Source organism: Micromonospora sp. NPDC005806, assembly GCF_042871425.1.
Taxonomy (GTDB): Bacteria; Actinomycetota; Actinomycetes; order Mycobacteriales; family Micromonosporaceae; genus Micromonospora.
Genome location: NZ_JBIAIL010000004.1, coordinates 109974 through 305402, shown reverse-complemented (window position 1 = coordinate 305402; position 195429 = coordinate 109974). Strand labels below are relative to the sequence as shown.

Annotated in this window: 182 protein-coding genes and 3 pseudogenes (1 of these 185 cut by a window edge); 101 read left to right on the top strand and 84 right to left on the bottom strand. The window is 71.5% G+C overall.

Annotation, left to right across the window (positions count from 1 at the left end):
• Positions 1 to 147: 147 nt before the first annotated feature.
• Genes ACFYOS_RS07810 through ACFYOS_RS07790 form a run of 5 tightly spaced genes read right to left on the bottom strand, consistent with a single transcriptional unit; the run spans position 148 to position 4600 of the window.
• Positions 148 to 774: a carboxymuconolactone decarboxylase family protein gene (locus ACFYOS_RS07810; protein WP_387136764.1), complete on the bottom strand. Its 627-nt coding sequence runs from the start codon at positions 772 to 774 to the stop codon at positions 148 to 150.
• Between the two features lie 31 nt (positions 775 to 805).
• Entirely contained in the window at positions 806 to 2932 is a 2127-nt protein-coding gene (locus ACFYOS_RS07805; protein WP_387136762.1) for a molybdopterin cofactor-binding domain-containing protein, read from the bottom strand.
• Positions 2929 to 3396 (bottom strand): (2Fe-2S)-binding protein, encoded by a 468-nt coding sequence (locus tag ACFYOS_RS07800; protein WP_387136761.1) that lies wholly within the window; start codon positions 3394 to 3396, stop codon positions 2929 to 2931. The genes ACFYOS_RS07805 and ACFYOS_RS07800 overlap by 4 nt, the downstream gene beginning before the upstream one ends.
• Positions 3393 to 4091: a GntR family transcriptional regulator gene (locus tag ACFYOS_RS07795; protein ID WP_387136759.1), complete on the bottom strand. Its 699-nt coding sequence runs from the start codon at positions 4089 to 4091 to the stop codon at positions 3393 to 3395. Before ACFYOS_RS07795 ends, ACFYOS_RS07800 begins: the two co-directional genes overlap by 4 nt.
• The gene (locus ACFYOS_RS07790) at positions 4088 to 4600 is read right to left on the bottom strand and encodes a VOC family protein (protein ID WP_387136757.1); all 513 of its coding nucleotides are present in this window, start codon (positions 4598 to 4600) and stop codon (positions 4088 to 4090) included. Before ACFYOS_RS07790 ends, ACFYOS_RS07795 begins: the two co-directional genes overlap by 4 nt.
• Positions 4601 to 4735: 135 nt before the next feature.
• On the opposite strand from ACFYOS_RS07790, the gene ACFYOS_RS07785 reads away from it, so the two are divergent.
• Positions 4736 to 6913 carry a thiamine pyrophosphate-dependent enzyme gene (locus tag ACFYOS_RS07785; RefSeq protein WP_387136755.1) on the top strand — a complete coding sequence of 726 codons (2178 nt, stop codon included), beginning with the start codon at positions 4736 to 4738 and terminating at the stop codon, positions 6911 to 6913.
• Between the two features lie 20 nt (positions 6914 to 6933).
• Positions 6934 to 8229 carry a 2-oxo acid dehydrogenase subunit E2 gene (locus ACFYOS_RS07780; protein WP_387136753.1) on the top strand — a complete coding sequence of 432 codons (1296 nt, stop codon included), beginning with the start codon at positions 6934 to 6936 and terminating at the stop codon, positions 8227 to 8229.
• Positions 8230 to 8234: 5 nt separating this feature from the next.
• On the opposite strand, the gene ACFYOS_RS07775 is transcribed toward ACFYOS_RS07780, so the two are convergent.
• A complete protein-coding gene (locus ACFYOS_RS07775) occupies positions 8235 to 9812 on the bottom strand; it encodes a phytoene desaturase family protein (RefSeq protein WP_387136752.1) in 1578 nt (525 codons plus the stop codon).
• Between the two features lie 161 nt (positions 9813 to 9973).
• Between ACFYOS_RS07775 and ACFYOS_RS07770 the strand changes: the two genes are divergently transcribed.
• The 7 genes from ACFYOS_RS07770 (at position 9974) to ACFYOS_RS07740 (ending at position 18090) form a co-directional block, all read left to right on the top strand.
• Complete coding sequence (locus ACFYOS_RS07770) at positions 9974 to 11212, top strand: amino acid ABC transporter substrate-binding protein (protein ID WP_387136750.1); 1239 nt, start codon at positions 9974 to 9976, stop codon at positions 11210 to 11212.
• On the top strand, positions 11209 to 12093 hold the full coding sequence (locus ACFYOS_RS07765; RefSeq protein WP_387136748.1) for a branched-chain amino acid ABC transporter permease: 885 nt from the start codon (positions 11209 to 11211) through the stop codon (positions 12091 to 12093). Before ACFYOS_RS07770 ends, ACFYOS_RS07765 begins: the two co-directional genes overlap by 4 nt.
• Entirely contained in the window at positions 12090 to 13925 is a 1836-nt protein-coding gene (locus tag ACFYOS_RS07760; RefSeq protein WP_387136746.1) for a branched-chain amino acid ABC transporter ATP-binding protein/permease, read from the top strand. The genes ACFYOS_RS07765 and ACFYOS_RS07760 overlap by 4 nt, the downstream gene beginning before the upstream one ends.
• A complete protein-coding gene (locus tag ACFYOS_RS07755; RefSeq protein ID WP_387136744.1) occupies positions 13925 to 14659 on the top strand; it encodes an ABC transporter ATP-binding protein in 735 nt (244 codons plus the stop codon). Before ACFYOS_RS07760 ends, ACFYOS_RS07755 begins: the two co-directional genes overlap by 1 nt.
• A gap of 1219 nt (positions 14660 to 15878) precedes the next feature.
• A complete protein-coding gene (locus ACFYOS_RS07750; RefSeq protein WP_387136788.1) occupies positions 15879 to 16016 on the top strand; it encodes a zinc ribbon domain-containing protein in 138 nt (45 codons plus the stop codon).
• Between the two features lie 193 nt (positions 16017 to 16209).
• Complete coding sequence (locus ACFYOS_RS07745; protein ID WP_387136742.1) at positions 16210 to 17346, top strand: XdhC family protein; 1137 nt, start codon at positions 16210 to 16212, stop codon at positions 17344 to 17346.
• Positions 17347 to 17433: 87 nt separating this feature from the next.
• Positions 17434 to 18090: an NTP transferase domain-containing protein gene (locus tag ACFYOS_RS07740; protein WP_387136740.1), complete on the top strand. Its 657-nt coding sequence runs from the start codon at positions 17434 to 17436 to the stop codon at positions 18088 to 18090.
• Between the two features lie 291 nt (positions 18091 to 18381).
• Here ACFYOS_RS07740 and ACFYOS_RS07735 read toward each other — a convergent pair.
• From ACFYOS_RS07735 to ACFYOS_RS07725, 3 genes and pseudogenes are all read right to left on the bottom strand, one after another.
• A pseudogene (locus tag ACFYOS_RS07735) lies at positions 18382 to 18492 on the bottom strand (DUF6596 domain-containing protein); the annotation flags it as partial.
• A gap of 115 nt (positions 18493 to 18607) precedes the next feature.
• A complete protein-coding gene (locus ACFYOS_RS07730) occupies positions 18608 to 18880 on the bottom strand; it encodes a DUF664 domain-containing protein (RefSeq protein WP_387136738.1) in 273 nt (90 codons plus the stop codon).
• A 167-nt stretch (positions 18881 to 19047) separates the two neighbouring features.
• Positions 19048 to 19989, bottom strand: a complete 942-nt coding sequence (locus ACFYOS_RS07725) for a helix-turn-helix domain-containing protein (RefSeq protein ID WP_387136736.1) — start codon at positions 19987 to 19989, stop codon at positions 19048 to 19050.
• A gap of 152 nt (positions 19990 to 20141) precedes the next feature.
• On the opposite strand from ACFYOS_RS07725, the gene ACFYOS_RS07720 reads away from it, so the two are divergent.
• The 3 genes from ACFYOS_RS07720 to ACFYOS_RS07710 all read left to right on the top strand — a co-directional run bounded on the left by ACFYOS_RS07720 (position 20142) and on the right by ACFYOS_RS07710 (position 23461).
• Positions 20142 to 21707: a class I adenylate-forming enzyme family protein gene (locus ACFYOS_RS07720; protein WP_387136734.1), complete on the top strand. Its 1566-nt coding sequence runs from the start codon at positions 20142 to 20144 to the stop codon at positions 21705 to 21707.
• Positions 21704 to 23083: a class I adenylate-forming enzyme family protein gene (locus ACFYOS_RS07715; protein WP_387136733.1), complete on the top strand. Its 1380-nt coding sequence runs from the start codon at positions 21704 to 21706 to the stop codon at positions 23081 to 23083. The genes ACFYOS_RS07720 and ACFYOS_RS07715 overlap by 4 nt, the downstream gene beginning before the upstream one ends.
• A 201-nt stretch (positions 23084 to 23284) precedes the next feature.
• Positions 23285 to 23461: a transposase gene (locus tag ACFYOS_RS07710; protein WP_387136731.1), complete on the top strand. Its 177-nt coding sequence runs from the start codon at positions 23285 to 23287 to the stop codon at positions 23459 to 23461.
• 81 nt (positions 23462 to 23542) lie between these two features.
• Here the strand turns inward: ACFYOS_RS07710 and ACFYOS_RS07705 are convergent, their stop codons facing one another.
• The 5 genes from ACFYOS_RS07705 to ACFYOS_RS07685 form a co-directional block, all read right to left on the bottom strand.
• Positions 23543 to 24967, bottom strand: coding sequence for a M1 family metallopeptidase (locus ACFYOS_RS07705; protein ID WP_387136729.1), 1425 nt, complete (start codon positions 24965 to 24967; stop codon positions 23543 to 23545).
• A gap of 272 nt (positions 24968 to 25239) precedes the next feature.
• Positions 25240 to 25680 carry a GNAT family N-acetyltransferase gene (locus ACFYOS_RS07700; RefSeq protein WP_387136727.1) on the bottom strand — a complete coding sequence of 147 codons (441 nt, stop codon included), beginning with the start codon at positions 25678 to 25680 and terminating at the stop codon, positions 25240 to 25242.
• A 280-nt stretch (positions 25681 to 25960) separates the two neighbouring features.
• Positions 25961 to 27367: an ABC transporter substrate-binding protein gene (locus tag ACFYOS_RS07695; protein ID WP_387136725.1), complete on the bottom strand. Its 1407-nt coding sequence runs from the start codon at positions 27365 to 27367 to the stop codon at positions 25961 to 25963.
• Positions 27368 to 27400: 33 nt separating this feature from the next.
• Positions 27401 to 28246, bottom strand: a complete 846-nt coding sequence (locus ACFYOS_RS07690; RefSeq protein ID WP_387136723.1) for a carbohydrate ABC transporter permease — start codon at positions 28244 to 28246, stop codon at positions 27401 to 27403.
• The gene (locus ACFYOS_RS07685; protein WP_387136721.1) at positions 28243 to 29208 is read right to left on the bottom strand and encodes a carbohydrate ABC transporter permease; all 966 of its coding nucleotides are present in this window, start codon (positions 29206 to 29208) and stop codon (positions 28243 to 28245) included. Before ACFYOS_RS07685 ends, ACFYOS_RS07690 begins: the two co-directional genes overlap by 4 nt.
• A 320-nt stretch (positions 29209 to 29528) precedes the next feature.
• Between ACFYOS_RS07685 and ACFYOS_RS07680 the strand changes: the two genes are divergently transcribed.
• The 9 genes from ACFYOS_RS07680 to ACFYOS_RS07640 all read left to right on the top strand — a co-directional run bounded on the left by ACFYOS_RS07680 (position 29529) and on the right by ACFYOS_RS07640 (position 40177).
• Positions 29529 to 30245: a DedA family protein gene (locus tag ACFYOS_RS07680; RefSeq protein ID WP_387136719.1), complete on the top strand. Its 717-nt coding sequence runs from the start codon at positions 29529 to 29531 to the stop codon at positions 30243 to 30245.
• A gap of 292 nt (positions 30246 to 30537) precedes the next feature.
• Positions 30538 to 32667 (top strand): carbohydrate-binding protein, encoded by a 2130-nt coding sequence (locus tag ACFYOS_RS07675; RefSeq protein WP_387136717.1) that lies wholly within the window; start codon positions 30538 to 30540, stop codon positions 32665 to 32667.
• 195 nt (positions 32668 to 32862) lie between these two features.
• Complete coding sequence (locus ACFYOS_RS07670; protein ID WP_387136715.1) at positions 32863 to 33270, top strand: MmcQ/YjbR family DNA-binding protein; 408 nt, start codon at positions 32863 to 32865, stop codon at positions 33268 to 33270.
• Between the two features lie 296 nt (positions 33271 to 33566).
• Entirely contained in the window at positions 33567 to 34508 is a 942-nt protein-coding gene (locus tag ACFYOS_RS07665; protein ID WP_387136713.1) for an ABC transporter ATP-binding protein, read from the top strand.
• Positions 34505 to 35860: an ABC transporter permease gene (locus ACFYOS_RS07660; protein ID WP_387136711.1), complete on the top strand. Its 1356-nt coding sequence runs from the start codon at positions 34505 to 34507 to the stop codon at positions 35858 to 35860. The genes ACFYOS_RS07665 and ACFYOS_RS07660 overlap by 4 nt, the downstream gene beginning before the upstream one ends.
• A gap of 88 nt (positions 35861 to 35948) precedes the next feature.
• Positions 35949 to 36677: a hypothetical protein gene (locus ACFYOS_RS07655; protein ID WP_387136709.1), complete on the top strand. Its 729-nt coding sequence runs from the start codon at positions 35949 to 35951 to the stop codon at positions 36675 to 36677.
• Positions 36620 to 38620 (top strand): bifunctional YncE family protein/alkaline phosphatase family protein, encoded by a 2001-nt coding sequence (locus ACFYOS_RS07650; protein WP_387136707.1) that lies wholly within the window; start codon positions 36620 to 36622, stop codon positions 38618 to 38620. The genes ACFYOS_RS07655 and ACFYOS_RS07650 overlap by 58 nt, the downstream gene beginning before the upstream one ends.
• Positions 38621 to 38810: 190 nt before the next feature.
• Positions 38811 to 39599 carry an MBL fold metallo-hydrolase gene (locus ACFYOS_RS07645; protein ID WP_387136705.1) on the top strand — a complete coding sequence of 263 codons (789 nt, stop codon included), beginning with the start codon at positions 38811 to 38813 and terminating at the stop codon, positions 39597 to 39599.
• On the top strand, positions 39596 to 40177 hold the full coding sequence (locus ACFYOS_RS07640) for a DedA family protein (RefSeq protein WP_387136703.1): 582 nt from the start codon (positions 39596 to 39598) through the stop codon (positions 40175 to 40177). The genes ACFYOS_RS07645 and ACFYOS_RS07640 overlap by 4 nt, the downstream gene beginning before the upstream one ends.
• Positions 40178 to 40190: 13 nt before the next feature.
• Here the strand turns inward: ACFYOS_RS07640 and ACFYOS_RS07635 are convergent, their stop codons facing one another.
• The gene (locus ACFYOS_RS07635) at positions 40191 to 42491 is read right to left on the bottom strand and encodes an alkaline phosphatase family protein (RefSeq protein WP_387136701.1); all 2301 of its coding nucleotides are present in this window, start codon (positions 42489 to 42491) and stop codon (positions 40191 to 40193) included.
• 174 nt (positions 42492 to 42665) lie between these two features.
• On the opposite strand from ACFYOS_RS07635, the gene ACFYOS_RS07630 reads away from it, so the two are divergent.
• From ACFYOS_RS07630 to ACFYOS_RS07620, 3 genes are read left to right on the top strand one after another with little or no spacing between them, the layout of a single operon-like run.
• Positions 42666 to 43868: a sulfite exporter TauE/SafE family protein gene (locus ACFYOS_RS07630; RefSeq protein WP_387136699.1), complete on the top strand. Its 1203-nt coding sequence runs from the start codon at positions 42666 to 42668 to the stop codon at positions 43866 to 43868.
• Between the two features lie 14 nt (positions 43869 to 43882).
• Complete coding sequence (locus ACFYOS_RS07625; RefSeq protein ID WP_387136697.1) at positions 43883 to 44113, top strand: cation transporter; 231 nt, start codon at positions 43883 to 43885, stop codon at positions 44111 to 44113.
• Positions 44110 to 45063, top strand: a complete 954-nt coding sequence (locus ACFYOS_RS07620; RefSeq protein WP_387136695.1) for a LysR family transcriptional regulator — start codon at positions 44110 to 44112, stop codon at positions 45061 to 45063. Before ACFYOS_RS07625 ends, ACFYOS_RS07620 begins: the two co-directional genes overlap by 4 nt.
• Here ACFYOS_RS07620 and ACFYOS_RS07615 read toward each other — a convergent pair.
• Genes ACFYOS_RS07615 through ACFYOS_RS07580 form a run of 8 tightly spaced genes read right to left on the bottom strand, consistent with a single transcriptional unit; the run spans position 44988 to position 53125 of the window.
• A complete protein-coding gene (locus ACFYOS_RS07615) occupies positions 44988 to 46223 on the bottom strand; it encodes a VWA domain-containing protein (protein ID WP_387136693.1) in 1236 nt (411 codons plus the stop codon). The two genes, ACFYOS_RS07620 and ACFYOS_RS07615, sit on opposite strands and share 76 nt — an antisense overlap.
• On the bottom strand, positions 46220 to 46960 hold the full coding sequence (locus tag ACFYOS_RS07610; protein ID WP_387136691.1) for an SRPBCC family protein: 741 nt from the start codon (positions 46958 to 46960) through the stop codon (positions 46220 to 46222). The genes ACFYOS_RS07615 and ACFYOS_RS07610 overlap by 4 nt, the downstream gene beginning before the upstream one ends.
• Complete coding sequence (locus ACFYOS_RS07605; RefSeq protein WP_387136689.1) at positions 46957 to 47826, bottom strand: AAA family ATPase; 870 nt, start codon at positions 47824 to 47826, stop codon at positions 46957 to 46959. Before ACFYOS_RS07605 ends, ACFYOS_RS07610 begins: the two co-directional genes overlap by 4 nt.
• A complete protein-coding gene (locus ACFYOS_RS07600; RefSeq protein WP_387136687.1) occupies positions 47823 to 48401 on the bottom strand; it encodes an NTP transferase domain-containing protein in 579 nt (192 codons plus the stop codon). The genes ACFYOS_RS07605 and ACFYOS_RS07600 overlap by 4 nt, the downstream gene beginning before the upstream one ends.
• Positions 48402 to 48403: 2 nt before the next feature.
• A complete protein-coding gene (locus ACFYOS_RS07595; RefSeq protein WP_387136685.1) occupies positions 48404 to 49303 on the bottom strand; it encodes an XdhC family protein in 900 nt (299 codons plus the stop codon).
• A gap of 11 nt (positions 49304 to 49314) precedes the next feature.
• Positions 49315 to 51705, bottom strand: coding sequence for an aerobic carbon-monoxide dehydrogenase large subunit (locus ACFYOS_RS07590; RefSeq protein WP_387136683.1), 2391 nt, complete (start codon positions 51703 to 51705; stop codon positions 49315 to 49317).
• On the bottom strand, positions 51702 to 52250 hold the full coding sequence (locus ACFYOS_RS07585) for a (2Fe-2S)-binding protein (RefSeq protein WP_387136681.1): 549 nt from the start codon (positions 52248 to 52250) through the stop codon (positions 51702 to 51704). The genes ACFYOS_RS07590 and ACFYOS_RS07585 overlap by 4 nt, the downstream gene beginning before the upstream one ends.
• A gap of 2 nt (positions 52251 to 52252) precedes the next feature.
• Positions 52253 to 53125, bottom strand: a complete 873-nt coding sequence (locus ACFYOS_RS07580; protein WP_387136679.1) for an FAD binding domain-containing protein — start codon at positions 53123 to 53125, stop codon at positions 52253 to 52255.
• 118 nt (positions 53126 to 53243) lie between these two features.
• Here ACFYOS_RS07580 and ACFYOS_RS07575 point away from each other — a divergent pair, with 118 nt between their 5' ends.
• Complete coding sequence (locus ACFYOS_RS07575; RefSeq protein WP_387136677.1) at positions 53244 to 54317, top strand: XdhC family protein; 1074 nt, start codon at positions 53244 to 53246, stop codon at positions 54315 to 54317.
• Positions 54318 to 54387: 70 nt separating this feature from the next.
• Here the strand turns inward: ACFYOS_RS07575 and ACFYOS_RS07570 are convergent, their stop codons facing one another.
• Positions 54388 to 54654 (bottom strand): hypothetical protein, encoded by a 267-nt coding sequence (locus tag ACFYOS_RS07570; RefSeq protein WP_387136675.1) that lies wholly within the window; start codon positions 54652 to 54654, stop codon positions 54388 to 54390.
• A gap of 2 nt (positions 54655 to 54656) precedes the next feature.
• Positions 54657 to 55592, bottom strand: coding sequence for a cyclase family protein (locus tag ACFYOS_RS07565; RefSeq protein WP_387136673.1), 936 nt, complete (start codon positions 55590 to 55592; stop codon positions 54657 to 54659).
• Positions 55593 to 55665: 73 nt separating this feature from the next.
• Between ACFYOS_RS07565 and ACFYOS_RS07560 the strand changes: the two genes are divergently transcribed.
• Positions 55666 to 56595: a LysR family transcriptional regulator gene (locus ACFYOS_RS07560; protein WP_387136671.1), complete on the top strand. Its 930-nt coding sequence runs from the start codon at positions 55666 to 55668 to the stop codon at positions 56593 to 56595.
• Between the two features lie 140 nt (positions 56596 to 56735).
• On the top strand, positions 56736 to 57248 hold the full coding sequence (locus ACFYOS_RS07555; RefSeq protein ID WP_387136669.1) for a cupin domain-containing protein: 513 nt from the start codon (positions 56736 to 56738) through the stop codon (positions 57246 to 57248).
• Between the two features lie 104 nt (positions 57249 to 57352).
• Here ACFYOS_RS07555 and ACFYOS_RS07550 read toward each other — a convergent pair whose 3' ends face one another.
• On the bottom strand, positions 57353 to 57883 hold the full coding sequence (locus ACFYOS_RS07550) for a hypothetical protein (RefSeq protein WP_387136667.1): 531 nt from the start codon (positions 57881 to 57883) through the stop codon (positions 57353 to 57355).
• A 104-nt stretch (positions 57884 to 57987) separates the two neighbouring features.
• Between ACFYOS_RS07550 and ACFYOS_RS07545 the strand changes: the two genes are divergently transcribed.
• The gene (locus ACFYOS_RS07545; RefSeq protein ID WP_387136665.1) at positions 57988 to 59040 is read left to right on the top strand and encodes a sensor histidine kinase; all 1053 of its coding nucleotides are present in this window, start codon (positions 57988 to 57990) and stop codon (positions 59038 to 59040) included.
• On the top strand, positions 59037 to 59678 hold the full coding sequence (locus ACFYOS_RS07540; RefSeq protein ID WP_387136663.1) for a response regulator: 642 nt from the start codon (positions 59037 to 59039) through the stop codon (positions 59676 to 59678). The genes ACFYOS_RS07545 and ACFYOS_RS07540 overlap by 4 nt, the downstream gene beginning before the upstream one ends.
• An 18-nt stretch (positions 59679 to 59696) precedes the next feature.
• On the opposite strand, the gene ACFYOS_RS07535 is transcribed toward ACFYOS_RS07540, so the two are convergent.
• From ACFYOS_RS07535 to ACFYOS_RS07515, 5 genes are read right to left on the bottom strand one after another with little or no spacing between them, the layout of a single operon-like run.
• Entirely contained in the window at positions 59697 to 60500 is an 804-nt protein-coding gene (locus ACFYOS_RS07535; RefSeq protein WP_387136662.1) for a YwiC-like family protein, read from the bottom strand.
• A gap of 26 nt (positions 60501 to 60526) precedes the next feature.
• Positions 60527 to 61939, bottom strand: coding sequence for a multicopper oxidase domain-containing protein (locus tag ACFYOS_RS07530; protein ID WP_387136660.1), 1413 nt, complete (start codon positions 61937 to 61939; stop codon positions 60527 to 60529).
• Between the two features lie 3 nt (positions 61940 to 61942).
• Positions 61943 to 63175: a hypothetical protein gene (locus tag ACFYOS_RS07525; RefSeq protein WP_387136658.1), complete on the bottom strand. Its 1233-nt coding sequence runs from the start codon at positions 63173 to 63175 to the stop codon at positions 61943 to 61945.
• Positions 63172 to 63444, bottom strand: a complete 273-nt coding sequence (locus tag ACFYOS_RS07520; protein ID WP_387136656.1) for a hypothetical protein — start codon at positions 63442 to 63444, stop codon at positions 63172 to 63174. Before ACFYOS_RS07520 ends, ACFYOS_RS07525 begins: the two co-directional genes overlap by 4 nt.
• Positions 63441 to 64169: a helix-turn-helix transcriptional regulator gene (locus tag ACFYOS_RS07515; protein WP_387136786.1), complete on the bottom strand. Its 729-nt coding sequence runs from the start codon at positions 64167 to 64169 to the stop codon at positions 63441 to 63443. Before ACFYOS_RS07515 ends, ACFYOS_RS07520 begins: the two co-directional genes overlap by 4 nt.
• A 59-nt stretch (positions 64170 to 64228) precedes the next feature.
• On the opposite strand from ACFYOS_RS07515, the gene ACFYOS_RS07510 reads away from it, so the two are divergent.
• The 8 genes from ACFYOS_RS07510 (at position 64229) to ACFYOS_RS07475 (ending at position 74243) form a co-directional block, all read left to right on the top strand.
• Positions 64229 to 64906 carry a hemerythrin domain-containing protein gene (locus ACFYOS_RS07510; protein WP_387136654.1) on the top strand — a complete coding sequence of 226 codons (678 nt, stop codon included), beginning with the start codon at positions 64229 to 64231 and terminating at the stop codon, positions 64904 to 64906.
• A 239-nt stretch (positions 64907 to 65145) separates the two neighbouring features.
• Positions 65146 to 66339 (top strand): MFS transporter, encoded by a 1194-nt coding sequence (locus ACFYOS_RS07505; protein ID WP_387136784.1) that lies wholly within the window; start codon positions 65146 to 65148, stop codon positions 66337 to 66339.
• A gap of 19 nt (positions 66340 to 66358) precedes the next feature.
• Complete coding sequence (locus ACFYOS_RS07500) at positions 66359 to 66799, top strand: hemerythrin domain-containing protein (protein WP_387136652.1); 441 nt, start codon at positions 66359 to 66361, stop codon at positions 66797 to 66799.
• Positions 66800 to 67068: 269 nt separating this feature from the next.
• Entirely contained in the window at positions 67069 to 70707 is a 3639-nt protein-coding gene (locus tag ACFYOS_RS07495) for a nitrate reductase subunit alpha (protein WP_387136782.1), read from the top strand.
• Positions 70707 to 72341 (top strand): nitrate reductase subunit beta, encoded by a 1635-nt coding sequence (gene narH / locus ACFYOS_RS07490; protein WP_387136650.1) that lies wholly within the window; start codon positions 70707 to 70709, stop codon positions 72339 to 72341. Before ACFYOS_RS07495 ends, narH begins: the two co-directional genes overlap by 1 nt.
• 23 nt (positions 72342 to 72364) lie before the next feature.
• The gene (gene narJ, locus ACFYOS_RS07485; protein WP_387136780.1) at positions 72365 to 73036 is read left to right on the top strand and encodes a nitrate reductase molybdenum cofactor assembly chaperone; all 672 of its coding nucleotides are present in this window, start codon (positions 72365 to 72367) and stop codon (positions 73034 to 73036) included.
• Positions 73033 to 73782, top strand: coding sequence for a respiratory nitrate reductase subunit gamma (gene narI, locus ACFYOS_RS07480; RefSeq protein ID WP_387136648.1), 750 nt, complete (start codon positions 73033 to 73035; stop codon positions 73780 to 73782). Before narJ ends, narI begins: the two co-directional genes overlap by 4 nt.
• 113 nt (positions 73783 to 73895) lie before the next feature.
• Positions 73896 to 74243, top strand: a complete 348-nt coding sequence (locus ACFYOS_RS07475; RefSeq protein WP_387136646.1) for a carboxymuconolactone decarboxylase family protein — start codon at positions 73896 to 73898, stop codon at positions 74241 to 74243.
• Between the two features lie 81 nt (positions 74244 to 74324).
• Here the strand turns inward: ACFYOS_RS07475 and ACFYOS_RS07470 are convergent, their stop codons facing one another.
• Complete coding sequence (locus tag ACFYOS_RS07470; protein ID WP_387136644.1) at positions 74325 to 74759, bottom strand: hypothetical protein; 435 nt, start codon at positions 74757 to 74759, stop codon at positions 74325 to 74327.
• 109 nt (positions 74760 to 74868) lie between these two features.
• On the opposite strand from ACFYOS_RS07470, the gene ACFYOS_RS07465 reads away from it, so the two are divergent.
• Positions 74869 to 75468: a YciI family protein gene (locus ACFYOS_RS07465; RefSeq protein WP_387136642.1), complete on the top strand. Its 600-nt coding sequence runs from the start codon at positions 74869 to 74871 to the stop codon at positions 75466 to 75468.
• Here ACFYOS_RS07465 and ACFYOS_RS07460 read toward each other — a convergent pair.
• Positions 75449 to 75781 (bottom strand): hypothetical protein, encoded by a 333-nt coding sequence (locus ACFYOS_RS07460; protein WP_387136640.1) that lies wholly within the window; start codon positions 75779 to 75781, stop codon positions 75449 to 75451. The two genes, ACFYOS_RS07465 and ACFYOS_RS07460, sit on opposite strands and share 20 nt — an antisense overlap.
• A gap of 198 nt (positions 75782 to 75979) precedes the next feature.
• Between ACFYOS_RS07460 and ACFYOS_RS07455 the strand changes: the two genes are divergently transcribed.
• On the top strand, positions 75980 to 77032 hold the full coding sequence (locus ACFYOS_RS07455; RefSeq protein ID WP_387136638.1) for an FAD-dependent oxidoreductase: 1053 nt from the start codon (positions 75980 to 75982) through the stop codon (positions 77030 to 77032).
• Positions 77033 to 77077: 45 nt separating this feature from the next.
• Here the strand turns inward: ACFYOS_RS07455 and ACFYOS_RS07450 are convergent, their stop codons facing one another.
• The gene (locus ACFYOS_RS07450) at positions 77078 to 78223 is read right to left on the bottom strand and encodes a hypothetical protein (protein WP_387136636.1); all 1146 of its coding nucleotides are present in this window, start codon (positions 78221 to 78223) and stop codon (positions 77078 to 77080) included.
• A 176-nt stretch (positions 78224 to 78399) separates the two neighbouring features.
• Complete coding sequence (locus tag ACFYOS_RS07445; protein WP_387136634.1) at positions 78400 to 79272, bottom strand: class I SAM-dependent methyltransferase; 873 nt, start codon at positions 79270 to 79272, stop codon at positions 78400 to 78402.
• A 148-nt stretch (positions 79273 to 79420) separates the two neighbouring features.
• Between ACFYOS_RS07445 and ACFYOS_RS07440 the strand changes: the two genes are divergently transcribed.
• The 3 genes from ACFYOS_RS07440 (at position 79421) to ACFYOS_RS07430 (ending at position 83424) form a co-directional block, all read left to right on the top strand.
• Positions 79421 to 81430: a beta-propeller domain-containing protein gene (locus ACFYOS_RS07440; RefSeq protein WP_387136778.1), complete on the top strand. Its 2010-nt coding sequence runs from the start codon at positions 79421 to 79423 to the stop codon at positions 81428 to 81430.
• A 128-nt stretch (positions 81431 to 81558) separates the two neighbouring features.
• Entirely contained in the window at positions 81559 to 82152 is a 594-nt protein-coding gene (gene folE, locus ACFYOS_RS07435) for a GTP cyclohydrolase I FolE (RefSeq protein ID WP_387136632.1), read from the top strand.
• Positions 82153 to 82170: 18 nt separating this feature from the next.
• Positions 82171 to 83424 carry an NAD(P)/FAD-dependent oxidoreductase gene (locus ACFYOS_RS07430; RefSeq protein ID WP_387136630.1) on the top strand — a complete coding sequence of 418 codons (1254 nt, stop codon included), beginning with the start codon at positions 82171 to 82173 and terminating at the stop codon, positions 83422 to 83424.
• Between the two features lie 29 nt (positions 83425 to 83453).
• Here ACFYOS_RS07430 and ACFYOS_RS07425 read toward each other — a convergent pair whose 3' ends face one another.
• From ACFYOS_RS07425 to ACFYOS_RS07410, 4 genes are all read right to left on the bottom strand, one after another.
• Positions 83454 to 84098, bottom strand: a complete 645-nt coding sequence (locus tag ACFYOS_RS07425; RefSeq protein WP_387136628.1) for a helix-turn-helix transcriptional regulator — start codon at positions 84096 to 84098, stop codon at positions 83454 to 83456.
• A gap of 127 nt (positions 84099 to 84225) precedes the next feature.
• Positions 84226 to 85968, bottom strand: coding sequence for a hypothetical protein (locus ACFYOS_RS07420; RefSeq protein ID WP_387136626.1), 1743 nt, complete (start codon positions 85966 to 85968; stop codon positions 84226 to 84228).
• A gap of 204 nt (positions 85969 to 86172) precedes the next feature.
• Positions 86173 to 88791: an alpha-amylase family glycosyl hydrolase gene (locus ACFYOS_RS07415; protein WP_387136625.1), complete on the bottom strand. Its 2619-nt coding sequence runs from the start codon at positions 88789 to 88791 to the stop codon at positions 86173 to 86175.
• Between the two features lie 33 nt (positions 88792 to 88824).
• Entirely contained in the window at positions 88825 to 89247 is a 423-nt protein-coding gene (locus ACFYOS_RS07410) for a hypothetical protein (protein ID WP_387136623.1), read from the bottom strand.
• 174 nt (positions 89248 to 89421) lie between these two features.
• On the opposite strand from ACFYOS_RS07410, the gene ACFYOS_RS07405 reads away from it, so the two are divergent.
• From ACFYOS_RS07405 to ACFYOS_RS07395, 3 genes are all read left to right on the top strand, one after another.
• Entirely contained in the window at positions 89422 to 89604 is a 183-nt protein-coding gene (locus ACFYOS_RS07405) for a hypothetical protein (protein WP_387136622.1), read from the top strand.
• Between the two features lie 142 nt (positions 89605 to 89746).
• Positions 89747 to 94069 carry a fibronectin type III domain-containing protein gene (locus tag ACFYOS_RS07400; protein WP_387136620.1) on the top strand — a complete coding sequence of 1441 codons (4323 nt, stop codon included), beginning with the start codon at positions 89747 to 89749 and terminating at the stop codon, positions 94067 to 94069.
• Positions 94062 to 94457: a hypothetical protein gene (locus tag ACFYOS_RS07395; protein ID WP_387136618.1), complete on the top strand. Its 396-nt coding sequence runs from the start codon at positions 94062 to 94064 to the stop codon at positions 94455 to 94457. Before ACFYOS_RS07400 ends, ACFYOS_RS07395 begins: the two co-directional genes overlap by 8 nt.
• A 116-nt stretch (positions 94458 to 94573) precedes the next feature.
• Here the strand turns inward: ACFYOS_RS07395 and ACFYOS_RS07390 are convergent, their stop codons facing one another.
• Positions 94574 to 95821, bottom strand: coding sequence for a MalY/PatB family protein (locus ACFYOS_RS07390; RefSeq protein WP_387136616.1), 1248 nt, complete (start codon positions 95819 to 95821; stop codon positions 94574 to 94576).
• A gap of 27 nt (positions 95822 to 95848) precedes the next feature.
• The gene (locus ACFYOS_RS07385) at positions 95849 to 96898 is read right to left on the bottom strand and encodes an SEC-C metal-binding domain-containing protein (RefSeq protein WP_387136614.1); all 1050 of its coding nucleotides are present in this window, start codon (positions 96896 to 96898) and stop codon (positions 95849 to 95851) included.
• Between the two features lie 294 nt (positions 96899 to 97192).
• Here ACFYOS_RS07385 and ACFYOS_RS07380 point away from each other — a divergent pair, with 294 nt between their 5' ends.
• Together ACFYOS_RS07380 and ACFYOS_RS07375 are read left to right on the top strand one after the other, a co-directional pair.
• Positions 97193 to 98458: an FAD-dependent oxidoreductase gene (locus ACFYOS_RS07380; RefSeq protein WP_387136612.1), complete on the top strand. Its 1266-nt coding sequence runs from the start codon at positions 97193 to 97195 to the stop codon at positions 98456 to 98458.
• A gap of 521 nt (positions 98459 to 98979) precedes the next feature.
• On the top strand, positions 98980 to 99792 hold the full coding sequence (locus ACFYOS_RS07375) for a GNAT family N-acetyltransferase (RefSeq protein ID WP_387136610.1): 813 nt from the start codon (positions 98980 to 98982) through the stop codon (positions 99790 to 99792).
• A 475-nt stretch (positions 99793 to 100267) separates the two neighbouring features.
• Here ACFYOS_RS07375 and ACFYOS_RS07370 read toward each other — a convergent pair whose 3' ends face one another.
• Positions 100268 to 100795, bottom strand: coding sequence for a winged helix-turn-helix transcriptional regulator (locus tag ACFYOS_RS07370; RefSeq protein ID WP_387136608.1), 528 nt, complete (start codon positions 100793 to 100795; stop codon positions 100268 to 100270).
• 85 nt (positions 100796 to 100880) lie between these two features.
• Between ACFYOS_RS07370 and ACFYOS_RS07365 the strand changes: the two genes are divergently transcribed.
• Entirely contained in the window at positions 100881 to 102314 is a 1434-nt protein-coding gene (locus ACFYOS_RS07365) for an MFS transporter (RefSeq protein ID WP_387136606.1), read from the top strand.
• Positions 102315 to 102700: 386 nt separating this feature from the next.
• Positions 102701 to 103093, top strand: a complete 393-nt coding sequence (locus ACFYOS_RS07360; RefSeq protein WP_387136604.1) for a DUF2267 domain-containing protein — start codon at positions 102701 to 102703, stop codon at positions 103091 to 103093.
• A gap of 106 nt (positions 103094 to 103199) precedes the next feature.
• Here the strand turns inward: ACFYOS_RS07360 and ACFYOS_RS07355 are convergent, their stop codons facing one another.
• Positions 103200 to 104144 carry a DUF6454 family protein gene (locus ACFYOS_RS07355; protein WP_387136602.1) on the bottom strand — a complete coding sequence of 315 codons (945 nt, stop codon included), beginning with the start codon at positions 104142 to 104144 and terminating at the stop codon, positions 103200 to 103202.
• 19 nt (positions 104145 to 104163) lie between these two features.
• Here ACFYOS_RS07355 and ACFYOS_RS07350 point away from each other — a divergent pair, with 19 nt between their 5' ends.
• The gene (locus tag ACFYOS_RS07350) at positions 104164 to 104310 is read left to right on the top strand and encodes a hypothetical protein (RefSeq protein ID WP_387136600.1); all 147 of its coding nucleotides are present in this window, start codon (positions 104164 to 104166) and stop codon (positions 104308 to 104310) included.
• A 26-nt stretch (positions 104311 to 104336) separates the two neighbouring features.
• Here the strand turns inward: ACFYOS_RS07350 and ACFYOS_RS07345 are convergent, their stop codons facing one another.
• Together ACFYOS_RS07345 and ACFYOS_RS07340 are read right to left on the bottom strand one after the other, a co-directional pair.
• On the bottom strand, positions 104337 to 104774 hold the full coding sequence (locus ACFYOS_RS07345; protein ID WP_387136598.1) for a VOC family protein: 438 nt from the start codon (positions 104772 to 104774) through the stop codon (positions 104337 to 104339).
• Position 104775: 1 nt separating this feature from the next.
• Positions 104776 to 105360 (bottom strand): DinB family protein, encoded by a 585-nt coding sequence (locus ACFYOS_RS07340; protein WP_387136596.1) that lies wholly within the window; start codon positions 105358 to 105360, stop codon positions 104776 to 104778.
• Positions 105361 to 105421: 61 nt separating this feature from the next.
• Here ACFYOS_RS07340 and ACFYOS_RS07335 point away from each other — a divergent pair, with 61 nt between their 5' ends.
• Entirely contained in the window at positions 105422 to 106381 is a 960-nt protein-coding gene (locus ACFYOS_RS07335) for a helix-turn-helix transcriptional regulator (RefSeq protein WP_387136595.1), read from the top strand.
• Between the two features lie 10 nt (positions 106382 to 106391).
• Here the strand turns inward: ACFYOS_RS07335 and ACFYOS_RS07330 are convergent, their stop codons facing one another.
• The gene (locus tag ACFYOS_RS07330) at positions 106392 to 106811 is read right to left on the bottom strand and encodes an MmcQ/YjbR family DNA-binding protein (protein WP_387136593.1); all 420 of its coding nucleotides are present in this window, start codon (positions 106809 to 106811) and stop codon (positions 106392 to 106394) included.
• Between the two features lie 196 nt (positions 106812 to 107007).
• On the opposite strand from ACFYOS_RS07330, the gene ACFYOS_RS07325 reads away from it, so the two are divergent.
• The 3 genes from ACFYOS_RS07325 (at position 107008) to ACFYOS_RS07315 (ending at position 110346) form a co-directional block, all read left to right on the top strand.
• On the top strand, positions 107008 to 108123 hold the full coding sequence (locus tag ACFYOS_RS07325) for a WD40/YVTN/BNR-like repeat-containing protein (RefSeq protein ID WP_387136591.1): 1116 nt from the start codon (positions 107008 to 107010) through the stop codon (positions 108121 to 108123).
• Entirely contained in the window at positions 108120 to 108416 is a 297-nt protein-coding gene (locus ACFYOS_RS07320; protein WP_387136589.1) for a MoaD/ThiS family protein, read from the top strand. The genes ACFYOS_RS07325 and ACFYOS_RS07320 overlap by 4 nt, the downstream gene beginning before the upstream one ends.
• 142 nt (positions 108417 to 108558) lie before the next feature.
• Positions 108559 to 110346, top strand: coding sequence for a gamma-glutamyltransferase family protein (locus ACFYOS_RS07315; RefSeq protein WP_387136587.1), 1788 nt, complete (start codon positions 108559 to 108561; stop codon positions 110344 to 110346).
• A 359-nt stretch (positions 110347 to 110705) separates the two neighbouring features.
• On the opposite strand, the gene ACFYOS_RS07310 is transcribed toward ACFYOS_RS07315, so the two are convergent.
• Complete coding sequence (locus ACFYOS_RS07310) at positions 110706 to 111032, bottom strand: DUF4326 domain-containing protein (RefSeq protein WP_387136585.1); 327 nt, start codon at positions 111030 to 111032, stop codon at positions 110706 to 110708.
• Between the two features lie 320 nt (positions 111033 to 111352).
• Between ACFYOS_RS07310 and ACFYOS_RS07305 the strand changes: the two genes are divergently transcribed.
• The 10 genes from ACFYOS_RS07305 to ACFYOS_RS07260 all read left to right on the top strand — a co-directional run bounded on the left by ACFYOS_RS07305 (position 111353) and on the right by ACFYOS_RS07260 (position 120098).
• Positions 111353 to 112705 carry an MFS transporter gene (locus ACFYOS_RS07305; RefSeq protein ID WP_387136583.1) on the top strand — a complete coding sequence of 451 codons (1353 nt, stop codon included), beginning with the start codon at positions 111353 to 111355 and terminating at the stop codon, positions 112703 to 112705.
• Between the two features lie 7 nt (positions 112706 to 112712).
• On the top strand, positions 112713 to 113531 hold the full coding sequence (locus tag ACFYOS_RS07300) for an N-acyl homoserine lactonase family protein (protein WP_387136581.1): 819 nt from the start codon (positions 112713 to 112715) through the stop codon (positions 113529 to 113531).
• A 52-nt stretch (positions 113532 to 113583) separates the two neighbouring features.
• The gene (locus ACFYOS_RS07295; protein WP_387136580.1) at positions 113584 to 114453 is read left to right on the top strand and encodes an SDR family NAD(P)-dependent oxidoreductase; all 870 of its coding nucleotides are present in this window, start codon (positions 113584 to 113586) and stop codon (positions 114451 to 114453) included.
• A complete protein-coding gene (locus ACFYOS_RS07290) occupies positions 114450 to 115355 on the top strand; it encodes an NAD(P)-dependent oxidoreductase (RefSeq protein WP_387136578.1) in 906 nt (301 codons plus the stop codon). Before ACFYOS_RS07295 ends, ACFYOS_RS07290 begins: the two co-directional genes overlap by 4 nt.
• A complete protein-coding gene (locus tag ACFYOS_RS07285) occupies positions 115352 to 115756 on the top strand; it encodes a cupin domain-containing protein (protein WP_387136576.1) in 405 nt (134 codons plus the stop codon). Before ACFYOS_RS07290 ends, ACFYOS_RS07285 begins: the two co-directional genes overlap by 4 nt.
• 14 nt (positions 115757 to 115770) lie before the next feature.
• Positions 115771 to 116169, top strand: coding sequence for a 4-carboxymuconolactone decarboxylase (gene pcaC / locus ACFYOS_RS07280; protein ID WP_387136574.1), 399 nt, complete (start codon positions 115771 to 115773; stop codon positions 116167 to 116169).
• Entirely contained in the window at positions 116162 to 117055 is an 894-nt protein-coding gene (locus tag ACFYOS_RS07275; protein ID WP_387136572.1) for an NAD(P)-dependent oxidoreductase, read from the top strand. Before pcaC ends, ACFYOS_RS07275 begins: the two co-directional genes overlap by 8 nt.
• Positions 117033 to 117776: a GntR family transcriptional regulator gene (locus tag ACFYOS_RS07270; protein WP_387136570.1), complete on the top strand. Its 744-nt coding sequence runs from the start codon at positions 117033 to 117035 to the stop codon at positions 117774 to 117776. The genes ACFYOS_RS07275 and ACFYOS_RS07270 overlap by 23 nt, the downstream gene beginning before the upstream one ends.
• Positions 117777 to 117846: 70 nt before the next feature.
• Positions 117847 to 118608 carry a carboxymuconolactone decarboxylase family protein gene (locus ACFYOS_RS07265; protein WP_387136568.1) on the top strand — a complete coding sequence of 254 codons (762 nt, stop codon included), beginning with the start codon at positions 117847 to 117849 and terminating at the stop codon, positions 118606 to 118608.
• Positions 118605 to 120098: an NAD-dependent succinate-semialdehyde dehydrogenase gene (locus tag ACFYOS_RS07260; protein WP_387136567.1), complete on the top strand. Its 1494-nt coding sequence runs from the start codon at positions 118605 to 118607 to the stop codon at positions 120096 to 120098. Before ACFYOS_RS07265 ends, ACFYOS_RS07260 begins: the two co-directional genes overlap by 4 nt.
• Before the next feature lie 134 nt (positions 120099 to 120232).
• Here ACFYOS_RS07260 and ACFYOS_RS07255 read toward each other — a convergent pair whose 3' ends face one another.
• From ACFYOS_RS07255 to ACFYOS_RS07245, 3 genes are all read right to left on the bottom strand, one after another.
• On the bottom strand, positions 120233 to 120988 hold the full coding sequence (locus ACFYOS_RS07255) for an ABC transporter permease (RefSeq protein WP_387136776.1): 756 nt from the start codon (positions 120986 to 120988) through the stop codon (positions 120233 to 120235).
• Positions 120989 to 121092: 104 nt separating this feature from the next.
• Positions 121093 to 122067: an ATP-binding cassette domain-containing protein gene (locus tag ACFYOS_RS07250; protein WP_387136565.1), complete on the bottom strand. Its 975-nt coding sequence runs from the start codon at positions 122065 to 122067 to the stop codon at positions 121093 to 121095.
• 66 nt (positions 122068 to 122133) lie between these two features.
• Positions 122134 to 125313: a BTAD domain-containing putative transcriptional regulator gene (locus ACFYOS_RS07245; protein WP_387136563.1), complete on the bottom strand. Its 3180-nt coding sequence runs from the start codon at positions 125311 to 125313 to the stop codon at positions 122134 to 122136.
• A 55-nt stretch (positions 125314 to 125368) separates the two neighbouring features.
• Here ACFYOS_RS07245 and ACFYOS_RS07240 point away from each other — a divergent pair, with 55 nt between their 5' ends.
• A complete protein-coding gene (locus ACFYOS_RS07240) occupies positions 125369 to 126670 on the top strand; it encodes an MFS transporter (RefSeq protein ID WP_387136774.1) in 1302 nt (433 codons plus the stop codon).
• Between the two features lie 98 nt (positions 126671 to 126768).
• Here ACFYOS_RS07240 and ACFYOS_RS07235 read toward each other — a convergent pair whose 3' ends face one another.
• Both ACFYOS_RS07235 and ACFYOS_RS07230 read right to left on the bottom strand, forming a co-directional pair.
• Positions 126769 to 127515 carry an ABC transporter ATP-binding protein gene (locus ACFYOS_RS07235; protein ID WP_387136561.1) on the bottom strand — a complete coding sequence of 249 codons (747 nt, stop codon included), beginning with the start codon at positions 127513 to 127515 and terminating at the stop codon, positions 126769 to 126771.
• 2 nt (positions 127516 to 127517) lie between these two features.
• A complete protein-coding gene (locus ACFYOS_RS07230) occupies positions 127518 to 130343 on the bottom strand; it encodes an FtsX-like permease family protein (RefSeq protein WP_387136559.1) in 2826 nt (941 codons plus the stop codon).
• Positions 130344 to 130442: 99 nt separating this feature from the next.
• Between ACFYOS_RS07230 and ACFYOS_RS07225 the strand changes: the two genes are divergently transcribed.
• The gene (locus tag ACFYOS_RS07225; RefSeq protein WP_387136557.1) at positions 130443 to 131048 is read left to right on the top strand and encodes a helix-turn-helix transcriptional regulator; all 606 of its coding nucleotides are present in this window, start codon (positions 130443 to 130445) and stop codon (positions 131046 to 131048) included.
• 106 nt (positions 131049 to 131154) lie between these two features.
• Here ACFYOS_RS07225 and ACFYOS_RS07220 read toward each other — a convergent pair whose 3' ends face one another.
• Positions 131155 to 131757, bottom strand: coding sequence for a TetR/AcrR family transcriptional regulator (locus tag ACFYOS_RS07220; RefSeq protein ID WP_387136555.1), 603 nt, complete (start codon positions 131755 to 131757; stop codon positions 131155 to 131157).
• 71 nt (positions 131758 to 131828) lie between these two features.
• Between ACFYOS_RS07220 and ACFYOS_RS07215 the strand changes: the two genes are divergently transcribed.
• The 6 genes from ACFYOS_RS07215 to ACFYOS_RS07190 all read left to right on the top strand — a co-directional run bounded on the left by ACFYOS_RS07215 (position 131829) and on the right by ACFYOS_RS07190 (position 136894).
• A complete protein-coding gene (locus tag ACFYOS_RS07215; protein ID WP_387136553.1) occupies positions 131829 to 132401 on the top strand; it encodes a hypothetical protein in 573 nt (190 codons plus the stop codon).
• A 60-nt stretch (positions 132402 to 132461) separates the two neighbouring features.
• On the top strand, positions 132462 to 133286 hold the full coding sequence (locus tag ACFYOS_RS07210; RefSeq protein WP_387136551.1) for a hypothetical protein: 825 nt from the start codon (positions 132462 to 132464) through the stop codon (positions 133284 to 133286).
• Positions 133287 to 133387: 101 nt separating this feature from the next.
• Positions 133388 to 134065, top strand: coding sequence for a response regulator transcription factor (locus ACFYOS_RS07205; RefSeq protein ID WP_387136549.1), 678 nt, complete (start codon positions 133388 to 133390; stop codon positions 134063 to 134065).
• A 76-nt stretch (positions 134066 to 134141) separates the two neighbouring features.
• A complete protein-coding gene (locus tag ACFYOS_RS07200; RefSeq protein WP_387136547.1) occupies positions 134142 to 135515 on the top strand; it encodes a sensor histidine kinase in 1374 nt (457 codons plus the stop codon).
• 104 nt (positions 135516 to 135619) lie between these two features.
• Positions 135620 to 136168, top strand: a complete 549-nt coding sequence (locus ACFYOS_RS07195) for a phosphatase PAP2 family protein (RefSeq protein WP_387136545.1) — start codon at positions 135620 to 135622, stop codon at positions 136166 to 136168.
• A 33-nt stretch (positions 136169 to 136201) separates the two neighbouring features.
• Complete coding sequence (locus ACFYOS_RS07190; RefSeq protein ID WP_387136543.1) at positions 136202 to 136894, top strand: DedA family protein; 693 nt, start codon at positions 136202 to 136204, stop codon at positions 136892 to 136894.
• 50 nt (positions 136895 to 136944) lie between these two features.
• On the opposite strand, the gene ACFYOS_RS07185 is transcribed toward ACFYOS_RS07190, so the two are convergent.
• Positions 136945 to 137652, bottom strand: a complete 708-nt coding sequence (locus tag ACFYOS_RS07185; RefSeq protein WP_387136541.1) for a winged helix-turn-helix domain-containing protein — start codon at positions 137650 to 137652, stop codon at positions 136945 to 136947.
• Between the two features lie 298 nt (positions 137653 to 137950).
• On the opposite strand from ACFYOS_RS07185, the gene ACFYOS_RS07180 reads away from it, so the two are divergent.
• Positions 137951 to 142354: a S8 family serine peptidase gene (locus ACFYOS_RS07180; protein ID WP_387136539.1), complete on the top strand. Its 4404-nt coding sequence runs from the start codon at positions 137951 to 137953 to the stop codon at positions 142352 to 142354.
• Between the two features lie 103 nt (positions 142355 to 142457).
• Here the strand turns inward: ACFYOS_RS07180 and ACFYOS_RS07175 are convergent, their stop codons facing one another.
• Positions 142458 to 142967, bottom strand: coding sequence for a winged helix-turn-helix domain-containing protein (locus tag ACFYOS_RS07175; RefSeq protein ID WP_387136537.1), 510 nt, complete (start codon positions 142965 to 142967; stop codon positions 142458 to 142460).
• Between the two features lie 523 nt (positions 142968 to 143490).
• On the opposite strand from ACFYOS_RS07175, the pseudogene ACFYOS_RS07170 reads away from it, so the two are divergent.
• Both ACFYOS_RS07170 and ACFYOS_RS07165 read left to right on the top strand, forming a co-directional pair.
• Positions 143491 to 144135, top strand: a pseudogene (locus ACFYOS_RS07170) (glutamate-cysteine ligase family protein); the annotation flags it as partial.
• Between the two features lie 64 nt (positions 144136 to 144199).
• A complete protein-coding gene (locus tag ACFYOS_RS07165; protein ID WP_387136772.1) occupies positions 144200 to 144373 on the top strand; it encodes a dihydrofolate reductase family protein in 174 nt (57 codons plus the stop codon).
• A 100-nt stretch (positions 144374 to 144473) separates the two neighbouring features.
• Here the strand turns inward: ACFYOS_RS07165 and ACFYOS_RS07160 are convergent, their stop codons facing one another.
• Genes ACFYOS_RS07160 through ACFYOS_RS07150 form a run of 3 tightly spaced genes read right to left on the bottom strand, consistent with a single transcriptional unit; the run spans position 144474 to position 146805 of the window.
• Positions 144474 to 145466: an undecaprenyl-diphosphate phosphatase gene (locus ACFYOS_RS07160; protein WP_387136535.1), complete on the bottom strand. Its 993-nt coding sequence runs from the start codon at positions 145464 to 145466 to the stop codon at positions 144474 to 144476.
• On the bottom strand, positions 145463 to 146428 hold the full coding sequence (locus ACFYOS_RS07155; protein ID WP_387136534.1) for a M48 family metalloprotease: 966 nt from the start codon (positions 146426 to 146428) through the stop codon (positions 145463 to 145465). The genes ACFYOS_RS07160 and ACFYOS_RS07155 overlap by 4 nt, the downstream gene beginning before the upstream one ends.
• Entirely contained in the window at positions 146425 to 146805 is a 381-nt protein-coding gene (locus ACFYOS_RS07150) for a BlaI/MecI/CopY family transcriptional regulator (protein ID WP_387136532.1), read from the bottom strand. The genes ACFYOS_RS07155 and ACFYOS_RS07150 overlap by 4 nt, the downstream gene beginning before the upstream one ends.
• 178 nt (positions 146806 to 146983) lie before the next feature.
• On the opposite strand from ACFYOS_RS07150, the gene ACFYOS_RS07145 reads away from it, so the two are divergent.
• Positions 146984 to 147913 carry a diacylglycerol/lipid kinase family protein gene (locus tag ACFYOS_RS07145; protein ID WP_387136530.1) on the top strand — a complete coding sequence of 310 codons (930 nt, stop codon included), beginning with the start codon at positions 146984 to 146986 and terminating at the stop codon, positions 147911 to 147913.
• Positions 147914 to 147983: 70 nt separating this feature from the next.
• Here the strand turns inward: ACFYOS_RS07145 and ACFYOS_RS07140 are convergent, their stop codons facing one another.
• The 4 genes from ACFYOS_RS07140 to ACFYOS_RS07125 all read right to left on the bottom strand — a co-directional run bounded on the left by ACFYOS_RS07140 (position 147984) and on the right by ACFYOS_RS07125 (position 150578).
• Positions 147984 to 148262, bottom strand: a complete 279-nt coding sequence (locus tag ACFYOS_RS07140; protein ID WP_387136528.1) for a hypothetical protein — start codon at positions 148260 to 148262, stop codon at positions 147984 to 147986.
• A 155-nt stretch (positions 148263 to 148417) separates the two neighbouring features.
• Complete coding sequence (locus ACFYOS_RS07135) at positions 148418 to 149254, bottom strand: DUF2809 domain-containing protein (RefSeq protein ID WP_387136526.1); 837 nt, start codon at positions 149252 to 149254, stop codon at positions 148418 to 148420.
• A gap of 64 nt (positions 149255 to 149318) precedes the next feature.
• Positions 149319 to 150047, bottom strand: coding sequence for a L,D-transpeptidase family protein (locus ACFYOS_RS07130; RefSeq protein ID WP_387136524.1), 729 nt, complete (start codon positions 150045 to 150047; stop codon positions 149319 to 149321).
• Positions 150048 to 150236: 189 nt separating this feature from the next.
• Positions 150237 to 150578: a hypothetical protein gene (locus ACFYOS_RS07125; RefSeq protein WP_387136522.1), complete on the bottom strand. Its 342-nt coding sequence runs from the start codon at positions 150576 to 150578 to the stop codon at positions 150237 to 150239.
• Between the two features lie 124 nt (positions 150579 to 150702).
• Here ACFYOS_RS07125 and ACFYOS_RS07120 point away from each other — a divergent pair, with 124 nt between their 5' ends.
• The 5 genes from ACFYOS_RS07120 (at position 150703) to ACFYOS_RS07100 (ending at position 155744) form a co-directional block, all read left to right on the top strand.
• Complete coding sequence (locus tag ACFYOS_RS07120; protein WP_387136520.1) at positions 150703 to 151455, top strand: dienelactone hydrolase family protein; 753 nt, start codon at positions 150703 to 150705, stop codon at positions 151453 to 151455.
• A 123-nt stretch (positions 151456 to 151578) separates the two neighbouring features.
• Entirely contained in the window at positions 151579 to 152916 is a 1338-nt protein-coding gene (locus ACFYOS_RS07115) for an FUSC family protein (protein WP_387136518.1), read from the top strand.
• Positions 152917 to 152930: 14 nt separating this feature from the next.
• Positions 152931 to 153605, top strand: a complete 675-nt coding sequence (locus ACFYOS_RS07110) for a DUF1275 family protein (protein ID WP_387136516.1) — start codon at positions 152931 to 152933, stop codon at positions 153603 to 153605.
• A 239-nt stretch (positions 153606 to 153844) separates the two neighbouring features.
• Positions 153845 to 155017: a low temperature requirement protein A gene (locus ACFYOS_RS07105; protein ID WP_387136514.1), complete on the top strand. Its 1173-nt coding sequence runs from the start codon at positions 153845 to 153847 to the stop codon at positions 155015 to 155017.
• Positions 155018 to 155030: 13 nt separating this feature from the next.
• Positions 155031 to 155744 (top strand): RraA family protein, encoded by a 714-nt coding sequence (locus ACFYOS_RS07100; RefSeq protein WP_387136512.1) that lies wholly within the window; start codon positions 155031 to 155033, stop codon positions 155742 to 155744.
• Between the two features lie 143 nt (positions 155745 to 155887).
• Here ACFYOS_RS07100 and ACFYOS_RS07095 read toward each other — a convergent pair whose 3' ends face one another.
• The 14 genes from ACFYOS_RS07095 to ACFYOS_RS07030 form a co-directional block, all read right to left on the bottom strand.
• The gene (locus tag ACFYOS_RS07095; protein ID WP_387136510.1) at positions 155888 to 156514 is read right to left on the bottom strand and encodes a response regulator; all 627 of its coding nucleotides are present in this window, start codon (positions 156512 to 156514) and stop codon (positions 155888 to 155890) included.
• Positions 156511 to 157737, bottom strand: coding sequence for a sensor histidine kinase (locus tag ACFYOS_RS07090; RefSeq protein WP_387136508.1), 1227 nt, complete (start codon positions 157735 to 157737; stop codon positions 156511 to 156513). Before ACFYOS_RS07090 ends, ACFYOS_RS07095 begins: the two co-directional genes overlap by 4 nt.
• 4 nt (positions 157738 to 157741) lie before the next feature.
• The gene (locus ACFYOS_RS07085) at positions 157742 to 158197 is read right to left on the bottom strand and encodes an ABA4-like family protein (protein ID WP_387136506.1); all 456 of its coding nucleotides are present in this window, start codon (positions 158195 to 158197) and stop codon (positions 157742 to 157744) included.
• On the bottom strand, positions 158194 to 159117 hold the full coding sequence (locus tag ACFYOS_RS07080) for a hypothetical protein (protein ID WP_387136505.1): 924 nt from the start codon (positions 159115 to 159117) through the stop codon (positions 158194 to 158196). The genes ACFYOS_RS07085 and ACFYOS_RS07080 overlap by 4 nt, the downstream gene beginning before the upstream one ends.
• Before the next feature lie 364 nt (positions 159118 to 159481).
• Positions 159482 to 160285: a TIGR02452 family protein gene (locus ACFYOS_RS07075; protein ID WP_387136503.1), complete on the bottom strand. Its 804-nt coding sequence runs from the start codon at positions 160283 to 160285 to the stop codon at positions 159482 to 159484.
• 44 nt (positions 160286 to 160329) lie between these two features.
• Positions 160330 to 160719 carry a VOC family protein gene (locus ACFYOS_RS07070; protein ID WP_387136771.1) on the bottom strand — a complete coding sequence of 130 codons (390 nt, stop codon included), beginning with the start codon at positions 160717 to 160719 and terminating at the stop codon, positions 160330 to 160332.
• 23 nt (positions 160720 to 160742) lie between these two features.
• On the bottom strand, positions 160743 to 161930 hold the full coding sequence (gene dinB, locus ACFYOS_RS07065) for a DNA polymerase IV (protein ID WP_387136501.1): 1188 nt from the start codon (positions 161928 to 161930) through the stop codon (positions 160743 to 160745).
• Positions 161931 to 161999: 69 nt separating this feature from the next.
• Complete coding sequence (locus ACFYOS_RS07060) at positions 162000 to 162920, bottom strand: NADP-dependent oxidoreductase (RefSeq protein WP_387136500.1); 921 nt, start codon at positions 162918 to 162920, stop codon at positions 162000 to 162002.
• Positions 162921 to 162956: 36 nt separating this feature from the next.
• Positions 162957 to 163448, bottom strand: coding sequence for a DUF2231 domain-containing protein (locus ACFYOS_RS07055; RefSeq protein ID WP_387136499.1), 492 nt, complete (start codon positions 163446 to 163448; stop codon positions 162957 to 162959).
• Positions 163449 to 163519: 71 nt separating this feature from the next.
• Positions 163520 to 165661, bottom strand: a complete 2142-nt coding sequence (locus tag ACFYOS_RS07050) for a glycogen debranching N-terminal domain-containing protein (RefSeq protein ID WP_387136498.1) — start codon at positions 165659 to 165661, stop codon at positions 163520 to 163522.
• A gap of 39 nt (positions 165662 to 165700) precedes the next feature.
• Positions 165701 to 166447: an ABC transporter permease gene (locus ACFYOS_RS07045; protein ID WP_387136497.1), complete on the bottom strand. Its 747-nt coding sequence runs from the start codon at positions 166445 to 166447 to the stop codon at positions 165701 to 165703.
• 64 nt (positions 166448 to 166511) lie between these two features.
• On the bottom strand, positions 166512 to 167597 hold the full coding sequence (locus ACFYOS_RS07040) for an endonuclease/exonuclease/phosphatase family protein (protein ID WP_387136496.1): 1086 nt from the start codon (positions 167595 to 167597) through the stop codon (positions 166512 to 166514).
• Between the two features lie 95 nt (positions 167598 to 167692).
• Positions 167693 to 168106, bottom strand: a complete 414-nt coding sequence (locus tag ACFYOS_RS07035; protein ID WP_387136495.1) for a VOC family protein — start codon at positions 168104 to 168106, stop codon at positions 167693 to 167695.
• A 152-nt stretch (positions 168107 to 168258) separates the two neighbouring features.
• Positions 168259 to 169392 carry an N-acetylmuramoyl-L-alanine amidase gene (locus tag ACFYOS_RS07030; RefSeq protein ID WP_387136494.1) on the bottom strand — a complete coding sequence of 378 codons (1134 nt, stop codon included), beginning with the start codon at positions 169390 to 169392 and terminating at the stop codon, positions 168259 to 168261.
• Positions 169393 to 169645: 253 nt separating this feature from the next.
• On the opposite strand from ACFYOS_RS07030, the gene ACFYOS_RS07025 reads away from it, so the two are divergent.
• Both ACFYOS_RS07025 and ACFYOS_RS07020 read left to right on the top strand, forming a co-directional pair.
• A complete protein-coding gene (locus tag ACFYOS_RS07025; protein WP_387136493.1) occupies positions 169646 to 170092 on the top strand; it encodes a TlpA family protein disulfide reductase in 447 nt (148 codons plus the stop codon).
• 117 nt (positions 170093 to 170209) lie between these two features.
• Positions 170210 to 170650: a DUF4395 domain-containing protein gene (locus tag ACFYOS_RS07020; protein ID WP_387136492.1), complete on the top strand. Its 441-nt coding sequence runs from the start codon at positions 170210 to 170212 to the stop codon at positions 170648 to 170650.
• 4 nt (positions 170651 to 170654) lie between these two features.
• On the opposite strand, the gene ACFYOS_RS07015 is transcribed toward ACFYOS_RS07020, so the two are convergent.
• Positions 170655 to 171119: a DUF6069 family protein gene (locus ACFYOS_RS07015; protein WP_387136491.1), complete on the bottom strand. Its 465-nt coding sequence runs from the start codon at positions 171117 to 171119 to the stop codon at positions 170655 to 170657.
• A 177-nt stretch (positions 171120 to 171296) separates the two neighbouring features.
• On the opposite strand from ACFYOS_RS07015, the gene ACFYOS_RS07010 reads away from it, so the two are divergent.
• From ACFYOS_RS07010 to ACFYOS_RS06955, 12 genes are all read left to right on the top strand, one after another.
• Entirely contained in the window at positions 171297 to 171659 is a 363-nt protein-coding gene (locus ACFYOS_RS07010) for a YciI family protein (RefSeq protein WP_387136490.1), read from the top strand.
• Positions 171623 to 172900 (top strand): RNA polymerase sigma factor, encoded by a 1278-nt coding sequence (locus ACFYOS_RS07005; protein WP_387136489.1) that lies wholly within the window; start codon positions 171623 to 171625, stop codon positions 172898 to 172900. The genes ACFYOS_RS07010 and ACFYOS_RS07005 overlap by 37 nt, the downstream gene beginning before the upstream one ends.
• Before the next feature lie 114 nt (positions 172901 to 173014).
• Positions 173015 to 174118: a LacI family DNA-binding transcriptional regulator gene (locus tag ACFYOS_RS07000; RefSeq protein ID WP_387136488.1), complete on the top strand. Its 1104-nt coding sequence runs from the start codon at positions 173015 to 173017 to the stop codon at positions 174116 to 174118.
• Entirely contained in the window at positions 174115 to 175047 is a 933-nt protein-coding gene (locus ACFYOS_RS06995; protein WP_387136487.1) for a carbohydrate ABC transporter permease, read from the top strand. The genes ACFYOS_RS07000 and ACFYOS_RS06995 overlap by 4 nt, the downstream gene beginning before the upstream one ends.
• Before the next feature lie 2 nt (positions 175048 to 175049).
• The gene (locus ACFYOS_RS06990) at positions 175050 to 175889 is read left to right on the top strand and encodes a carbohydrate ABC transporter permease (protein WP_387136486.1); all 840 of its coding nucleotides are present in this window, start codon (positions 175050 to 175052) and stop codon (positions 175887 to 175889) included.
• Between the two features lie 40 nt (positions 175890 to 175929).
• A complete protein-coding gene (locus ACFYOS_RS06985) occupies positions 175930 to 177225 on the top strand; it encodes an ABC transporter substrate-binding protein (RefSeq protein ID WP_387136485.1) in 1296 nt (431 codons plus the stop codon).
• Positions 177226 to 177227: 2 nt separating this feature from the next.
• The gene (locus ACFYOS_RS06980; RefSeq protein WP_387136484.1) at positions 177228 to 178361 is read left to right on the top strand and encodes an ADP-ribosylglycohydrolase family protein; all 1134 of its coding nucleotides are present in this window, start codon (positions 177228 to 177230) and stop codon (positions 178359 to 178361) included.
• Positions 178358 to 179752: an ADP-ribosylglycohydrolase family protein gene (locus ACFYOS_RS06975; RefSeq protein WP_387136483.1), complete on the top strand. Its 1395-nt coding sequence runs from the start codon at positions 178358 to 178360 to the stop codon at positions 179750 to 179752. Before ACFYOS_RS06980 ends, ACFYOS_RS06975 begins: the two co-directional genes overlap by 4 nt.
• Positions 179749 to 180681, top strand: a complete 933-nt coding sequence (locus ACFYOS_RS06970) for a ribokinase (RefSeq protein ID WP_387136482.1) — start codon at positions 179749 to 179751, stop codon at positions 180679 to 180681. The genes ACFYOS_RS06975 and ACFYOS_RS06970 overlap by 4 nt, the downstream gene beginning before the upstream one ends.
• Entirely contained in the window at positions 180678 to 182624 is a 1947-nt protein-coding gene (locus ACFYOS_RS06965) for an SUMF1/EgtB/PvdO family nonheme iron enzyme (RefSeq protein WP_387136481.1), read from the top strand. Before ACFYOS_RS06970 ends, ACFYOS_RS06965 begins: the two co-directional genes overlap by 4 nt.
• Complete coding sequence (locus tag ACFYOS_RS06960) at positions 182621 to 183808, top strand: CaiB/BaiF CoA transferase family protein (RefSeq protein ID WP_387136480.1); 1188 nt, start codon at positions 182621 to 182623, stop codon at positions 183806 to 183808. The genes ACFYOS_RS06965 and ACFYOS_RS06960 overlap by 4 nt, the downstream gene beginning before the upstream one ends.
• Positions 183808 to 184629 carry an HpcH/HpaI aldolase/citrate lyase family protein gene (locus ACFYOS_RS06955; RefSeq protein ID WP_387136479.1) on the top strand — a complete coding sequence of 274 codons (822 nt, stop codon included), beginning with the start codon at positions 183808 to 183810 and terminating at the stop codon, positions 184627 to 184629. Before ACFYOS_RS06960 ends, ACFYOS_RS06955 begins: the two co-directional genes overlap by 1 nt.
• A gap of 96 nt (positions 184630 to 184725) precedes the next feature.
• Here the strand turns inward: ACFYOS_RS06955 and ACFYOS_RS06950 are convergent, their stop codons facing one another.
• A complete protein-coding gene (locus ACFYOS_RS06950; RefSeq protein ID WP_387136478.1) occupies positions 184726 to 185124 on the bottom strand; it encodes a nuclear transport factor 2 family protein in 399 nt (132 codons plus the stop codon).
• Positions 185125 to 185193: 69 nt separating this feature from the next.
• Between ACFYOS_RS06950 and ACFYOS_RS06945 the strand changes: the two genes are divergently transcribed.
• Complete coding sequence (locus tag ACFYOS_RS06945; protein ID WP_387136477.1) at positions 185194 to 185784, top strand: TetR/AcrR family transcriptional regulator; 591 nt, start codon at positions 185194 to 185196, stop codon at positions 185782 to 185784.
• A gap of 56 nt (positions 185785 to 185840) precedes the next feature.
• Here the strand turns inward: ACFYOS_RS06945 and ACFYOS_RS06940 are convergent, their stop codons facing one another.
• The gene (locus tag ACFYOS_RS06940; protein WP_387136476.1) at positions 185841 to 186416 is read right to left on the bottom strand and encodes a flavoprotein; all 576 of its coding nucleotides are present in this window, start codon (positions 186414 to 186416) and stop codon (positions 185841 to 185843) included.
• Complete coding sequence (locus tag ACFYOS_RS06935; RefSeq protein WP_387136475.1) at positions 186413 to 187756, bottom strand: hypothetical protein; 1344 nt, start codon at positions 187754 to 187756, stop codon at positions 186413 to 186415. Before ACFYOS_RS06935 ends, ACFYOS_RS06940 begins: the two co-directional genes overlap by 4 nt.
• A 404-nt stretch (positions 187757 to 188160) precedes the next feature.
• On the opposite strand from ACFYOS_RS06935, the pseudogene amcA reads away from it, so the two are divergent.
• Together amcA and ACFYOS_RS06925 are read left to right on the top strand one after the other, a co-directional pair.
• Positions 188161 to 188314, top strand: a pseudogene (gene amcA, locus ACFYOS_RS06930) (multiple cyclophane-containing RiPP AmcA).
• Positions 188311 to 188658: a hypothetical protein gene (locus ACFYOS_RS06925; protein ID WP_387136474.1), complete on the top strand. Its 348-nt coding sequence runs from the start codon at positions 188311 to 188313 to the stop codon at positions 188656 to 188658. Before amcA ends, ACFYOS_RS06925 begins: the two are co-directional and overlap by 4 nt.
• Positions 188659 to 188847: 189 nt before the next feature.
• Here the strand turns inward: ACFYOS_RS06925 and ACFYOS_RS06920 are convergent, their stop codons facing one another.
• A complete protein-coding gene (locus ACFYOS_RS06920; RefSeq protein ID WP_387136473.1) occupies positions 188848 to 189075 on the bottom strand; it encodes a hypothetical protein in 228 nt (75 codons plus the stop codon).
• A 56-nt stretch (positions 189076 to 189131) separates the two neighbouring features.
• Here ACFYOS_RS06920 and ACFYOS_RS06915 point away from each other — a divergent pair, with 56 nt between their 5' ends.
• On the top strand, positions 189132 to 190961 hold the full coding sequence (locus ACFYOS_RS06915) for a glycoside hydrolase family 15 protein (protein WP_387136472.1): 1830 nt from the start codon (positions 189132 to 189134) through the stop codon (positions 190959 to 190961).
• A 104-nt stretch (positions 190962 to 191065) separates the two neighbouring features.
• A complete protein-coding gene (locus ACFYOS_RS06910; protein ID WP_387136471.1) occupies positions 191066 to 192397 on the top strand; it encodes an MFS transporter in 1332 nt (443 codons plus the stop codon).
• 3 nt (positions 192398 to 192400) lie between these two features.
• Here the strand turns inward: ACFYOS_RS06910 and ACFYOS_RS06905 are convergent, their stop codons facing one another.
• A complete protein-coding gene (locus tag ACFYOS_RS06905) occupies positions 192401 to 193321 on the bottom strand; it encodes a LysR family transcriptional regulator (protein WP_387136470.1) in 921 nt (306 codons plus the stop codon).
• A gap of 126 nt (positions 193322 to 193447) precedes the next feature.
• Here ACFYOS_RS06905 and ACFYOS_RS06900 point away from each other — a divergent pair, with 126 nt between their 5' ends.
• A complete protein-coding gene (locus tag ACFYOS_RS06900; protein WP_387136469.1) occupies positions 193448 to 194737 on the top strand; it encodes an MFS transporter in 1290 nt (429 codons plus the stop codon).
• Here ACFYOS_RS06900 and ACFYOS_RS06895 read toward each other — a convergent pair.
• Positions 194700 to 194876 (bottom strand): hypothetical protein, encoded by a 177-nt coding sequence (locus tag ACFYOS_RS06895; protein WP_387136468.1) that lies wholly within the window; start codon positions 194874 to 194876, stop codon positions 194700 to 194702. The genes ACFYOS_RS06900 and ACFYOS_RS06895 overlap by 38 nt on opposite strands.
• A gap of 111 nt (positions 194877 to 194987) precedes the next feature.
• Positions 194988 to 195429, bottom strand: partial view of a MarR family winged helix-turn-helix transcriptional regulator gene (locus tag ACFYOS_RS06890; protein WP_387136467.1) — the 3' portion only. Its footprint extends 62 nt past the window's final position; 442 of the gene's 504 nt are visible here — the last part of the coding sequence; the start codon falls outside the window, past its right edge — the gene reads right to left on this strand; its stop codon occupies positions 194988 to 194990.

Here is a 195429-nt window from a genome sequence, read left to right as displayed (position 1 = left end):
TGGGGGTTTTAAATCCGGGGTGGGGGGGGCCCCCCCCCACCAAACACCCCCCCCCCCCCCCCCCCCCCCCAAACCCCCCCCCCCCCCCCCCGGGGGGGGGCCCCCCCGGGGGGGGGCCCCCCGCCGTGCGTTTCCTGGCTGCAGCTCCTACCGCTTCGCCCAGTAGTCGTCGCGCGCCTTGCTCGCCGCCAGCTCCTCCGCGGTGCGGAAGCCCGGCGCCATCGACGCGTCGGTGCCGGCCATGTACTGGTGGTGGTCGATGCCCAGCAGCCGGATCCAGCTCTGCTGGCCGAACGTCAAGGCGATGCAGCAGCCGAGCTCCACGAGCTCCGGCTCGGTGAAGTGCTCACGGAGACGCTGCCACAGCTTGTCGAGGTCCTGCTCCCCCCAGGCGATCGCCTGCGCGTAGGCGAGGGCGGCCTTCTGCCGCTCGTCGTACTTGTCGGAGGACTCGAAGTTGAGCAGGTCGTCGTACTTCGCCTCCTCCAGACCGGCGGCGGCAGCCTTGGCGGAGCGCTGGTTGCCGCAGAACTCGCACTTCACGGTCCGCGAGATGTAGACCCGGCACAGGTCCTTGATCGCGTGGTCACACACGCCGCTGTGGAACAGCGCCTTCCACGAGTCGGCGAAGGCCCAGAACGCGTTCGGCGCGTGGGCGCGGACCGCTGAGCTCTCCGGACGGGGGGTGCCCTCGCGGGCACAGCGGTGCATCTCCTCCTGCATCCGCTCGTCCATCTGCGCCAAGGGCACGTAGCTGATGTACGGGTCGGCCATGGTGGTACTCCCTCTCTGGGTGGGCGGAGCTTCAGTCGGTCTGTGACTCGATGGCTGCGATCACGGCATCGGTGGTGATGGGTAGGTCACGGACGCGAACGCCGAGGGCGCCGGCGACCGCGTTGCCGATGGCCGCTGCGGTAGGGCCCTGGGCCGCCTCTCCGGCTCCCACGGACGGCAGATCGGGCCGGTCGAGCAGGTGTACGTCGACCGCCGGCGCCTCGCTGAACCGCAGGATCGGATAGGTCTCCCAGTCCACGCTGGTCACCCGTCGCCGGTCGAACCGCACCCGCTCCTTTAGCGTCCAGCTCGTGGCCTGGGTGGCGCCGCCCTGGATCTGGTTGCGGACGCCGTCCGGGTTGATGACCCGGCCGACGTCGACCGCGACAGTCAGCTTGCGGACGACGACACGCTCCTCGGCCTCGACGTCCGCCACCACCGCGCAGTAGGCGCCCCGGTCCTTGTACCGGGCGAGGCCGATGCCGCGCCCACGTCCCTCCGGAACCGGCGTGCCCCACCGGGCGGCCCTCGCAGCGGTCTCCAGGACCGCCCGCGCCCGGTCGTCCTGGAGATGGCGGAGCCGGAATCTGAGCGGGTCCTCCTCGCACGTCGCGGCGAGCTCGTCCATGAAGGACTCGATGCTGAACACGTTCATGAAGGCGCCGAGCGCACGCAGCGCGGAGGACCGGATCGGGGTCTCGACGAGACGGTGTCCGGTGATCCGGCGCGCGCCTACACCGTAGATCGGAACAGCGTTGCGGGTGGTGCCACCACCGGCGGCCAGGGGCGGGTCGTCGGCGACCGGGCTGGGCAGCGGTCGCTCCAGGTAGGCGCCGGCCAGCAGGCCGGCAGTTCCCCGGTAGCCGGGCCGGGCCGTGTGCCCCTGGCCATACACGTCGTAGGTCCACCCGGCGAGCTGCCCCGCCTCGGAGAGTTCCGCCGCCACCTCGGCCACCATGGCCGATCCAAAGGGCGACCAGCCGAGCTCGTCTTGGCGGGTCCACTGGACCAGGACGGGCACGCCCGGCACCGCGCGCGCGAGCAGGACGGCGTCGAAGGCCGCGTCGTCGGCGCCGTTGTGGCCGTAGCAGCCGGCGTTCTCGGCGTGCTCCACGGTGACCTTCTCGACGTCGAGCCCGAGCGCCTGCGCGATGGCGTCGCGGAGCTTGTGGATGCCCTGGCTGTGGCTCCACACGAAGAGCCTTCCGCCGCGGTCCCACCGCGCCACGCCACAGCTCGTGCCGATGGACGCGTGCGCCAGGAAGGGCCGGCTGTACCGTGCCGCCACCCGTCGGGTGGGTGCGGTGACGCCGATGTCCTCCGCCAGAACCGGGATGTCCTCATGCGGGCCGCGCAGCAGGAAGCCGCTCACGTCGGACTCGTCCGGCAGCGTGTCCTGCTCGTCCCACTCGGTCACGTCGCGGAGTTGCTCCGCGGCGCGCGCGACCTGGAACTCGTCTGGGCCCACCACACCGAGGAAGGACCCGTCCCGGACCACCTGCAGCTCAGCGCGCCCGGAAAGCACGTCACCCACGGCGGTGAGCCGCGCCCGCGGGGACGATGGCCGCACCACGCGGCCGAACAGCATGCCGGGCAGCCGGAGGTCACTGATGTAGCGGGGCCGGCCGGCCACCTTGTCGGGCAGGTCAATCCGCGCCGCGCTGGTGCCGACCAGCCGCATGTCGACGGTGCTCGGCACCGCGACACCGGCATCCACGTCGCGGCCGAGGTCCACCGAGCCGGCCAGCTCGGCGTACGACGTTCGCCGCTCGTCCTTCAGGCAGCCGAACGTTCCGTCCTCGACGACCACGTCCGCCGGATCGACCCCCCAGCGCCGGGCCGCCTCGGCGACGAAGCGCGCCCGCACGTGCGCCGCAACGAGCCGGACAGCCGGGGCGGCATCGAAGATCGAGGTGCTCCCCGCCGTGAGTCCCTCGTCCGGGCCGAGGCCGGTGTGCGCGGGAAGCGGGTCGATGCAGGTGAGCGGTACCCCGAGCTCCTCGGCGGCCACCTGCGCGAGGGCGGTCAGGATCCCCTGGCCGAGCTCGACCTTCCCGACCCTCAGCCCGATGCGGCCGTCCGCGGTGACGCCGATCCACCGCGACAGTCGCGGGTTGGCGGCGAGGTCCCGGGGCAGCCCGTGGTCGGTCAGCGTCATGACCCGGCTTCACCCGCCTTCACCACCGCGTCGACGATCCGGCGCTGGACCCCGCAGCGGCACAGGTTCCGATCCAGGGCCTTCGCCACCTGCTCAGCCGATGGGTGCGGGTTGTCCTCCAGCAGCGCCACGGCGCGCACTGCGATACCCGAGATGCAGAAGCCACACTGTGCGGCCTGCTCGTCCAGCAGCGCCTGCTGCACGGGGTGCAGCTGCCCGTCCGACCCGAGCCCCTCGACGGTGACGACCGATCGGCCGTCCATCGACCACAGGGGCGTGTCGCAGGACGGTACGACGTTGCCGTCGACCCGGACGAAGCAGGCGCCGCACAGGCCCAAGCCGCAGCCGAACCGGCTGCCCTTGAGGTCCAGGTGGTTGCGCAGCAGCGACAGCAACGTCGTGTCCGGATCGGCCTCGACCGTGACCGGCTCGCCGTTGACGGTGAAGCGGAACGTGCTGGTCATCGCCGCTCTCCGTCGAACACCTCGGGATGCCGCTGCAGCTCGATCCGGGTACGTCGGATGTGCCCACCCAGGTAGCGCTCCGCGTCCACGGTGTCGCGGCGCTCGATCGCGTCCAGCAGGAGCCGGTGCTCGGCGTTGACCACCCACATCCGGCCCGGTCCGCTGAGCGCCATGAACGCACGGCGGTAGTGCTGGGTGGCGTTCCACAGCCTGGTCACCATGCCGGTCAGCTGCTCGATGCCGCAACCGGTGTAGCTGAGCAGGTGGAACTCGCGGTCCAGCGCGAGGAACGACTGCACGTCGGTGTCGGCCTCGATCCGGCTCTGGATCTCCTCGAGCCGCTCCAGCTCCGCGGCCCCCAGGTGGGGGATGCTCTCGCTCAGCGCCAGAGGCTCCAGCCGCTCCCGCATCTGGTAGATCACGGCCACCTCGTGCATGGAGAGCTTGGGCACGCGCGAACCCTTGTGCGGCTCGTGCTCGGTGAGCCCCTCGGCCTCCAGCATCCGAAGGGCCTCGCGGACCGGCAGCCGGCTCGCACCGAGGCGCTCGGCCACCTCCTCCTGGCGAATCCGCTGTCCTGGGGCGATGTCTCCGTTCAGGATCGCCGTGCGCAGGAAGTCGGCAACACGGGCGCTCGCCGCCCCGGTGGCGTTCGGCTCAGCGGGAGGGGTCGGCGCGATGATGCCCTCGGTCATGCCGTCGCCTCCTGCTCGGCACGTGTCCGGTCGAAAGCCTTGCCGTTCGGATAGCAGACCAGCTCGAACTGCATCCCCCAGGGCGACAGGAAGTAGACCCAGCGGTTGCCCTCCGCCGGGCCCTTGCTCGCCGTCGGTCCGCCCAGCACCCTGACCCCATGCCGCTCCAGGTGCGCGATGGCTTCGTCGAGGTCGTCGACGTACAAGGCGACGTGGTGGCCGCCGATGTCGCTGTTGCGGGGAATCGCGTGCCGCTGGTCCGGCGAGGTGTAGGAGAAGACCTCGAACACCGCCTGCTCCCCGCAGCGGAAGAACCGGTTCTCCACCACCTCTGCGCGCGGGTGCACGTTCAGGTGCTCGGTCATCCAGTCGTCGTCAGCGCTCCGGAAGGGGCCGAGGGAGTAGAGGTACTCACAGCCGAGTACGTCGACGAGGAAGTGCGTCGCCTCCTCGAGGTCCGGCACGGTGAAGCCGACGTGGTCCAGTCGACGCAGCCCGGGCAACCCCACTTTGGATCCCTTCCTTCCACACCGCCTGAGTCTCCGATACTGAATCACGCGCTGGCCGTATGTCCAGCGTCCAGCAGGATCTGGATTTGGATCCAATGCTGTGCCAGTCTGTCGCCAGACACCGAGGAGGCGTAGATGACCGACCGCAGGAAGCTGGAGCCCGCTGCGCCGTGGGTCGAGCTCGTGGTGACCACGGAGGACTGGGACGCCGCGGAGCCCGCGTTGCTCACCACGATGCTCAGCCAGCTGGTGCTGATCCGCACGTTCGAGGAGACGGTGCTCGAGTCGGCGGGGTCAGGTCTGATCCATGGGCCCGCGCACTCGAGCATCGGTCAGGAGGCCGGAGCGGTCGGCTCCGCGCTGCCCCTCACCAGCCAGGACGCAGTGAACGGCTCCCATCGTGGTCACCACCAGTTCCTCGCGAAGGCGCTGCACCACGTCGCGCCAAAGGGGCTCGACCCCGCCAAGGAGCTGACCGAGGAGATCCGTGAGGTGCTGCTGCGCACGCTGGCCGAGATCTGCGGGCTGGACCGTGGCTTCAGCCACGGCCGCGGCGGCTCCATGCACCTGCAGTGGAAGGAAGCCGGCGCGATGGGCACGAACGCCATCGTGGGCGGCGGCGTGCCGCAGGCGGCCGGGTTCGCCTGGGCTCACCGGCAGGCCGGCACGGACGCGGTCTCGGTCACCTACTTCGGTGACGGAGCCGTCAACATCGGCTCGACGCTGGAGACCTTCAACCTGGCGGCTGCCTGGAAGCTGCCGGTTTGCTTCTTCATCGAGAACAACCAGTACGCGGTCTCCACCAGCGTGTTCGAGGCCACCGGTGAGCCCCGGCTCTCTGGTCGTGGGCCGGGGTTCAACATTGCCAGCTGGAAAGTCGACGGGATGGACCCGCTGGCCGTCTACCTGGCGATGCAGGAGGCGGTCGCGCACATGCGGGCCGGTAAGGGGCCCACGATCATCGAGGCCGACACCTACCGGTACTTCCACCAGAACGGCGGGTTTCCGGGCAGCGCCTTCGGCTACCGCAGTAAAGCGGAGGAGAAGCGCTGGCGCGACCGCGACCCGATCAAGCAGCTGTCCGCCCAGCTGCTCCGGCGCGGCATCATGACGCAACCCGAGATCGACGACATCGTGGCCCGCGCCAGGAAGGCCATGGCCGACACCACCGATGTCCTGCTCGAGCCCGTGCCCGGTGGGAAGCCGGGCCAGCGCCGGATCAAGGACAGCGAGTGGCCCGACCCGGCGTTCGTCGACGTCGGTGTGCGAGGCGACCTGAGCGAGTTCGACGAGGCTCCGCTGGCCGACGTGGATTCGTTCACCGGGGCGCTCGGCGAACAGAAGTTCATCGACGCCGTGGCCGGTGTCATGGCCCGCCGGATGGAGACCGACGCGTCCGTCGTGGTGATGGGCGAGGACGTGCACCGGCTCAACGGCGGCACCAACGGCGCCACCCGGGGGCTCAAGGAGCGGTTCCCAGACCGGGTGCTCGGTACCCCGATCAGCGAGAACGCGTTCGCGGGACTTGGCGGCGGCATCGCCCTCGACGGCCGCTACAAGCCGGTGGTGGAGTTCATGTACGCCGACTTCATGTGGGTGGCGGCCGACCAGCTGTTCAACCAGATCGGCAAGGCCCGGCACATGTTCGGAGGCACCGGCGACATGCCGTTCGTGCTGCGCAGCAAGGTCGCCATGGGCACCGGCTACGGCTCCCAGCACTCGATGGACCCGGCCGGCATCTTCGTCACCGCCCCCGGCTGGCGGATCGTGGCGCCCACGACGCCGTTCGACTACGTGGGCCTGATGAACAGTGCCCTGCGGTGCAAGGACCCGGTGGTCGTCCTCGAGCACGTCGACCTCTACGCCTCCACCGGCCTCGGCCCCGTCGACGACCTGGATTACTGCCTGCCGGTCGGCAAGGCAGCCGTCCGGCGCACTGGCTCCGACGTCACGGTCATCTCCTACCTCGCGATGGTGCGCTACGTACTCGAAGCGGTCGAGCAGGTCGACATCGACGCCGAGGTGGTGGACCTGCGCTGGCTCGACCGCGCGAGCCTCGACTGGGACACCCTGGGCCAGAGCATCAAGAAGACCAACAACGTGCTGATCGCCGAACAGGGAGCAGTCGGTACGTCGTACGGCGGCTGGCTCGCCGACGAGATCCACCGGCGGTTCTTCGACTGGCTCGACCAGCCGGTGCAACGGGTCACGGGCGGGCAGGCCTCACCGAGTATCAGCAAGGTGCTGGAACGGGCCGCGATCGCCCAGACCGATGAGGTCGTGGCGAAGCTGACCGAGATGGCGAGGTACTGAACATGGCCAGACTGTTGCGCATGCCCGGAATCGCGGCGAACGCCACCGAGGCGATCCTGCAGGACTGGACGGTGGAGGAGAGCACCGCGTTCTCGGCACGGGATTCGATCGCCACCGTGGAGACTGAGAAGGCGCTGGTCGACATCGAGGCCGATGCCGACGGGATGGTCCTCAAGCGGCTGGTCCCGCCGGGGTCGAAGGTCGACGTCGGGGCTCCCATCGCCGTGCTGGGCGACCCGGGCGAGCTGGTCGGCGACCTCGAGGCACTCCTGACGGAGCTCGGGGTCGACTCCGCGGACCCAGCCGCGCCGGTTGCTGAGACGGCGGCTCGCCTCGACCCCGAGGGCGGCACGGCGAACACCGGTGCCGGCGCCCTGCCCGAACCCGCGCTCGCGGAGCAAGTGACGACGCCCAACGGCGAGCACCGAGCCCGGATCTTCGCCAGCCCGCTCGCCCGGCGGCTCGCCCGGGAGGCGGGCCTGGCCACCGAGACGATCCACGGGACCGGCCCCGGAGGCCGCATCCTCCGACGGGACGTGGAAGCGGCCCTTGCCCAACGGATGGGTGCCCGCTTCGACGAACCGCTGCGAGCGCCGGCGGAGCAGCCTTCGACATGGCCTGCGGCGGCGGCTGCTGGCAGCTTCACGAAGATCCCGCACTCGAGGATGCGGCGCGCCATCGCGACTCGGCTCACCGAGAGCAAGCAGAGCACGCCGCACTTCTACGTCCGCGCGACCATTGACGTACGTCGGCTGGTGAAGCTCCGCGCCGAGCTCAACGACGGTGCCGACGTGAAGGTGTCGCTCAACGACCTCGTGGTCACGGCGGTCGGCCGGGCCCACGCCCTCGTGCCGGAGATGAACGTGACCTGGTCGCCGGACGCGGTCCGTCAGTATGTCGCCGTGGACGTCTCGGTCGCGGTCGCCACCGAGCGCGGCCTGCTGACCCCGGTCGTGCGAGGCGTGGAATCCATGACGGTGACGGAGGTGTCCCGCGCGACCCGCGAGCTCGCCGAGCGGGCCCGCAACGGCCGGCTCCGCCAGGAGGAGCTGGAGGGCGGAACGATCAGCGTGACGAACCTCGGGATGTTCGGTACGGAGGAGTTCGCGGCGATCATCAACCCGCCGCAGGCGGCGATTCTCGCGGTCGGCGCGGTCCGCGAGGAGCCGGTCGCCCGCCAGGGGAAGCTGCGGGTGCGGCCAGTCATGCGGGTGACGCTGTCCGTCGACCACCGACCGGTGGACGGCGTCGTGGCGGCGAGGTGGATGGAGGCGTTGGTGGGACTGCTCGAAAGGCCCCTGCGGATCCTGGCCTGAGCCGGCTAAGTCGGACCCATCACCGTGACCGGGTTGATGCCGAGCGCGGACAGGACGGCCCGAGCCGCGTTGCGCCCGGGCCGTCCGGAGACCGAGCCGCCGGGATGAGTCGTGGCGCCGGTGAGGAAGAGGCCGGGCACCGAGGTGGTGTACGTCGGCCAGCCCGGGAGGACGTCTCCGTCGGGGGTGACGAACTCGCCGCCGTGACAGGACCCGCCGACGTTGTGGCGATTGTGCCGCGCCACGTCGACGGGCGACTCCGCGCGCAGCGCCAGGATGTCGTCCGGCGCGAGCCCGTCGACTCGACGGCGCACCCGCTCCACGAGCGCGTCGGCGTACTCCTCCTTGGCCCGGGTCCAGTCCCGTCCGTCCGCGAGCGCGTACGGCGCGATGGTGAGGATCTTGAAGGTCGCCTGGCCCTCGGGCGCCCGGCTCGGGTCGACGGCGCTCTGCCCGACGAGGAGAAGCCAAGGGTCCCGGGCGTCGGCTTCACCGCGGTGGTGCGCATCGATCTGGGCCACCATTCCGTCGGTGCTGCCCAGCCCTGCCGCCGCCGAGCGAAGCGGCCCGCCCGCCGAGGCGTACTCCAGGTCCCGCCGCAGCGCTGCGTGCACCGCGAACACGCTGAGTCCGGGCCGCCACCGGTCCCGCGCGTCCGCGAGGTCCCCCGGTGTTCCGGCGCCCTCGAGCAAGTCCGCGAGGTTGGCCAGGTGGGCGCTGGAGACGATGGCCCGGCGCGCCTCGACACGCCGACCGTCGGTGGTTCGTACGGCTCGGGCCCGCCCCCGCGTCACCTCGATGCGGTCGACCCCGGCCGAGGTCACGACCGTTCCACTGTGGTCTCGAATGAGCGCCGTCAAGGCGTCGGGAAGGGCCTGGGAGCCCCCGCCCGGTGTCGCCCAACCGAAGCTCAGCCGGCCTGCCGTCAGGGACGAGGGGAGTACGCCTGTGCCGGGCCGCCGCGGGTCCTGGATCGTCGCCATCGAGAGCCAGAGCACGAACGAACGGACCGCGGGATGCGCGAACCGTCGGTGTACCACGTCCCACGCGCTCTGCCGCCGAAGGTCCCGATAGCGGGATGCCGCCTCGCCGGTTCCCAGCGGCAGCCCGGAGCTCCAGCGGCCGTGCACCGCGGCAAGCCCGGCGCCCCACTCGGTCACCATCGCGGTGAACTCGCGGGCGTCCTGCCGCGAGAACCGCGCGATCTCCGCCGCGGTTCCGTCCAGGTCGCGGTGCATCACCAGACTCGTGCCGTCGGGCTGGGGCAGCACCACCGCCGGGTCGGTGTGGAGGTACTTCAGCCCGTACGTCGCGAGCAGCCCGAGCTCGTCGTCCCGGATCATCGGATTGGACTGGATCAGCACGTGTGCGCTCGAGCAGGAGTCGTGCGCGAACCCGGGCAGGGTCAGCTCCTCGGTGCGCGTGTTCCCGCCGAGCTGGTCGGCTGCTTCGAGGACGGCGACGTCGAGGCCGGCGCGCGCGAGGTAGGCCGCGCACGCGAGCCCGTTGTGCCCTGCGCCGATGACGACGACGTCGGCGACCTCCGGTGCCACGTCCTCCGCTCCGCGGTGGCCCACCACCATGCCGACCTCCTACCTCAGCGCCGTGCAGTTGTCTTGTCACGATGCCGGACTGTGCAAGCGTTTGCAACGAAGAGGGTCCGTGAAGATGCTTGACAGCGTGTGGTCGGCTTCACAAGACTGCATCGAGACCGCAATCGATTGCGGGCACCTAGGAGGGAAGAATGGCGATTCCGTCGACCCGCCGTGTGACGGCGGTAGCGCTGAGCAGTCTCCTGGCGCTCGGGCTGGCCGCCTGTGGTGGCGGTGAAGGTGGGGCCAGCGACAAAACGGACGCACCGATCAAGATCGGTGCGTCGCTCCCGCTGACCGGTGAGTTCTCCCAGCCGGGCAAGGCCGCCAAGGAGGGCTACGAGGTCTGGCAGAAGATGATCAACGAGAGCGGCGGCCTGCACGGCCGTAAGGTGGAGTTGGTCATCAAGGACGACGCGTCCAACCAGAACACCATCGTCACGGACTACAACGCGCTGATCAGCCAGGACAAGGTCGACCTCCTGCTGGGGACGTTCTCCTCGCTGCTGAACCTCCCCGCGTCGGCCGTCGCCGAGCGTAACCAGATGCTCTACGTCGAGCCGGCCGGTGCCTCTCCGAAGATCTTCAGCCGCGGTTTCAAGTACACCTTCTTCAGCCAGCAGGCGACCGCCGACAAGCAGGGCGTGGTGTTCGCCAACTGGATCGCCGGCCTGCCCGCGGACCAGCGCCCGAAGACGGCGGCCTACCCGACCATCGACGACCCGTTCGCCGTGCCTACGGTCGAGGGCATCAAGGCGATCCTCGAAAAGGCCGGGATCCAGACCGTGTACGAGCAGACGTACGCGATCGACACCAAAAACTTCGACACCATCGTGAACGCGATGAAGGCGAAGGCACCGGACCTGGTGGTGCACGGCGCGGTCTTCGAGGACGGGGTCGGCATGACCCGCGCGATGCTCAAGGCCGACTTCAAGCCCCACTGGCTGTACCAGACGAGCACCCCCTCGAACGGTGACCAGTACGCCAACGCCGTGGGTGTCCAGAACACCGAGGGCGTCATGTACGCCGTGAGCCACGCTCCCCAGGCGAACACCCCCGGAAACAAGGAGTTCGTGGCGAAGTACAAGGAGATGTACGGCGGTCTCCCGCCGGAGGACGCCGCCGACGCCTTCGCCGCGGGCCAGGTACTCAAGGCAGCCGTCGATGCGGTCGGCAACGTCAAGGACCAGGCCGCCATGGCGGACTGGCTGCGTAAGAACAGCGTCGAGACGATCCTCGGTACGCTCAAGTGGAACGCCGACGGCAGCCCGATCGGTCAGTTCCTGATCGGCCAGTGGCAGAAGGGCAAGGTCGAGTTCGTCCTTCCCAAGGAGAGCGCGACCACCGACAACATCATCATGGGCTGGAAGCCGGGAGGCGCTGGCCAATGATCCAGCTCATCCAGAACCTGATCCTGGGCCTGCTCCTGGGCGGGGTCTACGCCCTCGTGGCAGGAGGCCTGACCCTGATCTTCGGGGTCATGCGAGTGATCAACATCGCCCACGGCGCGTTCCTGATCCTCGCAGCCTTCCTGACCTACACGTTGTGGAACGGGCTCGGTATCGACCCGCTACTTGCCAGCCTCGTCACCACGCCGGTTGTCGGTGCCATCGGGTGGGTCACCTACAAGCTGGTGGTGGCGCCCATCCGGACGGCCCCGATGGCGTCGACGGTGCTCCTCACCTTCGGCCTGGCCCTGATCATCGAAGCGGCGCTGGGCACCATCTGGGGGAACAACTCCACCGCGATTCGTCCCGGCTACGCGGACGAGTCGTTCACGGTGGCAGGGCTGTTCCTGCCCAAGGCCCAGGTGTACGGCGGACTCGTGGCGGTGCTGGTTCTGGTGACGTTGGGTCTCGTGCTGACGAAGACCTGGCTCGGACGGGCGATCCGCGCCGCGGCCATCAACCCGGCCGGCGCCGAGCTGGTCGGGATCAAGGTGGCTGCGGTGGCGGCCCTCGTCTTCGCCCTCGGGATCGCCGCGGCGGGAGCGGGTGGAGCAATCGTCGGAGTGCTCTACCCGTTCGTCGCCGGTGCCCACTACCAGTGGATCGCGCGGCTGCTGGCGATCGTCGTGCTCGGAGGCATGGGAAGTCTGAACGGAGCGATCTTGGCTGCGGTGATGTTCGGTGTGGCGGAGACACTGACCGCGGCATACGTCTCGCCCTCGTGGGCGACGGCCGTGCCCTACGCGATCGTCTTCGCCGTCCTGCTGATCCGCCCGCAAGGACTGCTCGGAACCCGGATGCGTGAGGATGCGGTGCCGGCGTGAACAAGTCTCTCAGCCTGCTGAGCCAGCCCCTCTGGGTCGGGCGCCTGCTGGTGGCGGTCGCCGCCGTCCTGCTGCTGGCGTTCCCGCTGCTCACCGATGACGCCTTCCACCAGAACATGGTGATCCTGTCCCTGGTGTTCGCGATCGGTGCGAGCGGACTGAACATCATCACAGGCTTCGCCGGCTACGTCTCTCTCGGACAAGGGGCCTTCATCGGCCTGGGCGGCTACACCATCGGCGTGCTCGCAGCCCGGTTCGAGTCGGTCTCCCCCTGGCTGTGGGTGCCGGCGGCGGGCCTCGTCGCCGCCGCCGTCGCCGTCGTGCTCGGTCTGGTCTCCCTGCGCTCGCGCGGACCGTCGTTCGTCATCATCACGGTCGCGTTCCTGTTCCTGGTCCAGGTCATCGCGATCAACTGGGTGAGCCTGACCAACGGGACGGCCGGTCTGACCCTGCCGCTCCCGTCCTGGGACCGGGCCATCATCAACTGGCCGTTCTACTACGCCCTCATCGCCATCCTGGCGCTGCAACTGCTGATGACGTGGTGGATCCGCCGGACCAAGCTCGGCATGGGGCTCATCGCGATCCGGGAGGATGAGACCAAGGCGGCGACGATCGGGATCAACCTGCCGGTCGAGAAGATGATCGCCTTCGTGGCGAGCACCGTCTTCGTCGGCATGGCCGGTGCCGTCTACGGCTACTACCTGACCTTCATCGACCCGCGTGGCATGTTCAGCATCCTGATCAGCGTGCAGCTCGTCCTGTCCCTGCTGGTCGGCGGGAAGGCGACGCTGTGGGGACCGGTGCTCGGCGCGTTCCTGATCGAGCCCCTGAACGAGATCGCCAACAACAACTTCGGTGGGGGCAACGCGAGGCTGTACCTCTTCGGCGGTCTGCTCGTGCTCGTCGTGATCTTCCTGCCCAAGGGCATCCTGCCGGCCATCGAATCGCTGCTCCAGCGTCGTCGTACCGCTGGCAAGGCCGGACTGGTGGGAGCGCGGATCGGCACCGGCGGAAGTTTCGCCTCGCTCACCGACCGGGTGCAGGTCGTGGACCGGACCGAGGCGGAGCCTCGGCCCCTCCTCGAGGTACGGGGGCTGCGGAAGCACTTCGGCGGTCTCAAAGCCGTCGACGGCTGCTCGTTCGTGGTGCCGGAGGGCACGATCACGGGCCTGATCGGGCCCAACGGGTCCGGCAAGACCACCGTCTTCAACCTCATCGACAACACGATCACGGCTGACGCCGGCGAGATCATCTTCGCCGGCGAGCACATCGAGAAGCTGCCGTCCTGGGAACGCGCGCACCGAGGACTGGGGCGCACGTTCCAGCTCACCCGGCTGTTCGGCGAGATGACGGTGCTCGAAAATGTGGTGGCCGCGCAGCGATCCTTCTCGTTCTCACAGCTGGGCCGCATCGCGGTGAGCGGCAAGGAGGCCAAGGCGGCCGAGGAGCTGCTGGAGTTCGTCGGGATGCGCGCGTTCCGTGACCAGAAGGCGCACGCCCTCTCCTACGGGCAGCAGAAGCTCGTCGAGCTCGCTCAGGTGCTCATGCTCGACCCGAAGCTCATCCTGCTCGACGAGCCGGCCGGGGGCATCAACCCGGTGCTGATCGAGCGGATGGGCGAGATGATCCGCGAGCTGAACTCCTACGGGAAGACCTTCCTGATCGTGGAGCACAACATGCCGTTCGTCCTCGACCTGTGCGACCCGATCCATGTGCTGAGCCGTGGCACGACGATGGCCAGTGGAACGCCCGCCCAGATCCAGACCGACCCAGCCGTGATCGACGCCTACCTCGGCGACGACTTCAAGCTGGCACAGGAGGTGGCGAACTGATGCTGCAGCTGAAGGGTGTGATCGCCGGCTACGGCGGCGGCGACGTCCTGCAAGGTGTCGACATCGAGGTGCAGAAGGGCGCCATCGCCTGCATCGTCGGGCCGAACGGTGCTGGGAAGTCCACCGTGCTTCGGACCGTCAGCGGACTGCTGACACCCCGCCTCGGGGAGATCACCCTCGAGGGAGAGCGGATCCATCACTGCTCTCCGTCGGCGATCCTCCAGCGGGGGATCTCCCAGGTGCCGCAGTCGAATGCCCTCTTCCCCAACCTGACCGTGAAGGAGAACGTCCTTCTCGGCGCGTACATCATCCGGCGGGACCGCTCCCTGGTCCGCAAGCGGTACGACCAGGTGTCGGAGCTTTTCCCGGTCGTGGCGGAGCGCTACAACGACAAGGCGGGCAACCTGTCGGGGGGCCAGCGGCGCATGGTGGAGTTCGCCCGATCCTTGATGCTCGATCCGGTGCTGCTGCTGCTCGACGAGCCGTCACTCGGCCTCGACCCGAAGGCGCTGCACACGTTGTATGAGTCCGTCATGGTGCTGCGGGACAGCGGCAAGACGATCCTCATCGTGGAGCAGAACGTCCGCTTCGGGATGCGTATGGCCACGCACGGAATCGTGATGGAGAGCGGTCGGGTCGTGACACAGCGACCGGCTGCCGCGATCCTTTCCGACCCCGACATCGCGCAGATGTACTTCGGAGGCACCGCGAGCCAGCACCACACGGCGCACTGAGTCGAGTAGGGGGAGAGCTACCGCAGCCACCGTACCGACTGACCGATGTCACCGCCCGGCCGGCTGGGATGCGAGTCAAGAGCGACGGTAGTAGCGCCTGGAAGACTGAGACCAGGCGCGTTCCAGTCTGTCGTGCCGCCGTAGGGGCTCGTGCGAGACGTGGTGATCGTGGCCCATGCATTCCTGGACACGCACGACGTCCCACGGCTGCTATTGCTCCCGCGCCGTGGCGCACAGGACTTGGCGTAAGCCGGACCCGCAAGGCCAACGCCCGGCAGTGGCGTATACCGCCGTCCGTTGGCCGACCACTCAACCCCCGACTCGTCCGTGCACATCCGGCCCGTTGGCCGGCGTTGAGCTCGGCCGGGCGGACCCACTAACGCAGCGTGTCCGTGGTGCCGACCCGGAGCTCGTGGGCCACCGCGCCGATCTCCACGGGCTCCGAGTCGTCGTTCGACCACACCTCGGCGACCATCCGCACCCGCTCGCTCACGCAACTCACGAGGATAAGGGGAAGGGTGTGACATTGCTCGATCGTCCACAAGAGATCGGGCCGATACCAGATCCGGGGCGGTTCAGAGTGACGCCCGATCACTATTTACCAAGCCAGACGCGAGGGGTAGCCTCCGGGGAAAACTCGGCCCGTGGGTCGACGGACGAAACGCCACTAGACAGGCGCTCAGTAAAACCAATTCAATTAAATGGAGTCGGTCCACGCTTAGAAGCCTCGGTCGAGGCCGTGCGGATTCGGAGGTGTGTGATGGGATCAGACAAGGAGGTCCCGACCCGATGGATCACTTGGCCAGCTGGCGTAGTCGCCGCACTCGCCTGGGGTGCTGGTCAGCTCACGTCCGTCGCCATTTTTGACCTCATCTTCGTCGCCGCGGCCGCTTGGTTAGGCGGTTGGTTGTTGAGCGACCTCGCGTGCCGCTATCTCACGCGGCGAGGGGAGCTTCCACGGCGGGCGGGCGAAGACGAGTGGTTAGTCGACGAGCCACAACCTCGTCCACGGTGAGGGGATCCATCCCACGGTTCGTGTCGATCCGCTTACCTGCCCTCGCCCTTGCCGGCTGAGGCGGTCGCGGCGGCGGATGCGACGTAGGGTGAGTTCGTCTTGGTTACCGATCGGCGCGGGCAGTGGCGCCAGCGGCCGGGTGTTGGCGATCCGCCGATGGGGCGGTGGGCGTTGTAGAAGTCCTCGTATTCGCGCAAGGCGCGGATCAAGTGGGAACGGGGCGACGCCCGCCCTGATCGCCACCCAGGTCCGCCGGAGCGCGAATACCAGTGCGAAGCTTGCGGCCTGGCCCTGGACCGCGACCTCAACGCCGCACGTAATCTCGCCGCACTCGCGGCGTAGATCGACACCGCCGGGAGTGGCCCGGCGGCAGAACGTGGAGCCGGCCATGAGACCCGCGCGGGCAGGTGGCTGTGGAGCGTCAACCTGGCACAGCCACCGCTGGTCAGGCCGGGACCGTCCCACCGCAAGGCGGGAGTACCGATCACACGCCCGCCAGAGAGAACTGACAGGTAACGGTTGGAGGTGATCCGACGTGCGTGAGGTACTGCCGGAGCTGCTCAAGTGGTGGCGGCGTGGCGACCCAATCGGCATGGGGACGGTCGTCGCGACCTGGCGATCGGCGCCTCGCCCTGTCGGCGCCGCGATGTTGGTCGGGCCAGGCGGCGAGGCGATCGGCAGCGTCTCCGGCGGCTGCGTCGAAAGCGCGGTGTACGAGTTGGCCAGGAAGGTCGTCGCGGACGGCCGGCCGACGCTGCAGCGCTACGGCATCAGCGACGACGATGCGTTCGGAGTGGGGCTCCCCTGCGGCGGAATGCTCGACGTCTTCGTCGAGCGTGTCGACCGCACGACCCTCCCGCAGTTGGAGGAGGTTACCGCCGATATCGCAGACGGGCGAGCGGTGGCGGTGTGCACGCTCGTAAAGCACCCGGACGCGGGCCGGGTCGGCGCGCACTTGGTGGTGCGGCCGCAGAGCGCGTCCTGGACGACCGTGGCGGGCTCGCTCGGCTCGCCGCGCTTTGACGCGGCCGTTGCCGACGACGCCCCCGGACTTCTGGCCAACGGCCGTTCCGGCATCCTCACCTACGGCCCGGACGGCGAGCGCCGAGGCGAAGGCGCCCAGGTGTTCGTCGCGTCCCATGCCCCGCGGCCTCGGATGATCGTATTCGGCGCCATCGACTTCGCGGCCGCGCTCGCGCGTTCCGGTACCTTCCTCGGATACCGCGTGACCGTCTGCGACGCCCGTCCCCTCTTCGCCACCCGGTCCCGTTTCCCCGACGCAGATGAGGTGGTCGTCGACTGGCCACACCGCTACTTACGAGCCGAGATCGATGCGGGACGGATCGACGCCCGTACGGTGCTCGCCGTGCTCACGCATGATCCCAAGTTCGATGTACCCGTGCTCGAGATCGCCCTGCGGCTGCCCGACGTCGGCTACATCGGGGCGATGGGCTCCCGCCGCACCCACCAGGACCGGCTGGAGCGCCTGCGTGCCGCGGGAGTTTCCGACGCCGAACTGGCGCGGCTGTCCTCACCCATCGGCCTGGACTTGGGGGCGCGCACGGCCGAAGAGACCGCCATCAGCATCGCCGCCGAGATCATCGCGCTACGTTGGGGCGGGCAGGGCGACCGGCTCAGCCAGACGCGGGGCGCGATCCACCACCGCGGATGAGCGTCCAGCGCTCTGCCGTATCGAACCCCGGCCACGCTCGGCCGCGCACTGACCTGGCCAACCTCGCCTGCTTCAGGTCCGGCTGCCATGTCCGGCAAGAGCCTGGTGCACTGCGCGGACCTAGCGAAGAATCATGAAGGAGTGTGTTCCCTGAGCACGGTAGCTGGGCTGGTTCTTGCCGCAGGCGCCGGCACACGGTATGGCGGGCCAAAGGCCCTGGTCCGCGCTGACGACGGCCACCTGCTGGTAGAGCACGCGGCGGCGACGCTGCGCACGGGCGGCTGCGCACCGATCGTCGTGGTGCTCGGCGCCAAGTCCGATTGGGTGCGCGGCGAGGCACGACTGGCTGACGTGTCGCTGGTCGACAACGCCGACTGGCAGAGCGGAATGGGTTCATCGCTGCGGGTCGGACTGTCGGCACTGGCCGACGCTGACGTCGACGGCGTAGCGGTCCTCCTGGTCGACACGCCCGACATCGGTCCGGAAGCGGTGCGCCGTCTTGTCGTTGCAGTCGACGGCCCCGGAGCGTTGATCACGGCGACGTACGGCGGCAGACGCGGCCATCCGGTGATCATCGGACGCGACCACTGGGCCGGGGTGGCAGCGCTCGCGACGGGCGACGTCGGCGCGCGGGCCTACCTCGCGGCGCACTCGACCAGGGTACGCGGCGTGCCGTGCGAGGACGTCGCCGACGACACCGACCTCGACGTGCCGCGCGGGAGGGTGCGCGGGTCAGGGCGGTAAGGACCGGGTGTGGTGCTGCCGAAGTCCGCGCACACGGAGGCCAAGGCCGCCCTGGCCGAGATCTGAGGTGCCGAGGACAAAACCCACGCCCAACTCGCGGCGAAGCGGTTCGCTGACCTGTACGGCACCAACTTCGCCAAGGCCACCACGAAGGTCACCGACGACCTCGACGAACTGCTGGCCTTCTACGACTTCCCGGCCGAGCACCGGGTGCACCTGCCCACTTCGACAACGCTCTATGTCGCCTGGCGGGGGCGTACCCGCAGGTCAGGACGGTAAGGAGCTGCTGGATGGCCTGGCCTTGCATGTTGGTGCGGTCCGGGTATCACGCCGGGCGTGATGGAGCAGCATGAGGGCGAGCAGCCCCGCCACCTCGGGGTGCTCGATCGCGGCCGCGAGCTGCGGGGGCCGCACGCACGGTCAGGCCGTTGATCGGGCGTTGACGAGCCACGTGGAAGACGTCCGACTGTGCCGAATTGAGGATGTAGCTCGCGCAGTGCCGGTGGAGGGGAGACAGCTATCGAGGCCCGAGCCCCGTCTTTCCATCGATCAGCTCGCGCACGACGTCGAGGTGACCCGCATGACGTGCGGTCTCCTCGATCATGTGGAGAGCGATGCGACGCAGGTCGGTGACTTCCTCCCCGAGCGGACCTGGGTGACGCCCCCGGGCAGGCGCAGACAGCGGCGTAGAGGCAAGGACGGCGTTGGATCGCTCGCACTGGGCGCGGTAGAACGCGAAGACCATGGACGGTACCGCCCCGGGCCATCCGCACAGGGTTTGTGGTGGCACCTGAGGCGAGTCGAGTCGTTTTCGGTTACTCGGTTAGCTAGCCGACTGCTGCAGAGCCGGGCACGATCTGGACGTGGTCGATCATGCCCGACGACCCGGTCGGGCGCCGGATCCGGTCAGGTCAGCAAAACGCAGGTCCTGTGCGAGGGTTCTGGCACGGTACGGGATCAGCCGCCGCGATGAGCCGACGGCGGGTGGCCGAAGCGCTCGCGGAACGCCCGGCTGAAATGGGCCGCGTTCTGGAAGCCCCACCGGCGGCCGATCTGGCCGACCGACCGTCCGGCGAACAGGGGGTTCTCAAGGTCGAGCCGACAGCGCTCGAGCCGCCGGTCCCAGATGAGCCGGGCGACGGATGCCGGCTCGCTGGTGAACAGCTTGTGCAGGTAGCGCGGCGAGATGTGATGTGCCGACGCGATCATCGACGGCGACAACGCCCGATCTGCCAGGTGCGCCTCGATGAACGCGTAGACGCGCCGGCGGTACAGCGTCGACATTGCCTCCCCGCTGGCCTGGGACGGTCCCGGCCGGCTGCCGAGCGCCGTCGCAATGAGATCGACGGCCTGCTGGGCCAGCGCCACGTGCAGCCGCGGCTCGAGATCGTTTGCGGTGCGGGCGAGTCCGGTCAGGAAGGAGGACACCAGCCCGCCGATCGGCTCGCTGTGCCGGACCGGAATCGCAGTCACCGTCTCGATCGCGCTGACCTGTGACCGCAGCATGGCCCGCGGCATCTGAATGACGAGGTGGTGAAACATACGGTCACCGGCGAATTCGACTGTATACGGACGACCCGCGTCGAATAGCGCCATGTCGCCCGGGGCGAGCACCGCCTGCCGGTCGTCCTGGATGCCGAGCGCCTCGCCGGTGAGGTGCAGCGCCATTAGCAGCTCGTCCTCCTGCGCCTCCGCGATGTGCCGAGCTCGGCGCCGTACTCCCATCGGGTTGGCGTCGATACGGGAGAACCGAACCGGACCGACGGCCACGCTCGACACCTGCCCTGCGAACGCACTGGCGGCCGTGTCCACGTCGAGCTGCACGAAGGTCCGGCAGATTACGTCGCGCCAGTACGACATCCGTTCGTTCGGGCGCACCTGATCGGTAGACAAGATCATGGCCAGCTTACCTCCGGGACGGCTGCAACGCCTCAGCACGGCCTGATTGCCTGGCAGCGTACTTCGTTGCTCCGGCAGTGCACGAGCGCTCGTCGGTCGTGGGCCGTCGCGGCTACGTTCGGCCAACCGTTCCGGCGATCGAGGAGTGTTCCATGCGGGTACTGGCGGGTGGCATGACGGCGTACGCGGCCCAGCGCTTCGCGGCGCGAACGGCGGTGACGACCGAGGCGGGCAGCCTGAGTTTCGCCGAACTCGCGGCGGCGGCCTACCGGTTCGGCTCCGGCCTGCGGTCGCTCGGCCTCCGTCCGGGCGACCGGGTTGGTGTGCTGTCGTACAACCGGGCCGAGGTCGTGCAGGCCTGGCTCGGCCTGGAGGCGGCCGGGCTGGTCAGGGTGGTGTTGCACAGCCACTTCGACATGGCCGTGCACGCCGATCTCCTCACCCACGTCGAGGCCGCCGTGGTCGTGTTCGACACCCGGTTCGCGGCGGCGATCGAGCCGTACCGCGATCGGCTCTCGCGGGTGCGGTTCGTGGCGATCGGCGACGGCCCGCCGGTATGGGCCACGCCCTTCGCTACCGTGCTGGCGGCCGGCTCGCCCGACGATCCGCAGCTGGACGTGGACGAGGAGACACCGGTCTGCATCCAACCAACCACCGGGACCACCGGTGCCCCCAAGCCGTGGACGTTTACCCACCGGTCGTGGCGCGGCTGGGTGGGCCAAAACCTGCAGCACCTGGACACCTTCGCCGACGGGATATCGGCAGTTGGACCGGACGACGTGAACCTGCACATCCACGCACTGCAATGGGCCACCGGCGCCCAGACACTGTATCCCTATCTGCTGCGGGGCGCCCGAACCGTCCTACTCGACGATCGGACGTTCGATCCTGCCCACGCCGTCGACACGCTGGTCGCCGAGCGGGTCACCGGGGTGCTCGTGCCGGCGCCGATGCTAACCCCGATGCTGGACGTCATCGAGGCCCGGGGCGGCATCGAGCACCGGCTGCGCCGCCTGGTCATCTTCTTCGCCACGCCGGAGCTGCTGGAGCGTACGACCGCTGCACTCGGACCGGTGTGGTGCCATGGGTTCGGGTCGACTGAGCAGGGCGCGGTCACCACCAGACTCCTGGCGGACGACGTCGTCGGACGACCGGACCGGCTGGCTAGCGTTGGCCGCGCGGCCAGCCCGCTCCTGGAAGTATCGATTATGGACGTTGCTGGGCAGCCCGTACCGGCAGGCGAGGTCGGCGAGATCGTCGTGCGCAGTGCGATGTCGTCCAGCCGCTACTGGAATCTTCCGGAGCGTACAGCCGAGTCGTTCCACGCCGGTGGCTGGTTCCGACCGATGGATCTGGGCTACCTGGACGCAGACGGGTTTCTTTTCTATGTAGACAGAGCCAAGGACTGCATCCAAACGGCCGCCGGCGTTGTTTATCCTCACCTCATCGAGGCGGCCGTGCTGCGCCATCCGGCCGTCGCCAACTGTGGCGTGGTCGGCCTGGGCAATGATGGCGAGCAGCGGGTCGTGGCCGCCGTGATGCTCAAGGCCGACCTCGCGCCGTCGACCCAGCTCCTCAACGAGATCGCCGCCGGGGCCCGAGCCGGGCTCCGCGAGCACGAGTGGCCGCAAGTAGTGGCAGTCGCTGAGCTGCCAACCGTGCTGGGCGGCGCGAAGGTCCGCCGCGAGGTGCTGCGCGACCAGCTGGAGCGCGCGTGATCACGGCCGGTGAGGCGGTGCGGTCTGCGCTGCTCGCGGCCGGTGATCGCCCGCTGCTACTCGACCCGAAGGGGCGCGTACGCACCGGGGCCCAGCTGGTCGAGCGGGTGGACGCCCTGGCCGGTGCCCTGCTCGATCGGGGTGCGGCCGGCGCGCGGGTCGGGCTGTGGTACCGCAACAGCCTGCCGGCCATCGAGGCGTTCCTGGCCGTCGAATGGGTCGGCGGCACCCGGGTGCCGGTGGACCCGGGTGCTCCCCCGGCCGAGGCCCGCGCGGTGTTCGCCGCAGCCGGGGTAGCACTGGTACTGGCCGACGCCGAGCACGCGGACGGCGATGACGCTGTGCACGACCACGGTCGTGCCCTGCGGGGCACGCCGGCCTGGCCTGCCCAGCCCGTGCCACCCGAACGGACACTGCTGCTCTACCCGCGGCAGGTGGTGGACGGGGCGCTGGCCGCAGTGCCAATCTCCTACGGCAGTTGGGCTGAGACCATGCGGGTGAACGTTGCCTGCTATCTGGACGGTCGGTACGGCATGCCGATGGCCGACGACGACGTGTACCTCACCGTGCAGCAGCTGATGCACGGCACCGGGCTGCTCGGCACATTTCCGTTCCTGCACCTGGGCCTGCCGCAGGTCGTGCTGGACCGGTTCGATCCGGACGCGGTGTGCGAAGCAGTGGCGCGCTTCGGCGTTACCAGCACGATGCTGGTCTCGGCCATGCTGCCACCGCTGGCCACTCGGTGGCGGGACACCCCACTGCGGCGGGTGCTCTATGGCGGGGCACCGTTGACCGGGCCCGACCTGCGGACGGCTCTGGCGGCTTTCGGACCCGTGCTGGTCCAGGTGTACGGACGGCTGGAAGGTGGCTGGCCGATTAGCGTGCTCGACACCCAGGCGCACACCCGGATTCTGGCTGGCGACGACGAGCTGCTGAGCAGCTGCGGCTTTCCACTGTCGGATGTGGAAGTTCAGCTCCGGCCGACCGGGGACGATCCCGATGTCGGCGAGCTGGCGGTGCGGACGCCGATGGCGGCAGCCGAATATCTTGACGCCGACGGCTGGTGCCCCCTGGGCGATGTGGTCCGTCGCGACCGGAACGGCTACCTGCACCATCTCGGCCGGCTCGATCAGATGATCAACAACGGTTACCACGTCTACCCGGCCGAAGTCGAGTACGCGCTGCGGCAGCTCCCCGGAGTGCTCGCGGCCCGGGTCGTCGGCGAGCGCGACCCCCGCCGGGGCCAGCGCGTCGTCGCCTACGTCGTGCCGTCCACTGCGGGCACGATGAACCCAGACGACATCCGGCAACGGCTGCGCGAGCGGCTGGCGGGGTACAAGGTGCCGGAGCGGATCGAGGTCGTGACCGACCTGTGAAATTCGTTAAGTAGCCCTCTGCTGTGGTGATAGCGCATACGGGTCGTCCTAGAGCTCGGTTGACCATCCGGAGGATCAGCGAGCGCAGTTGCCCGCGACACAGCTGCACCGCATCGGCGATGCTCTCGCTGCCAAGATCCTCGCTCGAACCGGGGCCGTGACCGGTTCCGGTCGAGCTCGGCGTTCGCCTCGTTCTGCGGTGTGGCACCGATAGATGTGTCATCCGGTGACGTCCAGCGGCACCGGCTCTCGCGAGCCGGCGATCGCCAGCGGAACTATGCCCTGCACGTCATGGCCATTACCCAGACCCAGCGGCTGAGCCCCGGCAAGGACTACTACCAGCGCAAGCGCGCAGCTGGGAGGACCCGCGTGTACTGATCTTCCAAGGACGCTCCCCGCTGTCCGCTCTCCAGCGTGGGTGGGGCCTCGCGACCGGGACGATCGCGGACCCCATCCACGTCACCAGGTCGTGGGCTTGCCCTTCTGGAACAGCCACACGTCGAAGAAGGCACTGAGATTCTGCCCGGACTCCCGCTCGGACAGGGCGATGAAATCGGCCGTTCCCGCGTGGCGGTACCGGTGGCTCGCCGCCCACTCGCGCAGGATGCGGAAGAAGGTGTCGTCGCCGACCTTGCCCCGCAACGCGTGCAGGGTCATCGCCCCCCGGTTGTACGGGATGTTGCTGAACATGTCCTCGGGGCCCGGGTCGGCGACGACGATCTGCCAGAACGACGACGATGCGGCCCGACCGTAGTTGCTGCTGCTGCTGAACGTCTGGCTGACCGACGCGCCGCCGTTGTATTCGGTGTACATCCACTGGGCGTAGGTGGCGAAGCCCTCGTTGAGCCAGATGTCCGACCAACGCTCCGGGGAGACGCTGTCGCCGTACCACTGGTGTGCCAGCTCGTGCGCCATTGTGCCAACGCCCGCCGCGCTGGAGAAGACCGGCTTGGTCTGGGTCTCCAGGGCGTAGCCCACGTTCGGGGCCCGGTCGATGATCGCACCGGTCGAGGCGAACGGGTACGGACCGAACGTCGAGGAGAAGAAGTCGATCATCTTCGGGATCTGCGCGACCGCGGCGGCGGACCCGGCGACCTGCCGTGGGTCGATCGCGACGTACACGGGGATCCCGCTCGGTGTGGTCGACTCGGTGACCACGAAGTTGCCGATGGTGATCGTCGCCAGGTAGGTGGCCATCGGCTCGGTCGAGTCCCAGGTGAAGGTGGTCCAGCCGTCCCGGGTCTCCTCGGACAGGAGTTGGCCATTGCCGACGGCGGTGAGCCCCTCCGGCACCTTCGCGGTGAACCGGAAGGTGGCCTTGTCGGTCGGGTGGTCATTGGTGGGCAGCCAGGCCGGCGTGCCCTGCGGCTCCCCGACGACGAAGGCACCGTCGTCGGTGGGTACCCAGCCCTCGATCGACCCGTCCGGGTCGGTGATCGGGCCCGGTACGCCGGCGTACCTCACCACCACGGTGAACGCCTGCCCGGTCTTGAGCTTCGGGCGCGGCGTGACGACCAGTTCCTGGCCGTCCCGGGTGAAATCGTGGGCATGCCCGTTGACCGTCAGCGACGAAATGTCCGGACCGCGGAAGTCCAGGTTGAACCGGTCGAGATCTTGCGTGGCAGTCGCGGTGATCGTGGCGGTGGCGGCCAGGAACCGGCTCGCCGGGTCGTAGGAGAAGTTGACGTCGTAGTGCTGGACGTCGTATCCGCCGTTGCCCTCGTCCGGGAAGTACGGATCGCCGAGGCTCGCCGCGCCAGCCGAGTAGCGGGGGGCTCCGGGGTTGCCAGGTGCTGCGTCGGCCGCGTCCGGTGCCACCACCGACCCGACTGCCACCAGGGCGACCGTGGCGAGCGCGGCACTGCGCAGGCGTGGGACTGTCATGTGAATCCTCCCCATTGGACTGCCACGGCAGCGCTGGCCACCAGATGTGTACGCCCTATCCACCCGCACCGGACGCGAGTGCGTCAAGGTCTGCAGGCCACCCGTCGCCTTCACCGGTCGCCCCAATGCGATCGAACTGGACAATCCGTCGGACCATCCCTCCCGAGGAGCACACCGTGACGCCGCGCTGCGTGGGCGGCCCCGACGCGGTCAGGGCGCGATGGCCACCACCGACCCGCGTGATCCACGAAGCCCAGCCCTGATGTCCTCGGTCAGGCAGGCGGCAAGGGCTTGCGCATGTGGACGGCGTGACGGCCGTTGATGTTCTCGCGTTCTGTGGCCACGTAACCCAGGCGCTCGTAGAAGGCGATATTCGAGGTCATCTTCTCATTGGTGTAAAGACGCAGCGTGGACAAGCCGAGGGCACGGGCCTGATCCTCAGCGAAGGCCAACAGGCAACGGCCCAGGCCGCGGCCCTGGGCTGCCGGGCTGACCGCCACGTTTTCGATGAGCAGGACGCCGTCCTCGGGGACGAGCACGATGAGGCCCTCGACCGGGTCGAAAACCCACACCTGGCCCGCCCCGATGAGCTCGGCATAGTCAGCCACCATCGGGAGCGGCTGCACGCCGGTCACTTCGATCCAGGGCGCGTAGGCAGCGTGAACCAGATCCTCGACGGCGGTGCGGTCGGCCACAACGGCAGGACGAATCATCAGGCCATGATCCACTGTTTCGGAGGCCGATGCACCCGCGCGTCGACCTGCGGTGAAATTCGGGAACGCGGTGGCCCAGCTGCCGGAGGGGCTCTGGCAGGTGATCGAACCGGTGGGTGCCGGTGGTAGGCGGCGCCCCGGCTCGTAGCACGCACAGTCGAGGCAGGAGCACGGGCGCCGGCCGACCGGTTGCCTGGTGAGGCAGCCGGCCGACCGGCGCGTCGGCCCGTCGCGCCGCGAGCGGTGGGAACGGGCCGACGAGGGGTCCGGGCTGCGGCGGTCAGCCGGCCACGGACTGGTTGTAGTCCTTGATCGGGCCGGCCAGCGCCTGCTGCTGCTGCTCCAGCGCCGCCCGCGGGTCGGTGCCGCTGAGCACCGCCGCCTGCATGGCCTGCTCGGCGGCCTTGCGGGCCTGCGGCATGGCACCGAGCAGGCAGCCCTGGGTGGCCTTGGTCAGCGGGGTGTTCCGCAGCTGGGTGATGGCCGTCTGGAACTGCGGCCGCTGGGCCACCCACTTCTTGTCCACGTCGGTGTCCAGCGCGCCCTTGCTGATCGGGAAGTACCCGGTCGAGGTGTGCCAGGTGGCCTGCGAGTCCTTGTCGGACAGGAACTTCACGAACTCCCACGCGGCGCGCTTGTGGGCGTCGTCCTTGCCCTTGCCGACCACCCACAGGGAGGCGCCGCCGATGATCGGGCCGCCGGTGTCGGTGGCGTTGATCTTCGGGTAGTTGCCGGTGCCGATCTCGAACTTGCCCTCGGTGCCCTTGAGGAAGCCGCCCAGCGAGCCGGTGGACTCCAGGGTCATCGCCACGGTGCCGGCGGTGAAGGCGTTGTCGGCGGTGGTGGTGTTGCTGTCCAACTTGGGTGCCAGCCCCTCGTCGACCATCTTCTTCCACCAGGTGAGCAGCTTGACGTGGTCGTCGGTGGCGAGCTGCACGGTGGTGCCCCGGCCGTTGCGGCCGTTGGCCTGGTCGCAGTACTCCTGGTTGCCGGCGGCGGTCCACTGCTCGAGGAACCAGCCGTAGAGTGCGGCGCCGAAACCGTACTGGGTGACCCGGCCGCTGGCGTCCTTGACGGTCAGCTTGCGGGCCGCCGCGGTGATCTCGTCGAGGTTCTTCGGCGGGTTCGCCGGGTCGAGGCCGGCCTTGGTGAACGCCGTCTTGTTGATGTACAGCAGCGGCATCGAGGTGTTGAACGGCATCGAGTAGAGCTTGTTGTCGACCGAGTAGTAGCCGGCGATGTTCGGCTGGATGTCCGAGGTGTCGGTCTTGTCGACGTCCACGAACGACTGCACCGGCACGATCGACTTCGAGTCGATCATGAAGCGGGTGCCGATGTCGTAGACCTGGACCACGTCGGGAGCCTGCCCGCTGTTCAGCGCGGCCTTGTATGCCGACAGCGTGTCGTCGTACGTGTTCTTGAACTGGAGGTTGACCTTGACCCGGCCCTTGTTCTTCGCGTTGAACTGGTCGGTGAGCTGCTGGAGCGCCTCGCCGTTCTTGCCGCTCATCGCGTGCCAGAAGTCGATCGACACCTCGCCCTTGCCGTCCAGTGCGCTGGCTGCCGGCGCGCCTGCGCCGCCGCCCGCGTCGCTGGTGTTCGCCGTGGCCGAACCGCAGGCCGCGGCGGTGGCCGTGAGGGCGGCGAGCGAGAGCCCGACCGCCACCCGGCGCAGAGTGGTACGCACTGCTTCCTCCTACTACTTACTTGGGTGAGGTGATTACTTGACCGCGCCGGCCGTGAAGCCCCGGACGAGCCAGCGCTGGCCGAAGACGACCAGCAGCAGCGTGGGCACCAGCGTGATGCTGATGCCGGCCAGGAGCACGGCGGGACTGCCGCCCTCGTTGTCCTTGAGGGCGAACACCGCGGTCTGCAGGGTGTTCAGGGAGTTGTTGCTGGACGAGATGATCAAGGGCCAGAAGTACATGTTCCAGCCCTGCAGGAACGACCAGACGGCGATGCCGATCAGCGCCGGCCGGCTGGCCGGCAGCAGGATGGTGAGGAGGAACCGCAGGTGGCCGCAGCCGTCGATGACGGCGGCCTCCCGCAGTTCCCGGGGGAACTGCCGGAACGCCTGGCGCAGCATGAACACGCCGAAGCCGCTGGCCAGGAAGGGCAGGATCAGGCTGAACCGGTTGTCGTTGATACCGAGCGACCGGATGAACAGCGCGTTCGGCACCACGATCGACTCGTACGGCACCATGATCGTGGCCAGGAACAGCCAGAAGATCGGCCGGCGCAGCGGGCCGCGCAGGAACACCAGGGCGTACGCGGCCAGGCACGAGGTGACCAGGTGCGCGAGCATGATGCTCAGCCCCACGAAGAGTGAGTTCACGAAGGCGGGGGCGAGCGGCACCACGGGCTGCCGCCAGGCGGCCCGGTAGTTCTCCAGCGTCCAGTGCCCGCTGAAGAGCTGCGGTGGCTGGTGCAGCAGCGCGCTCGACGGCAGGAACCCGCCGACCACGGTGAGCAGCACGGGGAAGAGCAGCACCACCGCTGCGATGCCGAGCCACAGGTAGGTCAGCACGGTCGGTACCGGACCCGGACGGTTCACGCTTCTGCTCACCGGTAGTGCACCCGCCTCTCCAGGACGCCGAACTGCACCACGGCGATCAGCACACCGATCACCAGCAGCACCAGCCCCTGGGCGCTGGCCAGTCCGAAGTTGCTGTTGTTGTTGTGGAAGGCGTTGTCGAAGATCGAATAGACCAGCGTGCGGGTGTGCCCGTTCGGGCCGCCGTCGGTCATGATCTGCACCTGGCCGAGCGCCTGGAGCGCGGCCAGCGTGGTGGTGACCACGGCGAAGAACAGGCTCGGCGAGACCATCGGCAGCACGATGCTGACGAACTGACGGGGGCCGGTCGCTCCGTCCATCCGGGCCGCCTCCAGCACCTCCTCGTCGACGGCGGCCAGGCCGGCGGCCAGCACCAGCAGGTTGAACCCGGAGACCATCCAGACGGTCACCGCGACGACGGTGGCCATTGCCCAGCCCGGCTCGGTGGTCCAGTTCGGTGCGGGAACGCCGATCAGTCCGAGCACCCAGTTCACCGGGGACACGCCGGGGTTCAGCATGATCAGCCAGACCACGCTGGCCGCCGAGACCGAGTAGGCGAACGGCAGGGCGAAGGCGGTCCGGAAGATCCGCATGCCGGGCAGCCGCTGGGTCATCGGCGCGGCGAGCCCGAGCGGCAGCAGCACCCCGGGCACGACGACCAGGACGGTGAAGACGAGGGTCTGCCACAGCAGGGTGCCGAAGGCCGGTGTGAGCAGCTCGTGGAAGTGCTGCAGTCCGACCGACCTGGTCGGATTGCCGAGGATGTCGTTACCCCGGGTGGACAGGTACACCGCCTGGAACAGCGGGAAGATCACGAAGACGCCGAGGCCGGCCAGGCCAGGAAGGGCGAAGAGCAAGCCGAGTGCCGTCTCCCTGGCCCGCGCCGACATGGCGCCGCGGCGGGGCCGGCCGGGCGGCCGGCGGGTGGGCCCGACGGCCGATGGCCCCGCCGCGAGCAGAGTCGGAGCTGTCACGTCGGCGAGCCTGCACAGCCCATGCGTCCGAGCGGGGTGATCTTGTGGGCGATCAGGTGGCCGATGGCTGTCGCGGCAGTGACATTGCACTACGCACCGTCAGCTTGACGCATGGTTCGAGCTCGAGCGGCCGGTTGACCAGGGAGGTCAGCTTCTTCGACGCTAGGGCTCAGTAGCTGTCCGTGAGCAGCGTGGCGACATGCGCGATGCGATCGGGCACCTGCCGCTGGCCAGGCCACCGACGAACTGGCCGCCCAGTTGCCACCGCGACGTCAGGCCGACGTCCGACGGGGGATGCTTTTCCGGCCGAATCTGGCCAGATGTTCGACACGGTCGACGCGACGTTGGCCACGGTCGCGGGAAGTCCCTGGGTGCTGCTCGTCGTGGCGGTTGTGGCAGCGGCAGATGCACTCGTCCCGCTGGCACCGAGCGAGAGCACCCTGATCGCGGTCGCCGTGGCGTCAGCCGCCAGCGGACGGCCGCCGTTGGTCTTCGTCGTGATCGCTGCAGCGCTCGGTGCGTACGGTGGAGATCGGCTGGCGTACGGCGTGGGCCGCCGGTTTGGGCCGGCCATGACCGCCCGGCTGCAGCGGCGTCGGCGAACCCGCGCCATGGCGGAGCTGGCACATCGCGTGATGCATCGGCGCGGTCGCACGCTGATCGTTCTCGGACGCTACCTGCCGGGCGGGCGCTCGGCGACGGCGATCACCGCCGGCCTGGTCGGCTACCCGTTGAGCCAGTTCCAGCGGTTCACCGCGTTGGCGGTCACCATCTGGGCCGTCTGGGCGGCGCTACTCGGCTACGGCAGCCGCGCACTCTTCGACAACCACCCCACCGTGGGGCTCGCCCTCGCCTACACCGTCGCGGCTGCGGTGGCCGTGGTCGCCGGGCTGGCCCGCCGCCTGGGTGCCGGCAGACCTACGAGCACCACCCCGGCGGTGGCGAAGCGGAGTCGCACACCCACCCGACCCGAAGTGTCCAGGACGCCAGGCGTGACGCGCGTCGGTGACCAGGGCGGCAAACCGGTCGAGCAGTAAGCCGAGGCCGCCGGCGACCGACAGGGTAAGTCCGTCGGCATTGCTCGCCATCAATTCAGAGCTTGAACTAACCACCATCGAAAGTTAGGCTCCGCGAGCGGAGCCGGTACCACCCCTCCACTCGCAATCGCGGACGGCACCGATGTCGGCGCCTGTCGTGAGGACCCTTCCGTTTGAATCTGGAGGCGCCGTGAGGCGATCAGTTACTGCGGCACTCGCCGTCGCATCGGCAACGGTCACCGTGCTAGCAGCCACACCGGCGTCGCCGGCGACGGCCGCCCGTGGCAATGTCGTGACCGGGACCTACTCGACCGGCGCCGAGCACCGGTGGCAGTCCTTGCCCACCGTCCACATGGGCAACGACAAGGGAGCATCCGCCGACGCAACCGTCGTCATCGACCCCGGCCAGACGCGTCAACGCTACAGCGGCGTCGGGTTCTCCCTGGACGAGACGAGCGTCTCCAACCTCTGGAAGCTCGACCCGGCGAAGCGGGAGGAGGCCATCCGGCTGCTCGTCGACCCGAAGACCGGGGCGGGCCTCGACCGGTTCCGCGTGACGATCGGCAGCCCCGACGTCATCGAGCACCTGCCGTTCTGGTCGGAGGACGACCTGCCCAGCGGCGTCAGCGATGACTTCGACCTGACGCGTTTTTCGATCCAGCGCGACATCGACCTGCACATCATCGACACGATCAAGCTGATCCAGCACTACAACCCGCACGCCACGTTCTTCGCCTCCGCTTGGAGCGCGCCGGCCTGGATGAAGACGAACAACCGGTTCATCGGCGAGGTCGCGCTCCGGCCGGGCAGCACGACCAGCTACTACCAGGTCGGCAAGCTGCGCGATGACTGCATCGATGTTTTCGCCCGCTACTACGTCAAGTTCGTCCAGGCGTACGCGGAGCACGGCATCACGATCGGTGGCCTGACGCTGCTGAACGAGCCCGGCATGGACGTCGTCTACCCGGCCATGGACATCAGCGTGGAGCAGCAGCAGAAGCTGGCCATTGCGATCAAGCGCGAGTTCGCCGCGGCCAACCTCGACACCCAGCTCTACGTGCACGACTTCAACTTCTGGGACTGGCGCGACCCGAGCAGCACCGAGACGAAGAACTACTACCGCATCTTCGAGGACGCACCGGACGGCTCCGTAACCGGGGCGCAAGTCCGCGCGGCAGCCGACGCCATCGCCTTTCACCCGTACTGGGGCGACCCGACCGTCATGCGCGACGCATACGAGCAGTACGGCAAGCCCATCGAGATGACCGAGACGGGCAGCGTCTCCCCGGACACCCTCCTGAGCTACTTCCGGCTGGACGCCAGCTCGTACGTCATGTGGGCCCAGACCACCGACCAGGACGGCGGGACGCTGCACTGGACACCCGCGCGCGACAACAACATCGACTGGGCGGAAGTCGGCCGGACCACGAAATGGCCCAACCGTCTGGTCACCGTCAACACCACCACCGGTGACTTCACGGTCCGGGACGAGCTCTACCAGCTGGGACAGTTCGCGCGATACCTCGGCCCCGACGACGTGCGTGTGCAGTCGAGCGGCGAGGCGAACGGCATCAGTAACGTCGTCTACCGGGACAAGGCCCACAACTTCGTCGCGGTACTCCGGAACAGCAACGACGCTGACAGCAAGGTACGCATCGTGCTCGCCGGTCAGTCTTTCCTCGAGACGGTGCCGGCACACTCGTTCGCCACGTTCCGGTGGAAGGGCAAGCTGCCGCCGACGAAGGGCAATCACGCGCCGGTGCTGGACAGCGTCGCCGATGTGGTCGCCGACCAGTACAGCACGGTGCAGGTGCAGCTGACGGCGACCGACGTCGACGGCGACCCGCTCGCCTTCTACGCGACCGACCTGCCGGACGGCGTCAGCATCGACGGCACCACCGGGCTCGTGAGGATCCACCCCACCGTGGCCGGCGAGCAGGACCTGACCTTCGTGGTCACCGACGGCCGGGCAGGCGACAAGGTGAGGATCCACCTGACCGTGCGGCCGCACGGCGCGCCCATCGGCGCAAAGGTCGAGGCCGAGTCGTACGTGGAGCAACACGGCTGGGACGAGGGAGGCTGCTGCTTCGTCGAGAGCAACCCGGCCGCCAGCGGCGGCAAGAACATCGGCTGGACGGCCGCCGGAAACTGGCTCACGTACCGCATCGAGGTCGCCCAGGCCGGAACGTACGGCCTTGAGCTGCGGGTCGCCAACGGCACGGGTGCCGCCGCGGCGAACGCGCTGACATTCCGCGACGCGAGCGGGCAGGTGCTCGCGACCGTGTCCGTGCCGGACACCGGCGGCTGGGGTAGCTACCAGTCGGTGCAGGTGCCGGTCGCCCTGGCAGCGGGCGATCAGCTGGTCACGGTGTACTGCGAGACGGGCGGGTTCAATCTCGACTACTTCCGGCTCACACCGTAGGTCAACCGCCGTGCGTTCACGCGGCCAGGTCGAGTCCTCTGCACTCTCGACCTGGCCGCTGCTATTCATTCTCCGTGGCGGCGGGTGCGCTGCAGCGACCCGCGGGTCGTTTCGCTGTCGAGTCCTGCGGTACGGCGGAGCTGCGCGGTGGTTAGGCTGCAAGGATGCATGGGGCGGTGTCCTGGAGCGACCTCGATGGCTGACGCCGAGAATGTTCGTCAACTCGCGCTGGCGCTGCTCCACGTGGTCGAGATCGACAGTGACGGCTTCGACTTCCGGGTCGCCGGCAAGGGATTCGTCTGGTCCTACCCAGAGCGTAGACCTGGTAAGCCCCGCGTCATCCGGACCGACATCGCGGTGCTGTACGTCGGCGACGAAGCGGAGAAGCAGGCGTTACTCCTCGGCGAGCCCGGAGTCTTCTTCACCACGCCCGCATATGACGGGTTGCCCCTGGTCATGCTGCGGCTGGCGCAGGTAAGCGTCGATCGCCTGGCGGAGCTCGTCACCGACGCGTGGCGCATGCGTGCCCCGGACTCGCTCGGCGGTGACCTCGATGAGGGCGCCGACTCGTCCAGCCCAGATCTGAGCAGCGCCGACCAGTAGGTCGACATAGCGCTCCTCCGTTGCCGCAGGCGGAGCCTTCGGTATCCGGCCCGATCGCGGTCTGCCCCAGCCGCAACAGGCCCACGTGTCCCGCACCCTCCTCGGCATGGGTGTCCGCGGCGTTGTTCCCGCTCACTGACGCCGCCGGAGGTCAGCACAGCTGGCTCGGATCCGGCCAGAGTGGACAGGTTCCCTTGGATGCCGGTCGTCTCCCGTTCCATGAACGTTCAGCCAGCTGTCCCTGCCCGCGTTGGGTGCCGTCCCTAGGTTGCTTAAAGCTACGAAAGAAGGGGCTCATGGACGCACTCCTCGCAATCCGGGCTCGCGGAATCACCAAGTGCTTCGGAGATGTCGTCGCACTCGACGGCATCGATCTGGATGTGGCGCAGGGGCAGATCCACGGCTTGGTCGGGCCGAACGGCGCCGGCAAGACGACATTGCTCGGCCTCCTGCTGGGCCTGGCCGTCGCCGACAGCGGCCGCCTCGAGATCCTGGGTACGCCGGTCGGACGGGCGCTCGCCGCCCCCGACGGTGTCGCCGGCTTCGTGGACGGGCCCGGCCTCTATCCCTCGCTCACCGCCAGGCAGAACCTCGCCGCGCTGGCCGCTCTCCGCGGCCGCGACGTGCGGACGACGGGGATCGATGACGTGCTCGACCAGGTCGGGCTGACCGATGTCGCCAACGACCGGGCAAGCGGCTTCTCCCTCGGCATGCGTCAGCGGCTCGGGCTCGCCGCCGCCCTGCTCACCAAGCCCCGGCTGCTCGTGCTCGACGAACCCTCCAACGGCCTCGACCCGGCTGGCAAGAAGCACGTGCACGGCGTCCTCACCCGGCTCGCGGCGGACGGCACCAGCGTCGTGCTCTCGAGCCACCGCATGGACGACCTGGAGGCACTGTGCTCCGAGGTCACCATCATCGCCACCGGACGGGTCGTCTTCTCCGGCCCGCTGAGCAAGCTCGCCGCCGAGAACCGTGAACTCGACTACCGGCTGCTCACCTCCGACCCGCAGGCCGCCCGCCGGCTGGCTGTCGACACGGCCGGGATCCACGTCGTCGACGACGCCGGGACCCGGCACGACGGCGAGGTGCTCGTCGTGCGCGCGCTGGTGCCCGCCCTCGACGAACTGGTGGTGCGGCTCGTGCACGCGGGCATCGCGGTGCGCGAGCTCGCTCCCGTGGTGTCGCCGCTCGAGGCCGCGTTCCTCGCCCTCACCGAGCAGCAGGAGGCCCGCCGATGACCGCGACCATCGCCGACGTCCACGCTGTGAGTGCCCGCCGGGTCCCGGTGGCGCGCGGCTACCGCTTCGAGCTGGTCAAGCTGATCTCGCAATGGCGGATCCGCTTGCTGGTCCTCGCCTGCTGGATCGCGCCGGCGCTCTTCGTCGCCGCGGTGAGCCAGCAGAGCTCGCTGCCCGTCGACACCCTCTTCGGTCGCTGGATGCACGCGACGGGGTGGGCCGGTCCGCTGGTGGTGCTCGGCTTCGCGGGCACCTGGGGGCTCCCGCTGCTGACCTCGGTGGTCGCCGGCGACGTGTTCGCCTCCGAGGACCGGCTCGGCACCTGGCGCCACCTGCTCGTGGCGGTTCGGTCGCCTCGACGGATCTTCGCGGCGAAGGCACTGGCCAGCCTCACCGTCATCCTGCTGCTCGTGGCCGGGCTGGCTGGTTCCAGCGCGGCCGGCGGGGTCGTGGCGGTCGGCAACCAGCCGCTGGTCGGCCTCGACGGCCACCTGCTGACCCCGGGGGACGCCGCCGGGAAGGTGCTGCTCGCCTGGGTCTGCGTACTCGCCCCGACCCTGGCCCTCGCCGCGATCGGACTACTCGGGTCCGTCGCGCTGGGGCGGTCCCCGATGGGACTGCTGCTGCCCGCGCTGGTCGCGCTCGCGATGCAGCTCGCCCAGATGCTGCCGCTCCCCGTCGCCGTACGCCTCGCCCTGCCCGGCTACGCCTTCATCGCCTGGAACGGTCTGTTCACCAGCCCGGCACAGCTCGGCCCGCTCCTGATCGGCATCGTAGTCAGCCTGGTGTGGGCCGGGACCGCGACAGCGCTGGCTTACCTGCTCTTCCTGCGCCGCGACTTCACCAACCTGACCCACGACGGCTCGGGGCACCGCGCGGTCACCGCCGGAGTCCTGCCGCTCGTCGGGCTGGTCGCCGTGACGGTCGCGGTCGTCGCCGCGGCAACCCCGGCCACGGGCTCCGGGATCGAGCAGGACAAGGTGCAGGGTTCGGTCGCCACGGCATTCGCCCACCTCTACCGCATGCAGACCAGGCAGCTCAACCGCCCCGACGTCACCGAGGTGCAGCTGAAGGCCACGGCGACGTGCAACAAGGGCGGCGGCAAGCTCGCCGCACAGGGGCCGGGCAACGACTGGCGTTGCGTCGTCTCCTGGCATCTCCCCGACGTCGAGGCCGCCGGGACGGCCATCTACCAGCTCGACGTCACCGCAGACGGGCGGTTCGTGGCCGATGGCGACGGACCGAAGGAAGTCAACGGCTACTTCCTGGTGCGGACCCCGACCGGGGACGCACCGAACCCGCTCTGGCAGTTCGACGGCAACGTCGAACTGCTCCCCACCACGAAGGGATAACTCAATGCAGGTAACACGCCGCCGTCGGCGTGTCGAGAAGGACCATTTCGGCCTTCTCGGTCGACGCATCGGCCGCCGGATCCCCCTCGTGACGGCAGGCACCACCGCTGTCGTCGTCGCCGCCGGCACCGGCATCGGTTTCGCCCAGACGCACCAGTTCGGCACCGACCAGGTCGGCCAGACCACCGACAAGGGCCTGGTCGTGTCCGGCGACCAGTACATCAACCCGATCGGCGGCCGCCTCGTCATCAACAACGGCAAGATCATGTCGTCCTCGGTCAGCCCGGACGGCACCCACCTCGCGGCCTCGGTCACCGACGGTGGGATGGCGCTCGCCATCGTGGACCTGAAGAACTACAAGGTGCAGCAGCTCGTCGGCAACAACGCGGCGGCGAATCCGCGCATCAGCGGCAACGACGTGGGACAGGAAGGCCCCACGTACTCGCCCGACGGTTCGCAGCTGTGGTTGGGCCAGGCCGACGGCTACCGCAAGTTCACCGTGAACCCGGACGGCAGCCTCGCCAACCCGACGTTCATCCGGATCGCGCAGGACGGGCCCAAGCGCGCGCTGGTGGGTGAGGCGGTGTTCTCGCCCGACGGCTCCACCGTGTACTCCGCCGTCAACGGCCAGAACCGGGTGGTCGCCATCAACGCGGCGACCGGGGCCATCGAGCAGAGCTGGGCCGTGGGCAACGCCCCGCGTGACATGGTCAAGGTCGGGACAAGCTCTACGTCAGCAACGAGGGCGGGCGGAAGGCGTTGCCCGGCGAGCCCACGATCAACTCGTACAACACCCAGGTGCTGGCCGACCAGGTGACCGCTGCCACCCTCAGCGGCACGGTCAGCGTCATCGACCTGGCCGACCCGGCCGCCGCCCCCGCGAGCATCGACGTCGGTCTGCACCCGACCGCCCTGTACGCCAAGAACGGGGCGCTGTTCGTCACCAACACCGCCACCAACGACGTGTCGGTCATCGACACCGCGAGCGACAAGGTCGTCCAGACCATCGCCACCCAGCCGTGGCCGGAGGCGACAGTGGGCTACGAGCCCAATGCCGTGACGCTCACGGACGACGGCCACCTGCTGGTGACGCTCGGCCGCGCCAACGCGGTCGCCGTCTACCGGTACACGACCCCGCTGGAGCCGGTCAGCTACGTCGGCCTGCTCCCGACGGACTACTTCCCGGCGGAGATCACCACCGTCGGTAACGACGTGCTGGTCTCCAACACCCGCGGTATCGACGCCCGCCGTCCCAACAACCCCGCCGGGCACGGCACCCACGACACGACGTCGAGCCTGACGCGGTTCACGCTGCCGAGCGACGACGTCATCAGGTCCGAGACCGGCAAGGTGTTCAGCCAGAACGGCTGGCACGGCGGCTCGGTCACGCTGACCGAGGGCAAGGGCGACGCGAAGCCGATGCCGGTCCCGCTGAAGCTCGGCGACCCCTCGACGATCAAGCACGTCTTCCTGATCGTCAAGGAGAACCGGACCTACGATCAGGTCTTCGGTGACGACCCGCGTGGCAACGGCGATCCGTCGCTGGCGCAGTTCGGCGAGAACGTGACGCCGAACCAGCACGCGATGGCTCGGCAGTTCGGGCTGTACGACAACACGTACGACATCGGCACGAACTCGGCCGAGGGCCACAACTGGCTGATGCAGGCCGACAACCCGGAGTACACCGAGTCCACGGCGGGTGAGTACGTCCGCAGCTACGACACGGAGGACGACGCTCTCGGCCACCAGACCACCGGCTTCATCTGGACCGGTGCGCAGGCGGCCGGGAAGACCGTGCGGAACTTCGGCGAGTTCCACCAGTTCCTGACCAAGCCGGCCGGCGCGAGCTGGCAGAACCTGTACTGCGACACCAAGAACATGGCGACCGGGCAGGACACCGCCTACAACCTGGTCTCGTCCTCGCCGATTCCGTCGCTCAACAGCGTGTCGGTGAAGGGCTTCCCGAAGTACGACCTTGGCGTCCCGGACATCTACCGGTACGAGATCTGGAAGCGTGACTTCGAGAAGAACGGGCCCGCGAACCTGAACATGTTCTGGCTCTCCAGCGACCACACCGGTGGTCCGCCGAACGCGGCCGCTCAGGTCGCGGACAACGACCTCGCGGTGGGCAAGATCGTCGACAAGATCTCGCACAGCCCGTACTGGAAGGAGTCGGCGATCTTCGTGGTCGAGGACGACTCCCAGGCTGGTCTCGACCACGTCGACGGCCACCGTGCCCCGATCCAGATCATCAGCCCCTGGGCCCGGCACGGCGTCGTCGACAGCCGCTACTACTCGCAGATCACGATGATCCGGACCATCGAGCAGATCCTCGGGATCAAGCCGATGAACCAGAAGGACAGCGCGGCCAGCCCGATGCGTGGGGCGTTCACCCAGAACGCGGACTTCACTCCGTTCACCGCGCTGCCCAACCGGACCTCGCTGACCGCGGGTCTGGCGACCCCGCCTGCCTGCGGCGTGGACACGCCGGCGCCGCAGAACCCCCTCGCCGCGGCCGCGCCGTCGGCGACGGTGCCGGCGGACAAGCAGCAGGTGGCGGCGAAGTGGGACGAGTGGAAGTCGCACCAGCGGCTGACCGGGCCCGACGCCAAGCCGGACTTCGCGAACCCCGCGCAGATGAACCACTTCACCTGGTACCAGGCGCACGACTGGAAGAAGCCGTACCCCGGCGAGGACAAGATCTTCGCGCCGGCGGACGTGCCGGGCGCCTACATCCCGTCGTCGGAGTCCGACGGCTGACGTAGGCTGATCGCGTCAAGGGGCCCCTGGCCGGCGTCACCGCTGGCCAGTGGCCTCTTCTGTCCCGCAGGAGTTTTTCGCGGCTCATCTCGCCGCTTCCGGCCGGAATCCGAGCTGCCGTCCGTGAGGCGCGAGGGCGGCCATGGTCGGTCAGTTCGCGCAATGTGACGGCTAGCGCGGCTACGGTGGCATGCGTGACAGGGGCGGTGTGGGTGTGGTCCAGATGACCTGGTGCGGGCACAGCACCGTATGGATCGAGGACTCGGGGACCCGCCTGCTGACCGATCCGCTGCTGCGGGACCGGCTCGCCCATCTGCGCCGTCGTCGTGGGCCTATCCCGCACCTGCCGTCCGCGCCGGACGCCGTACTTGTGTCGCACCTGCACGCCGACCACCTGGACTTCGCATCGCTGCGCCGGCTGCCCGAGCACACCGCGCTGGTGGTTCCGGCGGGCGCCGCACGGCTGGTCCGGCGGGCGCTCGGGGCGGCGGCCGCCGGGCGCTGCACGGAACTTGCGATCGGCGACCGGATCACGGTCGGTGGCCTCGCCGTTGCCGCCGTCCCCGCCGCTCACCACGCCGGTCGGGGTCTGTGGTCCCGGCACCGCGCTCCCGCCCTCGGTTACCTGATCGAAGGCCGCGCGCGAACCTGGTTCGCCGGGGACACCGGTCTGTTCGACGAGATGGCCGATCTGAGGCCGCTCGATCTCGCGCTGATCCCGGTAGGTGGGTGGGGACCGACCCTCGGCCCCGGCCACCTCGACCCCACGGGGGCAGCCGAAGCGGTACGGCGCGCGGCGGCGACGTGGGCCGTACCCATCCACTTCGGCACCTTCTGGCCGGTCGGTTGCGACCGGATCCGGCCGGACCGGTTCTTCCGACCGGGCGACGACTTCGCTCGGCAGGTGGAGACGGTCTCGCCGGGCACCCGGGTGCGCGTGCTGCAGCCGGGGGAGTCGTTCACGGTGCGCCGGCCGTGACGGCGACGCTCGGCGCGCTGGGCTCGCTGATCCTGGTGGTGCTGTTCGGCTCGGTGGTCCCGGTGGTACCGACCGGCGCGGCGGTCAGCGGCGCCGCGGCGCTCGCCGCCCACCAGCATCCGGTCACCGTGGTCCTGGTCGTGATCGCCGGCGCCATCGGCGCGTACGTCGGCGACCTCGCGACGTACGGCATGCTCGGCTGGGGTGGTGAGCGGGTCGTCCGGCGACTACCCGGCCTGCGCGGACGGCAGCGGGTCGGCCTGGTCTCGGGCCGCGTTCGCGAGGGGCATGTCTCGACGCTTCTGGTGTCCCGGCTCATCCCGGGCGGCCGGGTCCCGGTGCTGCTGGCCGCAGCCGTGGCAGGGCTGGCCTGGCGGCGCTTCGCGGTCGCCAACGCGCCGGCCAGCCTGCTGTGGTCGGTGCTCTACGCCTCGATCGGGGTCCTCGGGCGGGCGGTCTTTCCGGAGCCGTGGCAGAGCGTTGTCGCCGCGGTCCTGCTCGTCGTGCTGGTCACCCAGGGACTGAGTTGGCTGAGCCGGCGCCGGCGGCTGCCGGATGATCCGCCGGCGAGCCCGTAGTCCGGCCGGATGCCTACGCGACCGGCCTGTGGTGTCGGTCGTGGTCCGGCTCGTTGTCCGCCCGACCGTCCGGCGTGCCGGCGTGGTCGTCGGCCCGCCGTAGCCCCAGCCGCCGCATCCAGCTGAGCAACTGACGGTGTACGTCGTCCGGGCCGACCAGTTCGCCCTCCTGCGGCCAGCCGGAAGGATGGATGAGCAGGGCCTCCGTCTGCCAGCCGCCGAGCCCGCCGTGGCAGCCCACCAACTCCTCGAAGGCCGCGACCTCCTCGAGGCCCGGGTCCACCGCGCTGATCACCACGAGGTCGCCGACGTGGTCCATCGCCTGGTGGCGCAGCAGGTCCTGGCGCGCCCGGGAGCCGTACGGCGCCAGCGGATCGTCGCCGTCGACGTGGCCGTCCCGCAGCCGGTGGCAGCCAAGGGCCCCGATCGCCAGCGGCCCCGCGGCGGAGTCGACCACGACCAGCCCGATGCCGGGGTGCGCGACCAAGCCGTCGATCAGTCCAGGGACGACGGCGTCGACCCGCTCGCGGGTCAGCCGTCCCGGTTGACGGGGCAGGTAGATCATCGCCAGGTTGCCCGACGCCACCACCACGGTCTCCGGATCGTCATGGGTGGCCGCTTCCTCCCGGTCGGCCGGCCCCAGGCTGACCTCGCCCCCGTCCACGTGCGAGCGCAGGGCCAACCGAGCGGCCGCGCCGGTCGCCCCCCGGCGGCCACCGACCTCGGTGAGCAACGTGTTCACCCGGCCCCACTCCTCGACGGGATCGGCGGCCTCGGCCGTCGTCGCGGCTGCGGCGATGGGCGCCGGCCGGCCGTCGGGCGCGATCTCCCGAACCGGGTGCGCGGTCAGCCGGGCGATCACCTGCGCCAGCGACTCGCCGTACCGCTGGCGGAACGTGGCGCCCTGACTCTGCCCGTGGTCGCTCAACACCACGATGTGATACCGCCGCGTCGCCTCGGCCGCCAGGCGTTGCAGGATGCCGAGCGTCTGGTCAAGCGCCTCGAGGACCGCCATCGCCTGCGGGCGGGCCGGTCCGGCATGGTGAGCCACCTCGTCGTAGTCCAGGAAGTCGCAGAAGACGACCGGCGCCCCGCCGGCCAGCTGCTCGGCGATGAGCGACACGTTCAGGTCGCTGAGCAGGCTTGCCATCGGCCGCAGCGCCAGGTACGAGCCCCGGCGCCGACCCCGGGGCTGGATGTCGCGCAGCCGCTGCCGCCGCGCCTCGTACAGCTCGCGAAGCACCTGCCCGGCACCGCGTACCACGGCGCGTGCGAAACCGTACGGGCTGGCCATGAACACCGCGTAACCCCGGGTGGACCGTCCGGGCAGCCCCGCACGGCTCACCGTGAGCAGGCTGGTGGGGGCGTCGCCGGAGAAGGCGGTGCTGATGCTGACGCCGCCGTCCCGCAGCAGACCCTGCCCGGTGGACAGGCGCTGCTCGATCTCGGCGGCGTCGCGGGGCCGGCTGGTCACCACCAGGCGGCCGGTGGAGCGAGCCCCGTTGTCGCTCACTGTCGACTTCTCGTACCAGCGATAGGCCGGCACTCGCAGAATGTCGCCGTACAGCAGGCCCGCCTGCGCCGCGGGCGTGGTCGCCGGAAGGCCGGTGTGCCAGCGGGTCATCCGGTGGCTGCCCGAGCGCAGCCACCGGCCGATCGTGGGCAGGTTGCCGGCGCGGATGGCCCACCAGACCAGCGGCGCGGCCACCCCGTCGAGCTGGACGACGAGCAGGCCGTCGGCTGCCTGCCCGGCGGGGGCCTCCACCGTGGCGCCGCCGCGCCGCCATTGTGGTCGCCACCCGGGGCGCCGCTCCCGCCGGCGCCGCACCCGGGTCATCACCCACAGCATCTCGCTCACGAACGCGTCGTCCGTTCCGGCGTCCGCGAGCCAGTTCACGACCGCCGCGAGCGCCACGGCGAGCCAGGCGGCGGCGAAGGCATCGGCGAACCCCGCCACGTCCGCTTCCGGATCCAGACGTAACGCGACGTACATGACGACGGCCTGCACGGATACGCCGATGATGAGAGCGCCGAGCCCGCCGAGCGTGGTGGCCAGGGCGAACAGCAGCGGCCGCAGCACCGCGCCGATCGCGGCGATCAGCCCGACCAGCCACAGGGTCGCGACCAAGCCGCTCGCGGTGACCCCCGGCAGCAGCCACAGCGTCGTGCTGAGCACCACGAACGAGGTGACCATACTGCGCAGCAGGGCACGCACCCGAGCGACCGTCGGCCGGTAGTCGCGCAGCACCCCCAGGCCGACGCGCACCGGCTGGGGCAGCGTCCGGTACTCCCCGGCATCCGCGTCCGGCTCCACTCGACTCACAATGCCACACCGACTTGCCAAGATCGCCATGCCGGAGAGCCGGCGTGTCCGCAGGCCGGAGCGGACAGACAACGGCCGGCATCGGGCCGACCGCGGATGGTTGGTCAACGGACCATGCGCCAACGTTGGCCCCGGCCACCTCGGCTCTAGACTCAAGCCGGAGGGATGCGTGTGAATCTGGGCGCTGTCTTGGTCACCGGCCTGTTCGCCGGGGGCATCTCCTGCGCCGCCGTGCAGGGAGGTCTGCTCGCCGGCCTGATCACCCGCCAACGCGCGTCGAGCACAGCGGACGCCGGGTCAACGGCGACGACCCGCGCTGCGCGACTCCCGGCTGGCGGAGGGACAGCGGGCATCGGGAGCCAGCCGGCTGGCGAGACTGGTCGCCAGCAGGGGCGGGCCCGCACCGTCGCAGAACCCCTGCCGAAGCGCGTGCTCGGCGGGTTGCGGGCGGCGCGGGCGCAGGCCGGCGACCACCTCGCTCCGGTCGCCGGGTTCCTGGGCGGCAAGCTGTTCTCCCACAGCCTGCTGGGCGCCCTGCTCGGCGCCCTCGGCACCGCGGTGCAGCTCACGCCCACCGTGCGGGTGTGGACACAGCTGGCCGCCGGCGCGTTGATCATCGCGTTCGGGCTGGCGCAGCTCGGCGTCGGACCGTTCAAACGCCTCACCGTCGAACCCCCGGCGGCGTGGTCGCGGTTCGTGCGTGGCCGGGCCCGCTCCCAATCCGCCTTCGCCCCCGCCCTGTTGGGCTTCTTCACCGTCGTGATCCCGTGCGGGATCACCCTCTCCGTCGAAGCCCTCGCCCTCACTGCGGGTTCGGCGTTGGCCGGCGCCGCAACCATGTCGGTGTTCGTCATCGGCACCGCTCCGCTGTTCATGATGCTCGGGTACGCCGCCCGCCAAGCGGCGACCGCCTGGCAGGGTCGCCTTGCCATCGGCGCCGGCCTGATGGTGCTCGGCGTCGGCCTGTACACGTTCAATGCCGCGCTCAATCTGGCCGACTCACCGCTCGCCGCGAAGAACCTCTCGGGCACGCTGGGGTTCAGGGGCGGTCCCGCCGTAGGCGACCGGTCTGCGGTCCACCGGAACACAACTGGCCGGCAGGAGGTCATCGTCACTGCCCGCAGCGACTCCTACGAGCCGGGCAACATCGCCGTCAAGGCCGGTATCCCGACCAGCTTGGTGGTGCGCTCACAGGAGAACGAGGGCTGCACCCGCGTCTTCGTCATTCCCACCTTGAACAAGCAGTGGACCCTGCCCGAAGACGGAGACGTCCGCATCGACCTGGGCGTACTGCAGCCCGGCGAGCTGGCCTACACCTGCGCCATGGGCATGTACGGCGGAAAGCTGACCATCACCAACCAGCAGTGAGGAGGGCCTCCCGGATGGCTCGCAGCACCGTCACCTACACCTTGACCGTGCAGGGCATGCACTGCGCCTCCTGCGGCATGTTGATCGACGAGACCGTCGAGAAGGTCGACGGCGTCGTGTCATCGACGACCAGCGTGCGCACCGGCATGGCGAAGGTAGCTGTGGACCCGGGCCGCTGCAGCCCTGCCGACGTGGTCGCCGCGATCGGCGACGCCGGCTACACCGCCCGCCTGGAGCGACCATGACCCCGGCGCAGCTGCGGGCATATGTCGCCGTGGTCCGACTGGGATCCGTCAAGCAGGCCGCCGCGCACCTCTCGGTCTCCGAGTCGGCCGTTTCGCTGCACATCGGACAACTACGCAAGGAGTTCGGGGACAAATTGTTCTCCCGGACGGTGGCCGGGCTCGCGTTCACTCCCGGTGGGCTGCGGCTGGCCAGTCGCGCCGCCGAGTTGCTCGGCCTGCAGGACCGCACGGTACTCGAGGTGAGCGCCGCGGGACGCGGTCGCCGACTGCTGCGGGTCGCCGCCTCCAGCCTGTTCGCTGAGCTCGCCGCGCCGGGCCTGATCGAGCTGTTCGCGAAGCGCGCCTCCGACCTCGACGTGGAGCTGAGCGTGCGCGATCCAGGCTCCTTCGAGACGTTGCTGCTGACCCGGGCCGCGGACATCGCCATTGGGCCGCAGCCGTCGGTTGTCAACCCGGCGATCACCTGCCGGCCGGCGATGAACTACCGGCTCGTGATCGTGGTCGGCCCGGACCATCCGCTGGCCGGCGTGCCGGCGTCGGCGGCGCAGTTGCGCTCCCAGACATGGCTGCTGGGCCCTTCGGCGAGCACGGACCTCGGTGCGGTCCAGGCGATGCTGCGCCGGCTGGCCGTGCCCGACGACCGGCAGCAGATCTTCCAGAGCCACGCGGCCGCGCTAGGGGAGGCGAAACGGGGCAAGGGCGTCGCGCCGGCGCTGTCGTTCACCGTCGCGCCGGACGTCCGGACGGGCCAGCTCCTGCTGGTGGCCGGGCCGCATACCACGCTCGAGACCGTCTGGCATTCGCTGGTGCTCGCCGCGGGCACTCCGTCGGCGGCGGCCGAGCTGTCCCGGTTCGCGTCGACGCCGCGGGCGATTCAGGCGATGATGCGCGGCGCGGGCGTCCGGGTCGGCCACTTCAGGCCGTCGGTGCACGTGACGCTCTGGAGCTGACCGGCAACGTCCATCAGGTCCCGGAACGTTCCGGCCGGCAACAGCCGGTCGCAGTAGGGCAACGCGGCGGCCATGCCCGCCACTCGAGGGACGAAGCCGGGGGCGCCGGCCCGCGGATTCAACCAGACGATCCGGTACGCGCGGCGGCGCAGCCGGGCCATCGTGTCGGCGAGCTCGCCGGGCGGGTCGCTGTCCCAGCCGTCCGACCCGATGACCACGACCGCCCCGCGGACGGCGTCACCGTGGTGGGAGGCGAGGAGGGCGCGGAGGTTCGTGGCGATCCGGGTGCCGCCGAACCGGTCGGTCACGGCCGCGCTGGCCTGCGCGACCGCCGCGGCCGCGGAGGTGTGTCGCAGCGCGACCGTGAGCCGGGTCAGCGTCGTGGCGAACGCGAACACCTCCGCGTCGGCGACCACCGCGAACGCTCGCATCAGGTGCAGGTACGCGGTCGCCTGCGCCCGCATCGACTCACTGACGTCGCAGAGCAGCACGACCCGGCGTGGTCGCCGCACCGGCCGCTCGCGGACGACCTCGACGGGTTCCCAGGCGGTGCGGCGGGCCCGGGCGATCGTCGGCCGCAGCGCCACCCGCCGTCCGGTCGGGCTGGCGGCGTGCCGCCTGGTGCGCCGGGTCGGCCAGGCGGCGACGGCCTCGCGCAGGGCTTCGCCGAGCAGTGCGACCTGCCCGCCGTCGAGCTCGTCGAACGGCCGGTCGGCGAGCCCGGCGAGGGCGGCGGGGCGCCGCTCGGGCAGCCGCGTCACCGCTTCGGAGTCCTCCGTCTCGGCGACGGCCGGTGGCAGCGTCGCCCACGGCAGCCCACCGCCCGAGGTCGCGTTGTCGGTGTCCGCGGGCACGGGGACGTGCACGTCGTCCCGGCGGCCCGATGGGGCCGCGGATCGGGTCGGTGGTAGCGGCGGCGCGTCGGTGAAGACAGCCGCGAAAACGCGGTCGAACGCGGCAAGGTGGGCGTGCTGCCGGATCAGGCTGACTCGGGCGGTCCAGTAGAGCGTGGACAGCGAGACGGGTGGGCTGGCAGCGAGCGCCCGGACGAAGTCGCCGACGTCGGTGAGCCCGGCTGGGACGCCAGCGTGCCGCAGGCGGTCGGCGAAAGCCACGGCGACCGCGGCCCGGTCGATCCCGCGAAGTACGCCCGAACTCACCCGCGCCCGACCAGCCAGGCGATCACCGCGCCGACCACGACGAGGCCGACGAGTACCGGCACCAGCCGCTTGGTGATCGAGCTACCGGCGATGCTGAGCAGGTCGAGCGCCTCAGCCTCGGCGGGGGCGGCGGTGGTCGGTGTTTCCACGGGCGTCGGCTCGACGGCGGTGATGCTGGGCGTGGTGGCGACGGGCGCGGCGGCTACGACCGTGGCGGGCTCAGGCTCGGGGCGGGCGGCGGGCGCGGCCGGGGTGTCCGCAGGCTCGCCGCCCGGCACCGCCCGGCTCGTCTCCTCGCTCGCCAGCTTGGCCTCGAGGTTGGCGACGAACTGAGCGAGCAGCTTGCTCGACACCTCCTTGATCATGCCGCTACCGAACTGGGCGAGCCTGCCCGAGATTCTCAGGTCGGTGTCGACGCTGACCAGGGTCCGGTCGCCGTCCGGGCGCAGCTGGGCGGAGACCAGTGCGGCGGCGTTGCCCGCCGACCGGGCGTCGCGGCCCTTCGCGTCGATCACACCGCGGTACTGCGCGTCGTCCTTCTCGACGAATCGCGCGGTGCCCGCGAACTCGGAGATGACCGGCCCGACCTTCACCTTCACCTTGCCCTGGTAGACGTCGCCGTCGACGCCGGTGAGCTGGGCGCCCGGCAGGCATGGCGCGATCCCTTCGAGGTCGGTGAGGACCGCCCAGGCCTGCTCGACCGGGGTGTTGACCGCGAACTCGTTGGTGATCTTCATGGTTGATTCTCCTGATACGTGACGAGCGCGGCGGCGACGGCGGCACGGTCGTCGGGGGTCTTGGCGATGGTGCCGATGGTGCGACCCACGTCGTGGGCGGCGAGGTCGGTGGCGCCCAGCACGGACAGCGCGGCAACCCAGTCGATGGTCTCGGCCATGCCGGGTGCCTTGTCCAGCTCCAGGCCGCGCACGCCGCCGATGAAATCCGTCGCCGTGCGGATCAGCGGCTCGGCCGCACCCGGCACGGCCCGGCGGACGATCTCGGCCGCCCGGCCCGGGTCTGGGAAGTCGATCCAGTGGTACAGGCAGCGCCGGCGCAGCGCGTCGTGCAGCTCTCGGCTGCGGTTGGAGGTGAGCACGACGACCGGCGGCGTGGTCGCGGTGAACGTGCCCAGTTCGGGGATCGTGATGCCGGCCTCGCCGAGGAACTCGAACAGCAGCGCCTCGAACTCGTCGTCGGCGCGGTCGATCTCGTCGATCAACAGCACCGGCGGCACCGGCCCCTGGTGGCGTACGGCCCGCAGGATCGGCCGTTCCTGAAGGAACTCGGCAGTGAACAGGTCGGCGTCGGTGAGTTTCGCGTGCTGCGCCTCGGCGAGGCGGATCGCGAGCAGCTGGCGCTGGTAGTTCCACTCGTAGAGCGCCTCGCCGGGGGTCAGGCCCTCGTAGCACTGCAGCCTGATCAGCGTGGTGTCCAGCGCCCGGGCCAGAGCCTTGGCCGCCGCGGTCTTGCCGACCCCGGGCTCGCCCTCCAGCAGCAGCGGTTTGCCCAGCTTGAGGGCCAGGAACAGGGCCATCGCCATGCCGTCGTCGGCCAGATAGTCGACGGCGTCGAGGCGGCGCTGAACGGCCAGGTGATCCTTCACCGCGCATCGCCCGCCAGCAGCCGTTCGTAGTCCGCGCGGGTGTCCACGTCGATCGGCACCGGCCCGTCGGCGGGCACCTCGGCCACCGGGTAGCGGCCGGAGTGCAGCAGCTTCCAGACGGCCTTGTCGCCGTGCAGGCCGCGCAGCTCGGGAAAGACCGCACGGCCGAATCGGAACGGATGCCCCAGCCCGTCGGAGTACCGGCATACGCCGAGCGCGGGGGCCACCGCGGCGACCCGCCGCACGTCGGCGGCGCGCACACCGGGCTGATCGCCGAGGAGCAGGACGAGCGCGTCGGCGCGCGGATCCACCACGTCCACCGCCGAGCTGATCGACGACCCGCAACCGGTGCTGAAGGCCGAATTCTCGACGACCTCGACCCCGGTCAGGTCCACCCGCTCGCGCACCAGGTTTGCCGCACCGCCCAGCGTCACGAGCAGCTGATCGAAGCCGCAGGAGCGGGCCAGCTCCAGAGTCGCGTCGAGCAGTGTCCGCCCACGGTACGGCAGCAACTGTTTGGCCCCGCCGAGGCGCACGGACGCCCCTGCGGCGAGCACCAGGCCGGTCACGAACACGGCTACACCGCGGTGAAGCGGGCGCGGCAGGCGGGGCAGCAGAACCAGAAGTCCTGCCCGTCGACCCGCGCGTGCGGCGTCTCCGGCCCGACGAGCACGGTCATCCCACACACCGGGTCGACGGCCTGCTGCGGCTGGGACACCGGCGCGTCGGAGGACGCAGCCACGCCGTCCTCCCGCGCACCGGCGGCCGGGGTCAACCCGTCCACCCGGATCGCCCGGACCACCTCACACATGATCGACAGGGCGATCTCCTGCGGCGAACGCGCCCCGATGTCCACCCCGGCCGGCGAGTGGATTCGCGCCCGTTCGGCGTCGGTCAGCTCCAACTGGTCGAGCAGGACCGCGCCGCGCTTGCGGCTGGCGACCAGCGCGATGAAGCCCACGCCGGCGTCCAGCGCCGCCCGGATCGCGTCCTGCTCGCCCTTGCCGAGCCCGGCCACCACGACCGCGGTCGCGCCCGCATAGTCGCCGGCGGCGGCGACCTCGAAATCGAGGAACTCCGCCAGCGTCGCCACCGCAGCGCTGATCGGCGTGCTGCCCGCCAGCCCCAGCACGGGCGCGGGCAGCACCGGCCGCAGGAAGATCTCGATTGCGCCACCGGAGTGGCACGGGTTGACCACCACCCGCGCCCCCGGGGTCTCCGGGAACGTGGCCGTGCCGTCCGGCAGCACCCGCAGCAGCAGTGTGGCGCCGTCCTGCAGGGCACCGAGCGCCGCCGCCCGCACCGAACTCTCGGCGCACGCCCCACCGACAAAGCCTTCGATCGAGCCATCCGAGAGGACCACCGCGGCATCGCCCGGTAGCGCCGACGTCGGCTCCTGCGCGCGGACCACAGTGGCGTGCACGAACGGCTCACCCGAGACGGTCAGCTCGCGGACGCGGTGTGCGATCGTCGACATCGGCGTAGCCCTCACACCGGCGGCCGCGCTTGACCGCGCATCGCGTCCCAGACCCGCGACGGCGTCAACGGCATGTCGGCATGCCGTACGCCGAAGGGTTTGAGGGCGTCCACGACCGCGTTGACGATCGCCGGCGGCGACCCGACCGTGGCCGATTCACCCACGCCCTTCGCGCCGATCGGGTGGTGCGGCGACGGGGTGACGGTGAAGCCGGTCTCCCAGTCCGGTACCTCGAGCGCCGTCGGGATCAGGTAGTCCATCAGCGACGCGCCGAGGCAGTTGCCGTCCTCGTCGAACGCGATCATCTCCATCAGCGCCATGCCGACCCCGTCGGTCAACCCGCCGTGCACCTGCCCCTCGATGATCATCGGGTTGATCCGGGTGCCGCAGTCGTCAACCGCGATGAACCGCCGCACCTTCACCTGTGCGGTGCCGGGATCGACATCCACCACACAGATGTACGCGCCGTGCGGGTAGGTCAGGTTCGACGGGTTGTAGCAGATCTGTGCCTCGAGGCCGCCCTCGACGCCCTCGGGCAGCTCACCGGCACCGTGCGCGCGCATGGCGATGTCCTGGATCGTGACGGACTTGCCCGGGTCGCCCGTGACGTGGAATGCGCCCTTCTCCCACTCCAGGTCGGCAACCGACACCTCGAGCATGCCCGAGGCGATGATCCGCGCCTTGTCGCGGACCTTGCGGGCGACCAGGGCGGCCGCCGCGCCCGACACGGGCGTCGAGCGGCTGCCGTACGTGCCGAGGCCGAACGGGGTGTTGTCGGTGTCGCCGTGCACCACGTCGATGTCCGCCGGCGGGATCCCGATCTCTTCGGCGACGATCTGCGCGAACGTCGTCTCGTGCCCCTGGCCCTGGGACTGCACGCTGAGCCGGACCACGGCCTTGCCGGTCGGGTGCACCCGCAGCTCGCAGCCGTCGTTCATGCCCAGTCCGAGGATGTCCATGTCCTTGCGGGGCCCGGCGCCGACGGCCTCGGTGAAGAACGAGATGCCGATGCCCATCAGTTCGCCTCGGGCCCGCTTCTCCTCCTGCTCGCGACGCAACTCGGCATAGCCCGCGATGTCCATCGCCTGCCGCATGGTGGGCTCGTAGTTCCCCGAGTCGTACACCCAGCCGGTCTTTGTCGTGTAGGGGAACTGCTCCGGCCTGATGAAGTTCTTCAACCGCAGCTCGGCCGGGTCCATGCCCAACTCGTCGGCGAGGCAGTCGACGATCCGCTCCACCAGGTAGACCGCCTCGGTGATCCGGAACGAGCAGGCGTACGCGACGCCGCCGGGTGCCTTGTTGGTGTAGACCGCGGTCATCTTGCAGTAGGCGGCCTCGATGTCGTAGCTGCCGGTGAACACTCCGAAGAAGCCAGCCGGATACTTCACGGGCGCGGCGGTGCCGTTGAATGCGCCGTGGTCGGCGAGCACGTTGGTACGGATGGCCAGGATCCGGCCGTCCCGGGTCGCCGCGATCTCGCCGCGCATGATGTAGTCGCGGGCGAAGCCGGTGCTGACGAGGTTCTCCGAGCGGTCCTCCATCCACTTCACCGGCTTACCCGTGACGATCGACGCGACGATCGCGCAGACGTACCCCGGGTAGATCGGCACCTTGTTGCCGAACCCGCCGCCGATGTCCGGGGAGATCACCTGGATCTTGTGCTCGGGGATGCCCGCCACGATGGCGTAGAGGGTGCGGTGCGCGTGCGGCGCCTGGGTGGTGGACCACAGCCGCAGCCTGCCTTCGACCGCGTCGAAGTCGGCGACCGCCCCGCACGTCTCCATCGGTGCCGGGTGCACCCGGGGATAGACGATGTCCTGACTGACCACCACGTCGGCGCGCCCGAACACGGCTGCGGTGGCCGCCTCGTCGCCGGTCTCCCAGTCGAAGCAGTGGTTGTTCGCCTTGCCCTCGAGGTCGTCGCGGATGAGCGGGGCGTCCGGCTCCAGTGCGCGGCGGGCGTCGATGACCGGCTCGAGGATGTCGTACTCCACGTCGATCAGCTCGAGCGCATCCCGCGCCGCGTACCGGTTCTCGGCTACGACGAACGCCACCTCCTGGCCCTGGAAGCGCACCTTGTCGGTGGCCAGCACGGCCTGCACGTCATTGGAGAGGGTCGGCATCCAGGCCAGGTTCTGCTGGGCCAACATCGCCCCGGTCACCACCGCCTTGACCCCTGGTGACGCCTCCGCGGCGCTCGTGTCGATGCTGACGATCCGGGCATGGGCGACCGGTGCCCGGAGAATGGCGAGGTGCAGCATGCCGGGCAGTTGGACGTCGTCGACGTACCGGCCGCGGCCGCGGACGAACCGCGGGTCCTCCTTACGCAGCATCCGGCCGTGCCCGATCGGCTTCTGGTCGTTGTCGTGGAAGGTGTCCACGCGCTCGTGCACGGTCGTCATGCGACGCTCCCGACGCTCTGGCCGGCGTCCGCGATCTCGCCGGCTTCGCTGGACTGGGCCTGCTCGGGGACCCGGGCTGCGGCGGCGGCCTCGTGCACGGCGGCCCAGCGGACCGAGCGCACGATGGTGGCGTAGCCCGTGCAGCGGCAGATCTGGCCGGAGATCGCCTCGCGGATCTCCGCCTCGGTCGGATCCGGGTTCCGGTCGAGCAGCGCCCGGGTGGTCATCATCATCCCAGGGGTGCAGAAGCCGCACTGCAGGCCGTGGCACTGGATGAAGCCCTGCTGGATCGGGTCGAGCTCGGCGCCGTTGGCCAGGCCCTCGACCGTGCGCACCTCGTGGCCGCCGGCCATGGCGGCAAGTACCGTGCACGACTTCACCGGCTCGCCGTCCAGCCAGACCACGCAGGTGCCGCAGTTGCTGGTGTCGCAGCCCCAGTGCGTGCCGGTCAGGCCGAGCACGTCCCGCAGGAAGTGCACCAGCAGCAGCCGGCCCTCGATCTCCCGGGTGACCTCGACGTCGTTGACGGTCATGGTGACCTGCATGCTCAACTCCTCGCCCGCTCTACGGCCCGGCGCAGGGCCCGTTTGGTCAGCTCGGCGGCCAGATGCCGCTTGTACTCCGCGCTGCCGCGCTGGTCGGTGACCGGCTCGCAGCTGCGCGCCGCGATCGCCCCGGCCTGCTCGAAGAGGCTCTCCGTGGGCTCCTGGCCGCGCAGCGCCGCGGAGATCTCCGGGATACCCGCGGTGTTCGGCCCGACCGCGGCGAGCCCGACCCGGGCGTCCGCGATCGCGCCGCCGTCGAGCCAGACCGCCGCGCCCGCCGAGACCACGGCCCAGTCGCCGGCCCGGCGCTCGACCTTCTCGTACGCGCTGCCGCCCCCCGGCCGCACCGGCAGCCGGATCTCGACCAGCATCTCCGCGTCGCCGACCGCCGTCTCGTACGGCCCGACGTGGAACTCCTCCATCGACACGACCCGCTCGGCACCGCCCGGCCCACGGATCACACAGCTCGCATCCAGGGTCGTGCAGACCGCGGACAGATCCTCGGACGGATCCGCCTGACAGAGCGAGCCGCCCAACGTGCCCCGGTTGCGTACGACCGGATCGGCGATCACCCGCTCGGCGTCGGCGAAGATCGGAAACGCCGCGGCCAACTGAGCGGACTCAAGCAGCTCACGGTGCCGGGTGAGCGCGCCGATGCGCATCTCGTCGCGGCCCGGCCGGATGTAGCCCAGTTCCGCGTGCAGATCGTTGATGTCGATCAAGTAGTCGAAGTTGGCCAGGCGCAGCTTCATCATCGGCAGCAGGCTGTGCCCGCCAGCGACCAGGCGCGCCGTGCTGCCCAGCCGTTCCAGCAGACCGATGGCCTGGTCCACAGTGGTGGCTCGCTCGTACTCGAACGGTGCCGGAACCTGCATGTCGCACCTCCGTAGTCCGGCAAAATCTCACCCCGGCGCCTACCGAAGTCAACGCCGACCTAAGCAATCACTTAGGTCGGCGTTGACCGGGCGGCCGCGGCTCACGGATCGTGCTGACATGCGGGACATCGTCGACGGGCTGACGGCCTGGCGTGCCGCCGGCGTCGCGTTCGCCGTGGCGACCGTCGTACGGACCTGGCGGTCGGCCCCCCGGCAGCCGGGCGCGGCCATGGCGGTCTCCGCCGACGGCGAGGTCCTGGGCAGCATCTCGGGCGGCTGCGTCGAGGGTGCCGTCTACGAGCTCTGCCTGTTGTCGGCCGAGACCGGCAAGGCGGTGACCCAGACCTACGGTGTCACCGACGACGACGCGTTCGAGGTGGGCCTGACCTGCGGTGGCACGATCGAGGTCCTGGTCCAGCCGGACGTCGCGTTGACCGAGCTCGACGAGGTGCTCGCCGCGATCAGAGGAGGCCAGCCGGTCGCCACCGCATCGGTCGAGGACGCGCAGCTGGTGGTCTGGCCCGGCCGGGTCGCGGGCAGCCTCGGCAACCCCGACCTGGACCGCGCGGCAGCGCAGCAGGCGGCCGGCATGCTCGCGACCGGCAGCACCGGCACCATCCACCTGGGTGCGCACGGGGAGCAGCGACGCGACGAGGTGTCCGTCTTCGTCCAGTCGTACGTGCCCCCGCCCCGGATGATCGTTTTCGGAGCGATCGACCACGCCGCCGCGGTGGCCCGGATCGGCCGGTTCCTCGGCTACCACGTCACGGTCTGCGACGCCCGCCCGGTGTTCACCACCCGCAAGCGCTTCCCGGACGCCGACGACCTCGTCGTCCAGTGGCCGCACAAGTACCTCGAGTCGACGGCCGTCGACGAACGCACAGTGCTGTGCGTGCTGACCCACGATCCGAAGTTCGACGTGCCGTTGCTCGAGGTCGCCTTGCGCACCCCGGCCCGCTACATCGGCGCGATGGGCAGCCGCCGCACCCACGAGGACCGGCTGCGCCGGCTGCGCGAGGCGGGTGTGGACGAGGCCGCCCTGGCCCGGCTCTCCTCCCCGATCGGGCTGGACCTCGGCGCGCGAACGCCGGAGGAGACCGCCGTGGCGATCGCCGCCGAGATCATCGCCCAGGCCTGGGGTGGCTCGGGTCGCCGCCTCACCGGCCTTGAGACCCCGATCCACCACCCTTGACCTGATCCGGCTCGGGTTCGACTCGGGCGCGCACCAGCCCACCACCTCCGACGGACGTCGAGCTCCGGGATCACCGCGAACGGGCGGTAGCGGTCGACGCGGTGGTGGCCAACGCCCCGAACCCGATCGCTATCCACACGACGTTGAGCGCGGCGGACGGCCACGCGCCGTGCACGGTCGACGAGACCGCCAGGCCGCCGCCTCCGGCGATGTTGAGCCACTGGAAGGTCCGGCCGTCACCGGCGAGCCGCCCCGTTGACGTCAGGGCGTACGCGGCGAGCAGGACCGCGGCGCCCAGCCAGCCGACCGCCTCCACCACGGTCACGATCAGCGACATGATCAGGCGCCGAGGACGGCGTACGCGCGGACCGGGAACGTGCCCATGCCGGCGACCGGAGCGGGCGCGGCGTGGAACCGGAAACCGGTCACCGGCAACGCCTCGAGGTTGGTGAGGTGTTCGACGAGCGTGACACCCGCGGCGAGCAGCCCGGTGTGGGCCGGCCGGGCACCGTCGGTGGTGTCGTCGACGTTGATCGAGTCGATCCCGACCAGTACTGCGCCGGCCGCGACGAGGTGGTCCACTGCGGCCCTGGTGAGGTACGGGTGACCACCCGACCCGTAGGTGGCGGTGCCGAAGTGCCGGTCCCAGCCCGTGTGTACGAGCACCGCCCGCCCCGCCACGTCGTACGGCGCGAGCAGCTCCGGCCCGATGGCCGGTCCAGGGTGATCGGTGAGCCGCACCACGACACCGGGCAGGTCGGCGAAGCGTTCGGCCGGGATGCCGGCGAGGTCGTAGCCGTCGGCGAACCGATGGTATGGCGTGTCGAGGTACGTGCCGGTGTTGGCCACCATCGTGATCCGGTCGATCTGGAAGGTGGTACCGGGCGCGTAGCTCTGCCGGGACGCGTCGCGGGACACCTGGGCGGTGATCTGCGGTCCGGGAAGGCCAGGATAGGTGATCATGCCGGCGTGGATGCGGTGGGAAAGCTCGACGAGGCCGGGGGCGGCCGGGGGTGGGGCCACGGCCCGCCGCCCCTTGTGCGGCTCGGCGAGCAGCCGCAGCCCGGAGATCGCCACGTCGGCGACCATCAGCAGCCCGAGCTCGCGGACGAACGCGGCTCCCACCTCGGCCGGCCCGACGTGCTCGTCGTCGACGTCGAGCCGGAACCCGTGGGCGGTCAATCCGCCACCGTTGGTGAAGGTGATTTCCGCGTCGAACTCCGCCCGCCACTGCTGTGCCACGTCCCGCCCCCGTCGTATGTTCTCGCTGCTCACAACCGCCAAGGATGGGATTCCGCCGGCGCGGTGACAAGCGAGAGTTGCTGGGCCGGGCATTAAGGAGAACTGCATGGAGATCGACCCGCGCAGGTTGCGCGTGCTGTGGGCGGTGGCCCGGCGTGGCGGCGTCGCCGCCGCGGCGCCGTTGCTGCATCTGACGCCGTCGGCGGTCTCCCAGCAGATCGCCCAACTGGAACGGGAGGTGGGTGTCGCCGTCCTCGACCGGGGCCCGCGCGGGGTGACGCTCACCGAGGCTGGACGCCACCTCGCCGCGACCGGTGAGCGGATCGAGGCGGAACTGACCGAGGCGCGGCGGGCGATCTCCGCGTTGACCGGCCGGGTCGCCGGGCCGGTCACCATCGCCGCGTTTCCGACGGCAATCGCCCACCTCGTCGTTCCGGCGGTGCGCGCCCTCGCCGCCGAGCACCCGGCCATCGACCCACGCGTCCTGGAACTCGAGGGCGAATCGGCGCTGCGGGAGCTCACCACCGGCACGGTCGACGTGTTGATCGACGACTCGGAGCCGGGCACCCTGCCGCAACCGGCCGGCACGGAATCCGTGGCGTTGCTCTCCGACCCGTACCGGGTGGTAGTGCCAACGGCGTGGCAACGGACCCCGCGTGGGCTCGCGGACCTCGCGCAGGACCCGTGGATCGTCGGTCCGCCCGGCTCGGCGGTCCGGCGCGCCCTCGACCGCCTCGCCGACGAGCACGGCTTCCGGCCGTTGGCCGCCCACGAGTGCCTCGAGTTTCCGGCGGTGCTGGCGCTGGTCGCGGCGGGCCTCGGGGCGGCGCTCGTACCGGCGCTCGCGCTCGCCGGCGGCCTGCCTCCCGGTGCCGCGGCCACCGGCCTGTCCGCGCTTGGCGGCCGATACCTCTCGGCGATGCACCGCGCCTACCGGACCGGAGCCTCGCCGGCCGTCGCGGTCACCGTGACCGCGCTCATGGCCGCCGGGCGGGCGGTGACCCCGGTCGTGAATGGGGGAGTGGCGACGCCATAGCGGCACAACGCGGCAACGGTCAGCTCGTCGGGCGGGGATTGGCTCAACGGGGTGACCCGGGATTGGATCTCGCCGGTGGGCCAAGCGATCCGTAGCGTCGGTTTCGAACAGGATCAACAAGCTGTCGAGGTGAGCCGACCATGTCCTATGCACCGCCCCGGTATTTCGGCGAGACGGGTGCGCTGAGCGCCACCTTCCGGCGCGCCGAAGCGCCGCCTGACCTGGCGATCGGGGCCAGGACGAGGGTTAGTCACCTGGCGACCGGAGCGACCACCGACGGTGGGTTCGGTCTCTACCGGTGGGACATGGCCGCGGTCGCGCCCACCGCTGCCACCCCCTCCGGGCACTACCACCGCACCTTCTCCGAGTCGTTCTACATCCTCGAAGGCACCGTCGCGCTCTACAACGGACACACGTGGACCGACGCCACGTCCGGCGACTTCCTGCACGTGCCATCCGGCGGTATCCACGCCTTCGCCAACAACTCCGGCGGGGCCGCCTCGATGCTGGTCCTGTTCACGCCCGGCGCGCCACGCGAGGCGTACTTCGAGGAGCTCGCTGACATCGTCGCGACCGGCCGCGAGCTCACCGAGCAGGAGTGGATCGAGCTGTACGCCCGCCACGACCAATACCCGGCCGGCACCCTTGGCTGACCTCCTGGTCGCCTGCTCCTGCTCCGAGTTGCAGGGCGTGATCGTCGTGTCGTTGTCCAGCACCAGGCCGAGAGTCGGCTGACCGGCTGTGGCTTGGCGGCGCTTCATCGGCTGCCGACGGGGGCGGCCGCACGCGGCGGGGGACTCGCGGTCGGGAGGCGGCTTCGGATCAGGATTGCGAGGCGGTTGGCGACCACGGTGGTCAGGGTGAGCAGCATGATGGAGTCGGCGAACGCGTTGACGCTGATGCGGTTGCCGACCAGGAACGCGCCGAGGTCGCGGGTGAACCAGTGCTGGCAGCCGTAGATGAACGCCTGCCGGGATGCAGCGATCGCGATCCACACGGCCACGTACGCCAGTCCGGCATCGGTCCATGCCCGGCCGGTCGCGTCCACCGTGACGCGCATGAACGAGGATGCCAGGACGCCGAGCAGAGCGCCGGCCGCGACGGTCGCCAATTCGAGGAGCAACCCGTTTCCGGTCAGGTCCCATCCCGGCATGACGAACGGAACGACGACCGCGGAGAGCAACAGCGGTCGCAGCAGGGCCAGCAGGCTCACCCGACGGTGACCCCAGTCCCGGGCCAGCAGGACGGCAACGATGGCGAGGTTGGCGAGGGTGAGTGCGGTTGACATGGGCCTGAAGGTAGGCGGTGCACCGGGTGGAGATCCTCCACCCACTGGACGGATCCTTGGTTGTAGGCCACGATGAGCCGGCTAGTCGATCATGGTGGGCCGCAATGATCACGATGCCCCTGAAGCAAGGCCAGCTGAGGGCCGCTATGGCCGCCGGGCTCGCCTTCATCCTGTGGGGCGAGATCGCCCATTCGGGGATCCTCGGCCTGCACGGCATCCAGTTGGCGACCGCGATCGCGCTGGCCGCCGCCGCAACGGGCTGGATCGGCTGGGCCGTCACCGGCCCGCGTGGCACCTCCGTGCCACTGACCGTGTTTGTCTGCTGGACCGGCGTGGCAGGCAGCGCGCTACTGTTCGTGCATCCAGCACCGGCCGTCTGCTGGTTCACGTTGTGGGCCTGCGTGGACGCGGGTGCCGCGCAACCCGCCCGGATCGGCCTGCCGTTGGCGGGGGTGTGCTGCGGCATCCTGCTTGCCGGATACCTCCTGCACCGGGGCGACCTGCTGGCCACGCTCGCCGCCGTCGCCTTTGTCGCCTACATCGTGGGCCGTAATCGGAGAGACCACGCGCGCGCCGCGATGCTCGCGGAACGCGGCCGCATCGCAGCCGAACTGCATGACATCCTCGGCCATTCACTGACCGCCCTGTCGCTGCACGTGCAAGCCGCATCGGCCGCGCTCGAGACCATCGGTGACCGGGACCACGCGCTCCTTCAGCTGGCCAAGGCGGCGCGGCTGGCCCGCAGCGGGCAGGAGGAAACCGTCGCCGCGGTGCGTACTCTTCGCGACGGCGCTGTCGGCGTCCACGAGCTGTTCAAGAACCTCATCGACTCCTCCGGCCTGACCGCGGACCTCGCCGTGCACGGCAAGCCACGGCCGCTGTCGCCCACCACGGGAATGGCGGTCTACCGCCTGCTCCAAGAAGCACTCACCAACGCCGGAAAGCACGCCCCCGGAACCGATGCCGCAGTGACCCTCTCCTACGAGGCGGACACCCTCACCGTCACCGTCCACAACAAGACCGTCACGGGCACTGACCCGGTCAGCGGCGGGCACGGTCTGCGCGCCATGCGAGAACGGATCACACAGGTCGGCGGCACCCTGACCACCGGCGCCGTCGGTGGCCACTGGCACGTTGAGGCCCGGGTACCGGCGTGAACGTCGTACGGGTGGTGGTGGCCGAGGACCAGGCCGCCGTACGGGAAGGACTCGTCGCGCTCCTCGACCTGCTCCCGGACATCGACGTGGTGGCTGAGGCCATCGACGGGCCCACCGCGCTTGCGGCCGTGGCCTGCCATCAGCCCGACGTCGTCCTCCTCGACCTGCGCATGCCAGGCATGGACGGCATCGCCACCACCGCTCGGCTCACCGCCGACCACCCCGCCACCGCAGTCGTGATCCTCACCAGCTACGCCGACGACGCTTCCGTCCTTGGCGCTCTCGCCGCGGGCGCCCGCGGCTACCTCACCAAGAACGCCGGACGAGCAGAGATCAGCCAAGCCATCGCCGCCGCCGCGACCGGCCTAGCGCCGCTCGACCCCGCCGTGCAGGCTCGGCTCGTCTCCGCCGCCCGGGTCGGGTACGTCCCCACCGACCTGCCCGACGGCCTCACCACCCGCGAGGCTGAAGTCCTCGCACTGATCGCCGCAGGCCTCACCAACCCGGCGATCGCTACCCGTCTGCACATCGAACCCAGCACCGTGAAGTCCCACATCAACCGGATCTTCACCAAGACCGGCATCGCTGACCGCGCAGCCGCCACCACGTACGCCCGCCACCACGGCATAGCCCCGTAAGCGGTAGGCGGGTGTCCGTCACGCCAGTGCCGTACCCGCGACCAGCAACATCAGCGCGCAATTGACGATCTCCACGACGCCCGTCCGTTTGGGCGTCCATCCGCGTCCGGGCAACAGCGCTGCCCGGGCCAGCAGCCAGGCGAACAGGGCGGCAGGCATGAGCCCGAACCAGGCGGCGACCGCGAGCGCCAGGACGTGGTAGCCGACGGACAAGCGGAGATACGTGGGGTTGCCGCGCTCGCGGATGATCGTCTTGACGTAGCAGACCGTACCCACGAAGTACGCCACGCACAGCACGAACATCCCGAACACCGCAGCCGGTGGGACGTCGGCGACGGCCGCGACGACGAACACCATCAGACAGCTCTGCAGCACCGACGCCAGGTCGTTGACGAACGCTCGTTCCTGGCGTCGGGCGGCGTACCAGGTGTTGACGGCGAACAGCGCGGCGTAGCCGGGCGCGTAGACGAGTACGCCGGGCCGCGCGACCACGACGAGCAGCGCCAGCGGCGCGGCCACGGCGGCGTACAGCACCAACTGCGTGCGGTACCGCTGCACGCGGCGGGACTTGACCGCCTGGAAGGCGTAGTAGGACAGCAGGTACCCGGCGATCCAGGCGCCCAGCAGCGGGGCGTCGGGCCACCGGTAGCCGGCCGCGACCAGCCCGGCGAGGTAGGGCACCACGAGCATCGCCCACGCGCCGTGCTGCGGCGGGATGAAGCGTCGCCGGCGCGCCGCGTTACCAGGCTTGCGGCGGCCAGCCTTACCGGGCCGGCGGCGCTGGGCGTCGCCGGGGCGTACCGGAACGTCGACGTGACCCATGGCGGGTCCCTCCTTGACGAGGTCGGCTACGGGGTGACCTGTACCGCGCCGCGGGCGCCGCGGTCGGCGTCGGCCAGCGCGTGGGTGAGGAACGGGTAGGTGCCCGGCTGGGTGAAGACGGTCTCGACGAACCCGCCGCCGGCGGGGGCAAGGTCGAGCACCTGGGCGCCGCCCGGGTCGGTCGGGCGCAGCCGGTAGGCACCTTCGGCGTAGACGGTGTCGAACTGCGCGCCGACGACGTGGAAGGCGGTAGCGCGATTCGGGCCGGCGTCCAGTAGCCAGATCCGGACCCGCTGCCCGGTCCGTGCGGTCAGCGGGCGGAAGGCGTACTGCGAGACGTAGCCGTTGAAGACCACCGCGTCGGCCCGGTCGGCCTGCATCCGCGCCAGGTCAGCCGGCTGGCCGTTGGCGCCGAGATAGAGCTCGGACTGCACGAGGACGTACTCGCGGTCGACCGGGGCGAGGTCGGGTGGGTCGATGATGATCGCGCCGTACATGCCGTTGCCGACGTGATACAGCATCGGCATCGCCGAGCAGTGGTACATCCAGATGCCCGCCTTCGTCGCGGTGAACCGGTACACGGTCTGTCCGCCCGGCTCGATGATGCGCATCGCGATCTCCGGGGCGAGCGCCTCGGCGTGGAAGTCGATCCCGTGCTCCGCGGTGGTGTCGTTCACGAGCGTGACTTCGAAGGCGTCGCCGATCCGTCCGCGCAGCACCGGCCCGGGGGTGGTGCCGTCGAACGTCCACAGCTTCTGCGTCACCCCGGCAGCGACCGCCCGCTCGACCTCCCGGGCGTGCAGGGTGATGCGGTGCACGCGGTCGGTCGGGGCCGGTGCGAGGCGGGCGTCGTGCGCGGTGAAGCCGGCGCCAGGGTCGGCCATCGCGTCGACGCGGGGCGGGTCGCCCGACGGCTGCGCGGTCCCGGGCATCGGTCCCATCGGGTCGCTTCCGCTGGTCGTGCCGGACACGGTGATGGTCAGGCTCATGCCGGACTGCCGGTGGCCGGGCTGAGTGCACCAGCCCTGGACGGTGCCGCCGATGATGCCGGCGTCGAGGCGAGCGGTGGCGTTCGGAGCCAGCATGGCGGTCCGGGCCCCGGTGGCGAGTACGAGGTCGTGCCGGCGGGTGTCGGTGTTCGTGAAGGCGATGACCAGCCGGTCACCGGGCGGCACGGTGATGTGGTCGGGGTGGTAGCGCATCCCGCCGGCGGTGACGGCGACCGTGGTGGTGTGCCCGGTGGCCGGCACGTTCGCCCCGGCGGCGACCGTTCCACGGCTCCCGTCCGTGGCGCGCTGGCCGATGACGCCGACCAGGACGGCGAGCAGCACCAGCGCCACGCCCGCGGCGATCCCGCCGAGCGGCCGACCGGTCGGCGTACCTGCAGGGGGCGGTGGCGCCGGCGACCGCTCGGTGACGGGAGTGGACGGTGTGGACACGGGTCACCTCGTTCGGGACAGCAGGACGCGCAGTGCCGGCACCAGGAACTGGACCAGCGCGACAAGGATCAGCAGGGAGGTGGTGATGTGCACGTACGGCCCCACCGGCAACAGGTAGACGGCCAGGGCCAGATTGGCCATGGTCACCCGCTGCGGCCAGTGCGTGTCGAGCCGGGCGGCGCGTTCGCGTACCGCCGTCGGCCCACCGCCGAGCGCCATCGGCAGCAGGTAGGACAGCGCGCCGACGAGCACCTGCGCGGTGAACCCGACGCCCAGTGGCGCCAGGATTCCGCCGAACCCGTCGGCGGCGGCCGCGGCGTCGGGCGCGCGCAGCAGCGTGATCGCGTCCCACGCCAGAGCGACCAGCAGCCAGCCCACACCGGCGGCGATGGACCAGGTGGCGAAGGAGGCCGGCGGGCGCTGCCCGGCGGTCGCGACGGCGGGCGCCGCCACCCGCAGAACGGCGGCGGCGAACAGTGCCAGGCCGGCCACCGCGAGCACCGGCCACCACGCCAGCGCGCCGACCGCGAGGCAGACCAGTCCGGCAGCGGATACGGGCAGGGCGTTGGCGGCAGCCCGGCCGGCGGCCGGATCCATCCGGGTACGCAGCACCGTCGGCCACAGCGTCAGCAGGGTACCCAGGACGGTGAGGGTGACCCAGCCGAGCAGGTTGACGTGCGCGTGGAACAGCAGCAGCCGGGGCCGCTGCTGCTCGTCGAGCAGCAGCATCCACGCCCCGGCCGGGATTCCGGCGAGCAGGGCGACCGCTGCGGCGAGGTAGTAGTGCACGGTGACTGCGAAGCGGGCAGGCAGCGCCCGACGTAGCCGCGACGTCAGCACGTACAGATGAGCGCCGATGGCAGCGAACGCCGCGGCGGCGCCGACGACGCCCCACCACGGACGGTCCGCCGTGCCGCCGGCGAGCACAGCCAGGATCCCGACGTTGAGCACCGCCAGTCGAAGCGCCTCGCCCCGTCGGGTCGGCGGTGGTGGGTTGCGGAGAACCGCTGCGGCGAAGTGCGCGCTCCACACCACGATGGCGTTGGTGACCGCGCCGAGCAGGAGCATGTGGAGCAGCAGCCAGCGCCCCTGCGCGAGGAACGGGTGCACGGTGCTGACCGCCACGATGCCGGCCAGGTAGGCGACGGGTACGAGCCCGGCCCGGCGGTGCCAGCCGGCCCGCCCCACCGGTGCGCGTCCGTTCGTGGTGTTCGTCGGCGCCTGCACCCTGCTCATCGGACGACCGCTGCGGCGCGGGGGAGCGGGGTCGCGGTGCGGCGGGCCCGTGCGGTAGTGGGGGCCACCGCCCGCACCAGCGCGACGAGGGTGCCGACGAACCCGAGCACCATCACCGGTCCGTGCGCATCGCCGGTCCGGCCGGTGGGGTCCGGTGGCGGCAGCTCCAACCGGACCGGCGCGGCGTAGAGCCCGCCGAGCAGGGCCAGCCCATCGGCGGCGAGCCGCGGCAGCCGCAGTCGGATCGGGATCCTACGTCGATCGGTCACGGCTCCGGCCGTTCCTCGGGCGGGGTGGGATTGCCGGCCCGGACCCGGACCACGCAGGCACCCGGTGCGCCGAACGGCTGCAGGTCGGTGTCGGCGACCGAGGCACCGAGCGCGCCGAGCGCGCCGCCGATGACGCCGAGGTGGACGCCGCACACGACATCCGGGCTGGTTTCCGCGAGCGCCAGGAACGGGCATGAGCGCAGATGCAGCACGGCCGAGTCGGAGTTGTCCCGATGCGCCACCGCAGGGGTGAAGCCGAGGCCGTCCAGCACCTGGATCAGGCCGTCGAGGGGCGCGGTGCGGGCCAGCGGCGCGGCGAGGGCGCGTCCCCAGTCGCGGCCGGCGCGTACGCCGGCCGCGTGCGGGTCGGCCTCCGCGCGCGCCAGGTGCCCGATCAGCGCGCCGGCCAGGCCCTGGTACGCCCGGACTGCCCCGCTCTCGCTCTCCGGCTCGCCCTCGGCATCGGGCGTCGCGTGGTAGCGCCAGGCGGGTCGGCCGGGTGATCCGTCGGACTGGCGGCGGCGCACCAGCAGTCCGGACTCAACGAGCTGGTCCAGGTGTGCGCGCACGGTGCTCGGATGCAGCCCGGTCTGCTCCGCCACCTCGGCGGCGGTCAGCCCGGACTCCGACCGGCGGACCAGGTGCAGCATCCGCACTCGGCTGGCCGCCGCCAGGGCCCGATGGCGGGAAGTGTCGGGTGGGCCACTGGCGGGACCCCGCCGCAGAGTACTCACGGTAGACAAGGTTATAACGCTATTCGCCATCAAAACTAGGAGGCTCTCCCATGTCACACCCGACCGTTGACCTTGCGGAGCGCGACCGGGCCGCCGCAGCGGCCGTACGGCGGCACCACGCCCAGCTCGCCGAGGAGCTCGATCAGCGCACCGAGTCCCTGCTGGGCCTGGTCGAGGGCCAGTATCTGCTCAAGGCGGAGCAGGCCCGCCAGGACCTTCTGGCCTATCTGCGGCGGGACCTTGTGCCTCACGCGCTCGCCGAGGAGCACACGCTCTACCCGACCGCCGCCGCGCAGCCGGGCGGTGCGCCGCTGGTCGAGGGGATGCTCGGCGAGCACCAGGTGATCACCGCGCTCGTCGGCGAGGTGGCCGAAGCCGGCTCGCTGACCCGGGCAGCCGGCGCCGCACGGGCCATCGCGGCGCTGTTCGCCACGCACCTGGCCAAGGAGAACGACCTGGTCCTGCCAATGCTGGTCGGCGCCGCGGACGTGTCGCTGGCGGACCTGCTGTCCGGCATGCACGACCTGCTCGGCGACGGCACGCGCGAACCGCACGGAGCCGCCGAAGGGGACGCCAACGTCGCGCGACCGGAGAGTGCGGCCGGGGGCTGCGGCTGCGGTGGCTGCGGCTGCGGCGGCGACCGCGCCGCCGGACCCGCGCCTGCCCCGATGCTCACCGTCGACAGCCGCCTCGACGTACGAGCGGTCCCGCACAGCGAGCGGTCGTAGCGAATCGCCGTGCCCGACTGAGTGGCCGCGGCCACCGGTGACGCGGGTCCCGGACAGACAGGTCGAAGGTCCCTGTCCAGTTGATCCATCTGCCGAGAAACCTGGATACGCCCCTGCGGTGGCGATGGTGATCACCGCACCGAGCGATACCAGTGGAGGCAGTGATGAGGATCGGGGACTCGCCGGCCGCATCGCCGCACGCCCGACCGGTCAACCCGACCGGCGGGCGTCCGGCACTGATGCTGACCTTGGCCACCGTCGGCTTCGCCGTCAACTTCTGGGCCTGGGCGCTGCTGAGCCCGCTGGCCCCGAAGTTCAAGGAAGCCCTCCACCTGACCTCCTTCCAGCAGGCGCTGCTGGTGGCGGTGCCGGTGGTGGTCGGGTCGCTGGGGCGCATCCCGGTTGGCGCGCTGACCGACCGGTACGGCGGGCGGGTCATGTTCCCACTGGTGTCGCTGGCCACCATCGTGCCGGTGCTCTACCTGGGGCTGGCCGGGCACGCTTCGCTGGCCGGCCTGCTCGTCGGGGGGTTCTTCCTCGGCATCGGCGGTACGGCTTTCGCGATCGGCGTACCGTTCGTCAACGCCTGGTTCCCGCCCGCGCGCCGTGGGCTGGCGATCGGCGTATTCGGTGCGGGCATGGGTGGTACGGCGATCAGCGCGCTGACCACGGTCAACCTGGTCAAGGCGGGTGGGACCGCCACCCCGTTCGTGGCAACCGCCGTCGTGCTCGCCGGATACGCGGCAGTGGCGGCGCTGCTGCTGCGGGACGCGCCGGCGCGGGCGGTCCCGGTCGAGCCGCTGTCGCAGCGGCTGGCGGCCACGATGCGGCTGCGGGTGACCTGGCAGGCCTCGGCACTGTACGCGGTCGCGTTCGGCGGTTACGTGGCGTTCTCGGTCTACCTGCCGGCATATCTGAAGACCGCGTACGGGCTGGCGCAGGCCGACGCCGCCAACCGGATGGCCGGGTTCGTGCTCCTCGCGGTGCTGATGCGCCCGGTCGGCGGCTGGTTGTCCGACCGGTTCGCGCCGACCCGGGTGCTCGCCGGTTCGCTGCTGGTCGTGGCCGTCGGTGCCGCGGTGCAGGCGTTCACGCCCACCCTGGCGCCCCTCGGGACGGCCGCGTTCCTGTCCATGGCCGCCGCCCTCGGCGCCGGCAGCGGCGCGACGTTCGCCCTGGTGGCTGTCCTCGCCCCGGCGAACAAGGTGGGCTCGGTCACCGGGATCGTGGGTGCCGCGGGCGGGCTGGGCGGGTTCGTGCCACCGCTGCTGATGGGCCTCCTCTATGGCCGCTACGGCACCTACGCCCTGGGCCTGGCGTTGCTGGCCCTCGTCGCGTTGGCCGCGCTGCTGCTCGACACCACCGCCGTTGCCCGGACGGCGCGCCGCGCCGCCGCATCGCACCTGATGGAGGGATCGAAAGCGCATGTGTGAGTACTGCGGCTGCCAGGCCGTGACCGCGATCGATGAGCTGACCCGCGAGCACGACCTGGTGGTGAACCTGATCGGGGACGTGCGAGCAGCGCACGGGGCCGACGTGGCCCGCATGGCTGAGCTTGCCCGGCGGATGGCCGCCGTGCTCGGGCCGCACACCGAGGTCGAGGAGCACGGCCTGTTCCCCGTCCTCGCGGGGGAGTTCCCCGAGCACGTCGTCGCACTGGAAGGCGAGCACCGGCGGATCGAGGCGGTCCTGGGTGAGGCCGCGGACGGCGTACCCGCCGACCCGACCTGGCCGCAGCGGCTGCTCGACACGCTCGGCCTGCTGCGCGACCACATCCTCAAAGAGCAGGACGGGGTGTTCCCGGCGGCCCTGGCCACGCTGGGCGCCGACGACTGGAACGCCGTCGACGCGGTCCGGTCCCGGGTGGGCACCCTCCTGCCCGCCTCCCACTGACGAAGCGACCACGAGGTCTCCGGTGGGTTCGTCCTGGTCGATGAACCCCATACCGGAGACCTCGCCGGCTTTTCGGGACTTAGGTCCCGGCCGGCTCGGGACCGGCGGCACCTGGCAAGCCGCCCGCTCTCGCGGAGCCTGGAATACGCCACGCGGTGCGCCCCGTCGGCGTTCCGCACAGGCTGCCGACCTCACCACCAAAGGAGTCCGCCGTGTCACCACGCCCGCCCCAGGATGCCGCGACCGACTCGGTCCCCGGCGTGGCGCCGCTGCTGGCCGCTCGTCGCTTCCTGACCAGGGAAACGGTCGGCGACGGTGGGCGGACCCTGCACCAGGTCGACCGGAACACCTGGGACTCGTTCTACCGGGACCGGTGGCGCTACGACCGGGTGGTCCGGTCGACGCACGGCGTCAACTGCACCGGCTCGTGCTCGTGGAACGTGTTCGTCAAGGACGACCTCATCACGTGGGAGCACCAGGCCACGGACTACCCGACGACCGGTCCGGACGCGCCGGACTACGAGCCCCGCGGCTGCCCGCGCGGCGCGTCGTTCTCCTGGTACGAGTACTCGCCGTCCCGGGTGCGGCACCCGTACCTGCGCGGGGTGCTGGCCGAGATGTTCCGGGAGGCGCTGCAGCGCCTCGGCGACCCGGTCTTCGCCTGGGCCGACATCGTCGAGAACCCGCTGAAGGCGCGCGCCTACAAGAGCCAGCGGGGCCGTGGTGGCTTCGTGCGCGCCTCGTGGGACGAGGCGATCACCATGATGGCCGCCGCCCACGTCTACACGACGAAGTCGTACGGCCCCGACCGCGTCGTGGGGTTCTCGCCCATCCCGGCGATGTCGATGGCGTCCTTCGCCGCCGGCACCCGCTACCACGCGTTGCTGGGCGGCACGCTGCTGAGCTTCTACGACTGGTACGCCGACCTGCCGGTCGCCTCCCCCCAGATCTGGGGCGACCAGACCGACGTTCCCGAGGCGGGCGACTGGTGGAACTCCACCTACCTGATGATGTGGGGCTCCAACATTCCGGTGACCCGGACCCCGGACGCGCACTTCCTGGCGGAGGCCCGCTACCGCGGCACCAAGGTCGTCGCGGTCAGCCCTGACTACGCCGACAACGTCAAGTTCGCCGACGACTGGCTGGCACCGCACCCCGGCACCGACGGCGCTCTCGCGATGGCCATGGGCCACGTCATCCTCACCGAGTTCTTCCGCGACCGCCAGGTGCCGTACTTCACGGACTACGTCCGCCGGTACACGGACCTGCCGTTCCTGGTCACGCTCCGGCAGCGCGACAACGGCGCCTGGACGCCGGACCGGTTCCTCGCCGCAGCCGACCTGGGCGACGAGGACCCGGCCGCGGCGCACCGGACCGTGCTCGTCGACGAGCGTACGGGCGAGCTGGTCGTGCCGAACGGCTCGCTGGGGTTCCGCTACGGCGAGCAGGACGCCGGCCGGTGGAACCTGGACCTCGGCGAGGTCGTACCCGCGGTGGGTCTGCTCGAGCTCACCGACGACGCCGTGGAGGTCGACCTGGCCCGGTTCGACGTCGGTGACACCGAGGGCGGCGCCACGATGCTTCGCGGCGTCCCGGTCAAGCGCGTGGGCGACCACCTCGTCACGTCCGTGTTCGACCTGCTGATGGCGCAGTACGGCGTGCGCCGCGGCGACCTGCCGGGCAGCTGGCCGACCGGATACGACGACGCGGACGAGCCGAACACGCCCGCCTGGCAGGAGCGCATCACCGGTGTTCCCGCCGCGCTCGCCGCACGGATCGGCCGTGAGTTCGCCCGCAACGCCGAACGCAGCCGGGGCCGCTCCCTGATCGTCCTCGGCGCCGGCGCCAACCAGTGGTTCCACTCCGACATGACGTACCGGGCCTTCATCGCGCTCGTCACCCTGACCGGCTGCCAGGGCGTCAACGGCGGCGGTTGGGCGCACTACGTCGGCCAGGAGAAGGCCCGGCCGCTGACCGGCCAGCAGCACATGTCGTTCGCCTTCGACTGGCACCGGCCGATGCGCCACCAGGCCGCCACCCCGTTCTGGTACCTGCACACCGACCAGTGGCGCTACGAGCGGGTGCCCGCCGACGAACTGTCCTCCCCGCTGGGCGCCGGCCGGTTCGCCGGGATGGCGTTCGCGGACACGGTCGCGGCCGCCCAGCGGATGGGCTGGAGCCCCGGCCACCCGGCGTTCAACCGCAACCCCCTCGATCTCACCGACGAGGCGGCCGCAGCGGGCCGCTCGGCCCAGGAGCACATCGTGGCCGAGCTGACGGCCGGCCGACTCAAGAGTGCGGCGGAGGACCCCGACGACCCCGCGAACTTCCCCCGTTGCCTCACCCTGTGGCGGGCCAACCTGCTCGGCTCCTCCGGCAAGGGCAACGAGTACTTCATGCGGCACCTGCTCGGCGTGGACTCCCTCGCCAGCGCCGAGGAGTGCGACCCCGACCACCGGCCGCGCGACGTGGTCTGGCGCGACGAAGCGCCGACCGGGAAGCTGGACCTGCTCACGGCGATCGACTTCCGGATGACCAACACCGGGCTGCACGCCGATCTGGTCCTGCCGGCCGCCACCTGGTACGAGAAGCACGACATCTCGACCACCGACATGCACCGGTTCGTGCACGCGTTCAGTCCGGCCGTCGAGCCGCCGGCGGACGCGCACACCGACTACGACACCTTCCTCGCCCTCGCCGACCGGTTCAGCGAACTCGCCGCCACCCACCTCGGCGTTCGCCGGGACGTCCTGGCGGCGCCGCTGCAGCACGACACGCCCGACGAACTCGCGATGCCCGGTGGCCGGGTGCGGGACTGGAAGGCGGGGGAGTGTGAGCCGGTACCCGGCGCCACGATGCCGAAGCTCATCGAGATCGAACGCGACTACACGCTGATCGGCGCCAAGATGCGCGCGGTGGGCCCGCTGCTCGACACCCTCGGCACGACCACCAAGGCGCTGACCGTCGACGTCACCCCGGAGATCGAGTACCTCGGCCACGAGAACGGAGTGGTGCCCGACGGCCCGTTCGCCGGACGCCCGTCGCTGGCGACCGCCGACCGGATGTGCGAGGCGATCCTGGCGCTGTCCGGCACCACCAACGGGCGGGTGGCCGCCGCCGGCTTCGCGGCCTTGGAGAAGCGCACCGGGCAGCGGTTCTCCGACCTGATCGAGGGCCACGAGACCGACCACATCTCCTACCCAGACACCCAGGCTGCCCCCCAGCCTGTGTTCACCAGCCCCGAGTGGTCCGGGTCGGAGAAGGGCGGCCGGCGCTACTCGCCGTTCACCCTCAACGTCGAACGGTCCAAGCCGTGGCACACCCTCACCGGGCGGCAGCACTTCTTCGTCGAGCACGACTGGATCGCCGAACTCGGTGAGCAGTTGCCGGCCTTCCGGCCGCCGCTGAACATGGCGCGCCACTTCGGCAAGCCCGGCGAGCTCGTCGACGGCGGCGTGACGGTCCGGTTCCTGACCCCGCACGCCAAGTGGTCGATCCACTCGATGTACCACGACAACGAGCTGATGCTCGCGCTGTCCCGGGGTGGACCGGTGATCTGGATGAGCGTCGAGGACGCCGCGAAGATCGGGGTGAAGGACAACGAGTGGGTCGAGGCGCACAACCGCAACGGCCTCGTCGTCGCCCGTGCGGTGGTGAGTCACCGGATGCCCGAGGGCACGGTGTTCCAGTACCACTCGCCCGAGCGCACGGTGAACGTGCCGAAGGCCGAGAAGAACGGCCGCCGCGGCGGCTACCACAACTCGATGGTCCGGCTGCTGGTCAAGCCCACCCACCTCGCCGGTGGCCACGCCCAGCTGACCTACGCCTTCAACTACTACGGCCCGATCGGCAGCCAGCGCGACGAGATCACGGTGATCCGCCGCCGCGCCCAGGAAGTGGAGTACTGATGAGGATCCGCGCGCAGGTCGCCATGGTGATGAACCTCGACAAGTGCATCGGCTGCCACACCTGCTCGGTGACGTGCAAGCAGACCTGGACCAACCGCGAAGGCACCGAGTACGTCTGGTTCAACAACGTCGAGACCAAGCCGGGCATCGGCTACCCCAAGCACTACGAGGACCAGGAGCGCTGGAAGGGTGGCTGGGTCCTCGACGGCAAGGGCCGGCTGACGCTGCGTTCCGGCGGACGGGTCAAGCGGCTGACGCGGCTGTTCGCCAACCCGGATCTGCCGTCGATCGACGACTACTACGAACCGGCGACGTTCGACAAGGACATCCTGGTCAGCGCGCCCGGTGGCCTCAAGGACACCCCGGTCAAGCGGCCGTACTCGGCACTGACCGGGCAGCCGATGGCCGTGGAGTGGGGCGCGAACTGGGAGGACAGTCTCGGCGGCGCCCACGAGCGCGCGGACCAGGATCCGAACATCACCCGAATGTCCGCCGACGCCGCGGCGAAGGTCAAGTTCGAGTTCGAGAAGACCTTCATGTTCCACCTGCCGCGCATCTGCGAACACTGCCTCAACCCGGCCTGCGTCTCGGCCTGCCCCTCCGGAGCGATGTACAAGCGCGAGGAGGACGGCATCGTCCTGGTCGACCAGGACAAGTGCCGGGGCTGGCGGATGTGCGTCTCGGCGTGCCCGTACAAGAAGGTGTACGTCAACCACGCCACCGGCAAGGCCGAGAAGTGCACCCTGTGCTTCCCGCGTATCGAAGCCGGGCAGCCGACCATCTGCTCCGAGACGTGCGTGGGGCGGCTGCGCTACCTCGGCATCGTCTTCTACGACGAGGAGGCCGTCCTCGCTGCCGCGTCCGTACCGGACGAGCGCGACCTGCTCGACGCCCAGCGCGACGTCTTCCTGAACCCGCACGACCCCGCGGTGCAGCAGGCGGCTCGCGGCGCCGGGATGCCGCAGGAGTGGATCGAGGCCGCGCGGCGCTCACCGGTGTGGCGGTTGATCAGCGAGTACCGCATCGCGCTGCCCCTGCACCCGGAGTACCGCACGCTGCCGATGGTCTGGTACGTCCCCCCGCTGTCGCCGGTGCTCGACGCGACCGGCGCGGCCGGCCGCGACGACACCGACGCCGACGACGTCTTCCACACCATCCAGGACCTGCGCATCCCGGTGGAATACCTCGCCGAGTTGTTCACCGCGGGCGACGCCGACGCCGCCGCCGGCGTCCTGATGAAGCTGGCCACCATGCGCTCCTACATGCGGGCCCGCACCCTGGACGGCACGGTCGCCGAGGAGCTTCTGGACAGCATCGGGATGACCGCCGACCAGGTCGAGTCCATGTACCGGCTGCTGGCGATCGCCAAGTACGACGAGCGGTACGTCATCCCGACCGCGTACCGCAAGGACGCCGCCGCCCTCGAGGCGCAGGCCGCCACACCGGCCGGGTGCTCGCTCGACTGCGAGGGCGGCCCAGGCATGGGCGGCGAGGTGCCGGCCGCGGCGACCGTGGAGCGCTTCCACCTCGTCGGCGGCGAAGACGACGTGCACGCCGGTCGGCGAGGCCTCGTGTCCCGCCGCCGCGACGGACGGTCGGGCCTGTCCATCAACCCGCTCGGAGGTCGGTCGTGACCGCGCCAACAATCGACGTCCCGGTGACCGCCGCCGACCGGACCCGGCTGTTCGAGCTGGCGTCGGTGTTGCTCACGTATCCCGACGCAGAACTGCTCGGCGGCGGCGACGAGCTGGCCGCCGCCGCCGCCCGGATCGAGCACCAGCAGCTCCGCGGTCAGGTCGCGGAGTTCCTCACCTGGCTGCGGATCACCGCGCCGATCGACGTGCAGCGGCACTACGTGCAGACGTTCGACCTGCGCCGCCGGTCCGGCCTGTACCTGACGTACTACCTGCACGGCGACACCCGCAAGCGGGGAATGGCGCTGCTGATCCTCAAGCAGCGCTACCGCGCCCACGGCCTGCGGCTGGCCGGCGGTGAGCTGCCCGACCTGCTGCCGATCGTGCTCGAGTTCGCCGCGACGGTCGGCCCCGGCGAGGGGGAAGCCCCGTTGCGCCAGCACCGCAGCGGTATCGAACTGCTCCGCGCCGCGCTGGCCGACCTCGGCACGCCCTACCACCTGCTCCTCGACGCGATCACCTTCGTCCTTCCCGAGCTGACCGACGCCGACCGGGAGGCCATCGCCGAACTCACCTTCGACGGCCCGCCCGTCGAGTCCGTCGGCCTGGAATCCCTCGGCGTCGGCCCGGACGAGCTCGACGGCGTCGGCCTCGCCCCGTACCCCACCTGCGCTTCATCGGAGGCCTCGCGATGAACACCGCCATCTGGATCGTGCTGCCGTACCTGTGCCTGGCGGTGTTCGTCGCCGGCCACGCGTGGCGGTGGCGGCACGACCAGTTCGGGTGGACCACCCACACCAGCCAGCTGCTGGAAAACCGGCTCCTGCGTCTGGGCTCGCCGCTGTTCCACCTCGGCGCGTTCGGGGTCATCGGCGGGCACGCCATGGGCCTCCTGGTGCCGGCCTCGGTGACCGAGGCCGTCGGGATCTCCGAGCACCTCTACCACCAGACCGCCGTCTGGGGCGGAACGGTCACCGGGGGCATGCTGGTCGCCGGGCTGGGCCTGCTCATCGCCCGCCGCTTCGTCAACGGCCGGATCCGGCGCGTGACCACCCCGATGGACAAGCTGCTCTATGCCGCCATGGCGGTCATGGTCGCGCTCGGCATGACCGCGACGGTCGCCACCAACCTGCTCGGCGACGAGTACGACTACCGGGAGACCATCGCCGTCTGGTTCCGCAGCGTGTTCTGGTTCGCCCCGAAGAGCGAACTGATGGTCGGGGCGCCACTGGTCTACCAGCTACACGCCGTCGGCGGCTTCCTGTTCCTGGCACTGTGGCCGTTCACCCGGCTCGTCCACGTCTGGTCGGCGCCGCTGGCCTACCTGTGGCGCCCGTACGTCGTCTACCGCGCGCGCCGTGGGCCCGTGCCGCCCGCGGCTCCCTCGCCGGCCGCCGTTCGTGACGCGACCGCGCGTCGGCGCATTCCGTCGGCGCGGTGATTGCCGGAGGAGCACCCGTGGGTACCGATCCTGCCGGCCGTTGCCAGGTTGCCGGGGGTCGCCGTGGCTAGGGTGTGGGGGTCGACGAAGCCGTGGACACCGCCGGAGGAGACATGACCGATTACCTGCCCAGCATCTACGTGAAGTTCCTGGAACGCTTTCCGGAGGTTGCCGAGGCGCAGGGAACTCTTGCCCGCTCCGTGCGGGAGCGCAGTCCGTTCGACCCCCGGACGGATCGGTTGATCAAACTCGCCATGGCGATCGGAGCCGAGGCGGAGGGAGCGGTGCGCTCCAACATGCGCAAGGCCATCGAGCACGGAGCGACCATCGACGAGGTGCGCTCCGTCGCCCTCGCTGCCATCACCACGTGCGGTTTCCCCACGGCCATCGCCGCCCTCGGCTGGATCGAGGAGGTTGCCGAGGCCGAAGCCGCTCTCAACGGCGGCCGAGCCGAGCGGTAGCTCCAGAGACCGACGACGACGTGCGTCGAGTCGCCGGTGCTCTCCGGCGCCGGCGCGTCCGTGGGCAGGCCCGGGTCGCTTTCACGCCCAAGGTGGAAGGTATCGGCCCACGTATTCGCGAGCACGGGGGAGCGGGTCATGCCAATACTTGTTCGGCATGCGGTGGTAGTGCTTCTCGCAGAACTCAGCGAGACTGCCTATGATCTTGACGCGCTCTAACGGGTGGCCTTCGAAGTCTGTGTTGACCGCCAGCAAGTGCGGCTCGGGATTCCACCCCGAGTGGTCGAACGCCCAGCCATCCCAGATCGCGTAGGTGTGGAAGACCTGCCGGGCGCCCGCGAAGCGCACCGCCGCTATCTCGATCGGCCGCTCTGGGTAGGAATCTCGGCAAACCCAGGCGAGGACGTGACACGCTCCCGCAGCGAAGAAGGCCTGGTCCGTCCGTTCCCATGCGACGCGCTGGTCTGATCGCTCGATCGCCGTCCGACGAAACGCCCCCGCTGCCTTGGCTGCCACAACCAGGACGCTAATGGATGGCCCGACGCATCCGCGCGCCCGGGACCGTGACACGGCCGGGTGGTACCCGTCCGCGTCGGTGTCTGGCCTGGAGGCCAGACTCTGGGACATGGAGTTCTTCTGCTACCACCGTGACCGGTCCAGCTCCCTGGCGCTGCGCGCCGAGCTGCTGGAACAGCATTGGTCCTACATGGACCGATATGCAGGAGAAATGATTGCTCGCGGCCCGACCCTTGCCGGCGACGGCGACACGCCCACCGGCAGCATCCACCTCGTCGACCTGCCCGATCCCGCCGCCGCGCGTGCGTTCGCCTTCGACGAGCCCAACTATCAGGCCGGCGTGTACCGGGACGTGCTGGTGCGCCGGTGGCGCAACGCGCTGGGCCGCACCATGTGGGACTTCCCCGGAGGCCGCACCGGTGGTAACCGATACCTGGTGCTCGGCCTCGGCGCGGGGCAGGCCGCCGATCTCGCGGTGCCGCCCGACCGAAACGAACTGATCGCGTACGGGCCGCTGCTGTCCGACGACGGCACCACCTGGCACGGCAGTGCTTGTCCGGGCGCCGGATCCGGACAAGGCACGCGCCGTGCTGACCCCGGGCCGGTACGCCGACATCGAGGTGCACAACTGGCAGTTTGGCGGGCGGCCGTCATGACCCGACGCTGGCTGAAGGCAGCCGAAGAGACGCCTACGAGCCGGACCGCGTGATGGGTGGAGGCGAGTCGTCCGCAAGCCGGACACGCTGTCGCCAGCGATAGTGGCGCCACGCAGCGACTGCGACGGCCACGGCCACAAGCAGCGCGGCGGCGCCCTTCCAGGCACGCTCGAACCACGATCGGTTGTCGCCGAACACCGCGTCACCGGCCGTCATCAGCCATAGCGCCACCCACGTCCACTGCCAGCCGCGTGGACGCAAGAATTCGTCCGGCGGGCTGGACAGCCCGACACGTACCGCGGCTGCGGCTCCGCCGACGGCGACCAGCGGCAATCCGATGCGCGACATGGCCTCCCACAGCGACACGAACCGATCATGGCATCCCAATTGCCTGAACGACCAGAGCCGTTTCCCGCCTAACCCTGGTTGAGCTTCGGGTGGATGCACAGCACTCGCCGCCGAGAACCGAGCGGGCCAGGGCCGGGTTCCGGCGGGTACGTCGGGGCGTTGTGAGATCCATCGCCTGTGGGAAGGCCCGGGTGAGCCTGAGGCGTTGTGCGGCACATGCCGGAGACGGATGTGGTGGTTATCGGGGCCGGACAGGCGGGCCTGTCCAGCGCGTACCACCTGCGCTCATCCGGTCTCGATTTCGCCGTCCTGGACGCCAACCCGGCACCCGGCGGGGCCTGGCAGCACCGGTGGCCGACGCTGCGCATGGCGACCGTGCACGGGATCTTCGACCTGCCCGGCATGCGCTTCACGCCTCCGCCGCCGGACGAACCGGCCGCCGACGCGGTACCGGCCTATTTCGCCGCCTTTGAGAGGGAATTCGGCATCGACGTGCAGCGGCCAGTCGCCGTCACGGCAGTCCGGAACGCCCGCGACGGACGACTCCTCGTCGAATCGGACAACAGCACCTGGACCACCCGGGCACTGATCAACGCCACCGGAACGTGGACCAGGCCGTTCGTGCCGTACTACCCGGGACAGAAGAGCTTCCGCGGGCGGCAGCTACACACCGCCCATTACCGGGGGCCGGCGGAATTCGCCGGGAAGCGGGTGGTTGTCGTCGGGGGCGGAGCGTCGGCCGTGCAACTCCTGGTCGAGATCGCCGACGTCGCGGCGACGACGACCTGGGTCACCCGCCGGCCGCCGGTGTTCCGGGACGGGCCGTTCACGCCGGACGACGGACGCGAGGTGGTCGCCAAGGTGGAGGCACGGGTACGGGCCGGCCTGCCCCCGGGAAGCATCGCCAGCGCGACCGAGCTGGCGTGGACACCGCAGCTGCTCGAAGCCCGGGACCGCGGTCTCCTGCTACGCCGGCCGATGTTCGACCGGATCGTCCCTGACGGCGTCCAGTGGCGCGACGGTGCGGCAGAGGACGTGGACGTCATCTTCTGGTGCACCGGCTTCCGGTCGGCGCTCGACCACCTCGCCCCGCTGCGGCTGCGCGGGCCCCGTGGCGGCATCGTCGTGGACGGCACGCGGGTGGTCGGCGACCCCCGGATCCACCTGGTCGGCTACGGGCCGTCCGCGAGCACGGTCGGCGCGAACCGCGCCGGGCGGGCAGCGGTCCGCGAGCTGCGCGCTCTTCTGGCGGCGCCCGTCCCGGCCTGACCGCACGGCGACGTGCAGACCGGTTCGGCGGTCGATCTGAGGGCGTCACGGTGAGATGCGGACCTCGACCGAGCTGATGAACCACCGGAAGTCGGACGTGCTGTGGATGGACACGTCGTTCGTGCCGCTCGCGTCGAACGAACGCGTCCCGGCGCACACGATCACGGACTGACCTGCGGGCACCGGGCCTGCGCTGAACAACTGCGCGAAGTAGTGGGCGCCGCGGGTCAGCTTCACCTGCAGGAAGTTCTCGTCGTCGTCGGTCTTCTCCTCGAACGCCGACATCTCGGCGTACGAGGGCTCGGACACGTTGGGGTGCAGGACGTCGAGCATCAGGAAGTTTCGCTGGCCGGTGGTGGAGTTCGACCATCCCCATTCGTCGGTCGTGTCGAGGCGGTGTGTCGCCTGGACGCATTGCGCGTCGATGAGGACCTCGACGAGGCCGGTCGTCGGCGGCACGAAGGCGAACGCCACCGCGCTGAAGCCGTCTCCGGAGGCGTAGTCCCAGTCGCCGGCGTCACCGTCGTCCATGGTGATGGAGATGCCCACGTCTCCGACGGACGGGTTCAGCGTATGCAGGCGATCAACGACGAAGTTGTCGTTGTGCACCGGGACGAAACCGAAGTTGAACCCGAAGAACGGCGGCCGGAAGACCGCCCACCGGTGCGGGTCCGGGCTGTCGTCCGGCTCGAAGACTCCCCAGGGCAGGGCGCGATCATGGAAGGGAGACAGGCTCAGCCACTTGTCGAGGTTGTTCGAGAGGTGGAATCCGGGGCTGATGTTGTCGTCGGTCGTGAAGACGTCGGCGATGGCTTGGTGGTAGTCCGTCGCTATCGCGACGATCGCCTCACGCCGGACGTCTCGACTTCGCAGGAAGGCGTCGGCCTTCCGCTTCCGGGCTTTGTTCAGCTTGTCGTAGCGTGCGGTCAACCCGTGGGGCGGCTGAAGCAGGTCACGGACGGTCATCCGCTCCTGCTGCATCAGTTCCCTCAGGTCCGCCCAGTTGTCGTCTCCTAGCAGGCGCCGCAGTCGGCGGCTCGCGTCGGCCGACAGCTTCGCGGCTTTGCTGCTGCGCTTCTTGGTGATCGTCCGGAGTCGTTGCTCTCGCTCCTCCGCTGCCGCCTCCGCCGATCGCTGGGCGGTCACGGGGAACTGGCGAAAATTCCGAGTCGCCTTGTAGGTGCTGACCACGGGAACCACCCCATTAGAGCCTCCCTCCATGCTGCTGCACGTCGCTCTGGTTGGCCATACGGGTTGTGCCATGCTGGCAACGCCACATCAACCAGCAAATGGTGCCAACCAGCCTCTCCCGGTCGTCGCGCCCGGCGAGCCGGTCCGCCCCCCGACCGGCAGGCGCCGACGGGACCTCAGGTTCGATCTGCGACGATCACCCGGCTGTGGCCCAGCGACCTGGAGTGGCGGATCGGTGTGGCCAGCGCCCGCGCCGTGTCGAGCAGGTCTTCGTCCCGGGTAACGGCGTATCCGTGTCGGGCGAGCAGGGCGGCCATGGCGGCGGGTGTCCAGGTCGAGCGCCACGGCTCGTTCGCCCAGACGCTCGACCGGCCGGTGGACGCCATCATCAGCCGGGCCAGAACGCGGCCCAGCTTCGCGGATGTCGCGGGCATCTGGAAGTTGACGATGAGGCGGCTGTTCGGCGCGGAGCAGGCGGCGAGCGCGGTGACGGTGGCGGCCACCTCCGCTCTGGTCAGGTACGGCACGACGCCCTCCCAGATCCAGGTCGTGGCAACGTCGGCGCGGTGTCCGGAGGCCGCCAGCGCCTCGGCCAGCCGGTCGCGGCCGAAGTCCACCGGAACGAACCTGGGTGGGGCGCCGGACAGGCCCGCGGCCCGCTCGCGCTTGTCCTGCTGGGTGGCCGGCTGGTCGACCTCGAAGACCGTCACACCGGCGAGTTCTGGCATCCGCCAGGCGCGGCCGTCCAGCCCGGCGCCGAGAATCACCAGCTGGGGGTTGGGGTGGGCGCGTACCGCGTCGTCGATGGTGACGGTACGGGGAACGATCAGCTCGGCGCTGGCGCGTACCGTCTCGTAGTCGATTCGCTGCTGCCACTGTCGGGGTGCAGTCCCGTCGCGTACCCACTGGACGGCCTCCCGCTCGTCGGGACGTAGCAGGGGGATGGCTGTCGGGTCCGCGAATCGGCGGGGAGCGATCAACCCGTCCGCGGCGGCGCGACCCTGGCAAACCAGTACCGCGGTGCGACTCGCCTGCGGAGTTCTCGACATCGCTTCTCTCTTTCCGCTGTGACGTCGCTGGGCCGGGAACCGGGTCGGGGGCCGGCACGTCGTAGGACGCATGACAGGTAGCAGCGCCCACGTACCCGATCGTACGGCCGCCGCCGGCAGCCCCCGGGCCATCAAGCCGGCCCGGGCCATGGGACTGGCCTTGGTCGCCAGCCTGGCCCTGGTCACCGGTTGCACGGCGGACCCGGTTCCCGCGCCACCACGCGATCGGGGAGTGCCGGCCGGCGGGTTCCGGCTCGTCGCATTCGACTCCTGCGCGGCGGCGCTGCAGCAGCTCAAGACGGCGGCCAAGGCGTACGTCGGGCCCTGGGGCTTCGGCCCGATGGGGGACATGCGTGCCTTCGGCGGCGCGGAACAGGCCGGGGCGCCCGCCGCAGCGAAGCGGGCGGACGCGGCGCCCGGGGCCAGCGCGGCTACCGCCCCCGGCTACTCGGGCACCAACACGCACGAGGTCGGGGTCGACGAACCGGACCTGGTCAAGACCGACGGCAAGCGGATCGTCACCGTCAACCATGGCAAGCTGTACGTGATCGACCCGGCCAGCCGCCGGCTGACCGGGGAACTGGCACTGGTACCCGGTGGGTTCGGTGGGGCTGAGGAAAGCCTGCTGCTGCACGGTGACCGGGCGCTGGTGCTGCTCCGGGAGGGGTGGCCCGCGATCGCGAAACCCGCCGTCCCCAAGGGAGGCGAGCGACCGGCGCCGGCAGCCGGTCCGGTGCCCGACGACATCGTCGGCCCTCGGCTGATCATGGTCGACCTCTCCGGCGCGCCGAAGGTCGTCGGCGAATACCGGGTCGACGGCAGTCTGGTGGACGCCCGCCAGGTGGGCACGAGCGTCCGCGTGGTGGTCCGCTCCGCGCCCCGGCTGAACTTCCCGTATCGGGAACGGGCCACCGACGAGCAGCGCACCGCCGCCAACCGCGAGATCATCGACGATGCGACCGCCGACGACTGGCTGCCCCGGTACGAGATCACGCTCGGCGGGCGAACCAGCACCGGACGAGTGGGCTGCGACCGGGTGAGCCGGCCGGCCAGCTACTCCGGCACGTCGCTGGTGACCGTGCTCAGCTTCGACCTGGGTGCGGCCACCCTCGGCGCCGGCGATCCGGTCACCGTGATCGCCGACGGCGACACCGTCTACAGCAACGGACCCCGGTTGTACGTCGCCAACGACCAGCGTTGGCGGGTGCTGCCGGCGCTGACCGCACGGAACCTCGCACCCGATCCGAAGGACGAGACCACCGAGATCTACCAGTTCGACACCTCGGGCGCGGGTGCCCCGCGCTACGTCGCCGCCGCGTCCGTGTCGGGCTGGCTGATCAACCAGTACGCCCTGTCGGAGTGGGACGGGCACCTGCGTGTGGCCACCACCAGCGGCCGTACCTGGGGCAACAAGCCCGACTCGACCTCCAGCGTGTACGTCCTGCGCGCCGACGGCGCAGCGCTGACCCAGGTCGGCAGGGTCACCGGACTGGGCAAGGGGGAACGGATCCACGCCGTACGGTTCGTCGGCGGCACCGGGTACGTGGTCACCTTCCGGCAGACCGACCCGCTCTACACCGTTGACCTGCGTGATCCGACGGCGCCGAAGGTGAGTGGCGAACTGAAGATCAACGGGTATTCGGCGTACCTGCACCCGGCCGGCGAGGGCAGGCTGCTCGGCGTCGGCCAGGAGGCGTCCGACCGGGGCCGTGTCCAGGGCACCCAGCTCTCGCTCTTCGACGTCTCCGATCCGGCCGAGCCGACCCGGATCGCCCGGTACCACATCAGGCAGGGGCAATCCGAGGCGGAGTTCGACCCGCATGCGTTCCTCTACTGGCCAGCCGAACGCCTGGTCGTGGTCCCGCTGACCGTCCCGGGCCCGGCCGCCGAGCGCGGCCCCGGTGCGGTGACCGGGCCCAGTGTCAAAGGCGGGCCGGGCCTGCTGAGCAACGTGGCGCTGGCACTGCGGGTCGACGACGGCGGGTTCACCGAGGTCGGTACGGTCGACCACACGTTGGGCACGAGGCGCTCCGGGGAACTGGCGCCGATCCGCCGGTCACTGGTGGTCGACGGAGTGCTGTGGACCGTCTCCGACGCTGGCCTCAAGGCGACCAGCCTCTCCACCATGCAGACCCTCGGCTGGTTGCGTACGGCGTGATCCACCACGCGGCCCTGCGCCCGACTCCAGTGCGCCTGGTAATTTCACCAGCGATCGCTATTGAAATTCTGGGGACGAGGACCCAAGATGGCGATTGAAGGCGACGACCACTGGGGAGGAAAGCTGACGTGACCATCGCACTCGACCCACGTCACGTCGACCGACAGCCGGCCCGCGATCTGGTCGCCGCCGAAGAGGCCGCCGCCCGGTTTCTGACCGCGCTCGGCATCGACCTGGACTCCGAGAGCCTGCGCGACACGCCGGGCCGGATGGCCAGGGCGTACGTCGAACTGCTCACGGCCCGTCCGTTCGACCTGACCACCTTCCCCAACGACGAGGGCTACGACGAACTGGTGCTGGCCCGGTCCATCCCGATCCGGTCGGTGTGCGAACACCACCTGTTGCCGTTCGTCGGTGTCGCGCATGTCGGCTACCTGCCCGGTGACCGGATCCTCGGACTGTCCAAGCTCGCCCGCGTCGTGGAGCACTTCGCCCACCGTCCCCAGGTGCAGGAGCGGTTGACCAAACAGGTGGCGGACTGGCTCGCCCTCGAACTCGCCCCCAAGGGCGTCGGTGTCGTCATCGAGGCGGAGCATCTCTGCATGTCGTTGCGAGGCGTGCGGGCCGCCGGTGCCACCACCGTAACGTCCACACTGCTCGGGACCCTGCGAGACGACGCCCGCTCCAGGGCCGAGTTCTTCTCTCTCGCCGGAGCCCACTGACCCGAATAGGAGAGCGCGATGGGAAGCCGCCCCACGTTCCTCATCGTCGGAGCCGGTCTCGCCGGCGCCAAGGCCGCCCAGACCCTGCGCGAGGAGGGCTTCGACGGCCGGGTGGTACTGCTCGGCGAGGAACCCGAACGGCCCTACGAGCGGCCACCGCTGTCCAAGGGCCTGCTGCTGGGGACCACGCCACGGCGCGACGTGTACGTGCACGACGCCGACTGGTACGAGGCGAAAGACGTCGAGCTGCGTACCGCGACCCGGGTCACCGGCATCGACCGCGACGCCCGCCAGGTCGTACTGGCCGACGGCGAACGGCTCGGATACGACGAACTCCTCCTGACCACCGGCTCGACGCCCCGCCGCCTGGACGTTCCCGGCTCCGGCCTCGATGGCGTGTGGTATCTGCGCACCGCGGCGGACTCCGATCGGATCGCCGAAGCCCTCACCGACCGGGCCCACCTCGTCGTGATCGGCGCCGGGTGGATCGGTCTGGAGATCGCCGCCGCCGCCCGCCAGCACGGCGCCGCCGTGACCGTGGTGGAGACCGCCGATCTGCCGTTGCAGCGGGTCCTCGGCGACGAGGTCGCCCGGGTCTTCGCCGACCTGCACCGCCAGCATGGCGTCACCTTCCACTTCGGCGTCGGGGTCCGGCAACTGCAGGGCACCGGGCGGGTGTCCTCGGTGCTGCTGACCGACGGCACCCAACTGGCCGCCGACACCGTCGTCGTCGGCGTGGGCGTGCAGCCCAACGTGCAGTTGGCCGAGGCGGCGGGCCTGAAGGTGGAGAACGGCATCGTCACCGACGCCCGGCTGCTCAGCTCCGACCCGCACATCTACGCCGCCGGTGACGTGGCCAACGCCTACCACCCGCTGCTGGACCGGCACATCCGGGTGGAGCACTGGGCGAACGCGCTCAACGGCGGCCCCGCCGCGGCGCGGTCCATGCTGGGTCAGCAGGTCGAGTACGCCCGGCTGCCGTACTTCTTCTCCGACCAGTACGACCTGGGGATGGAGTATTCGGGATGGGTCGCCCCGGGTGGCTACGACCAGGTGGTGTTCCGCGGCGATCCGGCCGTCGTCGACGATGGCGCGCCGGAGTTCATGGCGTTCTGGATCAAGGACGGCCGGGTGCTGGCCGGGATGAACGCCAACGTGTGGGACGTGACCGACCAGATCCAGGCGCTGGTGCGGGCCGGCCACGGCGGCCGGGCCGTCGACCTGGCCAGGCTTTCCGACCCGCGGGTGCCGCTGGGCGATCTGCTGAGCTGAGCACAGCGTGGGCGCGGCGGCGAGTTGAGTCAGGCCGGACGGATCTGTACGCAGCAGGCGCCGGGACTGGGGACCAGCCGTGCGCGGAGGTCCGTCCGGCCGAGCCCGTCGAGCAGGCCGGCGAGGAAGGCCTGGTTCAGGCCGCACACCAGCTCGGTCTGCTGGGCGGCGAGTTCGTGGAAGGGACAGTTCCGCAGCCGGATCAGCTCTGCGTCGTCGGCCGGCTCGAAGCCGAGCTCGGCCAGGACGGCCGCGACCGGCCCGCCACCGCCGACCTGACGACCGATGGCCACACCGCGCTGCTCCGCCAGCCGAAGGGCCGCCGACCGGGCATCGGTAGGTTCCTCGGCGACGGCCTGGGCGAGGATCTCGCCGATCAGGTCGTAGCGCCGCTCCGGGATGGTCAGTGTGATGCAGCCGTGCGCCGCCTCGTACACCTTTGGCGTCCTGCCCCGGCCACGCGGCTGGTCGGTCGGCGCCTGGTACCGGGCTTGCAGCAGACCAGCGCCAACCAGCTTGTCGAGGTGGAACGCCGCCAGGTTGCGCGAGATGTGCTGCGCCTCGGCGGCCTCGTCCCGCGTCACCGGGTGGTCCTGGCTGCGGACGTAGTCGTACAACGCCCGTCGTACCTGGTCGACCAGGGCGGTCACCGCCTGCCAGGGGGCCGTCGCCATGCCGAAAAGTTTATCACCAGCAGATTTTGTAGAAATTGTCTGCGCGGGCGCCGGCAGGGTTGCGACGCAGCTGCACCGGTCTGCTCCGCGCCGACCACGACGGTCCGTGCGCTCGCCGCCTCCGTCGCTAGGCGGCTTCCCCCGGGGAGTCGCCTCTCCAGCCGAGGTAGTCGTTCCAGACGGCGAGGGAATGGTCTGGCGGGAGGCGCTTCATCCAACACAGCAGAGGGTTGAGGTCGTCGTCGGTGTTGGACCAACTCGGGCGCAGTTCGCTGTAGGGGTCGCGGAGCACCCGGCCGAGTTCGCGCAGCGCTGCCTTGGCGCAGTCTTCGCGCCACTCGTCCTCGGCGCATTCCCACGGCCGGTACGGTTCCGCCAGATCGCTCGCGATGGACAGAAAGCACACCGCGTTGTAGTGCGCCAGCCAACCGATTCGGGAGCCGGGTTGGCCGGCGCCGAGTCGGCGGCGCGGGAAGGTCGGGGCGGGTATCCCATTCGCTGGCCCGTGCCCGGGGTGTTGGCGCTGCCACGGCTGGTACCACTTGACCTGCTCGGGATGCAGCAACCAGGCCGCCCCGTGCCATCGCCGTCCGATGATCAACAGGGTGAGCTGGTTGAACAGGGCCTTGGTCCGGCGCCGCGGGTTCCGACTCATGATTGACCACCGGCGGGCGCGTGTTGGATCGCCATGTTCCGGCGGATCGTCGACGAGTTGCCTCATTGTGATCACCAACTGGGCGACCTTCGCGGCGACGAGGAACTCGGTCCGCTTGGGCCGCAGGCTGGTCAGCGGTGCCCGGGGGTGCGAGGGCAGGAACCAACCAAGCCAGTACCGACGCTCGCCGGCGTTGAGCCGAGCCGGCTGCCAGCCGCGCAACCACAGGCCGACGATTCGGCGCCACCGTAGGCGTCGCTCCATGTCGCGCAACACAGCCTCAGGGTCGGCGACGGAGCTGCCGTGGCCCATGCGAACGCCGGCGTGGGATGCGGCCATCAACCGGTATATGGTCTCGATGTTCTCCGGCCAGACGTCCAGACACCCGGCATACAGCCGCACTGCGGCTGGGTAGTCGTCGAAGAGCTCCATGATGGGTGCCAGGGCGAGGCGGGGCAGCACGTTGCTCGGCTCGGCAACTGACGCCTTCCGGAATGACTCGGCAGCCTGCACCAGTTTGGCTTTGCCGGCTCGGTGTGCGTGGTGCGCACCATCGGCGTCTTTGTCGGCCATCAACACTCGCGCCTCGCCGAACAGGGCGAGTCCCTCGTCGCGGAGGGCCATTCCCCGCCGGTAGTCGCGGTAACCGCCTTCCGAGTTCCACCGCTCCCACCGTGGGATCCACTTCGCGACGCGCTTCTGGCTGCGGATCTGCTGGATGATGAAGCAGCCAATTTCGGCGACGAGATCGTCCGCAGTGGACGGGACCGATGTTGCTCCGATGACCTCGCGACGCGGGTCGGCGACGATTCGTACGCCCACGTCCCCGTCCGTCTCGTCCCGAATCAGGTAAACCTGGTAGCAGGGGCGCTTGGCGAAGGCAAGTGACATCAGCGCGGACACCCAGTGCGCCTGGGCATCCGGCGCCACAGTGGGCAGCACAGGGGCGGCGCTTTCCATGGTGCCGGGTGCCAGCGGCCACTGCGAATCGGAGGCAAGGAAAGCGGTCAACGCGGTCAACAGCTTGCGATCCCCCGGACGGGACGGCGGTGGCGCGGTCGCGTGGTTTCTGTCGGCCGCCATCGCGACACCGTTGATGATCGGATTGAGCACGACGGGCGTGCTTTTGCGGTATCGGGCCCAGAAATAGAGCTTGGAAATCGCCTGACTGGCAACGATCGCCAGCATTATGAGCAAGACCGTCTGTGCCGGCACGGCGCCTCCGTTTGATCGGACGACAACACGCTAGGACGCTGACCGGAGCGCGTACGATCCACGAATCGGGCCGCCGTTGTCCTTGGGCGGCTGTCTCGGTGAGACTCGCGGTCACGAGATGGTGCGCCACATGGCGAACATCGGCTACGACGTTTGGTCATGCCCTGGACAAGGGCGATGTTGGCGCGGTGGAGTAGCTCCGGCTCAGGCGGACGAGGGCCGAGCCTCCGGGGGCGCGAGCGAGAGCCAGAAGAAGCCGTGACCGGCCACGCCGAGGTCGTATTCGCCGGACTCCTGCACCTTGGGGAACTCGGCGCCGCCCATGAGCTCCCGGGGCCGGCGGCCGGCGTGCGAGGAGAGGGTCAGCGTCGTCGTCTGCGGGTACCGAGAGAAGTTGAACAGGCACAGCACCTCGTCGTCGCGCTCGCCGCGGAGGAACGCGAGAACCGCCGGGTTGGTCGACCGGACGATGCGGCAGCCCGGGCGGGAGAACGCCGTCCAGGCGTGGCGCGTCTCGAGCAGCTTCTCGACCACGTGCACCAGGGAGGACCGGGCACGGAGCTGATTCTCCACGTTGACCGCCATGTAGCCGTAGATCGACTCGTGGATCAGCGGCGCCGGCAGGTTCTCCGGCTGTGCCACGGAGAAGCCACCGTTGCGGTCCGGCGCCCACTGCATCGGCGTGTTGACCGCCCGGTTGCCCGGCAGCGACAGGTTCTCGCCCATTCCGATCTCGTCGCCGTAGTACATGACCGGAACGCCGGGCATGGACAGCAACAACGCGAAGGCGAGTTCGAGCTGCCCCCGATCGTCGTTGAGCAGGCTGGCCGTACGCCGGCGGATGCCGGTCGCGCCCCGCATGCGGGCCAGCGGCGCGTACGTGTGCAGCAGTTCCTGGCGTTCCCGCTCGTGCAGCAGACCCAGCGACATCTCGTCACCGTTGCGCAGGAACACCGCCCAGTGGCGGTCACCAGGCTGGTCACGCATTTGCGACAGCACCTGCGACACCGGCCGGTGCGTCTCACGGCGCATGGCGAGCAGCAGACTTGGCATCAGCGAGGCGTACATCACCAGATGGCACTCGGGATGCTCCGCGGTGCCGAAGTAGGAGCTGGCACCTTCCGGCCAGTCCTCACTCCACGCGATGAAGATCCGGTTCGGATACGTCAAGTCCAGCCAGGACCGCAGCTCCCGCAGGTAGCTGTGCGTCTCGTCGAGTCCCTTGCTCGACGTGCCGGTGCGCTCGAACAGGTAGGGAACCGTGAGCAGGCGCAGGCCGTCGACCCCCTGCCGGAGCCAGAAGTCCATCACCTCACGCATCGCCGCCCGCACCTCGGGCGCGTCGTAGTTCAGGTCCGGCTCGTGCCGGCGGTAGCGGTGCAGGTAGTACTGTCGCCGCTTACCGTCGTACGCCCAACCCGCACCGCGGCTGCTCAGCGGATCGTCGGCCTCGGCGTACCCGTCGCCCGTGTCACTCCACACGTAGAAGTTCCCGTACGGCCCGTCCGGGTCGCTCCGGGAGGCCTGGAACCACGGATGCTCGTCGCTGGTGTGGTTGAGCACCAGATCCAGCACCACCCGCAGGCCCTGCCGGTGGGCGAGAGTGAGCAGCTCCAGCAGGTGGGACGGCTGCCCGACGCCCGCGTCGATGGCCTCGAAGTCGGACGCCGCCTGACCGTCAGCCAGCGACGGCGACGCCATTATCGGGTTCAGCAGCAGGCAGTCCACCCCCAGCCGACGCAGGTAGTCCAGCTTCTCGGTGATGCCGCGCAGGTCGCCGTGGCCGTCGCCGTCCGAGTCGTAGAAGAACGGCACGTTCACCTCGTAGAACGTGCTGCCGGCTGCCCAGTTCGGGTCGCCGGGCGGCTCCGGGGCCGGTTCGTCCTCGACCTCGGTGCGGACGACGCGGAGCCGACCCGACAAGGCCTGGCGAGCTCGGGCGGCCACGCGTTCCGCCGGGTCCCGCTCCAAGGTTTCGAGCGTCTCGAACGCGGCCACCAGCTGCTCGCGGGTCCGTTGGTTGCCGTGCGCCCAGTTGCTCAGCTCGTCCACGGCGAGCGCCCGTGCCGAGGCGAGCCCACTGCGGGTGAGCGCGAGTAGGTCGCCCGGAATCAACTCGGGCCGCCGGGGCGCATTGCTGAGGATCAGGTCCCCGACGCCGGCGGCCCGCATCTGCGGGGTCTGCCGGCGTTCCCGGTCGACCATCCGGACAGCGGCGTACTCGAACGCCTCCCGGACGCTGATGATCCCGTTGCCGTCGCGGTCGGCGGCGCCGGTCCGCAGCCCTTCGAGGAACGGGCCGGAGAACGCGGACGGTAGCGCGTGCTGCTGGTAACCGTCACCCTCGTGTGCCAACTCGGTTGCCCCGGCGGACACCACGACGATGCGGCTGCGGTCCCCGCGCTGCTTGAGATCGCCGAAGGCGCCCGCGTGGCAGCAGTCCAGGATCAGGACCAGCTCGCTGGCCCGGCACTCGTCGATCCAGTGCCGCAGCTCGTCGGTCGGTACCGCAGTCGGGGGAAGGCGGTCCGGATCGGTGTCGGGTGCGGTGAGGTAGAGGCGATTGCCGTCGTGCAGTCGCCCGTGGCCGGAGTAGTACACGAGCAGGAAGTCGTGGGGATCGGCGCTCTTCAGGAAGTCGTAGAGCGTGACCTGCGCGGTGTGGGAGTCGTTGTCGAGGCAGTCCCGGACGTCGTCGAACGCGCCGAGGCCCGGGTCTTCGAGGAGCCGCGCCCAGTCCTTGAGGTCACTGGCGGGTGAGTCGAGGTCAGGCAGTCCTTCGCTGGCGTAGCTGCCCACACCGATCAGGAGCGCGCGCTTCACCGCCGCTGCCCACCGCGTCCGGACGCCCCCGCGTCACTCACCATCGACCTTCTCGGGCACGCCGGTGCCCTGTCGGGGCACCGACACCGACTTGATGACCTCGGTGAGGGTCTTCTCCGACACGTCCCGCACTTCGATCTCGGTGCCGTCCGGGAGGCTCATCCGCAGGCGCTTGCCCTTGTTGCGTTCCTGGTAGCGCTTGATGACCTCGGCCAGGTGCCTGATGTCCGCCGCCGCCCGCTTGGCGGTCGGATAGCTGAAAATGGCGAGCGTGAGTGCGCCGAAGATCATGCTGGCCGAGTCTCGCGTCCCCGGCTTCGCCGCCTCGACGAGTTCCATCGCTTCGACACCGGGAAGCTGATTCAGGTGGTCCTTCAGATGGCGCGCCTGCTCGGCCAGTTCCTCGTCGCTGGCCGGGCCGTAGGACGCCACCCGTAAGATCAATCCATCGGTCATGATCTCATCGTTGCCGCTCTCGGTACACCGTGCAAGGGTCCGGCGGCGGGATCGACTGCCGGCGCCAGTTGCTCACCCTGCGGTACGCCCGTCACCACCCGATCCGCCCCGAACGCGAGGGCCTTACGGACGCGCGCGTGACAGGTATCCGACAGGGCGGCGGCGATGGGTCGGATGGCCCAGCGTCATCCGGGCCACTGTGGAGAGTGCCGGGTACCCGACGAGCTCGACCGGATCGCGCTCACCCAGCGGTTGGACGACCTGCGGGCGGTCATCGCCGAGCTCGAGCGGGAACTCCGGATCGACCGCGACGACGGGCCGAGCTCGCCGCGGCGGTCCGCGGATACCGGCCGGTGACCTGTGAAGCCGCAGGACGAAGACGTGGATGGTACGACCCGCGCATACGCACCGGCTCCGACTGTCGGCCATCTTGCCGTTCGGTCGCCGCGCAATTCCGCGCTGGCACACTCCGCTCATTGGCTCGAGTGATGGAGGATCCATGCCTTCCTCGTTCCGCGGTGCCGTGCTCGTATCCTCCATTGTCCTGCTGAATGCCACGATCCTGGCCCCCGCCCAGCGGGTGTACGCGGCCGGACCGCCGGCGTTCGTACAACAAGTGACCGGGCACGGCCTGGGCGTGACGCGGGCTGTCATCACTCCGAACCCGACGACAGCGGGCAATCGACTGGTCGTCGAGGTCGGCGTGTGGAACTCGCAGTCGGCCACGGTCAGCGCGGTGACCGACAACGCGGGTGACACCTTCGTCAAGATCCTCAGCTTCACGGCGTCCGATCACACCGAGATGAGCGTCTGGACCGCCGTCGTCGCGACCGGTGGGACCAGGCCGACCATCACCGCGCGGGCCACCTCGTCGGCGGACCTGGGCATCGCGGCGTTGGAGTACTCCGGCCTGTCCACGGCCTCGGTGGTCGACCAGGAGAGGCACGCGGCCGGAACCACCGGCAGCACCGCCGCGACCGTCAGCTCGGGCGCCACCGCCCCGACGACCGCCGCCGGTGAACTGGCACTCGGTCTCTACACGGACTCCGGCTTCGGCGCCACCCTGACCCCGGGCACGGGCTTCACCCAACGGGCCAACCTGTCCCCGACGGGCGACATGGAACTGCTCGTCGAGGACCAGATCGTGGGCGCGGGTGCCACGCCCAACGCGAGCGCCGGCACAGCGGCGCGCACGACATGGCTGATGGCCACCGTCGTGCTGCGCGCCGCGGCGTCGTCGACGCCGACCGCGCCGCAGGCCCCCAGCGGGGTGGCCGCCACACCCGGCGACGGCAGCGCCACCGTGACCTGGACCGCACCCGGCGACGGCGGCAGCCAGATCACCAGCTACGCCATCACGCCGTACGCGGGCGGTGTGCCACAGGCGCCGACCACCGTGACCGGATCGCCGCCGCCGCCGACCGCGACGGTGAACGGGCTGACCAACGGCACGGAATACACCTTCACGGTGACCGCCACCAACGGGGTCGGAACCGGTCCAGCCTCGATCGCATCGGCCCCCGTCACGCCGAGCCCTCAGGCCGGTGGCTCCTGGTCCGGCCCGCAGACCTGGCCCATCGTGGCGTTGAGCAACACGCTGCTCTACAACGGCAGCGTGGTGGCCTGGGACGGCTGGCAGCAGCCACAGCCGACGGTCGTGTGGAACCCGGCATCACCGCAGGCTTTCAACACGTTCAACGCCCCGACCAGCGTCTTCTGCGACGGCGCCGCCAGCCTGCCGGACGGGCGGCTGCTGGTCGTCGGCGGCTACGGCGGTCTGACCACCGGGCAGCTCGGCATTGTCGACACCAACATCTTCGACCCGGCGACCAACACGTGGAGCCGCGTCGCCGACATGCACAAGCCCCGGTGGTACCCGACCGTCACGGAACTGGCCGACGGTCGCTACGTCGCCGTCAGCGGCAACGACACCGACGCCTCGCACTGGGCGGACACCCCCGAGGTGTACGACCCGGTCACCAACACCTGGACCCTGCTGTCCGGCGTGTCCACCGCCCAGGTCCACGAGACCGAGTACCCGTTCTCGTACCTGCTGCCCAACGGCAAGGCCTTCACCATCGGCCCCAACGAGGACAATTCGTTCCTGCTCGACGTGAACAACCAGACCTGGATCCCGGTCGGCGGCACGAGCGGTGTCCACAACGGGTCCTCCGTGATGTACCGGCCGGGCAAGGTGCTCTACAGCGGCGGCGGCGTCGACGTCAACCGTTCCGGACCGGCCTTCAAGACAACCGCGGTCATCGACCTCAACGCGGCGACCCCGAGCTGGCAGCAGACGGCGCCGATGAACAACGCCCGCGTCTACCACACCCTCACCATGCTCCCGGACGGCAAGGTGCTCGCCGTCGGCGGCAACACCAACACCGACCAGGGCATCGTCACCAGCGGGGTGCTGCCGGCCGAGATCTGGGACCCGGCGACCCAGACCTGGACGGCGGCGGCGCCGATGGCCGTGGCCCGCAACTATCACTCGACCGCGCTGCTGATGCCCGACGCGCGGGTGCTGGTGGCCGGCGGCGGACACCCGTTCGGCAGTAGCGGCGCCGCCCAGTACTCAGCGCAGTACTACTCGCCTGCCTACCTGTCCAACGGTCCCCGGCCCACCATCACGTCGACCTCCGGCGGAGGCTCCTACGGCGGCACGATGTCGGTGTCCACCCCGGACGCGGCGTCCATCACCGCCGTCAACCTGGTGTCGCTCGGTGCGGACACCCACCAGATGGACATGAACCAGCACTTCGTGCCGCTCAGCTTCACCAGGAACGGCAGCGGACTGACCGTGCAGGCGCCCGCCGGGCCGGAACTCGCGCCCCCGGGCTACTACATGCTGTTCATCCTCAACGGCAACGGCGTGCCATCGGTCGCTTCGATGGTGCAGATCGGGGCCAACCCCACCGCGCCCGCCGCACCGACCGCCGTGACGGCGACCCCCGCTGACCGCAGCGCGAACGTGTCGTGGAAGGCGCCGCCGGGCAGTGGCAGTCCGATCACCAGCTACACGGTCACCCCGTACGTCGGCACGACTGCGCAGCCGCCGACCACGATCACGGGAAATCCGCCGGCGACCAGCGCCACGATCCCCGACCTCACCAACGGCACCGCCTACACGTTCAAGGTCACCGCCACCAACGCGATCGGTACCTCGCCACCGTCAGCACCGTCGGCCGCGGTCACCCCCGGCATCGCGCCGCCACCGACATTCGTCCAACACACCGGTACCCAGTCCGCGGGCACCGACAGCCTCTCAGCGACCCTGCCGGCGGTCCTCGGCTCCGGTAACCGACTGATCGTCGAGGTCGGCACCTGGAGCGGGGCCGGCGCCGTCACCACCGGCGTCACCGACGCGGCCGGCGACCAGTTCGTCGAGGTGGCGCGCTGGAAGGCGTCCGACAACACCGAGCTGAGCGTGTGGACCGCGCCGGTCACCGCCGGCGCGGGCCAGTCCCCGGCGGTCACCGCGCAGGTGTCCGGGCCGGCCGACATCGGCGTCGACGTGCTGGAGTACGCGGGGCTGTCCGCCGTCGCGGACGCCAGCGTCGTCGACCAGCAGGCCACGGCGTCGGGCACCACAAGCGCCGCCGCCACGGTCCGGTCGGGAGCGACGCCACCCACGACGGGGGGCAACGAGCTGGCCGTCGGCTTCTACGCCGACTCCGGCTTCGGCAAGAGCCTCACCGGGGGCGCCGGCTGGACCGTGCGCGGCAACATCTCACCCAACGGCAACATGGACCTGCTCACCGAGGATCAGGTCGTGGCCGCGGGCGCGGCGCCGAACGCGGCGGTGGGCGCCGGCTCCAACACCATCTGGCTGCTCGGCACACTGGTGTTCAAGGCCGCCTCGACCGCACCACCGACGGCCCCGTCGGCGCCGACCGGCGTCACCGCCTCCGCCGCCGACGGCTCCGCGAGGGTGACCTGGACCGCGCCCGGCAACGGCGGCAGTGCGATCACCTCCTACACCGTCACGCCGTACGCGGGCGCGACGGCCCAGGCACCGACCACGGTCAGCGGGTCGCCACCGGCGACCGCAGCCACGATCGGCGGGCTGACCAACGGCACCACGTACACCTTCACCGTGAGCGCCACCAACACCATCGGCGACGGGCCGCAGTCCGCGCCCTCGGCACCCGTCACGCCGGGCGTCAGCCCGCCGACACCCACGTTCGTGCAGCAGGTGTCGGCGAAGGTTGCCGGGCGGACGAGCCTCGCAGTCACCACGCCGCAAGCCACCACCCGCAACAACCGGCTCATCGTGCAGGTGGGCGTGTGGAGCGCGGGATCGGCCACCGTGAACACCGTCACCGACAACGCCGGCGATACGTTCACCAAGGTTGCCTCGTTCACCGCCTCCGACCACACCCAGATGAGCGTGTGGACCGCTGTGGTGACCAACGGTGAGACCACGCCGACGATCACCGCGTCGGTGTCCGGCGCCGCCGACGTGGGCGTCGTGGCCCTGGAGTACGCCGGGCTGTCGACCGCCGCCGGCGCGGCAGCCGTGGACCAGCAGGCCACAGCGACGGGGACGACGAGCGGGGCGCAGGCCGTGCAGTCGGCCGCGACCAGCCCGGTCACCGCCGACGGGGAACTCGCGCTCGGCTTCTACGCCGACTCCGGGTTCGGCACGCTGCTCGTCCCCGATCCCGCATACGCCGCCCGCGCCAACCTGTCACCCAACGGCTACATGGACCTCCTGGTCGAGGACCTTCCCGTGAATGCCGGCGCCCGCCCGGCGGCGAGTGCCACCACCGGCGCGTCCACGGTGTGGCTGATGGCCACGGTGGTGTTCAACCATGCGTAGTCGGAGACAGCTGCGATACTTCGCCATCACCGAAGGGTGCCTCGCCGTCGCGGCGGTCGTTGTCGGCCTGGCGCTCGGGGCGCCTCAGGCCTCATCCGCCGAACCTGTCAAGGCCAGCATCACCCGGTGCGACCTGAGCACGCAGGGATCGGCGCAGGTCACCTACACGGTGACCAACGCCGACCGCGTCACCCACGGCTACCGGGTAGAGCTGGCCGTCGCGACCGACACCGCGCCGCTGGGGTGGGGAATCAGCCTGGTCAACCGCGTCGAGCCGGGAGCCACCGCGACCGCCCACGCGATGCTGCCGGTGACCGGCAGCCAGACCGAGGCGCGGTGCACGGCCCGCGCCAGGACGAACGACGGGAGGTCGGGCCACCACGGGTAGCACCGTGACGAGGTCTTGGAACACTGCCAACCGGCGCACGGCCGACACAGGCGTCAGCCGACCTGGTTGCTGTCCTTGTGTGCGCCCCATCCGTGCCAGCGGTCGATCTCGATCAATCAGCCCGCCGACGGGTGGTGAGCGTCGACCGCCCGGCCCATGCGGGTGACGGCGTCGGTGAGGATCGCGGGTGAGGTGGCGAAGTTGAGTCGTACGAAGCCTGTCCCGCCGGTGCCGAAGACGTGCCCGGAGCTGAGGGCGACCTGCGCGCGGTCGAGGAACATCCTCGCGGGCCCGGCGAGGTCGCTGGCCACCCCGGGCTCGCCGTCCGGCTGCTCGGTGGCGATGCCCAGCGCCGTGCAGTCCAGCCAGGCCAGGTAGGTGCCCTCGGGGCGGTGGTAGGTGACGGCCGGGAGGTGCTTGGCCAGCAGCGTCTCCAGCAGGGTGCGGTTGGCGTCGAGGCCGTCGAGGAGGAGGTCGAGCCACGGCCCGCCGGCGCGGAACGCGGCGGTGTGCGCGATGACACCCAGGTGGCTGGGCCCGTGGCTGACCTCTTCCGGCATGCGGTCGAGGTCGGCGGCGGCCTGCGGCCCGGCGACCGCCAGCGCCGCCTTGAGCCCGGCGAGGTTCCACGCCTTCGAGGCGGAGGTCAGGGCGAACGCGTTCTCGGCGCCGGCCACTGTGAGGTACGGGGTGAAATGCGTTCCGGGGAGCACCAGGGGGGCGTGGATCTCGTCGGAGATCACCCGCAGGCCGTGCCGGCCGGCCAGCTCGGCGACGGCTTCGAGTTCGTCGCGGCGGTGGACGACGCCGGTCGGGTTGTGCGGGTTGCACATCAGGAACGCCGGTCGGCGACCGCCGGCCCGGGCCCGGCGGAAGGCCTCGTCGAGAGCGGCGGGGTCCATCCGTAGGTCGGGTCCGAGTGGGGCCTCGATCACCCGCCGGCCGGCGTGGCTGACGAAGGCGTAGAAGGGCGGGTACACGGGGGAGCAGACCACCACCGCGTCTCCGGGGTCGGTCACGAGCCGGAGTACCTCGACGATGCCCATCATCACGTCGGGTACGACCGCGGTGTGGTCGACGCGGAAGTTGTGCCAGTCCCAGCGCCGGGCGGCGAACTCGCCGAGCGCCTCGGCGTACGCCGTGCCGTGCGCGTAGCCGGTGTCACCGAGGTCGACCGCGCGGCGGAGCGCGTCGGCCACCGGAGGAGCGAGGGGCACGTCCTGCTCCGCGACCCAGAGGGGGAGCACGTCGGGCGGGTGCATGCGCCACTTCACGCTAGTGCGCTGCCGGAGTTCGTCCAGCGTGAGCAGGGTGAGCGGATTCTGGCCAGCGGAGCGGTCGGCGGCGGGGGCGGGGATGACCATGCCGCCCACCCTAGGCCGTATGTCGAATCAGCTACGGGAGCGCGGCAGGCAGCACTTCTTGTACTTGAGGCCCGAGCCGCACCAGCAGGCGTCGTTGCGCTCCGGCGGCCAGGAAATCCGCGCGCCGGGTCGGGTGGCCAGATCCCGCGCGTAGCGGGTGCGGATCTCCGGGTCCGTCGGATTCCCGTTGTGCCGGCTGGCGTAGCCGTTCAGCCCGTCCACCGACGCGCTGACCATGCTCAGCCCGGTTCGGCCGGTGTTGGCCTGCTGGACGAGGTGCCGTTCCAGGCGGCCCCGGTGCGCGTCCCAGTCCGGCCCGTACGCCTCGGTCAGCTCGGCGTGCTCGGCGAGCAGGCGGTCGAACTCGGCCCGGGGCCAGAAGAGCAGGTCGGGTTCCGTGCCCTGCCGCTGCTCCGCCCGGCGGCCGAGCTGTGCCTCCAGCCGGTCCGCCAGATCGTCCTGTCGATCATGGGGCAGGTTCAAGTTCCGGCGTACCCGGTGCCGCTGTTGCAGCAGGAAGAAGAGGACGCCGGGCGCCTCCAGCGGGCCGACCTCCACCGTCGCCTCGGCGGCGGGTACGGGTTCCGCGGGTGCTCCGGGCGCGGTGGCGCGCCTGCCGAGCACGGTGTCGACCGCCTCGCTCAGCCACTCCTCGGCGATCGCCGACAGGCCGCCGGCGTCCAGGGCCGCGCTGACGTACGCCGGGGCCTCGGGCTGCTCGATCAGGAGCTGGCGCAACGCGGTTAGCTCCGCCATCGCTTCGTCCTCCCGGCCGCCGGCCCGGAACAGGATCCGGGCCCGCAACGCCCGGGCGAAGCCGGCCCGGGCATCTTCGACCGACGGGTACGCCGCCAGGGCGCGGTCTGCGTACCGCAGCGCGGCGTCCAGCCGCCCTCGGATCTCGGCGATCTCCGCGGCCAGGGTCAGCGCGTCCCCGGCGTCATCCGGCTCCGCCAGCCGCCCCTGCTCCACCGCGTCGGCCAGGTCGGCGGCAACGCCGAGCGGATTCGCCGCCCCGAGCGCCGAGCGGCGAAGGTCGTCGAGGTCAGCGCTGGTGATCACGTCTCCCGTCGGCACGATCTCACGGTACGTCGCGCGGCGCTGGCCGATCACCTGTTACGCCGATCTCACGCTGCCTTCGGGTAGCGGTCGGTGCCTGTGCAACGATCGGATGCAATGCCGATCGACCTGTCCGCTGGTCTGCCGGCGCACCAGTGGCTGGCGCGAAGGCACTCAGCCTCGTACCCCAAGGAGAGCACGGTGTCCCTCTCCCCGGCTCGGGTCTTCGCCGCGCTGAACGCCGTGCGACCGCCCGACCAGGCGGCTCCCGTCATGGGTAAGGCCGTCGTGGTCGGCGGCAGTGTCGCCGGGTTGCTGGCCGCCCGGGTGTTGTCCGACTACGCGGAGAGCGTCGTCATCATCGACCGGGACGATGTCCAACTGGCCGGCGCGCGGCCCGGTGTGCCGCAGGGGACGCAACTGCACGCGCTGCTGCCCGGCGGCTTCCTTCAGCTCGAGCACCTGTTTCCGGGATTCCGCGAACGGGCCCTGGCCCAAGGAGCGATCGAGGCTCCACCGGCGGCCAGGCGGAACTACCTCGATGGTCGCCGGAAGGTTGTCGTACCCGACGATGCCGACAGCCTGGCGGGCAGCCGACCTCTGCTGGAAGGCCTGATCCGCCAGCAGGTGCTTCGACTGCCCAACGTCAAGACAGTCGCTGCCCGCGCCACGGGTCTCGTGTTCGACGGCGCCGTGACCACCGGGGTCCGTTACGACGTCGGTGGGGCGCCAGGCGTGGAGAGCGCCGACTTCGTGGTCGAGGCCATGGGGCGTTCGAGCAGGCTGTCCGAGTGGCTGGAGCAGGCCGGCTGGGACCGACCGGTCATGCGGCGGATGACCGTCAACCTCAACTACGCCACTGCGCTGTTTCGACGCCGTGAGACGAATCCTGGGTTCACGGTCGTCCTGGCGCTGCACAGTCCGAGGATGTCGTCGGACGTGGGCGGTGCTGCCTTCTTCGCCGTCGAGGATGGCCGGTGGATGGCCATGATGGCCGGTTACGGGGAGAACCGCCCTGGGCGCACCGCGGAGGATTTCGTACGTCGGCTGCGGGAGCAGTTCCCACCGGAGTTCGGCGAGGTCGCCGGGAACGAGATGGTCGGCGACGTCCAGACCTACCACCACGCGGACAGCCGGCGGCGGGAATTCCACGCGTTGAAACGGTTTCCAGCCGGTCTCGTCAGCGTCGGTGACGCGGTCGCGTCGTTCAACCCCGTCTACGGGCAGGGGATGACGGCGGCGGCCCTGCACGCGGCCTGCTTGTCGACGTACCTGCGGGCGCGCCCGGGTCTGGGCGTGCCCGCCCGCCGGTTCTTCGCCCTGCAGAAGGTAGTGGTCGACGCCGCGTGGTCGACGTCGACCTCCGCCGACCTGGCTCTGCCTCACGTCGAGGGGCCATACCCGCGCGGGTACCGGTTCTCCAGTTGGGTCAGCAGGCAGATCGTCACGGCGACCATCGCGGACGTGGGCATCGCCCGGCGGTTCAACGAGGTCGTTTCCATGCGCGAACATCCGAGGTCGCTGGCCACACCCGGCGTGATACTGGGTGCCCTGCGCGCTAACCGTAGGGCAGGCTGACCGGTCACCGGCGGGATCCGTGGCTTACGGCCGCAGCTGTAGTTTTCAATCTCTGCGGAGCCTTGGTGCGGCGACGGCGGCTGAAGGGGCCGCGTTCGGTCCCGTGGCGGTTCGTCGCGGCAACTACATACGCGTATGTCGCCGCCGTGATCGTCGCATCCATTATGGCCGGGGAATCTGTGGTACAGATGTCAACGACCGCGCCCGGTGGCTGGTTGGTCGGTACCACCATTGTCGCGATCGGACTTCCTGCCATCGTGCTTTGTAGGCAACTCGTGGCGCTGCCGCTTGGCCGCTACCCGCAGCCGAGCCGGAAGCGGAGGTCGACGGGCGCACCTCAGCTGGTGAGACAGGCGAGACGACGGAGCCGACGGATCTGGACAATGCCGTGAAATGGCAGGCGACCCAGCCAGGGCCCGTTGCTAAATCCCTTTCGGCCTGACGATGCGACGAGGTTTGATCAGAGTGTGTCAATTGTGTTGAGCAAGCCAGGAGTGGATGGGCTGAGCGAGGCTGTGCGCGTGCTGCGGGAGTGGCAGTACGACGGGGCACCGATGCAGCTGCATCCAGGGGACCTGGGCTGGTACTGGCGGTTCGGCGCAGAGGCGACAGCCGCGGCGGTCCGGACGTGGCGCCGGGACGGACAGATTCTCGCCGTCGGGCTGTTGGACAGTCCCGGGCTGTTACGACTGGCGATCGCGCCAGAAGCTCAACACGACGAGGAGCTTGCCCAACAGATGGTCGCCGGCGTGACTCGGCCAGAGCGCGGCGTCCTGCCGCAGGGGAACGCCTACATCGAAGCGAGATGTGGCGCATTGTTCCAACGGCTGCTGCTCAATGACGGGTGGGACGCCGACGAGCCGTGGACACCGCTCCGGCGCGACCTCGCGGAGCCGGTGGAGGGCTGCGGCGTGCGGATCGAGGTGACCGGTCCGGAGGGGGCGCACGTGCGGTCCGCCGTCCAGCGGGCATCGTTCGACAGGTCGACGTTCACTGACGAGCGCTGGCACGCGATGGCCGCCGGATCGCCGTACGCCGACGCCCAGTGTCTGGTCGCGTACGACGACCAGGACACCGCGGTGGCGGCCGCGACGGTGTGGTCCGCCGGTCCGGGGAAGCCCGGGTTGCTGGAACCGATGGGCGTGCACCGCGAACAGCGCGGCCGCGGCTACGGCAGGGCGATCACCGTCGCCGCGGCGGCCGCCCTCCGGGAACTGGGCTCGTCGAGCGCGATCGTGTGCGCCGAGAGCTCCAACGTCGGCGCCGTTGCGACCTACGAGTCGGCCGGCTTCCAACAACTCCCTGAAGTGCGGGACCTACACCGGAGCGCCTAGACCTGCTGACCAACAGGGGACCCACGCGATGCTCGATGCCGAACAGTCGCTGCCCGTGCGAACGCGATTCCAACCACCCGAGACGGGCGTGACGTGCACGTGCGGACGAGCCAACGGGCAGTCCGAACAAGTCGTCCTGCCGCAGATCGATCCGGGGGAAACCACGGTATCCGCCGAGGACTCCCAGAACGTACGCCATCGGATCTTCTGCGACCTGCCGATGCCCGGCGAGCGGCGCCGTCTGCTCCACGCTGACCACGACGGTGAGTGGTCCGGCCGGCTGCGGCGCTGGCCTGGCCTCGCGACACCCGCCCATCTCGGAAGAAAGCGCTGGTCGCGGAGCTTGTCGCCGCAGGATTTGGCCGATCCCGAACACGTCCGATACCTCGCAAGTGAGCACAGAGGTGACGAAGTATTCGTCCGGTAGCGCCAGCATCGACCCGATCGCCTTCCGGCGGCTAACGGTCGGGTCGGCTCAGAGCAGCGGTTGGAGGAGTCGGTGCGGGCGCTGGCGCAGCGCGATGCTGACCAGGTCCTGGCGTGGCTCGGACGGGATGCCCGGTCCGGGGTGGGCCTCGACGTCACCGGCTGGTACGTCGACGTGTCCGCAGGTCGGGCAGCGGCCGGCCGGGTCGAGTTCGGTGCCGCACCCGGCGTGGCGGAAGGTCCGCAGCGGCTCGCCGGTGGCGAAGTGGCGCTCGCCCCAGCGCATCAGCGGGTAGATCACGGACCAGAGCTCGGCGCCGCGGTCGGTGAGCAGGTATTCGTCCCGGGGTGGGGAGTCCTGATAGCGGTGGCGCTGGAGGATGCCCGCGTCGACGAGGGTGTTGAGCCGGTCAGCGAGCACGGCCCGGGGGATGTCCAGGTGCGCGAGGAAGTCGCCGTAGCGGCGTACGCCGTAGAAGGCGTCGCGGACGACAAGCAGCGTCCACCGCTCGCCGACCAGTTCCAGCGCCCTGGCCAGGGAGCAGTTCTGCCCCTCGTAGTTCTTGCCCAGTGCCATGGAATCTATCCTACACCCGCATGGTTCATTCAGCGAACCGACTCTGCTACTGTCGGTTCAGTCACCGAACCGAGAGGTCATCCCCATGTCGACACCCGCCGGCGTCACCGCGCCGTCCGTAGCCCCGGTCCCGGACGCGACCCGTTCCGGCTCCCGGGCCCTGTTCGCGGTCTGCGCCGCGACCCTGCTCGTCCTCATGAACTACACCGCGCCGGTGGCCGTACTGCCGCAGACCGCGCGGAGCCTCGGGGCCGGCCTCACCACCCAGACTTGGCTGATCAACGCGATCACCCTCGGCCTCGCGGCCACCCTGCTGGTGGCCGGCAGCCTCGGCGACGATTTCGGACGACGCCGGATATTCCGGGCGGGCCTCGCGCTGCTCGCCGTCAGCACCCTCGGCGCCGCCGTCGCCCCCAACGCCGCCACCTTCGTCGCCGCCCGAGTGCTGCAGGGCGTGGCCAGCGCCGCGATCCTCGCCGCCGGGCTCGGCCTGCTCGGGCACGCCTTCCACACCAACCATGGCCGGTCCCACGCCACGGCCCGCTGGGCGTCGATGCTCGGCGCCGGCATCGCCCTCGGACCGCTGACCTCGGCCGTTCTGACCGCCCTCGGCAGTTGGCGCTGGTCCTATCTGATGCTCGCGGCGGTGGCCGCGGTGCTGGCGGCGCTCGCCGGCCGGCTGCTCGCCGAGTCCCGCGCCGAGCGGCGGGCCCGCATCGACGTTTCCGGGGTACTGACCCTCGGCGCGGGCCTGTCGCTGCTGCTCGTCGCCATCACCGCCGGACGTACCGGCTGGTTACGGCCCGCGGTGCTGATCCCGCTGGTGCTCGGGGCGCTGCTGCTCGCCGCTTTCGTGGTGATCGAGGCCCGCGGCCGGGCGCCGATGCTCGACCTCGCCCTGTTCCGCCGGCCGGACTTCCGGATCGCCACCATCGGCGCATTCTTCACCGGACTCGCCGCGATCGGCCCGTGCACCGTCCTGCCCACGTTGGTGCAGCGGTTGGTCGGCGTCAGCGCGCTGGGCGGCGCTGGCCTGGCCTTCCTCTGGGCGGGGGCGTCGTTCGTGGTCAGCAACCAGATGCGCCACCACGGCACGCGCTTCGCGCCCACCCGGCAACTGGCCCTCGGCTTCGCCCTGACCGCCGCCGGCTACCTGGCCATGCTCGGCTACGCCGATGCGCACTCCTGGGCCCGCACCATCCCCGGCCTGCTCATCTCCGGGGCGGGCAGCGGTCTGCTCAACGCCGCACTCGCCCGGCTCGCCGTCACCAGCGTCCCCATCGACCGGGTCGCGATGGGCTCCGGCGCCAACAACACCGCCCGCTACGTCGGTTCCGCCCTCGGCGTCGCCGCCAGCATCACCGTGGCCACCAGCCTGCTGCCGGCCGGCCAGACCGCCGGCTTCTCGGCCCACGGCGCCGACGCGGTCCTGCTGCTCGGCGCCGGTGTGGCCGGGATCGGCGCCGCGGCGGCCCTGATCCGCCGCCGGGTCACCGCACCGGCCCCGGCCATCGGCTGACCCGGGAACCGGCCGCGGACCGAGGCACCGGTCCGCGGCCGCGCCGGGGTTGACCACGACGTCGCGAAACGCGGCGTGCCGGCCGTCCTGCGGTCCGCGATGTCGCGGCTGCCGAAGGACTCCCGACCCCTGGCACAGCCGGTGCCCGCGAACCCTGACCGGGGCAGGCGCGCCCGGCCTCGGCCAGCGCGGCCCTCACCGGTGCCGTTTTGCCAGACATCACTCGGGTAAGCGCGATGCCGTGCTGGCGCAGCTTCCCGGGAAATTCTGGGAGGTACGCCAGCCGTCTGGGGTGCGCCAGCGTGGAACGGCGCCGTAGGTAGCGCGCGAGACAGAACCCGACGTGGGTCGCGGGCGCCGCGACCCCCGGTCTGGAAGGAGAACGGGTGAACTACGCCGAGTTTCTCGAAGCGGTGGGGAAGCGGGCGCAGATGCCGGCGACGGAGGCGGTGAACGTCATCCGGGCCACGCTCACGACGTTGACGGAACGGATCAGTGGCGGCGAGGCCCGCGACCTGGCCACGCAGCTCCCCGAGGAGGTCCGGGGGTACCTGCACAAGGATGTGGACTTCGCTGAACGGCTCGATCTCGTGGAGTTCCTCAACGAGGTACGGGCGCGCGCGGGGCTGGATGACCAACGGGCCGCTGAGGGCGCCGGCGCGGTACTGGCCACCCTGCGCGAGGCGGTTAGCGCCGAAGAACTCGGGGACCTGGAGTCCGAGCTGTCAAAGGACATCCAGCAGCTGCTTCACCCTGCGGGCCGCACACTCGGGGCATGACCGGAGCCACCCCTGACAGGTCACCGCCTCGATGCTCCGGCGGAGAGCTCCTCCCCGCTGGTCGCGGGGAGGAGCCCTCGTGGGCCGCGGGCGCCCGTGAACAGGGTCAGCCGATCGGGGCCTCGTACACCAGCAGCTCAGTGCCGGCGACTTCCTCGTCGTCGTCGGGCGCGGCGAACATCCGAAGCTTGTTGCCCGCCACCTCGAGCGCGACCGGGTTGCGCGTCGCGACGTGCCCGGCCGTGGAGAACTTCGGGAACGGGATCTCGTGCAGGATCCGGTTGTCCCGCAGGTCCAGCAGGGCCAGTCCGCCCAGCTCGTAGCTTCCGCCGTCCGAACGAGGCAGCCCGGTGATGCCGGAGCAGATCTGCTTACGCCAGCCGCTGTAGTCGCAGTCCTGGTAGTCGACGAGGTGGTCCGGATTCGCCTGCCTGCTCAGTTGGTGGCCGTTCGGCGTCCAGGAGTACTCGGTGCGCGAGCCCCAGCTGACGCCATGCACCTCGCCGCTCACCCGGTCCCGGACCACACCGCCGATGTGATCGGCGACCCGGAACGCCTCGGTGACCTGGTAGGTCTGCGGGTCGAGCCGGTAGACGATCGCCCGGCTGTTCGGCCGGTACTCCGCAACCGGTACCCACACGGACTCGCCGTCGAAGTCGATGCCGCCCGGGTGGTACACCCTGCCCTGGCCGAGCTGCACGTCCTTGAGCAGGTTGCCCTGTCGGTCCAGGACGAGCACGTGCCCGACACCCTTGCCCGGCGTGCGGTCGTATCCGTCGACGGGCTGCGGATAGGGCACCGGCCGCTCGATGATCTCGACCGTCGACATGAAGATCTTGTCGCCGACGAGCGCGAAGCCCTGCGGGTGGTACGTCGGAAAGCGCAGCGGGATCTTCTGCACCTGCTGCCAGGCGGTCGAACGCGTGGTCTTCGCGAAGGCGACCGCGACGGCGTCGTCTCGGCGCTGCTCTGTTGCCTGGGCAGACGTGGCGACCATGGCGACCGCCGCAACGACGGAGCCGGCGAGGACCGCGATATGTGTGCGTCGCATCGGTTTCCTCTCGAGATAGATGAACCGACGCGAAGCGTGCCCGACCGAGTTGACCATGCAGTGGCGCTGCGGCGGCGACCTGGTGTCCGCGAAGGGCCCGGCCAACCGGTCGAACACCGCGTCGAGCGCCGCCACCACGGCGATCGGCCGGTCGGGACCGCGCTGATGTCGCCGGTCCCGCCGCGCCGCTGATCAGTCGAGGCAGAACTCGTTGCCCTCCGGGTCGGCCATCACGATGTGACCGGCGCCGAGCGGGGGAGCGGGCTCGTGGCGCCGGAGCCGGGCGGCGCCGTGGGAGCCGAGCCGCTCGGCCTCCGCCTCCAGGGCCGCCATCCGCGCCTCGCCGTTGAGCCCGGGCGCGGCACGCACATCGAGGTGTACGCGGTTCTTGGCCTGCTTGCCCTCCGGCACCCGCTGGAAGAACAGCCGCGGCCCGGCGCCCTCGGGGTCGACCACCGCCGAGGCGTCGTTGCGGCGCTCGATCGGCACGCCCATCGCCTCCAGTGCCTGCTCCCACGACTCGAAGCCGGCGGGCGGATCCTGCAGCTGGTAGCCGAGGGCCTCGGCCCAGAACGCCGCCAACCTGGCGGGGTCGGCGCAGTCGAAAGTGACTTGGACGTCGCGGGCCATCTCAGCTCGCCTCCTGTCGGGTCTGTCGGTGGGTGTGCAGGTAAAGGTCGCGGAGCAGGCACACCTCGGCCAGATGGTGGATCAGCTCGCGGTTGATGTGCAGCACCAGCGCGGCCAGCGGGCGCGCGGCGTACGGTCCCTCCGCCGCCCCGCACGGGCGGGCGAGGCCGGCTTCGCCGAGGGACTCGACCCCGGCCAGCCACGTGGCGTACTCCGTGTCGAGCTGGGCCAGCGCCGCGGCCGCGGTTGTGGCGTACTCGAACGACTGGTAGTCAGTGGGCGCGCGGCCGAAGTGCGCGGCGTTGCGCACCGCGAGCACGCCGACGATCACGTGCCCGAGTCGCCAGGCGATCGTCGTGAACGGGGGCGGGTCGGGCTGCGGCATCGCGAAGTCGATGGTCATCGCCCCGGACCCGGCCTGCACCGGCGCGGCACCGGTGCCGCGCCGGTGCACGCTCCAGCAGGCGGGCGCCGGCTCCCAGAAGTACTCGTCGTCGGTGAGTCCGCCGAGGCGATCGCGCAGCTGGTTGGTCCAGTGCCCGGCGAGCTGCTCCCGGAGCTGGGCATTCCAGGTCTGGTCGGTCATGATCCCAGCCTGCCGGAGATAGCGGACAGAATCGTTCCGCGATCTGTGGAACGATGAGCGGGTGACTGTCGAGGCGACGACCGAGCGGGTGCTGCGGCTGCTGGCGCTGCTGCAGCGGCGGCCGTCCTGGACCGCCGCCGAGCTCGCCGCCGAGCTGGGGGTCACCGACCGCTCGGTGCGCCGCGACGTGGAGCGGCTGCGCGCGGTCGGCTACCCCGTGCACGCGACGGCCGGCGTCGGCGGCGGCTACCAGCTCGGCGCGGGCACCCGCCTGCCGCCGCTGCTCCTCGACGACGAGGAGGCGATCGCGACGGCGGTTTCCCTGCGGCTGGCCTCGGGAGGCACGATCGCCGGGGCGGGAGAGGCGGCGCTGCGGGCGCTCGCGAAGCTCGACCAGGTGATGCCGTCCCGGCTGCGCGCCGAGGTGCGGGCGGTGCACGGCGCCACCGAGACCCTGGTCGGCCCAGGGGTCGAGATCGACGCGGACCTGCTGGTCACGCTCGCGCGGGCCTGCCGCGACGCCGTGCGGATGCGGTTCCGGTACGCCGGCCGCGACGGCGGGGAGCGCGAGCGCACGGTCGAGCCGGTGCGGATGGTCACCACCGGCCGCCGCTGGTACCTGATGGCCTGGGACGTCGACCGCGACGACTGGCGCACCTTCCGGCTGGACCGGATGCGCGATGTGGTGGCGACGACCTGGCGCTTCCGGGCGAGGGAGCATCCGGACCCGGTCGCCTACGTGCAGCGGTCCGTGACCGAGGCGTCGTACCGGTATCTCGCCCGGGTGCGGGTGCACGCCCGGCCTGACCGGGTGCGGGAGCTGGTGCCGCCCCAGGTAGGGCGCGTCGAAGACGATCGCGACGGGTGGTGCCTGCTCGTCGTCGGTGGAGAGAACCTGGACTGGCTCGCCCTGCACGTGACCCGGCTGGGCTTCGAGGTGGAGGTGTTGGAGCCTCCGGAGCTGCGGGAGGCCGCCGCCGTCCTCGCCCGCCGCCTGGCGGCGATGGCCGGGATCGGCTGACGGACCCTCGCTACCCCAGCTCGAACGGCCGGTCGACCAGGGCGGCCAGCTTCTTCGGCGCCAGAACGCAGTAGCTTTCCGTGAGCAGTTCGGCGACCTCCGCCCAGTCGACGTCGTCGTAGAGGGCCATGCCAACGACGTCGGCGCCCCAGCCCGGCTTGAAGAACGGGTGGCCGCCGCCGATCAGCCCGGCGATCTCGTCGCCGGGCGACCGGAACGTCAGCACGCAGATCGGCTGGTCCGTCGCGGCAGCCCGGGCGTAGGCCACCTGGTGGCCGGGGTCGACCGTGAGCACGTGGGCGAACGTGCGTTTGCGGATCCGCCAGCGCGTGCCCACCCACGCCGGTTCCTCGTAGGTCTCGGGCAACCCTAGACAGACGGGCCGGAGCCGGTCGAGGATCGCGGGTGGAACATCTCCCGGGCCAGTCATGCCCTGGACGCTACCCATCCCCTCCGACATGCTCCGCGCACCGGGATGTTGGGCCCGTCGCTGGCCGCGTGTCGGACCTCGGAGGTGCCGATTCGTCGTACCCGGAGAGTACGACTGCCTGAGACCGATGAGTTTCGGCACGGCAGGCGGTCTTCTCACCTGAACACATCGTCGAAGAGAGCGGAAGGATGACGGCATGAGCGGCGTACGAGTACTGGTCGGCACGCGCAAGGGCGCGTTCACGTTGACCTCGGACGGCAGGCGCGGCGACTGGACGGTCGAGGGACCCCATTTCGGCGGCTGGGAGATCTTCCACCTCACCGGGTCGCCGGCCGACCCGAACCGGCTCTACGCGTCCCAGTCCGGCGGCTGGTTCGGGCAGCTGATCCAGCGTTCCGACGATGGCGGCAGGACCTGGGCCACCGTCGGCAACGACTTCGCCTACTCCGGCGAGGTCGGCGAGCACCTCTGGTACGACGGCACCCCGCGCCCCTGGGAGTTCAAACGCATCTGGCACCTCGAGCCGTCCCGCGACGACCCCGACACCGTGTACGCGGGCGCGGAGGACGCCGCCCTCTACGTCACCACCGACGGCGGCCAGAAATGGACGGAACTCACCGCCCTTCGTACCCACCCGACCGGCCCGAGGTGGCAACCCGGCGCCGGCGGCATGTGCCTGCACACGATCATCCTGGACCCGGTGAACAAGGACCGGATCTACGTCGCCATCTCGGCGGCGGGCGCGTTCCGGAGCGATGACGCCGGCGCGAGCTGGCTGCCGATCAACAAGGGCCTGCGCTCGGGTGAGATCCCCGACGAGGACGCCGAGGTCGGCCACTGCGTGCACCACATCACCCAGCACCCGTCCCGGCCGGACACGCTGTTCATGCAGAAGCACTGGGACGTCCTGCGCAGCGACGACGCCGGCGCGAACTGGCGCGAGGTCAGCGGCAACCTGCCGTCGGACTTCGGGTTCCCGATCGCCGTGCACGCGCACGAGCCGGAGACCATCTACGTGGTGCCGATCAAGAGCGACTCCGAGCACTACCCGCCGGAGGGCAAGCTGCGCGTCTACCGCAGCCGCACCGGTGGCGAAGACTGGGAGCCGTTGACCAAGGGTCTGCCGCAGTCCGACTGCTACGTCAACGTGTACCGGGACGCCATGGCGGTCGACACGCTCGACCCGTGCGGGATCTACTTCGGCACCACCGGTGGCCAGGTCTACCACTCGGCCGACGGCGGCGACAGCTGGACGCCGATCGTCCGGGACCTGCCGGCCGTGCTCTCCGTGGAAGCCCAGGTGCTGCCGTGATCCGGGTTGTTCTCCCGGCTCACCTGAAGAACCTGGCACACGTCACCGGCGAGGTACGGCTCGAGGTGGCCGGTGCGGTCACCCAGCGCCTGGTGTTGGACACGCTCGAGGCGAAGTACCCGATGCTGCTGGGCACGATCCGCGACCGCCGGAGCGGCAAGCGCCGTGCGTTCATCCGCTTCTACGCCTGCGAGGAGGACCTCTCCAACGACTCGCCCGATGCACCACTGCCCGAGCGCGTGACTGTCGGTGAGGAACCGTTCATCATCCTCGGAGCGATGGCCGGGGGATAGGCGTTCACCGTAGCGGAACGAGCCGGCGTAGGCTCCGTCCACTCCGGGCAGCTGTGGCGGCAGTCGCTGTTGCCCGCACCGTCGTAGCCTGCTCGCCGCTGCCGAACAGCGGGGGCGGCACCAAGTCCGGCGAGGTGTTGTCATGACGTTCACCACCAGGCCGACCCTGCAGGGAACCTTCGGGATGGTGTCCTCGACGCACTGGCTCGCGAGCCAGGCGGCCATGGGGATCCTCGAGCGCGGCGGGAACGCCTTCGACGCCGCGGTCACCGCAGGGTTCGTCCTGCACGTCGTCGAACCACACCTCAACGGGCCGGGCGGCGAGGTGCCCGCCATCGTGGCGACGGCCCAGGACCGGACCCCGAAGGTGCTCTGCGGGCAGGGCCCGGCGCCGGCTGGCGCCACCATCGCGCACTTCCGGTCCCTCGGGATGGAACTCATCCCCGGATCCGGCCCGCTCGCGGCGGCCGTGCCGGGCGCCGTGGACGGCTGGCTCCTGCTGCTGCGGGACCACGGCACGTTCCTCCTCGAGGACGTGCTGGAGCCGGCGATCGGGTACGCCGGCGCAGGCCACCCGCTGGTCGGTAGGGTCGGCGACACGGTGGCGGCCGTGCAGTCGTTGTTCGAGGAACACTGGCACACCTCTGCGCAGCTCTGGCTGCGCAACGGCAAGCCGCCGGCGGCGGGCGAGGTGTTCACCAACCCGGCCTACGCGCGGGCCCTGCAGAGACTGGTCGACGCCGGTCGAGCGGCCGGCTCCGACCGTGAGGCGCAGATCGAGGGCGCTCGCCGTGCCTGGGGTGAAGGTTTCGTCGCCGAGGCGATCGACCGGTTCAGCCGGGAACCGTTCCAGGACTCCAGCGGACGTCCCCATGCCGGCCTGGTCACCGGCGCGGACCTGGCTGCCTACTCGGCGACGTGGGAGGACCCGGTCACCCTCGACTGGCACGGTTACTCGGTGGCGAAGACCGGTTTCTGGGGCCAGGGCCCGGTGCTGCTGGAGACCCTGTCCGTCCTCGACGCGCTCAACGACCCCCAGGTGTACGACCCGGCAACCGCGGTCGGCATCCACGCCCAGGCCGAAGCGCTCAAACTCGCCTTCGCCGACCGTGAGGCCTGGTACGGCGATGGTGACGTGCCCGCGAAGGCGCTTCTCTCCCGGGAGTACGCGCGGGACCGGGCGGCCCTGATCGGCGGACGAGCGTCGGCGGAGCTGCGACCGGGGCGCCCGGATGGGGCGGAGCCCCGTCTTCCGGCTCACGTCCGACGCAGTGCCGGACGTCGGGTCGACCTGGCGGACCCCACGACGGGGGAGCCGACGGTGAAGGCGGACGGGGTGACCCGCGGCGACACCTGTCATGTCGATGTGGTCGACCGCTGGGGCAACATGATCTCCGCCACGCCGAGCGGCGGCTGGCTGCAGAGTTCCCCCACCATCCCGGAACTCGGCTTCCCCCTCGGCAGCCGCCTTCAGATGTTCTGGCTGGAGGACGGTCTCGCCTCGTCGCTCGCTCCCGGACGCCGGCCGCGCACCACGTTGAGTCCGACCATGGTCCACCGCGACGGGGAGCCCGTAATGGCGTGCGGCACACCCGGAGGCGACCAGCAGGACCAGTGGCAGTTGCTGTTCCTGCTTCGCCATCTCGTCGGAGGTCAGTCCCTGCAGGAGGCCATCGACGCGCCCGCCTGGCACACCGTCAGCCTGCCGGAGTCGTTCTATCCGCGCGACGTCGAGCCCGGCGTCCTGGTGATGGAGGACCGGCTGGATGAGGATGTGCTGGCGGCATTGCGTGGGTACGGGCACGAGGTGCGGCTGTCCGGCTCGTGGAGCCTCGGCAGCCTGTGTGCGGTGACCCGCGACCCGGTGACGGGCGTGCTCGCGGCCGGGGCGAACCCGCGTGGCATGCAGGGCTATGCCTGCGGGCGCTGACTGTTAGTGCGGTGTCCACTGACGTTCACCGGGTGTCCGGTGATTGTTGTGGCTCCTCGCCGTGTGGGCGAGCGACTCCCCATCCGCTGGTGGTGGGGCGGGCCTCCGCGGGCCAACTGATCCTCGCGCCGCCCAGGGCGGGCGACGGGGCGCCCTCGGCGTTCTCGTGCGCCGAAGCCCGCGGCGCAGCCTGCGGCCCAAGGCTCACGTCCTGCTGGCCCTGATGAGCGGCGCCTCCGTCGGTGCGCTGATCGCCCTGCACCTGCCCGCATGGTCGCCGGTGCTGTTGATCGTGCCACTCGTGTTCGTCATCGCCGTGTCCTCGCGCATGGCGGAATAGGCGTCGATCCGCCGGCCTGCTACGGGCGGCTCGACGTCGGCGGCGAGTCGGCGAGTTCCGCGATCACCTCGGCGTGACAGCGCTCCGGCACGCACCAGCAGCCCAGCCGGCGGCCACGCAGTTCGGGGAGGAGGGCGAGGAGGTCGGGGCGGCCGAACAGGTACGCACGGTACTTCTCGAGGACCTCGTCCCGCGTGCCGTCGGGGCCGGGGCGGAACGGGCTGGACAACGGGGAATTCGGGAGACGCCAGCCGCCGCGATTCATGGCGCGCCCGACGTAGATCACGTCGGCGTACGCCGGGTCGTCGCGGTGGCCCTTCAGGTTGACGACGGTGGTTGCCTGCATGGCCCGGCTCCTCAGGTGCGACGGCAGCGTCAACAGGGCACGGGTCGTGCCGCGGGCGTACATTCTGCCGCCCGTGGGCCCCACCGCGCGGCCCTGCCCCGCCGTGCCGGCCGCCATCGCCCGCAACCACGTTGAGTCACCTATCGTGGGCTCGCCGTGGGGTGCGAGGCGCTGCGTGAACAACGGCTGATCCGAAGGAGTCGCAGGTATTGCTCGGTACGTAGGATTGTCATACAGTCCGACAAGCGCTTGTGAGGTGCATCTCTGACATGAGCACGTAACAGGTTGTTGTAATGGGCGACTAGAAGGAGGCGGCCAGGGTGGCGACGGTGGAGCAGGGCAAGCCACGGCGATTGGGACAAGTAGCCCTTGCCGTTGGCATCGGAAACTTCATGGAGTGGTACGACTTCGCGGTCTACGGCTTCTTCGCGGTCGTCATCGGTCAGTTGTTCTTCGTCGGAGACGATCCGGTCGTCGCACTCCTCGCGTCGCTCGGAGTGTTCGCCGTCGGGTTCTTCTTCCGGCCGCTCGGGGGCCTGATCCTCGGACCGATCGGTGACCGCTACGGACGGCGGGTCGCGCTCTCGATCTCGGTCCTGGCCATGGGCGCCGCCACACTCGTCATCGGATTCCTGCCGACGTACTCCTCGATCGGGATCTGGGCCCCGGTGCTCCTCGTCCTGATGCGCTGCATCCAGGGTCTGTCCGCCGGCGGTGAATGGACCGGATCGGCCGCCTTCCTCATCGAAGGTGCCCCGAAGGACAGGCGGGCGCGGTACGGCAGCCTCATCTCGGCGACCGCCGCGCTGGCCACCCTCGCCGGCAGCATGCTGGCCCTCCTCCTCAACAGCGTGCTGACCGACGCGCAGGTGGAATCGTTCGGCTGGCGCATCCCGTTCTGGCTCGCCGCGCCGCTGGCCGTGGTGGGTCTGCTCATCCGGCTCCGACTCGACGAGACGCCGGTGTTCATCGAGCTGCAGGCCCAGGCGAAGGTGGCGAAGTCCCCGCTCAGCAAGGGCGCGAAGCGCAACCTCAAGGCCATCCTGCTCACGATCGCCTTCGCCGCCGTGCAGGGTCTCGGCTACTACTACCTGGCCACCTACGTGGTCAACCACCTGCAGGTGTCCCTGAAGCTGCCCCGCTCCGAGGCGCTGTTCCTGGCGGGCGCGGGCCTGCTGATGTACATGTGCATGTGCCCGCTGGCGGGCTGGCTCTCCGACCGGCTGGGACGGCGTCGGCTCAACATCATCGGCACGGTCGGCTACGTCCTGCTGCCGGTGCCGGTCTTCGCCCTGATCGGGCTCGGCAACCCGGCGCTGACCATCTTCGGCCTGTTCCTGCTCGGTGCGACGCAGAGCCTGGTGTCGGTGACCACGGTCGTGATGCTCGTCGAGCTCTTCCCCGCGTCCACCCGGTCCTCCAGCAGCGCGATCGGCTTCAACATCGCGCTCGCCTTCATCGCCGGACCGGGTCCGTACATCGGCGCCTGGCTCGCCAGGTCGCTCTCCTCGAGCGTGGCTCCCGCGTTCTACCAGGTGGCGGTCGCGCTCATCGCCCTGGTCGCAGTGGCCAAGTGGCTGCCGGAGAGCTCGAACAACGACCTGTCCGCCGAGGTCGTGAACTGGGACCGGAGCAAGGCCGCTTCGGGAGCCGAGCCGGTTCTCGCGAACTGAGCGCGGAGTGAGCAGACAGGGGAAGGCCATGCAGTCCGACACGTACCAGGTGCTCGTCGTCAAGTTCGGCACCCGATCGGCGCGCAAGAGCGAGGTGTACCTCAACTACCCGATCTACGGGTGCCCGGACGAGGCCCTGGACATGGACTACTTCTTCTGGGTCGTCCGCAACGAGCAGCGTACGGTCGTCATCGACACCGGCTTCTCCCGCGAGGGTGGCGAGAAGCGGAGCCGGACGTTCCTCGTCGAGCCGCCCCGGGCGTTCGAAGCGCTCGGCATCGGCAGCGAGTCGCGGCCGACGGTCGTGGTGACGCACGCCCACTACGACCACATCGGCAACCTGGACTACTTCCCGGAATCCGAGGTCGTCCTGACCGACGCGGAACTCCGCTTCTGGACCGGTGACATGCGCTTCCGTCGACAGTTCGCCCACTCCGTGGAGTTCAAGGAGCTCGACGAGCTGGCCAAGGCCCGCGACGAGGGGCGTACGCGCACCTTCAGCAACCGCCTCGAACTCGCGTCCGGCATCGAACTGTTGGAGGTGGGCGGGCACACCCCCGGCCAGTGCGTCGTGCGGGTGAACACCACGGCCGGCACGGTGCTGCTCGCCTCGGACGCGGTGCACTACTTCGAGGAGCTCGAGCGGGACCTGCCGTTCGCCTTCGTCAGTGACCTGCCGGCGATGTACGCGGGGTTCGACCGGATCAAGGAAATGGTGGCCGAGGACCAGGCCATCCTCATCCCCGGGCACGACCCGAGCACGCTGGACCGCCTGACCGTCACCGGTGACGGCGCGCTGGCGGGACTGGTCGGAACGATCGGATGAGGTGGGTCGACCAGGTGTACGCGGTCAGGGATCCACAGAACGTGCAGGGGAGGTGAGCGGGGGGATGTCGTCCCGCTTCGAGGGAAAGGTGGCGCTGGTGACCGGCGCCGGCGGCGGCCTGGGCCGGGCTTCGGCGCAGCGCCTGGCGGCCGAGGGCGCCAAGGTGGTCGTGGTCGACATCGACGGCGACTCGGCCGGGGCGGTGGCCGGGTCACTGCCGACCGACGCCGTCGCGGTCGCCGCCGACGTCTCCAGCGAGGCTGACGTCGACCGCTACATGGCGGAGGCGCTGGCAGCCTTCGGCCAGGTGGACCTGTTCCACCTCAACGCCGGCATCTTCGGGCGTTTCGCGACCCTGCCCGACGTCACCGTGGAGGACTTCGACCGGGTGTACGCGGTGAACGTCCGCGGACAGTTCCTCGGCGTCCGAGCGGCGTTCCGGCACTTCCAGCAGCGGCGCACGCCCGGCCAGATCGTGGTCACCGCGTCGATCGCCAGTCTGGGTGGCAGCGCCGATCTGTTGGCGTACCAGACCTCCAAGCACGCCGTCGTCGGCCTGGTACGCGGCGCGGCCGTCTACGGCGGTCCCCTCGGCGTGCGGGTCAACGCGGTGGCGCCGGGAATCGTGCCGACCGAGCTCTTCGCGTCCGGCGGGTCGACGGTCGGCGGCAAGAACGACATGGAACGCCGGGCGTCGACGACCCCGCTGCGGCGTGCCGGCCGGCCGGAGGAGATCGCCTCGGTCGTGGCGTTCCTCCTCAGCGACGACGCCTCCTACATGACCGGCCAGGTCGTCTCGGCCGACGGTGGGGCGTCCGGGCTGAACACGGTCCGGCCGTCCGGCGGTGCGGGCGCCTGGGACACCACGGTGGTGGACCAGGCGTTGTACGGCAACGACTTCACGCAAGGGGGACAGCAGTGAGCGGACAACGAGTGGGCTTCATCGGCCTGGGCAACATGGGCGGGCGCATGACCGGCTGCCTGGTCCGCGACGGCGTGGCGGTGCTCGGCTTCGACCCGCGACAGGAGAACGTCGCGGCGGCCGGGGCGACGCTCGCCGAATCCGCCGTCGACGTCGTCCGCAACGCCGACGTCGTCCTGCTGTCGCTGCCCAGCAGTCGGGTGGTCGAAGCGGTCATGCTGGGCGACGACGGAGTGGTGCGGGCGGCACACGAGGGCCAGGTCGTGGTCGACCTGAGTACCTCCGATCCCGCGTCCACCCGCCGCCTCCACGGCCTCCTTGCCGAACGGGGGGTGGCCTATGTGGACGCCGGCATCTCCGGCGGTGCCGCCGCGGCGGAGAAGGGCGACCTCACCCTCATGGTCGGCGGCGAGCAGGAGGCCCTGGACCGGATCCGGCCGGTGCTCGACCACTTCGCGGCGAAGATCTTCCATCTGGGTAGCTCGGGCGCCGGGCACGCGGCGAAGCTGCTGAACAACTTCCTCAACGCGATCGCGCTGTCGGCCACCGCCGAAGTCATGGTCGCAGGCAAGAAGGCCGGCCTGGACCTGCAGGTCCTGCTGGACGTGCTCAACTCCAGCTCGGGCGTCAACTTCGCCACCCTCAACCGCTTTCCGAAGATCATTCATGGCGACTACCTCAAGGGCGGCCTGACGAACACCCTGATGCTCAAGGACGTCATGGCCTACACCGACCTCGTCGCGGGGCTCGGCGTGGCGAGCCTGCACTCGTCCGGGCCGATGGCGGCGTTCGGTCTGGCCAAGGCCCTGGGGTACGCCGAGGAGATCAGCAACACCGTCGTGGACGCGATCGGTGACGTCTCCGGTGGCATCCGCCTGCACGACCCGAAGGAGCCAGCATGAAGATCACCCGCGCCGCGGAGCAGGCCGGCACCGCCGGCAAGCCCGGCTCGCAGTTCACCGGCGACGTGTGGAACTACCTGACCATGCCGGCGACGGACGGGGTGACCATCAACACCGTGACGTTCTCGCCGTCCGCCCGCACGTACTGGCACAGCCACCAGCATGGGCAGATCCTGCAGGTCCTCGCCGGCCGCGGCCTGATCTGCACCGCCGGTGAGCAGCCCGAGGTGATCCGCGCGGGGGACACCGTCTGGGTTCCCGCCGGCGAGCGCCACTGGCACGGCGCCGCTGCGGACGCCTTCATGACCCATACCGCAATCTCGCTCGGCAGGACCGAGTGGGCCGAGGCCGTGGCCGACGGTGACTACCGCGCCGCCGGCAGCACCCCGGCCGCACAGTGAAGGGAGCAGAAAAGATGACGGCGCAGGGCACCCATGAGGAGTCGTACGAGCAGGGGCTCAAGGTGCGACGGGAGGTCCTCGGGGCGGAACACGTCGACCGATCCCTCGGCAGCGTCAGCGAGTTCTCGCGGCCGATCCAGGAGCTCGTCACCGAGTACTGCTGGGGTGGGGTGTGGTCGCGCGACGGCCTGGAACGCAAGACCCGCAGCCTGCTCAACCTGGCAATGCTGACCGCGCTCAACCGCTCCCACGAGTTGGCCGTCCACGTGCGCGGTGCGGTCAACAACGGGGCGTCCGAGAAGGAGATCCAGGAAACCCTCATGCAGACCGCGATCTACGTCGGAGTGCCCGCCGCGCTGGAGTCCTTCCGGGTGGCGGAGCGGGTCCTGAAGGAGCTGCGCGGCGATGCCTGACAACTCGGTGGCCTTCATCGGCCTCGGTGCCATGGGCCTGCCGATGGCGGCGCGGCTGTTGTCGGCCGGAGTGACGGTGCGGGGCTTCGACATCTCCGAGGCCGCTCGGGCCGGCCTCACCGCCGCCGGCGGGCAGGCGTTCCCGTCCCCGGACGAGGCGGTCGTCGGCGGCGACGTCGTGGTCCTCATGCTTCCCGACTCCACCGTCGTGGAAGCCGTCATGGCGCAGATCCGCGGCCGCCTCAAGCCGACCACCCTGGTGATCGACATGAGTTCCTCGGAGCCGCTGCGCACCCGGCAACTGGCCGACGACCTCCATAGCGAGGGCGTCGACCTCATCGACGCCCCGGTCTCCGGCGGTGTCAAGGGCGCCCGCGCGGGCACGCTCACCATCATGGTGGGCGGCGAGCCGGCCCAGGTCGACCGGGCGCGCGGCCTCCTGGCGCACCTGGGCGTGGTCAAGCACGCCGGCCCGGTGGGCGCGGGCCATGCCGTCAAGGCCCTGAACAACCTGCTCTCGGCCACTCACCTCTGGGTGACCAGCGAGGCGATCCTCGCCGGCGAGAAGTTCGGTCTTGATCCCGGCGTCCTGCTGGAGATCATCAACGGCTCCAGCGGGCGCAGTGGTTCGACGGAGAACAAGTGGCCCAACTTCATCCTGCCGGGCACCTTCGACTCCGGTTTCGCGCTCCGCCTGATGCTCAAGGACATGCGGATCGCGGCCGATCTCGCCCGTCAGGTCGGCCTGCCCAGCGAGCTGGGCGAGGCGGCGATCGAGCACTGGGCTCGCGCCGATCAACGGCTCGGCCCGGGCGCCGATCACACCGAGGTCGCCCGCTGTGTCGCTGACCGCAGCAGCCCCGATGAGCCGGACCGGTCTGACTAGAATATTGTCGGACAATCGCTCGGCAGCGGAAGAGGACCTCATGAGCCTGGCTCAGTCGTGGACATCGGCGGGTGTGCAGCGCACCGCCGCCCCCTTGCGTGCGCAGGTGACGAACGCGGTGCGGCAGGCGATCCTCGACGCGCGGCTGCAACCGGGGCAGCGCCTGGTGGAACGCGAACTGGTGGAAGGGCTCGGCGTTTCCCGGACCACCGTCCGGGAAGCGTTGCGGGAACTCGAGGCGGAGGGACTGATCATCACCATCCCCCAGAAGGGGGCGGTGGTCAGGACCCTGTCGCGATCCGAGGCGGAGGACCTCTACGACGTCCGGGCGGGTCTCGAGTCGTTGATCGTCAACCGGTTCACCCATCGCGCGACCGAGGACGAGGTTCGGCGGCTGCGCGCGGCGTTCGACGCCTTCGCCGAGGTCTCCGCCAGCCCGGCCCCGGTCGGCGAGGTCCTCGCCGCGAAGGACGGGTTCTACTGCGTCCTCATCGCCGGCGCGCGCAGCGACGTGCTGAAGCAACTGCTGGAAGGTATTCAAGGCCAGGTCCAGGTGCTGCGGGCGCGGTCGCTGGCGCAGCCCGGACGCCGCGCCGGGGCCGTGTCGGAGCTGCGGGCCGTGGTGGAGGCGATCGAGGCGAAGGACGCGGAGCGGGCCTCCGCGCTCTGCGCCGACCACGTCCGCTCCGCAGCTCAGACCATATTCGCTTCTTTCGAATAGTCTGCGCCGTCCCCATCCGGCGGGCGGCCTGTCCACTCGCGCGACAGCGCGGGCAGAGGATTTGATCATCGTGTCGCTCACTCCTGAACAGGAGCAGCTCAAGGCTGCCTTCATCGACGTCCGAGGCACCTGGGGGCCGGCCTGGGAGAGCATCCTCAAGCTCGACCCCGACTTCCTCGCCGCCTACCTGAAGTTCTCCGCCGTCCCGTGGCGCAAGAACCATCTCGACGCCAAGACCAAGGAACTCATCCACATCGCGGTCGACGCGGCGGCGACCCACCTGTACGAGCCCGGCATCCGCCAGCACATCCGCGCCGCCCTCTCCCATGGCGCGACGGCGCAGGAAATCATGGAGGTTATCGAGCTGACGAGCACCCTCGGGATCCATGCCATGAACATCGGTGTGCCGCTCCTGGTGGAGGTCCTCGAAGAGGCCGGCCTGCGCACCGGGCCCGCCGAACTCACCGACCACCAGGAACGACTCAAGGCCGAGTTCACGGCCAACCGCGGGTACTGGCACGAGTTCTGGAACGAGATGCTCGAGCTCGATCCGGAGCTGTTCGAGGCGTACACCGAATTCTCCTCTCTGCCGTGGCGGAAGGGCGTCCTGGAGCCCAAGGTCAAGGAGTTCGTCTACATCGCCTTCGACGCCGCCGCGACGCACCTGTACGTTCCCGGCCTCAAGCTGCACATGAAGAACGCGGTCGGCTACGGCGCCACGACCGGCGAGATCCTCGAGGTCATGGAGATCGCCAGCGTCCTCGGCATCCATGCCGCGACGACCGCGGTGCCGATCCTCGCGGAGGAACTGGCCGCGAAGGAGGAGGAATGAGCCGGGCGACGCCGGACAGCCGGGAGTCGAACCCGGCCGAGCTGGCGGTGCTCGGCGACATCCACAAGGACCTCTTCCTCGGCGGCAGTTGGACGAAGGCGTCGAACGGGGCCACCCTGCCCGTCGAGGACCCGGCGACCGGGGCCGTGATCGCCGACGTGGCCGACGCCACGGCAGCCGACGGCGCGCGGGCGCTGGACGCGGCCGTCGCGGCCCAGGCCGGCTGGGCGCGGACCCCGCCCCGCGAGCGCGGTGAGATCCTGCGCCGGGCGTACGAGCAGATGGTCGATCGGGCCGACCAGCTCGCCCTGCTCATGACCTTGGAGATGGGAAAGCCGCTCAGCGAGTCCCGGTCCGAGGTCGGCTACGCCGCCGAGTTCTTCCGCTGGTTCTCCGAGGAGGCCGTCCGCATCGCGGGCACCTGGGCCACCGCCCCCGACGGCCAGACCCGCCTGTGGACGATGAAACAGCCGGTCGGACCGTGCCTGTTCATCGTCCCCTGGAACTTCCCGCTCGCCATGGGTACCCGGAAGATCGGCCCGGCGGTGGCCGCCGGGTGCACGATGATCGTCAAGCCGGCGGCCCAGACCCCGCTCAGCATGCTCGCCCTCGCCCAGATCCTGGCGGACGCCGGCCTGCCCGCGGGCGTGCTCTCGGTGCTGCCGACCTCTTCGCCGCAGCAACTCACCGCGCCCCTGATCGCGGACCCGCGGCTGCGCAAGCTCTCCTTCACCGGTTCCACGGCGGTCGGCAGGAAGCTCGTGGAGCAGTCGGCACACCAGTTGTTGCGGGTGTCGGTCGAACTCGGCGGAAACGCGCCGTTCATCGTCTTCGACGACGCGGACCTCGACCACGCGGTGGACGAGGCGATGAAGGCCAAGCTGCGCAACAACGGTGAGGCGTGCACCGCCGCCAACCGGTTCTACGTCCACGAATCCGTGGCGCGATCCTTCGCGGACCGGCTCGCGGAGCGCTTCCGCGCCCTGGTCGTCGGCCGTGGCGTGGACGAAGCCGTCACGCTCGGCCCGCTCATCGACCGGGCCGCCGTCACCAAGGTCGCCGGCCTGGTGGATCGGGCTGTCCAGGATGGTGCCAGCGTGGTGACCGGTGGCACCCGCGCCGACGGGATCGGCTACTTCTACCCGCCCACGGTGCTCGCCGACGTGCCGTCCGACAGCCTCATCCTGCGGGAAGAGATCTTCGGCCCGGTCGCCCCGATCGCCACGTTCGCCACCGAGGAGGACGTGCTCGCCGAGGTCAACTCGTCGGAGTACGGCCTCGCCTCGTACGTCTTCACCCGCAGCCTCGACCGCGCGCTGCGGGTCTGCGAGCGGCTGGAGGTGGGCATGGTCGGCCTCAATCGGGGAGTCCTGTCGAACGCCGCCGCGCCCTTCGGCGGCGTGAAGGCCAGCGGATTCGGACGCGAGGGCGGCCGGGAAGGCATCGAGGAGTACCTCGAGACGAAGTACGTCTCGGTCAACGCCAGCTGATCGCGGACAAGCCGGGCGGGACGACAGCGCCCGGCGCCGGTAGCCCGAGCCGGCAGGGAGGAGGCGGGTGCGCGGGCACCCGCCTCCTCCGGCGTACGACAGGACCCGCCGGACCTCGGCCCGCAGCCCGTCGGTCAGCGGCTGAGCCGCTGGTAGCGGCGGACGGCCAGCGGCCCGAGCAGCGCGATGAGCAGCACCGGCCAGCCGACCGCCAGCGGCAGCGGATGCTGCGCCGCCCACGACTCGCCGCCGAGGCCGGGGTTGCCGAACAGCTCACGCGCGGCGGCCACGGTGGCGGAGAGCGGATTCCACGCGGCTACCGCGCCCAGCCACGTCGGCAGCAGGTCCGGGGCGACGAAGACGTTGGAGAGCGCGGTGAGCGGGAAGGCGAGCGGAAACACGATCACCGCGACCGTGTCCGGGTTGGGCACGAGGAGGCCGAACAGGATGCCCACCCAGGTGAGCGCCAGCCGCAGCAGCAGGATCAGGCCGACCGCCGCCAGGGCGTCGCCCATCCCGTTGCGCCACCGCCAGCCGACGAGCAGGCCGCAGACCACCAGGGTGGCCAGTTCCAGCACGCCCCGGGCGAGGTCGGCGCCGGCCCGTCCGGTGAGCAGCGCGGACCGGGCCATCGGCATGGACCGGAACCGGTCGACCACGCCGCGACTGGCGTCGACGGCGACCGCCGACGCGGTGGCGCCGAGGCCGTAGAGCATCGTCATCACGAACACGCCGGGCAGCAGGAACTCCCGGTAGCTGCCGTTGCCGGGCACCGCCATGCCGCTGCCGAACACGTAGCCGAAGACGAGCACGAACATGATCGGCAGGCTGAAGTAGAGGATGATCTCGTGGGGCGAGCGGACCACGTGCCGCATGTTCCGTCCGGCCATCACCCAACCGTCGGCCAGCGCCCAGCCGAGCCGGGCCACCGGACCGGCGGGCGACTGCACCTCGGTGGGTTCTGCCGCACCGCGCCGGGACTCGACTGTCGTGCTCATGCCGCCACCTCCTCGCGGGTACCGGCCGACCGGTGTCCGGTGAGCCGCAGGAACGCCTCGTCCAGCGTGGGCCGGCGCAGGACGACGTCCTCGACCGCTACACCGTCGTCCTGCAGCGCCCGCATCACCTCGGCGAGGGCACCGATCCGGTCCACGACGGGCGCGCTGAGTTGGCGGATCTCCACATCGACCGTCACCGGCCCGCCGGTGATCCGCTCGACGATGCCGGCGGCGGCCGGCAACTGCGCGGCGTGCCGGACCACCAGTACGATCCGGTCCGCACCGATCCGGGCCTTCAGCTCGGCCGACGTGCCCTCGGCCACCACCCGGCCGGCGTCGACCACCGCGATCTGGTCGGCCAGCTGGTCCGCCTCCTCCAAGTACTGCGTGGTGAGCAGCACCGTGGTGCCGTCGGCGACGAGCGACCGGACCGCTTCCCAGAGGCCGTTGCGGCTGCGCGGGTCCAGCCCGGTGGTCGGCTCGTCCAGGAACAGCACCCGCGGCGTGGTGATCAGGCTGGCGGCGAGGTCGAGCCGGCGGCGCATCCCGCCGGAGTACGCCCCGGCGGAGCGGTCCGCCACGTCGGCGAGCCCGAACTGGTCGAGCAGCTCGTCGGCCCGCCGCCGGGCCACCCGCGCCGGTAGGTGCCGCAGCCGACCGACCAGGACCAGGTTCTGCCGTCCGCTGAGGATCTCGTCGACCGCGGCGTACTGCCCGGTGAGCCCGATCAGCGCGCGGACCCGTTCGGGGTGCCGGGCCACGTCGTGTCCGGCCACCCGCGCGTGACCGGCGTCGAAGCGCAGCAGGGTGGCCAAAATCCGCACCGCGGTGGTCTTGCCCGCCCCGTTCGGGCCGAGCAGTCCGCAGATCGTGCCGGCGGGCACGGTCAGGTCGAATCCGTCGAGGGCCACTGTCCGCCCGTACGACTTGCGTAGTCCCTCGGCCACGACGGCCGACGTTTCGTAGGTCATGCCGGCAGCCTCGCCGGGCGCGCTGACCGGCCACGCACCGTCCGCTGACGGCCGGCCGCGTCACCGTCAGCGGCCGTCCAGCAGCGCGAGCGCCTGATCCCGGCCCAGTCCGGCGCCCCGGGCGAAGGCCCGCTCGAACCTCGCGTCCCCGATCTCGGCCCGGGCGGCCGCCGCCACCGGCGCGGCCTGCGCCGCCGGGCCGGCACCGGTGCCGCGTAGCAGCGCCGAAGCCGCCCCGAGCAGCAGCGCGGCCCGCTCGGCCTCGCCCCGCCGCAGCACCGGCCCGACCAGGCCCTCCACCGCGGCGCCGACGGTCGGCACGTCCCAGACCCCGACGGTCGCCCCCAGCACCTCCCGGTAGCGGGCCCGGGCACCCGGCGCGTCCCCGACCGCGTCGGCGATCTGCCCCAGGGCGACCAGCGCCGCCAGCCGCACTATCTCGGCCCCGAACCAGCCGGCCGGGCATTCCGCCACCGCCTGCTCGCACAGCCGCCGAGCCCGGTCGAGGTCGCCGCGCCGGCGGGCGACCTCGCCCAGCCCGAAGTGGGCCGCGGCGACGAGTTCCGGCGCCCCGGCCGGATGCGCGATCTCCACCACCTGCCGGTAGTCGGCGCCCGCCCCGTCCAGGTCACCGACGCCGAGCCGCCCGTCCGCCCGGGTACGCAGCAGCTCGGCCATGTCGAGCGCCGAGCCGAGCTCGTCCGCCAACCGCAGCGCCTCCGCCATCGGCCCGGCGGCCGCGGCCGGGTCCCCGACCTGGTAGGCCCCCTCGGCGAGGGTGCTGAGCACCAGGATCATGCCCCACCGTTCGCCGATCGTCCGGAAACCGTCGTACGCGGCGGTCAGCTCGGCGCGGGCATCGTCGTACCGGCCGTCGAGCAGCCGCACCATCGCCGTGCCGAGCGACCCCAGCGCCTGGCTCCACGGGTCGGCGCCGAGCAGCACGGTCCGGGTCTGCCCGGCGTACAGCATCGAGATCCGCTCCCGCGGTGGGGGACCGGCGGCCGTTCCGGACAGGTAGAGCAGGAACGGGTACACAGGCGGCCGGCCCAGCTCCCACAGGATGTCGCTGGCCGCGCCGACCTGCGGCGGGTGTGCACCGCCGGCGCCGCTCACCGCGGCGACCAGCAGGCACAGCGCGTACTCCTCGGCGAGCCCGGGCGGCGGCCCGCCGAGCCGGTCGACGAGCCGGCCGGCCAGTGCGGCCCCCTCGCCCCGCAGGCCGCGCAGCCACCAGTAGAACGACAGCGCGGCGACCAGCCGCAGCGCCACGCCGGTGTCGCCGCCCGCCACCGACCGGCGCAGCGCGGCGAGCAGGTCGTCGCGGTCGGCGTCCAGCCGCCGCAGCCAGTCCAGTTGCGTGGCGCCGCGCAGTCCGACGTCGCCGGCGCGGGCGAGGTCGAGGAAGTACGCCGCATGCGCCCGACGCAACCGGTCGGCCTCGCCGGCCACGGCGAGCTGTTCGGCCGCGAACGCGCGTACCGTCTCCAGCATCCGGAAACGCCCGTCGGCAGCGTCCACCAGCGACTTCTCCACCAGGCCGGTCAGCACGTCGAGCACGTCCGCGCCGAGTGGCCCGCAGATCCGCTCGATGGCCGCCAGCTCGGCGCTCCCGGCGAAGACGCTCAGCCGCCGCGCCAGCCGCCGTTCGGGCTCGTCCAGCAGGTCCCAGCTCCACCGCACCACCGCCCGCAGGGTCTGGTGCCGCGCCTCGGCCACCCGGCTGCCCCGGTTCAGCAGCCGGAACCGGTCGTCCAGCCGGGCCGCCACCTCCGCCACCGGCAGCGCCCGCAACCGCGCCGCGGCCAGCTCGATGGCCAGGGGCAAGCCGTCGAGGTTACGACAGATCCGCAGCACCGCCGCCACGGTTCCGGCGTCCACCGTGAACCCCGGCGCCACGTCGGCGGCGCGGTCCGCGAACAGCCGCACCGCGGCGTACTCCCGGGCCAGCTCCGGTGCGGCGCACTCGGACGGCACGGGCAGACCGACCACCGGGCAGAGCACCTCCCCCGTCACGCCGAGCGGTTCCCGGCTGGTCGCCAGGACGCGCACCATCGGGGCGGCGCGGAGCAGCCGGGCGGTGAGCCGGGCCGCATCGGTCACCACGTGCTCGCAGTTGTCGAGCAGGAGCAGCAGCCGACGGTCGCCGAGCGCCGCGACCAGCCGGTCGGTGACATCGCGGGGACCGCCGCCCGGCACGAGCAGCGCGGCGTCGCGCAGATCGAGCGCGGCCAGCACCGCCGGGGCAACGTCCGCCCCCACGGGCAACGCGGCCAGCTCGACCAGGCAGACCTCGCCGCCGTGCCGTGTGGCCGCCTCGAGAGCCAACCGGGTCTTCCCGACCCCACCCGGGCCGTGCAGCGTGACCAGCCGGGCCTCGTCGAGTAGCCCGCCGAGGCGGCGCAGTTCCTCCTCCCGGCCCACGAAGCTGCTCAGCTGGCCGGGGAGCGGCGGCAACCGGGACGGGGCCGCCTCGGCGCTGGACTCGACCTCGTCGCGCAGTAGGGCCGCGTGCAACGCGACCAGCTCGGCGGACGGGTCGGTGCCCAGTTCCTCGGCGAGCAGGTGGCGCAGCTCCGCGAAGGCGGCGAGGGCCTCGGACCGGCGGCCATCGGCGTGCAGCGCCCGCATCAGCTGGCCGTGCAGCCGCTCCCGCAACGGGTCGGCGGCCACCAACTCCCGCAGCTCCGTCACCAGCGCCCGGGCGGAGGACGATCCGGGCGCGACTCCCAACCGGAGCTCCGCCTCGATCCGATCCTCCGTCGCGGCCAGCCGGCGATCCCGCAGCCGGTCCGCCTGGGCGGCGGCGAACGGCGCATCCGTCACATCCGCCAGCGGCTCCCCGCGCCACAGCGCGAGCGCCTCGCGCAGCAGGTCGGCGGCGCGGCGCGGGTCGCCAACCCCGAGCGCGGCCCGTCCGGCGTCGGCCAGCCGGATGAACCGGTACGCGTCGACGTCCTCCGGGTCGACCGCGAGCCGGTAGCCCGCCGGGTGGAATTCGACCGGGTCGACCGGTCCGGCCGACAGCACCTGCCGCAGCCGGGACACCTGCGACTGCAGCGCGTTCGCCACCCCGGCCGGCGGTTCGGCGCCGTACAGGCCGTCGGTCAGACGCTCCCGCGGCACCACCCGCCCGGCGTCGAGCAGCAACAGCACCAGCAGCGAACGCAGCCGCGGCCCGCCGACGGTGAGCCGGCGACCGTCGGCGGGGTACACCTCGGTCGCGCCCAGGATGCCGAACCGCATGGCGTCGATTGTCGCTCAGGCCTCCCGGTCGCAGTCGTGCGCGGGCTGCTGATCCATCTCGGCAGACCGGGCGGGGCGAACCAGCGGCAGCGGCTCGACTGATCCAGGCCCAGCCAGCGTCCAGGTCGGCCAGACTGCATTCGTGACAGGCCCGCGGACGATCAGGTGGACGCCGTGGCGGTTCGTGACCGTGTTCGGCGTCGTCAGCCTGCTGTCGGACGTGGTGTACGAAGGTGCCCGGTCCGTCATCGGTCCGTACCTGGCCACCTTCGGCGCGTCCGCGGCCCTGGTCGGGCTGGTCACCGGCGCCGGGGAAGCTACCGCCCTGGCCGGGCGCCTGGTCACCGGACCCCTCGCCGACCGTACCCGGGCCTACTGGCCCCTCGTCGTGGTCGGCTACGCCGTGACCATGGCCGCCGTGCCCGCGCTCGGGCTGACCACCGCGCTGTGGCTGGCCGCGGCACTGTTCGTCGCGGAGCGGGCCGGCAAGGCGATCCGCGGCCCGGCGCGGGACGTCATGATCTCTCACGCCGCCGCGGCCGTGGGCCGTGGCAAGGGCTTCGCCGTCCACGAGGCGCTCGACCAGACCGGCGCCGTTGCCGGGCCGTTGCTGGTCGCCGCCGTACTGGCCGCCACCGCACACAACTATCGGCCCGCATTCTTCGCCTTGGCCGTACCCGCCGTGGCGGGAATGCTCGTGCTGCTGTGGCTGCGCGCCGGCGTGCCCGACCCGCGTCGCTTCGAACCGGGGCCGCGACCCGGCGCCCCGCCCGCCCCACCGGGCCGGCAGCTACCCCGCGTCTTCTGGACCTATCTGGCGTTCACCGTGCTGACCACGGCAGGTTACGCCACCTTCGGGGTACTCAGCTTCCACCTCGCCACCCGCCATGTCGTACCGGTGCCGGTGGTGCCGGTCGTGTACGCCGCCGCGATGGGCATCGCCGCGCTCGCCGCGCTGGCCTCCGGGTGGCTGTATGACCGGGTCGGCGTCCGGGTGCTGGTCGTCGTACCCGTGCTGACCGCCCTGATCCCGTTGGCTGCCTTCACCACCACCTCGGCGACCGCGGTCGCCGGTGTCCTGGTCTGGGGCGCCGTGCTCGGCCTCCAGGAATCCACCATGCGTGCCACCATCGCCGACATCGTCCCCGCCGCCCGTCGGGGCACCGCGTACGGAATCTTCGCCGCCGGGTTGGGCGGGGCGACCCTGGTCGGCGGGCTGCTCACCGGCGCCCTCTACGGCTACTCGATCACTGCCGTGATCGTCACCGTGGCCGGCATCCAGGCCGCCGCCCTGGCCCTGTTCCTCGCCATCGTCCGACCGGTTGCCCGAGCCCGGCTTCCGCGAGCCGGCGGCTGACGTCCGCCGGTGTCCGCGCCCGTCGACGGAACGTCGCGGGCGGCACGGGCGGCGGGGACCACGCCGCCCACCCGGTCCGGTTCCCGGCCGGCCCCGGTCTACAGCCGCAGCCGGGTGGCGCGGTCGTACGTGTCGGCCGGGTCCTCGCCCCCGGTGAGGTCCACGTCCTCGACGATCTGTCCGTCGCCGAGCCGGACCAGTCGGTCGCAGCGGGCGGCGATGGCCCGCTCGTGCGTGGCGAGCAGGATCGTCATGCCGTGCTGGTCACGCAGGTCGAGGAGCAGGTCGAGGATCTGGGCGCCCGTGGTCGAGTCCAGGTTGCCGGTCGGCTCGTCGGCCAGCAGCAGTCGCGGCGCGCCCATCAGGGCCCGAGCGATCGCCACCCGCTGCTGCTGGCCGCCGGAGAGCTGGGCCGGGAGGGCCCGTTCCCGACCGGCCAGCCCGACCGCCGCCAGCAGCTCCCGGGCCCGTGCCGCGTGGTCGGCGCGGCCCCGGCGGGGCAGCACCGGCGCGATCACGTTGTCCAGCACGGTCAGCGCGGGCAGCAGGTGGTAGCGCTGGAAGACGAAGCCGATCCGCTGGCGGTAGCGGGCCAGGGCCGCCCGCCGCAGCGCGGAGACCTCCACGTCGTCCACCGTCACGGTGCCGCGGTCGGCCTGCTCGATCGCGCCGATCATGTGCAGCAGCGTGGACTTGCCGGAGCCGCTCGGCCCGGTCAGCGCCACCACCGATCCGGCCGCCACGTCCAGGGACACGTCGTCGATGGCGGTGAGCCGCTCGGCGCCAGTGCCGAACTGCCGGACGAGTCCGGCGGTGCGGACCCTGCTGCCCGTGGTCGCGTCCATGGTCACTCCTCTGCCAGTAGTCGTGCGGTGGGGAGGCGGCGCAGCAACGCGGCCGGGACGAGCGCCGACAGGCAGGTGACCAGCACCCCGGCCAGCGCCACGGTGGCTGCCACCAGCCCCAGCGCGGCCGGCAGTTCGCCGACCAGCCAGGCCGCCCCGCCGAGCCCGAGACCCGCACCGGCGCCGGCGCCGAGCACCCCGAGGGAGAAGCCCTCGTAGCCGACCAGGCGGCCGAGCGCCGCGTCGGTCCACCCGGTCGCCCGAAGCGTCGCCAGTTCGGCGGCGCGGTCCCGGATGTTCAGGTAGAGCACGTCGGCGACCGCGGCCGCCCCGAGCAGCACCGTGGCGACCGCGGCGAGGACGTCCGCACGACGCACGCTGAGCGACACGGTGTCGCCGAGCAGACTGCCCACGATGGCGCCGCGGAAGGCGTACGCGGCGGCGGCGACCAGGGTCAGCGCGGCCACCCCGATGGCCAGCGCGCCCGCGCCGAGCAGGGTGCGGCCGGGGGTGCGAACCAGGTTCACCAGGGCCAGGCCGGGCAGGGTGCGCGGTCGGCGTACCCAGCGGGCGGCGGCCACCGGCGGGCTCAGCGCGGCGGCCGGGTGGGCGCGCGCGGCCCGCAGCGCCGGTGCCAGGCCCGCGACCAGCGCCAGCAGCAGGGCCACCGGTACGGCGAGCAGGGCGTGCCGCCAGTCGACACCGATGTCCAGCGCGGCGCCGAGCGGGAAGACGAGGCCGACGGAGAGCCCTCCCGCGGCCAGGCCCAGCGCGGCGACCTCGCCGAGGATCAGCGCTCCGATCCGCCGGGCCGGCCAACCGAGGCAGGCGAGCACCGCCAGCTCGGGGCGGCGGTCCCGGACGGCGGCGGAGACTGCGTTGCCGAGGAACAGCACGCAGACGACCAGGACCAGGACGAAGAGCGCCGCGCTCTTGCGGTCGACGGCCTTGGTGATGGTGGAAGCGACGCCGAGGGCCGACCAGTTCTCGGTCAGCCGCAGCTCGGGGCGGCCGAACGCGCCGGCCGGCAGGTCCACGGTCTGCGGGGCGGGCGAGGAGCCGAGGGTGATGTCGACGTCCAGGCCCGTGGCCTGGGCGATCCGCTCGGCGATCAGCCGGACCCGCTCGGCCGACCGCTCGCTGTACCCGTGCACGTCGGTGACCCGGACGCGGATCGCGCTGATCGGGGCGGTGCGCTGCGGGCTGGTGCCGTGCCCCAGCAGACCGGGCATGCTGGCCAGGGTGGTCAGCAGCAGCGGCGGGGCGGAGAGATAGCCGGCCGGGTTGCCGCTCGGCTCCAGCGGTTGCCCGCCCAGCGCGGCCCGGCTCCGGTCGTCGGCACCCTGCGCCACCGGCGGCTCGTACGTCTCCAGCGGCACCTTGCCCAGGTCGCTGAAGCCGGTCAGCTTCTCCGGGTCGAAGAGGCCGACCGCGCGCCACTGTCGCGCGTCCTGGTCGCCGGGGCCGAGCCGCAGGGAGGTCAGTGGTCGGAAGCTGGTGTCCTCCGTGAGCCAGGGTCGGGGTAGCGAGGTGAGGGTCGTCCCTTCGCCCTTGTAGACGTCCGGATCCGGGGACGCCGTGCGCACCCGCAGCCTGCCGTCGGCCTGTTGGTCGTACGTGGCCCGGCCGGCCTGCACGACGACCTGCAGTTGGCCCCAGCAGCAGCCGTCGAAGCTCAGTCCACCGGCGAGCTGAGCTCGGTACGCGCTCAATGCGTCCTGCTCGGTGCCGCCGGCCGCCACGGCCGGTGCCCCGCGCAGCGCCGCCGCCAGGTCTTGCGGCGGAAGCCCGGCGAGGCTGCGGTCGGGCCGCAACCGGGTGTACGTGGTGCGGATGGCGCCGTCGACGAAGGGCCGGCTGGTGGCGAGCACCGGCATGCGGCGGATGGTCAGCCCGCCCCCCGCTCTGGTCACGGTGGTGGTGTCGATGGCGGCGAGCGGACGCCCCGACACCACGGCGTCGGTGAGTCCGACCAGGCGCTGCTCGGCGTCCGGGTCGACCGCGGCGAGCAGGAACGGCACCGTGAGCCGCAGTGAGATCGTCAGACGGGCGGCGGACTTCGACGAGGGCGCGTCCGGTCCGCTGCCCGCTGTCGACTGCTCGAAGCGCCCGTCCGGCAGCAGTCGGAACGTGTCGACCCGCCACGTCTGCCGTTCGGTGAGGGTGGTCAGCGAGTTGCTCTGTTCGACCTGGAGATCACAGACCGGCTCGGTGCGCCCACCGTCGAGCACCTCCCGGGGCAGCAGACCGCAGTCCTGGGTGTCGTACGTCCGCCCGTCGGTGTACCGCACCGCGTCGGGGCGGTACTGGTCGCCGATGACCGCATAGTGCAGCCGGTGCTTCGTCACGTACACGTAGGTCGGTGCGGCGGGGGCGTGGGTGAGCCCGCGCTCGGCGAGGAAGGTGCGGTCGATCCGGATGACCTGGCGGTCCAGCGACCGGTCGACCACGTCGGTCAGGTCGATCGGCATCTCGATCGGCGTGGTCGAGTAGCCGAGCATCGCGATCGGGGCCGCCACGTCCACCCCCTCGACGGCCTTGACCTGCTCGTACTGGGCAGTGGTGATGCCCCCGTAGAGCCCGGAGAGGTAGTTGGGCCGGACCAGCCGCCGCTGCGCCTCCACGGGCGTGCGGGTCCCCTTCGGACGGACCAGGATGTCGTACGCGGCGCGGGTGTTCCGCTCGACGGTGCCGGTGACGGCCAGCCGCGAGGTGGTGGTGGCGCCGGTCAGGACGACGAAGCCGGTGGTCGCCACCAGTACGCCGATCAGCAGCGCCACCGACCGTCCCGCACGGCCACGAAGTTGCCCCCAGATGAAGTGGAACATGTCGCGCCTCCCCGTGTGCTGACCCACACTGTGCGCGATACATTGTGACAATGCAAGGCCCCTCCGGCCGAGCTGTCCGGAACCGGATTGGAGGAGACGGTGGCGATCCAGCACGCGGTCCTGGCCCTGCTCGCCCGCGGCCCCAGCTACGGCTACGAGCTCAAGGGCGCCTTTGAGGCGGCAGTCGGCCCACAGTGGGGCCCGCTCAACATCGGGCACCTCTACCAGATCCTCGACCGGCTCTCCCGGGACGGCCTGGTGGTCGCCGAGCGGCAGGCCCAGCCGGTCAAGCCTGACCGGGTGGTCTACGAGATCACCCCGGCCGGCCGGACCGAGCTGGACCGCTGGCTCGCCGAGCCCAGCCCGCGCAGCGGTGGCTTTCGGGACGACTTCTTCCTCAAGGTCACCGCCGCGGCCCGGTCCGGCGAAGCGGCGACCGTCCGGACCGTGCTCGGCAACCAGCGCGCCCACCTGATGCGAGAGCTGCGCAACCTCGACGGGCTGCGCCGCCGGGCCGACGACCCGGTGGTCCGGCTGCTGCTCTCGGCCGCCAGCCGGCACGTCGAAGCCGACCTCGCCTTCGTCGACGACGCGGAGTCGGCGCTGCTCACCGACGGGGGAGCGGTGCTGCACGACCTCGCCGCCGACGCGCCCGGCCGCAGGGCCGCGCCGGAGGAGGATGGCCCCGCCCGCGCGGTCGGCTGACGCCTGCTCGGTGCCACCCGGACCGCGCGCCGCCCGACGGAACGTCCACCCGGGGCGCGCCGCCTGCCCGTCGGCCGGCATCCGCCCGGGCCGACGGCACGCCCGGCTAGGGCTGGTGCGGGTGGCGGAGGCCGTCGAGGTGGTCGGTGAGGACGGCGCTGGCGCGGTCGGGCGGCATCAGATCGGGGTGCAGCAGCGCGTGCAGGGCGAGCCCGTCCAGCAGGGCGTGCAGTCGCGCGGTTTCCCGGTCGGGGTCACGGTCGGCCGCCATCAATCCGTCGGCGGCGAGCGCGGCGACGGCGAGTCCGGCCGCTTTCCGGATGCCGTCGTCGGCTTCCTTCATGCGGTCTCGGGCCGCGGGGTCGACCTGGGTGCGGGCGGCGAGCAGCAGCCACACCTCCGCCTCCCGGGCGCGTTGCCGGTCCAGCGGCAGGAGCTCCTCCAGCATCCGTTGCACCACTTCGCGGGTAGGCCCGGTCCGGTCCTCGGCGGTGAACCGCTCGGTCGCCTTCGCCATCACGTGTTCCATGGCGAAGACCAGCAGGTCGGTCTGCGTGGAGAAGTAGTGCCGCAGGGCGCCGGGGGACCAGCCGGCCTCGGCGGCGATGCTGCGGACGGTGGCCGCTGCTACGCCGTCGCGGTAGACGACCCGCCACGTGGCCTCGGCCAGTTCAGCGCGACGAGCGTCGTGGTCGACGATCTTCGGCACGGACCCCTCCGGATGGACGTGGGCGACGCTTGCTACGGTTATCGCACAGCGTACTAAAAACGGAGGTGCTGATGCTCGTCGGACTGATCGTCGCCTGCGAGGTGGCCTTCTGGGTGCTGCTGGCCGCCGGGCTGATCGCGCGCTACCCGCTGCGCCGCCCCCGGCTGGGCGCCGCCCTGCTGCTCGCGGTGCCCGTGGTCGACCTCGTACTGCTGGTCGCCACGATGATCGACCTGCGGGCCGGCGGCACCGCCACGTTCGCCCACGGCCTCGCCGCCGCGTACCTCGGCTTCTCCGTGGCCTTTGGCCACGGCCTGGTGCGCTGGACCGACGAGCGGTTCGCGTACCGGTTCGCCGGTGGTCCGCCGCCCCGCCGAGCCCCGCGCTACGGGATGGCCCGAGCCCGGCACGAGTGGCGGGAGTGGGGCAAGGGCATGCTCGGCTGGGCGATCGCCTGTGCCGTGCTGCTCGCCGGGATCGCCCTGGTCGGCGACGCCGACCGCAGCCAGGAACTCTGGGCCTGGCTCGCTCGACTCAGCCTGGCCATGGGGGCGTGGCTGGTGTTCTGGCCCCTGGCCGACACGGTGTTCCCCAAGCGGCCGCCGGGTGGCTCGGGCGGCGTGGGGATCGTCGAGCGGAGTTGACCGCCCGAGGGACTGGTCGTTTCAGCCTGTCCTCAGGAACGGGGTGCGAGGGTGCCGCGCATGCAGCTGGACAGACAGTACGACTCGGCGCCGCGGATGCGGCAGATGCTCAACAAGGTCCCCGAGGTCACGGTCTTCTTCTGGGTCATCAAGGTCCTGTCGACGACCGTCGGGGAGACGGCGGCGGACTTCCTCAACGTCAGTGTTCACCTCGGGCTGACCGGCACCACCCTCGTCATGGCCGTCGCGCTGGTCGCCGTACTCGTGCGGCAGTTCCGGGCCGACCGGTACGTGGCGTGGATCTACTGGCTGGCGGTGGTCCTGGTGAGCATCGTCGGCACGTTGATCACGGACAACCTCTCCGACAACCTCGGCGTGCCGCTCGGGGTCAGCACGGCGGTGTTCGCGGTGCTCCTCGCGGCCACCTTCGCCGTCTGGTACCGCAGCGAGGGCACCCTGTCGATCCACTCGATCGTGACGACCCGGCGGGAGGCGTTCTACTGGACGGCGATCCTGTTCACCTTCGCGCTGGGCACCGCGGCCGGAGACCTGCTGTCCGAGCGGCTTGATCTGGGGTACCTGCTCTCGGGCCTGATCTTCGCCGCGATGATCGCCGTCGTGGCCTCCGCGTACGCTTGGTCGTGGCTGAACCCGATCGTCGCGTTCTGGATCGCCTACATCCTGACCCGCCCGCTCGGCGCCTCGCTCGGCGACTACCTGACGCAGAGCCGGGACGACGGCGGGCTGGGCCTCGGCCCGGTGATCACCAGCGGGCTGTTCCTGGCGACGATCCTGGTCCTGGTCGGCTACCTGAGTGTGACGAAGCGGGACGCGCCGCCTCCCGTCGAGGCGCCGTACCACCGGGCCGCTGCGCTGCAGCGGTAAGTCGCTACCGGTCCCGCAGCCGGGTTGACGTCCCTGAGGCGAGCGACGATCGAAGGCGGACGTCAACCCGGACCTGCGGGCCGGGGGAGAGGAGTGACCTGGTGCGCGTGCTGGTGGTCGAGGACGAGTCAGCCCTCGCCGAGGTGATCCGCAACGGTCTGGCCGAGGAGGGCTTCGCGGTCGACGTCCAGCACACCGGGCCGGACGGGCTGTGGGCGGCCACCGAGAACCCGTATGACGTGGTCGTGCTCGACATCATGCTGCCCGGCCTCAGCGGCTACGAGGTGTGCCGGCAACTGCGGTCGCGGGGGGTGTGGACCCCGGTGCTGATGTTGACGGCGAAGGAGGGCGAGCACGACCAGGCCGACGCGCTCGACCTCGGTGCCGACGACTACCTGACCAAGCCGTTCTCGTTCGTGGTGCTGGTGGCCCGGCTGCGCGCCCTGGTGCGCCGGGGCGCCCCGGCCCGCCCGGTGGTCATGACCGCCGGCGACCTGACCGTGGATCCGGCCAGACGGCTGGTCACCCGCGACGGGCAGCCGGTCCGGGTGACCGCCCGCGAGTTCGCGATGCTGGAGTTCCTGATACGCCACCGCGGTGACGTGGTGTCCAAGACCCAGATCCTGGAGAACGTGTGGGACGCCCACTTCGACGGGGACCCCAACATCGTCGAGGTGTACATCAGCTACCTGCGCCGTAAGATCGACCAACCGTTCGGGCGCTCGGCCATCCAGACCGAACGCGGCATGGGCTACCGGCTGGCCGCCGACGGCGGCTGACCCCCTCAGGGCCTTCTCAGATACGAGCTGCCACGCTGCGGTCATGGCGGGCAGACGTGGACCAGACGGAGGGCCGGTGCGGTGGCTACGCCGGCGGCTCGGGGTGCGGCTGCGTTCGGCGCTGGCCGCGGCGCTCGTGGTGGCGTTCGCCTTCGCCGTCGGCGCGGCGGCCTTCGTCTACACCGCACGCGCGGACCTTGCGGGCAACGTCGACGCCGCCGCGAGGCAACGCGCCGACGAGGTGGCGGCCGCCGTGGCCAGCGCAAACCAGGACGCCCTCGCCCAGACCCTGAAACCCAGCCCCGGCGAACAGACCCTGGTGCAGGTCCTCGATCCGTCCGGGCGGGTGGTGAGCGCCTCGGCGGCGCTCGCCGGCGTGGCGCCGCTGTCTCCGCTGCGGCCGCGGCCCGGACAGGTGCTGCACGAGCAGCGGCTGCTGCCGTTCGCCGACGAGGACCCCTACCGGGTGGTGGCGGAAGGGATCGCCACCACAGCCGGAACCCGTACGGTCCTGGTGGCGCAGTCGCTGCGGCCGGTCAACGAGAGCACCGAGGCGGTCGCCGCGATCCTCGCCGCAGGGCTGCCGGCGATGCTGCTGGTGGTCGGCGCGGCGGTCTTCCTGTTCGTCGGACGCGCGCTGCGCCCGGTGGAGGCGATCCGCCGCCGGGTCGCCGGGATCACCGCCCGTGACCTGCACGCCCGGGTCCCGGTGCCACCCGTGCACGACGAGGTCGCCGCGCTCGCCGAGACGATGAACAGCATGCTCGACCGGCTGGAGACGGCGGCCGCGAGCCAGCGACAGTTCGTCGCCGACGCCAGCCACGAGCTGCGCAGTCCGCTGGCCACCCTGCAGGCCGGTCTCGACCGCCTGGCGCTGACCGAGGCGCCCGCGGCGCACGCCGAGCTGGTCGGGCTGCTGCGCAGCGAGACCCAACGCCTCGGTCGCCTCGTCTCCGACCTGCTCCTGCTCGCCCGGATCGACGAGCACGCCCACGCGCCGCGCCGCGACGACGTCGACCTGGACGACCTCGCCTACACCGAGCGGTACGGCGTCGCCACCCGCCGGCCGGACCTGACCGTCCGCGCTCACCTCGCCCCCGTACGCGTCGGTGGTGACGCCCACGACCTGGGTCGCGCGCTGCGCAACCTGACCGACAACGCCGCGCGGCACGCCCGCTCCGAGATCGTCCTCCGGGTGGCCGTCAGCGACGGCTGGGGGCTGCTCGACGTCACCGACGACGGCCCCGGCGTCCCCGACCCGGAACGGGAACGCATTTTCGACCGATTCGTCCGACTCGACGACAGTCGGGCCCGGTCCGACGGCGGCAGCGGTCTGGGCCTCGCGATCACCAAGGAGATCGTCGCGGCGCACGGCGGCACCGTGAGTGTGCTGCCCGGTCCGACCATGACGGTCCGGATCCGCCTGCCCCTGCGGCACGGCACGCACTGACCGGACCCTCCTCGTTCTTCAGGCTCCTCTCAGGCGGCGGCCGGCAGGCTGCGGGCAGCCGGCCGAGTGGGGGAGCCGGGTCGATCGGGAGGCAGCAGGGGCAGATGAACTACCACCTCTTTCAACTGATCAACGCCGCCGCCGGCGTCAGTGACCCGGTCGACGACATCTTCGAATGGCTCGCGGTCTGGCTGATCTACGTGCTCGGCGTCCTGGCGGCCGTGCCCGTGCTGCGCGGCCTGCGGCGGGAACGGCTCGCCGTCATACGCGTGGCAGCGGTCCTCGCGCTGGCCTTCGCCGTCGGTCAGGGCGCCGCCGCGATCAGCACGGAGGTACGGCCGTTCCAGACCCATCCGGTCCACCAGTTGATCCCGCACGCGGCGGGACCGTCGCTGCCCAGTGACCACGCCACCGCGGCGTTCGCGGTGGCTTTCGCCGTCGGCGCGTTTCTCTCCCGACGGTGGGGGGTAGGGCTGGCCGTACTGGCCGTGCTCCTCGGATTCGCCCGCGTCTGGACCGGCGTGCACTATCCCGCGGACATCCTCGCGGGCGCGGTCATCGCGGGCGCTGCCGTCGGCGCCGTCGGCGTAGGCGGGTGGGCCTACGAACGATGGGCGAACCGTCGCCGGCCGCACACCGCCCCCAGCCGTTAGACCCGCACCTGTCCGCCGTCAAGGAGGTCGCTCGTGTCAACGCCCCAGGCACTGCTCGCCGCGGGTCCCGGTTTCCTCGACCCGCAACGGCTGATCTCCACCTTCGGGCTGATCGGCATCCTCGCCATCGTCTTCGCCGAGTCCGGGCTGCTGATCGGCTTCTTCCTCCCCGGTGACTCGCTGCTGTTCACCGCCGGACTGCTCGTCTCCGCCGACCAGTACCTGCACCAGCCGCTCTGGCTGCTCTGCCTGTTGGTGGTGGTGGCCGCCGTCGGCGGCGACCAGGTTGGTTACCTGTTCGGCAAGCGGGTCGGGCCGAGCCTGTTCCGCCGGCCGAACTCCCGTCTGTTCAAGCAGGAGAACGTGCACCGGGCCAACGACTTCTTCGCCCGCTACGGCGCCCGCTCCATCATGCTTGCCCGATTCGTACCGATCGTGCGGACCTTCACTCCGATCATCGCCGGCGTCTCCCGCATGCAGTACCGCACCTTCCTGATCTTCAATCTCGTCGGCGGAACCCTGTGGGGCGTCGGAGTAACCGTCCTCGGCTACTTCCTCGGCCAGATCGCGTTCGTCAAGGCCAACATCGAGTACATCCTCATCGGCATCGTGCTGGTCTCTGTGCTGCCGATCGGCATCCAACTGCTCCGCTCACGCCGGGCCCGGCGTACCGCGCGGGCGGCGGCCGGCGACCCGGTCGAAGCGGCGCACGCGCGTCGGCGGTGAGGTGGGTGACCGCCGACGTCCCACCGCGGGCGGCGGGACGTCGGACGGGGTCACCGCCGAGGCCGCTGGGCGAAGGGGGCGACACCTGGACCATCGTCACCGCCCGGGCCGTCCCCGTCGTCCTGCCGACGTCGCTCCGGCCGGCGGGCCTTCGGCGTGACGGGCCTGACCGGGGCGTTGCGCCGGGCGTCGCCCGTGTCCGGCAGGCGTCCGGCACCGTGGGCCCGGGGCTGCTGGTGGTCGGTCAGCCGAAACCCGACGCCGCGCACCGCGACGACCGTGACTCCGGTACCGAGTTCGTCGAGCTTGCGCCGTAGGCGCTTCACCAGGGACTGCACGTCCGCCTTCCGGTGCAGCCCGTCGTCCCGCCACACCGACCGGTGCAGCTCGGCGTAGCTCCAGACCCGTACCGGCTCGGTGGTCAGGCAGACCAGCAGGTCGTGTTCGAGCCGAGTGAGGGCGACCTCGCGATCCCCGCAGCGGGCGGTGTGCCGGGCCGAGTCGATCAGCAGCGTGTCGTCCGATGACGGCGGTGCGGGGTCGGGCGTCTGCGGGGGAGAGACATCCTCGGGTGGCTGCGTAGGCGCGATCAGGTTGCGTAGCTCGTCGAGGTCGGCGACCACGAGCAGCGGCGCGACGCCGTCGAGGAGCTCGGCGATCCGGATCCGTTCGGCCGGTGACGGTGTCACCGCGATCAACATCGGAAACAGGTTCTCGGCCGGGTCGGAACCGCCCGTGCTCGTGTCGTCGTCCGTCACCGCACCCACCTGGCCGAACATGGCCAAAAAGCGCCCGACTTGGGCATCACCCTGACAGTAATTGTCAAAGCTGCCGTCCGACAGGGCAGCTGTTGGTGACAAGTTGCTCACGTTGTGTGCTTGATCATTCATTCGTATCGATCATATTGTCCCTTCAGGCAGCCGGCGTGACCCGCACGGCGCCTGGGGGGCCTGGGGGGTTCGTTCGTTCCGGTGTGGATCCAGACGGGAGATGGGTCTCCTGCACCCTTCGCCATGGCTCGAACATTCGCGGGTCGTTCTGAAGGAGGCAGCACCGATGCTAAGACATCCACCCGGGAGGCGCCTGGCCAGTCGCTTGGCCAGCGCCGGCACGGCGATCGTCCTCGCCGCGGCAAGCTTGGCCACCATCGGTACCGGCGCACAGGCCGCACAGAGCGAGACGGGCGCCTCGACGTCGGACAAGATCCGTCCCGAGCTCACGAGGCAACTCCAGGCCAAGAGCGAGGGCGACTTCTGGATCCACTTCAAGGACCGGGCGGACCTGAGCCAGGCCGGTGCGATCAAGGACTGGGCCAAGCGGGGCACCGCGGTCGCGGACGCCTTGAAGAAGACCGCCGCGGAGAGCCAGGCCAAGATCCGGGCTGAGCTCGACGGCTCGGGCGCGAAGTACCAGACCTTCTGGGCGACCAACGCCATCAAGGTCGACAGCGGCTCGCTGACCATGGCGCAGAACTTCGCCGCCCACGCCGAGGTCGAGGGTCTGTACGCCCCGATGGAGTACAAGGTGCCCGAGGTCACCCAGGGCGACAACGAGAAGACCGTGAACGCCCTCGAGTGGGGCATCGCGAACATCAACGCCGACGACGTCTGGTCGCAGTACGGCGTCAAGGGTGCGGGCATCACGGTGGCGAACATCGACACCGGCGTCCAGTTCGACCACCCGGCCCTCGTCCGCTCCTACCGCGGCAACAACGGCGACGGCACGTTCGACCACAACTACAACTGGTTCAACGCCGCCGGCACCTGCGCCGCCGCGCCCTGTGACAACAACGGCCACGGCACGCACACGATGGGCACCATGGCCGGCTCCGACGGCGCGAACCAGATCGGCGTCGCCCCCGACGTCAAGTGGATCGCGGCGAACGGCTGCTGCCCCAGCGACGCCGCGCTGATCGCCTCCGGCCAGTGGATGCTCCAGCCCACGGACCTCAACGGTCAGAACCCGGACGCGAGCAAGCGGCCGAACATCATCAACAACTCGTGGGGAACCACGCTGCCCTCCAACGATCCGTTCATGGAGGACGTGACCAACGCGTGGACGGCCTCGGGCATCTTCGGTTCCTGGTCCAACGGCAACAACGGGCCGGGATGCCAGACCAGCGGCTCCCCGGGCAGCCGGACCAGCAACTACTCGGTCGGCGCGTACGACATCAACAACAACATCGCCAGCTTCTCCTCCCGCGGTGCCGGGCAGGACGGCCAGATCAAGCCCAACCTCTCCGCACCTGGCGTGAACGTCCGGTCGAGCGTTCCGGGCAGCAGCTATGCCAGCTTCAACGGCACGTCCATGGCCTCCCCACACCTCGCGGGCGCGGTCGCGCTGCTGTGGTCGGCGGCGCCGGCGCTGGTCGGTGACGTCAACGCGACCCGTGCGCTGCTGGACAACACGGCGGTCGACAAGGAAGACCTCCAGTGCGGTGGCACCGCGGACGACAACAACGTCTACGGTGAGGGCCGGCTGGACGCGCTCGCGCTGCTCAACGCCGCCCCGATCGGCGACACCGGCACCCTGGCCGGCACGATCACGGACGCGACCACCGGCGCCCCGATCGGCGGTGCCACGGTGGCCCTGACCGGCGCGGCGACCCGCCAGCTGACCACCGGGAGCGACGGCAAGTACTCGTCGCTGCTTCCGGCCGGCGCCTACCAGGTCGCCGTGTCGGCGTTCGGCTACGAGAGCAAGACGGTGCCGGCAACCGTCACCAAGGACACGACCACGACGACCAACGTGGCGCTGACGGCGGTGCCGAGCGTCACCGTCAGCGGGTCGGTCACCGACGGCTCCGGACACGGCTGGCCGCTCTACGCGAAGGTGAGCGTCGAGGGCCCGTCGGGTGTGTCCGACTACACCACGCCCGCCAACGGTCAGTACAGCTTCAAGCTCCCGACCGGGGCGACGTACAGCGTGAAGGTCCAGCCGCAGTACCCGGGCTACGAGACGGTGACCAAGGAGGTCGTGGTCGGCTCGAGCAACGTCACCCAGGACGTTGCCGTGCCGGTGGTCGCCAACAGCTGCACGACGGCGCCCGGATACCGGTACGGCTCGGACGGCGTGTACGAGACCTTCGACAGCGGCACCGTGCCGGCCGGCTGGTCCGTGGTGGACCACCTGGGCACCGGTCAGGTGTGGGAGTTCACCGACACCGGTAACCGCGGCAACCTGACCGGCGGCACGGGCCGGTTCGCCGTCATCGACAGCGACCACTACGGCAGCAGCGGGCGCCAGGACACTTCCCTGGTCAGCCCGGTCGTCGACCTGACCGACGTCGCGGCCCCGGTCATCCGGTTCAACCAGGACTACAACTGGCTGGGCTCCGACCGCGCGGATGTCGACCTCAGCCTCGACGGCGGCACCACCTGGACCAATGTGCTCCGGCAGGCGGCGGACTTCCGCGGACCGCGGGTCACCGAGGTCCCGATCCCGCAGGCTGCGGGCAAGGCGGAGGCCCGGGTCCGGTTCCACTACTACGACGCGCAGTGGGAATGGTGGTGGCAGGTCGACAACGTGCTGATCGGCAGCCAGGTCAGCTGCCAGCCGATCGACGGTGGCCTGGTGCTGGGCCACGTGCGTGACAAGAACGACGACGGCTATATCAACGGCGCGACCGTCACCAGCGACGACCGGCCGGCCGAGAAGGCCACCAGCGCCGCGACTCCGGACGACACCGACCTGCCGGACGGCTTCTTCTGGATGTTCTCGTCGCTGACCGGGTCGCACAAGTTCACCGCGGCGGCCGGCAACTACGTCAGCCAGAGCAAGGACCTCGACGTCCAGAAGAACGGGGCGACGGCCGCGACCTTCCAACTCGCCGCCGGCCGGCTGACGATCCAGCCGACCGAGGTGAGCGCGACGGTCCAGATGCCTACCGGCAAGGTGAACAAGACGTTCACCGTGACCAACACCGGCGGCGCGCCGGTCGACGTCCAGTTCGGTGAGCGGGACGGCGGCTTCGAGCTCCTCCGGGCCGACGGGTCCCGGATGGGCAAGCAGGAGGTGCTCGCCTCCAGCGGCGCACCCGTGCAGCGGCTCAGCGTCCCGACCTCGTTCGCCGCCCTGGCGACCGGCAAGGCGGACACGGCGAGCACCGCCGCGGCCGGCCCGCAGGCCGCGCCCTGGACGGACATCGCGGACTACCCGGCCAACGTGATGGACAACCGGGTGGTGAACCTCGACGGCAAGGTGTATTCGATCGCCGGCGGCAACGGATCGGCGTCCTCGGCGAAGAACTACGCCTACGACCCGATCGCGCAGAGCTGGACGGCGATCGCCGATCTTCCTGGTGCGCGTAACGCCATGACGGTGGGCGTCGCCGATGGGAAGATCATCGCGACCGGCGGCTGGGCGGCGGCCGGCCCCGATGGCACCACCTGGGCGTACGACCCAGCGGCCAACACCTGGACGAAGGTGGCCAACAACCCGGCGCCGCGCTCCGCTGCCGGGCAGGCGGTCGTCGACGGCAAGCTCTACGCCGTCGGCGGTTGCACGACGTCGTCCTGCACGCCGATGTCGAACTCCGTCGTCCGGTACGACCCGGGCAGCGACACCTGGGAGACGTTGCCCAACTACCCGAAGTCGGTGGCCTTCGCCTCCTGCGGCGGGATCGACGGCATCGTCTACTGCGTCGGTGGTAACGACGGGTCCGCCGCGCACAAGGCGGGCTACGCCTTCGACCCGGGTGCCAACACCTGGACCGCCATCGCCGATGCGCCGGCCGACAGTTGGGCCAGCTCGTTCGCGGTCGCGAACGGCAAGCTCCTGGTCGTCGGCGGTGTCCAGGGCGGAGCCGTCACCAACGCCGGCTTCGCCTACGACCCGGGCACCAACTCGTGGTCCAACCTGCCGAACGCCAACACCGCGCGGTACCGCGGTGGCGCGGCGTGCGGCTTCTACAAGGTCGGCGGCTCGTCCGGTGGCTTCACCGCCACTCCGGACAGCGAGGCGCTGCCCGGGCTCGAGGAGTGTGCCGAGGGTCCGGCGGACGTCAGCTGGATGACGATCGACAAGACGGCGGCCACGCTGGCGCCGGGTGAGAAGGTCACGGTCACCGTCGGGATGACGGCGAACGTCGACCAGCCGGGTACCTACTCTGGTTCGGTCACGATCAAGGAGAACACGCCGTACACGGTGCAGCCCGTGGCGGTGACGATGATCGCGCAGCCTCCGAAGAGCTGGGGCAAGCTGGTGGGTACGGTCACCGCGACGAGCTGCCAGGGTGCCACCGCACCGCTGCCTGGTGCGACCGTCCAGTTCACCTCGAAGGCGCTGACGTGGACATTCGCCACCGACGCCCAGGGCAGGTACGCCTACTGGCTGGATCGCAAACACAACCCGCTGACCATCATCGTCGCCAAGGACGGCTGGCAGCCCCAGACCCGTCAGACGTCGATCACCATCGCCCCGAGAGTGGAGGACTTCACCCTGTCCCCAGTCCGCTGTTGACAAACTGACCGCTAGCTGAGAGATCCGGCCCGCCTGGTTTCCGACCAGGCGGGCCGGATCGCGTCCGAAGGTTGCCAGCCACGGCGTCGGCGATGGGTGGTGGTCAGGCCGAAGCGAGGCGGAAGCCGACCCCGCGGACCGCATGGATCGTCGGCGTGGCGCCCAGTCGGGCGAGCTTACGTCGGACCCGCCGCACCAGCGAGTGCATGTCGGAGCCACGCCCGAGGTGCTCGTTGCCCCACACCTCGAGGTGCAGCCGCCGGTAGGTCCAGACCTGCCCGGGCGTGCCGACCAGGCACAGCAGGAGGTCGTGCTCCAGCGGGGTCAGTCCGATCTCGCGGTCCCGCCAGCGCAACACCCGTCGGTCGGAGTCGATGCTCAGGTCCGGCCGCGGTGGCAGACCCGCATCCGATGCGCCTTCGGCGGGCGTGTTCCCGACGGGCGGTGGCCCTGCTGCGGCGCCGGGCTTCCGGACCAGGTCGAGGAACCTGCGCGCCTGATGGGCGCTCGAAACGATCAGGAACGCCTCGGTCCCGCCGAGCAGTTGCGCGAGCTGTCTGCGTTCCGCCGCCGAGGAGGCGATGCCGATGACCAAGGACGGGATCGCTGTCACCCTCCGACCCTTTCGGTTCGCCCGTTTACGTGGGCTCGCCCTGCGGTGCCGATCAGTCGGTTTCTGGCCTGCGCCGTCGTTCAGCGCGCCGTGACAAAGGCTGCCACAGCTGCAGGTTCACCTGCCGTAAGCGCTTTCTCTCCCGGATTCTATAGTCGACCATGGTCGATTGGTATAGCAGTTGATGTCAATATGACCGCCGGCATCGCAGTTTCTGGGCCACATTCTCCGCAGATACCGACCCACGGTCGAACCGGGCGTGTCCACCGCCGACGAGACCGACGGCCGGCCGTCGCCGGCGGCGCACGACGACGGGCCACGGGCGCTCCCACCGTTCACCCGGATGAGCGGAACCGTTCACCCGCCGTTGGGGCGGCGCCCTCTCGACAAGGCACCCGCCCGGACCGCTAATGGAGAACGCCTCTGCACGGTCTCACTGGTGGGAGGTGCCCTCTTCCACCGCCGGCCCTGACGCCCTTCCACCGGGGCAGCCGGGTGCGCCTGTCACCTGACGGAGTCCACCGTGGACGATATCGCCGTGCTCACGGAAGCCACCGCCGCAGCTTATATCGGTGCCGCCGCCTTCCGGATCGGCCCGCCGGGACGCGTCGGGGTCGAGCTGGAGTATCCGGTGCGGGATCCCGCGTACCCGCTCGACCGGCCGTCGATCGCGCGCCTGCACGCCGCCGTCGCCCACCTCGGTGACCCGCTTCCCGGCGGCGGACGGATCACGGTCGAACCGGGCGGGCAGGTCGAACTGGCCTCGTCGGTCGGTGCCACCGGGCAGGACTGCATCGACGCGCCGGCGACCGACCTGGCGCTCCTGCGGGCCGCGTTCGCCGCGGAGGGTCTCCGGCTCGAGGGCACCGGCCTCGACACCAGCCGGACACCGCGGCTCGTCGCCGCGCATCCGCGCTACGTCGCACTCGCGGCCTACCACGACCGGGTCGGGCCGAAGAGCCGCGCCGTCATGTGCAACTCCGCCTCGGTCCAGGTGTGCCTCGACGCCGGTGATGACTCCGACGGGTGGACCGGCTACCGTCACCGCTGGTGGCTCGCCGACGCGATCGGCCCCGTGCTGCTGGCCTCGTTCGCCAACTCCCCGCACCGCAGCCGATCCGGGATCCGCTGGGTGTCCCGGCGACAGGCGCTGCGCTTCGGCACCGATCCGAGCCGCACCCGGGCACCCCGGCACACCGCCGAGCCGCGAACCGCCCGGCGGCACCATCGCGATGAGCGGTTCGGTCTCCGTCGTGCGCCAGTTGCTCGCCGCCGGACTGCTGGACGAGCTGCACCTCCTGGTGCATCCGATCGCCGTCCGCACCGGTATGCGGCTGTTCGAGGAGGGGGAGCAACCGATCCCGCTGACCCTCGTCTCGGCGCAGACCTTCACCACCGGGTGTTGAACCTCGTCTACGCCCCGGCTCCGTCGCCCGGCGACGTCGGCTACGACGACGTCAAGGTCCACCTGGCCCAGCCCGCGCCGTAGTCGGGCGCCGGCCCCGGTCAGGCCACGCCCAGCCAGACCAGACTGACCAGCCCGGCGAGCACGCAGTAGACGGCGAACGGGGTCAGCGTGCGGGTCTCGAAGTACCGGGTCAGGAACTTCACCGCGGCGTAGGCGGACACGCCGGCCGCGACGCTGCCGACCAGCACCTGCCCGCGGATGCCGGCACCGAGATCGCCGAACAGGTCGGGCAGCTTGAGCACCCCCGCGGCCAGGATGACCGGAGTGGCCAGCAGGAAGGAGAACCGGGCGGCGTCCTCGTGGGTGAGCCCGCGCAGCAGCCCGGCGGCCATGGTGGCCCCGGAGCGGCTGATTCCGGGCAGCAGGGCGAGAATCTGCGCCGTGCCGATCAGCACCGCCCCGCCCATGCTGCCGGCCGCCAGCCTGCGGTCCGAGGCCAGGTCGACCGCGGCCTGCGAGGCGGCCGGACCACCGGCGGCCGTCGAGGCGAAGAGAGTGCCCTTGCCCTCCGGGCCCACCCGCACGGGCACCGGGTCCCCGGCCCGCGCGCCGACCGGTTCCGCCGTCGCGGCCCGCCGGCGCAGGCGTTCGGCGCCGAACAGCAGCAGCCCGTTGAGCATCAGGAACACCGCGGCCGGCGCCGGCCGACCGAGCACGGTGCGAAAGGTGTGCTCCAGCAGCAGTCCGGCCAGCCCGACCGGGATCGTCGCCAGGATGATCATCCAGGCCAGCCGCTCGTCCGGGCCGGCCACTCGGCGGTGCCGCACGGACGAGACGAAGCCGCTCACGACGCGGACCCAGTCCCGCCAGAAGAAGACCAGCAGGGCCAGCGCGGTCGCCACGTGCAGCCCGACGACGAACGCCAGGTACGGCGACTCCGGCGCCGATACATCCAGGTCGCGGGCCCAGCGCCCGCCGATCAACGCGGGCAGGATCACGCTGTGCCCGAGACTGGACACCGGGAACAGTTCGGTCACCCCCTGCAGGGCGCCGATGACGATCGCCTCCGGATAGGTCAAGCCGTGACTCATCGGTTTCCCTTCACGAGGTTCGCCCCATGGTCGATGCCGCCGCCGGGAGTGGCGGCGACCGTCCGGTGCGCGTGGTCGAGCACGGCGTCGGTGCGCCGCTCCGCCAGTCCGGCGGCCACCGTGCCGGTCAGCAGCAGCGCGGAGAGTGCCAGCGCGGGCAGCAGCCGATGCCGGGGAGCGGTACCGAGCAGCGCCGCCACTCGTCCCGGCATCCCTCGGTCCGCGCTGGCCAGGGTGGCTGCGGCGGTCGTCGCCCCGCCGGTGAGCAGGGCGGTACGCGCCAGCGCGCGGGCGGCCAGGCGCCGGTCGGCCACGGCCCGGGCGGCGTCCTCGTCGGCCCAGCGCTCCACGGCGTCCCGCACCGACCGGGCGATCGGGCGCAGCAACGGGTTCGCCGCGGCGGCCAGCTCGGCGGCCAACGCGTACCAGGTGTGAGCGTGCCGCAGGTGGGACTCCTCGTGCGCCAGCACCACGCGCAGTTCGTCCGGGGAGAGGCGGTTGACCAGCCCGCTGCTGAGCACCACCCGTCCCGCCGGGGGCGGCGTGCTGAACGCCTCCGGCCGGTCGGAGGCGAGCACGGCCAGCCGGCCGGCGCGGGGCAGGTCGGCGCAGGCCTGCCGTACCGCGAGCATGGCCCGGGCCCGGCGGACCGCGAGGACTGCGGCGCGTGCGGCGCCGGCGAGCACCGCGGTGGCCAGCGCGACGGCCACCGGGCCCGACACCGGCTGCCCGGCACGCAGGGCCGCACCGGCCCAGGGGCCGAGCGTGACCAGCACCGGAAGCTGAGCGAGCCAGGGGAGCGCGACCAGCAGGGCGAGCCCTGTCCCGCCGGCGGCCACGGCGGCGGCGGTCGCGGTGAGCAGGCGGGTCGCGGTGGCCGGCGGCAATCGACGGGCCAGGCGCGGCGCGCAGCCGGTGCTGACCAGCCAGGCGGCGGTGGCGACCAGGGCGGCGCTGATCATCGCGGCTGCTCGTCGGCCGATTCGGCGGCGGTCAGCAGCTCGACGAGTAGTCGTTCGTCGTCGGGGGAGAGGGCGTCGACGAACCGGGTCAGCACGGCCGTGCGATCGCCGCCGACGTCCAGCAGCCGGCGCATCCGCCGTGCGGTCAGCTCGGCCTCGTCGCCGATCAGGCGGTACGTGTACGCCCGGCCGGCGCGGATCCGGGTGAGCACGCCCTTGGCGGCCAGCCGGGCCAGTACCGTCATCACCGTGGTGTAGGCGAGGTCGCCGTCGAGACGGTCGCGTACCTGCCCCGGGGTCAGCGGCCCGGGCGCGCCGGCCAGTGCGGCGAGCACCTGCTGTTCCAGGCCGCCGCGTGGTCGCCGTCCGTGATCCATGCCCGTCTCCTCGCCGTCCCCGGCCAGACTACTACGAAATATGTAGTAGCTGGCTCGGGCGGCGAGGACGCAGCGTCAGGGCTTGTCGCCCGCCCGGCATCGCCGTACGGCATGTCGCCAGTCAGCGCGATGACCGACCGCAGGAGTTGCGACGCGTGGGCGGATAGGGTCGGAATCCATGCGGACCAAGCAGGAGCTGAGCGAGGCCGTCCGGCGCGACCGGCGCGCCGCGCTGGTCGTCAACGCCCACTCCCGCCGTGGCCGCCGGCTCTACCGCAGCGTCCACTCGCGCCTGCTCGCGGCGGGATTCACGCTGCTCGGCGCGTACCCGGTGGACCGGCCCGGCGAACTCGACCGGGTGCTGGCCGAAGCCGCCGACCTCGGCCCGGACGTGCTGGTCGTCGGCGGCGGTGACGGCACCATCGGCACCGCGGCGCGGCTGCTCGCCCACCGGGACATCGCGCTCGGCCTGCTGCCACTGGGCACCACCAACAACTTCGCCCGCACCGTTGGCGTCCCGCTCGACCTCGACGCCGCCGTCGAGGTGCTCACCGCCGGCAAGGTGATCGACGTCGACCTGGGCCTGGTGGGTGACATGCGCTTCACCAACCACGTCGGCATCGGCCTCTCCGCCGACATCATGCTCAAGGCGCCGCCCCGGCTGAAGCGGGTCACCGGCCGGCTCGCGTACCCGCTGACCGCCCTCGGGCTGCTCGCCCGGCACCGGCCGCTGCGGGTCACCGTCCGTGCGGAGGCGCGGGAGCACGAGTTCGTCACCCACCAGGTCTACGTGGCCAACGGCGGCTTCCACGCCGGCCGTCCGATCACCTCGGACGCGAACGCCGACGACCGGCTGCTGGTGGCGTACCCGGTCGGTGGCCCGACCCGGCGCGGGCTGCTGCGCGCGACGGCGGGCAACGCGGCGGCCGGGCACCGCCGCACGCTGCGCGACGAGCCGTTCCTCGCCGTGCGCCAGGCCTGGGTGGAGACCGACCGGCCGGCACGGATCGAGGTCGACGGCGAGCCGTACGGGGAGACGCCGGTGCGCATCGGCCTGGACCCGAACGCGCTGCGCGTGATGGCGTCCGCCGACAGCCCGGACCGGTGAGCGTGCGCGGGCGGGCGGACGCGGTCGATGACGACAGCTGGGCTACGTCGGGTCGGCGTGGGGGCGTCGGTCAGGCCCGACGGTCCTCGTCGGGGATGGGGATCTCCAGGTTCTGTTCGACGGCGTCGGCCGGATTGGTGTCGCCGCGGACCGCCTCGGCCAGGTCGGTCCGGTCGCTCGGTGGCGCCAGGACGCCCTGTTCCGCCAGGTCCGCCTCGGACGCCTCCGGGACCGCGTCCGAGACCCGGTCCGGCGGGCCGACCACGGTCTCGTCCTGCCGCTGCTCCTGCGCGTCGGCCTCCGGCGGTCGACGCAGCGGATCGGCCTGCTCTTCCCAGCTGGCGGTCATCGCAGCCCTCCGGTCATGTCCGCGAGCGTTCCGCGTACCCGCTACCGGCGCGGTCATGCGTGCTCGGGCGGCCCGACACGCCAGCCCGCCGTGGTGGGCGCCGGCGCCGGATGGCGGCAGCGCCGTTCAGCTTCCGTCGACCCGGAACCCCGTCGTCAGCGGGTGCGCTCGACGAACGGCGCGGTCTGGTCGGTGACCTCCCCGAACTCCGCCGGGAGCTGGGAGACCGCCTGCTCGTACCCGTCGGGCGACAGGGCCTCGCGGAGGACGTCGAACACCGCGGTCACGCCGTCCTTCGCCTGGTCCACGTCGAGGTCCGCGCGGCCGCTCACCCGTTCGACGAAGACGTCGAGCCCGAACCGCTCGGCGCTCTCACCGGGGCCGAAGGCGTACGCCCGCAGGCCCTCGGGAAGCTGGTCGGCCAGGTCACGCGCCTCGCCGCCGTCGATCCGTTCCGCCAGGGTGGTCAGCGTGGCCCGGGCGACGGCGGTCGCCTGCTCCGTCGACGTCCCCGTGCGCTTGGCCACCAGGCCGATGAACTTGTTGTCGTCCACCTTCAGGGCCCTTCTCTCGGCTGGATGCCGCGATTTCCCCGCCACCACCTCGTCAAACGGCACCCCCTGGTGACGGGGGAGCAGGAGGTGCAGCGCGACCAGGGGCACCACGCCGACCGGGTACCAGAGCAGGTCGATCCGGTCGAACTGCACGCCGAGCACCAGCCGGGCCAGCAGGCTGCGCGCCGACAGCGCCGCCGGCACGCCGGTGAGCTGGAAGGTTTCCATCGCCCAGCAGAAGGCGGTGGCCGCGACCCCGGCCGGCACCGGGGACAGCCGCGGCCGGAGGAAGCGCACCCCCGCGTACACCATCGAGGCGTAGAGGGCGGTGCCGGAGTACTGCTCCGGGCGGCCGTCAGTGCGGGCGCGGACGGTCAGCGCCACCGTCAGGAAGACTGCCGCCGCCAGCAGCGTCAGCAGGCGGAACCGGATCGACATCAGCCGGATGGTACGACGACGGCGGCCCCGGGGGAGACCCCGTGGACCGCCGTCGCGACCGGGATCAGCGGTAGATGTGCACCGGCGTGCCGACGCCGATGGTCGACCAGAGCCGGTTCATCGCCGGGATCGGCACCCGGACGCAGCCGTGGCTGGCCGGGTACGTGGGCACGGAGTTCGCGCCGTGCACCGCGTAGCCGCGGTAGAAGTAGTTCGGCCGCCAGAGCAGGCCGAGGTCGCTCTGCCGCCAGCCGTCGATGCGTCGCTGGATCTTGTAGTTGCCGGTGGGGGTCGGGGTGCTGGCCTTGCCGCTGGACGCGTCCAGGATCCGTACGACTGACCCCCCGCGCGCCAGGTACAGCACCTGCCTGGTCAGGTTGGCCTCCACCGAGTACCCGCTGTGCGAGTACCTCGGCTTCGGGATGACCGGGTGGTCGAGGGCCGCCCAGGTGCGCGGTCCGACGATGCCGTCCCGGGCGAGGCTGTTGACCTTCTGGAACGCGACGACCGCGTGGTAGGTCGACGGTCCGAAGACGCCGTCGACGCCGCCGACGTCGTAGTGCAGCGCGGTGAGCCGGCGTTGCAGGGTGGTCACCGCCGCGCCCCGGGAGCCCTGCCGCAGGATCGGCTGGCTGGTGGCGGCGGCGACCGTCACGGTGGCGACGGTGCCGGTGGTGGTGCCGGTGGCCGACACCGGGGTGGCCGGCACGGCCAGGCCGGCGGCCATGAGGAGGGCCGCCCCGAGCGCGGCGCGGCCGGGGCGGCGGGTGGCGGGTGGTGAGACGGGAAGCATGCTTCCTCCCTTCGGAACTTCTGCTCCGACGGTAGTTCGCCACAGCGCCGTTCGGCTGCCCCGTTCGGTGTCGGTTGTGGATCGTTTGCGGGACCGCCGGCGCCGGGTGGCTGCCGGAGGTCGACATCGGACGGCGCGGCCGCCCGCGGGGGAGCGGGGACGTACGTGGCCCGGAGGGTGAGCCTCCGGTCAGGCGACCCGGGGCGTGGGCAGGATCGCCACGCGGTGCGCCGAGATGTCGCCGGTGCGCTCCACCGACGGTGCCGGGGCCTCGGTGGTGCCCTCGACGGGGGCCGGCTCCGGCTCGGCGGCTTCGCCGGCGTCTGGCGGGGTAGGGGTGGCGGCCCGCTGCACCTCGGTGAGCAGCGTCAGGAGACGGTCGACGTCGTCGGTCGGCATCCGGAAGGAGCCGCGGCAGATGGTGCCGCTCCACAACGACAGCACCACCGCGCCGCGGTCCGGGTGGTAGCTGACCCGCAGCGTCCGGTCGTCGCCCCGCAGGTCGGCGAACAGGTCACCGAAGCTGGGCATCGGTCGCACCTCTCCCATCCACCCAGCATGCCGTCTCGCCGCGCGGACCGGAAGGCCTCGTCGTGCCCGCCGCCGAGGGCGGGAGTAGCGTGCTCGGCGGAACGAGCAGCGCGAGGAGGTTACAGTGCAGATCACGACCGTGGACGTGCCGACCGGGGACGGGGTGGCGGACGCGTTCCTCGCCCGGCCCGCCGGGGACGGTCCCTTCCCGGCCGTCCTGGTCTTCATGGACGCGTTCGGGCTGCGGCCCCGGATGGCGGAGATGGCCGAGACGATCGCCGCCCGCGGCTACCTGGTGCTGGTGCCGAACCTCTTCCACCGGTTCGGCCGGACACCGCTGGTCGACCTGTCCGGGCTCGGCGACGAGTCGCAGCGCGGCGCACTGTTCCAGCAGCTCTCCCCGATGATCCGCTCACTGACCCCGGACGTGGTCGCCCGCGACACCGCCGCCTACCTGGACTTTCTCGCCGCGCAGCCGGACGTCGCGGCCGGCCCGGTCGCCATCACCGGCTACTGCATGGGCGGCATGAACGCGCTGCGCGCCATCGAGGCGCACCCGGACCGGGTCGCCGCGGCGGCCGTGTTCCACGCCGGCCGGGTGGTCACCGACGCCCCGGACAGCCCGCACCTCGGCGTCGGCTCGGTCACCGGCGAGCTCTACTTCGGGCATGCCGACGAGGACCCGTCGATGACCGCCGAGCAGATCGCCATTCTGGAGAAGACCCTGGACACTGCCGGCGTCACCTACCGCTCCGAGGTCTACCCCGGCGCCCGGCACGGCTACACCCAGTCGGACACCCCGATGTACGACGAGCAGGCCACCGAGCGGCACTGGGCCGCCCTGTTCGAGCTGCTCGACCGCACCTTTCAACGCTGACGGGCGACCAGGGCGGCGGGTGACGGCCGGGCCGATCCTCGCGGCGGCGCCTGCCCCCGGTCGGCTACCTGATCAGCACCACAACCGGACGATTCACCCTCGCCGCGCCGGGTAATCGCGGCCATGCCCGAGGACCGCTCCGCCGACACCATCCGCTCACCCGTGGACCGGGTCGCTGCCTGGGGCAACCAAGCGGTGGCCCGGGTCCGTAACCGGGGCGAGAAGGCCGGCCGGCTGCGGCTGCGGCAGCTGGAAATCACCATGATCATCGCAGCGCAGGCCGGGCTGGCGGCCGCGCTCGCCGCCCTGCTCGCGCAGCGCGTTCTCGGGCCCGGTGCGCACGTCTTCGCGCCCGCCGCCGCGGTGGGCACCATCGCCACCGCCATCGGCCAGCGGGCCCGCCGCACCTTCGAACTGCTCATCGGCGTCGGCGTGGGCATCGTCGTGGGCGACCTGCTGCGCTTCCTGCTCGGTACCGGGTCGTGGCAGACCGGGCTGGTGGTCGCCCTGGCCATCGCGACCGCGCTGGTGGTGGCCGGCCGCGGCGGCGCCCTGGTCGGCCAGGCCGGCGGTACGGCCGTGCTGATCGCCACCCTGGCCCCGAGGCAGCCCGGCCTGGAGGTGCCCCGCATCTTCGACGCCCTGCTCGGCGGCGCGGTCGGCCTGGTCGTGGTGGCGCTGCTGCTGCCGGTCGACCCGCTGCGCGTGCTGGACCGGGCGGTCGAGCCCGTCGTCGGCAACCTCACGACGCAGTTGGACGCCGTCGCGCGGGCCCTCGCCACCCGGGACGCCGACGCCGCCGTCCGCGTGCTGGATGCCCTGCGCGGGCTGGATGCCGATGTCGCCCGGCTCAACGACGCGATCAGCGGGGCCGACGAGGTGGTCACCATCGCCCCGGTCCGCTGGCGCCGGCGGGCGCAGTACCACCGGTACGCGCGCGCCGTCGAGCACCTGGAACGGCTGATCCTGTACGCCCGGTCTGTCGCCCGCCGCTCCGCCACCGCCCTGCAGTACGGCGAGCCGATCCCGCCGGAGCTGCCCGCCGCCATCACCCGGCTCAGCGATGCCATCCGCGAACTGCATCGCGCGCACCGCGCCGGCGGCAGCCCGGGGGGCACCCGCCGGCTGACTCGGGAGAGCGCCGAGCTGGCCGGCCGGGCCTGGGCGGAGGGTGTCCGCTCGTTCGGCGACTCGCTGATCACCGATCTGCGTACGGCGGACAGCGAGCTCTTGCGCGCCACCGGATGCGAACCGCGGGACGCCAACACGATGGTGCGCAAGGCCGCCGGGGCGGGCGAGGCGAAGCTGCGTCCGATGGCGCGGGCGCAGATGGTGCGGCCCCGGCGCCACACCGCATGGGCCCGGCGTCGGACCCGGATCACCCGGCGAAGCCGCGGCCGGCACCGCAGCCAGTGGCGGGAGAGCCGAGAGCCTCGTCCCGCGCGCCGGCGAGCTGGCTGATTCGCGACCGCCACATGACCGCGACCGTCCCCGCCGTGCCGCAGCCGACCGTCCGGCGGCTGCTGGTGGCGCTCGCCGTCGCGTCCGGCGTCCTGGACGTGGTCTGCGTGACCCGGCTCGGCGGCTTCTTCGCCAGCGTGATCACCGGCAACCTGGTGCAGGCCGGCCGAGCCCTCGCCGACGGGGAGATCCGCGCCGTGCTCGGCGGAGCCGTCGCGGTCGGCGGGTACGCGGCCGGAGTCGCCGGGGGCAGCCTCGCCCTGCGCCGCGCCGCGCGGGGATGGCGGCGGCGGGCGGCGACGGTGGCGGCCGCCGAGGTCGCGCTGCTGGCCGTGGTGACGGTGGGCTGGCTGGCCACCGGCGCGCGGCCCGGCTACGGCGCCGGGCTCGCCCTGCTGGGCGCCGCCGCGGCGGCCAGCGGGACGCAGAGCGCGCTGACCCTCGGCGCGGGGATGCCGGGCGCCTCGACCACGTACCTCACCGGTTCGTTGACCGAGGTGGTGCGTCAGGCGTTGCTGGACCCGCACCGGGTCGGCGCTGTCCGGGGCGGCCTGACCCGGCTGGCCGGGCTGCTCGCCGGCGCGGCGTTCGGTGCCGTGCTGCTGCGCGTCGTGCCGGACTGGGCGCCGGCACCCGCTGCGGCGCTGGTGGCGGTTGTCCTGGCCGCGGTACTGCGCGCCGCTCCGTGACGTGGCACGCGGCCTGGTTGCCAGCCGCAGCCTCGCCGACCCGCCCCTTCTGGGACAAGAAGGCGGACCCCGGCGGCGCCGGCCGATTTCGCGAATTCGCGGATGCCCTTCTCGACCGGACCTAACGTCGGCAGAGGCGAGCGGTCGGCGGTGGGAAGGGCAGCGGCATGGGGCGCGACAACGCGGGGCACCGTCCGGCGTGGTCGCGACCGCCCGGCCCGGCCCCCCTGGACCGCACGGTGACGCCGTTCGAGATCTTCTTCGACCTGGTCTTCGTCTTCGCGCTCACCCGGATCATGGCGTTGGTCGGGCGGCCGCCGACCCCGGCGGCCATGGCGCAGGGCCTGCTCCTGCTGGTGCTGCTCTGGTTCGCCTGGTCGTCGTACACGTGGTTGGGCAACCAGACGCGGGCCGATGTCGGCCTGGTTCGCGCCGGGTTCCTGGTCGCCATGGCCGCGCTGTTCGTGGCTGCGCTGGCCATGCCCCAGGCCTGGTCGTCCGGGCCGGGCCTGGACGGCCCGCTGCTCGTGGCCCTGGCCTACGTGCTGCTCCGAATGGTCCACCTGGCGCTGTACCACTGGGCGGCCGGCAGTGTTCCCGGGCTGCGGGCGCGGATCCGGTTCTTCGCCGCGGTCAGCGCCGTCGGCTGGGTCCCGCTCCTGCTCGGAGCGCTGCTGGCCGGAGCGGCGCACACCACGCTCTGGGTGGTCGCGTTCGTGATCGAGATCGGCGGGCAACGGCTCTCGTACGCGTGGCGCGGCGCGTGGCCGCTGCGCGGCGCGAGCCACTTCAGCGAGCGACATGGCCTCGTCCTGATCATCGCCCTCGGCGAGTCGCTGGTCGCCGCCGGGGTGGGCGCCGGGTCGGCGGTGATCGCACCACCGGTCCTCGGCGTCGCGCTGCTCGGCCTGACCGTGACCGTCTGCCTGTGGTGGCTCTACTTCGAGCATGCCTCGCCCGCCGCCGCCCGCGCTCTGGCCGAAGCGGCGGGGCACCGGCGCGACCATATCGCCGCGGACGCCTACAGCCAGACCCACCTGCTGCTGATCATCGGGGTCATCTACCTCGCGCTCGGCGTGGAGCAGGTGCTCGACCACGTCGCCCACGCGCACGACGCCCCTGACCGGACGCTGAGCTGGTCGGCCGCTGTCGCGCTGTACGGCGGGGCCGCGGTCTACCTGGCCGGCCGGCTGCTCTTCCGCCGGCTCTCCGGGCAGGTCGTCCGGCCGGAGCAGGCGACGGTCGCCGTGGTCGTGTTGCTCCTGCTGCCGCTCGGGCAGGCGCTGCCGCCGGCCGCGGCGCTGGGCGTGCTCGCCGCCGTCCTGGTCGCCGCCGTCGTCGCCGATCGGCTGGCCCGGGCACCTCGAGGCCACGGACCGGAAACTGGCCCCTCCGGCGCTGTCGCGCGCTGACTACCGTCTGGCCATGAGCATGCCTACGGACAAGCTGCACCACCGGTTCGTCGCGCTGAGCACCGCCCATGTCGCCGACGCATGCCTGCGGGCTGGCCTGCCGGTGCGCTGCGCCCCGGCCGAGGTGCGGCCGGTGGTCGCCGGTGGGCGGATGGCCGGACGGGTGCTGCCCACCCGGCACGCCGGCAGCGTGGACATCTTCCTCGAGGCGATCGACCGGGCCGCGCCCTGTGACGTGCTGGTGGTGGACAACGCCGGACGCACCGACGAGGCGTGCGTCGGCGACCTGGTGGTGCTGGAGGCACAGGCCGCCGGCCTGGCCGGCCTGGTGGTGTGGGGCCTGCACCGCGACACCGTGGACATCCGGGCGGTCGGCCTGCCGGTCTTCAGCCTCGGCGCGACCCCCACCGGGCCGCAGCGCCTCGACCCCCGACCCGCCGACGCCGTGACCTCGGCACAGGTGGGGCAGTGGACGGTCGGGCCCGACGACGTCGCCCTGGCCGACGAGGACGGGGTGCTGTTCGTGCCGGGGGACCGGGTCGGGGAGCTGTTGGACCTGGCGGAGTCCATCCGGGACACCGAGCGGCGGCAGGCCGACCGGATCCGCGCCGGCGAGTCGCTGCGCACGCAGGTCGGGTTCGGTGCGTACCTGGCCGGCCGGGCGCAGAACCCGGCGCTGACCTTCCGGGAGCACCTGCGGGCGGTGGGCGGCGCGATCGAGGAGTGAGCCTCAGCCGGCGTCGTACGCCCCGACCACCCGCTTCGGCGCCTTTCCCCGCAACGGGAAGCCGGGCTATCGGAATCGGGTGACCTCTTCCACCTCGGATGTGGTCGAGGGTCAGCGTCGGGCCGATTTCCTCCGTGACGGGCTCACGCCCCTCGGGCATACAGGGCCAGACGTACCCGGTTGGGGCTGTTGGTCTTGGTCATCAGGCTGGTGATGTGGGTCTTGACCGTGGTGACGCCGATGTGGAGCCGGTCGGCGATCTCCGTGTTGGACAGCCCTTCGGCCACCAGGTCGAGCACGTCCTGCTCGCGTCCGGTCAGCCCGTGCACCGGCCGCGGCGTCTCGGCGCGGGCGTGCACCGCGCGCTGCACGAGGCGCCGCAGCACCTCCTGGCTGAACGGGCTGTCGCCGCCGGCGGCCCGGCGGATGCCGTCCAGCAGGTCGGCTGGGGGTGCGTCCTTGAGCAGGAAGCCGCAGGCGCCGGCGGTGAGGGCCGGGTAGAGGTGGTCGTCGTCGCCGAACGTGGTCAGCACCAGGACGCGGGTGGCGGGACGGTCGGCGAGGATCCGGCTGGTCGCGGTGATCCCGTCGACGCCGGGCATGCGCAGGTCCATGACCACGACGTCGGGGAGGAGCCGGCCGGCCAGGGAGATCGCGTCGCGCCCGTTGTCGGCCTCGCCGACGACCTCGAGGTCGGGCTGGGCGTCGCAGAGCATGCGCAGGCCCGCGCGGATGAGGTGCTGGTCGTCGACCAGCAGGACCCGGATCACGCGGGCTCCGGTGCGGCCGGGGCCACCACGCGGGGCGCCGGCGGAGCAGCGGGCGGGGGTGGGGCCGGGAGTACGGTGCGGACCCGCCAACCCGCGCCGCTGGGGCCCGCCTCGAGTTGGCCGCCGAGCACCTCGACGCGCTCCCGCATCCCGGTGATGCCGTGGCCGCCGCCGGACGGCATCGGCGCCGGCACCCGCCCGTGCCCGTCGTCCGACACCTCCCAGTGGACGGCCCCGTCGACCACCGACACCGCCAGCCGCGCCCGCGCGGAGGTGCCGGCGTGCTTGGCCACGTTGGTCAACGCCTCCTGGGTCAGCCGCAGCACCGCGAGGCCGCGCACCGCGTCCAGCGAGCCGACCGCCGGGTCGACGTCGGCCTCCACGGTGACCCCGGCCTGACGGGCCCGGTCGACCGCCGCGTCGAGCGCCGCCGGCACCGCCGATGGCTCGATCGCGGTCAACGCCGCGTCACCGCGTACCCCGTCGGGGTCGCGCAGCACCGCGACCAACCGGCGCAGGTCCGTCAGGGCTGCCGTCCCCGTCGCGTGCACGTCGTCGAACACCTCACTCACCCGTGGATCCAGGTCCGTCAACACGTGCCGGGCCACGCCGACCCGCAGCACCATCGACGCCACGTGGTGTGCGACCACGTCGTGCAGCTCACGGGCGATGGCACTGCGTTCGTCGGCGCGGGCGGCGCGCTCCTCCGACTCGCGTCGGCGCTGCTGCTCCGCCGCCCGCTGCTCGGCCTGCCGGCCGAGTTCCCGGGTGGTCCGGATGACCAGGCCGAGCAGCAGCGGTACGCCAACCTCCACCGTCAGCCCGAAGACGCCCGAGGCGAACCGGCGGGGCGGGTCGCCGATCGAGTCGGTCAGGCTGACCGCCGCCAGCAGGCCGGTGGCCAGCCAGATGGTGCGCGGGCGCCCGGCCCACATGGTCAGTTCGATCAACGCGTAGCCGGCGCCGACCTGGTTGATCGTCGTGTCGTCGACGAGCTGGATGGCGACCGCCAGCAGTGCGACCTGTCCCAACAGGTTGGCGAGCGGTCGCCGGTGCAGCGCCAGCGCGACGGCGAACGCCACCACCGCGAGGACCCACTGGGTGGCCGTCGGCGGACTGCCGTCCTGGGCGCCGAAGACCAGGTAACCGACGCCGCTGAGGTCGAGCAGCAGCATCCGTGCGAGGGTGTCCCGCGCGTCGAACAGCCGCCCCAGCCAGCCCACGACGTCAGCCTAGAGGTTGCGGCTCGGGGACAGGAGCCGCCGCCACCGGCGACCATCTGGTCCGAACGCCCAGATATGCGGCCAGACCGATCGGTCCGAGCAGGATCGTCAGCACCAGCACCGGAGCCATGACCAGCGCCGGTACCCCCCGTTCCCGGCTGTCGAGCCACGCCCAGCGACCGGTGAACAGGTCGAACGCGATCATGTGCGCCCAGGCCGCCGCCGTGCCGTCCGCCGTGCCGAGCAGGTCTCGCAGCCCGTCCAGGGTCGGCGACGTCACGGCCGGCAGCACCTCGCCCAGGGCGGGGAGCACCAGGATCGCGTAGCTCGCCAATACCGGGGCCACGATCAGCGGCGAGCCGATGATCCGGGCGGTCACCGGCCAGCGCGGCGCCAGGATCATCAGCGCCCAGAACGGCGCGGCCACCGCGAACGTCAGCGTGAACAGCGTCCCGGTCATGCGGCCAGCACCAGCTCCGGGCGGCGGCGCCGGGCCACCACCAGCCCGATGGCGGCCGCGGTCGCGACCACCAGACCCGCCGCGGCGGCGAGGGTGAGCGCGTCCGGGCGCAACAGCGGCTGCCCGCGTAGCGCCTGCCAGGTGACCAGCATCGTGAGCACCCCGTACGCGCCGCCCGCGACGACCAGCAGCCGCACTCGGGTCCGCTCGTCCAGCCGCGTTCCCCACCGGGTCAGCAGGATCGCCAGGATCGGCAGCGCCTGCAGGGCGTGCAGCCCCACGAAGTGCCCGATCCGCAGGTCCCCGCCGGTGGTGCTCCAGCCGACCAGCGGCAGCCCCGGCCCGCCGTCCGGCACGCCCACGCTGTGCGCCCCGGCGACCCCCTCGATTCCCGGGTCCGCGCCGGCCACCATCGGCACCGCGGCCAGCATGCCCAGCAGGGTCAGGCCGAGCCCCAGCCCGACCGCGTACTTGCCGACCCGGTCGGCGATCGGCTGGCGCAGCACCACGATCCCGATGACGAGGTGCGCCCCGAACAGCACCATGATCGCCGCGCCCATCGTCTGCCACAGCGCGGCGTTCAGCGGGGTCGACTCGTTGTAGTGGCTGGTCGTGCCGCGTAGCACCTGCCCGACGATCACCACCATCTCGACCATCGACATGGCGACGATGACCGTGCCCGCCCGCTCCGCGGTCCGGCTGCGACGCGGCAGCAGGGAGAGCATCCAGGCGAGAGTGGTGCCGTACAGCACGAAGGACACCGAGAACTTCAGCGGCTTGAGCCAGATCGGCACGCCGGTGAGAATGCGCGGGTCGGCGAAGACCCCGACCGCGGAGACGACGGCGAGCAGCGCCATCGCCGAGACGAAGACCATCAGGGGGCGGTGCCAGTGTGCCGCCCGGCGCAGAACAGTAGTCATGCCTGTAGATGCTCGTGACGCCGTCGCCGGATCGCGCCCGACCGCAGGCCCCGGTTGCGGCCCGCGGTCGGAGCGACACCTCCTACCTAGGGAGGAGCGACCAGGGCGTGTAGTGGTGCTGTGTGGTCCTTCCGCGTGAATCGGGCCTGGCATGATTCCACGGTGGCCACCTATGACGTCGCACTCGTGCTGCTGGTCGACCCGTCAGGCGCGGTGCTTCTGCAGCACCGCGACGAAGACCCAGCCGCCTCGCCGAGCCATGGTGTTCGTCGCCCGAGCTGAGGTACTCGACCGTGAGCTGGCGGTCTCCTCTGCGCTGGTCCTGTCTTCGCACCTCAAGGGCACATGACGCGGGCCCGCCGCGTCACCCGAAGCGGGCCGCGAATGCCGCGTACGCGGGTCCGTCGACCCGGTCGAGCACCGCGAAGGTGATCTGGTCGAACCAGCCCGGTGCGTCGGCCAGCGCGAGGTCGAACGCCTCCGCCACGGTCACCGGGTCGTTGCGGAACACCCCGCAGCCCCAGGCACCGAGCACCAGCCGCCGGTGGCCGTACGCAGCGGCGACGGCGAGCACTCGCCGCGCCCGGGTCCGCAGCGCCGGCGCCACCCGGTCGGCGTCGTCGCCCTGGTTGCGCAGCACCGCCCCCCGGTTGGGCGCGGCCGCGGTCAGGAACGACACACTGTGGGTGGCGTCGAGCAACCGTCCCTTGTCGTCGCGGAACACCGGCACCCGGGGCGAGTGGACCACGCGGTCGCTGTAGAGCAGGTCCCGCTGCGTCCGGTGGAAGTCATAGAACGCGGGGACCGCCGTCAGACAGGGGAAGAGCGCGGAGGCCCGGGCGATGCTCTCCTCCTGCGCCTGCGCGCCGGTGCGGAAGCCGCCACCGGGGTTCTTTGCCGAGGCGAAGACCAGTGCGGCGACGTCGCCGTCGGCGGCAAGGCGGCGGGCAGCCAGCAGGGTGCTCTCCCGGGTCACCTCGACCCTCGGGGCGGGGCCGCCGGCGGCTGGGGTGGGCAGCGGATCGTCGGGCAGGTGCAGGCGGGTGCCGGCGACTGCGGCGTGGACCCGGTCGGCGAGGTGAACCGTCGCGCCGTGGGCGGTGACGTACCGGCCGGCGTCGAGGATGTCCAGGGTGTCGCGGGCGATCGCCCGCAGCCGCGTACTCATGGTCGGATGATTGTGCGGCAGCGTCCGGTACGTGGACGAGCGGATTACCGGGCCGGCAGGTGCTGCACGAGCTGGATCGGGTTGCCGTCCGGGTCGGCGGTCCAGGCGATGAGCAGCCGGTCCAGCCAGACGTGCGGGGCCGCGACCGTCGGCGCGCCGGTGGCGGTCATCTTCTCGTACGCGGCGGCGGTGTCGTCGGTCCAGAGGATTACCGCAGCGCGCTGTCCGGACGGCACCGGGTCCAGGCCGTGGTCGTCCCGGGTCGACGCCACCGACGCGATCCCGATCCGGTATCCGTCCAGCACCAGGTCGACGTGGATCGGCTCGCCCTCGGTGGGCACCCGGAAGGTCTCGGTGAAGCCGAGCCCGGCGTAGAAGGCGGCGGCCCGGGTCACGTCCTCGCTGAACAGGATCACCTGTGGGGTGCGGAACATCGACACTCGCGGACCATAGCCGGTCAGTCGGGCAGGCGCGGCATCTCCGGGCCCGGGTCGCGCCCGAGCAGCACCGCCCGGGTCAGCGCCGCCGAGCCGAACCGGTCCCGGACCTGGTCCACCGCCGCGTCCAGCTCCGCGCCCGGATCGCGGGTGAACGGCAGGGTCAGCTGCACGTGCCCGTCGTCCAGGTTGCTCACCGACACCCCGATCAGGGTGACGCCCCGGGCGTCGATATCCGGCAGCGCCGCCCGCAGCAGGGTCCGCGCCGCGTCGCGCAGCGGGCCGGTCTGCGCCGTCGCCTTGTCCACGGTGTGCGAGCGGGTCGCCCGGGTGTAGTCGCCGAAGCGCAGCCGCAGGGTCACCGTGCGGCCGGTGCGCCGGGCGGCGCGCATCCGCCCGGTCACTCGGTCGACCAGCCCGGCCAGCACGGCGTCGAGTTCGGCGGGGGAGTGCGGCGCGTTGCCGAGGGCGTGCTGGGCGCCCATCGAGGAGCGCCGTCGCCCGACCTGCACCGCGCGGGGGTCCCGGTTGTGGGCGAGGGCGTGCAGGTGGCGGCCCGCGCCCGCGCCCAGCACCGACACCAGGGTGGGCTCGTCCAGCCGGGCCACCTGGCCGACGGTACGGATGCCCCGCTCGCGTAGTTTCGTGGCGGTCACCGGGCCGACGCCCCACAGCCGTTCGACCGGCAGCGGGTGCAGGAATGCCAGCTCCCGCTCCGGCGCGACGACCAGCAGCCCGTCCGGCTTGGCCACCCCGCTGGCCACCTTGGCCAGGAACTTCGTCCGCGCCACGCCTACGGTGATCGGCAGGCCGACCCGGTCGCGTACCTCCCGGCGCAGCGCCGCCGCGATGTCGGCGGGCGGGCCGACGAGGCGGCGTAGCCCACCCACGTCGAGGAACGCCTCGTCGATGGAGAGCCCCTCGACCAGCGGGGTGGTCCGCCGGAAGATGTCGAACACGGCCCGGCTCGCCGCCGTGTACGCGGCCATCCTCGGCGGCACCACCACCGCGTCCGGGCAGAGCCGGCGGGCCTGCCGCCCACCCATGGCGCTGTGCACCCCGCGCGCCTTCGCCTCGTAGCTGGCGGCGAGGACCACGCCGCCGCCGACGATCACCGGCCGGCCGCGCAGCCGGGGATCGTCGCGCTGCTCGACCGAGGCGTAGAACGCGTCCAGGTCGGCGTGCAGGATGGTCGCGTCGCTCCACACCGGCACATCTTCGCACATCTGTTCTACACATGGGCCGTGACCTGGCCGGATGGTGATGCTTCCGGCGCGTCAGGGCACCGTGACCGCGAGCTTGCCCAGGGCGCCGCCGAAGTCGGCGAGCGCCTGGGGCACCTCGGCCAGGTCGTACCGGCGGGAGCTCGGCACCCGCACGCGACCGGCGACGACATCGCCGGCGAGCCGGTCGAGGGTCTCCGCGGTCGGGTTGCCCATGATCGAGGTGGCGGCCGGGTGCTGGTCCGGACCGAAGCCGATGGTGGAGGCCAGCCGCCCGTCCGGGGCGAGCAGCCCGGCGAGCTGCGCGCCGTCGCCGGCCAGGTGCACCACCGCGGACACGCCGCCCGGGGCCACCGCCCGGACCTGGGCGGCCAGGTCGCCGGTGTAGTCCACCACCTCGGCGGCCCCCAGCTCCTGGACGAAGTCTTTGGCGGCGCCGGGGCGGGCGGTGGCGATGACCCGGGCCCCGGCCGTCCGGGCGTACTGGACGGCGAGCGCGCCGACGCCGCCGGTGGCGCCGGCGATCAGTACGGTGTCCCCCGGCCCGGGCGCGACGGCCTCCAACGCGTCGAGGGCGGTGGTGCCGGCCAGCCCGAGCGCGCCCGCGGTCGACAGGTCGAGCCCCTGGGGGAGGCGGCTGATCCCGTACTGGTCGCCGGCCGTCAGGTACTCGGCCCACGCCCCGTCGCCCAGATACGACCGCATGACCACCCCGAACACCGGGTCGCCGACGCGGAACGGGCTCGTCGCACCGCCGATCGCCTCGACCTCGCCGGCGAAGTCCTTGCCGAGCACGACCGGGAACCGGTACTCCATCGCGCCGCGCATCATCCCGGCCGCCGCCTTCTTGTCGAAGCCGTTGATCGAGGACGCCCGCACCCGGACGAGCACCTCGCCGGGCCCGGGACTGGGCCGGGCCAGGTCGTCGCGCAGCGTGGGGGCGGCTCCCTCGGCGTCCAGCGTGATCGCCCGCATCGGCGCTTCCCTTCTCGTCGCCGCCGTCGGTGGCCGTCAGACGCCGCGGGCGCGGGGCCGGCGCAGCGAGCTGGGCGCGTTGACGCCCGCCTCGTCGCTGACGCTCACCCCGAGCCGCTCCACCAGCTCACCGCCGAGCCAGCCGGTCACCCCGACCAGGACGATGCCGGCGAAGCTGCAGATCAGCGCCAGTGCGTTCGGGTCCCAGTTGTCGGCGGCCCGGCGCAGCAGCCAGCTCACCGCGAAGAGCAGCAGGACCACCACGTTGCCGAGACCGTGCGCCGCACCGACCCGCTTGGCGCGGGTGCGGGCGGGGATGGCCCGCCAGTCGATCAGGCCGAACAGCGCGGCGATCAGGCCGCCGATGATGCCGGCCCCGATCGTGTACGCGGCGGAGATCTGGAAGCCCGTCCGGTCGGTGACCAGGTACAGGATGTCGAAGACCACCGAGGTGGCGAGCAGTCCCAACGGGAACACGATCAGGATGGGATGGATCCCGTGGCCCATCGCCTTCGCGCGACTTTCCATGCCGGTCCTCCTGTCCTCAGCCCCAGGCCCGGGGCGGATTCCCCGCCGCGGCCCGACTACACCTGGCCCGCTCAGGGCCGGCGGGTGAGCGCCTGCCGCGGGGCGCGGCGGATCACCGCCAGCCGGTCGCCGCGCGTGGTCACCGAGGCCCGCCCGCCGCGCCGTCGCCGTACCGTCAGGTCGACGGTGGCGCTGCCCACCCGGACGCCCTCCAGCCGCAGGTCCGGCAGCCACTCGGGCAGGTGCGGGTCGACGAAGATCGTGCGCAGCGGCGCGGCGGGCCGTAGCCCCAGCAGCGCCTGGACCAGCGCGATGATGGAGCTGGCCGACCAGGCCTGTGGGGAGCAGGAGTCCGGGTAGATTCCCGGGTGCGGGTGGGCCGGGTCGCGGGGCAGGCCGCTGAGCACCTCCGGCAGCCGGTGATCCTCGAACAGCGCCGCCGCGGCGAACATCCCCTCGGCAAGCCGGTGCAGGTGCGGCCAGCAGCCGTACCGGGCGAGCCCCAGGCCGATGGTGCCCGCCTCCACCGGCCACACGCTGCCCCGGTGGTAGCTGAACGGGTTGTACGCCGGATGGTCGGCCGACAACGTCCGCACCCCCCACCCGCTGAACATGTCCGGCGCGAGCAGCCGGTCGGCCACCCGCACGGCGGCCTCGGCGGGCACGATGCCGGTGGTCAACAGGTGCCCGTCGTTGGAGTTGGTCGAGCGCACCGGCCGCTTGTCCGGCCCGAGCGCCATCGCGTAGCAGCCCCGCTCCGGCAGCCAGTACGCGCGGTGGAACCGTCGCCGCAGCGCCCGAGCCCGGGCGAGCAGGGCCGCGCCCCGGGCCGGGTGGCCGGTCAGCGCGAACACCGCGGCGGCGTGCCGCAGGGCGGCGTACCAGTAGGCCTGCAGCTCGCTGGTGGCGATCGGGTTGGGCACCACCTGCCCCCACTCGTCGACGATCGCGGTGTCGGAGTCCTTCCAGCCCTGGTTCTTCAGCCCCGCCCGGGACCGGCAGTGGTACTCCAGGAAGCCGTCGCCGTCGGGGTCGCCGTACCGCTCGATCCAGCCCAGCGCCCGCCGGGCCGTCGGCAGCAGCTCCCGCACGGTATCCAGGTCACCGGTCCAGGCCAGGTACTGCCCGAGGAAGACCAGGAAGTCCGGCGCGGTCGACCAGTCGCCGTAGTAGCTGGAGAACGGGTTCAGCCCGAGTGCGGAGACGGGCCCCTGCCGCGCCTCGTGCAGCGGCTTGCCCGGCTCCTCGTCCCGCCAGTCGTCCAGCCGCTGACCGAGGTGGCGGGCGTTGAGCCGCAGGCTGTCGGCCAGCATGGTGGGACCGGCCAGCAGCGCCTGCCAGGAGGCGGTCATCGTGTCCCGGCCGAAGATCTCCTGGTAGATGGGGAGCCCCGCGATCGGCGCCGCCGGGCCGGCCGGCTCGCCGAGCGGGAGCACCCCCAGGTCGTGCGTGGCGCACCGCCACGCCGCCGTCACGTCGAAGTTGCTGCTGCTCAGCCCGGCCAGCTCACCGACCAGCCGGCCCCGGGCCCGGGCGGCGGGGTCGTCCGGCTCGGCGAACGTCGCCGGGGCAGCGGGCAGCCGCGACCCGTCGAAGACCGGCTCGACCAGCAGGTCGACCGAAGCGCTGCCGCGCGGCGGCACCGCCAGGTCGACGGTGATCGTCCCGTCGTCGTACGCCACCGGGGTGTCGGCGCGGATCCGGACCGCGACCGCCCGGTCGAGGTCGTCGCGCAGGTAGGTCAGGCGCAGTTCCCCGGCCGCCGGATCCCACCCGGCGGCGACGTCGCCGACCTGCAACCGGCGGCCCGTCTCCGCCTCGCTGGTGTCGGCGAAGTCCGCCTCGACCCGAATTCCGACCGCGAACCGCAGCGGCTGCTGGGAGTAGCTGACCACGGTGAGCCGGGTGCGCAGCCCGGGACCGACGAACCGCTCGGTCAGCAGGTACGCCGCGCGCGACGGCAGCTCCTCTCCGTCGCCCAGCTCCGAGTAGGAGAGCTGGGCGTGTCCCCGTACGTTCCCGGTGGCGAACGGCACCGGCTCCCGGCCGTCGACGGTGATCCGCTCCCGGCTGAGCACCCGCGTGTTGCGGGCGAAGAAGCCCTGCGGGTCGACGCCGCCGATCCGGCCCCGCACGTCGGTGACCAGCGTGCTCCACCCGCTCGCGACGTAGAGCAGGTCGGGCCGGACGCGCAGGTTGCGGACCCTGGTCATCGGCCCGCCACTACCCCGTTGCGCCCGGGATACACCCGCTCAGGGCGCGGTGCGGGCCCGGTCGCGGACGAGCAGCTCCAGAGCCAGGGCGATCGCCACCGCCTCCACGGCCAGCAGAGTGAGCAGGATGAGCAGCTGGGTCGCCCCGGCCTGCAGCGGTCCCGCCCCGCCCAACAGCACACCGACGAACGCGCCCGGCAGGGTGACCAGCCCGACCGTCCGGGTCTGGTCCAGCGCCGGGATGAGCGCCTGGCCGGCGGCCGGCCGGCAGATCTCCAGCGCCGCGTCGCGGGGGAGCAGCCCCAGGGCCAGCCCGGCCTCGTACTCGCCGTGCCGGGTGCGCAGCTCGTCCAGGGTCCGCCGGCCGGCCAGGCTCGTCGCGGTCATCGCCCCGCCGATCAGGATGCCCGCCGTCGGCAGCACCACCAGGGGCGTCGCGGGCAGGGCCCGGCTGGCCAGTAGTACGCCGAGGCTCGGCGCGACCCCGGCCGCGATGGCGAGGGGGGCGATCCGGCGCGGGCAGGACGGCCCGATCCGCCGGTGCGCGGTGACGCTGGCGACCACGTACATGAGCAGGACGAACGCGGCGGTGCTCCACCAGGCGCGCAGCACCGCGACGATGACCAGGGAGACCGCGCCGAGCTGGACGGTGGCCCGGGCGGCCGCGGTCAGGACGGCCCGGCCGCGGCTGACCCCGCTCAGCCGCAGCACCACGGCGGCCGCGACGGTCAGCCCGAGCAGGGCGGCGACCAGCGTCGGGCCGATGGGTACGGTGCCGGCGCTCACCTGATGATCGTATTGGCGTCGGCCGGCCGGCGGGTGGCTACCCGCCGGCCGACGTTTCGCTCGATTACGGCAGCGCGAGCACCGCCTGATGACCCAGGTGGTCCGACGCCCACCGGCCGTCGGGGGTCTGCCGCTCCGTGCCGAACACCTCGCTGGCCACCGGCACCACCGGGCCGCGGACCAGCACCATGTCGATCCGGTGCTCGACGTCGTCGGCCGGTTCGGTCAGGTCGTCGCCCAGCCCGGCCGTGTAGCCGGGGTCGCCGGGGTGCAGGATCGGCCAGGTGTCGACCATCCCCCCGGCGACCAGGGCGAGATAGGCGAGCCGGTTGTTCGGGTCGGGCAGTTCCGGCCCGCTGTTGAGATCACCGACGAGGATCACCCGCCCGGCCGCGTTCAGCGGGCCGCGCAGCAGTTCCTGCGCCTGCAGCACGCGTATGCCGGGGTGGAACGCCTCCAGATGGGTGTTGACGAACCGGAACGTCCGGCTGCCCAGCACGGCGTCCACCGCCGTCCAGCCGCGGGTGCTCGTGGCGGTGCCGCCGGTGGCGGCAAGCGGGAAGACCAGGTTGTTGACGAAGTTGCCCGACGAGGTGTCGGTCACCTTCACCCGGCCGCCGTGCCGCACCAGGATCACGTCCCGCATGGTGAGCCGGACGTCCCGCAGGTACGGCGCCCCGGCCGGAGCTTCCAGGTCAGCCTCGTCGCGCACCACGGCGACGTCGTACGGGTGGCCGGACTCGGCCAGCTCCGCCATCAGCAGCGCCAGGTAGTCGTACCGGACCTCGGTGGCCGGGGCCGGGTCGCCGATCGGCCCCGTGCGCCACAGCGCCACCTCCTGCAGGCCGACCAGGTCGGGCTTGCGCTCGCGGATCTCCTCGGCGATCAGTGCCGCCCGGGCCGGGAAGTCGACCAGGTCCACATGGCTCAGCAGGGCCGCGTTGGCGGCCAGGAACGCCGGCAGGGTCGGCGCGGCGATCGACGGGGTGAGGTCCCCGCCCAGGTAGAGGTTGCGGGTCAGCACCGCGACGTTGGGCCCGGCTTCCGCATGGGCCGGCGGGGCGACGAGCCCCAGGCTGGCCACCACGAGGGCGGCCGCGGTGGCCAGCCTGCCCAGGCGTCGAAGGTGCGAACGGCTGCCTCTGTCCATGTCTGGTCCTCTCCGGCCGGATCCGCGGATCCTGCGACGCTAACGCCGGTGGGACCAGTGTGGACACCGCCGTTCGGGCACCCTCCTCCCGGCGGTCAGGCCTGGGGCTGGGAGATGTTCACCAGCCAGGCGATGCCGAACCGGTCCACGCACATGCCGAACTCGTCGCCCCACATCTGCTTCTCCAGCGGCATCGTGACGGTGCCGCTCTCGGAGAGCTGCTGCCAGTAGCCGCGCAGCGCGTCGGCGTCGTCGCCGCTGAGGCTGATCGAGATGTTGTTGCCGGGGCTGAATTCCATCTCCGGCGGGGTGTCGGAGGCCATCAGCGTGAACCCGCTGCCGGTCTCCAACTGCGAGTGCATGACCTTGTCGGCCACCGCCGGATCCGGGTTGCCGAACTCGCCGAAGGTGCTCAGCGTCAGGTCGCCGCCGAACACCTTCTGGTAGAACTCCATCGCCTGCCGAGCGTTGTCGCGGAAGCTGATGTACGGGTTGAGCCGAGACGCCATTGTGCGACCCTCCTTCGTCCTTGACGAGGGTCATCGTCGCAGCCCGGTACGACAGGGGCAACGATGCGTGACGGGCGAGTCGCACCCGGCCGGACGGGACGGTGGGGGTGGCGCCGTTGCCACCCCCACCGCTCTCCCCGCCGGTGCGTCGGTCAGTCCTTCTGGAACGACTGACGCACCACACCCCCCACCAGGGCACACCAGGTGGTGGTGCTGACCTTGCCGTTCGGCTCCAGACCGTGCAGTTCCTGCAGGTCCTTGAGGGCCTTCTTGGTCACGTAGTCGGACTCGCCGGTGATCGCGACGTTGGCGTAGCCCTTGGAGTTGAGCATGAACTGCACCGCCTGGACCGGGATGCCGACCGCGTCCTTGTCCAGCTCGGGCGCCAGTGTCTCCCAGGTCGGCGCGGTCAGGGTGGCGTCGACGTCGACCGGGATGCTGTTGCGGGCCTGCCAGTCCTGGGCGGCGGCGACGGTGGCGACGTCGAACACCCCGGTCACCGGCACGGTGTAGCCGCGGAAGGTGAGCAGGTACTGCGCGACCTTCACCACCGGCCCACCGACGAAGCGCCAGATGTCCGGCCAGCGGCGGGCCGGCACGTCGGCCAGGTCGGTGCCGAGCTTGGCGAAGACCCGGCGGCGCAGGGCTGGGAACTCCCGGTAGAACATGGCGCCGGGGCACTGGGTGGCCCGGAAGTCCCAGTGGCCGAAGATGTCGTGGGCGTGCAGGCCGTACTGCTGGCAGATGGTGGTGCAGAGCTTCACCAGCGAGTCGAGCAGTTCCTGCGGCGGCGTCTCGGTGACATAGGTGCCCTCGTTCTCGATGCCGATGGCCCGACCGTTCTCGCCAGGGCAGTGTGCCGAGATCATCTGGCGGTCGCCGGCCTGGAGCCGCTCCAGGCTGCCGTGCCGACCCTCGGTGACGTGGCCGCCCCGACTGACCGTGAAGTGCTGCCCGGTGTCCGACCAGCGGTTGACGTCCATGTGCAGGTTCTGACAGTCCCGGGCGAGCTGCTTGGCGTGCTCCTCCGAGTAGTCCGTGCTGTTCGGGAATGCCATGTGGTGCACGATGATCTTGTTGGTGGGGATTGCGCTGACCGACAGTGGGTCCGCCGGCGGGCGGGCGCCCCACTCGTCGCAGCTGATGATCCAGTCGAGGTCCGCGCCCGGCGCGGCCTGCGCGGCGGCGGGGAACGCGAGCTCGCTCCCGACGACCGCGACCGCGGCGGCGCCGAGTCCGGCCCGCAGCAGGGTACGGCGGTCCAGCTCGGGGTGGTCGAAGTGCATGGCATCTCCTCTGTGGTCCCCGACAGGGGGCTTGTAAAGGAACTCCAACTGCTGCGCGCGAAGTGGAGAATATTGCCGACGTCGGTCGGCGCGCCAGAGGACAAATGCGACGACTGTCGATCGTCGGCGGACGTCGAACACCACGACCACGGCGCCGCGATCCGGCCACACCTACCGGAGAAGTAGGCGATGTCACTCCGGCCCGGCCGGACGGCCGAGCCCTCGTCGCGGGCAGCTGTGGCACGCTTGACCGGTGCAGTCGCCCAGTCTGACCGGGGTCGTGGTGCTCGTCGCCGTGCTCGCGGCCGCCACCGCGTTCGGCTGGTGGCGACGGCGCCGGGACGGCCGACTGCGCTCTGTCGCCCCGGACCGGGTTGCCCCGCACCGGGCGGCGCTGGCCGCCCTCGGCGTACGCCCCGGCGCGGTCACTCTGGTCCAGTTCTCCGCCCCGGTCTGCGCCCCCTGCCGGGCGACCCGCCGCGTGCTCGAGGACGTCGCCCGGCGGGTCGACGGGGTGAGCCTGCTGGAGGTCGGCGTGGCGGAGCACCTCGACCGGGCGCGGGAGTTGGACGTCTGGCGTACCCCGACGGTGCTGCTGGTCGACCGGGACGGGCGGATCGTCCAGCGGGCGTCCGGCGTACCGGCCCGCGACGACCTGCTCGCGGCGCTCGCGCCGCTGCTCACCGGGGCGCGGGCGTGACCGGCGTCCACCTCACCCGGCGGCGGGTCGTGGACCATGGACGGCTCGCGGCGAGCCTCTGTGCGTCGGTCGCCACCGTCTGACCGACCGCCTCCCGCTCGCCGAAACGGAACCCGCATGCTGCTCGACCCCCGTGGGCCGCGGTTCGCCGCCGTCCTCACCACCGTCGTCCTGGGCGTTGCTCTGCTCACCGGCTCCGGGCTGCTCGTGCTGGCCCAGGCGCTCGTCTTCGCCCTCACCGCCGCCAACCCCCGTGTCGGCCCGTACGGCCTGCTCTACCGCGTGCTGGTCGCGCCCCGGCTGGCCCCGCCGGCCGAGCTGGAGCCGGTGGCCCCGGTCCGCTTCGCCCAGCTCGTCGGCCTGGTCTTCGCCGCGGCCGGCGCGGTGGGTTACCTGGCCGATGTCCCCGCGCTCGGGCCGGTCGCCACCGGCGCCGCGCTCGCCGCCGCGTTCCTCAACGCCGCCTTCGACCTCTGTCTCGGCTGTGAGGGCTACCTGGCCATCCGCCGGCTGACCGGCCGGCCGCTCACCGCCCGGGTGCCCGCCGGGACGCGCTGACCGGCTACCGACCCGGCACCGCGCGAACCGGGTGTGGGGCGTGACCCAGCCGGCGGCTGACGACGGGGATGACGATGGCCGCGGCGATGATGTGGGCCAGGGCGAGCATCAGCTTGGTGGCGGTCGCGGTGGCGCCGGCGAGGCAGGGCCCGGCCATGGACACCGCGGTCAGTGCCACGGTGGTCCACCGGTAGGCGCGCGCCGGTCGGCGGGCGTACCGGGCGAGAAGTACCGCGAGGATGGTGCCCCAGAACACGGCGGTCGCCGTGCCCATGGCGAACATGCCGATGGTGATCGGGCCGGGGACGGAGGCGCCGACGTTGCCGGCCGCCATCGGCACCCCTGCCGCGCGGGCGGCCAGGCCGTAGAGTTCGGTCGCGATGGCGGCGGCCAACCCGGCCAGCACGCTGATCAGCCATACCGGTCGGGCGGCGCGGATGCCGGTGGACGGGGCGGTGCTGGTGCTCATGGTCGTTCTCCCTCGGGCTGGCTGTCTTGTGCCGTTGCCAGACGGACGGAGCGGTGCGGCCGGGCTCGACATCGCCGGCGCGGAATTTTCCTCGTCAGGATGTCGAGGGTGGCGCGGCGGCTCCGTCTGCTGGGTGACGACAGCGCGCCGGCACGGTGCACGGACCGGAGGGACGAGATGAAGTACATGCTGCTGATCTACGGCAACCAGGAGAAGTGGAGCTCCATCCCGGCTGAGGCCTGGCCCGCGGAGATCGCCAAGCAGGACGCGTTCAACAAGAAGTACCGGGGGACCGGCGAACTGCTGGGCGCGTACGGCCTGGCCGACGCCGCGGCGGCCCGGCTGGTGCGGCGCACGGACGGCGCGCCGGCAGTCACCGACGGGCCGTACCTGGAGACGAAGGAGTACCTCGCCAGCTTCTACCTTCTGGACTGCGAGAACGAGCAGCGGGCGTACGAGATCGCCGCGGACATGCCGTGGGCGGACCTCGAGCCGGTCGAGGTATGGCCGGTCCTGCACGAGGCGGCCGCCGACCTGTGATTGCCGATCGGGGCGTCGAGGACCTGCTGCGCGAGCTGGCGCCGCAGGTCCTTGGCGCGTTGGTTCGCCGGTACGGGCAGTTCGACACGTGCGAGGACGCGACGCAGGAGGCGCTTCTTCGGGCCGCGACGCGATGGCCCGCCGAGGGGGTGCCGGACAACCCCCGTGGCTGGCTGGTCACCGTCGCGTCCCACCGGTTGCTCGACGAGGTCCGCAGCGATCAGGCGCGGCGGCGCCGCGAGGACGCGATCATCGCCGCCACCCCGCAATCAGAACTCCTCGGCCGGCCCGCGGACGCCGAGCCGGGTGCCGACCGCGATGATTCCCTCACCCTGCTGTTCCTGTGCTGCCACCCGGCGCTGTCGCCGCCCAGCCAGATCGCGCTGACCCTGCGCGCGGTCGGCGGCCTCACCACCGCGCAGATCGCTGCCGCGTTCCTGGTGCCGGAAGCGACCATGGCGCAACGCATCAGCAGAGCAAAACAAGGCATCAGAGCCAGCGGCGCGACCTTCGCGATGCCCGAAGGACCGGAACGCGCCGAGCGGCTGCGCGTCGTGCTGCACGTTCTGTACCTGCTCTTCAACGAGGGCTACACCGCCACCACCGGCCCGGACCTCACGGTGCCCCAGTTGTCCGACGAGGCGATCCGACTCACCACCTGGCTGCGACGGCTGCTCCCCGACGACGCCGAGGTGGCCGGACTGCTCGCCCTGATGCTGCTCACCGAGGCGCGCCGACCCGCCCGTACCACGCCGGACGGGGCATTGGTGCCGCTCGCCGAGCAGGACCGCAGCGCCTGGGATCGGAAGCTCATCGGCGAGGGCGTGGCACTCGTCACCGAGGCGCTCGCCCGCGGCCCGGTCGGCCCGTACCAGGTGCAGGCCGCCATCGCCGCGGTCCATGACGAGGCCGAGCACCTGGATGCGACCGACTGGCCGCAGATCCTCGCCCTGTACGAACTGTTGGACCAGCTCGCGCCGGGTCCGATGGTCACGCTCAACCGCGCGGTCGCCGTGGCCATGGTGCACGGCCCGTCAGCCGGGCTGGATGTGGTGGCGGCGCTGGAATCCGACAACCGGGTGGCACGCCACCACCGCCTCCTCGCGACCCGCGCCCACCTGCGCGAACTGGCCGGCGACCACGCCGCCGCCGCAGCCGACTACCGCGCGGCCGCCCGACGCGCCACCAGCCTGCCCGAGCGCCGCCACCTCACCACTCGCGCCGCGCGACTCGGAGCGTGAGGGGCATCCCCCAAGCCTGGTTGGAAACGTTTTCGTAACGAGCCCTTGACCTGATCGTCGAGTCGGGCGCAGACTCCCGGAAACGTTTACAGCAGACAGCTGGAGGTGGCGGGCGTGGGTCGTAAACGTTTACACGAGTCGGCCGACGGCCGGCCCACCGTTCACACCGTCGCTGCCCGCGCCGGTGTCTCCATCGCGTCCGCCTCCCGGGTGCTCAACGGCGTCGGGGGCAGCCCCGAGACCATCCGCAAGGTCCGCGAGGCGGCGGCCGAGGTCGGCTACGTGCCCAACGCCATCGCCCGCTCGCTCCAGTCGCAGCGCACCGGCCTGATCGCCCTCGCCGTCGAAGACATCGGCAACCCGGTCTACGTCGAGATGATGCGGGCCATCGAGTCGGTGGTCGCCGCGTCCGGCCGGCAGCTGCTGGTGCACGCCACCGGCGGGCAGATCGCCAACGAGACCGCGCTGCTGCGCCGGCTCGCCCACCGCTACGTCGACGGCATGATCGTCTCTCCGATCCGGGTCACCGACGACCACCTCGCCGCGCTGGTCGACAGCCCGGTCCCGGTGGTCGTGGTCGGGCAGCTCGGGGCCGACGCGCCGGTGGACAACGTCCGCACCGACTCCCGTACCGGCGTGGGGCTGGCCGTCGACCACCTGGTCGCGGCCGGCCGGCGGCGGATCGGCTTCGTCAACGGCCCGCTCGACACCGTCCCCGGCGCCGCCCGGGACGCCGGCTTCCGGAGCGCCCTCGCCGTGCACGGCATCGACCTCGACGAGCGCCTGGTCGAGGTCGGCGACTTCCAGTACGCGGCCGGCCGCGCCGCCACCGAGCGCCTGCTCGCCCGGGCCCGCCCTGACGCGCTGGTCTGCGCCAACGACCTGATCGCCGTCGGTGCGCTGCACGCCCTCCTCGCCGCCGGCCACCGCGTCCCCGAGGACGTCGCGGTGGTCGGCATGGACGACACCGAGCTGGCCCGGATGATGTTCCCCCAGCTCTCCAGCGTCTCCCTCGGCTCGGCCGAGCGCGGTCGCCGGGCCGCCGAGCTGCTGCTGCAGCGCATCGCCGACCCGGGCCTGCCGGCGCGCCGCGAGCAGGTCGCGCCCAGCCTCGCCGTCCGCGCCTCCAGTGCCGTCGCGCCCGACGCCGCGCCGCTGTTCGTACCCGCGCCGGCGCAGCCGGCGTCCCCGCCGCGTACCCCGGAGGTGACGGCATGACCACGGTGGCCGAACGGCCCGACGTCACCCGCGCCGACGGGCCCCGCCCGGCCCGGTCCCGCTCCGACCGGCTCGGCATCTACCTGCTGCTGCTCCCGTCGCTGCTGCCCATCGTGGTGCTCTCGGTCTTCCCGCTGCTGCGCGGCATCTACCTCGGCTTCACCGACGCCCGCGCCGGCCGGCACGTCGAGATCACCTTCACCGGGCTGGCCAACTACCGGGAACTGCTCGGCGACGAGCTGTTCTGGAACTCGTTCAAGATCGGCCTGCTCTGGGCGGTCGGGGTGACCGTGCTGCAGTTCCTGCTCGCGCTCGGCCTGGCCCTGCTACTCAACCAGCAGTTGCGCTTCCGCGGGATCGCGCGGGTGCTGGCCGTGGTGCCCTGGGCGATGCCCCCGGTGGTGGTCGGCATCCTGTGGAAACTCGTCTACCACCCCGACGCCGGCCTGCTGAACGAGTTCTTCCACCAGATCGGCGCGGACGGCCTGCGCACCAACTGGCTCGGCGACTTCAGCACCGCGCTGCCCGCGGTGATCCTGGTCGGCGTCTGGGCCGGCATGCCGCAGACCACCGTCGTGCTCTTGGCCGGGTTGCAGGGGGTGCCGCGCGACCTGCACGAGGCGGCCGCGGTCGACGGCGCAACCACCTGGCACCGGTTCCGCAACGTGACCCTGCCCGCCATCGCGCCGGTCGTCGTGGCGATCACCTCGCTGGACTTCATCTGGAACTTCAACTCGTTCGGCCTGGTCTACGTGCTCACCGCCGGCGGCCCGGGCGGCAAGACCATGCTGCCGATGCTCTTCGCCTACGAGGAGGCGTTCCGCTACGGCAACTACGGCTACGCCGCCGCGCTCGGCAACGTGATGGTCGTGATCATCGTGGCGCTGCTCGCCGTCTACCTGCGTCGCCGGCTGAGGGAGGCGAACTAGACATGTTCGGAAAGCCGAGCCGCACCGGACGCACGCTGCAGTACGTCGCCCTGACCGGCTACCTGATCTTCCTCGGGTTCCCGCTGGTCTGGCTGCTCTCCACCGCGTTCAAGCCGCCCCGCGAACTGGTGCGGCTGCACCCGACGCTGATCCCCGACAGCCCGACCCTGCAGAACTTCGTGCAGGCCTTCACCGAGCAGGAACTGGGCCGGGCCGCGCTGAACAGCCTCCAGGTCTCGCTCGCCTCGGCGGTGCTCACCGTGCTGGTCGCGCTGCCCGCCTCGTACGCCCTCGCGCGGTTCAAGACCAAGCTCGGCACCGCCGCGCTGGGCTGGGTGCTGCTGTCGCAGCTGTTCCCGTTCGTGCTGCTGATCATCCCGATCTTCCTGATCCTGCGCGAGGTCGGGCTGGCCAACAGCCACGCCGGGCTGGTGCTCATCTACGTGGTCTGGGCGCTGCCCTTCGCGCTGTGGATGCTCCAGGGCTTCGTCCGCAACATCCCTCGGGAGCTGGAGGAAGCGGCCAGCGTCGACGGCGCCAGCCGCCTGCAGGTGCTGCGCCGGGTGGTCTTCCCGCTGCTCGCGCCGGGCATCGTGGCCACCGCACTGTTCTCCTTCATCTCCGCCTGGAACGAGTTCTTCTTCGCCCTCGTCCTGCTCAAGACCCCCGAACTGGCGACCCTGCCAGTGACCCTGGCGCGCTTCGTCGGCATCGAGGGCACCGCCCGGCTCGGCCCCCTCGCGGCCGGATCGCTGCTGGCCACCCTGCCCAGCCTGATCTTCTTCGCGTTCATGCAACGCCGGCTCTCGTCCGGGTCGCTCGCCGGCGCGGTCAAGGGCTGAACCACATCCCCCAACCCACCACCAAGGAGAGGAAACCCCCATGCTCCGTAGCAGATTCCGCCGTCTCGCCGCGGCCGCCGCGGTCGCGGTCGTCGGCCTCGGCGCCCTCACCGCGTGCGGTGACGGCGGCAGCAAGGACGAGGCCTCGTCCGGCCCGGTCAAGCTGCGCTTCCTCAGCCTCGCCTGGCAGAAGGAGTCGCTGCAGGCCAACAAGGATCTGGTCGCCAAGTGGAACAGCGAACACCCGGACATCCAGGTCGAGTACGTCCAGGGTGACTGGAACTCCGTCCACGACCAGCTGCTCACCTCCTTCGAGGGCGGCGACGCGCCGGACGTCGTCCACTACGAAGCCGCCGCCATCGGCGAGTTCAGCAAGCAGGGCTACCTGGCCGACGTCTCCAAGCTGCTCGGCGACGACTTCAAGGCCCAGATCGACCAGGGCGTCTGGGACACCGCCACCTTCGACGGCAAGGTCACCGGCGTACCGTTCCTGCTCGAGTCGCAGGTCGTGCTCGCCAACAAGAAGCTGCTCGACGCCGCCGGCGTCGCCGTCCCGCCCGCCGACGGCGGCTGGACCTGGGACGAGTTCCAGGCCAACGCGCAGAAGCTCACCAAGCCCGGCCAGTACGGCGTGGCCTGGGCGCTCAAGTCGCCCACCAACCGGGTGATGAACCTGGCCTTGAACTACGACGGCAAGTTCTTCTACACCGACGGCGGCAAGACCGAGGTCAAGGTCGGCGACGCCGAGAAGGAGGTGCCGAAGCGGATCCACGACATGCTCTACACCACCAAGTCCGCCTCCCCCGAGGCGCTGGGCATGAGCGGCGCGGACACCCTGCCCGGCTTCTTCGGCGGCAAGTACGCCATGGTGCCCGGCTCGGTCTCGCTGCGCCAGCAGATGGTCGAGCAGGCCCCCGCCGGCTTCGACTGGGTGACCCTCCCGCCGGTCAAGGGGCTGTCCACCAAGCAGGCCGCCAACCCGCAGACCCTGTCCATCTCCGAGGACAGCAAGCACAAGAAGCAGGCCGCGCAGTTCCTGCAGTGGTTCCTCAACCCCGCCAACATGGCCACCCTGGCCAAGGGTGACTGGCTGGTGCCCACCGGTAAGCAGGCCAACCAGGAGCTGGTCAAGGTCACCGGGGGCAAGCAGGGCTGGGACGTCGCCGCGGACAGCGCCGCCGACCTGACCGTCGCCCCGTTCCAGAAGGTCGACGCCTACCCGGAGTGGAAGACCAAGTACGCCACCCCGGCACTGCAGCAGTACTTCGCCAACAAGATCACCCTGGACCAGCTCGGCACGCAGCTGGTCGACGGGGGCAAGCAGGTTCTGAGGTAACCATGTCACTCTTGCTCGACACGTCGGTCGGTTGCCTGGTCGGTGCCGCGGTGGGCGACGCCCTCGGTGGGGCCACCGAGACAGCGCTTCCCGAGCAGATCCGTGCCCGCTTCGGCGGCTGGGTCGAGGGGATCGTCCCCCCGTACCACGCCGACTGGGCCACCGCGCGGCCACTCGCGCCGTACCACAAGGGCGACGGGCACATCACCGACGACACGTTGATGACCCACGCGCTGGTCCGGGCGTACGCGGCCAAGCGGGACCACCTCGACGCGTACGACGTGGTGGAACTGCTCGTCCCCGACCTGATCGAGCGGGTGGTCTACATCCCGGACCTGGAGCGGGAGGGGGTGACCTTCCACCGGTTGGCCGCGGCCGAACGGTGGCTGGTCACCCGCCTGCACCACGCGCACGCCGATCCCCGCGAGGCCGGGGTGGGCAACATCGTCAACTGCGGCGCCGCCATGTACATGGCCCCGGTCGGCATCGTCAACGCCGGCGACCCGGCCGGGGCGTACGCCGAGGCGGTGGAGATCGCCGGGGCGCACCAGCACAGCTACGGGCGGGAGGCCGCGGCGGTGTTCGCCGCCGCGGTCGCCGCCGCCGCGGCCCCCGGCGCGAGCGTCGACGACGTCGTCGCCGCGGCGCTCGACCTGGCCCGCGACGGCACCCGCGCCGCCATCGACGCCGTGGTCAAGGAGGCCCACGGCCACGACGACTGGAAGTCCGCCATCCCCGCGCTGCGGGCCGCGGTCGCCCCGTACGACACGGTGGGGGAGGAGTACCGCAGCCCCGGCCTGGGCGCCCGCCGCCCGAGCCGGCTGCATGCCATCGAAGAGCTGCCGGTGGCCCTGGGCATGCTGGTGGTGGCCGGCGGCGACTACCGGGCGGCGGTGCTCGGCGCGGTCAACTACGGCCGGGACGCCGACTCCACCGCCACGATGGCCGGCGCGATCGCCGGGGCGCTCGCCGGCACGGCGGCCGTGCCGGCCGAATGGTCGGAGGCGGTCGCCACCGCGTCCCGCACCGACCTGATCGAGCCGGCGCGGGCGCTCGCCCAGGTCGCCACCGAGGTCTTCGACCGCGACCGGGAGCGGTTCGCGCGCCGCGCCGAGCGGTTCGGCGGGCTGGCATGAGCGCTGCGGGCACCCCGGCCCACGGGCTGCGGCTGACCTGGGTGCAGCCGGAGGACCTGCTGCCGCACGAGCTGGCGGCCAGCCGCGACGAGGGCCGCGACGTCACCGCCCTCGCCGACCGCTGGGCGGCGGCCGGCGGCGACGTCACCGCCCCGGTCACCGGGGCCTCGCCGGTGCCGGCGTCGCCGGCGCTGCGTGCCCTCGCCGTCGAGCTGCTCGACGCCGCCGACGCGCTGCCCGGCCCCGACACCGCCGACGAGCCCGACGACCTCGACGCGGTCCGCAAGACCTGGCCGGGCACCTGGCACCTGCCGACCCGGGCCGAGCGGGACCGGCTGCACGGCGCCTGGCTCGGCCGGGCGGCCGGCTGCCTGCTCGGCAAGCCGGTGGAGAAGATCCCCCGCCACGGGATCCGGGAGATCCTCACCGCCACCGGCCGGTGGCCGCTGCGCGACTGGTTCACCGCGCAGGGGCTGCCGGCCGAGGTGGCCGCCCGCTGGCCGTGGAACCGCCGCAGCGCCCCGACCAGCCTGGCCGAGAACATCGCCGGCATGCCCGAGGACGACGACCTCAACTTCGCGCTGCTGGCGCTGCGCATCCTGGAGACCCACGGGCCCGGTTTCACGAGCGCCGACGTCGCCCAGGCCTGGCTGGACTGGCTGCCCGCCGGGCGGGTCTTCACCGCCGAGCGGGTCGCCTACCGCAACCTGCTGCTCGGCCTCACCCCGCCGGCGACCGCCCACCGGCACAACCCGTTCCGGGAGTGGATCGGCGCGCAGATCCGCACCGACGTGTACGGCTGGACCAGCCCCGGCCGCCCCGACCGGGCCGCCGAGGCGGCCTGGCGCGACGCCGCCGTCAGCCACGTCCGCGCCGGGGTGTACGGGGCGATCTGGGTGGCCGCCCTGGCCGCGGCGGCGCCGGTCGCCGGCAGCGTCGACGAGGTGCTCGACGCGGGCGAGTCGGTGCTGCCCCCGGGCAGCCGGTTCACCGCCGCGATCCGGGAGGCGCGCGCCCTCGGCGCCGGCAGCGACGACTGGGAGAGCATCGTGGACACCCTCTACGCGCGGCACGGACACCTGCACTGGGTGCACGTCCGCAACAACGCCGCACTCGTCGCGGCGGCCCTCGCGTACGGGCGCGGCGACCTGGAACGGTCCATCTGCGCCGTGGTCTCCGGCGGCTGGGACACCGACTCCAACGGGGCCACCGTCGGCGCGGTCACCGGGGCGCTCACCGGCGCCTCCCGGCTGCCCGCCCGCTGGGTCGCTCCGCTGCGCAACCGGCTGGCCAGCAGCATCGCCGGGTTCGACGGCATCGGCTTCGACAAGCTGGCCGACCGTACCCTCGCCCTGGCCCACGCCGGCACGTCGGCCAAGGTGACGCAGTGAGCGCCCGGGTGGTGGTGGTCGGCAGCGCCAACCTGGACCTGGTGGTCACCGCGCCGCAGCTGCCCCGGCCGGGCGAGACGGTGCTCGGCGACGACTTCCGCATGGTGCCCGGCGGTAAGGGCGCCAACCAGGCGGTCGCCGCCGGCCGGGCCGGCGGCGACTGCGACTTCCTCGGCGCGGTCGGCGCCGACGAGTTCGGCGTGCTGCTGCGGGACAACCTGGTCGCCGCCGGCATCGACGTGCGGGGCCTGCGCACCGCCGACAGGCCGTCCGGCGTCGCGCTGATCGCCGTCGACCAGGCGGCGGAGAACTGCATCGTGGTCGCCCCCGGCGCCAACGCCACCCTGACCCTGGACGACGCCGACCGGACCGCGGTGGCCGCCGCCGACGTGCTGCTGCTGCAACTGGAGGTGCCGCTACCGGCGGTCAGCCGGGCCGCCGAGTGGGCCCGCGCCGCGGGCACCACGGTGGTGCTCAACGCCGCCCCGGCCCGTCCGCTGCCGACCGAACTGCTCGACCTGCTGGACGTGCTGGTGGTCAACGAACACGAGGCCGCGGTCGTCGCCGGGGTGTTCACCGACGACCCCACCCCGCTGCTCGACACCCTGGTGACCCTGGTGCCCCGGGTGGTGCTCACCCTCGGCGCGCGCGGCGCCGCGTACGCCGACCGGGACGGCACCCGGATCGAGGTACTGCCGCCGAAGGTCGACGCGGTGGACACCACCGCCGCCGGCGACGCCTTCACCGGCGCCCTCGCGGTCGCGCTCGCCGAACGCGGCGGCCTCACCGCCGACACCGCCACCGCCGTGCTGCGCTGGGCGTGCGCCGCCGGCGCCGCCTGCGCCGAGCGACCCGGCGCGTCCACCGCCCTGCCCGAGCGGGCCGCCATCGAGGCGCTGTCCGCCGCCACCTACGGAGGGGCCGAGTGAGCTTCAACCCGTACGTGCCGAGGCCGATCGACCGGCCCACCGAGGTGCCACTCGGCGCGCACGCCGACCTGACCACCCTCGACGAGGCGAAGATCTTCGCCGCCCCCGACGACCCCGCCGACTGGCCCGCCTGGCGGGAGCAGCTGACCCGGTGGCGGGCCGACGCCCGGGCCCGCCTCGGCTACACCGGCGGGCACTACGACGAGATCACCGGGGACTGCTTCACCGTCTGCCTCGCCTGGCTCTGGGACGAGACCCTGTACGACCACGACCGGGGCGTGTTCACCGTGGCGGCGTTCCTCGACGCCGCGCGGCGCGACTTCGGCGGCTTCGACGGGGTGGTGCTCTGGCACGCGTACCCGGTGATCGGGCTGGACGAGCGCAACCAGTTCGACTGGTACCGCGACGTGCCCGAGCTGCCTGACGTGGTGCGCGCGTTCCAGGCCCACGGGGTGCGGGTGTTCGTCGACTACAACCCGTGGGACACCGGCACCCGGCGGGAGCCCGGCACCGACGCCGAGGAGGTCGCCGCGCTGGCCGCCACCCTCGGCGTCGACGGCGTCTTCCTGGACACCCTCAAGGAGGGAGCCGGGGAGCTGCGCAAGGCCCTCGACGCCGTCCGCCCCGGCCTGGTCCTCGAAGGCGAGAGCCGGGTGCCGCTGGCCCGCATCGCCGACCACGCCATGTCCTGGGCCCAGTGGTTCGCCGACTCGGACACCCCCGGCGTGCTACGGGCCAAGTGGTTCGAGCGCCGGCACCTCCTGCACCACACCCGCCGCTGGCACCGCAGCCACCTTGACGAGCTGCACTCCGCCTGGCTCAACGGCTGCGGCGTGCTGGTCTGGGAGAGCGTCTTCGGCGTCTGGGTCGGCTGGAACGACCGGGACAAGGCGGTGCTGCGCGCCATGCGCCGGGTGCAGGCCAGCCACGCCGCGTGGTTGCGCGCCGAGGACTGGGTGCCGCTGGCCGGCCACCCCGGCGCCGGCCAGGTGCACGCCTCCCGCTGGACCCACGACGACCAGCCGCTGTGGACGGTGGTCAACCGGGGCGACCACCACGACGGACCCTGGCTGGTCACTGACCCCCGCCCGGAACGTTTCGTCGACCTGGTCACCGGCGCCGAACTGACCGTCACCGAACTCGAGGACGGCCGGGTCGCCGTCGGCGGACCGCTGCAGGCCGGGGCGATCGCCGCCGTGGTCGCCACCGACACGCCGGTGCCGCGGCACGAGCCGCCGACCGGGGATCCGTCCTTTCCGGCCCGCGCCGCCGTGCGGACCCGCACCCCGTGGGCGCGGCTCGCCGCCCTGCCCGACGGCATGGCCACCGTCGAGGCCGGCCGCCATGACCTGACCGTCCGGCACCGGGTCCGGGAGACCGGCCTGTACGGCGAGGCCCCGTACGTCGACGAGTGGAAGCCGCTGCCGCCCCGGCTGCACCACACCGGCACCCTGCACCGGACCGTGCGGCTCGGCCGCTTCGCCATCGACACCCACGAGGTCACCCACGGCCAGTACGCGCGCTTCCTCGCCGCCACCGGCTACCGCCCGGTCCGGCCGGAACGGTTCACCGCCGGGCAGGGCCCCGCCGACGCCCCGGTCACCGGCGTCGACCTCGCCGACGCCCGCGCCTACGCCGACTGGGCCGGGATGCGGCTGCCCACCGAGGACGAGTGGCAGGTGGCCGCCGAGGCGGGACTGCTCGTCCGGCGCGAACCCCTGGTGTGGAACCTGACCGAGAGCGAACACTCCGACGGGCGGACCCGGTTCGTCATCCTCAAGGGCGGCTGCGCGTACCGGGCGGAGGGCTCCGACTGGTACCTCGACGGCGGCCCGCAGCCCCCCGAGGTGTCGGTGAAGCTGCTGCTCACCGGCGCCGGTCTCACCCGCTCCACCTCGATCGGCTTCCGCTGCGCCGCCGACCTGCCCGAGGAGGCGCGATGACCGGCCCGCTGCACGGGATCAAGGTCATCGACCTGGCCACCCTCTTCGCCGGGCCGCTCGCCGCCGCGTTCCTCGGCGACTTCGGCGCCGACGTGATCAAGGTGGAGCACCCGGCCAAGCCCGACCCGTCCCGGGGACACGGCCCGGCCAAGGACGGCGTGGGCCTGTGGTGGAAGGTGCTCGGCCGCAACAAGCGGACCGTCACCTGCAACCTCTCCGACCCGCAGGGCGCGGAGCTGCTGCGCCGGCTGCTCGCCGACACCGACGTGCTGGTGGAGAACTTCCGCCCCGGCACCCTGGAACGCTGGGGCCTCGGCCCGGACGAGCTGCACGCGGTCAACCCGCGGCTGGTGATCGCCCGGATCAGCGGCTTCGGCCAGATCGGCCCGTACGCGCCCCGGCCCGGGTTCGGCACCCTCGCCGAGGCGATGAGCGGGTTCGCCGCGGCCACCGGCGAACCCGACGGGCCGCCCACCCTGCCCCCGTTCGGCCTGGCCGACTCGGTCACCGCGCTCGCCGCCGCGTACGCGGTCATGCTGGCCCTGCGCGGCCGCGACCTGACCGGTCACGGCCAGGTGGTCGACCTGGCCATCATCGAACCGATCATGGCGATGCTCGGCCCGCAGATCACCTGGTACGACCAGCTCGGCTACGTGCAGCCCCGGCTGGGCAACCGGTCCAACAACAACGCGCCCCGCAACACCTACCGCTGCGCGGACGGGCGGTGGGTGGCCGTGTCCACCAGCGCGCAGAGCATCGCCGAGCGGGTGGTGCGCCTGGTCGGCCGGCCCGAGCTGGTCGAGGAGCCCTGGTTCGCCACCGGCAGCGGGCGCGCCGCCCATGCCGACGAACTCGACGCCGCGGTCGGCGCCTGGGTGGCGAAGCGCGACCGGGACGAGGTGGTGGCCGCCTTCGAGGCCGCCCAGGCCGCCGTCGCCCCCGTCTACGACGTCCGCGACATCCTCACCGACCCGCAGTACGCGGCACTCGGCACCGTGGTCACCGTCCCCGACGAGGACCTGGGCGAGCTCCGCATGCAGAACGTGCCGTTCCGCATGTCCGCCAACCCGGGCGAGATCCGGCACGCCGGCCGCCGCCACGGCCAGGACACCGACGAGGTGTTCCGCGGGCTCGGCCGCACCGACGCCGAGCTGGCCGCGCTGCGCGAACGGGGCGTGATCTGATGCTGCTCACCTGGCTCTACGTCCCCGGCGACCGGCCCGACCGGTTCGCCAAGGCGGTCGCCTCCGGCGCCGACGCGGTCATCCTCGACCTGGAGGACGCCGTCGTCGCCGGCCGCAAGGCGTACGCCCGCGACGCCGTCGCCGAATTCCTCGCCGACCCGCAGCCGGTGCCCGTCCAGGTGCGGGTCAATGAGCTGACCGGCTCGGACGTCGACGCCGACCTGGCCGCCGTCGCCGGGACGCCCGGGCTCGCCGGGCTGCGACTGCCCAAGGTGGAGTCCGCGGCGGCCGTCGCCGCCGTCGCCGCCCGGGTCGACACCCCGCTGCACCCGCTGATCGAGTCGGCCGTGGGGCTGGAATCCGCGTACCCGATCGCAGCCGCGCACCCCGCGGTGGCCTCGCTCGGCCTCGGCGAGGCCGACCTCCGCTCCGACCTGCGCGTCGCCGACGACGACGGCCTGCTCTGGGCGCGCGGCCGGATCGTGGTCGCGGCCCGCGCGGCCGGCCTGCCGCCGCCGGCCATGTCGGTGTACGCCAACGTCGCCGACCTCGACGGCCTGGCGACGTCCTGCGCGACCGGCCGACGGCTCGGCTTCCTCGGCCGGGCCGCCATCCACCCGCGCCAGCTGCCGGTGATCGCCGAGGCGTTCCGGCCGGCCGACCATGAGGTGGCCCGGGCGCGGGAACTGCTCGCGGCGGTCGCCGAGGCGCAGACCCGGGACTCCGGCACGGTCGTGCTGCCGGACGGCCGGTTCGCCGACCGGGCCATGGTCGCGGCGGCCCGCCGGGTGGTCGACCTCGCCGCCCGCTACGCGGCCTGACCGCGGCTCACCAGGCCACCCCGACCACCCGGCGGACCGCTCTTCCGGCGTCTCACGACCGGCCTTTGACCCGGGCCGCGACGAGGGTCGGGCGGATCACCGGTCCTCCTCGGTCGCGGAGGTACGGGTGAGCTGGTCGATCCGGCAGAGCCGGCCGTCCGGCGCCAACCGGCCGAACATGTGGATCTCGGTGACGGTGGCCCGATCGCGCGCCACCGCGGTCAGTGTGTACCGGGCCGCCACCTGGTCGCCGCAGACCAGCGCGTCGTGGATGTCGAGGTCGCAGCGGGTCACCCTGCGGCGGACCGGCCGGGCGTGCGCCATCAGGCGCTCGCGGTCGAGGTGGAGACCGTTGTTGTACCAGGCGATGTCGGGGGTGTGGTAGCGGTCCATCACCACCCCCGGCTCCTCGCCGCCGAAGGCCATCTCCTGCACGTACGACCGTAGATAGCCCGCCAGGTCCTCGCCGGGGGACGGGGGTGCTTCCGTTCGCATGACGCTCCCTCGATCTGTTAACTCTGACATTCGTGTCAAGGCTAAACGTCTCGGGTAGCCTTGACAACCGTGTCAGAGCAAAATTCTCCCGATCGGCGACGACGCGTCCGCGCGGAGGCCCGACGGAGCATCTCGGCGATCCTCGACGCCACCGTCCAGGTGCTCGGGGAACGCCCACAGGCCACCATGGACGACATCGCCGCCGCCGCCGGCCTGTCCCGCCAGACCGTCTACGCGCACTTCCCGTCCCGGGACGCGCTCATCGTCGCCGTCTACCAACGGATGACCGACGAGGTCCTGGCCGCCGTGGACGAGGCGAAACTCGACGAGGGGCCAGCGCCCGCCGCGCTGGTGCGCCTGCTGGAGGTCAGCTGGCAGACCATCAACAGGTACCCGTCACTCCCGGAATCCGCCGGCTCGGCGGACGTCGAGCTGCACCGGCCCGTCTTCGACCGGATCACCCGGCTCATCCGCCGCGGACAGCAGTCCGGCGAGTTCGACCGGGACGCCGCGCCCAACTGGCTGGTCGCCGCGACCATCGCGCTCGGCCACGCCGGCTGGGCGGAGGTCGTCGCCGGCCGGATGTCCGCCGAGGAGGCGGCCGCCGCCGTGCAAGCCGGCGTCCTGCGGGTGTACGGGGCGAAGCCGCCAGCCGCCTGACCAGCGGCCTCAGTCGCTGAGGTCAGCCCACAGGAGGCCCGACCACCGATCCGCCGTCAGCCGCGATCGGTCCTGCCGGCCGGCACATCGCCGGCCAGTCGGGTAGCCTCTTCGAACGCCGCCGCCCACGGGAACGCTTTCTGGCGACTGTCGCCGCTGCCGGGTGGGTGTGGCTCCCATCCGTCGTCGGTTCCGAGGAAGACCCGTACGCGCTCGTCGCGGAGGTTCGCCACGGCACGCTGGAAGGGTGCGCGGCTAGCCAGTGCGGCGTTGACGAACGGGACGACCACGGTCGGCACCTGCCGGCCGATCAGCTCGGCGACCGTAGTCATGGCGTAGTTGTCGGCGATGCCGAGGGCGATCTTGTTGATGGAGTTGTAGGTGGCGGGGGCGATGATGAGCGCGTCTGCGGCGGGGAGGGAGCGGCGGGTGCCGGGGAACGACCGGTAGGTGGACCGGACCGGGTGGCCGGTCAGCCGCTCTGTCGCCTGGATGTCGATGAAGTCGAGGGCGCTGGGAGTCGCGGTGACCGCCGTTGTCCACAACTGCTGCGTCGCGGTGGTGATCAGTTGGGTCACGTCTGCGGCGGGCCCGGCAGCGCAGACGACGATGTGCAGATGGCCGTCGGTCATGCGCGGATCCCGGCACGCTGAGCGAAGTCGAGGACGGCGGTACGGACGTGTCCGCGGGTGAGGACCGCCAGGTCGCTGGCGATGCGCTGAACCGCTGGCCGGCACCGGACCTCCTCTGGTGCCACCTCATACGCGCTGCGAAGCGCGTTCAGGCCGTGCTCGTAGCGTCCCCACTGGGTGTAGGCCCGGGCCACGTCGACGAACAGGGATGCCTTTCGTTCGGCGAGGCGGATCTTGTCCAGCGGTACGTGCCGGGCGAGCGCGATGGCGGTACCGGCGTCGCCCAGGGTCAGTGCGATGTTGACGCGGTGCAGCAGTACGTTGGTGGTACCGAAGCCGGTCCACCGGTCGTTGCCGTCGTAGCCGAGTCGTCCGGCGGCATGGGAGGCCTCGTCGAGCATGGCTTGTGCGTTGTCACGGTTGTCGTCGCGGGCGGCGGCGATCGCACCGCGCAGCAGCAGTGCGCCGTAGACGGCGACCGCGTCGGTCGAGGCGAGTCGGGTGTCGCGTCGGAGGGTCTCGGCTGCGTCGCCGGCGAGTTGCCGTGCCTGGGTGCTGTGGCCGTTGCTCATGAGGGCGTGGGTCATGATCCGGGCACTCGCGGCCATCGACACCGGGTCCTGACTGACCGAGGCGGCGCGGGTGCTGCGTTCGGCGGCGACCAAGGCCATGCCCTTGTCACCGACTTTGAGCAGCACGCTGCCAACGACGTGGTAGAGGTCGCTGGCCAGGGAGTCGAGCTGCGCTCGCTGCTCGCCTTCGGTGTCCGCACGAGTTGGTTCCAGGGCGGGCAATAGGGTCACGAGTCCGGCGAGAACGTGCTCGTAACGGCAGGCCTGGTAGTCGATCTTCGCGGCGGCGACGTCTCGAGCGAATTGCCAGAGAGGCCGGGCAACTGGCTCGGTGTTTCGAGGTGGTGCGACCAGTGCGTCGAGCAGGGCTGCGACGCTCGGCAGGGCGGTGCCGCTGATCGTCACGCCTGTCAGGAGGTCTCTGCGCCGCACGTCGCCGTCCGAGTCGATGTCGTGAATGCTGCCGTCGCCAGTATGGATGCGGGTGTCGGTGACGGGCAGCGTCGGGGGATCGACAAGTGCACCGCTGGTGCCTGCTCTCACCATTGCTTCGAACCGCTCGCGGACGTCCAGGGTGGCACGGGCTAGCACCGTGTCCAGGGCAGCCTGCATGTCGGCACGCAGATGGACCTTGTCGCGCTGGCTGCTCCACCTGGCCACAGTCCGCCGGGCCGCACCCAGATGGTCGGCGAAGCCGGTAACGCTCATCCGCAACGCCTGGCGCAGCGCGTTTGCTTCCCGGCCGGTCCAGGTCGTCACCGCAGCCATCGCACGTCCTTCCGGTGGGGACAAGTTGTCGGCCGGACGATCGTAACGGCACTCGGCGTGCCTGCAGATGCACCGTGAGTGCACTGCCGGGACATCCCCGTCGCCGCGCTCACCGAGGGAACCTGATCGTGCTGGTGCGCCAACGAGTAGGTGGCCGGCACGCAATCGCAGTCTCACGCCAGGGAGCTCGAGATGAACAACGGGACCGCCGGAAGGCAGGAGTGTGCCCCAGCGCCATCGTGTGACGCCCCCTCACGCGTGCGGGTGAGGCCTCGCCCTGCGTACTGCCATGGGGCTGCGTGGGTGAGTGATCGGCGAGCTGCTTCCAGCCGCCGTGGTGCTGCGGTGGGCTTGTCCTTCCCCGGGCGAGCCCACCGCTCACCGTCGGGAACGGGGGTGCCGGCATGACGGTGTACGTCTCGCGCGAGGGCCGACCAGTCCCGGCGGCCCGAGCCCAGCCGTGCGTCTTCGCAGGTGCGGCCCGTTGATCCGCCGTTGCTCACCTTCGTATGGCGTCGGCTCTTCGAGCAGCAGGCCCGTGAGGGTGATCGCCGATGACGGGGCAGCAGCGCCGTCTCACGGCGCACCGGATCGCGTCGGCGGCGGTGGAGCATCTGCCGTTGCGTCCGCTGTGGTTGTGCCGCCGGTGCGGGCAGCCGTGGCCGTGTGGGACGGCGAAGCTCGCACTGGTGGCCGAGTACCAGGACGCGCCGGTGAGCCTGTTCCTCTATCTGACGGGCTGCCTGCACGACGCGATCGACGACCTGCTCCGGCTCAACGCCAGCATGACCGGCAGTGGCGCCGACATGTTCGACCGGTTCCTCGGCTGGCCCGCCCGACACATCCATTCCTACCGGGCCACCACGACCAGGTCTTCCGACGTTGAGGAGGCCTCGTCATGACCGTCCGTGCCCGTCCTGGCGGAGTCAGCCGTTGGCGAAAGCTGACCGTCGGGTGAGAGCTCCGGGGTCAGGTGACTCCGGTTTCCCCCTCCGCCGCCTGGGTAGCGACCTTCACGGCGCCGAAAATGGGAGGAGACCCCTGATGGCACGACCGCACGTCGTCATCGTCGGCGCGGGTTTCGCCGGGCTTCACGGCCACGCGGCGGCTGTCCCGCAGCGCTGCCCGGCGTATGGCTGGTCCTGGGTGAGGTCGACGAGATGGACGTGGTCGGCCGGCGGGTCGGCTGCCAGGACGCCACCGGCAAGTGCGACCGGCTCCGCTACTACCGGCTGGTGCTCCCGGCGGGCAGCGTCACCAAGCTGCTGCCGATCCCCAGCGTCGTCGACCACGCCCACGGCGCTGTACCTGCGCGACAACCGCGCGACCCGACGACATCAAGGTCGTTCTCACTCTCGACTGAGAGGAGGCACCCGTGCCGCGTCCGATCGAGGACTACGCCGTCCTCAGTGATCTGCACACCGCCGCGCTGGTGGCCCGGGACGGCTCGATCGACTGGCTCTGCCTGCCCCGCTTCGACTCGCCGGCCTGCTTCGCCGCCCTGCTCGACGACGAGGAGGCCGGGCACTGGCGGCTCGCCCCGGCGGCCGGCGGCCCGGCCACCCGCCGCCGCTACCGGGACGACACCCTGATCCTGGAGACCGAGTGGGGCACCCCGGACGGGGCAGTGCGGGTGGTGGACTGCATGCCGCCGCGCGACAAGTCGACCGACGTGGTCCGCGTCGTGGAGGGGCTCTCCGGGCGGGTGCCGATGCGGATGGACCTGCGACTGCGCTTCGACTACGGGCACATCCTGCCCTGGGTCCGCCGGCGCGGCCGCGACCTCGGCGCGGTCGCCGGTCCGGATGCGGCGTGGCTACGCGCCGACGCCCCGCTACGCGGCGCGGACCGGTCCACGATCGCCGAGTTCACCGTCGCGGCGGGGGAGCGGGTGCCGTTCGTGTTGACCTGGCAGCCCTCCCACCTGTCCCGCCCCACCCCGATCGACGCGCACGCCGCGCTCGCCGACACCGAACGGTACTGGCGCACCTGGATCGGCCGCTGCGCGTACGACGGGCGCTGGCCGGACGCGGTGCGCCGGGCGCTGATCACCCTCAAGGCGCTCACCTACGCCCCCACCGGCGGCATCCTCGCGGCGGCCACCACCTCGCTGCCCGAGCAGCTCGGCGGCCCGCGCAACTGGGACTACCGCTACTGCTGGATGCGCGACGCCACCTTTACCCTCCAGGCGCTGCTCGGCACCGGGTACGTCGCCGAGGCCAAGGCGTGGCGGGAGTGGTTGCTGCGCGCCGTCGCCGGCGACCCCGCCGACCTGCAGATCATGTACGCCCTGGACGGCGCGCGCCGCATCCCCGAGCAGACCCTCGACTGGCTGGGTGGGTACGCCGGCTCCCGCCCGGTGCGGATCGGCAACGCCGCCGCCGAGCAGTTGCAGCTGGACGTGTGGGGCGAGGTGCTCGACGGCCTCCAGCTCAGCCGGGAGGCCGGCATCGCCGCCACCGAGGAGGCGTGGGATGTGCAACGCGTCCTGCTGGACTTCCTCGAGGGCAATTGGCACCAGACCGACAACGGCCTCTGGGAGGTCCGCGGACCTCGCCGGCACTTCGTCCACTCGAAGGTGATGGCCTGGGCCGGTTTCGACCGGGCGGTCACCGCCGTCGAGCGGCATGGCCTGGACGGCCCGGTGGACCGGTGGCGGGCCCAGCGCGACGCCGTGCACGCCGAGGTCTGCACCCGCGGTTTCGACCCCGACCGCAACACCTTCACCCAGTTCTACGGTTCCCGAGGGCTGGACGCCGCGCTGCTGCTGATCCCCCGTGTGGGCTTCCTGCCCTGGACCGATCCGCGGGTGGTGGGCACGATCGACGCGATCCGCCGGGAGCTGCGCGCCGGCGAGTTCCTGCTCCGCTACCGGCCCGAGCACGACGACCACGTCGACGGCCTGCCCCGCGGCGAGGGCATCTTCCTGGCCTGCACCTTCTGGCTGGTCGACGCACTGCACAACACCGGCCGGACCAAGGAGGCGGAGGAGATCTTCACCCGGCTGCTCGACCTGCGTAACGACGTCGGCCTGCTCAGCGAGGAGTACGACCCGGTGGCCGGCCGGCAGCTCGGCAACACCCCGCAGGCGTTCAGCCTGGTCGGGCTGGTCAACTCGGCGCGCCAGCTCGGCGGGGCCAGCACCCGCACCTCGGCGTCGCGGGCCGAGCAGCACACCCCGGTCGAGCGGCACCCGACCGCCTAGGGTCTGTCCTGGGGATCGTGGGATGCGGCGTCCGGCGGGAGGCCGGCGCGACGCGGGCGTTGCGGCGGGAGCTTCACCGGGCCGGCCGCCGGCCGTGGACGGAGGTGTGGGAGCTGGAGAAGACGGACGCTCGGCCAGACACCCGCGGTCCCGGCGGCCCTGGATGGCGGGCGGCAAGGCCGTACCGGCCGCTGGCGGCGCTGATGCTGGCCACGTCGATGGCGTCGTTCGCGGCACTCGGCGCGCTGTCGCTGTTTGCCCGGGACGAGTTACGTGCCTCCGACACGATGGTGACGGTCAACTTCGCCGTCGTCGCGCTGGCCAGCATGGTGGTGTTGCTGGCGACGGGCCGCTTCTCGGACCGGAGGAACGTCCGGCCCCCGATCATCGCGGCGAGCCTCGTCTGGCTGGGGGTTGGCTACGCGATCCTGGCGAGCGTCCGGTCGTACCCGGCCATGCTGGCGGTCGGGATCGTCTTCTTCTGCGCGGTTGGCGTTCCCAACGCACAGCTGATGGCGTATGCCCGGGACCTCGTTGATCGCCGGAACGACACCGCCGCATCCACCGCTGTGATTGCCCTGATGCGGATCGTCCTGTCCGTCGGTTCGTTCGCCGGATTCGGCATCGGCGGTCTCGGGCTGGCCTATCTCGGGGCACGTTCGCTCTTCGGGGCGGTGGCCGTCGTCTGCTTCGGTTGTGCGGCGCTGTCGTGGCGCCTGCTTCGAGGAGGCGACGACGTCGCGACCGCACCACCGCGCCCCGCCGGGGACGAGCACACCGGCGACCAGGCGGGCGTTCGGACGAGAGCGGCCGGTGGCCCGCAGCTGCTGCTGGTCCTCGTGGTCGTCATGGTGCTGTTCTCCAGTGGACGCGTCATGCAGCTGTCGCAGTTGCCGATCTTGATGCGCGTCTCGCTGCACGCGCCACTGCAGCTGACCGGATTCGCGCTGGCGCTGCCGCCGCTGTGCGAACTGGTACTCATGCCGGCGATGGCGTTCGCGGCCATGAGATGGGGACGCGGCACGGTCTTCCTGGTCGGCGGCGCCGCGAGCGTGGCCTACTACGCCGGCCTCGTCGTGGTCACCACACCTGGGCAGCTGATGCTGCTGCAGGTCGTCTACGCGGTGTTCGGAGCCGCCACCGTCATGGTCGGTATCGACTTGGCGCAACGGTTGATGGCCGGTCGCGCCGGCGCGGCAACCTCCATGTACCTCAGTCACGAGAACGTGGCCACCGTGAACGGAAGCGTCGTGGCAACTCTGTCCGTGGCCACCCTGGGACATCGGCTCGGCTTCCTCGTCCCGGGAACGTTGTGCCTGGTAGCGCTGGCGCTCGCCGCGTGGGCATTCATCCGGCATCCACAGGCCTTCGACCTGCGCCTTACCAGTGCCGTTGCTTGTCGATCAGGGGAGCGGGGGAGGCGTACCCGAGCCTGATCGTCAGCTCGTCGCCGCCCAGCCGGGAACCCAGGTCCCGGCGGGGTGGTGGCGCGGCCGCTCGACGTGCTCGACCAGCGCGGTGAGCCCGGGGTGCGGGTTGTCCCGGCGCCGGACGAGCGAGTGCGGGTAGACGGGTGTCGGGTCGACAAGCGGGATGCGCCGCAGGTCGTGGTCTGCGGGCCAGAGCAACCGGCTCTGCGCGCCGACCAGGGTCGCCACCACCGCGGAGTCGGCGATCACGTCGAACAGGGCCTCGGTGCCGAAGTTCGGCCCGGTCGCGTCGATGGTGAGCCCGAACGCGGCGGCGAGTTCGGCGTAGTAGGCGGCCCACTCGGTGCCGGTGACGATGCCGGGCATCCAGATCCGGTGTTTGGTGAGCGCGGCTGGCGTGACAGCGCGGGCCCCGGCGAGCGGGTGCGCCGGTCCGGTGAGGAGCTGGAGCGGTTCGTCGAGGACCCGGGTGGCCGTCACGCCGTCCGGGAGCGGCGCGGTGACGGCGCGGAAGGACGCGTCGATGGTGCCCGACCGGATGGCGGAGACGGCCTCGCCGATGTCGAGCAGGGCCACCACGTCCAGGTCGATCCCGGGGTGCGCGCGATGGAAGTCGCGGAGCAGGCCGGCCGGGGCGATCCGCCGGCCGATCACGTCGACGCGGAGCGCGCGGCGGCCGGGCCGTACCGAGGCGGCGGCCCGCTCCTCGGCCAGCAGGAGGTTGCGGGCGTGCGGCAGGAACGCCTGCCCGTCGATGGTGAGCCGGGCGCCCCGCGCGGTGCGGGTGAACAGCCGCACCCCGAGTTCCTTCTCCAGGGCGGCGACCCGCTTGGAGACGGCCTGCTGGGTGACCGACAGGTCGGCGGCGGCCTCCTGGAACTGCCCGGCGTCCGCGACGGCCACCACGGTGCGTACGGCGTCGAGGTCCACGGCCACCGACCCTAGCCGCACAACCCGTCGTTGTGGCTCGCCGGGGGAGCGGTTGTTTGATCCGCAGTCCCGCCGCTCGCTTGGATGCCCGTGGTCAACGTCGGGTTGTCCGAAGGGTGGGTGGAGATGGGGCGGTCGCTGGGGCGGCGGTTCGGGTGGTTCTGGGCTGCGTACGGGGTCAGCACGGTCGGCACCTGGCTCGCCTTCGACGCCTTCACCCTGATCGCGGTCGTCGTGCTGCACGCCGGGCCGACCGAGGTGTCGGTGCTGTCCGCGGCGGGACTGGCGGTGGGGGCGGCGGCCGCGGTGCCGCTCGGCCCGTGGGTGGAGTTCCGCCGCAAGCGGCCGGTCATGGTGGCGATGGACCTGACCCGGTTCGCCGCCGTGGCGAGCGTCCCGGCCGCGTACGCGCTCGGCCGGCTCTCCTTCGCCCATCTGCTGGTGGTGTCGGTCGTCGTCGCCGCGGCCGGTATCGCCTTCCGGGCGGCCAGCGGCGCCTACCTGAAGGCGCTCGTGCCACCGGGGGATCTGCTCCTGGCGAACGCCCGGTTCGAGTCCACCACCTGGACGGCCACCGCGCTCGGACCGCCGCTCGGCGGCTTCGCGATCGGGCTGTTCGGCCCGGTGACGACCGTGGCGGCCGACGCGGTCAGCTACCTGCTCTCGGCGGCCGGCATCCGCGCGATCGGCGGGCGGGAGCCGCGACCCGGGCGGGCCGACGTGTCGCGGTCGCGCGCCGCCGACCTGCTCGACGGCTGGCGGCACATCCTGACCCACCCGACGCTGCGCCCGCTGTTCCTCAACACGGTGCTGGTCAACGGCCTGATCCTGGCGACCTCGCCGCTGCTGGCCGTCCTCATGCTCGGCCGCCTCGGGTTCACCCCCTGGCAGTACGGCCTGGCCTTCGGCGTGCCCTGCGTCGGCGGCCTGCTCGGCTCGCGGCTCGCCCGCCGGCTCGTCACGCGATACGGCACGCACCGGGTCCTGCTCACCGCCGGGGCGCTGCGCGCCTGCTGGTCGGTCTGGCTGGCCTTCGTCCGCCCCGGCGCGGCCGGGCTGGTGCTGGTCATCGCCGTCGAGTTCGGGCTGATCACCTGCATGGGCGTGTTCAACCCGGTGTTCGCCAGCTACCGGCTCGACCGGACCGCCACCGACCGGATCGCCCGCACCCTGTCCGCGTGGTCGGTCACCGGCAACGCCACCGTAGCGGTACTGACCGGGCTGTGGGGCCTGCTGGCCGACCTCACCGGCGCCCGCACCGCGATCGCCGTCGCCGGTCTCCTCATGCTGACCACGCCCCTCCTGCTGCCTCGGCGGGAGCGGGCGCCGCGGCGCGAGCCGGAACCGGCCGCGGCCACAGCGCCCGACCGGGTGCCGGCTACCGCGGGTCGGCCCCGCCGCCGCGCGGGTGGGTGAGCCCCTCGGCGAGGCCCTCGATCGTCTGGTTGAGGTAGTCGAAGTCCGGCACGGCGACCCGCTCCGCGCGCTCGTGCAGGCTCTCCGTGGTCACCGTGTCGTCGATCCGGGCCACCTCGTGGCGTCCGTCGCGTTCCATGACCTGCCTCCCTTCTGACGGGGGCGGCGCCGCAGCGCCGTCAGATAACCTCCGGCACAGGCCAATCATTGCACTGTGCAATGGAGGCCGCCAGGGGTCGGCGAAGGCCGGTCACGCCCCGGTGGCCGACTCCTCGTCCGGCGCGGTGAAACCCAGCCACCACTCCTGCTCGGGCAACTCGCCGGCGGCCGCCGCGAACGCGGTCAGCGCCTCGGTCACCGCCGGCTGCCAGTAGGCCGACGTCGCCGCCACGATCCGGGACAGCTCCACCCGGCGGCGCCGGATCACCTCTTCCACCAGACTCCACCCGGCCGGCGTGAGGCGCAGGCGCACCACCCGGCGGTCGGTGCCGGACCGGGTGCGGCGGATCAGGCCCTTGCGGATCAGGCGGTCGCACATCCGGGTCCCGGTCGACGGCGCGACCTGGAGCTCGGCCGAGATGTCGACGGACCGCTGGGGACCCCGGGTCGCCAGCACGACCAACGCCCGGAACTGCGGCAGGGTCACCTCGACGTCCAGGTCCGCCAGCGACCGGGCGGCCAGCCCGACGAAG

Bases quoted from the DNA above. Each gene is read 5' to 3' on its own strand.
- ACFYOS_RS07315 (WP_387136587.1), top strand. From the start codon at position 108,559: ATGACGTTCACCACCAGGCCGACCCTGCAGGGAACCTTCGGGATGGTG.
- ACFYOS_RS07030 (WP_387136494.1), bottom strand. From the start codon at position 169,392: ATGCACTTCGACCACCCCGAGCTGGACCGCCGTACCCTGCTGCGGGCC.
- ACFYOS_RS07575 (WP_387136677.1), top strand. From the start codon at position 53,244: ATGCGGGACATCGTCGACGGGCTGACGGCCTGGCGTGCCGCCGGCGTC.
- ACFYOS_RS07555 (WP_387136669.1), top strand. From the start codon at position 56,736: ATGTCCTATGCACCGCCCCGGTATTTCGGCGAGACGGGTGCGCTGAGC.
- ACFYOS_RS07100 (WP_387136512.1), top strand. From the start codon at position 155,031: ATGAGCATGCCTACGGACAAGCTGCACCACCGGTTCGTCGCGCTGAGC.
- ACFYOS_RS07350 (WP_387136600.1), top strand. From the start codon at position 104,164: ATGAACCGACGCGAAGCGTGCCCGACCGAGTTGACCATGCAGTGGCGC.
- ACFYOS_RS07405 (WP_387136622.1), top strand. From the start codon at position 89,422: ATGGCCCAGCGTCATCCGGGCCACTGTGGAGAGTGCCGGGTACCCGAC.
- ACFYOS_RS07355 (WP_387136602.1), bottom strand. From the start codon at position 104,144: ATGCGACGCACACATATCGCGGTCCTCGCCGGCTCCGTCGTTGCGGCG.
- ACFYOS_RS07325 (WP_387136591.1), top strand. From the start codon at position 107,008: ATGAGCGGCGTACGAGTACTGGTCGGCACGCGCAAGGGCGCGTTCACG.
- ACFYOS_RS07215 (WP_387136553.1), top strand. From the start codon at position 131,829: ATGCTCGTCGGACTGATCGTCGCCTGCGAGGTGGCCTTCTGGGTGCTG.
- ACFYOS_RS07210 (WP_387136551.1), top strand. From the start codon at position 132,462: ATGCAGCTGGACAGACAGTACGACTCGGCGCCGCGGATGCGGCAGATG.
- ACFYOS_RS07040 (WP_387136496.1), bottom strand. From the start codon at position 167,597: ATGGACAGAGGCAGCCGTTCGCACCTTCGACGCCTGGGCAGGCTGGCC.
- ACFYOS_RS06940 (WP_387136476.1), bottom strand. From the start codon at position 186,416: ATGACCGACGGCCATCTGCACATCGTCGTCTGCGCTGCCGGGCCCGCC.
- ACFYOS_RS07020 (WP_387136492.1), top strand. From the start codon at position 170,210: ATGCTGCTCGACCCCCGTGGGCCGCGGTTCGCCGCCGTCCTCACCACC.
- ACFYOS_RS07755 (WP_387136744.1), top strand. From the start codon at position 13,925: ATGCTGCAGCTGAAGGGTGTGATCGCCGGCTACGGCGGCGGCGACGTC.
- ACFYOS_RS07475 (WP_387136646.1), top strand. From the start codon at position 73,896: ATGACCGATTACCTGCCCAGCATCTACGTGAAGTTCCTGGAACGCTTT.
- ACFYOS_RS07080 (WP_387136505.1), bottom strand. From the start codon at position 159,117: ATGACTACTGTTCTGCGCCGGGCGGCACACTGGCACCGCCCCCTGATG.
- ACFYOS_RS07700 (WP_387136727.1), bottom strand. From the start codon at position 25,680: ATGATTCGTCCTGCCGTTGTGGCCGACCGCACCGCCGTCGAGGATCTG.
- ACFYOS_RS07425 (WP_387136628.1), bottom strand. From the start codon at position 84,098: ATGGCGACGGCCCCCTGGCAGGCGGTGACCGCCCTGGTCGACCAGGTA.
- ACFYOS_RS07505 (WP_387136784.1), top strand. From the start codon at position 65,146: ATGCTGACCTTGGCCACCGTCGGCTTCGCCGTCAACTTCTGGGCCTGG.
- ACFYOS_RS07145 (WP_387136530.1), top strand. From the start codon at position 146,984: ATGCGGACCAAGCAGGAGCTGAGCGAGGCCGTCCGGCGCGACCGGCGC.
- ACFYOS_RS07395 (WP_387136618.1), top strand. From the start codon at position 94,062: ATGCGTAGTCGGAGACAGCTGCGATACTTCGCCATCACCGAAGGGTGC.
- ACFYOS_RS07085 (WP_387136506.1), bottom strand. From the start codon at position 158,197: ATGACCGGGACGCTGTTCACGCTGACGTTCGCGGTGGCCGCGCCGTTC.
- ACFYOS_RS07235 (WP_387136561.1), bottom strand. From the start codon at position 127,515: ATGGACGCGACCACGGGCAGCAGGGTCCGCACCGCCGGACTCGTCCGG.
- ACFYOS_RS07155 (WP_387136534.1), bottom strand. From the start codon at position 146,428: ATGATCAGCGCCGCCCTGGTCGCCACCGCCGCCTGGCTGGTCAGCACC.
- ACFYOS_RS07440 (WP_387136778.1), top strand. From the start codon at position 79,421: ATGGGACTGGCCTTGGTCGCCAGCCTGGCCCTGGTCACCGGTTGCACG.
- ACFYOS_RS07775 (WP_387136752.1), bottom strand. From the start codon at position 9,812: ATGGTGGTGGGCCACCGCGGAGCGGAGGACGTGGCACCGGAGGTCGCC.
- ACFYOS_RS07230 (WP_387136559.1), bottom strand. From the start codon at position 130,343: ATGTTCCACTTCATCTGGGGGCAACTTCGTGGCCGTGCGGGACGGTCG.
- ACFYOS_RS07525 (WP_387136658.1), bottom strand. From the start codon at position 63,175: ATGAGCAGGGTGCAGGCGCCGACGAACACCACGAACGGACGCGCACCG.
- ACFYOS_RS06900 (WP_387136469.1), top strand. From the start codon at position 193,448: ATGGGGCGGTCGCTGGGGCGGCGGTTCGGGTGGTTCTGGGCTGCGTAC.
- ACFYOS_RS07125 (WP_387136522.1), bottom strand. From the start codon at position 150,578: ATGCCCAGCTTCGGTGACCTGTTCGCCGACCTGCGGGGCGACGACCGG.
- ACFYOS_RS07780 (WP_387136753.1), top strand. From the start codon at position 6,934: ATGCCCGGAATCGCGGCGAACGCCACCGAGGCGATCCTGCAGGACTGG.
- ACFYOS_RS07765 (WP_387136748.1), top strand. From the start codon at position 11,209: ATGATCCAGCTCATCCAGAACCTGATCCTGGGCCTGCTCCTGGGCGGG.
- ACFYOS_RS07060 (WP_387136500.1), bottom strand. From the start codon at position 162,920: ATGCGGGCGATCACGCTGGACGCCGAGGGAGCCGCCCCCACGCTGCGC.
- pcaC (WP_387136574.1), top strand. From the start codon at position 115,771: ATGACGGCGCAGGGCACCCATGAGGAGTCGTACGAGCAGGGGCTCAAG.
- ACFYOS_RS07285 (WP_387136576.1), top strand. From the start codon at position 115,352: ATGAAGATCACCCGCGCCGCGGAGCAGGCCGGCACCGCCGGCAAGCCC.
- ACFYOS_RS07680 (WP_387136719.1), top strand. From the start codon at position 29,529: ATGTTCGACACGGTCGACGCGACGTTGGCCACGGTCGCGGGAAGTCCC.
- ACFYOS_RS07410 (WP_387136623.1), bottom strand. From the start codon at position 89,247: ATGACCGATGGATTGATCTTACGGGTGGCGTCCTACGGCCCGGCCAGC.
- ACFYOS_RS06980 (WP_387136484.1), top strand. From the start codon at position 177,228: ATGTCACTCTTGCTCGACACGTCGGTCGGTTGCCTGGTCGGTGCCGCG.
- ACFYOS_RS07810 (WP_387136764.1), bottom strand. From the start codon at position 774: ATGGCCGACCCGTACATCAGCTACGTGCCCTTGGCGCAGATGGACGAG.
- ACFYOS_RS07140 (WP_387136528.1), bottom strand. From the start codon at position 148,262: ATGACCGCCAGCTGGGAAGAGCAGGCCGATCCGCTGCGTCGACCGCCG.
- ACFYOS_RS07400 (WP_387136620.1), top strand. From the start codon at position 89,747: ATGCCTTCCTCGTTCCGCGGTGCCGTGCTCGTATCCTCCATTGTCCTG.
- ACFYOS_RS07255 (WP_387136776.1), bottom strand. From the start codon at position 120,988: ATGGCCGGACGGAACATGCGGCACGTGGTCCGCTCGCCCCACGAGATC.
- ACFYOS_RS07705 (WP_387136729.1), bottom strand. From the start codon at position 24,967: ATGACAGTCCCACGCCTGCGCAGTGCCGCGCTCGCCACGGTCGCCCTG.
- ACFYOS_RS07510 (WP_387136654.1), top strand. From the start codon at position 64,229: ATGTCACACCCGACCGTTGACCTTGCGGAGCGCGACCGGGCCGCCGCA.
- ACFYOS_RS07275 (WP_387136572.1), top strand. From the start codon at position 116,162: ATGCCTGACAACTCGGTGGCCTTCATCGGCCTCGGTGCCATGGGCCTG.
- ACFYOS_RS07035 (WP_387136495.1), bottom strand. From the start codon at position 168,106: ATGGCGTCTCGGCTCAACCCGTACATCAGCTTCCGCGACAACGCTCGG.
- ACFYOS_RS07270 (WP_387136570.1), top strand. From the start codon at position 117,033: ATGAGCCGGACCGGTCTGACTAGAATATTGTCGGACAATCGCTCGGCA.
- ACFYOS_RS07195 (WP_387136545.1), top strand. From the start codon at position 135,620: ATGAACTACCACCTCTTTCAACTGATCAACGCCGCCGCCGGCGTCAGT.
- ACFYOS_RS07620 (WP_387136695.1), top strand. From the start codon at position 44,110: ATGACCCCGGCGCAGCTGCGGGCATATGTCGCCGTGGTCCGACTGGGA.
- ACFYOS_RS07015 (WP_387136491.1), bottom strand. From the start codon at position 171,119: ATGAGCACCAGCACCGCCCCGTCCACCGGCATCCGCGCCGCCCGACCG.
- ACFYOS_RS07545 (WP_387136665.1), top strand. From the start codon at position 57,988: ATGATCACGATGCCCCTGAAGCAAGGCCAGCTGAGGGCCGCTATGGCC.
- ACFYOS_RS07430 (WP_387136630.1), top strand. From the start codon at position 82,171: ATGGGAAGCCGCCCCACGTTCCTCATCGTCGGAGCCGGTCTCGCCGGC.
- ACFYOS_RS07330 (WP_387136593.1), bottom strand. From the start codon at position 106,811: ATGACTGGCCCGGGAGATGTTCCACCCGCGATCCTCGACCGGCTCCGG.
- ACFYOS_RS07180 (WP_387136539.1), top strand. From the start codon at position 137,951: ATGCTAAGACATCCACCCGGGAGGCGCCTGGCCAGTCGCTTGGCCAGC.
- ACFYOS_RS07590 (WP_387136683.1), bottom strand. From the start codon at position 51,705: ATGACGACCGTGCACGAGCGCGTGGACACCTTCCACGACAACGACCAG.
- narI (WP_387136648.1), top strand. From the start codon at position 73,033: ATGAACACCGCCATCTGGATCGTGCTGCCGTACCTGTGCCTGGCGGTG.
- ACFYOS_RS07660 (WP_387136711.1), top strand. From the start codon at position 34,505: ATGACCGCGACCATCGCCGACGTCCACGCTGTGAGTGCCCGCCGGGTC.
- ACFYOS_RS07770 (WP_387136750.1), top strand. From the start codon at position 9,974: ATGGCGATTCCGTCGACCCGCCGTGTGACGGCGGTAGCGCTGAGCAGT.
- ACFYOS_RS07390 (WP_387136616.1), bottom strand. From the start codon at position 95,821: ATGGTCATCCCCGCCCCCGCCGCCGACCGCTCCGCTGGCCAGAATCCG.
- ACFYOS_RS06960 (WP_387136480.1), top strand. From the start codon at position 182,621: ATGACCGGCCCGCTGCACGGGATCAAGGTCATCGACCTGGCCACCCTC.
- ACFYOS_RS07465 (WP_387136642.1), top strand. From the start codon at position 74,869: ATGGAGTTCTTCTGCTACCACCGTGACCGGTCCAGCTCCCTGGCGCTG.
- ACFYOS_RS07135 (WP_387136526.1), bottom strand. From the start codon at position 149,254: ATGTCGATCCGGTTCCGCCTGCTGACGCTGCTGGCGGCGGCAGTCTTC.
- ACFYOS_RS07310 (WP_387136585.1), bottom strand. From the start codon at position 111,032: ATGCAGGCAACCACCGTCGTCAACCTGAAGGGCCACCGCGACGACCCG.
- ACFYOS_RS07550 (WP_387136667.1), bottom strand. From the start codon at position 57,883: ATGTCAACCGCACTCACCCTCGCCAACCTCGCCATCGTTGCCGTCCTG.
- ACFYOS_RS07795 (WP_387136759.1), bottom strand. From the start codon at position 4,091: ATGACCGAGGGCATCATCGCGCCGACCCCTCCCGCTGAGCCGAACGCC.
- ACFYOS_RS07050 (WP_387136498.1), bottom strand. From the start codon at position 165,661: ATGACCAGGGTCCGCAACCTGCGCGTCCGGCCCGACCTGCTCTACGTC.
- ACFYOS_RS07805 (WP_387136762.1), bottom strand. From the start codon at position 2,932: ATGACGCTGACCGACCACGGGCTGCCCCGGGACCTCGCCGCCAACCCG.
- ACFYOS_RS07720 (WP_387136734.1), top strand. From the start codon at position 20,142: ATGCGGGTACTGGCGGGTGGCATGACGGCGTACGCGGCCCAGCGCTTC.
- ACFYOS_RS07725 (WP_387136736.1), bottom strand. From the start codon at position 19,989: ATGATCTTGTCTACCGATCAGGTGCGCCCGAACGAACGGATGTCGTAC.
- ACFYOS_RS07250 (WP_387136565.1), bottom strand. From the start codon at position 122,067: ATGACCTACGAAACGTCGGCCGTCGTGGCCGAGGGACTACGCAAGTCG.
- ACFYOS_RS06935 (WP_387136475.1), bottom strand. From the start codon at position 187,756: ATGGCTGCGGTGACGACCTGGACCGGCCGGGAAGCAAACGCGCTGCGC.
- ACFYOS_RS07625 (WP_387136697.1), top strand. From the start codon at position 43,883: ATGGCTCGCAGCACCGTCACCTACACCTTGACCGTGCAGGGCATGCAC.
- ACFYOS_RS07005 (WP_387136489.1), top strand. From the start codon at position 171,623: ATGGCCGGTCCTGCACGAGGCGGCCGCCGACCTGTGATTGCCGATCGG.
- ACFYOS_RS06925 (WP_387136474.1), top strand. From the start codon at position 188,311: ATGACGGGGCAGCAGCGCCGTCTCACGGCGCACCGGATCGCGTCGGCG.
- ACFYOS_RS07160 (WP_387136535.1), bottom strand. From the start codon at position 145,466: ATGAGTCACGGCTTGACCTATCCGGAGGCGATCGTCATCGGCGCCCTG.
- ACFYOS_RS07165 (WP_387136772.1), top strand. From the start codon at position 144,200: ATGAGCGGTTCGGTCTCCGTCGTGCGCCAGTTGCTCGCCGCCGGACTG.
- ACFYOS_RS06995 (WP_387136487.1), top strand. From the start codon at position 174,115: ATGACCACGGTGGCCGAACGGCCCGACGTCACCCGCGCCGACGGGCCC.
- ACFYOS_RS07630 (WP_387136699.1), top strand. From the start codon at position 42,666: ATGCGTGTGAATCTGGGCGCTGTCTTGGTCACCGGCCTGTTCGCCGGG.
- ACFYOS_RS06895 (WP_387136468.1), bottom strand. From the start codon at position 194,876: ATGGAACGCGACGGACGCCACGAGGTGGCCCGGATCGACGACACGGTG.
- ACFYOS_RS07580 (WP_387136679.1), bottom strand. From the start codon at position 53,125: ATGCAGGTTCCGGCACCGTTCGAGTACGAGCGAGCCACCACTGTGGAC.
- ACFYOS_RS07365 (WP_387136606.1), top strand. From the start codon at position 100,881: ATGTCGACACCCGCCGGCGTCACCGCGCCGTCCGTAGCCCCGGTCCCG.
- ACFYOS_RS07075 (WP_387136503.1), bottom strand. From the start codon at position 160,285: ATGAGTACGCGGCTGCGGGCGATCGCCCGCGACACCCTGGACATCCTC.
- ACFYOS_RS07260 (WP_387136567.1), top strand. From the start codon at position 118,605: ATGAGCCGGGCGACGCCGGACAGCCGGGAGTCGAACCCGGCCGAGCTG.
- ACFYOS_RS07340 (WP_387136596.1), bottom strand. From the start codon at position 105,360: ATGACCGACCAGACCTGGAATGCCCAGCTCCGGGAGCAGCTCGCCGGG.
- ACFYOS_RS07595 (WP_387136685.1), bottom strand. From the start codon at position 49,303: ATGTCGACGATCGCACACCGCGTCCGCGAGCTGACCGTCTCGGGTGAG.
- ACFYOS_RS07785 (WP_387136755.1), top strand. From the start codon at position 4,736: ATGACCGACCGCAGGAAGCTGGAGCCCGCTGCGCCGTGGGTCGAGCTC.
- ACFYOS_RS07345 (WP_387136598.1), bottom strand. From the start codon at position 104,774: ATGGCCCGCGACGTCCAAGTCACTTTCGACTGCGCCGACCCCGCCAGG.
- ACFYOS_RS06950 (WP_387136478.1), bottom strand. From the start codon at position 185,124: ATGCGAACGGAAGCACCCCCGTCCCCCGGCGAGGACCTGGCGGGCTAT.
- ACFYOS_RS07560 (WP_387136671.1), top strand. From the start codon at position 55,666: ATGGAGATCGACCCGCGCAGGTTGCGCGTGCTGTGGGCGGTGGCCCGG.
- ACFYOS_RS07800 (WP_387136761.1), bottom strand. From the start codon at position 3,396: ATGACCAGCACGTTCCGCTTCACCGTCAACGGCGAGCCGGTCACGGTC.
- ACFYOS_RS07670 (WP_387136715.1), top strand. From the start codon at position 32,863: ATGGCTGACGCCGAGAATGTTCGTCAACTCGCGCTGGCGCTGCTCCAC.
- ACFYOS_RS07740 (WP_387136740.1), top strand. From the start codon at position 17,434: ATGTCCGGCAAGAGCCTGGTGCACTGCGCGGACCTAGCGAAGAATCAT.
- ACFYOS_RS07665 (WP_387136713.1), top strand. From the start codon at position 33,567: ATGGACGCACTCCTCGCAATCCGGGCTCGCGGAATCACCAAGTGCTTC.
- ACFYOS_RS06975 (WP_387136483.1), top strand. From the start codon at position 178,358: ATGAGCGCTGCGGGCACCCCGGCCCACGGGCTGCGGCTGACCTGGGTG.
- ACFYOS_RS07115 (WP_387136518.1), top strand. From the start codon at position 151,579: ATGCCCGAGGACCGCTCCGCCGACACCATCCGCTCACCCGTGGACCGG.
- ACFYOS_RS07245 (WP_387136563.1), bottom strand. From the start codon at position 125,313: ATGCGGTTCGGCATCCTGGGCGCGACCGAGGTGTACCCCGCCGACGGT.
- ACFYOS_RS07110 (WP_387136516.1), top strand. From the start codon at position 152,931: ATGACCGCGACCGTCCCCGCCGTGCCGCAGCCGACCGTCCGGCGGCTG.
- ACFYOS_RS07055 (WP_387136499.1), bottom strand. From the start codon at position 163,448: ATGGAAAGTCGCGCGAAGGCGATGGGCCACGGGATCCATCCCATCCTG.
- ACFYOS_RS07645 (WP_387136705.1), top strand. From the start codon at position 38,811: ATGCGTGACAGGGGCGGTGTGGGTGTGGTCCAGATGACCTGGTGCGGG.
- ACFYOS_RS06955 (WP_387136479.1), top strand. From the start codon at position 183,808: ATGCTGCTCACCTGGCTCTACGTCCCCGGCGACCGGCCCGACCGGTTC.
- narH (WP_387136650.1), top strand. From the start codon at position 70,707: ATGAGGATCCGCGCGCAGGTCGCCATGGTGATGAACCTCGACAAGTGC.
- ACFYOS_RS07570 (WP_387136675.1), bottom strand. From the start codon at position 54,654: ATGTCGCTGATCGTGACCGTGGTGGAGGCGGTCGGCTGGCTGGGCGCC.
- ACFYOS_RS07150 (WP_387136532.1), bottom strand. From the start codon at position 146,805: ATGGATCACGGACGGCGACCACGCGGCGGCCTGGAACAGCAGGTGCTC.
- ACFYOS_RS07070 (WP_387136771.1), bottom strand. From the start codon at position 160,719: ATGTTCCGCACCCCACAGGTGATCCTGTTCAGCGAGGACGTGACCCGG.
- ACFYOS_RS07535 (WP_387136662.1), bottom strand. From the start codon at position 60,500: ATGGGTCACGTCGACGTTCCGGTACGCCCCGGCGACGCCCAGCGCCGC.
- ACFYOS_RS06985 (WP_387136485.1), top strand. From the start codon at position 175,930: ATGCTCCGTAGCAGATTCCGCCGTCTCGCCGCGGCCGCCGCGGTCGCG.
- ACFYOS_RS07445 (WP_387136634.1), bottom strand. From the start codon at position 79,272: ATGTCGAGAACTCCGCAGGCGAGTCGCACCGCGGTACTGGTTTGCCAG.
- ACFYOS_RS07370 (WP_387136608.1), bottom strand. From the start codon at position 100,795: ATGGCACTGGGCAAGAACTACGAGGGGCAGAACTGCTCCCTGGCCAGG.
- ACFYOS_RS07010 (WP_387136490.1), top strand. From the start codon at position 171,297: ATGAAGTACATGCTGCTGATCTACGGCAACCAGGAGAAGTGGAGCTCC.
- ACFYOS_RS06990 (WP_387136486.1), top strand. From the start codon at position 175,050: ATGTTCGGAAAGCCGAGCCGCACCGGACGCACGCTGCAGTACGTCGCC.
- ACFYOS_RS07610 (WP_387136691.1), bottom strand. From the start codon at position 46,960: ATGAAGATCACCAACGAGTTCGCGGTCAACACCCCGGTCGAGCAGGCC.
- ACFYOS_RS07130 (WP_387136524.1), bottom strand. From the start codon at position 150,047: ATGCTTCCCGTCTCACCACCCGCCACCCGCCGCCCCGGCCGCGCCGCG.
- ACFYOS_RS07455 (WP_387136638.1), top strand. From the start codon at position 75,980: ATGCCGGAGACGGATGTGGTGGTTATCGGGGCCGGACAGGCGGGCCTG.
- ACFYOS_RS07585 (WP_387136681.1), bottom strand. From the start codon at position 52,250: ATGCAGGTCACCATGACCGTCAACGACGTCGAGGTCACCCGGGAGATC.